General features: G+C 38.3%; 207 protein-coding genes, 3 pseudogenes, 1 riboswitch and 1 other annotated feature (1 of these 212 running past the window's edge). Of the genes and pseudogenes, 164 read left to right on the forward strand and 46 right to left on the reverse strand.

All coding sequences use genetic code 11. The features are described 5' to 3' along the window. Nucleotides 1–178: 178 nt before the first annotated feature. The gene (rpmB, locus tag IGL24_RS00605; protein ID WP_206854589.1) at nucleotides 179–367 is read right to left on the reverse strand and encodes a 50S ribosomal protein L28; all 189 of its coding nucleotides are present in this window, start codon (nucleotides 365–367) and stop codon (nucleotides 179–181) included. Nucleotides 368–637: 270 nt separating this feature from the next. On the opposite strand from rpmB, the gene IGL24_RS00610 reads away from it, so the two are divergent. From IGL24_RS00610 to gshAB, 17 genes are all read left to right on the forward strand, one after another. Beyond that, a complete protein-coding gene (locus tag IGL24_RS00610; RefSeq protein ID WP_010720424.1) occupies nucleotides 638–1,000 on the forward strand; it encodes an Asp23/Gls24 family envelope stress response protein in 363 nt (120 codons plus the stop codon). Between the two features lie 51 nt (nucleotides 1,001–1,051). Continuing rightward, a complete protein-coding gene (locus IGL24_RS00615; protein WP_207115359.1) occupies nucleotides 1,052–2,734 on the forward strand; it encodes a DAK2 domain-containing protein in 1,683 nt (560 codons plus the stop codon). A 109-nt stretch (nucleotides 2,735–2,843) separates the two neighbouring features. Next, nucleotides 2,844–4,880: an ATP-dependent DNA helicase RecG gene (recG, locus tag IGL24_RS00620; RefSeq protein ID WP_207115358.1), complete on the forward strand. Its 2,037-nt coding sequence runs from the start codon at nucleotides 2,844–2,846 to the stop codon at nucleotides 4,878–4,880. Between the two features lie 47 nt (nucleotides 4,881–4,927). Further along, the gene (gene plsX / locus IGL24_RS00625; protein WP_206854582.1) at nucleotides 4,928–5,929 is read left to right on the forward strand and encodes a phosphate acyltransferase PlsX; all 1,002 of its coding nucleotides are present in this window, start codon (nucleotides 4,928–4,930) and stop codon (nucleotides 5,927–5,929) included. A gap of 119 nt (nucleotides 5,930–6,048) precedes the next feature. Beyond that, nucleotides 6,049–6,291 carry an acyl carrier protein gene (gene acpP, locus IGL24_RS00630; protein WP_206854789.1) on the forward strand — a complete coding sequence of 81 codons (243 nt, stop codon included), beginning with the start codon at nucleotides 6,049–6,051 and terminating at the stop codon, nucleotides 6,289–6,291. A gap of 588 nt (nucleotides 6,292–6,879) precedes the next feature. Next, on the forward strand, nucleotides 6,880–7,884 hold the full coding sequence (locus IGL24_RS00635) for an ABC transporter ATP-binding protein (RefSeq protein ID WP_071867772.1): 1,005 nt from the start codon (nucleotides 6,880–6,882) through the stop codon (nucleotides 7,882–7,884). Then, complete coding sequence (locus IGL24_RS00640; RefSeq protein ID WP_206854579.1) at nucleotides 7,885–8,829, forward strand: ABC transporter ATP-binding protein; 945 nt, start codon at nucleotides 7,885–7,887, stop codon at nucleotides 8,827–8,829. It abuts the gene before it with no gap. Continuing rightward, nucleotides 8,829–9,791: an oligopeptide ABC transporter permease gene (opp4B, locus tag IGL24_RS00645; protein WP_206854576.1), complete on the forward strand. Its 963-nt coding sequence runs from the start codon at nucleotides 8,829–8,831 to the stop codon at nucleotides 9,789–9,791. Before IGL24_RS00640 ends, opp4B begins: the two co-directional genes overlap by 1 nt. A gap of 29 nt (nucleotides 9,792–9,820) precedes the next feature. After that, complete coding sequence (locus IGL24_RS00650) at nucleotides 9,821–10,735, forward strand: ABC transporter permease (protein ID WP_206854572.1); 915 nt, start codon at nucleotides 9,821–9,823, stop codon at nucleotides 10,733–10,735. A 25-nt stretch (nucleotides 10,736–10,760) separates the two neighbouring features. After that, on the forward strand, nucleotides 10,761–12,542 hold the full coding sequence (locus IGL24_RS00655) for an oligopeptide ABC transporter substrate-binding protein (RefSeq protein ID WP_206854570.1): 1,782 nt from the start codon (nucleotides 10,761–10,763) through the stop codon (nucleotides 12,540–12,542). 383 nt (nucleotides 12,543–12,925) lie between these two features. Continuing rightward, nucleotides 12,926–14,965 (forward strand): DUF1430 domain-containing protein, encoded by a 2,040-nt coding sequence (locus IGL24_RS00660; protein WP_347401511.1) that lies wholly within the window; start codon nucleotides 12,926–12,928, stop codon nucleotides 14,963–14,965. Continuing rightward, nucleotides 14,958–15,581, forward strand: a complete 624-nt coding sequence (locus IGL24_RS00665; protein WP_207115357.1) for an ATP-binding cassette domain-containing protein — start codon at nucleotides 14,958–14,960, stop codon at nucleotides 15,579–15,581. Before IGL24_RS00660 ends, IGL24_RS00665 begins: the two co-directional genes overlap by 8 nt. A 203-nt stretch (nucleotides 15,582–15,784) precedes the next feature. Then, the gene (gene rnc / locus IGL24_RS00670) at nucleotides 15,785–16,477 is read left to right on the forward strand and encodes a ribonuclease III (RefSeq protein ID WP_206854565.1); all 693 of its coding nucleotides are present in this window, start codon (nucleotides 15,785–15,787) and stop codon (nucleotides 16,475–16,477) included. A 12-nt stretch (nucleotides 16,478–16,489) separates the two neighbouring features. Then, nucleotides 16,490–20,071 carry a chromosome segregation protein SMC gene (gene smc / locus IGL24_RS00675; protein ID WP_429968371.1) on the forward strand — a complete coding sequence of 1,194 codons (3,582 nt, stop codon included), beginning with the start codon at nucleotides 16,490–16,492 and terminating at the stop codon, nucleotides 20,069–20,071. Nucleotides 20,072–20,079: 8 nt separating this feature from the next. After that, entirely contained in the window at nucleotides 20,080–20,889 is an 810-nt protein-coding gene (locus tag IGL24_RS00680; RefSeq protein ID WP_207115355.1) for a Cof-type HAD-IIB family hydrolase, read from the forward strand. Between the two features lie 12 nt (nucleotides 20,890–20,901). Then, nucleotides 20,902–21,900 carry a signal recognition particle-docking protein FtsY gene (gene ftsY, locus IGL24_RS00685; RefSeq protein ID WP_207115354.1) on the forward strand — a complete coding sequence of 333 codons (999 nt, stop codon included), beginning with the start codon at nucleotides 20,902–20,904 and terminating at the stop codon, nucleotides 21,898–21,900. Between the two features lie 282 nt (nucleotides 21,901–22,182). Beyond that, the gene (gene gshAB / locus IGL24_RS00690) at nucleotides 22,183–24,468 is read left to right on the forward strand and encodes a bifunctional glutamate--cysteine ligase GshA/glutathione synthetase GshB (protein ID WP_207115353.1); all 2,286 of its coding nucleotides are present in this window, start codon (nucleotides 22,183–22,185) and stop codon (nucleotides 24,466–24,468) included. A 143-nt stretch (nucleotides 24,469–24,611) separates the two neighbouring features. On the opposite strand, the gene IGL24_RS00695 is transcribed toward gshAB, so the two are convergent. Next, nucleotides 24,612–25,052 carry a YueI family protein gene (locus IGL24_RS00695; RefSeq protein ID WP_207115352.1) on the reverse strand — a complete coding sequence of 147 codons (441 nt, stop codon included), beginning with the start codon at nucleotides 25,050–25,052 and terminating at the stop codon, nucleotides 24,612–24,614. Between the two features lie 173 nt (nucleotides 25,053–25,225). Between IGL24_RS00695 and IGL24_RS00700 the strand changes: the two genes are divergently transcribed. Genes IGL24_RS00700 through IGL24_RS00715 form a run of 4 tightly spaced genes read left to right on the forward strand, consistent with a single transcriptional unit; the run spans nucleotide 25,226 to nucleotide 28,856 of the window. After that, on the forward strand, nucleotides 25,226–26,176 hold the full coding sequence (locus IGL24_RS00700) for an ABC transporter permease (RefSeq protein WP_206854549.1): 951 nt from the start codon (nucleotides 25,226–25,228) through the stop codon (nucleotides 26,174–26,176). After that, a complete protein-coding gene (locus IGL24_RS00705; RefSeq protein WP_207115351.1) occupies nucleotides 26,169–27,128 on the forward strand; it encodes an iron chelate uptake ABC transporter family permease subunit in 960 nt (319 codons plus the stop codon). Before IGL24_RS00700 ends, IGL24_RS00705 begins: the two co-directional genes overlap by 8 nt. Continuing rightward, complete coding sequence (locus tag IGL24_RS00710) at nucleotides 27,125–27,880, forward strand: ABC transporter ATP-binding protein (RefSeq protein WP_207699290.1); 756 nt, start codon at nucleotides 27,125–27,127, stop codon at nucleotides 27,878–27,880. The genes IGL24_RS00705 and IGL24_RS00710 overlap by 4 nt, the downstream gene beginning before the upstream one ends. Before the next feature lie 22 nt (nucleotides 27,881–27,902). After that, a complete protein-coding gene (locus tag IGL24_RS00715; RefSeq protein WP_206854539.1) occupies nucleotides 27,903–28,856 on the forward strand; it encodes a siderophore ABC transporter substrate-binding protein in 954 nt (317 codons plus the stop codon). 184 nt (nucleotides 28,857–29,040) lie between these two features. Here the strand turns inward: IGL24_RS00715 and IGL24_RS00720 are convergent, their stop codons facing one another. After that, complete coding sequence (locus IGL24_RS00720; protein WP_254905451.1) at nucleotides 29,041–29,163, reverse strand: hypothetical protein; 123 nt, start codon at nucleotides 29,161–29,163, stop codon at nucleotides 29,041–29,043. Nucleotides 29,164–29,230: 67 nt separating this feature from the next. After that, nucleotides 29,231–29,527, reverse strand: a complete 297-nt coding sequence (locus IGL24_RS00725; protein WP_206854537.1) for a hypothetical protein — start codon at nucleotides 29,525–29,527, stop codon at nucleotides 29,231–29,233. A gap of 218 nt (nucleotides 29,528–29,745) precedes the next feature. Here IGL24_RS00725 and IGL24_RS00730 point away from each other — a divergent pair, with 218 nt between their 5' ends. The 3 genes from IGL24_RS00730 to IGL24_RS00740 are packed head-to-tail and all read left to right on the forward strand — an operon-like array spanning nucleotide 29,746 to nucleotide 31,646. Next, nucleotides 29,746–30,324, forward strand: a complete 579-nt coding sequence (locus IGL24_RS00730; RefSeq protein ID WP_206854535.1) for a GNAT family N-acetyltransferase — start codon at nucleotides 29,746–29,748, stop codon at nucleotides 30,322–30,324. 47 nt (nucleotides 30,325–30,371) lie between these two features. Continuing rightward, nucleotides 30,372–30,731 (forward strand): iron-sulfur cluster biosynthesis family protein, encoded by a 360-nt coding sequence (locus IGL24_RS00735; RefSeq protein WP_207115349.1) that lies wholly within the window; start codon nucleotides 30,372–30,374, stop codon nucleotides 30,729–30,731. Nucleotides 30,732–30,749: 18 nt separating this feature from the next. Beyond that, nucleotides 30,750–31,646 (forward strand): metallophosphoesterase, encoded by an 897-nt coding sequence (locus IGL24_RS00740; protein ID WP_207115348.1) that lies wholly within the window; start codon nucleotides 30,750–30,752, stop codon nucleotides 31,644–31,646. Between the two features lie 246 nt (nucleotides 31,647–31,892). Here IGL24_RS00740 and IGL24_RS00745 read toward each other — a convergent pair whose 3' ends face one another. Beyond that, on the reverse strand, nucleotides 31,893–32,627 hold the full coding sequence (locus IGL24_RS00745; protein ID WP_207115347.1) for an MIP/aquaporin family protein: 735 nt from the start codon (nucleotides 32,625–32,627) through the stop codon (nucleotides 31,893–31,895). Nucleotides 32,628–33,049: 422 nt separating this feature from the next. Between IGL24_RS00745 and IGL24_RS00750 the strand changes: the two genes are divergently transcribed. From IGL24_RS00750 to IGL24_RS00790, 9 genes are all read left to right on the forward strand, one after another. Next, nucleotides 33,050–34,579 carry a helix-turn-helix domain-containing protein gene (locus tag IGL24_RS00750; RefSeq protein ID WP_207699289.1) on the forward strand — a complete coding sequence of 510 codons (1,530 nt, stop codon included), beginning with the start codon at nucleotides 33,050–33,052 and terminating at the stop codon, nucleotides 34,577–34,579. Next, a complete protein-coding gene (locus IGL24_RS00755; RefSeq protein WP_206854515.1) occupies nucleotides 34,569–34,790 on the forward strand; it encodes a DUF2829 domain-containing protein in 222 nt (73 codons plus the stop codon). The genes IGL24_RS00750 and IGL24_RS00755 overlap by 11 nt, the downstream gene beginning before the upstream one ends. After that, nucleotides 34,787–35,548: a 3-oxoacyl-ACP reductase gene (locus IGL24_RS00760; protein ID WP_207699288.1), complete on the forward strand. Its 762-nt coding sequence runs from the start codon at nucleotides 34,787–34,789 to the stop codon at nucleotides 35,546–35,548. Before IGL24_RS00755 ends, IGL24_RS00760 begins: the two co-directional genes overlap by 4 nt. 29 nt (nucleotides 35,549–35,577) lie before the next feature. Next, nucleotides 35,578–36,219 (forward strand): DUF998 domain-containing protein, encoded by a 642-nt coding sequence (locus tag IGL24_RS00765; RefSeq protein WP_207699287.1) that lies wholly within the window; start codon nucleotides 35,578–35,580, stop codon nucleotides 36,217–36,219. 469 nt (nucleotides 36,220–36,688) lie between these two features. Continuing rightward, entirely contained in the window at nucleotides 36,689–37,588 is a 900-nt protein-coding gene (locus IGL24_RS00770) for an ABC transporter ATP-binding protein (RefSeq protein ID WP_207699286.1), read from the forward strand. Next, nucleotides 37,581–38,837, forward strand: a complete 1,257-nt coding sequence (locus IGL24_RS00775; RefSeq protein ID WP_207699285.1) for an ABC transporter permease — start codon at nucleotides 37,581–37,583, stop codon at nucleotides 38,835–38,837. Before IGL24_RS00770 ends, IGL24_RS00775 begins: the two co-directional genes overlap by 8 nt. 151 nt (nucleotides 38,838–38,988) lie before the next feature. Beyond that, nucleotides 38,989–39,777, forward strand: a complete 789-nt coding sequence (locus tag IGL24_RS00780; RefSeq protein WP_207699284.1) for a GNAT family N-acetyltransferase — start codon at nucleotides 38,989–38,991, stop codon at nucleotides 39,775–39,777. Nucleotides 39,778–39,868: 91 nt separating this feature from the next. Beyond that, the gene (locus tag IGL24_RS00785; RefSeq protein ID WP_207699283.1) at nucleotides 39,869–41,101 is read left to right on the forward strand and encodes a glycosyltransferase; all 1,233 of its coding nucleotides are present in this window, start codon (nucleotides 39,869–39,871) and stop codon (nucleotides 41,099–41,101) included. 41 nt (nucleotides 41,102–41,142) lie between these two features. After that, the gene (locus tag IGL24_RS00790) at nucleotides 41,143–42,096 is read left to right on the forward strand and encodes a zinc-binding dehydrogenase (protein WP_207699282.1); all 954 of its coding nucleotides are present in this window, start codon (nucleotides 41,143–41,145) and stop codon (nucleotides 42,094–42,096) included. A 130-nt stretch (nucleotides 42,097–42,226) separates the two neighbouring features. Here the strand turns inward: IGL24_RS00790 and IGL24_RS00795 are convergent, their stop codons facing one another. Beyond that, nucleotides 42,227–42,781 carry a biotin transporter BioY gene (locus IGL24_RS00795; RefSeq protein WP_207699281.1) on the reverse strand — a complete coding sequence of 185 codons (555 nt, stop codon included), beginning with the start codon at nucleotides 42,779–42,781 and terminating at the stop codon, nucleotides 42,227–42,229. 909 nt (nucleotides 42,782–43,690) lie between these two features. Beyond that, nucleotides 43,691–44,302, reverse strand: a complete 612-nt coding sequence (rpsD, locus tag IGL24_RS00800; protein WP_010734406.1) for a 30S ribosomal protein S4 — start codon at nucleotides 44,300–44,302, stop codon at nucleotides 43,691–43,693. Between the two features lie 323 nt (nucleotides 44,303–44,625). On the opposite strand from rpsD, the gene IGL24_RS00805 reads away from it, so the two are divergent. From IGL24_RS00805 to IGL24_RS00845, 9 genes are all read left to right on the forward strand, one after another. Beyond that, on the forward strand, nucleotides 44,626–45,423 hold the full coding sequence (locus IGL24_RS00805; RefSeq protein WP_206854492.1) for a formate/nitrite transporter family protein: 798 nt from the start codon (nucleotides 44,626–44,628) through the stop codon (nucleotides 45,421–45,423). Nucleotides 45,424–45,451: 28 nt separating this feature from the next. Beyond that, on the forward strand, nucleotides 45,452–46,084 hold the full coding sequence (locus tag IGL24_RS00810) for a DNA alkylation repair protein (protein WP_206854490.1): 633 nt from the start codon (nucleotides 45,452–45,454) through the stop codon (nucleotides 46,082–46,084). 14 nt (nucleotides 46,085–46,098) lie between these two features. Next, on the forward strand, nucleotides 46,099–46,872 hold the full coding sequence (locus IGL24_RS00815) for an HAD family hydrolase (RefSeq protein WP_207699280.1): 774 nt from the start codon (nucleotides 46,099–46,101) through the stop codon (nucleotides 46,870–46,872). Nucleotides 46,873–47,304: 432 nt separating this feature from the next. Then, a complete protein-coding gene (locus IGL24_RS00820; protein WP_206854486.1) occupies nucleotides 47,305–48,102 on the forward strand; it encodes a TIGR00282 family metallophosphoesterase in 798 nt (265 codons plus the stop codon). A 15-nt stretch (nucleotides 48,103–48,117) separates the two neighbouring features. After that, a complete protein-coding gene (locus tag IGL24_RS00825) occupies nucleotides 48,118–48,492 on the forward strand; it encodes a YlbF family regulator (RefSeq protein ID WP_206854776.1) in 375 nt (124 codons plus the stop codon). Nucleotides 48,493–48,505: 13 nt separating this feature from the next. After that, on the forward strand, nucleotides 48,506–51,094 hold the full coding sequence (mutS, locus tag IGL24_RS00830; protein WP_429966354.1) for a DNA mismatch repair protein MutS: 2,589 nt from the start codon (nucleotides 48,506–48,508) through the stop codon (nucleotides 51,092–51,094). 17 nt (nucleotides 51,095–51,111) lie between these two features. Beyond that, nucleotides 51,112–53,205: a DNA mismatch repair endonuclease MutL gene (gene mutL / locus IGL24_RS00835; RefSeq protein ID WP_206854482.1), complete on the forward strand. Its 2,094-nt coding sequence runs from the start codon at nucleotides 51,112–51,114 to the stop codon at nucleotides 53,203–53,205. Between the two features lie 28 nt (nucleotides 53,206–53,233). Continuing rightward, nucleotides 53,234–53,800 carry a Maf family protein gene (locus tag IGL24_RS00840; protein WP_207699278.1) on the forward strand — a complete coding sequence of 189 codons (567 nt, stop codon included), beginning with the start codon at nucleotides 53,234–53,236 and terminating at the stop codon, nucleotides 53,798–53,800. Nucleotides 53,801–53,968: 168 nt separating this feature from the next. Next, on the forward strand, nucleotides 53,969–54,913 hold the full coding sequence (locus IGL24_RS00845) for a tocopherol cyclase family protein (protein ID WP_207699277.1): 945 nt from the start codon (nucleotides 53,969–53,971) through the stop codon (nucleotides 54,911–54,913). A gap of 167 nt (nucleotides 54,914–55,080) precedes the next feature. Here the strand turns inward: IGL24_RS00845 and msrB are convergent, their stop codons facing one another. Both msrB and treR read right to left on the reverse strand, forming a co-directional pair. Further along, nucleotides 55,081–55,527 (reverse strand): peptide-methionine (R)-S-oxide reductase MsrB, encoded by a 447-nt coding sequence (msrB, locus tag IGL24_RS00850; protein WP_206854472.1) that lies wholly within the window; start codon nucleotides 55,525–55,527, stop codon nucleotides 55,081–55,083. Nucleotides 55,528–55,808: 281 nt separating this feature from the next. Then, nucleotides 55,809–56,522, reverse strand: a complete 714-nt coding sequence (treR, locus tag IGL24_RS00855; RefSeq protein ID WP_207699276.1) for a trehalose operon repressor — start codon at nucleotides 56,520–56,522, stop codon at nucleotides 55,809–55,811. Nucleotides 56,523–56,754: 232 nt separating this feature from the next. Between treR and treP the strand changes: the two genes are divergently transcribed. From treP to IGL24_RS00910, 11 genes and pseudogenes are all read left to right on the forward strand, one after another. Continuing rightward, nucleotides 56,755–58,734, forward strand: coding sequence for a PTS system trehalose-specific EIIBC component (gene treP, locus IGL24_RS00860; protein ID WP_207699275.1), 1,980 nt, complete (start codon nucleotides 56,755–56,757; stop codon nucleotides 58,732–58,734). 272 nt (nucleotides 58,735–59,006) lie between these two features. Next, a pseudogene (locus IGL24_RS00865) lies at nucleotides 59,007–59,458 on the forward strand (MerR family transcriptional regulator). Next, complete coding sequence (locus tag IGL24_RS00870; RefSeq protein WP_207699274.1) at nucleotides 59,421–60,557, forward strand: RNA-guided endonuclease InsQ/TnpB family protein; 1,137 nt, start codon at nucleotides 59,421–59,423, stop codon at nucleotides 60,555–60,557. The pseudogene IGL24_RS00865 and the gene IGL24_RS00870 overlap by 38 nt, the downstream one beginning before the upstream one ends. A gap of 200 nt (nucleotides 60,558–60,757) precedes the next feature. Continuing rightward, a complete protein-coding gene (ruvA, locus tag IGL24_RS00875) occupies nucleotides 60,758–61,360 on the forward strand; it encodes a Holliday junction branch migration protein RuvA (RefSeq protein WP_207699273.1) in 603 nt (200 codons plus the stop codon). A gap of 12 nt (nucleotides 61,361–61,372) precedes the next feature. Next, on the forward strand, nucleotides 61,373–62,374 hold the full coding sequence (gene ruvB, locus IGL24_RS00880; protein WP_104871807.1) for a Holliday junction branch migration DNA helicase RuvB: 1,002 nt from the start codon (nucleotides 61,373–61,375) through the stop codon (nucleotides 62,372–62,374). Between the two features lie 48 nt (nucleotides 62,375–62,422). Beyond that, nucleotides 62,423–63,025 (forward strand): TetR/AcrR family transcriptional regulator, encoded by a 603-nt coding sequence (locus IGL24_RS00885; RefSeq protein WP_242542668.1) that lies wholly within the window; start codon nucleotides 62,423–62,425, stop codon nucleotides 63,023–63,025. Nucleotides 63,026–63,071: 46 nt separating this feature from the next. Next, nucleotides 63,072–63,542, forward strand: coding sequence for a low molecular weight protein-tyrosine-phosphatase (locus tag IGL24_RS00890; protein WP_207699272.1), 471 nt, complete (start codon nucleotides 63,072–63,074; stop codon nucleotides 63,540–63,542). 131 nt (nucleotides 63,543–63,673) lie between these two features. Then, on the forward strand, nucleotides 63,674–64,048 hold the full coding sequence (locus tag IGL24_RS00895; RefSeq protein WP_206854454.1) for a hypothetical protein: 375 nt from the start codon (nucleotides 63,674–63,676) through the stop codon (nucleotides 64,046–64,048). Nucleotides 64,049–64,180: 132 nt separating this feature from the next. Then, nucleotides 64,181–65,023, forward strand: coding sequence for a MurR/RpiR family transcriptional regulator (locus IGL24_RS00900; RefSeq protein WP_429968372.1), 843 nt, complete (start codon nucleotides 64,181–64,183; stop codon nucleotides 65,021–65,023). 109 nt (nucleotides 65,024–65,132) lie between these two features. Then, nucleotides 65,133–66,398 carry a PTS sugar transporter subunit IIC gene (locus IGL24_RS00905; RefSeq protein ID WP_206854450.1) on the forward strand — a complete coding sequence of 422 codons (1,266 nt, stop codon included), beginning with the start codon at nucleotides 65,133–65,135 and terminating at the stop codon, nucleotides 66,396–66,398. A 37-nt stretch (nucleotides 66,399–66,435) separates the two neighbouring features. Next, a complete protein-coding gene (locus tag IGL24_RS00910; protein WP_207699271.1) occupies nucleotides 66,436–67,875 on the forward strand; it encodes a glycoside hydrolase family 1 protein in 1,440 nt (479 codons plus the stop codon). A 258-nt stretch (nucleotides 67,876–68,133) separates the two neighbouring features. On the opposite strand, the gene brnQ is transcribed toward IGL24_RS00910, so the two are convergent. The 4 genes from brnQ to IGL24_RS00930 form a co-directional block, all read right to left on the reverse strand. After that, nucleotides 68,134–69,498, reverse strand: a complete 1,365-nt coding sequence (gene brnQ, locus IGL24_RS00915; protein WP_207114873.1) for a branched-chain amino acid transport system II carrier protein — start codon at nucleotides 69,496–69,498, stop codon at nucleotides 68,134–68,136. A 371-nt stretch (nucleotides 69,499–69,869) separates the two neighbouring features. Continuing rightward, nucleotides 69,870–70,610, reverse strand: a complete 741-nt coding sequence (locus tag IGL24_RS00920) for an amino acid ABC transporter ATP-binding protein (RefSeq protein WP_206854444.1) — start codon at nucleotides 70,608–70,610, stop codon at nucleotides 69,870–69,872. A 12-nt stretch (nucleotides 70,611–70,622) separates the two neighbouring features. Then, nucleotides 70,623–72,218: an ABC transporter permease subunit gene (locus IGL24_RS00925; protein WP_207699270.1), complete on the reverse strand. Its 1,596-nt coding sequence runs from the start codon at nucleotides 72,216–72,218 to the stop codon at nucleotides 70,623–70,625. Between the two features lie 212 nt (nucleotides 72,219–72,430). Further along, a riboswitch (Lysine riboswitch) is annotated at nucleotides 72,431–72,605 on the reverse strand. Nucleotides 72,606–72,876: 271 nt separating this feature from the next. Beyond that, nucleotides 72,877–73,173: a hypothetical protein gene (locus tag IGL24_RS00930; protein WP_206854438.1), complete on the reverse strand. Its 297-nt coding sequence runs from the start codon at nucleotides 73,171–73,173 to the stop codon at nucleotides 72,877–72,879. A gap of 176 nt (nucleotides 73,174–73,349) precedes the next feature. Here IGL24_RS00930 and IGL24_RS00935 point away from each other — a divergent pair, with 176 nt between their 5' ends. From IGL24_RS00935 to IGL24_RS00960, 6 genes are all read left to right on the forward strand, one after another. Then, the gene (locus IGL24_RS00935) at nucleotides 73,350–74,066 is read left to right on the forward strand and encodes an NAD-dependent protein deacylase (protein ID WP_207114874.1); all 717 of its coding nucleotides are present in this window, start codon (nucleotides 73,350–73,352) and stop codon (nucleotides 74,064–74,066) included. Then, entirely contained in the window at nucleotides 74,063–74,899 is an 837-nt protein-coding gene (locus IGL24_RS00940; RefSeq protein ID WP_207114875.1) for a chorismate mutase, read from the forward strand. The genes IGL24_RS00935 and IGL24_RS00940 overlap by 4 nt, the downstream gene beginning before the upstream one ends. A gap of 4 nt (nucleotides 74,900–74,903) precedes the next feature. Then, on the forward strand, nucleotides 74,904–75,431 hold the full coding sequence (locus IGL24_RS00945) for a transcription repressor NadR (protein ID WP_206854431.1): 528 nt from the start codon (nucleotides 74,904–74,906) through the stop codon (nucleotides 75,429–75,431). Nucleotides 75,432–75,582: 151 nt separating this feature from the next. After that, nucleotides 75,583–77,022, forward strand: a complete 1,440-nt coding sequence (locus IGL24_RS00950; protein WP_207114876.1) for a hypothetical protein — start codon at nucleotides 75,583–75,585, stop codon at nucleotides 77,020–77,022. Nucleotides 77,023–77,100: 78 nt separating this feature from the next. Beyond that, the gene (locus IGL24_RS00955; RefSeq protein ID WP_429968373.1) at nucleotides 77,101–80,562 is read left to right on the forward strand and encodes a hypothetical protein; all 3,462 of its coding nucleotides are present in this window, start codon (nucleotides 77,101–77,103) and stop codon (nucleotides 80,560–80,562) included. 80 nt (nucleotides 80,563–80,642) lie between these two features. Continuing rightward, on the forward strand, nucleotides 80,643–82,484 hold the full coding sequence (locus IGL24_RS00960; protein WP_207114878.1) for a hypothetical protein: 1,842 nt from the start codon (nucleotides 80,643–80,645) through the stop codon (nucleotides 82,482–82,484). A 323-nt stretch (nucleotides 82,485–82,807) separates the two neighbouring features. On the opposite strand, the gene def is transcribed toward IGL24_RS00960, so the two are convergent. After that, the gene (gene def / locus IGL24_RS00965) at nucleotides 82,808–83,371 is read right to left on the reverse strand and encodes a peptide deformylase (protein ID WP_206854423.1); all 564 of its coding nucleotides are present in this window, start codon (nucleotides 83,369–83,371) and stop codon (nucleotides 82,808–82,810) included. A 242-nt stretch (nucleotides 83,372–83,613) separates the two neighbouring features. Here def and rpsO point away from each other — a divergent pair, with 242 nt between their 5' ends. The 4 genes from rpsO (at nucleotide 83,614) to IGL24_RS00985 (ending at nucleotide 88,700) form a co-directional block, all read left to right on the forward strand. Next, the gene (gene rpsO / locus IGL24_RS00970; protein WP_010734375.1) at nucleotides 83,614–83,883 is read left to right on the forward strand and encodes a 30S ribosomal protein S15; all 270 of its coding nucleotides are present in this window, start codon (nucleotides 83,614–83,616) and stop codon (nucleotides 83,881–83,883) included. Between the two features lie 178 nt (nucleotides 83,884–84,061). Beyond that, nucleotides 84,062–86,173, forward strand: a complete 2,112-nt coding sequence (pnp, locus tag IGL24_RS00975; protein ID WP_206854420.1) for a polyribonucleotide nucleotidyltransferase — start codon at nucleotides 84,062–84,064, stop codon at nucleotides 86,171–86,173. Nucleotides 86,174–86,346: 173 nt separating this feature from the next. Continuing rightward, entirely contained in the window at nucleotides 86,347–86,604 is a 258-nt protein-coding gene (locus IGL24_RS00980) for a GlsB/YeaQ/YmgE family stress response membrane protein (protein WP_206854416.1), read from the forward strand. 98 nt (nucleotides 86,605–86,702) lie between these two features. Continuing rightward, entirely contained in the window at nucleotides 86,703–88,700 is a 1,998-nt protein-coding gene (locus IGL24_RS00985) for a KUP/HAK/KT family potassium transporter (protein WP_347564917.1), read from the forward strand. A 148-nt stretch (nucleotides 88,701–88,848) separates the two neighbouring features. Here IGL24_RS00985 and IGL24_RS00990 read toward each other — a convergent pair. Next, nucleotides 88,849–88,926, reverse strand: a pseudogene (locus IGL24_RS00990) (putative holin-like toxin); the annotation flags it as partial. A 197-nt stretch (nucleotides 88,927–89,123) separates the two neighbouring features. After that, nucleotides 89,124–89,264 (reverse strand): type I toxin-antitoxin system toxin PepG1, encoded by a 141-nt coding sequence (gene pepG1 / locus IGL24_RS00995; RefSeq protein WP_207114881.1) that lies wholly within the window; start codon nucleotides 89,262–89,264, stop codon nucleotides 89,124–89,126. A 260-nt stretch (nucleotides 89,265–89,524) separates the two neighbouring features. Here pepG1 and IGL24_RS01000 point away from each other — a divergent pair, with 260 nt between their 5' ends. Then, nucleotides 89,525–90,823, forward strand: a complete 1,299-nt coding sequence (locus IGL24_RS01000) for a hemolysin family protein (RefSeq protein WP_207699268.1) — start codon at nucleotides 89,525–89,527, stop codon at nucleotides 90,821–90,823. A 45-nt stretch (nucleotides 90,824–90,868) separates the two neighbouring features. Here the strand turns inward: IGL24_RS01000 and IGL24_RS01005 are convergent, their stop codons facing one another. The 3 genes from IGL24_RS01005 to IGL24_RS01015 form a co-directional block, all read right to left on the reverse strand. Beyond that, nucleotides 90,869–92,245 carry an MATE family efflux transporter gene (locus IGL24_RS01005; protein ID WP_206854407.1) on the reverse strand — a complete coding sequence of 459 codons (1,377 nt, stop codon included), beginning with the start codon at nucleotides 92,243–92,245 and terminating at the stop codon, nucleotides 90,869–90,871. A 217-nt stretch (nucleotides 92,246–92,462) separates the two neighbouring features. Beyond that, on the reverse strand, nucleotides 92,463–92,786 hold the full coding sequence (locus IGL24_RS01010) for a DUF960 domain-containing protein (protein ID WP_206854405.1): 324 nt from the start codon (nucleotides 92,784–92,786) through the stop codon (nucleotides 92,463–92,465). Nucleotides 92,787–93,105: 319 nt separating this feature from the next. Next, complete coding sequence (locus tag IGL24_RS01015) at nucleotides 93,106–93,714, reverse strand: 50S ribosomal protein L25/general stress protein Ctc (RefSeq protein ID WP_207699267.1); 609 nt, start codon at nucleotides 93,712–93,714, stop codon at nucleotides 93,106–93,108. 319 nt (nucleotides 93,715–94,033) lie between these two features. Between IGL24_RS01015 and IGL24_RS01020 the strand changes: the two genes are divergently transcribed. From IGL24_RS01020 to IGL24_RS01065, 10 genes are all read left to right on the forward strand, one after another. After that, nucleotides 94,034–94,750, forward strand: coding sequence for a 16S rRNA pseudouridine(516) synthase (locus tag IGL24_RS01020; RefSeq protein ID WP_207699266.1), 717 nt, complete (start codon nucleotides 94,034–94,036; stop codon nucleotides 94,748–94,750). An 84-nt stretch (nucleotides 94,751–94,834) separates the two neighbouring features. Then, entirely contained in the window at nucleotides 94,835–95,146 is a 312-nt protein-coding gene (locus tag IGL24_RS01025) for a type II toxin-antitoxin system RelB/DinJ family antitoxin (RefSeq protein WP_065096488.1), read from the forward strand. After that, complete coding sequence (locus IGL24_RS01030) at nucleotides 95,139–95,456, forward strand: hypothetical protein (RefSeq protein WP_207114884.1); 318 nt, start codon at nucleotides 95,139–95,141, stop codon at nucleotides 95,454–95,456. The genes IGL24_RS01025 and IGL24_RS01030 overlap by 8 nt, the downstream gene beginning before the upstream one ends. A gap of 131 nt (nucleotides 95,457–95,587) precedes the next feature. Further along, nucleotides 95,588–96,283, forward strand: a complete 696-nt coding sequence (locus tag IGL24_RS01035) for a YjjG family noncanonical pyrimidine nucleotidase (protein ID WP_207114885.1) — start codon at nucleotides 95,588–95,590, stop codon at nucleotides 96,281–96,283. 83 nt (nucleotides 96,284–96,366) lie between these two features. Next, complete coding sequence (gene udk, locus IGL24_RS01040; RefSeq protein WP_010734363.1) at nucleotides 96,367–96,996, forward strand: uridine kinase; 630 nt, start codon at nucleotides 96,367–96,369, stop codon at nucleotides 96,994–96,996. Nucleotides 96,997–97,217: 221 nt separating this feature from the next. Beyond that, nucleotides 97,218–97,820, forward strand: a complete 603-nt coding sequence (locus tag IGL24_RS01045; protein ID WP_207114886.1) for a TVP38/TMEM64 family protein — start codon at nucleotides 97,218–97,220, stop codon at nucleotides 97,818–97,820. Nucleotides 97,821–97,844: 24 nt separating this feature from the next. Then, nucleotides 97,845–98,333, forward strand: a complete 489-nt coding sequence (locus IGL24_RS01050; protein ID WP_206854768.1) for a GNAT family N-acetyltransferase — start codon at nucleotides 97,845–97,847, stop codon at nucleotides 98,331–98,333. A gap of 413 nt (nucleotides 98,334–98,746) precedes the next feature. Further along, the gene (locus IGL24_RS01055) at nucleotides 98,747–100,120 is read left to right on the forward strand and encodes a hypothetical protein (RefSeq protein ID WP_207699265.1); all 1,374 of its coding nucleotides are present in this window, start codon (nucleotides 98,747–98,749) and stop codon (nucleotides 100,118–100,120) included. After that, on the forward strand, nucleotides 100,101–100,556 hold the full coding sequence (locus tag IGL24_RS01060; RefSeq protein ID WP_207699264.1) for a YaiI/YqxD family protein: 456 nt from the start codon (nucleotides 100,101–100,103) through the stop codon (nucleotides 100,554–100,556). The genes IGL24_RS01055 and IGL24_RS01060 overlap by 20 nt, the downstream gene beginning before the upstream one ends. A 165-nt stretch (nucleotides 100,557–100,721) precedes the next feature. Then, nucleotides 100,722–101,087, forward strand: coding sequence for a DUF2512 family protein (locus IGL24_RS01065; RefSeq protein WP_206854393.1), 366 nt, complete (start codon nucleotides 100,722–100,724; stop codon nucleotides 101,085–101,087). A 153-nt stretch (nucleotides 101,088–101,240) separates the two neighbouring features. On the opposite strand, the gene IGL24_RS01070 is transcribed toward IGL24_RS01065, so the two are convergent. Continuing rightward, nucleotides 101,241–102,986, reverse strand: a complete 1,746-nt coding sequence (locus tag IGL24_RS01070; RefSeq protein WP_207699263.1) for an ABC1 kinase family protein — start codon at nucleotides 102,984–102,986, stop codon at nucleotides 101,241–101,243. Nucleotides 102,987–103,164: 178 nt separating this feature from the next. On the opposite strand from IGL24_RS01070, the gene IGL24_RS01075 reads away from it, so the two are divergent. From IGL24_RS01075 to IGL24_RS01120, 10 genes and pseudogenes are all read left to right on the forward strand, one after another. Further along, entirely contained in the window at nucleotides 103,165–104,232 is a 1,068-nt protein-coding gene (locus IGL24_RS01075; RefSeq protein ID WP_207699262.1) for a D-alanine--D-alanine ligase, read from the forward strand. 197 nt (nucleotides 104,233–104,429) lie between these two features. Then, nucleotides 104,430–105,782: a UDP-N-acetylmuramoyl-tripeptide--D-alanyl-D-alanine ligase gene (locus IGL24_RS01080; protein ID WP_207699261.1), complete on the forward strand. Its 1,353-nt coding sequence runs from the start codon at nucleotides 104,430–104,432 to the stop codon at nucleotides 105,780–105,782. A 312-nt stretch (nucleotides 105,783–106,094) separates the two neighbouring features. Further along, on the forward strand, nucleotides 106,095–107,624 hold the full coding sequence (cshA, locus tag IGL24_RS01085) for a degradosome RNA helicase CshA (RefSeq protein WP_206854382.1): 1,530 nt from the start codon (nucleotides 106,095–106,097) through the stop codon (nucleotides 107,622–107,624). A 714-nt stretch (nucleotides 107,625–108,338) separates the two neighbouring features. Further along, nucleotides 108,339–108,689 (forward strand): holo-ACP synthase, encoded by a 351-nt coding sequence (acpS, locus tag IGL24_RS01090; protein WP_206854380.1) that lies wholly within the window; start codon nucleotides 108,339–108,341, stop codon nucleotides 108,687–108,689. Between the two features lie 15 nt (nucleotides 108,690–108,704). Next, the gene (gene alr, locus IGL24_RS01095) at nucleotides 108,705–109,823 is read left to right on the forward strand and encodes an alanine racemase (protein ID WP_207699260.1); all 1,119 of its coding nucleotides are present in this window, start codon (nucleotides 108,705–108,707) and stop codon (nucleotides 109,821–109,823) included. A 10-nt stretch (nucleotides 109,824–109,833) separates the two neighbouring features. Continuing rightward, the gene (locus IGL24_RS01100) at nucleotides 109,834–110,196 is read left to right on the forward strand and encodes a type II toxin-antitoxin system PemK/MazF family toxin (protein ID WP_206854376.1); all 363 of its coding nucleotides are present in this window, start codon (nucleotides 109,834–109,836) and stop codon (nucleotides 110,194–110,196) included. A 581-nt stretch (nucleotides 110,197–110,777) separates the two neighbouring features. Beyond that, nucleotides 110,778–113,480, forward strand: a complete 2,703-nt coding sequence (locus IGL24_RS01105; RefSeq protein ID WP_207699259.1) for a YhgE/Pip domain-containing protein — start codon at nucleotides 110,778–110,780, stop codon at nucleotides 113,478–113,480. A gap of 302 nt (nucleotides 113,481–113,782) precedes the next feature. Beyond that, complete coding sequence (locus IGL24_RS01110; RefSeq protein ID WP_206854374.1) at nucleotides 113,783–115,606, forward strand: APC family permease; 1,824 nt, start codon at nucleotides 113,783–113,785, stop codon at nucleotides 115,604–115,606. Between the two features lie 170 nt (nucleotides 115,607–115,776). After that, nucleotides 115,777–115,997, forward strand: a pseudogene (gene mazE / locus IGL24_RS01115) (type II toxin-antitoxin system PemI/MazE family antitoxin). Next, nucleotides 115,997–116,365: a type II toxin-antitoxin system PemK/MazF family toxin gene (locus IGL24_RS01120; protein ID WP_207699258.1), complete on the forward strand. Its 369-nt coding sequence runs from the start codon at nucleotides 115,997–115,999 to the stop codon at nucleotides 116,363–116,365. The pseudogene mazE and the gene IGL24_RS01120 overlap by 1 nt, the downstream one beginning before the upstream one ends. Before the next feature lie 186 nt (nucleotides 116,366–116,551). Here IGL24_RS01120 and IGL24_RS01125 read toward each other — a convergent pair whose 3' ends face one another. Genes IGL24_RS01125 through IGL24_RS01140 form a run of 4 tightly spaced genes read right to left on the reverse strand, consistent with a single transcriptional unit; the run spans nucleotide 116,552 to nucleotide 119,948 of the window. Continuing rightward, entirely contained in the window at nucleotides 116,552–117,214 is a 663-nt protein-coding gene (locus IGL24_RS01125; RefSeq protein ID WP_277989370.1) for an ABC transporter permease, read from the reverse strand. Between the two features lie 5 nt (nucleotides 117,215–117,219). Continuing rightward, on the reverse strand, nucleotides 117,220–118,137 hold the full coding sequence (locus IGL24_RS01130; RefSeq protein WP_206854370.1) for an osmoprotectant ABC transporter substrate-binding protein: 918 nt from the start codon (nucleotides 118,135–118,137) through the stop codon (nucleotides 117,220–117,222). After that, nucleotides 118,134–118,775, reverse strand: a complete 642-nt coding sequence (locus IGL24_RS01135; RefSeq protein ID WP_206854368.1) for an ABC transporter permease — start codon at nucleotides 118,773–118,775, stop codon at nucleotides 118,134–118,136. The genes IGL24_RS01130 and IGL24_RS01135 overlap by 4 nt, the downstream gene beginning before the upstream one ends. 3 nt (nucleotides 118,776–118,778) lie before the next feature. Continuing rightward, nucleotides 118,779–119,948, reverse strand: coding sequence for a betaine/proline/choline family ABC transporter ATP-binding protein (locus IGL24_RS01140; RefSeq protein WP_206854366.1), 1,170 nt, complete (start codon nucleotides 119,946–119,948; stop codon nucleotides 118,779–118,781). A gap of 261 nt (nucleotides 119,949–120,209) precedes the next feature. Between IGL24_RS01140 and queA the strand changes: the two genes are divergently transcribed. Beyond that, nucleotides 120,210–121,241, forward strand: coding sequence for a tRNA preQ1(34) S-adenosylmethionine ribosyltransferase-isomerase QueA (gene queA, locus IGL24_RS01145; protein ID WP_207699257.1), 1,032 nt, complete (start codon nucleotides 120,210–120,212; stop codon nucleotides 121,239–121,241). 572 nt (nucleotides 121,242–121,813) lie between these two features. After that, a complete protein-coding gene (locus IGL24_RS01150; RefSeq protein WP_206854360.1) occupies nucleotides 121,814–124,465 on the forward strand; it encodes a calcium-translocating P-type ATPase, PMCA-type in 2,652 nt (883 codons plus the stop codon). A gap of 76 nt (nucleotides 124,466–124,541) precedes the next feature. On the opposite strand, the gene IGL24_RS01155 is transcribed toward IGL24_RS01150, so the two are convergent. Continuing rightward, on the reverse strand, nucleotides 124,542–125,234 hold the full coding sequence (locus IGL24_RS01155) for a DUF975 family protein (protein ID WP_206854357.1): 693 nt from the start codon (nucleotides 125,232–125,234) through the stop codon (nucleotides 124,542–124,544). A 207-nt stretch (nucleotides 125,235–125,441) separates the two neighbouring features. On the opposite strand from IGL24_RS01155, the gene tgt reads away from it, so the two are divergent. From tgt to IGL24_RS01230, 15 genes are all read left to right on the forward strand, one after another. Then, nucleotides 125,442–126,587 (forward strand): tRNA guanosine(34) transglycosylase Tgt, encoded by a 1,146-nt coding sequence (gene tgt / locus IGL24_RS01160; protein ID WP_206854354.1) that lies wholly within the window; start codon nucleotides 125,442–125,444, stop codon nucleotides 126,585–126,587. 93 nt (nucleotides 126,588–126,680) lie between these two features. Beyond that, a complete protein-coding gene (gene yajC / locus IGL24_RS01165; RefSeq protein ID WP_206854351.1) occupies nucleotides 126,681–127,058 on the forward strand; it encodes a preprotein translocase subunit YajC in 378 nt (125 codons plus the stop codon). Between the two features lie 313 nt (nucleotides 127,059–127,371). Then, entirely contained in the window at nucleotides 127,372–129,969 is a 2,598-nt protein-coding gene (adhE, locus tag IGL24_RS01170) for a bifunctional acetaldehyde-CoA/alcohol dehydrogenase (RefSeq protein WP_206854346.1), read from the forward strand. A gap of 235 nt (nucleotides 129,970–130,204) precedes the next feature. Further along, nucleotides 130,205–130,459 (forward strand): hypothetical protein, encoded by a 255-nt coding sequence (locus IGL24_RS01175; RefSeq protein ID WP_206854343.1) that lies wholly within the window; start codon nucleotides 130,205–130,207, stop codon nucleotides 130,457–130,459. Between the two features lie 197 nt (nucleotides 130,460–130,656). Then, on the forward strand, nucleotides 130,657–131,763 hold the full coding sequence (locus IGL24_RS01180) for a glycoside hydrolase family 88/105 protein (RefSeq protein WP_207699256.1): 1,107 nt from the start codon (nucleotides 130,657–130,659) through the stop codon (nucleotides 131,761–131,763). Nucleotides 131,764–131,779: 16 nt separating this feature from the next. Further along, complete coding sequence (dctP, locus tag IGL24_RS01185; protein ID WP_207699255.1) at nucleotides 131,780–132,787, forward strand: TRAP transporter substrate-binding protein; 1,008 nt, start codon at nucleotides 131,780–131,782, stop codon at nucleotides 132,785–132,787. A 3-nt stretch (nucleotides 132,788–132,790) separates the two neighbouring features. Then, nucleotides 132,791–133,270 (forward strand): TRAP transporter small permease, encoded by a 480-nt coding sequence (locus IGL24_RS01190; RefSeq protein ID WP_207699254.1) that lies wholly within the window; start codon nucleotides 132,791–132,793, stop codon nucleotides 133,268–133,270. Nucleotides 133,271–133,280: 10 nt separating this feature from the next. Then, nucleotides 133,281–134,576 (forward strand): TRAP transporter large permease, encoded by a 1,296-nt coding sequence (locus tag IGL24_RS01195; protein WP_429968374.1) that lies wholly within the window; start codon nucleotides 133,281–133,283, stop codon nucleotides 134,574–134,576. Between the two features lie 13 nt (nucleotides 134,577–134,589). Then, nucleotides 134,590–135,429, forward strand: coding sequence for a sugar phosphate isomerase/epimerase family protein (locus IGL24_RS01200; RefSeq protein WP_207699252.1), 840 nt, complete (start codon nucleotides 134,590–134,592; stop codon nucleotides 135,427–135,429). 57 nt (nucleotides 135,430–135,486) lie between these two features. Further along, nucleotides 135,487–136,398, forward strand: a complete 912-nt coding sequence (locus IGL24_RS01205; protein ID WP_429968375.1) for an AraC family transcriptional regulator — start codon at nucleotides 135,487–135,489, stop codon at nucleotides 136,396–136,398. A gap of 51 nt (nucleotides 136,399–136,449) precedes the next feature. Next, nucleotides 136,450–137,211: an IclR family transcriptional regulator gene (locus IGL24_RS01210; protein ID WP_206854322.1), complete on the forward strand. Its 762-nt coding sequence runs from the start codon at nucleotides 136,450–136,452 to the stop codon at nucleotides 137,209–137,211. 93 nt (nucleotides 137,212–137,304) lie between these two features. Further along, complete coding sequence (locus IGL24_RS01215) at nucleotides 137,305–137,949, forward strand: bifunctional 4-hydroxy-2-oxoglutarate aldolase/2-dehydro-3-deoxy-phosphogluconate aldolase (protein ID WP_207699251.1); 645 nt, start codon at nucleotides 137,305–137,307, stop codon at nucleotides 137,947–137,949. 6 nt (nucleotides 137,950–137,955) lie between these two features. Further along, on the forward strand, nucleotides 137,956–138,963 hold the full coding sequence (locus tag IGL24_RS01220) for a sugar kinase (protein WP_207699250.1): 1,008 nt from the start codon (nucleotides 137,956–137,958) through the stop codon (nucleotides 138,961–138,963). A 16-nt stretch (nucleotides 138,964–138,979) separates the two neighbouring features. Further along, on the forward strand, nucleotides 138,980–139,822 hold the full coding sequence (gene kduI / locus IGL24_RS01225; RefSeq protein WP_207699249.1) for a 5-dehydro-4-deoxy-D-glucuronate isomerase: 843 nt from the start codon (nucleotides 138,980–138,982) through the stop codon (nucleotides 139,820–139,822). A 15-nt stretch (nucleotides 139,823–139,837) separates the two neighbouring features. Next, the gene (locus IGL24_RS01230; RefSeq protein ID WP_206854311.1) at nucleotides 139,838–140,641 is read left to right on the forward strand and encodes a gluconate 5-dehydrogenase; all 804 of its coding nucleotides are present in this window, start codon (nucleotides 139,838–139,840) and stop codon (nucleotides 140,639–140,641) included. Between the two features lie 41 nt (nucleotides 140,642–140,682). Here IGL24_RS01230 and fni read toward each other — a convergent pair whose 3' ends face one another. The 4 genes from fni to mvk are packed head-to-tail and all read right to left on the reverse strand — an operon-like array spanning nucleotide 140,683 to nucleotide 144,738. Next, on the reverse strand, nucleotides 140,683–141,726 hold the full coding sequence (gene fni / locus IGL24_RS01235; protein ID WP_207699248.1) for a type 2 isopentenyl-diphosphate Delta-isomerase: 1,044 nt from the start codon (nucleotides 141,724–141,726) through the stop codon (nucleotides 140,683–140,685). After that, complete coding sequence (locus IGL24_RS01240) at nucleotides 141,723–142,808, reverse strand: phosphomevalonate kinase (protein ID WP_207699247.1); 1,086 nt, start codon at nucleotides 142,806–142,808, stop codon at nucleotides 141,723–141,725. The genes fni and IGL24_RS01240 overlap by 4 nt, the downstream gene beginning before the upstream one ends. A 12-nt stretch (nucleotides 142,809–142,820) precedes the next feature. Beyond that, nucleotides 142,821–143,798: a diphosphomevalonate decarboxylase gene (mvaD, locus tag IGL24_RS01245; protein WP_207699246.1), complete on the reverse strand. Its 978-nt coding sequence runs from the start codon at nucleotides 143,796–143,798 to the stop codon at nucleotides 142,821–142,823. Then, nucleotides 143,791–144,738, reverse strand: coding sequence for a mevalonate kinase (gene mvk / locus IGL24_RS01250; RefSeq protein WP_207699245.1), 948 nt, complete (start codon nucleotides 144,736–144,738; stop codon nucleotides 143,791–143,793). The genes mvaD and mvk overlap by 8 nt, the downstream gene beginning before the upstream one ends. A gap of 301 nt (nucleotides 144,739–145,039) precedes the next feature. Here mvk and IGL24_RS01255 point away from each other — a divergent pair, with 301 nt between their 5' ends. Further along, complete coding sequence (locus IGL24_RS01255) at nucleotides 145,040–145,690, forward strand: deoxynucleoside kinase (protein WP_207699244.1); 651 nt, start codon at nucleotides 145,040–145,042, stop codon at nucleotides 145,688–145,690. A gap of 126 nt (nucleotides 145,691–145,816) precedes the next feature. Here IGL24_RS01255 and IGL24_RS01260 read toward each other — a convergent pair whose 3' ends face one another. Together IGL24_RS01260 and IGL24_RS01265 are read right to left on the reverse strand one after the other, a co-directional pair. Then, nucleotides 145,817–147,208, reverse strand: a complete 1,392-nt coding sequence (locus IGL24_RS01260; protein WP_207699243.1) for a lytic polysaccharide monooxygenase — start codon at nucleotides 147,206–147,208, stop codon at nucleotides 145,817–145,819. A 658-nt stretch (nucleotides 147,209–147,866) separates the two neighbouring features. Continuing rightward, the gene (locus IGL24_RS01265; RefSeq protein WP_207699242.1) at nucleotides 147,867–149,237 is read right to left on the reverse strand and encodes a lytic polysaccharide monooxygenase; all 1,371 of its coding nucleotides are present in this window, start codon (nucleotides 149,235–149,237) and stop codon (nucleotides 147,867–147,869) included. A gap of 479 nt (nucleotides 149,238–149,716) precedes the next feature. Then, nucleotides 149,717–149,847, forward strand: a sequence feature (ribosomal protein L20 leader region). A gap of 43 nt (nucleotides 149,848–149,890) precedes the next feature. On the opposite strand from IGL24_RS01265, the gene infC reads away from it, so the two are divergent. The 3 genes from infC to rplT all read left to right on the forward strand — a co-directional run bounded on the left by infC (nucleotide 149,891) and on the right by rplT (nucleotide 151,100). Beyond that, nucleotides 149,891–150,415, forward strand: a complete 525-nt coding sequence (gene infC, locus IGL24_RS01270) for a translation initiation factor IF-3 (protein WP_010736567.1) — start codon at nucleotides 149,891–149,893, stop codon at nucleotides 150,413–150,415. Between the two features lie 71 nt (nucleotides 150,416–150,486). Then, nucleotides 150,487–150,687, forward strand: a complete 201-nt coding sequence (rpmI, locus tag IGL24_RS01275; RefSeq protein WP_010736566.1) for a 50S ribosomal protein L35 — start codon at nucleotides 150,487–150,489, stop codon at nucleotides 150,685–150,687. 53 nt (nucleotides 150,688–150,740) lie between these two features. Next, the gene (gene rplT, locus IGL24_RS01280) at nucleotides 150,741–151,100 is read left to right on the forward strand and encodes a 50S ribosomal protein L20 (protein WP_019723984.1); all 360 of its coding nucleotides are present in this window, start codon (nucleotides 150,741–150,743) and stop codon (nucleotides 151,098–151,100) included. Nucleotides 151,101–151,157: 57 nt separating this feature from the next. Here rplT and IGL24_RS01285 read toward each other — a convergent pair whose 3' ends face one another. After that, the gene (locus IGL24_RS01285; protein ID WP_429966271.1) at nucleotides 151,158–152,594 is read right to left on the reverse strand and encodes an IS1182 family transposase; all 1,437 of its coding nucleotides are present in this window, start codon (nucleotides 152,592–152,594) and stop codon (nucleotides 151,158–151,160) included. Nucleotides 152,595–153,010: 416 nt separating this feature from the next. Here IGL24_RS01285 and IGL24_RS01290 point away from each other — a divergent pair, with 416 nt between their 5' ends. From IGL24_RS01290 to IGL24_RS01300, 3 genes are read left to right on the forward strand one after another with little or no spacing between them, the layout of a single operon-like run. After that, nucleotides 153,011–154,348: a citrate transporter gene (locus tag IGL24_RS01290; protein ID WP_207700292.1), complete on the forward strand. Its 1,338-nt coding sequence runs from the start codon at nucleotides 153,011–153,013 to the stop codon at nucleotides 154,346–154,348. 35 nt (nucleotides 154,349–154,383) lie between these two features. Next, nucleotides 154,384–156,513 carry a hydantoinase/oxoprolinase family protein gene (locus IGL24_RS01295; protein ID WP_207700291.1) on the forward strand — a complete coding sequence of 710 codons (2,130 nt, stop codon included), beginning with the start codon at nucleotides 154,384–154,386 and terminating at the stop codon, nucleotides 156,511–156,513. Then, the gene (locus tag IGL24_RS01300; protein ID WP_207700290.1) at nucleotides 156,488–157,132 is read left to right on the forward strand and encodes a hypothetical protein; all 645 of its coding nucleotides are present in this window, start codon (nucleotides 156,488–156,490) and stop codon (nucleotides 157,130–157,132) included. Before IGL24_RS01295 ends, IGL24_RS01300 begins: the two co-directional genes overlap by 26 nt. A 61-nt stretch (nucleotides 157,133–157,193) precedes the next feature. Here IGL24_RS01300 and IGL24_RS01305 read toward each other — a convergent pair whose 3' ends face one another. The 4 genes from IGL24_RS01305 to IGL24_RS01320 all read right to left on the reverse strand — a co-directional run bounded on the left by IGL24_RS01305 (nucleotide 157,194) and on the right by IGL24_RS01320 (nucleotide 159,598). Continuing rightward, the gene (locus IGL24_RS01305; RefSeq protein WP_207700289.1) at nucleotides 157,194–157,868 is read right to left on the reverse strand and encodes a GntR family transcriptional regulator; all 675 of its coding nucleotides are present in this window, start codon (nucleotides 157,866–157,868) and stop codon (nucleotides 157,194–157,196) included. Between the two features lie 186 nt (nucleotides 157,869–158,054). Continuing rightward, the gene (locus IGL24_RS01310; RefSeq protein ID WP_429968520.1) at nucleotides 158,055–158,213 is read right to left on the reverse strand and encodes a hypothetical protein; all 159 of its coding nucleotides are present in this window, start codon (nucleotides 158,211–158,213) and stop codon (nucleotides 158,055–158,057) included. Nucleotides 158,214–158,298: 85 nt separating this feature from the next. Then, a complete protein-coding gene (locus tag IGL24_RS01315; protein ID WP_207700287.1) occupies nucleotides 158,299–158,757 on the reverse strand; it encodes an acyl-CoA thioesterase in 459 nt (152 codons plus the stop codon). 13 nt (nucleotides 158,758–158,770) lie between these two features. After that, nucleotides 158,771–159,598 (reverse strand): NAD(P)H-hydrate dehydratase, encoded by an 828-nt coding sequence (locus IGL24_RS01320; RefSeq protein ID WP_207700286.1) that lies wholly within the window; start codon nucleotides 159,596–159,598, stop codon nucleotides 158,771–158,773. Nucleotides 159,599–159,740: 142 nt separating this feature from the next. Here IGL24_RS01320 and pepV point away from each other — a divergent pair, with 142 nt between their 5' ends. From pepV to IGL24_RS01350, 6 genes are all read left to right on the forward strand, one after another. Beyond that, complete coding sequence (pepV, locus tag IGL24_RS01325; RefSeq protein WP_206856848.1) at nucleotides 159,741–161,159, forward strand: dipeptidase PepV; 1,419 nt, start codon at nucleotides 159,741–159,743, stop codon at nucleotides 161,157–161,159. A 313-nt stretch (nucleotides 161,160–161,472) separates the two neighbouring features. Continuing rightward, a complete protein-coding gene (locus IGL24_RS01330) occupies nucleotides 161,473–162,177 on the forward strand; it encodes a GntR family transcriptional regulator (protein WP_206856843.1) in 705 nt (234 codons plus the stop codon). Nucleotides 162,178–162,346: 169 nt separating this feature from the next. Then, complete coding sequence (locus IGL24_RS01335; protein ID WP_206856842.1) at nucleotides 162,347–163,678, forward strand: PTS sugar transporter subunit IIC; 1,332 nt, start codon at nucleotides 162,347–162,349, stop codon at nucleotides 163,676–163,678. 49 nt (nucleotides 163,679–163,727) lie between these two features. Then, a complete protein-coding gene (locus IGL24_RS01340; RefSeq protein ID WP_207700246.1) occupies nucleotides 163,728–165,119 on the forward strand; it encodes a glycoside hydrolase family 1 protein in 1,392 nt (463 codons plus the stop codon). Between the two features lie 225 nt (nucleotides 165,120–165,344). Further along, nucleotides 165,345–165,524, forward strand: coding sequence for a hypothetical protein (locus IGL24_RS01345; RefSeq protein WP_206856840.1), 180 nt, complete (start codon nucleotides 165,345–165,347; stop codon nucleotides 165,522–165,524). 140 nt (nucleotides 165,525–165,664) lie between these two features. Then, entirely contained in the window at nucleotides 165,665–165,850 is a 186-nt protein-coding gene (locus IGL24_RS01350; RefSeq protein ID WP_206856838.1) for a hypothetical protein, read from the forward strand. A gap of 115 nt (nucleotides 165,851–165,965) precedes the next feature. On the opposite strand, the gene IGL24_RS01355 is transcribed toward IGL24_RS01350, so the two are convergent. Next, entirely contained in the window at nucleotides 165,966–166,346 is a 381-nt protein-coding gene (locus IGL24_RS01355; protein ID WP_206856837.1) for a PH domain-containing protein, read from the reverse strand. Nucleotides 166,347–166,562: 216 nt separating this feature from the next. Here IGL24_RS01355 and IGL24_RS01360 point away from each other — a divergent pair, with 216 nt between their 5' ends. Then, the gene (locus IGL24_RS01360) at nucleotides 166,563–168,020 is read left to right on the forward strand and encodes an NAD-dependent succinate-semialdehyde dehydrogenase (RefSeq protein WP_207700247.1); all 1,458 of its coding nucleotides are present in this window, start codon (nucleotides 166,563–166,565) and stop codon (nucleotides 168,018–168,020) included. Nucleotides 168,021–168,208: 188 nt separating this feature from the next. Here the strand turns inward: IGL24_RS01360 and IGL24_RS01365 are convergent, their stop codons facing one another. The 4 genes from IGL24_RS01365 to IGL24_RS01380 form a co-directional block, all read right to left on the reverse strand. Next, nucleotides 168,209–169,420: a hypothetical protein gene (locus IGL24_RS01365; protein ID WP_207700248.1), complete on the reverse strand. Its 1,212-nt coding sequence runs from the start codon at nucleotides 169,418–169,420 to the stop codon at nucleotides 168,209–168,211. Between the two features lie 9 nt (nucleotides 169,421–169,429). After that, a complete protein-coding gene (locus IGL24_RS01370; protein ID WP_242699795.1) occupies nucleotides 169,430–171,193 on the reverse strand; it encodes a DUF6020 family protein in 1,764 nt (587 codons plus the stop codon). Nucleotides 171,194–171,204: 11 nt separating this feature from the next. Next, nucleotides 171,205–172,161 (reverse strand): glycosyltransferase family 2 protein, encoded by a 957-nt coding sequence (locus IGL24_RS01375; protein WP_207700249.1) that lies wholly within the window; start codon nucleotides 172,159–172,161, stop codon nucleotides 171,205–171,207. A 141-nt stretch (nucleotides 172,162–172,302) separates the two neighbouring features. Further along, nucleotides 172,303–172,653 carry a PepSY domain-containing protein gene (locus IGL24_RS01380; RefSeq protein WP_206856830.1) on the reverse strand — a complete coding sequence of 117 codons (351 nt, stop codon included), beginning with the start codon at nucleotides 172,651–172,653 and terminating at the stop codon, nucleotides 172,303–172,305. Between the two features lie 197 nt (nucleotides 172,654–172,850). Here IGL24_RS01380 and pepA point away from each other — a divergent pair, with 197 nt between their 5' ends. The 4 genes from pepA to ytpR all read left to right on the forward strand — a co-directional run bounded on the left by pepA (nucleotide 172,851) and on the right by ytpR (nucleotide 175,720). Further along, a complete protein-coding gene (pepA, locus tag IGL24_RS01385; RefSeq protein ID WP_207700250.1) occupies nucleotides 172,851–173,930 on the forward strand; it encodes a glutamyl aminopeptidase in 1,080 nt (359 codons plus the stop codon). Nucleotides 173,931–174,032: 102 nt separating this feature from the next. Then, a complete protein-coding gene (locus IGL24_RS01390) occupies nucleotides 174,033–174,371 on the forward strand; it encodes a thioredoxin family protein (protein ID WP_347564941.1) in 339 nt (112 codons plus the stop codon). A 24-nt stretch (nucleotides 174,372–174,395) separates the two neighbouring features. Beyond that, nucleotides 174,396–174,851 carry a universal stress protein gene (locus IGL24_RS01395; RefSeq protein ID WP_206856819.1) on the forward strand — a complete coding sequence of 152 codons (456 nt, stop codon included), beginning with the start codon at nucleotides 174,396–174,398 and terminating at the stop codon, nucleotides 174,849–174,851. Nucleotides 174,852–175,114: 263 nt separating this feature from the next. Beyond that, entirely contained in the window at nucleotides 175,115–175,720 is a 606-nt protein-coding gene (gene ytpR, locus IGL24_RS01400; protein ID WP_207700252.1) for a YtpR family tRNA-binding protein, read from the forward strand. Between the two features lie 55 nt (nucleotides 175,721–175,775). Here the strand turns inward: ytpR and IGL24_RS01405 are convergent, their stop codons facing one another. Next, nucleotides 175,776–177,077, reverse strand: coding sequence for a S1C family serine protease (locus tag IGL24_RS01405; RefSeq protein ID WP_207114906.1), 1,302 nt, complete (start codon nucleotides 177,075–177,077; stop codon nucleotides 175,776–175,778). A 427-nt stretch (nucleotides 177,078–177,504) separates the two neighbouring features. Here IGL24_RS01405 and rlmH point away from each other — a divergent pair, with 427 nt between their 5' ends. The 8 genes from rlmH (at nucleotide 177,505) to IGL24_RS01445 (ending at nucleotide 182,685) form a co-directional block, all read left to right on the forward strand. Then, nucleotides 177,505–177,984 carry a 23S rRNA (pseudouridine(1915)-N(3))-methyltransferase RlmH gene (gene rlmH / locus IGL24_RS01410; protein ID WP_206856814.1) on the forward strand — a complete coding sequence of 160 codons (480 nt, stop codon included), beginning with the start codon at nucleotides 177,505–177,507 and terminating at the stop codon, nucleotides 177,982–177,984. A gap of 340 nt (nucleotides 177,985–178,324) precedes the next feature. Next, nucleotides 178,325–179,356: a hypothetical protein gene (locus tag IGL24_RS01415; protein WP_207700422.1), complete on the forward strand. Its 1,032-nt coding sequence runs from the start codon at nucleotides 178,325–178,327 to the stop codon at nucleotides 179,354–179,356. Nucleotides 179,357–179,615: 259 nt separating this feature from the next. Further along, nucleotides 179,616–179,924: a DUF960 domain-containing protein gene (locus tag IGL24_RS01420; protein WP_113827825.1), complete on the forward strand. Its 309-nt coding sequence runs from the start codon at nucleotides 179,616–179,618 to the stop codon at nucleotides 179,922–179,924. A gap of 26 nt (nucleotides 179,925–179,950) precedes the next feature. Then, a complete protein-coding gene (locus IGL24_RS01425) occupies nucleotides 179,951–180,250 on the forward strand; it encodes a 4'-phosphopantetheinyl transferase (protein WP_081156528.1) in 300 nt (99 codons plus the stop codon). Between the two features lie 172 nt (nucleotides 180,251–180,422). Further along, entirely contained in the window at nucleotides 180,423–180,974 is a 552-nt protein-coding gene (locus IGL24_RS01430; RefSeq protein WP_207700421.1) for a DUF1643 domain-containing protein, read from the forward strand. A 145-nt stretch (nucleotides 180,975–181,119) separates the two neighbouring features. Beyond that, nucleotides 181,120–181,413 (forward strand): Mor transcription activator family protein, encoded by a 294-nt coding sequence (locus tag IGL24_RS01435; protein WP_207700420.1) that lies wholly within the window; start codon nucleotides 181,120–181,122, stop codon nucleotides 181,411–181,413. Continuing rightward, the gene (locus IGL24_RS01440; protein ID WP_207700419.1) at nucleotides 181,406–181,714 is read left to right on the forward strand and encodes a hypothetical protein; all 309 of its coding nucleotides are present in this window, start codon (nucleotides 181,406–181,408) and stop codon (nucleotides 181,712–181,714) included. Before IGL24_RS01435 ends, IGL24_RS01440 begins: the two co-directional genes overlap by 8 nt. 71 nt (nucleotides 181,715–181,785) lie before the next feature. Then, nucleotides 181,786–182,685: a DUF4767 domain-containing protein gene (locus IGL24_RS01445; protein WP_207700418.1), complete on the forward strand. Its 900-nt coding sequence runs from the start codon at nucleotides 181,786–181,788 to the stop codon at nucleotides 182,683–182,685. Nucleotides 182,686–183,110: 425 nt separating this feature from the next. Here IGL24_RS01445 and IGL24_RS01450 read toward each other — a convergent pair whose 3' ends face one another. After that, nucleotides 183,111–184,490 carry a hypothetical protein gene (locus IGL24_RS01450; RefSeq protein WP_429966272.1) on the reverse strand — a complete coding sequence of 460 codons (1,380 nt, stop codon included), beginning with the start codon at nucleotides 184,488–184,490 and terminating at the stop codon, nucleotides 183,111–183,113. 175 nt (nucleotides 184,491–184,665) lie between these two features. Between IGL24_RS01450 and IGL24_RS01455 the strand changes: the two genes are divergently transcribed. The 20 genes from IGL24_RS01455 (at nucleotide 184,666) to sstT (ending at nucleotide 206,424) form a co-directional block, all read left to right on the forward strand. Continuing rightward, nucleotides 184,666–185,037, forward strand: coding sequence for a hypothetical protein (locus tag IGL24_RS01455; protein ID WP_207700320.1), 372 nt, complete (start codon nucleotides 184,666–184,668; stop codon nucleotides 185,035–185,037). Then, the gene (locus IGL24_RS01460; protein WP_207700321.1) at nucleotides 185,030–186,445 is read left to right on the forward strand and encodes a phage/plasmid primase, P4 family; all 1,416 of its coding nucleotides are present in this window, start codon (nucleotides 185,030–185,032) and stop codon (nucleotides 186,443–186,445) included. Before IGL24_RS01455 ends, IGL24_RS01460 begins: the two co-directional genes overlap by 8 nt. Before the next feature lie 429 nt (nucleotides 186,446–186,874). Further along, nucleotides 186,875–187,114 (forward strand): hypothetical protein, encoded by a 240-nt coding sequence (locus tag IGL24_RS01465; RefSeq protein ID WP_207700322.1) that lies wholly within the window; start codon nucleotides 186,875–186,877, stop codon nucleotides 187,112–187,114. Nucleotides 187,115–187,130: 16 nt separating this feature from the next. Next, nucleotides 187,131–188,504, forward strand: coding sequence for a recombinase family protein (locus IGL24_RS01470; protein WP_207700323.1), 1,374 nt, complete (start codon nucleotides 187,131–187,133; stop codon nucleotides 188,502–188,504). A gap of 3 nt (nucleotides 188,505–188,507) precedes the next feature. Continuing rightward, nucleotides 188,508–190,145 carry a recombinase family protein gene (locus IGL24_RS01475; RefSeq protein ID WP_207700324.1) on the forward strand — a complete coding sequence of 546 codons (1,638 nt, stop codon included), beginning with the start codon at nucleotides 188,508–188,510 and terminating at the stop codon, nucleotides 190,143–190,145. Nucleotides 190,146–190,604: 459 nt separating this feature from the next. Continuing rightward, a complete protein-coding gene (gene hsdR / locus IGL24_RS01480) occupies nucleotides 190,605–193,823 on the forward strand; it encodes a type I restriction-modification system endonuclease (protein WP_242699807.1) in 3,219 nt (1,072 codons plus the stop codon). An 89-nt stretch (nucleotides 193,824–193,912) separates the two neighbouring features. Beyond that, nucleotides 193,913–195,352: an N-6 DNA methylase gene (locus tag IGL24_RS01485; RefSeq protein ID WP_207700326.1), complete on the forward strand. Its 1,440-nt coding sequence runs from the start codon at nucleotides 193,913–193,915 to the stop codon at nucleotides 195,350–195,352. Then, nucleotides 195,349–196,050 carry a restriction endonuclease subunit S gene (locus tag IGL24_RS01490; protein ID WP_429966273.1) on the forward strand — a complete coding sequence of 234 codons (702 nt, stop codon included), beginning with the start codon at nucleotides 195,349–195,351 and terminating at the stop codon, nucleotides 196,048–196,050. The genes IGL24_RS01485 and IGL24_RS01490 overlap by 4 nt, the downstream gene beginning before the upstream one ends. Before the next feature lie 258 nt (nucleotides 196,051–196,308). Further along, nucleotides 196,309–198,114, forward strand: a complete 1,806-nt coding sequence (locus IGL24_RS01495) for a DUF262 domain-containing protein (protein ID WP_207700328.1) — start codon at nucleotides 196,309–196,311, stop codon at nucleotides 198,112–198,114. 657 nt (nucleotides 198,115–198,771) lie between these two features. After that, entirely contained in the window at nucleotides 198,772–198,897 is a 126-nt protein-coding gene (locus IGL24_RS01500; RefSeq protein ID WP_429966274.1) for a hypothetical protein, read from the forward strand. Nucleotides 198,898–198,990: 93 nt separating this feature from the next. Further along, nucleotides 198,991–199,587, forward strand: coding sequence for a hypothetical protein (locus IGL24_RS01505; RefSeq protein WP_429966275.1), 597 nt, complete (start codon nucleotides 198,991–198,993; stop codon nucleotides 199,585–199,587). Then, nucleotides 199,577–199,768 carry a DUF4176 domain-containing protein gene (locus tag IGL24_RS01510; protein WP_429966276.1) on the forward strand — a complete coding sequence of 64 codons (192 nt, stop codon included), beginning with the start codon at nucleotides 199,577–199,579 and terminating at the stop codon, nucleotides 199,766–199,768. The genes IGL24_RS01505 and IGL24_RS01510 overlap by 11 nt, the downstream gene beginning before the upstream one ends. A gap of 29 nt (nucleotides 199,769–199,797) precedes the next feature. Then, nucleotides 199,798–200,475 (forward strand): hypothetical protein, encoded by a 678-nt coding sequence (locus tag IGL24_RS01515; RefSeq protein ID WP_429966277.1) that lies wholly within the window; start codon nucleotides 199,798–199,800, stop codon nucleotides 200,473–200,475. 276 nt (nucleotides 200,476–200,751) lie between these two features. Beyond that, nucleotides 200,752–201,180 (forward strand): hypothetical protein, encoded by a 429-nt coding sequence (locus tag IGL24_RS01520; protein ID WP_207700042.1) that lies wholly within the window; start codon nucleotides 200,752–200,754, stop codon nucleotides 201,178–201,180. Between the two features lie 308 nt (nucleotides 201,181–201,488). Then, on the forward strand, nucleotides 201,489–202,019 hold the full coding sequence (locus tag IGL24_RS01525; RefSeq protein WP_207700043.1) for a hypothetical protein: 531 nt from the start codon (nucleotides 201,489–201,491) through the stop codon (nucleotides 202,017–202,019). Between the two features lie 5 nt (nucleotides 202,020–202,024). After that, a complete protein-coding gene (locus IGL24_RS01530) occupies nucleotides 202,025–202,324 on the forward strand; it encodes a hypothetical protein (RefSeq protein WP_207700044.1) in 300 nt (99 codons plus the stop codon). Beyond that, the gene (locus IGL24_RS01535) at nucleotides 202,281–202,862 is read left to right on the forward strand and encodes a hypothetical protein (RefSeq protein ID WP_207700045.1); all 582 of its coding nucleotides are present in this window, start codon (nucleotides 202,281–202,283) and stop codon (nucleotides 202,860–202,862) included. The genes IGL24_RS01530 and IGL24_RS01535 overlap by 44 nt, the downstream gene beginning before the upstream one ends. 325 nt (nucleotides 202,863–203,187) lie before the next feature. Continuing rightward, the gene (locus IGL24_RS01540) at nucleotides 203,188–204,093 is read left to right on the forward strand and encodes an EcsC family protein (protein ID WP_207114771.1); all 906 of its coding nucleotides are present in this window, start codon (nucleotides 203,188–203,190) and stop codon (nucleotides 204,091–204,093) included. A gap of 147 nt (nucleotides 204,094–204,240) precedes the next feature. Further along, on the forward strand, nucleotides 204,241–204,954 hold the full coding sequence (locus tag IGL24_RS01545) for a TIM44-like domain-containing protein (RefSeq protein WP_207700046.1): 714 nt from the start codon (nucleotides 204,241–204,243) through the stop codon (nucleotides 204,952–204,954). 234 nt (nucleotides 204,955–205,188) lie between these two features. Next, nucleotides 205,189–206,424, forward strand: coding sequence for a serine/threonine transporter SstT (gene sstT, locus IGL24_RS01550; protein WP_207700047.1), 1,236 nt, complete (start codon nucleotides 205,189–205,191; stop codon nucleotides 206,422–206,424). 151 nt (nucleotides 206,425–206,575) lie between these two features. Here the strand turns inward: sstT and IGL24_RS01555 are convergent, their stop codons facing one another. Then, nucleotides 206,576–209,578: a sulfatase-like hydrolase/transferase gene (locus tag IGL24_RS01555; RefSeq protein WP_242699777.1), complete on the reverse strand. Its 3,003-nt coding sequence runs from the start codon at nucleotides 209,576–209,578 to the stop codon at nucleotides 206,576–206,578. Between the two features lie 489 nt (nucleotides 209,579–210,067). On the opposite strand from IGL24_RS01555, the gene IGL24_RS01560 reads away from it, so the two are divergent. The 12 genes from IGL24_RS01560 (at nucleotide 210,068) to IGL24_RS01615 (ending at nucleotide 221,181) form a co-directional block, all read left to right on the forward strand. Then, on the forward strand, nucleotides 210,068–211,708 hold the full coding sequence (locus IGL24_RS01560) for a BglG family transcription antiterminator (protein ID WP_207700048.1): 1,641 nt from the start codon (nucleotides 210,068–210,070) through the stop codon (nucleotides 211,706–211,708). Next, on the forward strand, nucleotides 211,705–212,136 hold the full coding sequence (locus IGL24_RS01565) for a PTS sugar transporter subunit IIA (RefSeq protein ID WP_207700049.1): 432 nt from the start codon (nucleotides 211,705–211,707) through the stop codon (nucleotides 212,134–212,136). Before IGL24_RS01560 ends, IGL24_RS01565 begins: the two co-directional genes overlap by 4 nt. 13 nt (nucleotides 212,137–212,149) lie before the next feature. Continuing rightward, nucleotides 212,150–212,431, forward strand: a complete 282-nt coding sequence (locus IGL24_RS01570) for a PTS sugar transporter subunit IIB (RefSeq protein WP_207700050.1) — start codon at nucleotides 212,150–212,152, stop codon at nucleotides 212,429–212,431. A gap of 4 nt (nucleotides 212,432–212,435) precedes the next feature. Then, nucleotides 212,436–213,686, forward strand: a complete 1,251-nt coding sequence (locus IGL24_RS01575; RefSeq protein WP_207700051.1) for a PTS ascorbate transporter subunit IIC — start codon at nucleotides 212,436–212,438, stop codon at nucleotides 213,684–213,686. Beyond that, entirely contained in the window at nucleotides 213,687–214,427 is a 741-nt protein-coding gene (locus IGL24_RS01580; protein ID WP_207700052.1) for a sugar isomerase domain-containing protein, read from the forward strand. A gap of 193 nt (nucleotides 214,428–214,620) precedes the next feature. Next, nucleotides 214,621–215,265 (forward strand): DUF998 domain-containing protein, encoded by a 645-nt coding sequence (locus IGL24_RS01585; RefSeq protein ID WP_206856797.1) that lies wholly within the window; start codon nucleotides 214,621–214,623, stop codon nucleotides 215,263–215,265. 271 nt (nucleotides 215,266–215,536) lie between these two features. Further along, entirely contained in the window at nucleotides 215,537–217,618 is a 2,082-nt protein-coding gene (locus tag IGL24_RS01590; protein WP_207700053.1) for a BglG family transcription antiterminator, read from the forward strand. Nucleotides 217,619–217,636: 18 nt separating this feature from the next. Continuing rightward, nucleotides 217,637–217,939: a PTS sugar transporter subunit IIB gene (locus tag IGL24_RS01595; protein ID WP_206856788.1), complete on the forward strand. Its 303-nt coding sequence runs from the start codon at nucleotides 217,637–217,639 to the stop codon at nucleotides 217,937–217,939. Between the two features lie 25 nt (nucleotides 217,940–217,964). Further along, the gene (locus IGL24_RS01600) at nucleotides 217,965–219,254 is read left to right on the forward strand and encodes a PTS sugar transporter subunit IIC (RefSeq protein ID WP_206856786.1); all 1,290 of its coding nucleotides are present in this window, start codon (nucleotides 217,965–217,967) and stop codon (nucleotides 219,252–219,254) included. Nucleotides 219,255–219,273: 19 nt separating this feature from the next. Then, the gene (locus IGL24_RS01605; RefSeq protein WP_206856852.1) at nucleotides 219,274–219,666 is read left to right on the forward strand and encodes a tetratricopeptide repeat protein; all 393 of its coding nucleotides are present in this window, start codon (nucleotides 219,274–219,276) and stop codon (nucleotides 219,664–219,666) included. A 23-nt stretch (nucleotides 219,667–219,689) separates the two neighbouring features. Continuing rightward, entirely contained in the window at nucleotides 219,690–220,559 is an 870-nt protein-coding gene (locus tag IGL24_RS01610) for a class II fructose-bisphosphate aldolase (protein ID WP_207700054.1), read from the forward strand. Then, nucleotides 220,543–221,181: an AAA family ATPase gene (locus tag IGL24_RS01615; protein WP_207700055.1), complete on the forward strand. Its 639-nt coding sequence runs from the start codon at nucleotides 220,543–220,545 to the stop codon at nucleotides 221,179–221,181. Before IGL24_RS01610 ends, IGL24_RS01615 begins: the two co-directional genes overlap by 17 nt. 112 nt (nucleotides 221,182–221,293) lie before the next feature. Here IGL24_RS01615 and IGL24_RS01620 read toward each other — a convergent pair whose 3' ends face one another. Together IGL24_RS01620 and IGL24_RS01625 are read right to left on the reverse strand one after the other, a co-directional pair. Continuing rightward, nucleotides 221,294–222,118, reverse strand: coding sequence for an alpha/beta hydrolase (locus tag IGL24_RS01620; protein ID WP_207700056.1), 825 nt, complete (start codon nucleotides 222,116–222,118; stop codon nucleotides 221,294–221,296). Further along, nucleotides 222,093–223,685, reverse strand: a complete 1,593-nt coding sequence (locus IGL24_RS01625) for a PucR family transcriptional regulator (protein WP_207700057.1) — start codon at nucleotides 223,683–223,685, stop codon at nucleotides 222,093–222,095. The genes IGL24_RS01620 and IGL24_RS01625 overlap by 26 nt, the downstream gene beginning before the upstream one ends. Nucleotides 223,686–223,806: 121 nt before the next feature. On the opposite strand from IGL24_RS01625, the gene fdrA reads away from it, so the two are divergent. The 5 genes in view from fdrA to IGL24_RS01650 are tightly spaced (at most 22 nt apart) and all read left to right on the forward strand, a layout consistent with a single transcriptional unit that may run on beyond the window. Further along, nucleotides 223,807–226,818, forward strand: a complete 3,012-nt coding sequence (fdrA, locus tag IGL24_RS01630; RefSeq protein ID WP_207700058.1) for a DUF1116 domain-containing protein — start codon at nucleotides 223,807–223,809, stop codon at nucleotides 226,816–226,818. Further along, on the forward strand, nucleotides 226,811–227,668 hold the full coding sequence (locus IGL24_RS01635) for a DUF2877 domain-containing protein (RefSeq protein ID WP_429966278.1): 858 nt from the start codon (nucleotides 226,811–226,813) through the stop codon (nucleotides 227,666–227,668). The genes fdrA and IGL24_RS01635 overlap by 8 nt, the downstream gene beginning before the upstream one ends. Then, on the forward strand, nucleotides 227,655–228,899 hold the full coding sequence (locus tag IGL24_RS01640; protein WP_207700069.1) for an MFS transporter: 1,245 nt from the start codon (nucleotides 227,655–227,657) through the stop codon (nucleotides 228,897–228,899). The genes IGL24_RS01635 and IGL24_RS01640 overlap by 14 nt, the downstream gene beginning before the upstream one ends. 22 nt (nucleotides 228,900–228,921) lie before the next feature. Further along, on the forward strand, nucleotides 228,922–229,860 hold the full coding sequence (gene arcC / locus IGL24_RS01645) for a carbamate kinase (protein WP_207700060.1): 939 nt from the start codon (nucleotides 228,922–228,924) through the stop codon (nucleotides 229,858–229,860). A gap of 6 nt (nucleotides 229,861–229,866) precedes the next feature. Next, on the forward strand, nucleotides 229,867–230,686 hold the 5' portion of the coding sequence (locus tag IGL24_RS01650) for a dicarboxylate/amino acid:cation symporter (protein WP_207114761.1). 395 nt of this gene lie beyond the right edge of the window; only the first 820 of its 1,215 coding nucleotides appear in the window; it begins with the start codon at nucleotides 229,867–229,869; its stop codon lies off the right edge, out of view.

A 230,686-nucleotide genomic window follows, 5' to 3' on the forward strand; every position in this document is an offset into this window, starting at 1 on the left:
GGGATAGTGGCACATAAAAGAAGACTTAAAACAATTATCTGGGTGATTGATTGTTTTAAGCCTTTTTTATTTTATCTACTTGATTCGAATGAGTTGAGAACATGTTTCTCATTTGATAATAATTCGTTAAAAATAAAAACCGTTCATTTTGTTGAACGGTTCAAATCATTTCATTCAATTATACGCGTTCAACTTTTCCTGATTTCAACGCACGAGTTGACACCCAAACTTTTTTAGGTTTGCCGTCGATCAATACGCGAACTTTTTGCAAGTTAGGTTTAACAGTACGTTTTGTTGAGTTCATCGCATGTGAACGGTTGTTTCCACTTGTTGTCTTGCGACCTGTAAAGTAACAAACTTTTGCCATGTAAATTTCCTCCTTTGCCTTGATTTGGAGCAATAGTAAATTCAGCTCATACCAGAATAACATATCATATAGCGTGGGAATTTGCAAGCATATTTTCATAGATCTGGTTGACATTTTCATCGATTAAATGTAACGTGAACAAGGTCTTTTCCTATTTTTTTCAATGGTTTTTGAGTACTTTAAGGGAACAACCTTTTATTTCCGTGGACGCTATGATAAAATGTGATAGTAGAAAAATGGGAATATTTTACCCGTTAAGGAGGCTCATTCATGGCTGTAAAAATTCAAACGTCAGCTGGAACCATTGAAATTACCAATGATGTCATCGCAACAGTTGTTGGTGGTGCCGCAACAGATGTATTTGGTGTTGTAGGAATGGCTAGCAAGAATCAAATCAAAGATAATATCACTGAAATTTTACGTAAAGAAAATTACTCAAGAGGAGTAGTTGTCCGCCAAGAAGCTAATGGGATCGCTGTAGATGTTTATACGATCATTAGTTATGGAACAAAAATTTCGGAAGTTTCTCGTAATGTCCAAGAAAAAGTGAAATATAACTTGGAGACTTTACTAGGTGTTACAGCCAATTCAGTAAATGTCTTCGTGCAAGGTGTTCGTGTACTGCCAGACTAGGCAGGAGACTTGCTGACTGTTCAGCAGTCGATCTGAAGGAGGATTATCTAGGTGAGTGTAACAGAAATTAGTGCAAGCCAATTCCAAGAAATGGTTCAGTCCGGTGCGAATCGGCTACAAAAAAATGCAGAATATGTCAATTCGCTAAATGTATTCCCGGTTCCCGATGGAGATACCGGTACAAATATGAATTTATCAATGACAAGTGGCGCAAAAGCCGTTGTTGATTCTACCTCTGAAAAGGTAGGAGAATTAGCAGCGTTACTATCTAAAGGATTATTGATGGGTGCCCGAGGAAACTCTGGGGTCATTTTGTCTCAGTTGTTCCGTGGCTTTTCAAAACAAATCCCTGACGTGACTGTCTTAACAGCTACAGAATTAGCTGCGGCTTTCACTCATGGCGTTGAAACAGCTTATAAAGCAGTAATGAAGCCTGTCGAAGGAACGATTTTGACAGTTGCAAGAGAAGCTGCAAAAGCTGGTGAGAAAAAAGCAAAGTCAACAGATGACGTGATCGAAGTCATGACTGCTGTCGTCAAAGGTGGTAAACGCGCGTTAGCTAAAACACCTGATTTATTGCCTGTGTTAAAAGAAGTGGGCGTTGTTGATAGTGGCGGACAAGGTCTGCTATTTGTATATGAAGGTTTTCTAACTGCGTTGAATGGAGAATATCAAGCAGATGAAGTCTATGAACCATCTCCTGCTCAAATGGATGATATGGTGAACGCAGAACATCATCGTAGCGTGCAAGGTCAATTAGCTACTGAAGATATCCATTATGGTTACTGTACAGAAATCATGGTGAAGATCGGCGAAGGGCCGACAGTAGATAGTACATTCGATTATGAAGAATTCCGTAACTATCTAGATGGATTGGGTGACTCTCTATTAGTGGTCAATGACGATGAGATCATCAAAGTGCACGTGCATACAGAAAATCCTGGTGAAGTCATGAATTATGGTCAAAAATTCGGTTCCTTAGTGAAAGTCAAAGTAGACAACATGCGTCTACAACATGAAACGATCTTGGAACATGATCAAGCACCTTCAGCGCCTGTCTCACAAGCAAAACCTCGTGTGCCTTATGGAATCGTTGCAATTGCAGCGGGTAAAGGTGTGCAAGAGTTGTTTGAAAGTTTAGGAGCGAACTACGTGATCAGTGGTGGCCAAACGATGAATCCAAGTACGGAAGATATCGTGAAAGCAATCAATGAAGTAAATGCAGATAAAGTCATCATCTTACCAAACAACAAAAATATATTTATGGCAGCTGACCAAGCTGCTGAGGTGGCTGAACTTCCAGTTGCTGTAGTACCTTCAAAAACGGTTTCTCAAGGTTTGACAGCGATGTTGTCCTTCAATGAGCAAGCTACTTTAGAAGAAAATAAAGCAACGATGACAGATATGCTTTCAAGCGTTGTCAGCGGTCAAGTGACGCATGCGATCCGTGACACGATGATCGATGGAGTGAAAATCACAGAAGGTGATTTCTTAGGAATGATCGATGGCAAGATCGTGATTTCTAATCCAGACATGTTAGCGACATCATTTGCTACGTTAGAGCAAATGATCAACGAAGATACTGAGATCGTTACGATTTTAATCGGAGAAGATGGTTCCGCAGAACAAGCACAAGCATTAGCGGATCAATTAAGCGAGAAACACGCTGAGTTAGAAATCGAGATCCATCAAGGGGATCAACCTGTCTATCCTTATTTATTCTCTGCTGAATAATGTAGAGTGAAGCCGATAGATGGAGCAGAAAATCATTTGAAAGGATCTTCGGTCAACGATCAGTGAATCGTTGACCAAGTTCCTTTTTTTGTTAAAGGAGGGGAGTCTTTTGCGGTCATTAGCTGATCCAGTCACAGTGCTAGCAGGTGTCGGTCAAAAAAGAGCGGATAGTTTAGCGAGTTTAGGCATCCATACGATTGAAGATTTGTTAACTTATTATCCTTTTCGTTATGAAGATATCCAAGAAAGAAATCTAAACGAAATCCAAGACCAAGAAAAAGTTACATTAAAAGGATTGGTTGTCTCTCCGCCAGTAATGAGCCGTTTTGGCTACAAAAAAAGCCGCTTGCAGTTTCGTATGATGCAAGATCATGAAGTTTTCAATGTGTCTTTCTTCAATCAACCTTATTTAAAAGATAAAGTCATTTTATCTGAAGAAATCGCCGTTTATGGGAAATGGGATGCAAAACGTAAAGCACTAAATGGGATGAAGATCCTTGGTTCGCAAAGCCCAGATGATTTCTCTCCCATCTATCATGTCAACAAATCCATTCGTCAAACGACTCTCGTCGATCTGATCCGCCGAGGATTTAGTGAGTATGGTGATTTTATTGAAGAGAACTTACCATTATCATTGATTGAAAAATATCGGTTACTTGATCGTTCAACTGCTGTAAGAAGCATGCATTTTCCGCAAAATCATGAGGAAAATCATCAAGCCAAACGACGGATCGTCTTTGAAGAATTTTTTATGTTCCAGATGCAGTTACAAGGACTTAAAAAAGCAGAAAAATCGGAGAAGAACGGACTTGAGATCCTTTATGATGTGGAACGGTTAAAACAGTTTACGAGAAAATTGCCCTTTGAATTAACGACGGCACAAAAACGTGTGACGAATGAGATTTGTCGAGATCTCCGTAATCCTCATCACATGCAGCGACTTTTACAAGGCGATGTAGGGAGTGGTAAAACCGTGGTTGCTGCCATTGCGTTATATGCGACAGTGACTGCTGGTTTTCAAGGAGCGTTGATGGTCCCAACAGAAATCTTAGCGCAACAACATATGGAAAGTTTATCCCAACTATTTGATCCCAATGAAGTAACAGTCGCGTTATTGACTGGTTCAACGAAAGCCAAAGAACGCCGAGAGCTTCTAGAACGTTTAGAAAATGGGGAGATCGATATCATCGTTGGCACACACGCATTGATCCAAGAAGGCGTGGCTTTCAAAAATCTTGGTTTAGTGATCACGGATGAACAACATCGGTTTGGTGTGAATCAACGAAAGGTCCTACGTGAAAAAGGTTGGCGACCTGATGTGCTGTTTATGACAGCAACACCTATCCCTCGAACCTTAGCAATCACAGCGTATGGTGAAATGGATGTGTCTGTGATCGATGAGCTTCCTGCTGGTCGGATTCCCATCGAAACAAGGTGGGTCAGAACCCCTCAACTAGATAGCGTGTTAGAATGGACGTATAAGGAACTACGCAAAGGGCATCAGATGTACGTGATTTGTCCACTGATTGAAGAGTCGGAAGCCTTAGATGTGAAAAATGCAGTGGAAATTTATGAAAAACTTCGTGAGTTATTTGCACCAGAATATGAAGTTGGCTTATTGCATGGTAAAATGAAGAATCAAGAAAAAGATCAGATCATGGAAACATTCAAAGAAAATCAACTCCAGATCTTAGTGTCGACGACAGTGATCGAAGTCGGGGTCAATGTGCCGAATGCAACGGTCATGCTGATCATGGATGCGGACCGTTTTGGTTTAGCCCAACTACATCAGCTACGCGGGCGTGTCGGTCGGGGGAGTGAGGCTTCTTATTGTATCCTCGTGGCGAACCCTAAAAATGAATTAGGTGTCGAGCGGATGAAAATCATGACAGAAACCACGAATGGCTTTATCTTGAGTGAAAAAGATTTAGAGTTACGAGGGCCAGGGGAAGTATTCGGGTTTCGCCAATCTGGCTTGCCAGAATTTGCGATCGCAGATCTAGTCACAGATGGGAACGTCTTAGAGGTTGCCCGTGAGGAAGCTGCGGCAATCTGGCAAATCAAAGACTGGCAATTATTACCTGAGTATCAACCATTAACAGCCAAGCTACAATTAGACAACCAAGATAATCGTTATTTCGATTGATCGATTATCAATACGTTCAAAAATGATGACGAGGAGTGGAAACGATAATGAGAATTGCAGTAGATGCAATGGGCGGAGATCACGCACCACAAGCCATTGTGGAAGGCGTAGCTCTAGCACAAAAAGATTTTCCTGATTTAGAATTTGTTCTTTATGGTAAAGAACCGGAAATCAAGAAATATTTAACAGATCAAACAAATATCACGATCGTCCATACTGACGAAAAAATCAATAGTGATGATGAACCAGTCAAAGCCATCCGTCGCAAAAAAACGGCTTCTATGGTTTTAGCTGCACAAGCAGTCAAAAATGGGGAAGCAGATGCCATTTTTTCAGCGGGAAACACAGGGGCTCTATTAGCAGCCGGCTTATTTATTGTTGGACGTATCAAAAATATTGAACGCCCAGGCTTGATGTCCACGTTGCCAGTTGTCGGCAAAGAAGGCGAAGGCTTTGATATGCTTGATTTAGGTGCAAATGCAGAAAACAAACCAGAGCATCTTTTACAATATGGTATCTTAGGTTCGTTTTATGCGAGAAAAGTTCGTGGAATTGGGCGTCCTCGTGTAGCATTGTTGAACAACGGAACGGAAGAAACTAAAGGCAGCGAATTGACGAAACAAGCGTTTGAACTCTTACAAAATGAAACAAGCTTGAACTTCATCGGGAATGTAGAAGCACGGGACTTATTGAATGGCGTAGCAGATGTCGTGGTCACGGATGGTTTTACTGGAAATGCAGTTTTGAAATCGATTGAAGGTACAGCGATGAACATGATGACATTGTTGAAATCTGCCATTTTGAATGAAGGTATTAAAGGGAAAATGGGTGCGTTACTGCTAAAAGACGGTTTGCGCTCATTGAAAGCTGAAATGGATTATTCAAAACATGGCGGCGCAGTTTTATTTGGACTGAAAGCACCAGTCATCAAAACACATGGTGCAACCGGACCAGAGGCTGTTCGCTATACGATCCGCCAGATCCATACGATGCTTGAAACCAACGTCGTAGGACAATTGGTCGAGCAATTTGAGAAAAAAGAGGACTGATTTTTCTACGAATTGACAAGCTCATGGAGAAAAAAGGGTGGACATTCCCAAAAATTGTCAGTAAAATTAGCTATGGTGAAGAAAACGTAGTAGTTCTAAGAATTGTGGGGGTGAAAAAATTGACGCGTGAAGAAGTATTTAATAAAGTAGCTAAAATCATTTCGAATCACTTTGAAATGGATACCGACAAAGTGACAGATGAATTAAACATTAAAGATGATCTGAAAGCTGATTCAATTAGTATCATGGAATTCGTTCTTGAACTGGAGGATGAATTCGGAACAGAGATCTCTGATGAAGATGCTGAACAAATCGAAACAGTCGGCGGCGCCGTGGATTATATCAGCAACAACTTGAAATAAATTCAATGAATAAATACACAACAACCGATGAATGAATTGGCGAAAGCTAATTTCAAATCAAAGCCAAGAAAACAGAAATAGGTTTACTATTTCATGTTTTCTTGGCTTTTTCAGTTGTGTTTTTTTATGAAATAGTTTTTTTAAAGAGTAAGATCATGGAAGAAAAGGGAACGCCTTAACAGATTTTCCATTATTTTTATTCCGTATATTTTGTATAATTATGCTTTTGTAAATAAAAATGTTTTTTCAATAAACCCCGTTTTTTATCGTTGCCTGTTTTTTTGTCGTGTTTTATAATAATTCTCATTTTATAAAAATAGTAGGATAAAGAGAAGGTTTGCTCTTCGCCTCATTTTTTTTTAATCTTTTTCTGATACTCACATAGTGACGTAAGATTTTTCAGATAATTCTGGCAACAATGTGAAATAATCTTGCAATATAAAACGGTTTTCTATATAATTATTAATAATAAATTACACACTCCTTAGAATGCTACTTATTTAATTTTTTTTGTTTAAGTTGTTATTCAGTGTAGGATTATTTTTTTTATTAAAGAACTTCCATCGAGGAGCAGAGAGGGGTATTCGATTGTCAGATAATCAATTATTAGATGTTCAGAACCTACACACAGGCTTCCGTCTAAAAGATGAATATTACGATGCAGTAGACGACGTTTCTTTTACTTTAGATAAAAACGAGATCTTAGCCATCGTAGGTGAGTCTGGTTGCGGAAAAAGTACGTTAGCTACAACGATCATGGGGTTGTTGGATCCTAACAACACAAAGATCACAGGGGAGATCATGTACAATGATTTAAATTTAATTGAATTAAATGAAACGTTGTATAACAAAATTCGCGGAAATGATATTGGGATGATTTTCCAAGATCCGTTGTCTGCATTAAACCCTCTGATGAGAATTGAAGATCAAATCAAAGAAGGTTTGTCTTATCATACAAAAATGACTGCTGATCAAAGACAGGCACGTGCATTGGAACTATTAGAACAAGTTGGGATCCCAAATCCTGCGCGAGTGGGTCGTCAATATCCGCATGAGCTATCAGGTGGTATGAGACAGCGTGTGATCATCGCGATCGCCATTGCATGTAAGCCGCCAATCATCATCGCAGATGAACCAACGACCGCTTTGGACGTAACGATCCAAGCACAGATTTTGGACTTATTGAAAGATTTACAAGAAGAAACAAAAACAGGGATCATTTTGATCACGCACGATTTAGGTGTCGTTGCTGAAATGGCCGATCGTGTTGCCGTGATGTACGGTGGACAATTTGTTGAAGTTGCGGGCGTCAAAGAATTATTTGAGAACCCAAAACACCCTTATACACAATCACTACTAAATTCGATTCCACAAGAAGGAAACCACGAAGCAGAATTACATGTGATTGAAGGGGTCGTTCCTTCATTGAAAAATATGCCACGAACAGGCTGTCGTTTTGCACCGCGGATTCCTTGGATTCCAGCGAGCGCTCATGAAGAAAATCCAGTGTTGCATGAAATCGCACCAAATCACATGGTACGTTGCTCATGTTATAAACATTTCCACTTTAGAGACGAAAAAGGAGAGGTGTAGATGTCAGAATTAATCACAATCAAAGATTTGAAAGTTCACTATCCTATTCGCAGTGGGTTTTTCAACCGAGTAACAGACCATGTCTATGCAGTAGACGGTGTCGATTTTATTATTGAAAAAGGAAAAACATATGGACTAGTTGGCGAATCAGGTTCTGGTAAATCCACAACTGGTAAAGCAGTGGTTGGTTTAGAAAAAGTGACCTCCGGAGAAATCATGTATGAAGGCAAAGACGTGACGAAAAGAAGTAACCGCAAAAAAATCGGTTATAACAAAGACGTCCAAATGATCTTCCAAGATTCGATGTCGAGTTTGAATCCTAAGAAACGCGTATTGGATATCATCGCTGAACCGATCCGTAACTTTGAACGCTTGAGCGATCAAGAAGAAAAGAAAAAGGTCAAAAGCTTATTAGATATCGTTGGGATGCCAGAAGATGCGTTATACAAGTATCCACATGAATTTTCTGGTGGACAAAGACAGCGTTTGGGGGTTGCCCGAGCAGTCGCGACAAATCCTAAGTTGATCGTGGCAGATGAACCTGTTTCTGCCTTGGACTTATCCGTTCAGGCGCAAGTCTTGAACTTCATGAAACGCATCCAACAAGAATTTGGATTGAGCTATTTATTTATCTCTCATGACTTAGGTGTCGTAAAACACATGTGTGACAATATTGCGATCATGTACAAAGGTCGATTTGTTGAAATCGGTACACGAGAAGATATCTACAATGATCCACGCCACATCTATACAAAACGCTTACTATCTGCGATTCCACGAATCGATGTAGACAATCGGGAAATGCATAAACAAAACCGACGGAATGTTGAACGCGAGTATATCGAACATCAAAAAGATTACTACGACACAACAGGCCGAGTGTATGACTTACGTACATTGACCCCTACACACAAAGTAGCGTTGAAAGATGGAGGTGCTAGCTAATGTGGAAAACGATTCTACGAAGAGTTCTTTTAATGATCCCGCAAGTGATCATCCTTAGCGTGTTGATCTTTATACTAGCGCAAGCCATGCCTGGAGATCCTTTTACAGGATTGATCAACCCAAACCAAGACCCAGCTGTCATCGAGCAAATGCGTCAAGCAGCCGGACTGAACGATCCTTGGTATGAACAATATTTCCGTTGGATCGGAAATGCTGTACAAGGTGATTTCGGACAAAGTTTCTTATTCAAACGCCCTGTTGCCTATTTGATTGGTGAACGTGTCGTCAATACTTTGTATTTATCAGTATTAACTGTAATTATTACGTATTTGATCGCTGTACCGTTAGGCATGTTGGCTGGTCGTTACCAAAATTCGATTTTGGACAAAGCAGTTGTTATCTATAACTTCTTTAGTTTTGCTGTTCCATTATTCATTTTTGGATTGATCATGCTATTCGTTTTTGGTTACCGTTTAGGCTGGTTCCCAACCAGTGGTTCTCAGACCTTAGGTTTCCAAGGAAACTTTATTGCTCAATGGTTTGATCGCTTGCAATACATTCTATTGCCAGCAATCACACAAGCCTTTTTAGCCACAGCTGTTACGATCCAGTATCTGCGTAGTGAAGTCATTGATTCAAAATCACTCGACTTTGTACGTACCGCTCGATCAAAAGGTGTGCCGACCAACAAAGTATTCAGTCGCCACATTTTCCGTAATGCAGCATTGCCAATGGCTTCTCAAATGGGGTATGAAATTACGTCATTGATCGCCGGATCTGTAGTTATCGAAAAGATCTTTGGTTACCCTGGTGTCGGAAAACTATTTATTGACTCAATCGGTCAACGTGATTATACCGTGATCACTGCCTTAGTCTTGATTTTAGGAATCGCAACGTTAGTCGGAACACTGCTGTCAGATATCATCATGAGCATTGTTGATCCGCGTATACGAATCCAATAAAAAAATCAAACAGAAGGGAGAATCGATCAATGAGTGATAAAAAGAAAGAAGTTACGCAAGAAAGTATCCCACCAATGGGGATACGAATGATTGCACGAGAATTTATAAAAGATAAAGTCGCCATTTTTTCACTGGCCTTACTAGTGATTTTGTTGTTAGTCATTTTTATTGGGGCAATCTTTATTGACCAAGATCAAGTAATGTTTGTTAGTATTTTTGATAAGTACGCAGAACCTGGTGCTATCTCCACTCAAGGAACAAAATTCCTTTTAGGAGCAGATGAAGGTGGACGTGATGTCTTCGGACAATTGATCATCGGGGCAAGAAACTCTGTCATGATCGGTTTTGCTATTACGATCTTGACTTCGATCATCGGGGTAGGTTTAGGGATCCTTTCAGGATTCTACGGTGGTATGATCGATAACATCTTGATGCGTATCGTCGATTTCATCATGATTTTACCGATCATGTTGATCATTATTGTATTTGTTTCAATTATTACGAACTATAATGTATGGTCATTCATCTTTATTATGAGTGCATTTTATTGGGTCGCTAAAGCCCGATTATTCCGAAGCAAAACATTATCCGAAGCAAGACGTGATTATGTCAGTGCTTCTAAAACAATGGGAACAAGTGATGTGAAAATCATGTTCCGTGAAATCATGCCGAACCTTAGCTCATTGATCATTACCAACTTGACAATGAACTTTGCGGCAAATATTGGGATCGAGACCACTTTGACTTTCTTAGGCTTCGGATTGCCAACCAATGTACCAAGTTTGGGAACATTGATCGGTTATGCAAGTAACGGTGAAGTTTTAGTGAATCGACAATGGATTTGGTTACCCGCGTCAATTCTGATTTTAGTCTTGATGTTGAGTATAAATTACGTTGGTCAAGCATTTAAGCGTTCTGCAGATGCGCGTCAACGGTTAGGATAAGAGAAGTGAAGGGGGAAAATAGGATATGAAGAAAACGATTTTTGGACTTGTCACACTGCTATCTGTTGCAACTTTAGCAGCGTGTGGAAATGGCGGCGGAACTAGTTCCTCAGGGAATAATTCGTCAGATAACGGGAGTGGTAGTGATTTAACGTTCCCACTAGCAACAACAAATAATGATGATGCAATCGAAGATGGCGAATTGAACGTTGCAGTAGCAACGGATAGCCAATTCAAAGGATTGTTCCAATGGGAATTTTATCAAGATGCCTTTGATAATGCATTTATGGCACCTTCTCATGAACCATTATTTACAAATGATGCCAACTTCACGATCACAAATGATGGTGCAGCTTCATTAGAGTTAGATGAAGATGCGAAAACAGCAACGATCACACTGAAAGACAATGTTAAGTGGTCTGACGGCGAGGACGTTACAGCAGATGACGTTATTTTCCCTTATGAAATCATCGGACATCCTGACTACACAGGTATTCGTTATGACGATACGTTCCGTAATATCGTCGGTATGGAAGAATATAACAGTGGTAGTGCCGATACGATTTCTGGAATCACTAAAGTAGATGACAAAACTGTTAAAATCGAATACAAAGAAATGAACCCAAGTATGCTTCAAGCAGGTGGCGGTATCTGGACATATGCTGCACCTAAACACACACTTGAAGGTGTTGAAGTCAAAGATATGGAATCAAGTGATCAAGTCCGCAAACATCCAGTGACATTTGGTCCATACTACATGAGCAATATCGTAGCTGGTGAATCAGTAGAGTACTTACCAAACGAACACTACTGGAACGGAACACCACCATTGAAGAAAATTACAATGAAATCATTGCCAACAGCAAGTGCGACAGAAGCATTGAATTCAAAATTATATGACATGATTTTCCAAATGCCAACGGATACTTTCGAAACTTACCAAGATATCGCTGGCTATACAAACTTAGGTCGTCCACAAACTTCATACACATATCTAGGATTCAAACTAGGTAAATGGGATGCTGATGAAGGAAAAGTTGCTTACGATCCAGATTCAAAAATGGCAGATAAGTCATTACGTCAAGCAATGGGTTACGCTTTAGATAATAATGCAGTAGGGGAGCGTTTCTACGCAGGCTTGAGAAGCAACGGAACAACGTTGATCCCACCAGTATTTGCAGACTTCCATGATGATTCAATCGAAGGTTACACATTGAACCTTGATAAAGCAAACAAATTATTGGATGATGCAGGATTTAAAGATGTTGATGGCGATGGTATCCGTGAAGATAAAGACGGCAATAAATTGACGATCAACTTTGCATCAATGTCCGGTGGTGAAGTGGCACAACCATTAGCCGATTACTATATCCAACAATGGAAAGAAATCGGACTAGATGTTCAATATACAACTGGTCGTTTGATCGAATTCAACTCATTCTACGATCGTTTAGAAAATGATGATCCAGAAATTGATGTCTATCAAGCTGCTTGGAGCACAGGAACAGATCCAAACCCAACTGGCTTATGGGGCGCAAACGCTGCATTCAACTACACTCGTTATGAGTCAGAAGAAAACACAAAATTGATCAATGCAATCAACTCTTCAGAAGCATTTGATGAAGATTTCTTGAAAGAAGCTTATAGCAACTGGCAACAATATGCATTTGAAGAAGCATTTGCAATTCCAACATTATTCCGTAACGAAGTATTACCAGTCAACGACCGCGTAAGAGATTGGGACTGGTCATACGGAGCACCAAATCCATGGGCTACTGTAACTGTGACTTCAGATTCACGTTCATAAACCAACAAATGATAAAACCGAATCAGCTCGAGATAGGCTTGTCCTATTCTCGGCTGGTTCTTTTTTCTTTGTGAGGAGTAAGTGAAATGTTTGTTGTCTTCAATCATTAATACATAACAAATAAACTATGGGCGTTTTTTAATCAGAAAAATAGAAGAATAGATATTCTTTATAGACTTGTGAATATATAATTATTTGTGAAGGGAGAGAAATAATCAGATGTTTTAGTTTTGTTATTTTTATGCAATCTAAAAGTCACTGTAAATATCAGAACGAGAGCATGTGTTTACTGGAAGTAAGGCTGAAAGGTGGTGGATACAGAAATTGTAAGTGACTAAGATATAAATCTCGCTACACGATTAGGCGAAGGATACAAATATTCAATGACTTCGCCACTATTGTACGAAGTGTTTTTAGCTTATTTATATTTTAGCTACTTTTTTCTATTCATGATGAAAAAAATCTATCGAGGATTATTTATAGTTACAGTGTTAAGTTTCCTTTATGCGATTTCTTTTATTGGAAATGAGGGGATAAAGAGTGCGATCCCCAATGCTCATTCCGGTATTATGATCGAAGAAGCAAGTGGAACGATTCAAGAAGTCAACCAAACGATTTCTGCGTATGCAAAAAAACATCAAATAGCGATACATAAGTTAGTTTTTCGAATGGGCGAGTCCGGTGAGACGATAAAAGAAATTTATACGTTTGATCAAACGGAGCGTTCAGAATACTCTTTCACCCCAATAAAATCGGATGTCACCACATATTTTTATGATTATACAGAGATGAAGAATCAAGATGTGTTAGGTACGTATATAGTAACAGAAGCACCCCCATCTGAAATGATGGCTGATTTTTATGAGCAAGGGATCAAATTGGAGATTGAGGAGATAAAATGGTTCTATTTGTTGACTGCGGGATTATTAATGAGTATTGGCCAACTATTTTTGATTTTATTTGTCTTTGTGATCTTAGATTTATTGTTTTATAAAGCTTCTCTGCGTAAGAAAATCGGTATCCTTGAGATGCTAGGGCGTCGTTGGTTAAAGGGTTCAATCAAGGATAGTTTCATTGATAGTGCGATTTACACCTTCATAATTGTTGCTTTTTCTTGGGGATTCCCACAATTGCAGTTTCTTTATCTACCTATTTTTTTCTGGGGCCTTTTAATGATTTGGGTGCTTCAATTATTTACGAGTTGGGTGATATTTTCGTTTGGTACGATTTCAGATAAGATAAAAGGAAGGAAACCTTACCGATTATTATTTCGTTTGAATATTTTATTAAAGATCGTTATCTTCACATTTGTCACTGTGCAAGCCAGTACGTTATCAAATAAAGTAATGGAGACACGTGAGCTTGAACGACAGCTCTCCCAATGGACAAGAGTTCCTGACTATTATCACTTGGGATTTAGTAGAGACACGAGTTTACTTGTAGATTTGGCAAAAGGCAAAGAGGTGCGACAGAAAGAACAAGTGTCAATCAATTCACGGCTACTTCCTTTGTTAGAACAATCAGAGCAAGCAGGTGGTATTTTTCTACGGGACAATGAACTTGGCCACAATAGTCCGACACTAAGTTATATTCAAAATGATGCTTTTTGGTTAAGTAACCATCAGGCTATTAAAGAATTGGCTATCAAGGATGCGAATGGTCAATCGATTGACGCATTAGATGATTCTTTTTTCTATCTGCTTATTCCTGAAAATAAGCGAATGTATACAGAAATGATCATTCCAGAAGCCGAAGCTGAACTTGATTTTTATCAAAATTCTTTTGAGTACGAAACGAAAGCATACGAAGGCGAGTTAAAAATTCTTTATACGCAAGCAAATCAGGTCCTTTTTAACTATAATTTCCAACCCTACGAAAAAATTTTTTCTTCTAATCCAATTATCGTCTCCATGTCACTGCCATTGATCCAACCGAATATCGAAATATGGCTCCAGGATATCTCAAATGGCACTTATTTATTTCGAGATCCTCAACTTGTTCAAGAATTTATTGAAGAGAATCATATGGAACATGATTTTTATGGATTGATTGCTGTAAAGGATAGCATCAATCAAGCACTTGTGAGTGTGAGACGTGAGTATTATACAACCGTAAGCATTCTGTTCCTGATCCTTATTGGTTTTGTGTTCGTCCAAATCTATTTGAGTTTGGTGTATGTAGAAATGAATAAGAAAAAACTATTTCTCAAATATATTACGGGTTGGACACTACTCCAAAGGCATCATAAGTATTACATGAAAGTATTAGGTATTTCTGGGGTTGTCGCGTTGATCCTATCATTTATCCATCATGCTTGGTGGCAAATTTTAATTTTATTACTACTATTTGAATCGTGTGTCCTTCTATTCGCTACGTATTTCTCAGAAAAAAGGAAACGTCTGGAGGTGATCAAATATGATTGAAGCAAAAAAAATCAGTAAAAAGTATAAGGGAAAAGTGATTTTTGAAAATGTCTCTTTACAGTTAGCGACTGGTTCGATAACTGTGATCACAGGAAGTAGTGGTGTTGGGAAAACGACGTTACTAAACTGCTTAGGACAACTTGAATCAATTGATTCTGGTGAAATATGGTTCGACAATCAATTACTCCATCACAAAAGTAAAAAACGCTTTTTTCGTGAATATGCAGGGTTTTTATTTCAAAACTTTGCATTGATCGATAATGAAACGGTCAAGCAAAATTTACGATTAGTAGTAAACGAAGAGGAGAAAATGATTGCTGCGCTTCGTAAGTTTCAAATGGAAGATTTATTGCATCAAAAAGTATTTCGTCTAAGCGGTGGCGAACAACAGCGCGTCGCATTAGCTCGTTTATTTTTACAAAGGCCTAAGATTGTTTTTGCGGATGAACCTACTGCCTCTTTAGATAGAGGAAATCGCCAACTCGTGATCGATGCATTGAAAGAATTGAATAAACAAGGAGTGACGATCGTCTTAGTCACCCATGACTTAGATTTGGCAGAACAGTTAGGTGGGCGAGTTGATATGAATCAACTATTGATCAAGCAAAAGTTGTGATAGGTGTAACTGAACTACGAATAGACGGTAAGATATGTTTCATCAAATTTCTTATCTTTTATTCGTAGTGTTTTTTTATTAATAAGATTTTCCAACATGGTTTATAAAGCTTTTCATACCTTTTGTCTCAACCATTTCATATTTTATAAAAAACCAGTATAATAAGGAAGTATTGAAAAAATAGCCATAAAGGAATGTGGGAAATGGACAATCAGCTAACAAAAGAATTGAAAGAGAAGTATAGCATCGTTTTTCACGATTTAAACTTGCTTGAACAAGCTTTTACCCATTCATCCTATGTGAATGAGCATCGCAATTTGCAACTGTCGGACAACGAACGTCTTGAGTTTTTAGGAGATGCTGTATTAGAGTTGATGGTTTCAGAATATCTGTATCGTTTGTATCCAGATATTCCAGAAGGAAAATTGACCAAAACTCGTGCAGCTATCGTACGTGAAGATAGTTTATCCAAATTTGCCAAGGAATGTCATTTTGATCAGTATATCCTGTTAGGAAAAGGTGAGGAGAACTCTGGTGGACGCACACGTCCAGCACTTCTTTGTGATTTGTTTGAAGCCTTTTTAGGAGCATTGTACCTTGATCAAGGGTTTGACGCAGCACACGCGTTTATTGAAACAGTGATTTTTCCGAAGGTTCGTGCAGGTGCTTTTTCCCATGAGATGGATCACAAAACAAAATTACAAGAAGTATTGCAAAAAGCAGGAGATGTATTGATCGAATATCGTTTGATCAACGAAGAAGGGCCAGCACACGAACGTATTTTTTGGATCGAAGTATACGTTGATGATCGGTTGATTGGGACTGGACAAGGAAAATCGAAAAAATTAGCAGAACAAGCTGCTGCTGAGAATGCTTTGGCAGCACTAAGTAAGTGAGGGAAAGACTTCGTGTATTTAAAACGCATTGAAATAGCCGGCTTTAAATCGTTTGCAGACAAAACAATCATTGAGTTTGAAAATAGCGTCACAGCGGTCGTTGGACCAAACGGTAGTGGGAAAAGCAATATTACCGAGGCCATCCGTTGGGTGCTAGGAGAACAGTCTGCGAAAAGCCTTCGTGGTGGGAAAATGCCGGATATTATTTTTGCCGGTTCTGATTCTCGCAAACAATTGAATGTCGCTGAAGTAACCGTCGTATTAGACAACTCAGATCATTACTTACCACTAGAATACAGTGAGATCAGTGTCACACGTCGTTACCGTCGAACAGGTGAAAGTGAATTTTTTATCAATAAACAGCCTTGTCGTTTGAAAGACATCCAAGAATTATTCATGGATTCTGGTTTGGGTAAAGAATCTTTTTCGATCATCTCTCAAGGGAAAGTCGAAGCGATTTTTAGTAGTAAACCCGAAGATCGACGTGGGATCTTTGAAGAAGCAGCAGGAGTCTTGAAATATAAACAACGCAAGAAGAAAGCGGAGCAAAAGCTTTTTGAAACAGAGGATAATCTAAGCCGTGTCCAAGATATCATCCATGAACTTGAAGAGCAATTAACTCCTTTGGCCGCCCAGAGTGAGGCAGCTAAGGAGTTTTTACGATTAAAAGAAACATTGACAAAGACAGATATCTCCTTAATGATTGCGGAAATCAAGGCTGCAAAAAAAGAGTGGGATGAACGACAAGTACAATTGGATCAGTTCAATCAATCGTTGACGTCATTAACGACACAGATCCAAACGAAAGAACAATTATTAGCAGACAAACGCAAACAAAACAATCAAGCCGATCGCATGATCGAAAAAAATCAACAAACCTTGTTAGCCTTGTCAGAAAAATTGAAGCAAACCGAAGGACAAAAAGAAGTTTTACTTGAGCGAACGAAGCATACCCAAAAAAGCTCAAAAGAATACCAAGCTTCTCTAGCTGAAGTGCAAGAAAAAGTGGCTCACTTTGAAGACTTACAAGTGACATTGACACAAGAAGTAAGTCAAAAAGAAGCAGAAATCCAACAAGCTGAAAAAGCACTGATGAGTACGCAACAAGAGTTGGAGAAATACCAAAAATCAACGAAAGAACTATTGGCAGAACTACGCGATCAGTATGTCGATTTGATGCAAGAACAAGCGACTGTCGGCAATGAATTGAAATATTTGGAGCGTCAATATATCCAAGAAACTTCTAAAAGCCAACAAACATTAGCCAAACAATCAGAAGTGGAAGCCAATGTAGCAGAAATGTCCGCCAAACAAATCGAGCTGACGAAGCGACATGAAAAACTACAGCACGCATTGAATGAGGCCAAAGCTTCACTTGAAGATGTCCAAACCAAAGGGAAAAAAGCGCAAGATCTGTTAGCTAAAGAACAGCCGAAAATGTATCAACTGATGAATCAAGTCCAACAATTACGGGCACGTCAAAAAAGTCTGCAAGAAATCCAAGAAAATTATTTTGGGTTCTATCAAGGTGTTCGGTTGATCTTACAACAAAAACAACGGCTTTCTGGGATCGTTGGTGCAGTTGCTGAGTTGATCGATGTTCCAGCTGATTATACATTAGCCATCGAAACAGCTTTAGGTGGGTCAGCGCAACATGTCATTGTTGAAAATGAAAGTGACGCACGTCAAGCGATCACTTATTTGAAACAGCAAAAAGGTGGCCGAGCAACGTTTCTACCACTGACGACAATCAAACCTCGCCAACTACCCGCGCATATATTTGCTCAAGCGCAAACAGTTGAAGGGTTTATCGGGATCGCGAGCGAACAAGTGACTTATCCCGAACAGATCCAAACCATCGTTCATAATTTATTAGGGACGATTCTCTTAGCGAAAGATTTAGCAAGTGCCAATGCAATCGCCCAACAGATTCGTTACCAGTATCGTGTTGTCTCATTAGAAGGCGACGTCATGAATGCCGGTGGTTCAATGACTGGTGGAGCGACTAAGCGAGGCAACCAAGGAAGTTTGTTTGCACAAAATCAAGAATTAAAACAATTGACGAGTGAGTTCCAACAAGCAGATCAGGAATTGCAGAGTCAAGAAAAGAAAGTCCAAGCATTACAACAAGAAGTAACGGTTTTAGCAGAAGAACAAGAACGCCTACGGACACAAGGCGAACAGTTACGCTTTGAAGAACAAGAAGTAGCCAATCAACGGCAAAATGTAGCCAACGAACTGACTCGTTTTGAGAAAGAGCAACAAATCTCAAGCTATGAAACACGAGAACTGCAACAATTCATGGAGAACTACCAAAAACAACAAAAAGAGCTTTTGACCAAACAGCAAGAACTCGAAGTACAACGCCAAGAAATCGACACTGAAATCAGTTCATTGAGTCAAGAAAGTGACAAAATGGAAGAACGCCGTGCGCAGATCCAAGAAAAACAAGCGCAAGAACAAGCGTCACTAGCAGTGTTGAAAGAACAATACAATCACTTGCAGATCCAATTACGTGGCGCACGCGTACAAAAAAATGAAGCATTAGCCAAACAAGAAGGATTGGAACAGCAACTACACGCATTAACTGCGGATTTTTCTGATCATGAACTGACAGAAGAGAGTTTAGATCAACGAATCACTGACCTAGCCGCAGAAAGAGATCGCCTAAAAGCTTCTCTGGAAGAAGCAAAAGTGACACGTGAAGAAATGCAAACAGCAATCGATGCACTAGATACCGAACTGTTAGCTGAAAACCGCAAGCAAAAAGGGCTTTTAACAGAGCAATCACAATTAGAGGTACAAAAGAATCGTGCGGAAATGATTTTGGACAATCATTTGAATTACTTGCAAACTGAGTACCAGATGAATTATGAAAAAGCTTGTGAAGCTTATGAAGAAACGACGGATGTAGCAAATAGCCGAGTAGAAGTTGCTTCGTTGAAACAACAAATCGATCGTTTAGGACCGGTGAATCTTAATGCGATCGAACAGTACGAACAAGTCAATGAACGCCATACTTTCCTGGCTGCACAACGTGATGATTTATTATCAGCGAAAGACCAATTGTTCGAAACGATGGATGAAATGGACGATGAGGTACGGACTCGCTTTAAAGAAGTGTTTGAAGCGATTCGCCAAGAATTCAAAATCGTTTTTCCAAATATGTTTGGTGGAGGACGCGCAGAGCTTGTATTGACCGATCCGACTGATTTGTTGCAGACAGGGATTGAGATCGAAGTACAGCCACCAGGGAAAAAACTACAAAGTTTAAGCCTGCTTTCTGGAGGCGAACGTGCCTTGACTGCGATTGCCTTGCTCTTTTCAATCATTCGCGTTTGTCCAGTACCGTTTTGTATTTTGGATGAGGTCGAGGCAGCGTTAGATGAAGCCAATGTCAAACGCTTTGGTCGTTACCTCAGCGAGTTTCAAGATGATACACAGTTTATTGTGGTCACCCATCGTAAAGGGACGATGGTCGCTGCGAATGTCTTGTATGGTGTGACGATGCAAGAGTCTGGGGTTTCAAAAATCGTCTCTGTCCGCATGGAAGATATCAATGAAGAAGGAAGAATGAGCGAAACGAAAGTGTAGGGGACAAAATGATCAAATTAATCGCTATCGATTTAGATGGAACATTATTGAATGAAGAAAAGAAAATCTCGCCTGAGAATAAAGAGGCGTTGACTAAAGCAAAAGCCCAAGGCGTAAAAATCGTCTTATGTACGGGGCGCCCATTAGCTGCGATGGCCCATTATTTACAAGAACTAGGCTTAGTAGAAGAAGGCGATTATAGCATTACCTTCAATGGTGGCTTAGTCCAAAAGAACGATACAGGTGAAATCATCGAGAAAAAAGCGATGGCTGTTTCGGATATCCACCGACTTTATGCGTTGAGCCAAGAGCTAGACTTGCCATTGGACGTTTTGTCGGATAATGTCGTTTTGCAATTACCGAGTGCGCCCAGAAAACAATCATTGTACAATGTTTTAAACAACTTATTGCAATTCCAACCAGCAGAACTAGCTGATATCACGGATGAGTTTGTGTTGAATAAAGCAGTCATTGCCTATGAGCAAGACGAACTAGATACAAAAATCAAGGAAATCCCAAGCGCTTATTATGATTCGTATGAAGTGATCAAAACGCGCAACGTTTTATTAGAGTTTATGCCAAAAGGTGTGACTAAGGCGTATGGTATTTCTTTACTGGCAAAAGATTTAGGTCTTGAACGTAGTGAGATCATGGCAATCGGAGATGAAGAAAATGATCTACCGATGATCGAATACGCAGGGTTGGGTGTTGCGATGGAAAATGCGGTACCTTTTGTCAAAGAAGCGGCTGATCATGTTACGGCAAGTAATATCGAACATGGGGTAGCTCAAGCAATCAAACAATTTGTTTTAAAGTAAAGGAGGTATAATATGGGATTTTTTGATAAGATCAAACGAGCCTTTACTGGTGAAGAAGCACCAGAAGAAGTTGAAGTACAAGAGAAATATGACAAGGGTCTAGAAAAGACCCGTAAAACATTCGGTGAACGAATGAATGAGCTGTTTGCAAACTTCCGTACAGTCGATGAAGATTTCTTCGAAGAGTTGGAAGAAACATTGATCGGTGCGGACGTCGGATTTGAAACAGCGATCAAGATCACTGAAGCCTTACGCCAAGAAGTGAAGCTAAGAAACGCCAAGAAACCGGCAGAGATCCAAAATGCAATCATTGAAAAATTAGTGGAGCTTTATGAGCAAGAAGGAATCGATGAAGTCAACACGTTGAATCTCCAAGAAGAAGGTTTAACAGTGATCCTCTTTGTTGGTGTAAATGGTGTAGGAAAAACCACAAGTATCGGAAAACTAGCGCATCAATACAAAACAGAAGGCAAAAAGGTATTGTTAGCGGCAGCAGATACATTTCGTGCGGGGGCGATCGACCAATTAGTTGTTTGGGGCGAACGTGCGGAAGTCGAAGTAGTTAGAGGAAATGCCGGTGGCGATCCTGCAGCAGTCGTGTACGATGCCATTGAAAAAGCCAAAGAACAGCAAGCGGATATCTTACTCGTCGATACAGCTGGACGTCTGCAAAACAAAGTCAATTTGATGAACGAATTAGAAAAAATCAAGCGAGTGATCCAACGAGAGTTACCGGAAGCACCACATGAAATCTTACTCGTGTTAGATGCGACGACGGGGCAAAATGCCATGGTCCAAGCGAAACAGTTCAAAGAAACGACAGATGTAACGGGGTTAGTTTTAACGAAATTAGACGGTACAGCCAAAGGTGGGATCGTCTTAGCCATTCGTAATGAACTGCACTTGCCGGTGAAATTAGTTGGTCTAGGCGAAGGGATCGATGATCTAGAAGCCTTCGATCCAAATGATTTTGTGATTGGCTTATTCAAAGGTCTATTGAAAGAAGAATAGATAAGTGTGCATTTAGCGAAAGAGTTTGGAACAGAAGTGAGCCATCTCAAAAAAAAGAGAGATTCCATGAATATTATTTATCTGATTTTCGTGGTTTCCTGCTTGTTTTTTGAGAGTTTCCTTTTGTTTCAAGCTCTTTTTTAATTCATTCCAAGTCTTTTTTTTGTAAACTTAGGTGATTTATAAAAAAAACACCCCTTTTTTCTCATTTTCAAACAATTTCATTCTTTTTCTTGGCGGTTTTTACTATAATGAGACATATGAATTGGAGGACATTTAACCATGAACTATAAAGAATTATTACTGCATCCTCGTTCACTGCCGTTTATTAGTCAAGCCCGCTTTGGGATTGAACGTGAAGGCCAACGTGTGAACTTCTCTGGAGAGCTGGCAACAACGAATCATCCTGAGATTTTTGGGGATCGTACGTATCATCCATACATCCAGACAGATTTTAGTGAAACTCAAGTCGAATTGATTACTCCGGTAACGGATTCTATCAACGAACTTTTTAATTATTTAGAAGCAATCTATGACGTCGCTTCACGCTCGATGGCAGATGATGAAATGATCTGGCCATTAAGTATGCCTCCTGCTTTACCTGAAAAAGACGAAGATATCATGATCGCAAAGCTTTCTAATTTCGAAGATGTCTTGTATCGTCGTTATTTGGCAAAAGAATATGGCAAACGCAAGCAAATGGTCAGCGGGATCCATTTTAACTTTGAATTTGGTGATGATCTCCTGCAAGCATTATTTGCGCAACAGGCAGAATTCACTGATTTTGCTGCATTTAAAACAGAATTGTATTTCAAAACAGCTCAGAATTTCTTGCGCTATCGTTGGTTGATCACTTATTTATTCGGAGCATCCCCTCTAAGTGAAGACCACTATTTCGTTGACAAACCGGCACCAGTAGAACCTGTGCGCAGTATTCGCAATAGTTCCTATGGTTATACAAACCATCCGAATGTCAAAGTATCTTATGCTTCTCTGCAACAATATTTGTCTGATATTGAACGAATGGTCGAAGAAGGTAAATTATCTGAAGAAAAAGAATTTTATGCACCAATCCGTTTCCGTGGTGGAAAACGAGTAGCTGATTTGGCGAAATCGGGTATCCGCTATATCGAGTTGAGAAATATTGATTTAAACCCCTATGCACGTGTCGGTATCAGTCAAGAACAAGTGCAATTTTTACAATCGTTCTTATTGTATATGCTATGGACCGAACACGATGTAGCAGTTGATCGCTGGGTCGACGAAGGTGAACAGCTAAATGAACACGTATCGCTAGAAAATCCCGTGACTCAAACTGCTTTTTATGATGAAGGTATCCGTCTTCTTCAAGGGATGAAAGAGATGCTTGTGGCTTTAGGACAAACTGAACGCCTAACAATGATCGATGAAATGATCGAACAATTTGATCATCCAGCTGAAACACTGGCAGGGAAGATTTATCAACAAGCGCAACAAACAAGTCAACATGCGTTTGCCTATGCTTTAGGAAAACAGTATGAAGAAGAAAGCCATGAACGATCCTATCAATTAGCAGGATTTCGTGAAATGGAGCTGTCGACACAAATCTTGATGTTTGATGCGATCCAAAAAGGCATCCAAGTGAAAGTATTAGATGAATCGGACCAGTTTCTACGCTTGCAACACCAAGATCATATTGAATATGTGAAAAATGCCAATATGACAAGTAAAGATAGCTACATCGTCCCATTGATCATGGAAAATAAAACAGTGACTAAAAAAGTTTTAAAGGAAGCCGGTTTCCGTGTACCTGAAGGAGCCGAATTCGATTCGATCGAAGAAGCCTTAACTGCTTATCCACGGTTTGCAGAGCAAGCTTTTGTCATTAAACCGAAATCGACAAATTATGGATTAGGGATCACGATCTTTAAAGAAGGAGCTTCTTTAGAGGATTACCAGGCTGGTTTAGCAATCGCTTTTCGTGAAGATACTTCTGTACTGGTTGAAGCATTTATGCCAGGAACAGAATATCGTTTCTTTGTCATTGACGGCCAAGTAAAAGCCATCTTACTTCGTGTCCCTGCAAATGTTGTGGGTGATGGAAAACGAACAGTAGAAGAGCTTGTTGCTGAAAAAAATCTAGATCCATTAAGAGGAAGTCACCATCGAGCACCATTGGAATTGATCCAGTTAGGCGAACTCGAACAGTTGATGTTAAAAGAACAAGGATTAACGATCCATTCTGTTCCTGCAAAAGATCAAGTCGTGTACTTACGCGAAAATTCCAATATCAGTACAGGTGGGGATTCAATTGACGTGACGGATGAATTTTCCGAAGCATATAAGCAAATTGCACAACAAGCGGTAGAAGCCTTAGGCGCAAAAATCAGCGGGATCGACCTGATCATTCCAGATAAAGATATTGATCCTCAAACAGATGATCAAGCCTATGGCATCATCGAAGCCAACTTCAACCCAGCAATGCACATGCACGTCTATCCATTTGCTGGAAAAGGCAGAAGACTGACGATGAACGTGTTGGAATTGTTGTATCCTGAAGTGATCAAGACACCAAAAGAGACTAAATAAATCGTGAACCCATAGAATAAAAAAATCATCCACATCACTAGACCTATCTAGTTTGTGGATGATTCTTTTATTCTGGCGAATCGACTTCTGGATTCTGACAAGTTTTGATTAGAAACTCCAAGAATCGATTGATCTTTTAGCAATTATTTGAATAATCGGTCCCAAAAGCTTTTTTTCTTTGGTTCTTCTTCTTCTTGTTTCGTTGGATATTTTTCTTCTACGTCAATAACGGGTTCATTCACTGCTTCTTTGGTTGCAATCAAAAGACCAATACTTTCCGGATCTTCAGAAACATAATCGTTTACAACAGTGAATTTCGTTTGATTTTTCGTTGCCAATTGGATGTATTGATTCTGGATATCGAGGGGCAGGGTCCCATTTATCAGAATAAATGCTTCTGGTCGTTTCTCTAGTTCTTCTAGAAACTTTGCTTTGTTTGTCGGGTCATTCATTTCAGCAACGGTCATACTAAGATAGCAACGTTCACGGAAGGTACCTAGGTATTTATGCTGCTCTTCTGGGTTGACCAAAGGCGTGCCATACATTCCTTTGTCCAAATGATTTTTTAATTCATCTGATGCCATCCAATTTACCTCCTTTTGTTCTTTTAAGTCATTATAACATAGCAAGGTTCATCCTTGCGTGCTCCCGAATTTAAAGTGTTTCTTCTTGTTTTACTAAAAAAACGGTTGCTTTTGTTCAACACTTCACTTAGAATAAGAATGAGAATCATTCTCAGTTAGTGAGGTAGAGTAAAATGCGCGTGGGTCGCTTGATTGTTTTGTTAGTTATTTTAAGTATATGTTCGCTGTTTATTGGTGTGTCACGTGTCGAACTAATGGATATTATTCGATTTGAAGGTCAGAGTATGCAATTGTTATTGGCGACGCGTTTTCCTCGGACGATTTGTCTATTACTTGTTGGCGCAACGAGCAGTATTTGTGGCTTGATCATGCAGCATTTGACTCAAAACAAGTTTGTATCACCAACAACAGCAGGGACGATGGATAGTGCCAGATTGGGTATCTTAATGGTGATGCTCTTTTTACCGAATGCCTCTCTTTGGCTTCGTTCAGCAACTGCTTTTTTATTTGCTTTTGCCGGTACACTTTTATTTTTATCTTTTTCACGATTTTTCCCACAAAAAAATCAGTTGATGTTACCTTTGATCGGCGTGATGTTAGGAAATATTATTGGATCTGTTGCGACGTTTTTTGCGTATCAGTTTCAACTAGTGCAAAACATGTCATCTTGGCTGCAAGGCAATTTCGCCACAGTCATGCGGGGAAATTATGAGTTGTTATATGTCACGATTCCGTTATTACTTATTTTAGCTTTTTTTGCGTATCAATTTACGATCGTAGGATTAGGGGAATCTTTTGCAGTGAATTTAGGGATGAATTATCGCAACATGCAATTATTTGGGATCGGCCTCGTTTCTTTAGCCAGTGCGATTACATTGATCATGGTTGGTACCATTCCTTTTCTAGGTGTGATCATTCCGAATATCACCGCAAAGCTTTATGGGGATCAAGTACATAAAACATTGGGTATCACAGCGATTTTTGGAAGTATGTTTTTGCTGATTTGTGATATGATTGCGCGTCTTGTGATTTTTCCTTATGAGATTCCAGTCAGTGTGATCGTGGGGATCATCGGTGGCGTGATTTTCCTTTACTTGTTAGTAAGGGGGCGCAAGCATGGGTAAGAAAATAACTAGTCTATTTTTACTTTTAGTGCTACTCGTGATTGGCGTGTCGATTGGCTATTTGACGATCAATACGTATGGCAACTGGTCGTTTGCTTGGGCGTTGCGGAGTAAGAAAATCATGGCATTCATTTTAGTCGCACTCGCTACAAGTAGTGCGACGGTCAGTTTTCAAACCATCACTCAAAATCAATTTTTGACCCCCTCTGTATTAGGGCTGGATTCGCTCTATGTCCTTGTTCAAACGGTCCTGTTTTTCTTGATCGGTGGCGTGACGATGCTCCAGCAAACAGGTACAAGCTTTTTCTTGATCAACGTAGCATTGATGGTGGGTTTAAGCCAGTTACTGTTTTTCTTTTTGTTACGAAAGGAACAACCTAACTTGTTCTTATTGTTGATGACAGGCATGATCCTAGGCACACTGTTCAATAGCATCAGTACATTTTTACAAGTAGTGATGGACCCAAATGAATATGATTTGTTGCAGGGGAAATTATTTGCTAGCTTTGGAAATGTCCAGACAGGCTATCTCATCCCTGCTGCACTATTGATTGGCTGTTGTTGGTTGTTTCTTTTCTACAAAAGGCATTATCTGGATGTCTTTCATCTAGGAAAGGATCAAGCAACAAATCTGGGGATCGAGACCGAACGTTTTCAGTTTGCGATTCTTTGTTGTGTCAGTTTGTTGACCGGTACAGCAACTGCTTTAGTTGGACCAATCACTTTTCTAGGGTTTATTGTCGCAAATGTCAGTTATCGCTTGTTTGCGACGTACAGACATGGTGTTTTGTTAGTCGGCAGTTTTTTGATTGCGTTCTTATTTTTGACCGGTGGCCAATTGATCGTTGAGCAAGTGTTTGGGTGGAATACGACGGTCAGTGTCGTTGTCGAGTTTACTGGCGGGATTTATTTTATCACGAAATTGATTCGAGAAAGGAAGGAACTAAGATGATCAATTTAAAGATGGTCGATAAACGTTACCAAGGAAAAACAGTCATTGATTCCTTGCAATTAGAAATCTCGGATCAACAATTGACTGCCTTTATCGGTCCTAATGGTGCTGGTAAATCAACGGTTCTATCCATGATCAGTCGTTTGATTCCTAAAGATGCCGGTGAGATCTACTTGGATCACAACGAAGTAAAAGCTTGGAAGTCAAAAGAAATGGCAAAAAAGCTAGCGATTTTAAAACAATCAAATGAGATCAGTATGAAAATCACGGTCGAAGAACTTGTGTCATTTGGACGTTTTCCTTATTCAAAAGGAAAGCTGACTACAAAAGACCATGAAATCATTGAAGAATCACTCCAACATCTAGGGTTAGAAACGATGAAAGACCAAACGATCGACACACTTTCTGGAGGACAACTACAACGAGCGTATATTGCGATGGTTCTTGCACAAGATACAGATTATATTCTATTGGATGAACCACTCAATAATTTAGATATGAATTTTGCAGTACAAATCATGCAAATTTTAAAGCGCCTTGTACAGGAATTAGGAAAAACCATCATCATTGTGTTACACGATATCAATTTTGCGGCGAGTTATGCCGATGAGATCATTGCAATGAAACAAGGGAAATTATTTAGGCAAGGCAAAACAAACGATATCATCAAAAAAGAGGTTTTAGATCAATTATACGAAATGGACATTCGAATCTGTGAAATCGAAGGACGCAGATTTTGTCTTTATTTCTAAAAAAATATGAAGGAGCGTCAAAATGAAGAAAATAGTTTTAGGATTTTTAGTCATGGCATCATTAGGATTAGCTGCATGTGGAAATAACGAAGCACAAACGAGTGAAACAACAGCATCAAGCGCCGTAGCAACAGATTCCAAGTTAACAGTCAAAGATAGTAATGGTGAATCTGTCGAAGTGCAACAAAACCCTGAGAAAGTCGTGGTATTCGATAATGGCTCTCTAGATACATTGGATGCGTTAGGTGTGGGAGATAAGGTAGTAGGTGCTGCAACCAAAAATCTTCCTGCGTACTTAGAAAAATATCAAGAAGTTGAATCTGCGGGGGGCATCAAAGAACCTGATTTGGAAAAAATCAATGAGATGCAACCAGATTTGATCATTATTTCAGGTCGTCAAAGAGATTATCAGGAACAATTGAGCCAGATCGCTCCAACGTTATTCTTGGCGCTGGATTCAGAAAAACCTTGGGAATCAATGCAAGAAAATGTGACAACATTAGGAAAAATCTTCGATAAAGAAACAGAAGCAGATGAAAAATTAGCAGATCTTAACGAAAAAATCACTGAAGTAAAAGAAAAAGCAAGCGCGCTTGATCAGACAGCTTTAGTCACTTTAGTCAATGAAGGCCAGCTTTCAGCTTACGGATCAGGTTCACGTTTCGGATTAGTTCATGATTTATTTGGCTTTAAACAAGCAGACGATCAAATCGAAGCATCTACGCATGGTCAAAGTGTTTCTTACGAATATGTTTTAGAGAAAAATCCTGGAATTTTATTTGTGATCGACCGTACGCAAGCAATTGGTGGAGACACAAGCAACGATAACGTCGCTGCGAATGAATTAGTGGCGCAAACAGATGCCGGTAAAAATGATCAAGTGATTTCATTGCAACCAGATGTCTGGTATTTGAGCGGTGGTGGACTTGAATCAATGAATTTAATGATTGAAGACGTGAATCAAGCGTTAAAATAACTCTCCAGTGAATAACTAAGAAAATGAACCTGGGACATTAGAGCCCTTGTACACTCTAAAACTGAATAAAAGGTGAATCAGAAGTAGCTCCTATAGAAATAAGCGTGTCCCCCAAAAAATTTGAAGAACAATTTTCGGGGGACACGCTTATTTCTCGGAGCTGAGGATTTCTGTACAACTTCATTTAATGGGTGATTGTTTGATCGTTAGGAAAATCCAGTGTCAGGGTAAATTCATTATCAACTTCATACGGGTCGATTCGCGGTGTTGGGTCATGGAAGAAGTGAGCAAGCCATTGTCGAAACATAAGATCGCCTCCTTTGATTTGACTCAAGGATACAAGGCGAACCTTAGAGAAAGCTTAAAGCTTAAATTTAAGCGTGTGTTTCAGCTAATGGTTGATAATTAACGATTTTGACTTGACGATAAAAGTCAGCTGGTAGTTTTGTCCAGCGTTTCAAGAGCTGATAAAAATAGCTTTCTTCTGCTTTGATTTTGTATTCACTTAGAATCAAGCCAAAGTAATTTGGTTTCTTCTTCGCTAATTTATGATAGATCGACAGTGCTTTTTCTTTGTCTTCATCAACGAATAATGTTTTCACTTCGATGTATGAACCTTCAATATTTTGTGTTTCTTCAATAAAGTAAATACTCTTTATATACTCTGCCATCTTCTTATCCTCCTGTACTCATTTACTTGATAAAATAACTTTACAGAAAAATTGTTAATAAATCGTGAACAAAAAATTATTCTTTTTCAGGGATTGTTTAAGTTTTTTCGCTTTTTTATGTATGAAATGTTATTTTAAGACAAAGTTAAGATTTAGCTTGCTTCTTTTCGTGAACTTCGATAAAGTAATTTAAAACAATTGAAAAGGTAGGGATGCACATGGAATTATTGATCAATCGAAACTTGGTATTTGCTGAAAATCGTGTGATAGAAACGGAACGTTTAATTTTAAGACCAGTTGCACTAGAAGATTCAGAGGATATATTTGAATATGCCCATGATGAAGAAACATGTCGCTTCGTTTTCCCTCGCCATCAGTCAATTGAAGATACAAAAATCAATGTGGCCAATTTTTTTATGACGGCACCACTTGGGAAGTATGCCATTGAATGGAAAGAAAACGGGAAGATGATCGGTACGATCGATTTGCGGATACAAGAAGGCGATGATACGGGTGAACTAGGTTATGCGTTAAATAAAAAGTATTGGGGAAAAGGAATCATGCCAGAAGCCGGAAAAGCCCTAATTGATCTTGGTTTTGAAAAGATGGGACTCGTAAGGATTTTTGCTTATTATAATATAAAAAATAGTAAATCAGGTCGAGTGATGGATAAGCTAGGGATGAGAGAAGAAGCTGTGATCCCTGATGCGAAACGCGAAAAAGGAGAACTCATTTCAATGGTTCTTAAAGGAATTACCCAAAAAATGTGGTTAGAAAGTAAACAAAAAACAAGTTAGTTGCAACTTCATGCAAAAATCATTAAGCTGAAACTGAGGTGATTAAGATGGAATTTATCGTATCAAAAGAAGCAGAAGAACTGCTTCGTAGAAAAGTGAATGAGAATGAACAATTATTGCTGGATGTAGAAGACGGAGATGGACCATTTTCAAATAGCCGAATCACTTGCCAAATCGATACTTCTTTTCGTCTGATTATTGTAAATAAAGAGACATCAGCAGATTTGAGCTTATATTCTGAAGTAGTTGATACTCAAATGGGACCAATAAAAATCAAGAAAAGTGCGTTAGTTTATTTAGATAATCCGACAACTTTAGCGGTAGAACCAACTTACAAGAGTCTACAACTAAAAGGTCCTGGAGGAATCATCAAAAACAATGTTCAAATCGTTACATCAAATATTTAAGATTTAGAAGGAAAACGTATGGGGAATTTAGCAATCATCAGTGACTTACATGTCGATATCAATCAATTTGGTGAGGCTGAATTACTGATTTTATGGAACGTCTTACAACAAAAAAAGATTACTCGGCTACACTTGGCTGGTGATACTGCCAATAAAGTAGATCGCTGTGTCGCTGTCGCTGAATTTTTTGCAGAGCGGCTACCTACGACTTTTCACTTTGGGAATCATGAGTTAGCCGATGTCACTGGTGAAGCGATGATCAGTCATTTTCCAGATGCGCATTTTTTGAATGAACGCTATATCCCACTAAACGAAGATACCGTATTATTAGGTATCAACGGTTGGTATGATTACCAATTTTCAGAAGAAACAGACGTGAATAAAATCGTTCGGATGAAGCGTTTATACTGGTATGATCGTTTGATCGAACGAGAAGGCACGGATCTAGAAGTGAATGAACGAGTATTGGAAGTGACAAGATCCTTATTGGATACTTTGCGTAAAAAGAATTTAAATGTGATCTTATCGACGCATTTTGTTCCGAAACAAGAGTTCATTGTTTATCAAAATGCTCCTTATGAACGGTGGAACCAACTTAATGCATTCTTAGGATCAGCTTCATTTGGGCAATTACTGGATCAATATGACAATCTTCAACAAGTCGTGTTTGGCCATACGCATCGGCGATTTGAGGATAAATCCCTTCAAGGAACGACGTATAGTTGTCGTCCTTTTGGCTATTATTACGAATGGCAATTGACGCGGGATTTTATCAACGAATACCAATTGATTGATCGCTACAACCCAATGAAATTGCGTGTATTATTGCGCACCCATCGTCCAGAATTTAAGGAGTATCAATTGCAACATTTAAAACAAGAGTTTGAACAAGCGTTAACAGTGATTGCTTACTGAAAATGTGAAGCCCCCTAAGTGTCATCGAAACTGACACTGGGGGCTTTTATGTATTTTTGGTTTTACTTCATCAGTCATCCCATTCATCGTTGATCTCAGCTACCTTATTCTGCCAATCCTACTATCTACCTGTTGCGTTCTGTCAACTGGCAGTTGCAAGAGTGGTTTTTAAGCTTGAAATCAACAAAAAACGGAAATCTAAGGAATTGCTTCCAAAGATTTCCGTTTTTACAGTACGCATTCATTTTATGCCATAAATAATGCTTTGTAGAGAAAGACTGCTACGATACCGGCACAAATCGGTGCGACAACTGGTACCCAAGCGTAACCCCATTGTGAAGAACCTTTATGTTTCAATGGTAACAACGCATGAACCAAACGTGGCGCAAAGTCACGAGCGGGGTTCAATCCAGGACCAGTAGGGCCACCTAGTGAAGCGACCAATGTCCAAACTAAGAAACCAAGAGCCAAATGAGCTGTTCCTAAGTTATCTTGGAAAAATGGTGCTTTTGTGATACCTAATGCGCCAAAGAATAAAACGAATGAACCGAAGAACTCATTGACGAAACCGTTGAATTTAGAACCAACGCTGTTGATCGTAGAGAAAGTACCTAATACATGATTCACGTCTTCTGTTTGATCGTAATAAGGTTTGTAACAAGCGACAACGATCAATTGGCCAAGAGCCGCTCCAAGTAGTTGAGCGACGATATAAGGTACGACTTCTGCCCAAGGGAATAACCCATTAGATGCTAAAGCAATCGTAAATGCCGGATTGATATGATTTCCGCTGATTCCGCCAAAAATCATTGCTGGCATCATAACCCCAAAACCATAGCCGACCGCAATCAGCATCCAGTCACTGCCATATCCTTTTGTTCCTTTTAAGTCTACGTTTGCAACAGCACCATTACCTAAAACGATCAATAATGCTGTACCAAGTAGTTCCGCCGCAAGACGGGTCATAAGTGAATAATCCATAATACCCTCCATCAATTTATTGAAATATAAAAAAGAAACAGCAACACAAGTGGGTGAAGTGTTCCGTAAGAGGTGTATTTCTGTTGTCGTGATAAGTGCAAAATAAAAAATGACTTCTTTATGCAAAGAAATCCGAACAACAGGTGATACATTGATAAAACCCTATGACACAAAACACCAACCCTAACTATAAATATATCAAAAAAAAATATCGATTTTTATCAAATAGTGTCGGTGGTAATCTGCATTTTTTGAAAAATTTCAGAAAAATATCGATATGCCAATGGAAACGAAAATGTATGGAACCAATCAAAGGCAGAACTATCCTTAATTGCTTCCTTCCTTTGGTAGTGCATCTGTTTGGATGTTTAGACAACGATTATATGCTACAATGAAGGAAATACGATCAAGGGGTGAAGTTGTTGTATTTGTCTTCTGAGTACTTAAAACGTTTTGACAAAGACTTATATTACAAAGTGCTCTTGCTCGAAAGCTTTGAAGATCAAGCAGGGCATACAGCTGTTCAACTTGCGCAAAAACTTCAGTTAGACGCGCGAAGTGTGTCTAAATATTTAAATGAATTGAGCAAAAACTATCATAGATTCAGTGGGAAAAATCAAGATTTATTTACAAAGAATAATCGCTCAGGTTATCATTTTTATCCTTCATTGGATCCCATTGAACGTGAACGCTTTTTGATTTATCTCGTGCAAAGTACGCTAAAGTATCAGCTGTTGCACGACATTTTTTTTGAAGAATTCCACACGCTCTATCAATTTGCCCAAAAGCATTATATCAGTGAGTCAACTGTTCATCGGAAAATCAATGAATGGAAAGAACAGTTTTCTGGATATGGCATCCAACTAAAAAGGGGAAGCTATATCGCATGCGGGGAAGAAGAAATCATTCGACTATATCTACATATGACTTTTTGGCAATTGTTTCGTGGAAAAGTTTGGCCTTTTGAAACGATTCCGCAAGAAGATGTGAAGCAAATCGCTGAACAAATTTTACTGTTTTTTGATGTGCGTTTGCATGAAATCAAAAAGCGGCGATTAGAGTATATGTTAGGAGCGTTTTTCTTACGCAAATCCCAAAAACATTATGTGGTTTTGAATAAGAAAAAGCGTGATTTGATTGAAGAAAATCCACTATTTAAAGCGTTCTGTCAATGGATGGAGCCTTTCTTACCCAACTATTTTCAAGCGAAAGAAGAATTAGGGGCGCTATTTCTCGTATTGATGACTCGGGAAGAATATTATCAAGCACCAATGATCCGTCAGCAGTTCTTCACTTTTCATCAACAACAACAAACGCCTCCTTTTACAGCTTTAATAGAAGCAAAAAAGGCGGTAAGTACGTATTATCAAGAGCAAAAACTAGAAGAAGAACCATTTACAAAAGAAGCAGAGAACTATTTATTCAGTAGTCACCTATTTGCTTATTTATTCCCTCAAGCGAAAGAAATGATTGATGAGAACGGTAACGATTTTAGTAGGCATTTAGTGATTGAAAATGGGTCGTTGAAACAGTGGTTGCGGAATTTTTTCAACAAAGAAAAGCAACATTCAGACGAGTGGGTCTATGAAAACGAGACATTTTTAATGCGAAGATATTTAACTGTGTTAAAAACAATGCGTGTGTTCAATCGACAATTGCCCAAGGTCACTATTTTATTGATGACGGATTTCCCTCTTTTTGAAGAAGAATTACTAAAAGAAAAACTAAGACAATTCTTCAAAGAAGAGTACCAGTTGTCATTTTTGCCAGCGGATTATCGTGGAAGAGAGGTTGATCTGTTACTGTCCACAAGTAAGGTCCATCGCAAACCTTGGGCGGACTTAGATTACTTTATCGTGACCGCTGACCTTGAACTCTCGGATTATATCCGATTATTTGATAAAATCAAAGAAATCCAAATAAAGAAAGCGAGAAAAAAACATGACATTTGAAGAAGTATTACCCAAGTTGAAAACAGGTGCGAAAGTCATTCGAAAAGGCTGGAGCGGATTTGAATTATATGTAGTTCTTGTATCAGGCGATGAATTTGATGGGTGTCCAGTCACGCCTTATTTTCTGATCAAAACAAGTGATGAAGGATTTTCAAGCTTCGCGCCAACCGTTTGTGACATTCTAGCAGAAGATTGGATGATCGTTGAATGACGAATCATTATCCTGATTTAGCGAATCAAGTCGTCTTTGTGACAGGCGCAGCGCAAGGGATCGGTGCTGCGCAAGCAGAAGCTTTTTTAAACCAACAAGCGGTCGTGTTTGGAGTGGATTTGAAATTAGGACGTATGGAAGAACTAGCTACAAAATACCCTGAGCATTTTGTTCCATTTATCGGTGACATTTCGCAAAAAGAAGTGATTGAAAAAGCGGTCATGACTTGCCGTGAAACAGTCGGGACCATTACTATTTTGTTGAACACCGCAGGGATTCTTGATGATTACAAGCCTTTGTTAGAAATAGAAGAAACACTTTGGGATCGAATCTATGAGGTCAACGTGAAAAGCTTGTTTCGACTAACAAAACAAGTATTGCCGGATATGTTAGAAAAGCAAACAGGTACGATTATCAACATGGCCTCGATTGCAGGTATGGTAGCTGGTGGTGGCGGAATCGCCTATACGAGTGCGAAGCATGCAATCATCGGGTTTACGAAACAATTAGCTCTTGATTATGCGGCTCAAGGGATCCGCGTAAAAGCCATCGCACCAGGAGCTATCCAAACACCAATGAATGCGGCTGATTTTGCAGGCGATGGAGAGATGGCAAAATGGGTGGCAGAAGAGACACCTGTCAAACGTTGGGCGCAACCAGAAGAAGTGGCAGAATTAACGTTGTTTCTTGCGACGCCTCAAGCGAGTTATATCCATGGGGCAGTCGTCCCAATCGATGGCGGTTGGCTGCTTAAATAGTAATAAACAGAATAAGTGGGGGTGAAAGGATGAAAGGGCTCAACTGGTTGATGCCTCTTGGAATGGTCAGTGTAGTGGCATATGTTTTACATGTCTTTCTTGGTCAACACCTTTGGAAAACCTATGATCCAATCACCACAGACATTAGCTCGTTAACCGCAGTCGATGCACCAAATGCGGAATTATTGAATGCAATCCTGCTTGTTTATGGATTATGCTTTTTACTTTTCGTCGTTGGAATGGTCGTGAAATCAGTTGAAAAGTATCATTGGTTGACCCGAATCGGTTATCTGCTCTTTCTTGTGATGGCAATTACCACGGTGGTGGGGTATAAACTATTTCCACTGACCGGCGACAAAACGGAGATGAATTTTCAAAATATGATGCACATCATCGTGACGATCATTGTCGTATTCACTACCATTTCCGCCCTCTTCCTGATGGGTTTTGGCTACCTTAAACAAGAAAAACTATCAACGTTTGGAAAAATCTGTATAGCAACTGCTACATTGATTACTCTATTTGGGGCATTGAATCCAATTGGCATGGCACAAGGCTGGAATATTTTAGGATTGACAGAACGAATGGTGATTTTTCCACTGCAAGCATTTGTTTTTTTCCTGTCTTATATCTATACAACAAACAATAAGCTGATAGTGAGCGACGAATAATGTCCCAGACACATAATAGGAATAGTTAAGCGAAAGGTAAAGCTATTTTGCATAAGAAATAAGGAAACCTAGGATAAAAACTAGAGAATGTTCTGGTTTTTATCCTAGGTTTATTTCTGACGAAGAAATCGTATATATCTTAAATTACTGAATAACCCTTCATTTTTATCTATAACAAAAAAATAAAATAACGAAAGTTATGTGTTTTTGTGTGATAAAAAACGTTTGTTTTCATATGTTTCGAAAAAAATGAATGGAAATAAAATTACATTTTAGTTATAATTGAATGATAAATGAATAATATTATAACGGTTTATTCCTACAAGTAAGCGTAAGTACCAGTCAAGAAGAGTTGAAATCATTTTTAAACCAAACAACTGTGTGTAGATTAACGGAAACCGTATAAATAACTATCTCATTTTTTATGTATGCGATTTCTTTATGGAATGTGCATAGAGGGAGGATTTGCATGTTAGAAGTGAATAATTTAGTAAAGACTTTTGGGAATTACACAGCAGTGGATCAAGTATCCTTTCAAATTCCCCATGGGAAGATCATGGGTTTGATCGGGCAAAACGGAGCTGGGAAAACGACGACTTTTCGTTTGATTTTAGATTTTTTGACACAAGATCAAGGAGAGGTTTTATGGAATGGACAACATTTAAGTGAAAAAGACTATGATGTGATTGGCTATTTGCCAGAGGAACGCGGACTTTATCCAAGGGTATCAATCCAAGAACAGTTGATTTATTTTGCCTCACTTCGAGGGAAAACCAAAAAAGAAATCGAACCTAAAATCGATTTTTGGATGGAGAAATTCCAAGTGAAAGGAAAGAAAACAGATAAAGTAAAATCGTTGTCTAAAGGAAATCAACAAAAAGTCCAACTGATTGCTACATTGATCCATGAACCTAAATTGATCATTCTAGATGAACCATTCAGCGGCTTAGATCCAGTCAATTCAGAGTTATTAAAAGATGGGATCATCGAATTGAAAGATAAAGGTTCAAGTGTCATCTTTTCAAGTCATAATATGGACAATGTGGAGAAGATTTGTGATCATTTGATCATGTTACGGAATGGAAAAATGGTTTTAGATGGCAAAGTCCATGAGATCCGTGAAGCCTTTGGGCGTACAAAGCTGTTTCTTGAATCAGATCTTTCGAAAGAAGAGATTGAAGAAATCAGTGGCGTACAACAAGTCAATATGCGTGAGGACCAATCTTTAGAAATCACATTAGAAGATCCAGAAGTAGGTAAAGAAATTTTCGCTCGTGCCATGCAATCTGGCTATATCCCAATGTTCAATCAACAACCACCAACATTGGAAGAAATATTTAAAATGAAAGCGGGTGAGCTCGGTGCGTAAATTTTGGATTATTGCAAAAGATGTTTATTGGAAAAATGTCAAAACGTTCTCCTTTCTCATCATGATTCTAGTTCCGTTTTTTACCATGGGAATCAGTTATGTTGCAAGTACGTTTGCACAACGAACTGGTGAAATCAATCGTATAGGAATCGTAGCAGACAATGAGGAAATTTCTCAGTATCTGGAACAAATCAAGTCGGATGATTTTGAATTTGAAGCAGTAGAGACTAAACAAGCAGGTGAAGAGAAGTTAGCAGACGAGCAGTTAGATGCGTATATGATCATTTCAACTGAAAATAATACCGTTTCTGGAGAGTTGTTCAGTGAGAATTCATTAGGACAAGTGACTCAAGTCATAATCCAACAGCAGTTGAATGGCATCCAATCGATGATTCGTGCGACAAACTTAGGTGTAACGCCTGAAGAAGTTGCTCAACTAAGTCAGCAGGCAACATTTACTCGGCAAAAAGTCAGCTTTGACGAGAATGGTGAAATGATGATCGGAGAAGATCATTCGCGAGTCCAAAATATAGTCAGTTCGATTGTTAGCGTGTTCTTGCTTCTTATTATCATGACTTATTCACAAATCATTGCGCAAGAAATTGCTTCTGAAAAAGGAACAAGAATCATGGAAGTCATATTATCGAGTACTACGGCACAAAAACATTTTTATGGAAAATTGACAGGAATCTTACTTGTGGCACTCACGCAAATGGGATTGTATGCCATTATTTTTGGATTTGGCTATACGCAGTTCAAAGATATGGAGATCGTCCAAATGTTTTTAGCAGATGTATCCTTGGAGATGTTCTTTGGACCATTCCTATGGTATGTACTACTATTTATGTTTTTAGGTATTTTGATCTATTCTATTTTAGCGGCTCTTTGCGGTTCGTTAGTCAATAAAGCAGAGGATACAGCAAAAGCAATCGTTCCTGTGACGTATCTTTCTATTGGTGGCTATGGATTAGGGGTGATGCTAGCTGTAATTGATCCGAGTAATATCGTTCTTCGCATCACGTCTTATATTCCATTTCTTTCGTCATATATCATGCCGATTCGCTTGGCAAATGAAACAGCGCAGAATATGGAGGCTTGGATTTCATTGATCATCCTGCTTGTAGCGACATTAGGACTGATGTTCTTTTCTGCCACAATGTATAAATCCAATGTCTTGGTCTATAGTGAAGGTGGGATTTGGAGTTCCTTGAAACAATCGATTTCCATCATGCGAAATGAGAAAAAATAGTAAATATAATGACATATGAAAAACAAGCCAGATTCCTCAGAATACGCTGATGAATCTGGCTTGTTTGCAAAAAAGACAGCTAAGGACGAGAAGTATTTAACTAGATAAAAAAATTCTGGTAATAGAAAAGTAAATTTTAGGAGAGTAAAAAATGTTAAGAACAATGAATGACCGACAAGTGAAGCAATGTGAGAAATACTATACAAAATGTATGGCAGATGAAAAAAAAGAAGGAAAAGTGATTCGATTTACAGATGAGCGATTACTAGATATGTATGACCTAAATTTCACGTTGATCGCTGAAAGTGATTCCCAAGAGGAGTTGTTGGATATCATCGAACGGGAAGTGTTGCTTAGAAAAGAACAAAAGCATTCATTTTGTAAAATCCAAATATATTTTCAACTCAACAGTGAGCAGTTAGCACAAGTTGAACAACAAGTTGAAATAGAAACAGATGGTTTTTATTTGTTTGATTTGTCTAAATTTGATCATATCCGCTCAAGAACAGACTGTAAAGTAATAAAAGTCACGAATCTTTCGCAATTAAAAGAAAAATTGATGATTGAGTTAGAGGACGAAACGGACCCAGATTACATGGCTTTTGTAGAAAATAAACAAAAACGCAAAGAAGAAGTTTATTTGAGTGAAGGCAAAATTAATACGTATCTTTGTTATGATGAGACAAATCAAGTGGTGGGCAGTTGTGATTTGTTTATTCATCAAGGGATAGCAAAAATTGAAGATTTCCACATCATTTCTGAGGAACAGCGCAAAGGGTATGGCACGACGTTGATCAAAGAATTAATGAAGGATGCCATAGAACAAGGAGCTACCAAGGTTTATCTAGTAGCGAATGAAGACGAAACAGCAAAAGAGATGTATTTAAAACTTGGGTTTGAAAAAATCGGAGAACAGCAGGGGATCTTCTTTCAATGGTAGTTAGGTAAAATAAGTTTCACTTTACTACCGATTGATTTTACTGATTCGTCAAGTATTACTATAGCTACTAACTTGTTATTGGAGAGAATAAATGGAGACAATCGTATTTGCCCCAGCAACATTCAATTTAGCGGAAACAACAAGAATGATTGAGGTAGCAAATAATTTAAAAGACGCGGGGTATTGTATTTTTTTTGGATTTTCTAAAACTTATAAGCATCTAATAGAGGATGCAGGATTCACTTTTTATTTATTAAAACCTATATTTACCTTGGAACAAGAGAAACAAATAATCAAAGTAGATCAAATGAGGTCCATCAGACATCCATTTACGTTTAAAATCGTTCAGGAACGAATAGAAAATGAGTTGGCTTTCTATCAGAAGAAACAGCCTAAAGTGATTGTCACAGGAACGAATATCACTGCTTTTTTATCCGCTAGAATCTATAAAGTACCACTGATATATATCAAACCTTTTGCGTTGACAAGAGAGCAACTATCTTTGTATGATGCACCTGCACCTCATCAACTGACACAAAAAATAATTCCAACCAACTTCATTTGGTCAATCTGCAAAAAAATATTCCTTCATACAAAATGGAAACCTTATGCACTAAAGCGTGTAGCCAAAAAGTATGGTTTGACACTTCCAAAATATACGATTGACTTATTATCGGGTGAGTTGGATTTGCTCACGACGCATCCAACCTTTATTTCTGAAGTACCCTTATCAAAAAATATGCGTATAGTAGGTCCCATTTATGCTCGATTCGATTTAGAAATACCTGATTTCATCAAAAAGGTGATTCAAGTTGCGAAAGCGAATAAAGTGAAAGTGATCTATGTATCTATGGGGAGTTCAGGGAACAAAAAAATGATCTTAAAACTTTTGAATATTCTTAACAGATTGGATTGTGTCGTGATAGCACCAGTAAAACACTTCATAACAGGAGATTCTAATGAAAATAATTTTGGTAAGAATATCTATTTGACAGAGTTATTACCAGCACATCTGATTTCAAAAGAAGTTGATCTTTCAATCATCCATGGCGGAGAGGGAACTATCCAAACGGCATGCACATCAGGTAAGCCATTTATTGGTGTCGGACTTCAATATGAGCAAGAATTGAACATTCGCTATTGTGAACAATTCGGGAATGCATTGTCTGTACGTCCAAATGAAATAAAGTATCATAAAATAGTAACTACGCTTCAAAAAATTTCTTCCAAGAGATATAGCCAAAAAGCAATCGAAATGAAGACACTTATGACGATCGATGGTGCAAAAAATGCAGCAGAGATCATTAAGGCAGAATATCTCTGAAATAAGTAGAAAAAAATAAGTGGTGTTAGGAGATAATGTAGATGAAAGCCTTATATTTTGAAAGCTTTGGAAGTTCGGACGTCTTGCAGTATGGTGAACTTCCTGAACCCGTAATTGCCAACAAAGAACTATTAGTTCAAATGGAGTATATAGGACTGAATTACGCAGATATCTATCGAAGAAAAGGAAATTACCATATCGAAAAAAATATACCTTATATCAATGGCTATGAAGGAGTAGGCACTGTAGTGGAAATAGGTACCGCGGTCGCCGAGTATGAAGTTGGTGATAAAGTCTTGTTTGTTGATGTTCCGTTTGCTAATGCTGAATTGGTAGCTGTACCTGAAGAAAAGGCGATAAGAATACCAAAGACAATCGATATCCAATTAATAGCAAGCGTTGGGCTACAAGGCTTGACCGCAGATTTTTTAGCGCATGATCTAGGTTTGAACGGCAAGGATGAAAATGTTTTCGTACATGGTATCAGTGGTGGCGTGGGGCAAATCTTATCGCAAATGCTCACGGCAGATGGCGTCAAAGTTTATGGTGTGACTTCTACAGAAGAGAAGCAACAACTCGCATTGAGCCAAGGTGCAGAGATGGTTTTTTTGAGAAATTCTGGTTGGGAACCTGAATATCATTCTTTTTTTGATACTGTCTATGATGGCGTAGGATCTACGTTACTTGAGAGTATTTCGTTGGTCAAAAATAGAGGAAAGGTGGTTTTCTTTGGTATGGCTGGGGGAAATCCACCAGCTATTGATTTCATCCAATTATTATCTCAATCAAAAAGTATACTAACTGGCGATTTATGGGATTACTTGACCAGCGCAAACCAACGAAAAGAAAGAAGCGCAAGGCTGTTCAAGTATTTTGAAGAGGAAAAAATAGTAACAAGTCCACCAACGATTTATGCTTTAAAAGAGGGGAAACAAGCACATGAGCATCTTGAATCCGGTAAAAGTATCGGGAAGATACTTTTGCAACCTTCGTAAGTTCTTTCGTCACCAATCTAGTATAAGAAAAATATTTCGGTAATAAGGGGGAATCCACCAAAATTTGGCTCATTTGGTGGATTCTGCTTTATTTCCCGAAGTCAAACATTTATATCTCCATCTCCGCTAGTTATTTTTTTGATGAAAGAATCGTTTCTGATTTGAAATGTAGTCGTCTTCGCAAGGTACTTCCAACGTACGCTGCCCCTGTACTTTTGATCAATTCTGGCAATAAAAAAGGAACGAATCCGCTGAGTAGAGCTGTTTGAAATGATAAATTACCACTGAATGATAACCACAGAGTTCCGACAACTAAAGCAAGAAGAGAGCCGAATAGATTGGCGTACCAAGCGTGAAAGAAGCGAGAACTGGACTTTTCAATCCACCAACCAATGACGAAAGATTGAAGAATAAAACCAAAAAGGTAACCACCTGATGGGCCAAATAAGACGCCTATTCCCCCAGTCATACCGGAAAAGACGGGGAGGCCAATCAACCCTAATAAGAGATACATACAAACAGCGAGAGTACCAGTACGTTTCCCTAGGAAGGTGGCGGTCAACCCAATCGCAAAAGTCTGGCCAGTCAGTGGAATCACACCTAATGGAATCGCAAATTGTGAGAGTACAGCAATGATTGCTGTAAATTCGGCAACGAGTATAAGTTCTTTTAATGATTTTGTCATCAGCTTTCCTTTCGTTAACCATTTTATTTTTAAAGGTTAACGAAAATATAGAGGAAAAGAAAACAAATGTAAAGGATCCGTATATTTATTTTTTTGTTACATTACGTGAAGCAAGAGTGCAAAAATATTTCCGCACGTAGAAAAAAGTATGAATAGCAAGTGTTTTGATACATGCTATAATTTTTATATAACATAAACAACTATATTTTGGCACATAGAAAAATGAGGATTTTTTGAATTTGAATCTTCTATAGAGAGGTGCCCAATGTAGTCAATGAAATCGTTTGTTGATTCAATCGATCAGCTAGACATTCATTGATTTACAATGGGCACTAAATGTTGTTTGAGTAATGAGTGTGCCAAGAATCAGCAACTGTGAAAGTGACAAGGTAATCTGTCTATCCACCATTGATAAAGGGAAAACGAAGCAGTTGATTGTTTAAAGGAGACATTTCATTAGGAAAGCAACGATGCTGACTATTTTGTTCCATTCAAAGCATCACACTTTAGAGATCTTTTTCTTTTCCTCGTCTAGATTAAGTGGAAGGTATTCAATGACGATGTTTTTAGAGAACAATAGGCGAACGACAAAAGCTTCGCTGTTCGATCACCCAAATAAAGAATCTTTTAATGTTCCTTCCTATTGATCCAGTCACTGAAACACCTGAAACAGCTAAAGCCAACATCCAAAGATAGTACTCGAATCAGCGTGACATATACGCTGTTTCGAGTGCTATCTTTGGATATGTGCCGGCTTGAGGAGAGGAGGTTGGTTTCTTGTTACTTGGAGCTAACCGGATTTTTCACAACCTCGATAAACGGTGTTCAAAAAGCTGACCTTCAACAGTAAGCTAAAAAAACCAGCTATCCATAAGATAGCCGGCTTTTTTTGTACCAAAGTTTTTTGAATTATAGGCTTTGGTTGTAGTATTCAACGACAAGAGCTTCGTCGATTTCTGGGTACAATTCGTCACGTTCTGGTAAACGAGTCAATGAACCTTCTAATTTTTCAGCATCGAAGCTTACGAATGCTGGACGTCCAACAGTTGCTTCAACTGCTTCTTTAACAGTTGAGATGTTTTGTGATTTTTCACGAACTGAGATCACTTGACCAACTGCAACGTGGTATGAAGGGATGTCAACGCGTTTGCCATCAACCATGATATGACCATGGTTAACTAATTGACGTGCTTGACGACGAGTAGTTGCAAGACCTAAACGATAAACAACATTGTCTAAACGTTGTTCTAGTAAGATCATGAAGTTAACCCCGTGTTTACCTTCTTTGATTTTGCTTGCTTTAACGAACAAGTTACGGAATTGACGTTCGTTCATACCGTACATATGACGTAATTTTTGTTTTTCAGTTAATTGCATACCGTATTCTGATTGTTTGCCACGGCTGTTTGGTCCATGTTGACCTGGAGCGTAAGGGCGACGTGCTAATTCTTTTCCTGTGCCAGATAATGAAATACCTAGGCGACGAGAAATTTTCCATGATGGTCCTGTATAACGAGACATTAAAATTTCCTCCAATAGATAACTATATTTTTTGGAGTAAAATAATCCGTTAAAAAATTCATAATCGTATAGTTTGTTCTTCAATCTTCACCTTTGCAGCCGCGGTTACACAATTGAACCCGAAGCGGGGCAACAAACTAGGGACGAGTTATTATTTTTCTGCTGCATTATTTTACACGAATAACAGTATAAGCGATATGACTGGTCAATGTCAAGCGAATAAGTAGCAAAAAAGCTTTACAAACCTCGACTCTGTCTATAGAATAAGAGGGTATATGCCAAAAGCATGAAAATAATTGAACAAATCTTAAAGGAGAAAAGAGATGAACCCAGTATCACCGTTGTTTGAAAAGATTGAAGCATCAATCGAAAAGAAAGTTGATTTGATCGAAAATAGTTACGCCCGCTATGCTGTGCGTGCTGTATTAGCTAGTTTGTTCTTGACACTTGGAACCGCTGTTGCTTTTTCGATTGCGATCAAAGGTGAGCATATTGCTCATGGCTTTGGAAAGATGCTTTATGCGTTTATGTTTAGTTGGTCGTTAGTAATGATTTTATACATGAATGCTGAACTTGGTACCTCAAATATGCTTTATATGTCAGTTGGGGTCCAACGTAAGCGATTAAAATTAGGACTAGCTGCAAAAATTCTGTTTACTTGTATTTTATTTAACTTGATCGGTGGGGTATTATTTGGCTTTTTAGTTTCTTTGACTACACCATTCCAAGATCTGCCGATGGATAATTATATGTTAGAGTCGATCGCAGTCAAATTGACGAAACCGACGATGACAATTTTAGTGGAAGCAATGTTTGCCAACATTGTAGTAAATACAGCGGTATTGATCAGTATGAGAATGAAAGATGATGCGGGGAAAGTCTTAGCAATTGTTTTCATTATTTTCATTTTTGCTTTTCTAGGCTATGAACACGTTATCGCCAATTTCCCAGCATTTACATTAGCTTATTTCGTTTCAGGCGGACACATGGACGCGATGACAGTGGGCAATATCATCCACAACTTAACGTTTGCTTTGATTGGAAACTATATTGGTGGAGGATTAGTGATTGGTTTAGGCTATGCATGGTTGAATCAATCGAAATCATCTTATGTTGACTAAGAGGTACCTCTAAAAGGGAGGAAGTGTTTTGGAGAAAATCATATTTCCTAAAAACACCGAAAAAGCGGTACAGATGGAAGCTTATATGAAACATCATTTCCGCTTTGCTGGTGTGCCTAAGCCAGAAAGAGCATTGATACAGAAATCATTAATGAAAGAAAGTCAGAAGTTACCTGTTCCTGAACTACTTTCTTTAGTAGCTGATTACTATGCACGAGAAGAGCGTGAATATCAATATTTAGCGATCGATCTAGTCCAGAAGAACGTCAAACGACTCTCTTTTGAGAATCTAGTATGGTTGCGTGAACTTGTCTCACAGAAGGAATGGTGGGACAGCATTGATTCATGGCAAAAAGTCTACAGTACATGGGGGAAACTTCATCAAGAAATCGAAGCTGTTTTCCAGTTATTTGAAGGTCAAGAAGACTTTTGGTTGAGACGCATTGCGATTACCTTACAACTAGGTTTTAAAGAGCAGACAGATGTCACTTTACTTGAACGGGCGATTGATGCAGATCGTTCAACAAAGGAATTTTTTATTCAAAAGGCCATTGGTTGGGCGCTGCGAGATTATAGTAAAACAAATCCACTTTGGGTAAAAGAACAATTGACGAAAGAATTAAGCAAACTTGCAACGAGAGAAGCAAGTAAGTATTTATAGAGAGGCGAGATAGAATGACACGCAAATTAATTGCTTTTGATATCGACGGCACGTTGTTAGACTCCAACAAGCAAGCGTTGGATAGTACAAGGGAAGCCTTGGAAAAACTGCGTAAAGATGGACATTTAGTGACGATTGCTACAGGGCGTAGTCGCTTTCACGCACAAGAAGTTATCCGTGATCTAGCATTTAGCAATTATATTCTATGTAACGGTGCAGCCGGATTTTTGGATCATGAACAAGTCTACAAAAATTTGCTGGATGAAGAACAGTTACACCAATTTATTCAAGAAGCACAAGAAAAGGCTATCGATACCGCATTTGTTAGTTTGGATTCAATCAAACGCTTTTCATCTAATCGTATCGATATGATGGAAGATGCGATGCATTCATTTGGTGCGCATTTACCAGAATTGGATGAAGACTTTGTTGAAAAACAGGATGTGTATCAAGCATTAGCTTTCTTTGATCACTCTTATGACCAACAATTCAGTGCTTACGATCGTATCCGTTTTGTGCGCTGGCACGAAAATAGTGTCGATGTGGTGCCGCACGATGGTTCAAAAGCGGTAACGATTATGAACCTGGCGAACCGAGTGGGGATTGCGCCAGAAGACGTCATCAGTTTTGGTGATGGACAAAATGATCGTGAAATGCTGCGTATGTCTGGTATTGGCGTCGCAATGGGCAATGCAGTACCAGAAGTCCAAGCAGAAGCAAAAATGGTCACAGATACGAATGATCAAGATGGTATTTGGAAGGCTTTGAAAGAATTAGCTTTGATTTAGGTCAAAGAAATACTTCGACAATGCGCTTAGCAAAACAGAGGACATGCAACAGAATTTTCTGATTGGATGTCCTCTGTTTTTTTCTTAGCATATCATCAGATAGTTACTTTGTTCCTTCTTTGAAAACAATCTTTTTTCGGGAGGTGATATCATGGGGAACATCGTCTTTTATTTAGTTTTAGTTTTTAAATTTCTGTTTTGGTTCATGCTCTTCATAGGTTTAGCCCTGTCTATTGTTTACTTAGTAAAAAGAATAAAAAATAAATTTTGATCAATTTACATAGTTAGAGATAAGGAGAGGGAAAGCTGTTGCTAGCTAGTTCCAAATTACCTTTCTTGATATTCTAGAAAACAGCTTCTATTACAACCTCTTTCCTTTCTTTACTAAAACACTTATAATATAAGATACGTTAGAAGAGAAGAGGAAATCGTGTGCGGGTATTGTTTATTGGTGATGTAGTAGGTGCGATGGGTAGAGAAATGATCACAGAATATCTCCCTCGTTTGAAGAAAAAATATCGTCCACAAATGACGATCGTTAATGGTGAGAATGCGGCATCTGGTCGTGGGATCACAGAGAAAATCTATAAGAAGTTTCTGCAAGATGGCGTAGATGTCGTAACGATGGGAAATCATACATGGGACAATCGGGATATTTTTGAATTTATCGATGATGCGAAAAAAATGGTTCGTCCAGCAAATTTTCCAGAAGGAACGCCTGGACAAGGGATTGTCTTTGTCAAAGTCAATCAATTGGAGCTAGCAGTCATCAATATGCAAGCTCGTTCATTTATGGTTGATTTAGATGATCCATTTCGTAAAATGGCCGAGTTAGTCGAAGAAGCTCGTAAAAGAACACCGATCATCTTTGTTGATTTTCACGGAGAAACAACGAGTGAAAAACAAGCGATGGGTTGGTTTTTAGACGGGAAAGTGTCTGCGGTGGTCGGTACACATACCCATGTTCAAACGAATGATGCGCGTATCTTGCCACAAGGAACGGCTTATTTGACGGATGTTGGTATGACAGGACCATATGATGGGATTTTAGGGATGCGCCGTGAACCGGTCATTGAAAAATTCTTAACGGCGTTACCAAAACGTTTTGAAGTAGTAGAACAAGGTCGAGGAATCTTAAGTGGCTGTATCTTAGATATTGACGACCAGACGGGGCAAGCGAAAGCAATCGAATTGATCCAAATCAATGAAGACCGCCCTTATAGAGAGTAGAAAGTGAGAAAATCTGTGCAGGATGAAATGACGATCCAATTAGAAGTCGATCAGTTGGCGACTCTTTTAAAAAAGAATGAAACGATCAAACGCTATCAAGAATTGGAACATAAAGTCAAACATAGTCATTACTTGAATGAACAAACAGAAGCATTGAAGCAAGCACAAAAAGATGCCGTACAATATGCGCATTACGGACAAAAAGAAGCAGAAAAAGAAGCCATCAAACGAATCGAGGTCTTGACGCAAGCAATCGATGAATATCCTTTAGTGATTGCTTATCGCCGTCAATTGATGGAAGCAAATGAGTTGTTGCACCATTTGACTCAAATGATCCAAAATGAAATCAATGAGTATATAGAGGAGGAGCAAAATGCCTCAAAAAACTAAGAACACTCCGATGATGGAACAATATCTAAGCATCAAGGCACAATACCAAGATGCTTTTTTGTTCTATCGTCTCGGAGATTTTTATGAATTATTTTACGAAGATGCTGTCAAAGCAGCGCAAATCTTAGAACTGACTTTAACAAGCCGCAATCGTAATGCAGATGATCCTATCCCAATGTGTGGTGTCCCACATCATTCGGCGCAAGGATATATCGATAGCTTGATCGAAAAAGGATACAAAGTGGCGATTTGTGAACAAGTCGAAGATCCTAAAACGACCAAGGGAATGGTCAAACGCGAAGTCGTGCAATTAGTGACTCCTGGAACAGTGATGGATAGTAAAGGACTATCAGCCAAAGACAACAATTTCCTGACGGCAGTGGTCAATCAGGGTTCTGCTTTTGGTTTTGCCTACGCAGATTTGAGTACAGGCGAGCTAAAAACGGCTCGTTTGGTCGATGAAGAAGCTGTTTTGAATGAAACTTCTGCTTTACAAACAAAAGAACTGATTCTAGGAACAGAGATCAGCGAAACATTATATGAACAACTAAGCACTAGACTTGGTTTAGTCTTCTCAAAACAAGAAAGTGTAGAAGAAAATGCGGAATTCAGTTTTCTAACGAGTGAGTTGACGGATGAATTAGAAAAAGAAGCGACTGGGAAATTACTGACTTATTTAGCAGTCACGCAAAAAAGAAGTTTGGCACATATCCAAAAAGCGGTCGAATATCAACCGGATCATTTTTTGAAAATGGATTATTATTCTAAATTCAATTTAGAATTAAGTCAGTCGATCCGTACAGGAAAAAAACATGGCACGCTACTATGGCTATTAGATGAAACAAAAACAGCGATGGGTGGACGTTTATTAAAACAATGGCTCGATCGCCCGTTGATCCAATCCCATCAAATCACTGCTCGCCAAGAAATGGTGGCATCGCTGATCGATAGTTATTTTGAACGGCTTGATTTGCAGAGTGCGTTGACGAAAGTCTATGATCTGGAACGTTTAGCTGGGCGAGTCGCTTTTGGCAATGTCAATGGTCGAGATTTGATCCAATTAAAAACATCGCTTCAGCAAGTGCCGATGATCCGTGAATTGATCGCAGGTATCGATAAAGGGCAATGGACAGAGTTGTTGCAAGATATGCAACCGATGGATACATTGGTTGAACTGATCGAACAAGCGATCCAAGATGAGCCGCCTTTACAGATCACCGAAGGAAATGTCATCAAAGACGGATTTAATGAACAGTTAGACACCTATCGTTCTGCGATGAGAAATGGCAAACAATGGTTAGCAGAATTGGAAGCTAGAGAGCGTCAAAGTACAGGGATCAAAAATTTAAAAGTTGGCTTTAACCGAGTGTTTGGCTACTACATTGAAATTACGAAAGCCAACCTGATGAATGCTGAACTGGAAAAATATGAACGAAAACAAACGTTAGCAAACGCGGAACGTTTTATCACACCTGAATTAAAAGAATTAGAGACACAAATCTTAGAAGCTGAAGAAAAATCAGTCGATTTGGAGTATCAACTCTTTTTAGCCGTTCGAGAAGAAGTGAAAAAAGCAATCCAGCCATTGCAAACCTTAGCAAAATCATTGAGTACTGTGGACGTCTTGCAAAGCTTTGCGATGATCAGTGAACGCTATCAGTATGTCCGTCCAGAATTGACGAACCAAAAGACGCTAGTGATCGAAGAAGGACGTCATCCGGTGGTAGAAAAAGTGTTGGGGCATCAAGAATACATTCCCAATAGTGTGATCATGTCAGAAGAAGAGATGATCTTGCTGATCACTGGGCCAAATATGTCTGGTAAAAGTACGTATATGCGTCAATTAGCATTGACGGTCTTGATGGCACAGATGGGTTGTTTCGTTCCTGCACAAAAAGCAGTGTTGCCGATTTTTGATCGGATCTTCACTCGGATCGGTGCGAGTGATGATTTGATTGCGGGACAAAGTACCTTTATGGTAGAAATGATGGAAGCCAACCAAGCCTTGCGTCATGCGACACCAAATAGTTTGATATTATTTGATGAACTTGGTCGAGGAACAGCAACCTATGATGGGATGGCATTAGCACAGGCGATCATCGAGTATATCCATCAACACGTCAAAGCCAAAACATTATTTTCTACGCACTACCACGAGCTGACGGTGCTTGATACAGAATTACCACAATTGAAAAATGTCCACGTCGGGGCAGTCGAAAAAGATGGCGACGTCGTGTTTTTACACAAGATGATGGACGGTCCAGCAGACAAAAGTTACGGGATCCATGTAGCTAAGATTGCGGGACTGCCAGATGAATTATTGACACGTGCATCTGCGATCTTAGCCTTTTTAGAGTCAGGGGAAACGACACATCATGTCTCTGCTCTTGAAGCATCTGTCACGAAAAAACGTGACTATTCAATGACACCAACAGATCAAGAAACGCATTATGTCAACGAAGAGAGTCAACAATTGTCCTTATTTGGCGAAGTGACGGAAGCTGAAACTCAGGTCATTTCTTCGTTGAAACAATTGAATCTCTTAGAAATGACCCCAATGGATGCGTTGAATAAATTGTACGAATTACAAAAACAATTATAGGAAGAAGGTGCTGATCAATGGCGAAAATCCAGGAATTATCCGAACGCTTAGCCAATCAAATCGCAGCAGGAGAAGTGGTTGAACGACCAGCTTCTGTTGTGAAAGAACTTGTTGAGAATGCCATTGATGCCCATAGCTCTCAAATCGATATTCTGGTAGAAGAAGCCGGTTTGAAAAAAATCCAAATCATCGATAACGGGGAAGGTATCTTAGCAGACGATGTTGAAAATGCGTTTAAACGACATGCGACGAGTAAAATCCATAACCGTGATGATTTGTTTCGCATTCGGACATTAGGGTTTCGCGGGGAAGCTCTTCCTAGTATTGCGTCTGTCTCGGAGCTGACGATCGAGACAGCAAACCAAGAAGAAACACAAGGGACCTATCTTGAATTAAAAGGTGGGGAAGTATTGACGCATCGCCCTGCACCATTAAGACAAGGCACCAAGATCACAGTGAGCAACTTGTTTTTCAACACACCAGCACGGTTAAAATACGTCAAGACGTTGCAAACAGAATTAGCCAATATAGGGGATATCGTCAATCGACTGGCGTTGAGTCATCCTAACATCGCCTTTCGCTTAGTTCATGACGGCAATAAGATGCTCGCCACAGCTGGTAATGGAGACTTGAAACAAACGATTGCAGGAATCTATGGACTTTCGACAGCGAAAAAAATGTTAAAAGTCGAAGCAAAAGATCTTGATTTTGAAGTTTCAGGGTACGTTTCTTTACCAGAAGTCACTCGAGCGAGTCGGAATTACCTATCGACGATCATCAATGGTCGTTTTATCAAGAACTTTTCATTGAATAAAGCTATCGTGGCCGGTTATGGATCGAAACTAATGGTGGGGCGTTTTCCTATCGCTGTGTTAGAAGTCAAAATGGACCCGTTACTTGTCGATGTGAATGTCCATCCAACGAAGCAAGAAGTCCGCTTATCGAAGGAAAAAGAACTGACCGAACTGATCACACAAGCGATCCAACAAGCGCTAAGTCAAGAAAATCTGATTCCTAGTGCAGCAGATAATCTTCGCTTTAAGAAAAAAATCGCAGATCAGCCGAAAACGGAACAAATCGAAATCGATCTTTCTTATGCGTTCGAGGAACCAACAAAGAAACCACAAAGTTTAAATTTTGACCGACAAACGGGCACGTTTTACGTTGAAGAAAATCCACAAAAAACGATACAACCTGTTGATAAGTCTGTGGAAAATGTTGAAAACCTCCCTGTTTTTTCTGAAGATACACTGAATTATCCAGAAAAAGAGGAGAAAACGGTGGATAACTCTGGTGAAAGTGTTGATAACTTTGTAGAAAAAACAGTGGATAACTTTCAAGCAATTGATTTATCCACTGTTGATAACTATGAAGAACCACACGATCCAGTGGAAGAAAGTGAAGCAGAACTTGATCGTGGGCAAGAAGAACTCAAACTGCATCCCGAATTTGATCTGACTCAAGATAGTCGTAGTTTAGAAAAAGCCATTGATAAGATCGAGCAGGAAGTACCCACACAACGGTTTCCGCAGCTTGAATACTTTGGACAGATGCACGGAACCTATCTTTTTGCGCAAAGCAATGAAGGATTATACATCATTGATCAACATGCTGCGCAAGAGCGGATCAAATATGAATATTTCCGTGAAAAAATCGGTGATGTTTCAGATGATTTACAAGAATTACTCGTTCCTTTTGTTTTAGATTATCCCAATAGTGATGCCATCAAGTTAAAAGAGAAAAAGGAACTATTGGAAGAGGCAGGAATCTATCTGGAAGAATTTGGCCAGAATAGTTTTATCGTCCGAGCGCACCCGACATGGTACCCAAGTGGAGAAGAAGAAGCGATTATTCAAGGGATGATCGATATGTTATTGACGACTGGTGAAGTGAGTGTGAAGAAATTCAGAGAAGCAACGGCGATCATGATGAGCTGTAAACGATCGATCAAAGCGAATCACTATTTAAATGAAGCACAAGCAAGAGTATTATTAAAAGACTTGGCAAAATGTGAGAATCCATTCAATTGCCCGCACGGTCGTCCGGTATTGATCCACTTTACGAATTCAGATATGGAACGAATGTTCAAACGAATCCAAGACCCGCATTGATCGATGAGGCTCGAAAGGAAGTTTTTTGATGAAAATAATATTGGCATCGCAATCGCCTAGAAGAAAAGAATTACTCGGTCGATTAGTGTCCGAATTTACGATCCAACCAGCAGACATCGACGAGACACCTCAGCTACAAGAAGACCCGATTGCTTATGTCCAACGGATGGCGGCAGAAAAAGCGGCGGCTGTTCAAGAGGAAAACGAAGAAGCGTTAGTTATTGCCAGTGACACCACCGTGGTTTTAGGAGACGAAATTCTTGGAAAGCCAGAGAATGACGAAGACGCAAAACGGATGTTACGCAAATTTAGTGGAGACACCCATGATGTCTACACAGCCGTTGTACTAAGTGACGGAACTCAAGAAGAACACATTCTTTCCCATGCGGCAGTTACTTTTTATGAGTTGACCGAAGAAGAGATCGAACGGTATTTAGCAACTGGCGATCATCGCGATAAAGCGGGAGCGTATGGCATTCAAAGTTACGCAGGGGCTTTTGTAGAGTCGATTTCTGGCGATTATTACAGTATCGTTGGCTTTCCGATCGGCGCAGTCAATCAAGCATTGAAGAAATGGGCAGATATTTTGTCTTAATGAATAAAATGAGAAAAACACACGATCCGTCTGTCACCAAGCGGGGCGTGTGTTTTTTCGTATACTGATAAATTGAATGATTTTATGCCACGCCCTCGGTTCAAGCGTATCAACTAGAAGCTATAAAAAAACATGGTAAACTTAATTTATCTGAGGGGAGTGGACAAGGTGATTACAACGGATAAGTTTTATCATGGCGAAACGAAAAAAGCGCCGTTTTTTGAAGGTTGGTATTTCAAGCATCAAATAGGTAATGAAGTTTATGCATTTATTCCGGGCTACTCGATCGGAGAACAAGGAGAAAAGTGCCCGTTTATCCAAGTGATCAATCACGAATCTTCGGAAGTATTTCATTTTGACAGTGAAGCATTTATGGCAAGCGAAGATCGTTTATTTGTCAAAATCGGTGAGAATACATTTAGTAAGGAAGGGATCACACTGGCTTTACGGAGCCCGTCATTGACAATAGAAGGAACGATTTCTTATGGGGAATTTATTCCATTGAAAAGAAGTCGCTACGCGCCAAGCATCATGGGTCCTTTCTCGTATTTATCTTTTATGGAATGTTATCATGGCATTTTAAGCATGAAACATTCGTTAAAAGGAGAGTTGCGATGGAATGGAGAAACGATTGATTTTACAGATGGTGTCGGCTATTTGGAAAAGGACTGGGGAAGTTCATTTCCTGCTACCTACCTATGGGTTCAATGCAATCAGTTTGTTGCCTCGGATGCTCGTTTTTTCTTCTCCGCAGCTGAGATTCCATTTTTAGGTTTTGGTTTTTTAGGCATCATTTCGGTTTTACAAATCGGTGGGGAAGAATATCGTTTGTCCACATATGATGGAGCTAAGATTTCGGCTATTTTTCGTGAAGAGGATCACCTGATCATTCGAATAAAGCAAAAAAATCTTGAACTAGAAATCCAAGTCTTAGCAAAAGAGGGACATCCGCTGATGGCACCACAACAAGGTCAGATGAGTCGGATCATCCGTGAAAAAGCGAGCACAGAGATGACCTTGATTTTCCGTAAAAACAAGCAGGAAGTTTTTCATCAAAAGGGGAACGCCGCTGGTTTTGAGGAAGTAGGAAATCTCCGTGGGCATGAATATTAAGTATAAAAAAAAGCGACGGTAATAGTAGATATATCGTGGTTTCTGAAACTGAATAGTCGGTATTCCAGAAGTCTTTTCTTCAAAAAAAGCCCGCACCTCCAAATTAGAACAATTTCGGGAGGTACGGGCTGATTATTTTTTAATAGTGTACTTCAGTTACATCCAATTTATTCGACAATTGATTTATATTCGCTGTAACCTGCAGCATCCATCTCTTCATAAGGGATAAACTTCAAAGCCGCAGAGTTGATACAATAGCGTAAGCCGCCTTTATCTGCGGGACCGTCATTAAACACATGTCCGAGATGAGAGTCAGCTTCATTACTTCTTACTTCGACACGGTGCATCCCATGAGAAAAGTCCGCTTTTTCTTTGATGTCTTTTCTGCTGATTGGTTGGCTAAATGCCGGCCAGCCACAGCCTGCATCATACTTTTCCGCAGAACTAAAAAGTGGTTCGCCGCTAACGATATCGACATAGATCCCTTTTTCATAAAAGTCGTCGTATTCTCCGGTAAATGGACGTTCTGTCGCATTTTCTTGTGTCACTGCATAAGAAATCGGAGATAATGTTTCTTTTAAATCCTCTTTGTTTGTGTCGGTTGGTTTACTCATTGCTAATGCCCCCTTTGTCTCCTAATCATACTGCCATCTGAAATAGAAGCAAACAATCTGCTTTAAGTAGGGAGGATAGCCTAGCGATTTAGCGGAAATTTAACGAACAGTAGAAAACACGCTCGTTTTTTCTGTCTTGTGCCGTAGTGCTAATCGCTTCTTTTACAACCTGTTAAACGGTGTTCGAAAGCCAACTCCTACGATAATAAGCCAAGACCTGAAAAAATATGGGAAACTATTTTCTCAGGTCTTGGTTTATTACTTGGAGCTACCCGGCTTTCTCACAACCTTCTTCTCCGTGCAAATTCCACGAAACGGAATTTGTCGAGGCGGTGGATCGATTCAGTGTATTCGAAGCATTCAGTATTTTCTAAATAAACAAGGCCGCGAACGATCACGACGTAAGGATCGTCGTGGAGATCCATAGACTCCGAGATACTGGCATCGATTGGTTCGACGGTGATTTCTTTTTGAGCATAGGCAATGGAGAGATCTAGCTCATTTTCAAAGTATTCATAAATCGAATTGGCTGCTTGTTCCTTAGTCAAAGTTGGAACGGTTTCTTTTAATAAATAGTCCCGATCTAAAATGACGACTTCGCCATTGATTTTTCTTTGACGGACTAAATGCCAGACAGGTGTATTGACTGGCCAACCGGTCACTTTGTGTAATTCTTTGTCGACCACTGTTTCTTCCAGTGTTTGTACGATCGTTTCACTCGGGATATGTTGATTTTCTTGAAGTTCCTTATAGCTTGTTAGTCCAGCAATCGGAAAATCAAAACGGTTTCGGTCTAAAACAATCGATCCTTTTCCTTGTTTCTTTTGGATATATCCTTCTGTCGTCAATAGATTAAGTGCTTTACGAATTGTTTCCCGTGAAACACCATAGATTTTGATCAATTGATTTTCGCTGGGTAATAAAGTATGAGGAGGATACTCTTTGTCTAAGATTTTCTTTTCTAAGTCTAAAAAAATTTCATTGAATTTATTCATCGTTCCTCTCCTTTGGTCAATCATTCATTCTTCGCTTATTCACTATACTACAGCTATATGTAGATTTCAAACTGGACTTAGACAGAAGATCGATGTTTCTATGACAGGGATAAGAGCGATTTCAAATTATTTTCTTTTTTAACATAAAACGCTTGCAATTTGTTAAGAAAAACATTATAGTGTGAGTACAAAGCAACTTGTATAAACAAGTAGAATGAAAGGGGTTTATGTTATGGGGAAATATCAAGCAGATGCCGAGAAGCTGTTAAAAGGAGTCGGCGGGAAAGAAAATATCGCTGCAGTTAGCCATTGTGCGACACGTATGCGCTTTGTTTTAAATGACCCTGCAAAAGCAAATGAAGCTGAGATCGAAGAGATTGACAGTGTAAAAGGAATGTTCACCAATGCCGGTCAATTCCAAGTGATCATCGGGAATGATGTATCAACATTTTATAATGACTTTGTTGCGGTATCAGGAGTTGAAGGCGTTTCAAAAGAACAAAGTAAAGCGGCGGCAAAACAGAATCTTAATCCGTTGCAACGAGCAATTGCAGTTCTAGCTGAAATCTTCACACCATTGATTCCAGCAATCATTGTTGGGGGTTTGATTTTAGGATTTCGTAATGTGTTGGAAGGTATCCAATTTGAGAGTTTAGGTGGAACGATTGCAGAAAGTTCTACGTTTTGGAATGGTGTCAATTCATTCTTATGGTTACCAGGAGAAGCGATTTTCCATTTCCTACCTGTAGGGATTACTTGGAGTATTGCAAAGAAAATGGGAACGACACAGATTTTAGGAATTGTTTTAGGGATTACTTTGGTTTCACCGCAATTATTAAATGCCTATAGTGTCGCATCAACTGCCGCTGCAGATATTCCGTTTTGGGACTTTGGCTTTGCACAAGTACAAATGATTGGTTATCAAGCGCAAGTCATTCCAGCGATGCTTGCCGGATTCTTGCTTGCCTATTTAGAGATTTTCTTCCGCAAGTATATTCCGCAATCGATCTCAATGATTTTCGTGCCGCTATTCTCACTGTTACCAACAGTTATCGCTGCTAATGTGGTTTTAGGTCCAGTCGGTTGGGCAATCGGTAACTGGATTTCATCTATCGTAAATACTGGATTGACTTCATCGATCAGCTGGTTGTTCAGTGCATTATTTGGTTTCTTATATGCGCCATTAGTTATCACAGGTTTGCACCATATGACAAATGCGATCGATATGCAGCTGATTGCTGACTTTGGTTCAACTAATTTATGGCCAATGATCGCTTTATCAAATATTGCACAAGGATCTGCTGTACTAGCAATCATCTTCTTGCACCGTGGCAATAAGAAAGAAGAACAAGTTTCTATCCCAGCGATGATTTCTTGTTATCTAGGGGTAACGGAACCAGCAATGTTTGGGATCAACTTGAAATATGTTTATCCATTTGTAGCTGCAATGATCGGTTCTGGTGTTGCAGGGATGTTTGCAAACTTGATGGATGTTCGAGCAAATGCTATTGGTGTTGGTGGCTTGCCAGGAATCTTAGCAATCCAAGCACAAACTTGGTTGCCATTCACGATTGCAATGATCATCGCAATCATCGTGCCATTTGGTTTAACAGTAGTCTTTAGACGTAAAGGGATCTTGAATAAATTAGATCCAGTCAATCCAGAAGAAGTAAGTGTCTTACAAACTGCAGAAGGTGTGTCGATTCCTACACAAAACTTCGAACCAACAGGAACAGCTGCTGTTGCTACTGCAAATGAAGAGCTATTCGCCGTTGCAGACGGACAAATCAAAGCAATTACAGACGTGAATGATCCAGTTTTCTCACAAAAAATGATGGGTGAAGGCTATGCGATCGTTCCTGACGATCAAAAAATCTATGCGCCAGTCAATGGTAAAGTAACTAGTGTGTTTGAAACAAAACATGCAATCGGCATTTTAAGTGAAACGGGTGTAGAAGTTCTTGTTCATATGGGGCTTGATACCGTTGAGTTGAAAGGGTTACCGTTCAATGTTTTGGTGAAAGAAGGAGATCTAGTTTCACCAACCACGCAATTAGCAGAGATGGATCTTGCTGCTGTTGAACAAGCTGGTAAACAAACAGATGTCTTAGTTGTGCTAACAAACATGGATAAAGTGGCTGATTTTTCATTAAGTAAATCAGGCAAAGTACAACATGAAGAAATGATTGGACATGCCTCGATCAATCGTTAATAAACAGATGGAATACACTACGAGTTTGGGTCTTTATCAAAGATCTAAACTCGTAGTTCTGTTTTCGGGAATACTTTTTTTAAATCGCAAAGTATGCTACAATGGATAGAAATATGGGAACGTATGTGTGCGAAAGAAAGAGGGTAACAACAGTTAATTAGTATCTATAATGATCTATAAATCTGTAGTCTTTATTATCGATATGTAGGATGCTCATATTGGGGTAAAAAACGATGGCTATGTACTCAATAGGATAATTTGAAAAACAGAGAATCGTAACATCACAAACCTTAAGAAACTGGGATAAATAAGGTGAATTGACACCTGCTCATATTTCGCAAGGTGGTACTCGTTATTATTCTGAAGAACAACGAAATCAATTTTTAGGAATTGCTGAAAGAAACCTAAGCGAAAAATTATTGGCTATTGTAGAGGAAGTTCAAACAAAAAGATGACTTAGAACGTCAGATTGAGAATGTAAAAACTTACATGATTGCGCGAGGATATCCGAAGGGTTAAATCAGTTGATCGATTGAATGACCAACGGAGAAATAGAAAAGGTAGTCATTCTATACAAAGACCGGTTCATTCGTTTCGAGTATGAGCTTATTGATAACCTTTGCAATAAATATGGCAGGGAAATCGAGCAAATAAAGCGAAGAAAATGATTAAGGAATTGATGAAAGATGATACGAGCCAAAAAAGTCAGACTACGACCAACTAAAGAGCAAGAAAAAAAACTGTGGCAATCAAGCGGGACAGCTCGCTGGATATTTAACTGGACACTAAAGATGCAAGAAATGAATCATCGATTTGGCGGAAAATTTATCGTCAACAATCATTTACGAAAGCATATTACTAAAATCAAAAAGCGTCCTAAGTATGCTTGGCTGAACGATGTTTCCAATAACATTGCGAAACAGGCAGTAAAAGATGCTTGCGATGCCTATAAAAAATGGTTTGGTGGTAGGATAGGAAAAAGTCGTTTAAAGGTTGAAAAGCCACGGTTCAAGTTAAGAAAGAAGACGAAACCAGCTTTTTATAATGACAACATCAAGCTGAAAGTGAAAACAAAATCAGTTTTACTTGAAAAAATCGGTTGGGTAAAAACCAACGAACAAATCCCAAGGAATACAAAGTATTTTAATCCACGAGTTAGTTTTGATGGAAAGTATTGGTATCTTTCAGTTGGAATTGATAAAGAGCAACCATTAAAGCACTTAACAGGTGAGACACTGGGGATTGACCTTGGTATCAAAGACTTAGCGACTGTTTCTAATGGAAGAGTCTACAAAAATATTAATAAAACAAAAAAAGTGAAAAAGATTGAGAAACGACTACGTCGGTTACAGCGTACAGTTTCTCGAAAATATGAAATGAATAAGGAGGGAAACCGATTTGTCAAAACGTGTAACATCTATAAATTAGAAAAGGAAATCCGGTATATACATCGAAGACTAGCGAATATTCGTCAGAACTACATCCATCAAACAACGACAGAGATCGTGAAAACCAAGCCATCGAAAATCGTTGTCGAGATATTGAATGTAAGAGGAATGATGAAGAATAAGCATCTAGCGAAATCAGTCGCACAACAAAAGTTCTATGAGTTCAAACGCCAACTACAGTATAAATGTGAAGATTACGGCATTGAATTAGTAGAAGCGGATCGATTCTATCCAAGCTCCAAACTATGCCATGAATGTGGGCATAAGAAAGTAGATTTGAAATTGTCTGACCGCACCTATCATTGTGAAGAATGCGGTTATACAGCGGATAGAGATTATCTTGCAAGTTTAAATTTAGCTAGTTATATTGCTTGATCGATGAGCTTCTACTGAAACGAAAAACGTAGATATGTAGGATTCGTTGTATCCGAATTGACGCCTGTGGAGTGTTAGAACAAACGAGAGTAGCGAGCAATGGGCAAAATCGGGCACGTAGAAACAGGAAACAAACATCAATCTGACAACTATTATAGTTGGTTATAGATATTTATAGATTTTTGGCAACGGAAATTTCAATGTATGAATATCTAAGAGGCATCGTGACTTTTATCAGTCCGTATTATATCGTGATAGAAACGCAAGGAATAGGCTATCAGATTGCGTTAGGCAACCCTTATCGGTATAGCAGTAAGTTAGATAAAGAAGTAAAGATCTATATTCATCAAGTCATTCGTGAAGATGCACATTTGCTGTACGGATTTGATTCGCTTGAAGAAAAACAATTGTTTTTACGATTAGTCAGTGTATCAGGCATCGGTCCTAAAAGTGCATTAGCGATCATGGCAAGCGAAGACCATTCTGGCTTGATCCAAGCAGTGGAGACCGGCGATGTGACTTATTTGACGAAGTTCCCTGGTGTAGGTAAAAAAACCGCCCAACAAATGATCTTGGATTTAAAAGGTAAGTTCGGCGAATTGAGTATCGACACACCATTTACTTTATTTGACGAAGTAACTGAGCAAGATGCAAGTGCCTTATCAGAGGCAATGGAAGCTTTATCGGCTCTTGGCTACAGTGACCGTGAAATCAAACGTGTGGAAAAACAACTCAAAGAAATCGATAATCAAACAACGGATGAATATTTAAGACAAGCATTGAAATTGATGATGAAAAAGTAAGGAGGACGCTTGATGACAGATGAACATCTTCTCTCACCAGAACCCGGTGAGAATGAATTAAGTTTAGAAAAATCTTTACGCCCTCAATTACTTGCCCAATACATCGGTCAACATAAAGTAAAACAAGAATTAAGTATCTATATCGAAGCTGCTCGTAATCGAGAAGAGCCGTTAGATCATGTTTTGTTATATGGTCCTCCAGGATTAGGGAAAACAACGATGGCTATGGTCATTGCCAACGAGATGCAAGTAAATATCCGTACGACGAGTGGTCCAGCAATCGAACGACCTGGAGATCTAGTGGCGATTTTAAATGAGCTAGAAGCAGGGGATGTCTTGTTTATCGATGAGATCCATCGCTTACCTCGTGTGGCAGAAGAAATGCTTTATTCAGCAATGGAAGATTTCTATGTAGATATCATGGTAGGGCAAGGGCCGACCGCTCACCCCGTTCATTTCCCGTTACCACCGTTCACTTTGATCGGTGCAACGACTCGCGCAGGGATGCTCTCTGCCCCTTTACGTGACCGTTTCGGGATCATTTCGCATATGGAATACTATGAAGAAGAAGACCTAAGAGAAATTGTTTTACGATCTGCTGATATTTTTCAAACAGAGATCATTACAGAAGGTGCATTAGAAATCGCGCGCCGTTCTCGTGGGACACCACGAATTGCTAACCGACTACTAAAACGAGTGCGTGATTTTGCTCAAGTACAAGGAGACGGAAAGATCGACCAATTGATTGCTGACCGTGCATTGACACTTTTACAGGTCGATCAAGCGGGATTGGATTATGTCGATCAAAAATTGTTGCGTACGATGATCGAGCTATATGGCGGCGGACCAGTAGGATTGAGTACATTATCTGTTAATATCGGAGAAGAACGTGAAACGGTCGAAGACATGTACGAACCTTTCTTGATCCAAAAGGGCTTTTTGAAACGTACCCCTCGTGGCCGGATCGCTACCGCTTATGCTTACGAACACTTTGGATATGACTACCAAGTGTAACCTTTTTTTCTATAATAAAGAGAAAATACTAGAAAATTGATTGAAGAGATGGGAGGGATCGATGTGGGAGATGCGTCACATACAAAACAAATGATCAAAAAAGTCTTGATGTCGCTGTGCGAAACACAACCTTTTCGTAAAATCAGTGTGCAACAGATCGCACAAGAAGCAGGCATCAATCGACAAACCTTTTACTATCATTTCACTGATAAGTATGATTTATTGCGTTGGGTCTACTATGAAGATTCGCTGCATTACCTAAAAACAGAATCACTTTCTCTCGACAATTGGGAAGAACAAGCATTGTTGATGTTAAAAGCCATTGCTGAAAATAAACCTTTCTATTCAAGTACCGTCAGTTCTGAACAGGAGATTCTACAAAAGCAATTTTCTGCGTTGATCCAGCCCTCATTTATCAAAATATTTGAGCAGATGGATGAAGAAAAGCAACTCACTTCGAAAGATAAACTATTTTATGCCCGCTTCTTCTCTTATGGCTGTAGTGGTGTCCTAGTCAACTGGATCACACAAGGCTATACAGAAACACCTTTAGAAGTAGCGATGCAATTCTTTCGTTTAGCCAAAGATACCGAATTGTATTCGTATCGGTTGTATGCACTGGAAGAAGAAATGGAAACAAGAGACGAATGACCTTTTCATCGATTCCATCAAGTAGGAATAAAAAGGAGAGATTGCTATGACGAAAGTATTATTTGTTTGTTTGGGAAATATTTGTCGTTCACCCATGGCAGAAGGGTTATTAAAAAAGAAAGTGGCAGAAAAAGATTTGGCGGATTCCTTCGTCATTGATTCTGCTGCAACGAGTACCTATGAGGTAGGTAGTGCTCCTCATCCTGGTACCCAAGCTATATTGGCAAAAGAGCACGTGGATACGCGTCAGATGATTGCCCGCCAAGTACGTCGAGAAGACTTCCAGAATTTTGATTGGATCATTGGCATGGATCAATCAAATGTCGCTGATCTAAAGCAATTAGCGCCTATTGAGGCACAAGACAAAATCCAACTATTTTTGAGTCCGGTCATGGGCAAAGAAGCACAAAATGTCCCTGATCCATATTACACAAATAACTTTGAAGAAACCTATCGATTGATCAATGAAGGCTTGGAAAAATGGCTGGAATTATGGTTAGAAAACGATATAAAATAACGCTTGTGTTCTTTGGTTATTTTAACTAAAAGTTGGAATAAAATAAACTATATTCTTGTTTTTTTAAGAAAAATTAGATAAAATAGGAGTAATTAAGTAACATATTCTTAGCTAGGAGAGGAGTACATTCAATGGATGAAGAAACAGTATCACCAATGAAGAAACTGACAAAGTTAGTGACTAATACTTCGTTTCAACTTTTTGATTCATTTGTGAATGACACAGAAGAAAAAGCTGAGAATGTACGGTTACAAGGTGAGTTCATTCTCGAACTTCAGAAAGCTGCAGCTCAGAATAGTTTAGTGATCTTACAAGTACGCGTAAATCCTTTAAGCAATAAGTATGAAACATTTTCTGGTTGGGTAGCAACAAAAACTGTTGAAAATGATCGAGTGATGATTCGTTTGCAAAACAAAGAACAACAAATTCGAATCGTACCAATTGAACAAATCGAAAAAATCACCAGTCTTTCACCGACGGGAGATCAAGAGCGATTATCTAAATAAAATCTTTTGTCAGATTTGTAATTAACTACTGAACAATTGAATCATGATATAAGAATCAATCTAGGTTATACTTAGATTGATTTTTTTATATATTATATGAAAGAGCAATAATCGCTTGAAAGTTTGGAGTAAATGAATGAAAGCGTTTTTTTGTTAGGGTGGATGAAAGTGAAAACAATAAGTCAGGTATATATTCGATTAAACGAACATCTCTTTAAATGTAAAAAGTATGATTTGAATTTCTTGATCACTAAGGTACTCATCGAGCGAATTGATGAATTTCCTAATATATATATTGAAGAAATTGCTTATGCGGCGCAGACAACACCAGCTAGTATCACTAAGTTTTGTAAGAAACTCGGATACACTAGCTTTAAGGAGATGCGTTGTGATTTAGATAATTACTTTATCCAAGAGTATGATTTATCCAGTAAGATACACGAAGGGATTTTATGTGGAATCGATACTAAAAGTGAACTTTCGGAAATGGTGGATCGTTTTTTGCAACATGAGTATACTGTCCAAAAAAATATCTTCGAACAATTTGATAGTGAGCAATGTATGCGAATTGCGGAAGAGATCAAACTAAAAAAAAGAGTCGCCATTTTAGGTAACAGTTACTCTTTTACAGTAGTTAATTTATTGAGGGAATTACTTAGTCAAATGGGTTATCTTGTTTTTGAAGTGAATCGAAACGCAGAGGATCAGTTGATCAAACAAGTACTACTAGAAACGGATGTATGTTTCATTATCAACCTTACGAGGGAATGGGTAGAGAAAAAAAGCTACTTGCTCCAAGATACTACTTGTAAAAAAATATTACTGACCTTCAGTGAAAGAGCTGATCAAAATAATTTATTTGAGGAGGTCGTTCTTTTTAAAGAGATTTCCCCTATGTTGGCTTCTAACTATTATTCGCAAAAAGTGCTGCATCTATGGATGATTTTTTTGATCATGAGCCTGAAAAAGGAGTAATAATAAAAGTCATTTTCCATTTTTGGAAAATGGCTTTTATTGTTTAATAGATAGAAACCGTTTACATTTAAATCAAGATATATCTTAGAAAATTTTGGAGGAACGAGTTATGGATAAGTTGATGGGATTTATTGAAACAAAAGTTATGCCCCCTATGATGAAACTTTCAAATCAACGTCATTTAAGTGCAGTACGCGATGGCCTTATCGCAACGATCCCAATTACTGTGATCGGATCGATTTTTTTATTGATTCCTTCTATCCCATGGCCGCAAGCTTATGTTGATTTTATGGGGAATCAACCTGATTTAGTTGCTAAATTGTATCTGCCATTTCATATGAGTATGGGATTACTATCGATTTATGCAACTTTCGGTATTGGGGCTCGCTTAGCACAAAGTTACCAGATGGACAGCTTGGCTGGTGGGATTTCTGCATTGTTCACTTTTTTTACAACGTTGAGTTTTACTTTTTTAGAAGAAGGAAGCTTTATTTCTACGCGATATCTTGGCGGAGAAGGCATGTTTTCTAGTATCTTGACAGCAATCTTAGCAGTTGAATGTATGAAGATCTGTAAAAAACATAATATTGGTTTCAAACTACCTGAACAAGTACCTACGAATGTCAGCAGTAGTTTCGAAGTGATTATTCCTGTATTTTTTTCTATGACGATCGTCTGGATCATTGTTCATTTACTTGGTTTTGATATCAACACTTTAGTTGCTGATGCGATTACACCGTTGTTAAGTGTTTCATCAAATTCTTTAGCTGCTCCATTGATTTATGTCACTTTAACATGTGTGATGTGGCTGTTTGGGATTCATCCGCAAATTTTAGCGACGATCATGTTGCCGATTTGGTTAGTCAATTCCGAAGCAAATATGGCGGCGGCTCAAGCAAGCGAAGCAATTCCGCATATTGGTGTGCAACCATTTATTTTTACATTTATCTGGATCGGCGGGGGCGGAGGAACGCTGGCGCTTTGTCTATTGATGTGTCTTTCTAAGTCTAAATTTTTAAAGAAATTAGGGCGGTTAAGTTTTATTCCAGGGTTCTTCAATATCAATGAACCACTATTATTTGGCTTACCAATCGTGCTTAATCCTGCTTTAGCGATTCCTTTTGCGTTAGCACCGATTATCACTACCTTTGTGACATACTTTGCTTTTATTTTTAATATAGTCCCAGGTATGGCCTATCCATTAGCTGCTGTGTGGACAGTTCCCAGCATATTTTCAGCAGTTATTGCAACAGCAAGTATTCGCGGAGCCATGTTAGTTTTGGTCAATTTTATCATTTATCTAGGGATCTACTATCCGTTCTTTAAAGCATATGAACGAAAGCTATTGATTGAAGAAGGGCAAGAAGAAGTATAAAAAAATCATAAAATAGATAAAAGTGAGAGGAAACGATATGAAAAAAAATACTAAGAGATTTCCTGATAATTTTTTTTGGGGCGGTGCTGTGGCAGCCAATCAACTTGAAGGTGCTTATTTAGAAGGCAACAAAGGTTGGAGTGTCGCAGATATCAATCGCTTTAGAGATGATATTGATATTAAAAAGAAAAGCAACAAAGAAATAACGACTGAAGATATTACATTTGCATTGAATGATACAGAAGGTCGCTATCCTAAACGTACAGGAATTGACTTTTATCATACATTTCGTGAAGATCTAGCATTGTTAGCAGAAACAGGAATGAACTCATTTCGAACGTCCATCAGTTGGGCTCGGATTTTCCCTAAAGGGGACGAAGAGGAACCGAATGAGGAAGGATTGCGTTTTTACGATGAGTTGATTGATTGTATTATTGAGAATGGAATGGAACCTTTGATTACGCTCTCTCATTATGAAATGCCGCTTCATTTAACTACAGAGTATAATGGCTGGTCTAACAGAAAATTGATCGATTTCTTTGTTCGATTCGCACGAGTGGTATTTGAGAGATATCAAGGGAAAGTCACTTATTGGATATTGGTCAATCAAATGAATCTTATTACACATGAATCATTCAATCACTTAGGAATTCCAGCAGATCGTGTAGAAAACTTGAAACAAGCAAAATATCAAGGAGTTCATAACGAGTTGGTGGCGTGTGCCCGAGCGATCAAAGAGGGAAAAGCGATCAATCCAGCGTTCCAAATCGGCATGATGTCTTATTATGGAAATGTATATCCAGCGACATGTCATCCATTAGATGTTTTAAGTGCATTGAAGATGAATCAAATGGAATATTTTTACTCAGATGTGCTTGTTCGTGGTGTGTACCCTAAATATGCTTACCGTTTCTTCGAAGAAAATGAGATCGATATCCAATTTGGAGCGACGGATGAGGCTGATTTTAGTCATACTGTTGATTTTGTTTCCTTCTCCTATTACTACACACGTGTGATTCATCATGAGCATTCTGATCAGGAAGAACCTGCTACACCAAATCCATATTTGGAGGCAAACGACTGGGGTTGGGCGATTGATCTGATTGGGTTACGAATTGCCTTGAATGAGTACTATGATCGCTACCAATTACCGCTTATGATTACAGAAAATGGCATGGGCTTCTATGAGACATTAAATGAAGACAATACGATCAATGATACCTATCGTATCGAATTTTTGAGAAAGCATATCGAACAGATGAAAGAAGCAATATATGACGGAGTAGAGCTTATTGGTTACTATCCATGGGGACCCATTGACTTGATCAGTTGTTCTTCGTCTGAAATGAGTAAGAGATATGGGTTTATCTATGTTGATCTTGACGACTGGGGGAATGGAACAGGTCAGCGATATAAAAAGGCAAGCTTTGATTGGTATAAACGAGTAACAACATCAAATGGAGAACTACTAGAATAAAAAGACTGCTCGAATTGTGGGGAGTGAAAAAGAATCGATCAGCAAGAAACATGCGTTGATTGGTTCTTTTTTGTCTGAATAAAAAAAGGACCTGCTAGCCGGGGAGCTAGCAGGAAAGGAGTTAAAAATGAAAAAGTGTTGTTAGGGTTGTTTGTTGGTATACTTATATATTAAAGGTGAGTTGTGAATATTTTGTGACGAAAGTTTACCAAAGTTGTTAATTTTTTTATACAAAAAGTTAAACTTCACTTTTTTATGTTAGTTTACGATCAAGTCAGAATTCTTTTCATTTTTGAAAAAACTCCAAAGTAACCCGATGACAAACCCGATCAATGCTGGTGTGATCCAGCCCATTCCTAATGAGAAGAATGGCAGGTAGGAATCAGCAAATGATAAGATACCTTTCACGATACTTGTTTGTTTGATTGAATCAGGGCAAGCGTTCAAGCCGTCTACGATGGAAGCAAGCAATGTGAAATAAGTCGTCATCCGATAAACAGAAGTGCGTTGCTTAAACAATGGACCGATCAATACAAGTAAAATCAAGGTCATTGCCAATGGATAAATAAACATCAAGACAGGTAAAGAGAACTGGATGATATTCGTCAACCCTACATTGGCAACTAAACATGCCAGTAAACTTGTTCCTGTAACAAAAAACAAATAGCTACGTTTAGGGAACAATTCAGTAAATGTTTCAGAGAATGCAGTGATCAAGCCAATGCCTGTTTTCAAACAAGCAAGGATCACAATAAACGCTAATAAAATACTACCGTAAGTGCCTAAATAGTGATCAGCGATCTGAGCAAGTGCAATACCGCCATTGGCACTCATCGGAAATGTTCCGAGGCTCATCGTTCCGACATAAGAAAGCAATGTATAAATGATTCCCATCAAAACAATACTGATTGCCCCTGATTTGATCGTATCTCTTGCGATATCAGAAGGCTTTGTGACACCCATGCCACGAATCGTCGTGACGATGATGATACCAAATGCCAATGCAGCTAATGCATCTAACGTATTATAGCCTTGCGTAAAACCTGTAAAGAATGCTTGGCTTTGATAATGAGGTTGTACAGGTGCTTCTGCAACTGAGCCAAGTGGATTGAGAAAAGCAAGTAATAGCAGGATACCTAGCAAGATCAAGAATGCAGGATTCAAAAACTTACCAACGTAATCTAAAATCTTTGTTGGACGTTTAGAGAACCACCAAGCAGCCAAAAAGAATAAGAAACTAAAAATAGCTAAAAACAATGTTTGATTTTCTGCTGGAATAAAAGGGGCTAAGCCAATTTCAAAAGAAGTAGTCGCTAAACGTGGCAAGGCGAAAAATGGCCCAATAACTAAATAAAGTAAGACAGTAAAAATAAGTGCATAGGTTTTATTGACACGTTGCGCCAATTCATAGACACCAGAGGTCTTTGAAACGCCGATCGCAATGACGCCTAAAAATGGTAAGCCGATCCCTGTAGCTAAAAAACCGAGATTTGCCCAGAAGATATCAGCGCCAGCTTCTTGTCCCATATGGACAGGGAATATAAGATTACCGGCACCAAAAAATAGTCCAAATAGCATGGAACCGATGAATAGATTTTCTTTGAATGATAATTTTTTTGACATAGAAAACTCCTTTACTTTTTGTATTTTGTTAAAAGTAACAAATTATGTGATGAATTGCAACAATTTTCTGAAAATTATCGAATTCTCTAGAATATTACTAGACACTAACGAAACGACTCCTAACCTTGTGAGAGAAAGAGATGGCGCGTTTTCGTCCGCTCAAAATAAAAGTTGTTGCCAACGCATCGATACTTTGAGATCAATGTTTTTCTCACACCCACATGTTACGCGAGTTGGTGACGGAGTTCAACCCATGGATTGAGAGTAAACAAAAACAACGCGTATAAAGAAAAAACGCAACTTTTTGAGTAGGTAGACCTTGCTCAAGAAAGTTGCGGCTAGTTGAATACTAAGGGTGATTTGAAGCTTGATTAGTTATTCAAAATACGTGACAAGAATTCTTTCGTACGTGTTTCTTTTGGATGAACGAAGATATCTTCAGGACTTCCTTCTTCTGCAATAACACCTTTATCCATGAAAATCACTCGGTCAGAAACCTCTTTTGCAAATTCCATTTCATGGGTCACGATGATCATTGTCAATCCTGTATGAGCTAGATCCTTGATCGTATTCAATACTTCACCGACCATTTCAGGGTCAAGTGCAGAGGTAGGCTCATCGAAGAGCATCACGTCAGGGTCCATAGATAATGCACGAGCGATCGCCACCCGTTGTTTTTGACCTCCGGATAGTTGAGAAGGTCGAGCCTCGATATATTGTTTCATACCGACTTTTTCTAAGTTTTCGATGGCCACTTTACGCGCATGTTCTTTTTCTCTTTTTAAGACAGTTGTTTGTCCAGACATACAATTTTCCAGGACATTCATATTGTTGAAAAGATTGAAGGATTGGAAAACCATACCGACGTTCGTTCGATATTTTGGTAAATTGTATTTAGGTTCTAAGACGTTTTCGTTGTTATAGATGATCGCGCCACCAGATGGTTTTTCTAGTAAATTGATGCAACGTAAGAACGTTGATTTACCTGAACCAGAGGAACCAATGATCGTTACGACTTCCCCTTTGTTGACGGTCATGCTAATATCTTTCAGCACTTCATTTTCGCCGAATTTTTTACTTAAATGATTGATTTCAATGATATTCTCACTCATAGGACTGCCTCCTTATTCCTGTAGGTTCGCATTGTTGACTTCTTCAATTTTCGTATACGCAGTAGGTCCATCGATTTTCTTCTCGATCACACGTAGGATTCTTGTGATCGTGAAAGTCATGATCAAGTAGATGATCCCGACGATCGTAAATGTTTGGAAGAATTGGAAGTTGGCACCAGATGCAGAGTTTCCTTGGAAGAATAGATCTGCTACACCGATAACACTTAATACTGCGGTGTCCTTGATATTGATAACAAACTCATTACCAGTAGCCGGTAAAATATTTCTCAACACTTGCGGAATCACTACTTTACGCATCGTTTGACTATGGGTCATACCGATAGCTTGAGCTGCTTCAAATTGACCGCCATCTACTGCAAAAATCCCACCACGTACGATTTCAGTCATGTACGCACCTGTATTGATCGAAACGATGAACAAAGCAGCAATCGTACGATCAAGAGAAATACCAAAGGCTAAAGCCAATCCATAGAAGATGACCATCGCTTGAACCATCATCGGTGTGCCACGAAAGACTTCGATATAAACAGATAATAAGAAGTTAGCTACTTTTTGGAAGAAGCGTGTCACTTTATTGTCAGCTTCAGGAATCGAACGAAAGACACCAATCAATAAACCTAATGTTGTTCCTACAACTGTACCGATCAACGCGATAAAGAGCGTTAAGCCAGCTCCGCGTAAGAACATATTGCCATATTGGTCCCAAATCGTTTTAAAGTCATGGAACAAGCCGGTTTCTTCTGCATCGCCATCCGTTGAAGCAGGTTGGTCTTCGATTGCTTGGTCCATGATGGCGATGCGATCATCATGCGAGATACCACTTAAGATTTGATTGACTTTTTGGAGATCAGGATCACCTTTACGCATGCCTACAGCTATTTGAACGTCTTCAGGATTTGTTTGGAAGCCATTTGCTTCGTCAAGTTCGAGCATTTTTAAATCGGGGTTGACGCTTGTTGCAGTCACGCCTTCAGGACGTTCACTGACATAACCGTCGATCATTCCAGAAGCAAGTGCTGTCCGCATTGCTGAAAAGTTATCCATTGCTTGTTGTTTATCCACTTCTGGGATTTGGTCGATCACGTTGTAGTGGAAAGTGTTCAATTGTGCGGTGATTTTTGCTCCAGAAAGATCTTCTAAGCTGGTTGCATTCGCAAATTTCCCGTCTTTTTGGACGACGATCACAAGTTCTGATTCATAATAAGGGTCAGTAAAGTCGATTTCTTTTTGGCGTTCTGCCGTTGGACTCATTCCGGCAATGATTGCGTCGATCTTTCCAGATTGAAGGGCAGGTGGTAAACCGTCCCATTTCGTTTGGACAATGACTAGTTCTTTGCCTAACCCTTCGGCTACTTTTTTGGCGATCTGTACATCGTATCCGCCGGCAAAACTGTTTTGTCCTTGAATTGGATAGGCATCATTTGCATCTGTTTGTTGTGACCAGTTAAAAGGTGCATAACCGGCTTCCATTCCAACACGGAATTGATCGCTCGGTGTTTTATCATCTGCATTGACCATAGTGGTCAAGCTAAAGATCGATAGAATAAACGTAAAGATTAGAGTGAGTGTAACTGAATTTTTTTTCATCTGTCTTCTCCTTTTTGTTTGTTCACGCACGTCGTCCTTCAGACATATGCTGATAAGACCAACGTTCGCTCAGCTTCTTTGGCTGATAACCAAAGTGCCTTGACACGAGTGGTCGAATACATGCATTGCAGTTGCTTATCAAGGAGAAATAAAAAACGACCGCTTTGTAGGTACAAAAGGGCCGCTAAATTTCACAGAGTGATAAACCTCTCACAAAACATAGCGCAACTTAGCATCACTGCTAAGACAGTCCGTAAGCTGTTAACTTACGTCCCAACATACTTTTTAAGCAAAAAAAAGCACATTTCGGCGATCCTCCCTAGCCCTGCTTCCACATGTTTGCTTCACTCCACAGGTTTAATGATTCTCGCGACCTCTACCTCATTGATTGAGGCATCTCGTATTCAGTTATTTATACAAAAAATAGTCTACGACAGAGTAGCGTCTTTGTCAATGAGAAACTACGTTTTTACAGAAAAAAGTTGATAAACAAAGAAATATTCTGTTTATTTAATTTTTTTCATGAAAAGAGAAAACTAGAATGTTTCGGAAAAAAGAATAATTATGCATTTTATGCAATTCTTGAAAGAGAGTAAAATAACGAAAAACAGACTGGCTCAACGCTCAGTCTGTTTACTGTTTTATTTGAAAGGAGCATTTAAGCAGCAGCTTTTTTAGGTTCACGACCTAGAATCGCTTGCAAAATAACGGTTACTCCATAAATAGCTAAAACAAGATAGATCAAGCTAGAATATTGTGTGATCCCCCAGCCCCATGTACGATATACCACTAACGTAATTGCTAGAACAATTGCTGCTAATACATTGAAAAAGGCAAATGCCCATAGATTTCCATTTTCTTTACGAGCGAAATAGAAGATAGAGAAATAAATACTTAATGCTAACCAAGCGATACATGCTAAAATAACGCCCCAATAAATCAAGAATGCGACCATATTGATTCACCTCGTTTCATACTCAAAATATACAGATCATTGGTATTGTAGCACGTTTTCATTGTTTTGTCAGTGATGTTTGTGAGTATTTTCTCAAAAAATATCTTTGGATTTTCATTCGATTAAGGGTACGATTTGTTTTATTTCGATTATAATAGAAGAGAGGTGAGGTACAAATGTTGGAACAAACAATTGAAGAAGCAGCAACAGCCATTATTGAAAGTCAAAAGCTGACTTTTCTAACTGGGGCAGGTGTGTCCACACCTTCAGGCATCCCCGATTACCGTTCGCTAACAGGTGTCTACCAAGGAATTGATCGTCCAGAATACTTATTGAGTCATCAAGCAATGGACGAAGAACCAGAGAAATTTTATTCGTTTCTCAAACATCTTTATCATCCCGAAGCTCAACCCAATATCATCCATCGAGAAATCGTCGAGTTGGGTAAAGAAAAAGAAGTATGGGTCGTTTCGCAAAATATCGATGGCCTGCATGAGAAAGCAGGAAGTAAAAAACTAGTTAATTTTCATGGGAATCTGTATCATTGTTATTGTCGAAACTGCCATCAAGCGGTTGATTGGCGTGATTATCTCATCAGTGACAAACACCAACGATGTGGTGGACAGATTCGACCAGATATTGTGTTATATGGGGAAGGGTTCCAAGATGAAGTATTGGATCAAGCCACTTTTGCCGTTAATCAAGCGGACTTGATCGTGATCATAGGAACAAGTTTTCAAGTCCATCCTTTTTGTGATTTGATCCAGTTTCGTGCGCCTCATGCGAAGCTGTTAGTAATCAATCAAACCCCTGTATATCTATCAGAGATGTATGGATTTGTCCAAACAGATGGAACGAAGGTATTCAAAAAAGTACAGGAGAGTGTAAGATGACAGCTAAAACAGAAAAAGAAAAAATGATTGCAGGCGAACTTTATTTTGCAGGTGATCCGGAATTGGCAGCAGATCGAAAGTTTGCTCGTAGTCAAAGTCAGATCATCAACCAAGCGGAAACAAGTGAACTTCGCAGCCAATTGCTGAAAGAAACATTTGGCGCTACCGGCGAGAAAATTTATATGGAGCCGACGATCAATTTTGATTATGGCTATAATATTTACGTAGGTGAGAATTTTTATGCGAACTTCAACTGTACATTTTTGGATGTCAGTACGATCAAAATTGGTGACAACTGCATGTTTGCCCCAAACGTTCAACTTTATACTGCCACGCATCCGTTGCATCCAGTGAAACGAAATAGCGGGTTAGAATTTGCGAAACCAATCGAGATCGGCAACAATGTTTGGTTAGGTGGTGGCGTGATCATCACACCGGGAGTGACTTTAGGAGACAATGTTGTTGTTGGCGCAGGAGCAGTCGTTACCAAATCTTTTCCAGATAATGTAGTCATTGCTGGAAATCCGGCACGGATCATCAAACGAATCGATGAGCCAATGCCTGAGGAGTCATTAGAGGAGTTAAGACAATCGATTGATCAAATCGACCACCAACTTGTAGAACTACTTGAAAAGAGAATGTCTGCGGTCACAAAGATCGCCGATGTGAAACAAGCGACGAATCAAGCAGTTTACGATGAAAAAAGAGAACAACAAGTACTGGATAAAGTTGCCAGTTGGTTAAAAACACCAGAATACAGTGAGACGATCTTAGCTACTTATGCAGATATCATGAAGCACTCACGAAACTATCAAAATAAACGAATGGAGTAGAGCGATGATTGAAGGAGAAACTCGCCGAAAAGAAATCATTGAAACACTAGCCAATGCAGATAAGCCTGTCAGTGCCAGTAAGTTTGCCACACGCTTTGGTGTCAGTCGACAAATCATCGTAGGCGATATTGCGTTATTACGAGCGGCAGGAGAAGGAATCGTGGCAACGGCCAGAGGGTATCTTCTGGAAGATGAACAAGATCAAGCAGGACTTATCAGTAAAATTGCGGTACAACACCAACGGGAACAAACAGAAGAAGAGCTGCAATTGATCGTGGCCCACGGTGGAGAAATCTTAGATGTCATCGTTGAGCATCCGCTATATGGCGAACTGACAGGAATGCTTCATATCAAGACGGAAGAAGATATTCGTTCATTTATGAAACGTTATCGGAAAAGTCAGGCTTCGTTATTGTCTGAATTAACAGATGGAATCCATTTGCATACAATACGTTATTCAAATGAGCAAGTATTGCAACAAATCAAACAAGGATTAGCAGAAGCGGGCATCTTGTTCGAAGAGAATCAATAATTTATTTTATGAGATTGAGATTGAAGTGTTTTTACTTCTGCCTCAATCTCATTTTTTCTTTATTTATAAAATAATTGATTGATGCGATGGCAAAATGTTAACTATACTGAACAGAAAAGCTACAAATACTTTTATTGAAAGAAGGGAAAAAATGCTTCAAGGAACAAGTCAAAAAATAATTCTTTGCTTTGGAGTAGATGAAAGTAATTTAGAACAACAGCTGGATGATAGAGAACTAAGGAAAAAAACAAATCCGTATGATCCATTAGTCTATACGGAAGAGCTGGTCGACCATCTGATCCAACAACCTTTTGAGAATTTCACTCTTCAATCTAAAGAGTTGATTGACCAAATAAAAGAAGTAAGCAACTATCCACTATGGGAAGATATCCAAGCCATCATGATTGATGATCCAAGGTTTCAGTTACACAGGATCTACTCGGAACAGTATCTTGAGGAGTATCAACAATACAAGGAAACGGAACAATTTGCCAATCATCCACTGAAGAATACATTGATGTATAGTTTACGAATGCAATTATTAAAAAACACAGAATTATTAATGATTGAAGTTGCGAAAAAGCGAAGTGATCTTGTCATCTGGATGCCTCTAGATTCTTATTGTGGAAATTTTTCAGCGACGATCGAAGGGAAGCAAAACGGGTATACAGATTTTACGTTACGCAGTTTATATCATGAAAAAGATAAGCTCAAAGCTTCAATTGTCTTTTGGGAGAATGGACAAATCGTCCCAGCTCCTTGGGAAAGGGGAAGAAATGCTAGATTATGGAGACGTTGTGTAGAGAATGATTGGAGAAAATCATCGAATATTTCCACTTCTGAAAGGAATCTTCTAATCTACGGCTTACGAGTAGCACGTATCCACTTTAACTATGAAGATCAGGTTTTACTGAAGCACTTCAACTATAAGGAGATAAATGATTTTAATATCGATAAGTATAATGATATTTTAATGGAGAGTATTTTTGAACAGTTAAAACATTGTCCTACAGAAAAAAGTAGAGAAGAATTTTTTAGTAATTGGATTTATTACATACCTGAAAAAGACCGCTATTTACCATTGTGGGAAACCTATTATCGCGTTACAAAGACGATTGAAAAATTCCAATTAAAAAATATTTTTAAAAAAGTCATTTCAGAAGACTATACTCAATTTGATTGTCCAGAGATCAGGCAACACTTCATAAAAAAAGGTTGCAAAATAGGGCTAGAACTTACTTTGTTGACTGGAAATATAACGATTATCTTTCTGCGAGATGAACTTTGTGACTTAAGAGTAGTCAAAAAAGTCTCCAGTATTACTGGAAGTGAACTCCGATACATGTATCGAAACTGGGAGCGATTCAAGCAGCAAGTCGTCTTTATCGAAAACAAAAAATTTGTCCCTCCTCCATGGGAAGATGATCCTAAATTATGGGCGACATATAAGCCTAAGTCGAGAAGTGCAACTCAAAAAGAAGCGTGTACGCCTAAGGATAAAAAAGATTTTAAGCAAATAAAAGGATATGCCCAGACAACTATTCGCTCGCAAAGTAAACAAAGAATCAGTGTAAAGGAGCATTGTCGCTGACTTAAAATCAAATCATACATATGCGTAGATACAATTGAAACAAACAGATGAAAAATAACGACTAATTGGAGGTCTCCTATGTTAAATCAAACACAGAATGAATCGGCGAATGATTTAAAAAAAAGAATAGAAATGCTAGCTTTGACATTATCTCTAAAAAACGATGATCAAGACTTTGGTCGTAATGGAGGATATCCGTTACTCTTTTCAACGTATATCCAAATGTTGAAGAATGATCAAGATGAATTTTTTACTGAAAAAGAAAACAAAGAAAAAATTATCCGATCATTGGAACGAAGCAAATCATTTTATCAACACGAAAAGCCAGAGCAGCTGCAAGAAGTATTTGAAAAGCTGGGTAATAATGATCCAACTGATTTTATACTTATTCCATCTAAATGTTACTTGGGAAATGAGGATGAAGCGGCCTATCATGCGATCGGCTTAGTCGTTTATAAAAAAAATGATGAGTTTATCGTGATGGGTGTGGACAAAGCCAATTTTTTTAATGATCATGACGTATATTATTTTAAGGTGCCTGCAACACAAATCAACGAACTAAGCCAGCTTTTTTTTATAGAGCGTAGCCAAGAATATCGACAAGCAGTTTCTGTATTGGAAGATCTTATGACTCTTTCAAATAGCGATATAACATCAATTCCAGGTATATCGATGAAAACACAATTGGTGGGTAATTGTACAGTAACAGAAATTGAAGCGACTTTACGGACAGTTCTGTTCAATTGTAGAAATGATATTTTTTCTCTTGGTGATAATCAAATAGTAAAACCGAAATGGCATCCGAAACGTCCAAAAACCACTTTAGAGATGCGTGAAAGATTTGCAACTGCTGTAAAGGGACCCAATCCGGAATGGAATCAACAGGTGGATCATGTTTTTGGCTATTATTTATGTCGAAAAACGCAAAATGGTGAATATCCTTTACCAGGTATCGATAGAAAGAAAACTTGGTGGTACCAAAGAATCCAATTTCTCTTTAAATATGATCCTTATATTGTAGAAATACAAAAAGGTAACATAAAACTTCCGCGTATGGATGAAGAGGAACTAAAACAAAATCTTAAAAAGAAAATTGATCCTTTAGGTAGTTTGCATGGCTATAAACTAAAAGAGCTCGAACTTGATTTATTGAGAGAAACAGTGGTTTCTAATCAGAGAACCATCGACATTCTCAATTCACGACTACCGTTCATTAAAATACCAGTAGCAAAAGAAATCGAGCAACGTAGAATTTCTGCTTGGGAAGTTAAAAATCAAGAAATCAGAGAGGAAATACAACGAAGAAAAGAGGTGGGGAAAGAAGATTCAGCGTCATTGATTACTATTCAGTCTTTAGCTAAAAAGGAGAAGCTTCCCCCAATTTTTCCTGAGAACTCAAGTTTGCAAAAAGTGGTTATTTTTGGGGAAGCTCAAGAAAAAGTACGATTAGTAGAAAAGCTGGATAGTCTAACGAATCGTGAAGCTTATTTTCCCTACGATCCTAAGATTTATACAGATGAATTATATAGTCTCTTAAAAAGTGTCTTTTTTAGGGAAAGTTTCATACAGTCACCTACAGTTATTTCTGAACTAAAAAATAAAATAAGGTTGCACAGTTTTTGGAGACCGTTCAGCCAGATACTAAGTTCAGAGGTAGGATTACGTTTGAAAGATCTATACTCATCAAAATGGGGTGAAGAATGGCAAAGTTATGAGCGGACAAAAAGTTTTGGAAATCAAATGCTAGTGGAATATATAGATAACGGTATCCAACTATCATTGAGCAATCGTGCAGAATCCATTTTCATTGCAATCTCAAAAATATATGAGGATTTTGAAATTTGGGTGCCATTGGATTCCCGTATTAAACAAATCGATCAGACAATCAATGGGGAACGAAATGATGTATTCGATATCAGCTTACGGGAGTTATATCATCAACGAAACCGAATCAAAGCGGAGCTTGTTTTTTTTGAAAATGGCCAAAGAGTTGCTCCACCTTGGGAACAAGAGCCAGAACGATGGAAGTCATGCCAGAAAGATCACATCGGCAAACTCAATAACATCAATCGTATTGAAAAAACAATACTTGTTTATGGGACGCCAGAAGCACGAGAGATGCTTGGCAACAATCAATTGCTCATAAAAAATGTTCAAGACAGAACAAAAGTTGAATTGAATATAGATAGATATAGCGAATTAGTTGTAGATACAATTTTTGAAAGAGTTAAAGGGGCAAGGGATAAGGAAGAATTTAAGTATTTTTTGGAGAACTGGTCAAGATTTGTCGCAAATAAAAACGATTTTCCATTATTGGAAAAATACGATCAAGCGTCACAAGCACAGGAAAAACTTCAGTTGAAAACAATTTTCGATCCCAATAATCTTGAGGAATATCAAAGGTATACAAAAGCCGAGATACGAGAGAAATTTGCAACTAAAGGGCGGAAAATAGGACTCGAAATGGCGGCTGCCACGTCAGATATGCTCATTTATTTCCCATTAGACTCTGTAAATATGTTTGACGTTGTACATAAAAAAGAAAATAGCACAGGCAGTGACCTTCGCTATCTTTATCGAAATTGGGATCGCTTTAAAGAAAAAGTGTTATTCACTAGAGACAATCGAGTAGTAAAGATTCCGTGGGAAGCGCAGCTAGGATTTTGGAAGAAATATGAAGAAAACTCAAGAATCAAGAAGTCCTTGATGAATGTAGAGGAGCCGGTAAATTCGATAGCAATTCAATCTGTCAAGAAAGTGCCAAGTGACGACCTTGAGGAACCGAAGCGCGTAGTTACGAAACAAGATACGCTAGAGTCCCAAAGAATAAATGAAGTTTCACATGTGAAGAGTCAAACTGTTATAAGGAAGCAGAAGATAGCTGTAGAAGTACTGAAAAATCAACGTGAAGTGTCGAAAACAGTTCATCGAGCATTCACTGTCATAGATAAGGGCGAGCCGCAAAAAGCGAGGGTATTAGTAAAAGATGACCAGGTAGTAGTAACCTCAGTGAATTCGAATGAAAAATCAAATGACATCAATAGTACAAAAAATCCTTTAGCTGAGGAGAAAATCATCAAAAATAAGAAAGAGCACCTCCAACCATTCACGGAGAGACTTAAGTCATTTGAGAATTTAAGCGTTTCATTTGAAATAAATACACCTCAAACACTAGGGGGGAAGAAAATAAATCATCCCCCAAAAACAATCAGTGTACTACTTGAACATGCTACAAATCAATCAATTGAACGAAGACAAACGTATCAACTCAGGAGTACAGAACTAAATGATCACATAGTGAAAACCAGTGATGAAGTTAAAAAGAAGACCAGTTGTTTTAGTGATATTCTATCACGTATCAAGCGTCCGTTTAAAAAAAGAACAGATATGGCTACAAAAAATATAATCAGTGAAAAAACACATGAAAGAAAATTTAGAATGGCCACATTATTAAATTGTTTTCGACCAACTAAACATGGAAAGAAACCTGAATTTCAACAAGCAACAAAATATCCGCACAAGACAATGGTGGAACGTTGATTAACCGAAACTTTATCCTCGTTTAAGATGAAAAAAGCGAGGATAAAGTAATGCGATCAAACAAAAATTTGGAGGACGAGATGTCAGATAAAACGATGAATGAAAACAGCAATGATTTTAAAGAAAGAGTAGAGATGCTTGCAGAAGCTTTGTCATTGAAAGGAAGCGAAACTGATTTTAATATAGGGGATAATCGTTTGTTGTTCTCAACTTATATAAAAATGATCGAAAGTGATCAAGACGAATTTTTTATAGAAAAAGATCACAAACATAAAATCATCAATTCCTTAAAAAATACACTTTCCGTTTATGATTCTCAAGAAAGTGAAAGTATAAAAAATATGTTTGAAAAGCTGAAGAATAATGATCCGACAGATTTTGTGCTCGTTCCAGTATTTTTCTTTCCTGGGGACTATAGGAAAGAGCTCGCTCATGTTTGCGGGTTTACAGTATATAAAAAAGATGAACAGTTTATCGTTCTAAAGGTGGATAAGCAGCGCTTATTTGATGGATACACTGCTTCATATTTTGAAATTCCTGCAAACAATAGTAAGGAGTTAGGCGAATTATTCTTTCAGGAACGTGATAGCTGGCAGAAGGCGCCATATTACATATTCAATGAACTTGCGAAACTTTCAACTAGCAATAAAACGATCCCCATACCAGCTATAGAAATGAAAGAGCAAACGACGACTAATTGTGGAGTCAATGAAATCGAAGCTTCGTTAAAAACAATACTATTTAATTGCCGAACGGATATTTTTTCTTTAGATAAAGATACCCCAGTAACACCTACTTGGAAACCAAAGTATCGGGAAGCGATGACAGAAATGCGTCGCCGATTTCTCGATGCTTTGAAAGGAAAGAATATCGAACAAAATAAAAACTTGGATCATATTTTTCATTTTTATCTATACCGTAAAGGGAAACTGGTTGAAAAGCCTGGATTTGATGCTGCTTTGAGCAGTTCTAATTGGTATTGGAGAATACGCAATCTCTATTCTGAGGATCCATATATTCCGATAATGCTTGATAATAATGGAGGTATCCCGTCTACATATGATAAATTTTTGCTAGAGAAAAATAGTAAGATTATAGAACCACCAGGTGCATGGGGAGGACAAGGAATCCAAACGTTTGATCTATTTGATTTGGAAGGTTCCAAAGCATATTTGACTCGTAAAATACAAATATATAAAGAGCGACTACCTCACATAAACATTCCAATAGCAAAAGAAATGATAGAGCATGTTGCCACTAAACTTGAAGAAAAAAAACAAGAAATAGAAGTAGAACTACATAAACGTTCAGAAATCGAATTAATGAAGAAAAATGAGAAAGAAAAACAGACAGTAGGCACTGTTGAAAAAGCGAAAAAAGTGGATACAGAAAAAAATTCCGATACAGTAACAAAGGAGACAAAGAATGAAAGGACTGAAGAAAAAAGGTCTAGTCTCAAATCTGTAAGGGAACATGCAGTTATACATGCTCAAAGACTCACAACAATCAATAGGGAAAAAATGAAACAAACTAAACAGCCATCTGATCAAATGAAAAATAGGGTAACGGAAACCCAACAGAATATGTTGTGGGAGGATGCTAAAAATCGTACAACAATCAAGCCGAATAAAATGAAACAATCTGAACAAGTGAAAGTTAACGTAACGGAAAAGACAGAAAGTGTGTCGTGGGAAGAGTCTAAGAAGAAAAATATAGCTAGTTGTTTTGCTTTTTTACGTTCATTGAACCCCTTTGCTAAAAAAGCCGAATATTCATACTTGAAATTGGGGATTCCAGAGCAAGAAAGTGCCAAAAAAGTAAAATTTTCAACATTGTTCCAACGTTTTCAGACAAATAAAAAGAAACCAGATCCGACAAGTCATCGCATCTCTAGACAGCAGCCGATGAATATTTCTAGATAGTAACATCTCCACTAGTTTTGATTTGAGTCAAAGAGGGGATAAAAAGAGAAAGCTTACAAAAAATAGCAACAAGACATGCGAAGTATAAAATCAGGAATGGTCCCAACAGAAGAAATAAACTAAGAGACGTCGATCGACGAGGGAAAGGTAGAACTATCATTGGACCAGTCGGTAAACAAACAGTTACCGTTAGTTTGAATATTCCAATGTATCAATCAAAAAATAAGTAGAAACGAGTTGCCAAAATAGGTGATGACAGAAAAATAAACAGAGAAAAGCAGGTAGAACTGCCAATCTCTGTTTATTTTTGATAGTATCCTTTACTACTCGATCACCAATACGCCTTCTTTTAAAGAGAATGGATTTTGAGCGTTGATATGGTCGTAGAACATCACACCATTGATATGGTCGATTTCATGTTGAACCACGATTGATTCATAATTCTTTAAACGAATTTTTTGTTTTTCCCCATTCTTGTCATAATACGAAAGCGTGATTTTTGCGTGGCGTACCACATAACCAGGTACTTCACGATCGACTGACAAGCAGCCTTCCCCTTCGCCTAAGCAAGCATTCTGGACAGAATGACTCAAAATTTTTGGATTATACATGACTGTACTCAAAGTTGGTTCAGTGATTTCTGGATCTGGATTTGGTACGTGGACGGCAATGATCCGTTTTGAAATATCAAGCTGAGGCGCAGCTAGGCCAACCCCGCCACGTAAATTCAATTCTTCTGCTTTGATTGGATCTTGACTATTTTTAAGAAACTCCAACATTTCTTCTCCTAATAAGAGATCTTCCTCGCTAAGTGGAAGAGCGACTTCTTGTGCGACTTCACGTAATGTTGGATTGCCTTCTCGAATGATATCATCCATTGTGATCATGGAATATGTACCCCTTTCTTGTTAAACACTCTCTTTTCGGTTAATAGTTTACCATAAATTAAAAAAAGTAGTAGTCTGATTGTTCGCTTAGATAGATTTTCTTAAGGATTCTGCACTTGATTTATTAGGAAGTTTCAGGTAAAGTATAGCTGTATGTTTAAAGCATATGTCCTGTTACTTGGTTAAGCGAATCACCAACGTTTTACTCAGTCACAGGGGAATAATTAAACGAGGTGAAAGAAATGGCAATTTCAAAAGAACGCAAAAACGAAATCATCAAAGATTACGCACGTCATGAAGGAGATACTGGTTCTCCAGAAGTACAAATCGCTGTATTAACTGAAGAAATCAACCACTTGAACGAACATGCACGTGTTCACAAAAAAGATCATCATTCATACCGTGGTTTGATGAAAAAAGTTGGTCATCGTCGTAACTTGTTAGCTTACTTACGTAAAACTGACGTTCAACGTTACCGTGAATTGATCCAACGTCTAGGCTTACGCCGTTAATTTTTAACAGAAAGTGGGGTTCACGTGAATCTCACTTTTTTTACTTTAAACTATCAAACATTTCTGTGAATCAGCTCGATGGACTCCTACTAACCAAATGAAAGGTGCAAAAGCTCACTTTCGCGGTTTTCATTTGTTTAGTAGCGTCTGGCTTTCACGAGAAGGAAAAGGAGTATTTATGTCAGAAAAACAAGTTTTCAAAACGACATGGGGCGGACGTCCCTTAGAGATCGAAGTTGGTCAATTGGCCAAACAAGCAAATGGAGCAGTATTAGTACGTTATGGTGATACCGTTGTATTAAGTGCGGCAGTTGCCTCAAAAGAAGCGAAAGATACAGATTTCTTCCCATTAACAATCAACTACGAAGAAAAAATGTATGCAGCCGGTAAGATCCCAGGTGGATTTATCAAACGTGAAGGTCGTCCAAGTACGGAAGCGACATTGACAGCTCGTTTGATCGACCGTCCGATTCGTCCAATGTTTGCGGAAGGTTTCCGTAATGAAGTACAAGTCACAAATATCGTGATGAGTGTAGAAACAGATTGTTCACCAGCAATGGCAGCGATGTTAGGCTCTTCACTTGCTTTATCCATTTCAGATATCCCATTTGATGGACCGATCGCAGGTGTTGAAGTGGGTCGTGTCAATGGTGAATATGTCTTGAATCCAACAGTTGAACAGGCAGAAGCAACTGATATCGAGTTGAGCGTAGCTGGTACAAAGCAAGCAATCAACATGGTAGAAAGTGGCGCGAAAGAAGTATCTGAAGAAGATATGTTAGGCGCATTACTATTCGGATTCGAAGCAATCAAAGAACTAGTCGCATTCCAAGAAGAAATCGTCCAAGCAATCGGTAAAGAAAAAATGGAAGTTTCTTTATTACAAGTTGATGCAGAGTTGAAAAAAGAAATTTTTGATGCTTCTTACAGCACAATGAAAGAAGCAGTCATGACGGAAGAAAAATTAGCTCGTGAAGACAATATCGATCAAGTGAAACATGATATTCGTGAAGCTTATGCAGAGAAATTTGCTGGTCATGAAGACGAAGCGCAATTAACAAAAGAAGTCAAACAAATTACAGAAGATCTTGAAAAAGATGTTGTTCGTGAATTGATCACGATCGATAAAATCCGTCCTGATGGTCGTAAATTAGACGAAATCCGTCCGTTAGCTTCAGAAGTTGGCTTATTGCCACGTGTTCACGGTTCAGGATTATTTACTCGCGGACAAACACAAGCACTTTCAGCTTGTACATTAGCGCCTTTAGGAGAACATCAAATCATTGATGGACTAGGTGTGGAAGTCAGCAAACGATTCATCCACCACTATAACTTCCCTCAATTTTCTGTTGGTTCAACTGGTCGCGCTGGATCTCCAGGACGTCGTGAAATCGGTCATGGTGCATTAGGCGAGCGTGCCTTAGCACAAGTGATCCCTTCAGATGAGGAGTTTCCTTACACGATCCGTCTAGTGGCAGAAGTACTTGAATCAAATGGTTCATCTTCTCAAGCAAGTATCTGTGCAGGTACATTAGCCTTGATGGATGCAGGTGTACCGATCAAAGCACCTGTTGCTGGGATTGCTATGGGATTGGTTTCTGATGGTGAAAACTATACGATCTTAACAGATATCCAAGGACTAGAAGACCATTTAGGCGACATGGACTTCAAAGTTGCCGGAACGAAAGATGGAATCACAGCATTACAAATGGATATCAAGATCCAAGGAATCACGGAACAAATCTTGACAGAAGCATTAGCGCAAGCAAAACAAGCGCGTATGGAAATCTTAGAAGAATTGACTTCAACGATTGCTGCACCACGTGAAGAGCTTAGCCAATATGCACCGAAAATCGAAATGATCCAAATCGATCCTGCAAAAATCAAAGATGTCATTGGTAAAGGTGGCGACACGATCAATGGAATCATTGATGAAACTGGCGTGAAGATCGATATCGATCAAGACGGTAAAGTAAGTATTGCTTCTTCTGACAAAGAAATGATCCAAAAAGCAATCAAGATCATCGAAGACTTGACGAAAGAAGTCAAAGTTGGCGAAGTTTACTTGGGTAAAGTTGTTCGTATCGAAAAATTCGGTGCGTTTGTCAACTTGATCAAAGGCAAAGACGGTTTAGTCCATATCTCTCAATTAGCTAACGAACGCGTGAACAACGTAGAAGACGTAGTGAAGCTAGGCGATGAAGTACTTGTAAAAGTGACAGAGATCGACAAACAAGGCCGTGTGAACCTTTCAAGAAAAGCAATGTTGAACGAAGAAGAAAAGAAGTAATCCCAACAGGTTAAGATAAAAGTTTTTTAATAAGCGTACTGCTACGAAAATAGTATTTTGTATTTTCAAAAGTAGTGCGCTTATTTTTTATAATTGATACAGGAGTAACAAGGGTCTATTTATATTTTCTTGAAAAACACTGAGTTATTTAAAGTGGAAAAGGAGGAATGAAAATGATCCATTTTTTATTTTCATTGATTGTCGGTGGAGTATTGGGATTCATCGCTGGCGCTGTTCTTAATGAAGATGTGCCAGGTGGTGTTTCTGGGAATGTCATCATTGGTTTCTTAGGGAGTTGGTTAGGAGAATTTGTCCTTGGCGAACTAGGACCAGCTATCAGTGGTTTTTATCTTATTCCTTCATTGATTGGAGCACTCGTTTGTTTAGGTCTCTACTCTTTCATGGCTGATTATTTAAGGCGGCATCGTTGACTGGGTTATTTTTATCGAATTTATTGACACCAAGGTTGATTCCTTGGATAATGAGGTGGAATTTAGGATACACACGATGGAAGAAATGAGGGGGAAAAGTGACAACAAAGCACAACACCAAAAAAATCTCGATGGCCGGATTATTAGTCGCCATGGGGGTTGTTTATGGAGATATCGGTACAAGCCCACTTTATGTAATGAAAGCAATCGTCGAGGATAATGGCGGCTTGCGAGGGATCAATCCGGATTTTGTCATCGGAGCAGTCTCATTGATTTTTTGGACATTGACATTATTAACGACAATCAAATATGTCGTAATCGCGTTAAATGCAGATAATCATGGAGAAGGTGGTATCTTCTCTTTATATACCTTGGTCAGAAAAGGTGGGAAATATCTAATCATACCGGCGATGATCGGTGGTGCAGCACTGTTAGCAGATGGAGTATTGACACCAGCTGTAACGGTTACGACTGCGATCGAAGGTTTGCGAGGGATCCCAGTGTTCTTTGATCGATTCGGGAATGACCAGAACATTATTGTCATCATTACTTTAGCGATTATTTTTGTTTTGTTCATGGTCCAACGTTTTGGTACAGAAGTGGTGGGTAAGGCATTTGGACCTATTATGTTTTTATGGTTCACATTTTTAGGCGCGATGGGCTTATTCAATTTCAGCCAAGACTGGACAGTGATCCGTGCCTTGAATCCTTATTATGCGATCCAGTTGCTATTTAGCCCTGACAGCAAGCTAGGTTTATTCATCTTAGGGAATATCTTTTTGGCAACTACTGGGGCAGAAGCGCTTTATTCTGACTTAGGACATGTCGGAAAACGAAATATTCATTTGAGTTGGCCGTATATCAAAGTCTGCTTAGTATTGAATTATTTTGGACAAGCAGCATGGCTGATCAATGTATATCAAAATCCTGAAACACAAGCAATCGAGAATTTAAATCCATTTTTCCAAATGATGCCAGCAAGTTTTACAGTGATAGGCGTCGGCTTTGCAACGGTTGCCGCAGTCATTGCTTCGCAAGCTTTGATTACAGGTTCATTTACGTTAGTATCTGAAGCAATCAAACTAAAATTATTACCTCGATTGAAAATCATGTATCCTGGAAGCAGTATTGGACAAATGTATATTCCCGCAGTGAATTTGATTTTATGGATTGCTTGTTCACTCGTTGTCGTCACTTTTAGAACCTCGCATCATATGGAAGCTGCTTATGGACTGTCCATTACCGTGACGATGTTGATGACGACTGCATTGCTTTATTTCTACCTGCTTCAAAGTGGGTATTCAAAATGGTTGGCGCATACGATCACCTTTTTCTTTGGTGTGATCGAAGTTGTCTTCTTTATTTCCAGCGTCGTGAAATTTTTCCACGGTGGTTTTGTGGCTGTTTTGATCGCTTTAGCTATTCTGGCAGTGATGTTTATTTGGGAACAAGGGAATATCATTCGTGAATCGGTCGCAGAAGAAGTGGAATTAAAAGAGTACATTCCACAGCTTAGAGAATTGAAAGACGATAAGACGTTACCAATGTATCAAACAAACGTGGTCTTCTTAGTGCCGGATATGGCAGATGGGAAGGTCGGTCGTCAGTTTGTGTATTCCATTTTAGACAAACGGCCAAAGCGGGCGAAGGCTTATTGGTTTGTACATGTAGAAGTAACTGATGAACCCTATACGAAAGAGTATCAAGTGGATATGATGGGAACTGACTTTGTTGTTCAAGTGAATCTGTTCTTAGGCTTCCGTGTTCAACAAGAAATCAATGTCTACGTTCGCCAAATCATCCACGATTTAATGAAACAAGGACGTTTACCAAAACAACCACAGACGTATTCATTGACTCCAGGAAGAGAAGTTGGCGATTTCCAATTCATCTTGATCGACGAAGTGGTTTCAAATGTAACGACTCTTGGAAAATGGGAACGCCAAATCATGCAAGCCAAACTTGCCATCAAGAAAATCGCTACGACACCAGAAACTTGGTTTGGTTTAGAGTACAGTGAAGTCAAACATGAAACAGTACCATTGCTGATTGGTGGGACTAGAAAAACATGGTTGAAAGAACGAAAAAATAAATAGATAAAGAGTTAGATTGTACTCTACTTATACTAGTACTGAGAAGAGGAGTTGCGACAATAACTCCTCTTTGACAGCGCTGTTTAAAAGAACAGTGGTATAAATCTAAATATCTCTAAAAAGAAGTAGCCAGTCCCTGTTAAAGTGACGGCTATTTCTTTTTGTCGTCTCTAAGCAATGCTACCACCAACGTGATCAGGGCAATGGTAAACATACCAAAGCTGAGCATCAATTTAGACTGAATGCCCAACTGACAGAGGATCTTCCCTAGAACTTCATCTAGTAAGCATGTCGATAGTATGCTATACTAAACGTGAAAAGAGGAGTTGCGCTAACAACTCCCCTTTGACAGCGCTGTTTAAAGAACAGTGGTATAAATCTAAATATCTCTAAAAAGAAATAGCTAGTCCCCTGCTAAAGTGACGGCTATTTCTTTTTGTCGTTAAGCAATGCTACAACCAACGTGATCAGAGCGATGGTAAACATACCAAAGCTGAGCATCAATTGGACTGTATCGAGTGCCGACAAAAGGCGTCTCCTTTCGTAAGATTTAGAAAGTATGTGCATACGCACCACCTCGCTTTCGAAGGATAGCCACCGTCATTAAACTGTACTGTCACGTAATAGCATAGCACATGCGCACATTTTAAACCTTAATTTATAAATTTTCTTGTTATTGAATAGCTATTGAATGCTAATGACACAAGTGAATAAATCCTCCCATTATTTAGAGTGATCTAGTGGAAGAAGCAGAAATCAAAAGCCTCCTAGTTATACTCTTTTTACGAAAAGTTGTACAATTGAAATGGAAAAGTGAGGCGAAATCAATGGTACTAAATTTTGTAATATTATTTTTGATGATAGCAATCACTGCTTTTTTTGTTGCGAGTGAATTTGCTTTAGTAAAAATCAGACGTTCCCGCTTGGAGCAATTAGAAAAAGACGGTGTGAAGAACGCCAAACTAGCGTTACATGTGACCCATCATTTAGATGACTATTTATCTGCAAGTCAGTTAGGCATTACTTTGACTGGTTTGATCATTGGGTGGGTTGGTGAAGGTTCTGTGGCAGCGTTGTTAGAACCTTGGATCGGTCAACTTCCGATTGGTAGGGGAATCAGTGCAACGATCTCTGTTGCATTAGGTTTTATTCTTGTCACGTATGTCGACGTTGTCGTTGGTGAACTTTTGCCGAAAAGTTATAGTATCGTCAATACCGAACAAGTTGTTTTGTTTGTGGTTAGACCTTTACATTATTTTTATCTTGCGATGTTTCCTTTCATCTGGGTATTGAATCATTCGGCAGCAGGTTTAGGTAAACTGCTAGGAGTGAAGTTAGTATCGGAAGGAGAAGAAACACTTTCCCAAGAAGAACTAACGTTAGTTGCGCTCAATTCTTACGAGCAAGGTGAATTGACAAAAGATGAATACCAGTACTTAGAAAATGTCTTTGAGTTTGATGATACGTTGGCAAAAGACATCCAAGTGGATCGTACCTCTATGCAGGTTTTTGAGGTTTCGGATACAGTGGAACAAGCAATCAAAGAATCGATTGAACGAGGACACACGCGATACCCTGTCATCTTAGGCTCTAAAGATAATGTGTTAGGATACGTCACTTTGCCCGCTTTGATCAAACAATCGTTAGAAGATGACCAGATCACAGTCGAGTCATTGATTGAAGAGCCAATCGTGACAGCAGAAACGATCCCAATCAAAAAATTACTGACGATCATGCGAAGAAGAGGAAAGCATATAGCAATCTTAAAGGATGAATATGGCGGAACAAGTGGACTTGTCACGATCGAAGATATTTTAGAAGAAATCGTCGGTGAAATTCGAGACGAAACAGACGTTGATCAAGCGTTGATTGCAAAACAAGAAGATGGTAGTTATATTGTTTCAGGAAAATTGACCCTCGATGATTTTGAGCGTTACTTCAACCAGGATGTTCCGGAATTTGAAGAGACCAATTTTATTACTCTTGCGGGTTTTATGTCTAGCTATCAAAAAGAAATCGAGCCGGGTACAGTGATTACGATCGGACAATTCCAATTCACTGTTTTGGAGTATAATCATGCACATATTGACTATTTCAGTTTGGTGATTTTACCAACGAATCCATAGAAAAAAAGTGTTCTTCCTGATTATAGGAGGAACACTTTTTTGGATTTAATAGCTGATTTCAGCATTTTCAATTGGAAATTGTTGTTGTTCAGCATCTAATTGTTTCAAATGTTTAACCGCACGTACATAAGAGTAAAGCAAGACGGCAACAGAACCAGCCCAAGCAAGTGGTGAAGCAAGAGCAGCTCCTGGGTAGCCCCAAAGTCCAGTAAGAATGATTGCAGCGAACGAACGCATGATCAATTCCATCATACCAGCAATCGTTGGAACTTTGCTTTGTCCAAGACCTTGCAACGTGTAACGCAAGATAAACAAGATTGCTAAGATCCAGTAAAGCGAGCCATTGATATTAAAATAGGTTTGTGCCAAATCAAACACGACGGTTTCAGTTGGGCTAACAAACAAGCTCACTAATGGACGACCAAGGAAAATGACGATTGCACCAGCTAAGAAACTAAAGCCAATGCTCATGACTAATGTTTGACGGACACCTTTTAAGATACGACCATATTGTTTTGCGCCATAGTTTTGCGCAGCAAAAGTCGCCATCGCAATACCGAAGGACATCATTGGTTGAACCGCAAATTGATCGATACGACCAGCAGCAGCTTGGGCAGCAACGACATCTGTACCTAGGCTATTCAGTGCAGATTGTAATACGATTGCACCGATTGCGATGATCGATGATTGAAAAGCCATTGGTAATGCCACATTCAAATGTGTACGGATCTCTTGCATATCAAACGAAAAATCTTTTTTACGTAATTGAAGCATCGGGATTTTTTTCTTGATGTAGACGACACATAATAAACTAGAAGCGACTTGTGCAATCACTGTTGCGATCGCAGCACCTTCTACACCCATACCGAAGTTGATGATAAAGACCAAATCCAAAACAACGTTGATGATCACTGCAACAATCAAAAAGAGTAAAGGTGTTCGGCTGTCACCAAGTGCGCGAATAACATTTGATAACAAATTGAAGCTGACGGCAGCGAAGATTCCCCATAGGATGATCACGATGAATGTTTGTGCTTCATCAATGATATCAGCGGGTGTTTGCATCAACTGGAGCATCGGACGAATAAATACTAAGCTAAGGACAGTTAAAATCACAGTAACGACTACACTAATCATGACACTTGCAGCAAAACTCTTTTTCAAACCACGAAAGTCCTTCGCACCATATCTTTGTGCGGTAATAATAGCTAAACCAGCTGTTAATCCTTGGGCAAAACCAATGATCAAGAAAGTTAATCCACCAGTAGCTCCTACAGCCGCAAGTGAGTTTTTCCCTAAGGTTTGTCCAACAATGATCATGTCAACCATGTTGTAGAATTGCTGGAACACATTGCCTATCAATAAAGGGACAGTAAATAGCAAAATTAGTTTGGCTGGGCTTCCTTTTGTTAAATCGCGCATCTTGTAAACTCCTTATTTCTTTTAAAATTTAGTTAGTAGTATATAGTGTTTATCCTGGGAATACCAATTAGAATATAATGATAAACGAATAGCTAAAATGCTTTATGTTTTCTGAAAATTTTCAGAATAGGTCATCATAAAACAAGCCAAGAAGTGAGTCCGAGATCAAAATCAAAGAGTCAACTACTTGGCTATCGTACAAAACAAAGGGCTTGTTTTAGTATTGTTTAATTTCACTTGGGAGAAGAATCGTTTCTCTTGTCCCATCATCGTAAGCAAATACTTGCGCAGGGTATTGAGGAGAATAAGGGAACGGTAGATCAATCCCCATCTCTACGGTACTGCCCGCTTGAGAAAAATGCAAGGTTACTTTTCCATGATTGTTCATTAAATCAAAAGCTAAAATATTATCTAACGGAATAACACCCTTAAGGTCTAAATCAATAATAAACCAGATACTATCGATCAGTTCATCTGGCAAACTTGATACCACACCTAACGATGCGTATCGATTACGGCTACTATCAAAACTTTCAAACATCGGCTTAGCCTCCTTTGTCTAAAAAACGAAATTACGAGAAGATTTTTTATTAGGATAAACGAGTCATACTTCTTGTAACGTTGGTTCATTCTAATAAACATTTTCATAAAATGCAACAATATTTGCATACTTTTTTTAAAAGTATAAGAAATTTTTAAGAGGGGATTGAAAAAGCTTGTTATATAAGGGTTTTTCACTATATATAATATACAAATAAGGGATGATAAATAGGAATATACCATTCCTGTGAGACGCTTTTTGAAGTGAAATAAAAAACGAAGCTATGACGTTTGCCACAGCTTCGTTTATTAATGGGCGTTTATTCTTCTGTTGAACCGATGACTTCTGGTTCTACTGCTTCGCCAGTTGTTTCTTCTTCTTCCGTTGGTGCAACAACTGCGGCGATTTGTTCTTCTCCGTCAGTAATGATCGTGTAGGCATCATCTTTCGGTAGATCCGCTACAGTGATCGAGTCACCTAATGCTAAATCAGTGATATCTACTTCAATGTTTTCTGGTAATTGATCTGGCGTAGCAGAAACAATCACAGTATATAGGTTTTGAGCCAATACACCACCAGATTTCACACCAGTAGATTCGCCGACAAGGACAACTTCTGTTTCAACTTCTGTTTCTTCTTTCATGTTCACAGATAGGAACTCCACGTGTTCTAGTTGGTTGGTAAATGTGTTTGATTGGATCTTGTGAACAAGTGTGTTGACTTTCTTTCCATCAACATCCATTGTGATCACAGTATTTGCGGCATTCTCACGCAATACTTTACTAAACGTAGCACTATCAAATGAGATTGGTGTGCTTTCCACGTTGTAACCATAAACGATTGCAGGCACTTTTCCTTCGTGACGCAATTTGTTTCTCAATGAACGGGGACGTACTTCTCTTTTACTTACTTCTAATGATACTGACATAACCAAATTCCTCCTTAAAATGTGACTGTCTGCTTTGGTGTCAGACAGATTTTATTTAAGTGAATGTCACATGGTCTCTTGCACATTATCAGGTAGCGCGAAAAAACGCAAAAAGACAGATGCGCGCATCTGCCTTTAAAAAGTCAGGATTCAACTTTTCTCCACCAGGTCATTACGCTGTGTATGAGAAATCCAATTCACTTTACTCTTTAACCGTAACGCGAATCTTTGAGTAAGTCAAGGGAACTACTCAACGTTCCTATTTTGCATGCTGTCCGATTCGGGTTATAATGCTTAGTAGTTAGGAAAGGAAACAACTATGCGGTTAGATAAATTAATAGAAAAAGAATTAGAAACATCACGCAAAGAGATGAAACGACTCTTTGCAATGAAACTCGTTCGTATCGATGGCGAAATAGAGCAGAAACAGAATCGAAACGTCGATAGCTTACTTCATCGCATCGAAGTAGATGGTGTAAGGTTGCACACAAATGAAGTATATTTTATGCTGAATAAACCTAAACGAGCTGTAACAGCAGTGACAGACATTCACAAAACGACCGTTATCGATTTGTTGGCTTCAGCCGATCGCACACAACCTTTGTACCCAGTTGGGCGATTAGATCGAGATACAACAGGTTTATCGTTGATCACTTCCAATGGCCAATTAGGTTATGAAATGTTGTTGCCTGATAAAAAAGTACAGAAAACATATGTAGCAGTTGTCAATGAACAAGTGACAGAAGCTGATCAAATTGCTTTTGAAAAAGGAGTTGTTTTTGATGGTGGTTATCAATGCTTACCTGCACATTTAGAGATCCTTGACGCGCAACATAAAAAAAGTATTGTACGACTGACGATCCAAGAGGGAAAATTCCATCAAGTGAAAAAGATGTTTTTAGCTTGTGGAAAAAAAGTCACTGCATTGCAACGAATCAGCATGGGCCCCTTACAACTAGATCCACATTTAGCTGAAGGATCTTATCGCTCATTGACGTTAGACGAACTAAAAAAATTAAAAAAATATTTTAAATAGTAATAATCGTGAATTGATCGTTCATTCAATGAATTTGTTTTACACTCCTATTAGGAGTAAAATAGGAGTGAGAGGTGATGTTCTATGTCTGAAATCAAAGAAAAAGATAAAACCAACGAAAAAAAGAAAGTCCAAGTGAATATCAATAAGAATCTAGCTACTGACGTCGAAAGCATTTTAGATTCATTAGGAGTAAATCCATCAATCTTAATCACTGCTTTATATAAAAGGGTAGCAGCCAGAGGAGAAATTCCATTTGATTTATCTTTAACAAGTAAAGAGAAAGCTGAACTGCAGTTAATGAGAGTTGCGGAAGAGTCTGTTGAAACTAATCCGCCAGAAAATAGCGGTGACCACGAAGATCTAGTGTCATGGATGAGAGATCTAGATGAATAGTCATGACGTGTTCTTGATCTATATTCCTTTTAACGATGGCAGTGGAGGGAAAACTCGTCCTGCTATTGCTATCCGTCTTCGAAGCAGAGATTCATTCTTGATTCTTCCTATTACAAGTAAATATGAGAATAAATCAAAGGCGATCAAAAAGCGATATTATGAAATAAAAGACTTAGATTCTGCAGGATTAAACAAGAAATCTTGGGTAGATACAGGAAACCGATTTGAATTGAAGAGTAATTTCAATCCCTACAGAGTCATTGGACATTTCTCAGAAGAAGATGTTATTGGACTTTCTAAAATGATTTAGAGTCATTTAATAAGCAAGTGTACAGTCGGCGGTTCTAAGGCACTTGTTTATTTCTTTTATAGATAAACAATCAACAACCTACGAAAATGCAAATAAACTAAACATTAAAATAGAAGAAATAGGAGAATCAGATGAAATATCATACATTATTATTTGACGTAGATGATACGTTATTAGATTTTCAACAAACGGAAGCAGAAGCGTTGCATCAACTGTTTGCTGAACAAGGCATTGAACTGACACCGGAGATCAGAACGAGTTATAAAGCATTGAATCACCATTTATGGCGTGAATTCGAAAAGGGGCAGATGACAAGAGATGAAGTAACTGGAAATCGCTTTGGACTATTGTTCCAACAGTTTGGCAAAACGGTCGATAGCCAAGCAATGGATCAGCGTTATCGTCATTATTTGAATCTCGGCCATCACTGGATTCCTGGTAGCCATGAGTTACTGGAAGCAGTGTCAAATGAAGCGGAGCTTTATATTGTGACGAATGGAGTTTCTCAAACGCAACATCGACGATTGACTGATGCGCGAATGATCCATTACTTCAAAGAAATTTTTGTTTCAGAAGCGATTGGTGCACAAAAACCAATGAAGGCCTTCTTCGATCACGTATTTACAAATATTCCTAAACTGGACAAAGAGCGAACGGTCATTATCGGTGATTCACTGACTTCGGATATCAAAGGTGGAAATGAAGCAGGAATCGATACGATTTGGTTCAATAAAAATCGATTACCTGAAATGCCGGAGATCCAGCCGACACATCGTATCGATTCTTTAGAAGAACTTTATCCACTATTGGAAATCCCACTTCATTAATTTTCAGAAAAATAGTGCATTTTCCTTTTTTTTCGCTATAATAGATTAGAATGAAAAAACGGATATGAAAGAGGTTTTAGTCAATGACAAAAAGCAAGCCAATTATCATTGGTGTGACGGGCGGATCGGGAAGCGGAAAGACAAGCGTCAGCCGAGGGATTTTTAGTCACTTTCCAGACCACTCCATCATGATGCTTGAACAAGATTCTTATTATAAAGATCAAAGTCATTTAAGCTTTGAAGAACGGTTGAATACAAACTACGATCATCCTTTTGCCTTTGATAATGAACTGCTGATCCAGCACGTTGAAAAACTACTGAACTATGAAGCCATTGAAAAACCAGTCTATGATTATGTTGCCCATACAAGAAGTCAAGCAACGATCATTCAAGAACCAAAAGAAGTCATTATTTTGGAAGGTATCTTGATTTTAGAAGACGAACGTTTACGTGATTTGATGGATATCAAGATCTATGTAGATACAGACGATGACATTCGGATCATTCGCCGGATCAAACGTGACATGGAAGAGCGTGGACGTACGTTAGATTCTGTGATCGAGCAATATTTAACAGTCGTTAAGCCGATGTATCATCAATTTATTGAACCAACAAAACGCTATGCTGATATCATCGTGCCAGAAGGTGGCGAAAATCACGTGGCCATCGATTTGATCACGACGAAAGTTGCTAGTTTTTTGAATCACCAGTAAAACGAGCAGTTGAGAGGGCTGTAGCATGAGTGACGGTCTACTAAAACCGAATCAACAGGGTTTCATAAGTAACTACTGAGGGAATAAGCTGTAGAATCTGAGGATATGAGGGATATTTTCGGATTTTATAGCTTATTTCTCGCAGCTAGGCACAGTTACCTCTGCCCGCTAACTGTTCTTTTTATGAAATAAGGAAAAAATGAAAAGTGTAGGAGAAACATATGACTGAGAAAAAAACATGGGTACATAGAGCCATCCAATTCGCACCACTCCTTGGTTTAAGTATATTTTTCATATTGATCATTTATGGGTATCGCCATGGCATCTTCCAATCGGCAGATTCGTTACAACAATTCATGCAACAGTTTGGGAGACATGCGGTCATCTTATTTATCGTCATCCAGATCATTCAAGTCGTTATCCCGATTCTACCGGGAGGGATTTCTTCCGTGGCTGGAATGTTGATGTTTGGCAATGCTTTTGGGTTGCTGTATAGTTGTATTGGCTTGATCATCGGTGAAGCAATTGGTTTTTTGTTCGTGCGTTATTATGGGACGAGTTTTGTCCGTTTCATCTTATCGCCAAAAAAATTCCAGAAATTTGAGCAGTTAGTCGCTGATAAAACGCAAAATATCAAAAAAGTATTGGTCGTCACCTTACTTTTACCTTTCGCGCCAGATGATTTGATTTGTCTTGTCGCAGGGTTGACGAAGCTCTCATTTAAAGAATACATGCAAATCATTATTCTTTTAAAACCTTGGTCTGTCGCTGCTTACAGTATGATCATGTTGTTTTTGTTCCAACAGGCACAAGGGCATTTTTAGTTCATTGATTGGGGGGATAACATGTTGGAGAAAGTCGCAGTGACTGAGAAAGAACTAGATGAACTCGTCGCAGTCATCCATGAAGTATGGCCCGAAGCGTTCACGCCGATCATCGGTCAAAGACAAGTCGCTTATATGTTGGAGACTTATCAATCGAAAGAACAGATCGAAAAGGAATGTGCTGCAGGGGTCAGCTACTTCTTATTGAAATTAGCTGGACGAACCGTTGGCTACACTGCGTATGAAAAGATAGCTTCTTCAATCTATTTGAGTAAGCTCTACATTCTACAAGACGTACGTGGAAAAGGCTTGACATCTGAAGTCTTTCGTTGGTACGAACAACTAGCTAGAGAAACAGAGGCACAAGAGATTTTTTTACGTGTCAATCAAGACAATCGACAAGCAATTGCGGTCTATCAACATCAAGGGTTTGTCATTGAAGAAGAATTGATCTCAGACATCGGTGAAGGATTTCAAATGGTCGATTATAAAATGAAAAAAAGGCTCGCATAAACTGATTGAGTGTGTTAAAGTATACGTTATGCGACGGGTCGAGAAGATCTCTGAATGATAGAGGTCTAATTGATTTTGGCGGCACATGATCTGCGGATCACCTACCGGATGTAGGCGTGCTGGACAAGACTTTTGTGGAGAAGGGCTTGTCTGTCTGATTCTTCAGGCACCAGTGAGGTCTGGGCAGAAATGCTCAACCTCAAAGAAAAAGCAGGGATTCCCCAAGTTTGCTAGTCAAATTTTGAGGAGTTCCTGCTTTTTTGATTTGGAGAGAGAATGGGGAGATGTGGGGTTCTGGCTGCCTTGCTCCTATGGTATAATCAAATTTGTACCCATAGACCTAAGAGAGTGTCTATAGAGATGATGTGTTGACATGGAAAATACCCCATGTTTGATGCGTAAGGAGTTTTTATATGATTGATAAAATCAAGCGATTTGTGCGGAATTTTACACAAACGACGCCTTTTATTTTGAGTAATACGGTCATCTTAGTACCGTATCTTTTATTTTTAAGCTTGAGTGACGGGAATCAATGGTTGTCGATTTTACCGTTTACTTTATTTTATACATTTCGGATGACAGGATTGTTTTTAGTGAATAGCATCCGCTTTGGTCTAGATAGTTATACCTTGTTGATGATTTCATTATTGACAGGTGGGGCAGGTTCGTTGATCGGGATTTTTGGTGTCCTCTATTTCCCACTGTATTATTTATCGAGTGTGCTTTTAGGGCTTAGTGCGGCATGGTTGGTACCAACAAATATGACGGTGAATTACCATGAAAAACAACAGGGATTCACGAACATGTCAGCAAACAAATTCCCTTTTGCGATCCTTTTATTGCTTGTTTTGTTTCGATCGATCGAGCTACCTGGCTCGACACAAGTCGTGATGACATTAGCGCTTTATACATTGTTTTATATTATGGCGTATCATACGGTCAGTCATTATCCACGCTATGAATTAGATTTTAAAGAGCTAAAGTCAAATGTGGTAGTTACAAAGGAACTTCTTTTATTTATTGGCTTTTTTGTATTGTTGTTTCTTTTGAGAAATGCTCGTTTGTTGATTGATCCTGCACTATTTGATGTGGCAATCTATGGGTTTATGCTGCTGTTTCTCTTTGCGGCGTTCTATCTAGGGAGAGCAAGGAAGCGGTGGAAACTACCTACTTGGTTGAATAGCTTTACTTTTTTGAATGGTATGTTAGGTAATTTTCTCTTTTTATTTGGCACACTTTATATCGGTCGTGTACATGGCTTTGATTATCTAGGTGTGTATATGTATTTGCCTTATATTGCAGGGATGGTATTAGCCAAAATCATTGGAAAACAGCTCATCGGGATTCCAACGATCGATCCTGTACTCGTTCAACTGGCGGGTTTGTTCAGTTCATTGCTGATTCTGTTGCTTCCGCAAATCGGCTTTGTGGTCGGTTTATTCTTACTAAGCTTCTGGCACGCGGTAGTAGGCAGTTGGTTGAATCGTACGTATTATGAGATCGATACGTCAATACCGATGGATAATCGTGTGATCACGAAGTTTACGACACAAAATAAAGGAAGTGTGACCCATCAATTCTTGTTGATGTCACTGATGCTAATGATGGCCCAATGGCTGGATAAACCTGTGAGTGTATTGCTCCAGCTGACTGGCAGACTTAGCGTACCAAAAACGATGATCCAATTGTTAGTCTACGTAAAATGGATCAATGTCGGTGTATTGCTCGTAGGAGTAATAGCTGTTTATCTTTTGTGGAGGAAAGAACATGCGAAAAATATTCATTGATGGTGATGGCTCTCCAGTGAAAAATGATGTGATTGAAATCGCCGCATTATTTCAACTAGAAGTAATGATCGTCACAAGTGTGGATCACTATACAAATAAAGAGTATCCGGATCATGTGCAGTTTGTCTACGTCGATAAAGGAGCAGACAGTGCCGATTATAAAATTGTCGGACTGATCAAAAAAGGCGATTTTTTGGTTACTCAAGACTATGGCTTAGCTTCACTGGTCTTACCTAAAGGTGTTCGAGTGTTTCATCAATCAGGGAAAGAGTTTGATACAACGAACATTGACGGGCTACTAGAGCAACGGTATCAAAGCAGTAAGTTGAGAAAAGCTGGTATCCGCACAAAAGGACCGAAACCTTTTACTAACGAAGACCATCAACGGTTCAAAGAAGCGTTGATCCGAGCGCTTGAAGAAATAGGAATAGAGTAATTGTCAGTGAACATTGTTTCTAATTAAATAGAAGCAGTGTTCACTTTTTTTATTACTAGATGAAGTGCGATATCTTTGATTGATTCTATAACAAGGGATATAATTATGAAGATTATTTAATTATATAATCATATGTTTTTAACCAAAAAGAAAGGAGTGCAGAAAATGAAACATGTAAAGGCGTTGGTGGTAAAAGCAATCATGATCTGGGCGATTCTATGGATCGTACTAACAGGACTTTATGGTGTTAGCTTTATGGATTCAACGATTGTCGGAGTGATCATTGTTGTAATGATCTATGTATTAGGTGATCTGCTGATTTTGAGAAAAGTAGGAAATATCGCAGCTACAATTGCAGATGCTGGTTCAGCTGCAGTCATTCTATGGTTATATCTTTATTTCATGAACGATATGGCGGATATTTGGATGAAAGTGTTAGTGCCTGCGTTATTGATCGGAATTGCTGAATGGTTCTTCCATAAGTGGTTGTTATCGCAAAGAATCGTACCTGATGAACGAAAGATGAAATAAAAACGTGAATGAGAAGATATTAAAAGTTTGAAAATAAATATTGGAATAAGGGATATCGACTAAAACAGGAATGGTCTCGTTACCCTTTACTCTAAACAGCAAAAAGTGAGCGACAACATCCGAAAATATGGAATTATTTTCAGATGTCGTCGCTTATTTTCGCCTTTTTTTATAATACTTGATCAGCGTATCGATCGCTAAAAAGAGGATGACTACCGCTGCGATCGTATAGGTGAATATACCTAGCAGTGTAATAAAATTGATTTGGTCGTCTGGTGCAGCTTGGACGAGAAGCGAAGAACCGACGATCAATGCAGCGAGTATCACACCGAAGACTAAGCGGTTCACCATACTTTCGATCCGGCTCATCAGTTGATCTTGTTTCTTTAACTCCAAGTTGATTTTACCTTGTCCAGAACGCCAAGTTTCAAGGAGATGGTGCACTTGTTGCGGGATTTTTGGGACAGTCTTGACGCCTTCTAAGAAGTCCAAGCCGGCTTGTTTCAATGTATCTTCAACGGATAAATGTGCTAAGAAATACCGTTGTGCAAAAGGTGTAGCCACTTCCATCAAAGAAACTTCTGGATCAAGGACACGGATCACGCCTTCTAAGGTACTGAAAGCTTTGAGTAATAACGTGATATCACGATCGATTTGTAAGTTGTTTTGATGACAGATGGCTACGATTTGTGAAAAGACTTCTTGTAAGTCTATTTCTTCGATCGGCAGGTCCAGATATTGTGTCAAAAAGTTAGCAAGTTGTTGATGAAACTCACTTTCATCAAATGGTCCTTCTTGTTGGCATAAGTTGACGACGGCTTTTTCGATTCGGTAAATATCTCGCGTATAAATGGCAAGAACGACTTCCATTAGTTTTTGTCGTAGTGAGCCGGAAAGACTACCCATCATCCCGAAATCAATATAACTGATCGTATATGGTTGCAACGGTTCAGTGACAGTGGAACTGGTTTTGAGCGAAAGAGTACCTAACTGTTTTTGGTGTTCTTTCGTCGTTGTTGCGACATTGTCTGAAAGCGCCTCTGAAGGTAGAGGATGGAATAACAAATTGCCGGGATGTGGGTCGGCATGAAAAAAGCCATCATCAAAGATTTGCTTCATAAAATGCTCGATCAATCGTTTGGCGACTTGCTGTTTCAGTTGTGTATTAGAAAGTGGCGCGATGAGGGGTGTGTCCGTTTCTTCTAGGTTCATCAATTGGTTGAAATTCTTTCCAGCCATCTCTTCCATCACAATGACTTTTTTTGTGCAGAGAGATTCATAGATCTTAGGAGATCGAACTTCATACCAATGATTGTTTAGTTGATAGAAACGTGCGCCATTTTGACTTTCTTTGTAGAAATCTAATTCGTTGGTCAACGAACGTTTGACTTCTTGCAAGACACCTTTCAAATCGATCACGCTTGTCTCAGGAATATATTTGATCAAAGGGATCGCCCGTTCAAATAACTGCAAGTCCATCATGATTTCTTCCGCAATATTCGGATGTTGGACTTTTACGACGACGGCATCGCCATTTTTTAGGATGGCACGATGCGCTTGCCCCATTGAAGCAGAAGCAAAAGGTGTTTTATTAAAACCATCAAAAATCGTATCTAAGGGTGTGTCTAATTCCTGTTCGATTGTTTTTTTTGTCGTGACAAAAGGGTCGCTTGGCACGTTGTCTTGCAATGTTTTAAATGTCTTAGTAAACTCAGCAGAGAGTAAATCATCACGTACAGAAAGCATTTGCCCGATTTTGATAAAAGTTGATCCAAGCTCTTCGAATGCTTTTTTGACTTGTTTAGGATTTTTTTGCTGGATCAGATTAGGCAGGACATTTTCTTTGATGAATACTTGAATGATCTCTGTTAAGCGGCTTCGAGAAGTAGTTTTAGTCATCATCATGCCTCCTTTTCCTTATCATAACTGTTAGGGAAAAAAGCGACAACTATTCCGCTGTTTCTCGGATAAAATGACAAGTACCTCACCTTTTTTCAAATAAGCTGTTTGCATCTTTTGTTTTTGTGCTAAAATATGAAGTAAAAATGAATGATATCGAATACAGGAGGAAAATCTTTTGAAGATTACTTTATTATATGGTGGACGCAGTGCGGAACACGAAGTTTCGATTCTTTCAGCGTTCTCCGTTTTAAATGCTATTTATTATGCTTATTATCAAGTACAGCTCGTATTTATTAGTAAAGACGGACAGTGGGTCAAAGGCCCCTTATTAACTGAAAAACCCGCAAGTGAAGAGGAGTTGCACTTGACATGGGATCCTAGTGGGAAAATGACAGAAGGATTTACCGGAACCGTCATCAATCCAGGAGAAATCAAAGAAGAAGGCGCCATCGTTTTCCCAGTTCTTCATGGACCAAATGGCGAAGACGGAACGATCCAAGGTTTCTTAGAAACTTTGAATATGCCTTATGTCGGTGCGGGGGTGTTGACGAGTGCTTGTGCCATGGATAAGATCATGACAAAATATATTTTACAAGCAGCCGGTGTGCCGCAAGTACCGTATGTTCCAGTCTTGAAGAACCAATGGAAAGAAAATCCTAAAAAAGTGTTTGACCAATGTGAGGGCTCATTGCTTTACCCAATGTTCGTCAAACCAGCTAATATGGGATCAAGTGTTGGAATCACTAAAGCTGAAACTCGAGAAGAATTGCAGAATGCTTTAGCAACAGCTTACCAATACGATTCACGTGCCATCGTTGAACAAGGAATCGAAGCGCGCGAGATCGAAGTCGCTGTGTTAGGAAATGAAGATGTCCGCACGACGTTACCTGGTGAAGTAGTGAAAGACGTGGCTTTTTACGATTACGACGCAAAATACATTAATAATCGAATCGAGATGCAGATTCCAGCTGAGGTACCAGAAGAAGTCCACCAAAAAGCACAAGAGTACGCAAAATTAGCTTACACGATGTTAGGCGGAAGTGGCTTGAGCCGATGCGATTTCTTCTTAACGAATAAAAATGAGTTATTCCTTAATGAATTGAATTCAATGCCTGGATTTACAGCGTTCAGCATGTACCCATTATTATGGGAAAATATGGGCTTGCAATACGGGGACTTGATTGAAGAATTGATTCAATTAGGCTTGAACCGTTACAATCAAAGACAAAGTTTCTTTGAATAGTTTAAACGTAATCAACACAAGCATGAACGAAATGAAGTAGTGTGTCTATCAAAACAAAGGTTGTGAATGATCATCGGGTACTGATTGAAAGCGAAAGATTTTTACTGTTCGACGCTATCGGTATGGGCGATCTTCACAACTTTTTTTGTTTCGATGCATATACGTCTGCTTATCTAAATCGAAAGGATAGAGAATCGATGAACATTACAATACAAGAAGCTGCCCAAGCAGTTGGAAGTCATCATGACTCAAGTCAATTGATCACAGGAGTAGAATTTGATAGTCGAAAAATCACAGAAGGGAATCTATTTGTTCCTTTAGCCGGTGCAAGAGATGGCCATGAGTTTATTGAACAAGCAATTGCAAATGGAGCAGTCGCAACGTTTTGGAGTTGGGAAGTCGAGAAGGCACCTGAAGGCATTGCAATCATATCAGTCTCTGATCCTTTAAAAGCGATGCAAGAGCTGGCGCAATATTACTTGAAAAAAGTTGGCGCAGACGTTGTGGCTGTGACCGGCAGTAATGGTAAGACAACTACAAAGGATCTAACTGCTTCTGTTTTGGCACAAGGCTATAAAACCTATAAGACACAAGGAAATTACAATAATAATATCGGCATGCCTTATACAATCTTGCACATGCCACAAGATACTGAAAAGATCGTCTTAGAAATGGGGATGGATCATGCCAATGAAATTACTGAACTTTCTTTGTTGGCACAACCTAAAGTCGCAGCAATCACGATGATTGGTGAAGCTCATATTGAAAATCTAGGCTCACGTGAAGGGATTGCTCAAGCGAAAATGGAGATTGCTGATGGTTTATTGCCAGACGGTTTATTGCTCGTACCGAATAATGAACCATTGTTAGAGCCGCTTCTAGCACCGTTGACACAGAAAATCAAAACATTTGGGATTGAAGAAGGCGACATCTCTGCACAAGAAATCACAGAAGAAAAGCAACAGACAACGTTTATCGTTGAAGGCGAATCATTCACGATTCCATTACCTGGCAGCTATAATGTGACGAATGCACTGATTGCCTATGCGATCGGACAGTTTTTTGAGTTGTCTCTGCCAGCAATCCGTCGAGGACTGGCAACTGTCTCAGTGACACAAAACCGAACAGAATGGTTAACAGCTGGAAATGGCGCTGCTATTTTAAGTGATGTCTACAATGCGAACCCAACGGCAATGGGGTTAGTCCTAGACACTGTTGCAAACATTCCAGCCACAGGAAGAAAACTTGCTGTCTTAGCAGATATGTTGGAGCTAGGCGCAGAATCATCACGCATGCATGCATCAATGAGTGAACATATTTCTTCAGATGTGTTCTCAATGATCTTTTTGTATGGAAAAGAGATGCAAGCACTAAAAGATGTGTTGGCGCAAAAATATCCTGACTTGCCGGTTTACCACACAGAAGAAAACAAAGAACAATTGATTGCAGAAATCGTTGCAGAAATCCAACCGGACGACACCATCGTATTGAAAGGCAGCAATAGTATGGGCTTGATTGAAGTCGTTGAACGACTACAAGAAATGAAATAAAAACTGTAAACTTGCAGAAAACAATAAATTATGCTAGAATAACCTATTGCCGAAAGATGAAGAGAAATTGGACTGGCTTGAAGATGAATGTGAAGCCAGATGTCATAACAATGATAAAGCTGAACGCGACCCGTTTGGCTTTTCTAATGCCTAAACTTCGCAAAGTGATTTTTCGGTGGTGCCACAGGGGCTAAGAATGGATGGGAAACGTGCGTGGCCACTGTCAAAAGAAACAGACACTTTGACCGAACAAGAGACGGGGTAGCAATTTATCGCTACATCCTCAGTTAACAACCATATAGGAGGATTCATTTGAAATTTAAAGAACTAGAATTATCACCAGAATTATTAAAATCAGTAGAGCGTGCAGGATTTGAAGAAGCGACACCGATCCAATCAGAAACGATTCCACTTGCCTTAGAAGGTAAAGATGTGATTGGACAAGCACAAACAGGAACAGGTAAAACTGCTGCATTTGGCTTACCGATGTTAGAAAAAATCGATGCAAGTCGTCAAGAATTACAAGGATTAGTTATTGCTCCAACACGTGAATTAGCGATCCAAACACAAGAAGAACTTTATCGTCTAGGACGTGACAAACGTGTCCGTGTCCAAGCAGTTTATGGTGGTGCTGATATTGGTCGCCAAATCCGTGGATTGAAAGACCGCCCACATATCGTTGTTGGTACACCAGGTCGTATGTTAGACCATATCAACCGTCACACATTGAAACTTGGAACTGTTGAAACATTAGTTTTAGATGAAGCAGATGAAATGCTTAATATGGGCTTCTTAGAAGATATCGAAAGTATCATCTCTAAAGTGCCAGAACAACGTCAAACACTATTGTTCTCAGCAACAATGCCACCAGCAATCAAAAATATCGGTGTGAAATTCATGAAAGATCCAACACACGTGAAAATCAAAACCAAAGAAATGACTGCTGACTTGATCGATCAGTACTACGTTCGTGCAAAAGAATACGAAAAATTTGATATCATGACTCGCTTATTAGATGTACAAACACCAGAGTTAACAATTGTCTTTGGTCGTACAAAACGTCGTGTGGATGAATTAGCACGTGGGCTAGAAGCTCGCGGTTATCGTGCAGAAGGTATCCATGGCGACCTTTCCCAACAAAAACGTATGAGCGTGTTACGTTCATTCAAGAGTGGTCATTTAGATATTTTAGTTGCTACAGACGTAGCCGCACGTGGTTTAGATATCTCAGGAGTGACTCACGTTTATAACTACGATATCCCTCAAGACCCAGAAAGCTATGTTCACCGTATCGGTCGTACTGGCCGTGCAGGTAAAGGCGGTATGTCAGTAACTTTCGTTACACCAAACGAAATGGGTTACTTACACGTCATCGAAAACTTAACGAAAAAACGTATGACGACATTACGTCCACCGACTGAAAAAGAAGCATTCAAAGGACAACTAGGCGCTGCCGTTGAACAAATCGAAGAAAAACTTGAAGAGAATGGCTTAGATAAATATCTGCAAACTGCGGATAAATTATTGGAAGAATACTCTGCACAAGATTTAGTCGCTTTATTATTAAAGACAACAGCCAAAGATCCATCAGATGCGACACCAGTAAAAATCACACCAGAACGTCCATTACCAATGCAGAAAAAAGGCTACAACAAAAATGGTAAACGTGGTGGAGGTGGCGGAAACAACCGCAATCGCCGTGACAATGGCAACTACCGAGGCAACAAAAATTCAAAAGGCAGCGGTAGCTACAGCAAAAACCACAACAAGCAAAAAGATAACGGTGGTAAACGCTCAAATGATAAAAAACGTGGTTTCGTGATCCGCACGAACAACGACTAATCCGCTTATAAAGTAGTTGTTCCGTAAAGGATACAACCTGAACTAGCCCGTAAGATCCCAAAATAGCTTGCCTAATTTTTGGTTCTTATGGGCTTTTTTTACATATCGTTTGTGCGGGATGAGAGAATGACAAAAAACGAATAGCTCACTTTTTTAGTGCATAAAGAAATATAAGATAAAGAGAAAAAGTCTATGTACAGCAAGGGATACAAGATAGTTTTATATGGGATTTTGTTCCATTTTTCGATTTATAGATAGTTTTTTAATAACTTTAGCGAAAATGTTATTTAAAAAAATAAAACAATTGATTTTTTAAGAGAATCGTATCGAATTGTTGTTTTTTTTGTTTATTAAGTAAAAATAATTTCTTTTTTTATACGTGATTCATGGTAAATTAGAATAAATGCCAATAAATCGATTATAGAAATGGCTGAAGGCAGAAAATATTTGTATATCAGCTATTTTTCTAATCGTCCTTTTCTTTTTTTTGAAAAATGTTCGTAAAAAAATGGCTGAAGGTACTGGCGCTTATTTTTTTAAGACAGCGATTTTTTTGTGTCGATTCTCAATGAGTTTTTATGAAAGGAATTGCAGAAGTTGGTTTCGTATAAGAAACAACTTTCATTTTTGTTATTTCTAGACTTATTGGTGGTAAATTGTCTAAAATTTGGTAGAATTAGAGTGTTCTAAAATTTTTTGAAAAGAGAATCGTGTATGATAAAAGGGATTGGAATTGACGCAGTTGAACTGTCGAGGATTGCTACGATCATCAAAGAAAAGCAAAACTTTATTGATCGCGTACTGACACCAAGTGAAATCGAAGTGTTTCGTTTGCTGCCGTTTCATCGTCAGGTTGAATTTTTAGGCGGTCGTTATGCATGTAAAGAAGCTTTTTCAAAGGCTTGGGGAACAGGGATCGGTAAAGTTACCTTTCAAGAGATCGAAATTTTAAAAAATGAATCAGGACAACCAATTGTCACGAAATCTCCACATGAAGGAGCAGTCTGGGTCAGCATTACACATACAGATGAGTTAGCTTTTGCACAGATTATTTTAGAAGACTAGAAAGAAGGAAGAACAATGGTCATTGCTTGGCATCGTCCGACAAAAGCAATTATACATAAACAGGCAATTACAGAAAATGTAGCAAATGAAGTTGCACGCTTAAATGGGAAAGAATTGTTTGCTGTCGTAAAAGCAGATGGTTACGGTCATGGCGCAGTCGAAACAGCAGAAGCTGCGGAAAAAGGTGGAGCTACTGGTTTTTGCGTAGCTACTTTAGATGAGGGGATCGAGCTGAGAGAGGCAGGGTTCACACAACCTATTCTTGTATTGAATATGATTCCGATCGATGCGTTGACACTTGCAGTCATCCACGATCTATCCATTACTGTAGGAACCAAAGAATGGTTGCAAGCTGCAAATACTTATATGACAGAAAGACATCTAGAATATTTGTTGAAATTGCATTTGAAAGTCGATACCGGAATGGGGAGAATTGGCTTTCTCAACGTTGCAGAAGTCAATGAAGCAGTCGAAATGGTCCAAGATAGCCCAGTTTTAGAATGGGAAGGGATCTATACTCATTTTTCTACAGCAGATCAAGCAGATACAACTTATTGGGAAAAACAAAATCAAAAATTTGTTGAAATAATCGAAAGTCTACCCACTTTACCACGATATGTCCATAGCAGTAATAGTGCCACTGCATTATGGCATGAACAAGCGACGGGCAATATGATACGATATGGGGTAGCAATGTATGGATTGAATCCATCCGGTCATGCATTAGAGGAAGTCTATCCATTACAACCAGCACTTGAACTTGTTTCTGAATTGATCCAAGTGAAAGAACTGCCAGCTGGAGAAGGCGTAGGGTATGGAAAAACCTATACAACTTCAGATTCAGAATGGATCGGGACTGTTCCGATCGGCTATGCAGATGGTTGGTTACGAAAAATGCAAGGCTTCTCATTATTAGTGGAAGGCGTCTATTGTGAAATTATTGGACGAGTATGTATGGATCAATTGATGATCCGTCTACCTCATCAACTGCCAGTAGGAACGAAAGTCACGTTGATCGGAAAAAATCAACAGGCTGAAATTACGATGCAAGATGTAGCAGATCAATTGGGTACGATCCATTACGAAGTCGCGTGTGTGCTAGGTCCCCGTATACCTAGAGAATATCAAGAGTGAGGAGAGGCGTATGGTAAAAAGAGGAGATATTTATTTTGCTGATCTTTCTCCGGTGGTAGGATCAGAACAAGGTGGGACAAGACCAGTCTTAGTGATTCAGAACAACTTAGGGAATCATTTCAGTCCAACGGTCATCGTGGCAGCAATCACTGCGAAAATGGCGAAACCTAAATTGCCCACACATATAGGGATCAAAGCGACCGGAACCGGAATTGAAAGAGACTCAGTCATTTTACTTGAACAAATCAGAACGATCGATAAATCCAGATTAAAAGAAAAGGTCTGTCATTTAGAACGATCGATCATGTTAGACGTGGATCGTGCATTGAAAATCAGTATTGGAATCGAAGCACTTGTCCCAGTTTCAAAATAAAAGACAAAAACAGCACGTTCATACATATAAAATAGCACCGTGTGTTTAGTCAATCATGAGATTATGACTGAGGTATTACTTTTGGAACACCATTTATCCTGCTTTAGAGGGCATAAGACAGCGAATGTCATAATCCTTAGAAAAACAAACAAGAGGAACTTCAACGGCAAAGATCATCTTAGCGATTTATGCTGGCTGTTGTGCCTCTTTTTGCGTGCGTGATTCTTTTTGACAAATTATCATTTTCAAAGAATGATTTCGCCTTTTAAATAACTACAGTTATCTATAAAGGGGAAGAATCTATGTTTATAGGTAACCAATTTAGACAAAAAAATTGGAAACTATGGTAAGCTTTTTATAACAATTAAGTTTGCTCACGTATAGGCAAAAAATTTTATACAAGGACGACGAAACTTGATAATCAATAAGGGGAGTTTAAGTATTTATTAAGCGAGAGATAACAATATTCGGACAGTTTGATTTAACTGTCAAAAAATTAGTTACCAAGCTGAAAATAGGATTGAAAATCGTATGGTTTTCATGATAAAGTGATGCAGCTGGAACAAAAAAAGGTGATGAATATGAAATCAATAAAAAATACAATAAACTTATATGTACTTGATTGGAAACGAATTTTTAAAAATCCTGTTGCGACGCTTTTGATCATCGCAATCATGATTATTCCTTCCTTGTATGCTTGGTTCAATATCAAAGCATTATGGGACCCATATGGAAATACTGGAGAACTGCCGATTGCGGTATATAGTGCAGATAAACCTGCTGAATTTCAAGGAGAAGAAGTCGCTATCGGAAAAGAAGTACTGAAGTCGCTTCACGAAAATAAAGATCTGGGTTGGCAATTCGTTGACTCGAAGAAAGAATTGGAAGACGGCGTGCGCTCGGGAGAATATTATGCTGGTATCTATTTGCCAGAGAATTTTTCGGAGGACTTACTAAGCTTCACGAGTGGGGATATCCAAAAACCAAAAATCGAATATACAGTCAATCAAAAAATCAATGCGATTGCGCCAAAAATCACTGATAAAGGGGCAACGACGATCCAGTCACAAATCTCAAGTGAATTTATTAAGACAGCGAGTGAAACGCTACTAAAAGTATTCAATGAGATTGGCTATGACATTGACTCTAACCTCGTAAGTATCAATAAAGTAAAATCAATGATTTTATCGACAGATGAAAACTTGGATACGATCAATGGTTATACGCAACAAGTACTTGATCTACAAAAACAGTTACCTGATATTAAAAATAAGCTAGAGAAGGCAGATGAATTTGTCGCATATTTACCACAGGTGGATGAAATGGGACAAAAAGTCGTTGAGTTGAACGATAAAATGCCGGAATTAAAAGAACAAGCGAAATTGATCCTTGATTTGCAAGAAAAAATCCCAGAGATCCAAAATGCGGGACGACAAATCGCTGAAATCGATAATGATTTTGCATCAATCGAAGAAACGATGAATCAAGGAATCGAGGAAGCAAAACAAGGATTGACCATCATCCAACAAGTCCAAGACATCTTACCTGATGTGAAGAACTTAGAATCGCAAGCGCAGAATCTAGCGACTGATACGAAATCGGGTGCAGAACAACTCAAAGAAGCAGTCCCAGGAATCACGACAAGCGTGAAGACAACGTTAGATTCGATTGGGCAAGTAGCAACGACGACTAGTTCATTAGCGCAAACGATCGAAAATGCTGTGGGCGATGGACTAACAGATGAAGAAAAAGCAAATATCAATAACTTGTTAACTAATTTTATCAATGGTATTACAGCACAACTACAAGCAACGGATAAGTTGATTTCATTTTTGGAAGATCTACAAGCGAACGCTGGAAATACAAAATTACAACCACTTATTGATACGTTGAAGAGTGTAAAACCAGCATTAACTGATTTACAAAATCTTTTAACGCAATTAAACGAAGCTGTTCAGGCGGAGGATACTTCTAAAATTACTAGCCTGTTAGAAGAAGTGCAAAAAGCAGCTACTTCTGTTAACGGCTTGATCAATAGTATCAATGTTGATGAAGTCAGCACAACCGTTCAATCGATCTTGACGCAAGTGATCGATACGATCAGTACCGCGCAAGGGGCATTGAGTAAAGCGGATCAAATCGACTTTGATTCTCTATTAAGCTCGACGAAAGAGACAGTGACTAATGCGGTAGCGATATTAGAGAAATATCAACAAGAAATGCCTGCGATCGGTCAAGAGATCCATGATGCGAATACCATGTTAAATGACAATATGGAAACGATCGTGAATGGCATCAATAAAGGAGCCGACCTATACAATAATGACTTACCTGTATTACAAGAAAAACTTGGTTTAGCTGCTGATTTTATCCAGAATGATTGGCCAACGATCAAAAATGAGATCAATAGTACGATGACCACAGTCAACGATAAAATGCCGGAAGTTGAAACAGCAGTGAATGCAGCCGCAGACTTGATCACGAATGATTGGCCGAACATCAAAGTTGGCATTCAAAAAGCAGCTGATGCGATCCGTAAAGGGGAAGAAGAAGTCGATCTTGGGGAAGTCATCAAGCTCTTGAAATTAGATGCGACAAAAGAGAGTGATTTCTTTACGATGCCTGTAGAATTGCAGACAAATTCATTGTATCCAATCCCGAATAACGGATCTGCAAGTACACCGTTCTATACTGCTTTATGTTTGTGGGTAGGCGCGGTCTTGCTCTCAAGTGTTGCTACGACGGATTATTATTTAGATAAAAAAGCACGCAAAAACTATACAAAACGTGAACAGTTCGGCGCGCGCATGTTGACTTTCTTGACTATGGCAATTGCCCAAAGCTTGATCGTTACTTTAGGGAATATGTTCTTACTTGGTGTGTACGTCGTCAACCCAGTCTATAGCGTACTGTTTGCGGTGTTGATCGCTTTGTCATTTATGATGATCGTATACGTGTTAGCAGCACTGTTTGATAATGTCGGAAAAGGGATAGCGATCATCATACTTGTCCTATCGATCTCTGGTGGTGGCGGAAACTATCCAATCCAAGTGTCAGGAAAATTCTTCCAAATGATCAATCCATTCTTACCATTTACTCATGCAGTCAATCTATTGCGTGAATCGGCTGGTGGGATCTATTGGCCAAATGCGACACATGCGATTTTGATTTTAGTGGGCATCTTTATCGTGGTAGGGATCGTTGGAACAGCATCCTATCCATTTGTCAGTGAAAAAATGAAGAAATTCAAAGAAGCTGCGCATGAAAGTCGGATTTTCCATTAGAAAAAACTGCAACACTAAATTAGTTACGCATAAAGATTTTTATGGCTTGATTTAAAGCAAAGACGGGTTTAGGATAACGTTATTTTCCTAAGCTCGTCTTTCCTCTATACAAGAGCCAACAAGTGATTGATTGATGGGAAACGATTGAAAAATGAATTAAAAAAAATTGGTTATTTTCTATCGATATTTTTTCCGAATTTTGTTGACATTTAAAGGTCAAGGGCGTACTATAACATCTTGTTTACTATAAAAAAAGACACCTGTAATTCAAAGGGGAAAAGGTGTGTAAAGGAGCATAGAAATTGGATTACTTAAAAAGGTTGTTAGTAGGTAAGCCATTGAAATCGGCCGAAAACGATGACCATAAATTAACAAGGTTTGCCGCGTTAGCATTATTATCTTCTGATGCGTTGTCATCAATTGCATACGGAACAGAACAAATCGTTGTGGTACTCGTTGCGTTATCTGCTGCTGCGATCTGGTATTCATTGCCGATTGCTGCGTTTGTCATTATTCTATTGATTTCATTAACACTTTCTTATCGGCAGATCATTCACGCTTATCCACACGGTGGTGGGGCTTACGTTGTTAGTAGTGAGAACCTCGGTAAAAATGCGGGGTTGATTTCAGGCGGGTCCTTATTGATCGATTATATGCTGACTGTTGCGGTTTCCGTGTCAGCCGGTGCAGAGGCGATTACTTCGGCTATTCCTGCTCTATATGGGCATCAAGTAGCGATTTCGGTGACTATCGTCCTCTTGTTGATGATGTTGAACTTACGTGGACTGAGAGAATCAGCTTCATTCTTGCTGTTTCCAGTCTATACATTTATTCTCGTCATCTCCTTATTGATCGTTGTTGGTTTATTCAATATCGTGACTGGTGCTGTACCGTTACAAGCGACAGCTCTTCCAGGCGCAGTTGTTCCTGGAGTATCGGTAGCCTTGATTTTACGAGCATTTTCTTCTGGTTCTTCTTCATTGACTGGCGTAGAAGCAATCAGTAATGCAGTGCCGTTCTTCAAGAAGCCACGTGCGAAAAATGCAGCAATGACTTTGACGATGATGGCATTGATCTTAGGCTTCTTTTTTGTAGGGATCACGTTTATCAACTATTGGTATGGGATCGTTCCTGAAAAAGAAGTGACTGTTCTTTCTCAAATCGGTCAAGCTGTGTTTGGGCATGGAATCTTGTATTATATCTTGCAATTTGCGACAGCCTTGATTTTGGCGGTTGCAGCAAATACAGGTTTCTCTGCTTTTCCAGTTTTAGCGTATAATCTAGCAAAAGATAAATTTATGCCTCATATGTACCAAGATCGTGGAGACCGTTTAGGCTATTCGAACGGGATCATCACCCTTGCGTTAGGTTCTATCGTGCTCTTGTTTATTTTTAATGGTTCTACGGAACGATTGATTCCATTGTATTCGATCGGTGTCTTTATTCCTTTTGCGTTATCGCAAACAGGAATGGTCATCAAATGGAAGAAAGAGGGCAAAAAGTGGTTGACGAAATCCATTGCGAATATTACTGGAGCATTCATCTCTTATGCTATCATCGCAATTTTATTTGTTTACCGCTTAGGAGATATTTGGCCATTCTTCATCATCATGCCGATCGTCATGTTCGTGTTCTATAAAATCCATGATCATTACCAAAAAGTAGCGGAACAGCTCCGTTTAGAAGATGAAGTGAATTTGCATGAATATGAAGGGAATACAGTCTTGGTGCTTGTAGGAAATGTTACACGTGTAAATACGGGGGCATTGAATTATGCACGTTCAATCGGTGATTATGTCGTTGCCATGCACGTATCGTTAGATGAGGATATCGAAAAGGAAAAAGAAATCCAAGCAGAATTCAAAAAGCATTTTCCAGACGTTCGTCTTTCAATCGTCCATTCGTCTTATCGTTCGATCCAAAACCCGATTTTGCGCTATGTTGATCTAGTCAGCAAAAATGCGGCGAAACAAAATTACACGACGACAGTGTTGATTCCACAATTTGTACCAAATCGCAGATGGCAGAACATCTTGCATAATCAGACGAGTCTAAGATTACGTTTACGTCTTTCTTGGCGTGAGAATATCGTTGTAAGTACGTATAGTTATCATCTGAAAAAATAAGCACATGTGATATAGAGACAATTCTTTGACCTTAGAACAGTATTTTGGTGTTCTAAGGTCTTTTATGGTTATGTGATATTGGAGTGGGGGTTCAATTTAACCGCAAATGTATTCACGTTATATTTATTTTTTGTTTATAGTATGATGATAATAGATAGGAGGCGAAAATTATGAAGACTAGGAAACAAGGGAATGCGATTGTTTTGACTGTGCCTACTAAATTTGGTATAGAAGAGAATGTTGAGTACATTGCTGTTAAGGGGGAAGACGATACAATCACGTTTATAAAAAAGAAAAAAATATTTTTGATGAAGCATTTGAAAATGATGAAACAATTGATGCAAGTGCTGGATTTCCTGAGGATTCACTTGTAGGAAAGGAAATTATTTAATGGTATATAATATTAATGGCTATACGCCTAAACAAGGAGATTTCGTGATTATTAATTTCAATCCTAGTATAGGTAGAGAGAGTAAAAAAAGAAGACCTGCAATTGTTGTCAGTGCGAACCATTATAATGCAGTAACAGGGATGTGTGCGGTTTGTCCAATTGCTAATACGAAATATAAAAACTATATTGCATTAGATAAGAGTCATAAACTACAAGGATATATCAATCCTTTTCAAATCAAAACATTTGATTTTATGGAAAAGCAGAGAAATGTACGCTTTGTAGAGAAAGCCACTCTCGCTGAGTTAGGTGAAGTGGCACAAATCATTGATATGGTGTTTGATTTTTCATCATTATTGTCAGAGTAAGTAGCAACTCATTTATTTATAGTTTATATAGAACTGTACATACCAGAAGATTTAGTCAATGATTATCAATCTGAACTTCAGTAAAAAAACACCACCAAATCAAGCGTTTATTTCTTGAACTGGCGGTGTTTTCAATTGTTTAAAGATAGAAATCTATTGGGTTCAATTATGCATTCTCTATGTTCATCATCTTGAATGCTTTGCCGCAGGGTCTAAACGGCGTTCGATGATCCCTAAGACCCAGTCGGTGATAATGGCCATAAAGGCTGTTGGTAAGGCACCAGCTAAGATGATGGAAGTACCATCTGTGGCATTCGTTCCACGAATGATGATATCGCCTAAACCGCCTGCACCGACAAATGCACCGATGGCTGTGATCCCGATAGCAACTACTAAAGCATTTCGAATACCTGCCATAATAACAGAAACAGAAAGTGGTAGTTCGACCATAAAGAGTCGTTGACTGGCAGTCATACCCATTCCTTTGCCGACATCAAGGATATTTTTGTCGACTTGGATCATCCCTGTATACGTGTTCTTGATGATCGGTAGTAGCGAATACAAGAAAACTGTAACGATCACGACATTCACTCCTAAACCTAACCCGATCATCAAGATTGAGATCATGGCTAAGGAAGGAATCGTTTGGATGATATTGGCAAAGCGAATCACCCAGTTAGCTAATTTCCGTTTTCTCGAAATAAGAATACCGATGGGAATGCCGACGATTGCCGCAAAAAGTACACCGTAGATCGAAATGAGAAAGTGACGGAGAAATTGCGAAAAGACGTACGTGCCATTCTCTTGAAAATAATAGATAAATTGTTGGAACCAATTCATGTTTTCCATCGTCATCACTCCCCTCCAAAATAATGGTTTTCTTTTAAAAAGCGCTCTGCGACGACAGAAGGCTCAACCAAATTATTATCTGCTTCATAGTTCAATTGTTGCATTTTTTCTGTGCTGATCGTGTTGCCTAACCTTGAGAGTGCTTCTTCTAAACCTGGTGTGTCTTTCAAAAGTTGATTGTCTACAACCGGTGCAGCATCATAAGGTGGAAAGAAGCTCAAATCATCTTCTAGCATGACGAGATCATAACTAGCGATACGACCGTCTGTTGAATACCCTAAAACGATATCCATTCGCCCAGCTTCTACAGCATCATAGACCAAACCAATCTGCATTGGTAAGATGGAGTCAAATGAAAAGCCATACGTTTCTTGGAAGCCGTCATAGCCATCTCCTTTACGATTGATCCATGAAGTATCGACACCGGCAACAAGTTCGTCGGCGACATTCTTCAAGTCACTGACTTTTTTTAGATTGTATTTTTCCGCCGTATCTTTACGGACAAGAAAAACATACGTATTCTCAAAACCATAAGAAGGGAACCATGTTTGGTTGTATCGTTCTTCAAATTCACGTTTCACGATATCAAACGCTTTTGCGGGATCTTTTTCAGGTGGCAGATTAAGGGTAGTCGTCAAATCTGTCCCTGTATAGCGCGCGGCAGAAATCGAAGCATCGCCATTGATCATCGCTTGGTGATTGATCGTTGTCGTTGCTAAGTTATTGATGATCGTCGTATTTTTTTCCGTATAGTGTTCGATCATCCCAGCAACGATACTTCCGAGGATCTGAGCTTCAGAAGTGATCCCGCCAGTGATAGAAATCGTATCTTCATCCGTATTACTGGCTAATCCTGGGAAGGAACAACTTGCCAGTAGCAGGACGGTCATTACGAGTATGAGACTATTTCTGATGCGTTTCATTCGTCATTCTCCTCTCTCAATGCGATCGGAGTTAACCGATTTTCTAAGAAACCTAGTAGGAAATCCGCAAGCAAAGCCAAAATCGTTACAGGGATCGTTCCAGCAAAAATCAAATCGGGCTGATAATTATTCAAGCCACTAAAAATCAAGTCACCTAAACCACCTGCACCGATATAAGAGGCAAGTGTTGCCCAGGCGATGACATAGACAGCAGCTAAACGGATGCCTGCCATGATCGTCGGCATAGCGATCGGCAACTCAACAGAAAAAATCGATTGAACATTCGTCATGCCCATGCCTTTTGCGACATCGCGGTAATTCCAATCCACGTTCTTCATCCCGATATACGTATTTCTTAAAATGGGTAAAAGAGAATAAATGAATAGGGCAATGATTGCAGGGACTTTCCCGACGCCAAATAAAGGAATCATAAGTGCCAATAGTGCAAGAGAGGGGACTGTTTGCAACGCACTGGTCAAACCAATGACGATTGTTGCGATTTTAGGAAAACGCGTCAAAAGAACACCTAAGGGAACAGCAACGGCAATCCCAATGATCAAAGCAATTGCTGAAATATAGAGATGTTCAAGACTTTTTGAGACGATCTCCGCGCCATGTTGTTGGAAAAATTCGGCCATTGGTCAGACCTCCTTTGTTTCGGGCGGCGTACCAATTGCATCTGTGATAGATGGTTCTTCACCCCAGATCACGTCATAGACGATGTCTACAAGCGATGCTCGAGTTAAAATACCGACGACTTTATTTTGTTCATCGACTACTGGTACATATTTCAGACCACGTTTTAAGATTCGTTGGAGCGTATCACGCAAGTAAGCAGATTGTTTTACATAGAAAACATCTTTATTCAAAATATCGCCAACACTCGAAACTTTCCCACGTTTTTTATCAATCGTTTCAACATCGATAAATCCTTTTAAAGTATTTGAATTATCAGTTACTAAAAGGGTGTCGACACGTTTTTCACGCATGAGCTTGATCGCTTCTTGCAATGATTTTTCGGGAGTGATCGTAATGGCTTGGTTCAACATGACTTCGCCCACTTTTGTCGTATCTGGTTTCGCTTGAAGCAAACGATCTTCACCAATCAATTCCTCGACAAATTCATTGGCAGGATGACGTAAAATATTTTGTGGCGTATCAAATTGAATCACTCGACCTTCACTCATGATGGCGATGCGACTGGCTAGTTTGATTGCTTCGTCCATATCATGTGTGACGAAGACGATTGTTTTCCCTAAACGTTCCTGCAAGTCTTTGACTAAGTCTTGTAAAGAATCTCTTGTAATAGGGTCTAACGCGCCAAAAGGTTCATCCATCAAGATAATGTCTTGATTCGCTGCTAACGCACGGACGACACCGATACGTTGCTGTTGACCACCAGATAACTCATGAGGGTACCGATCAAGCATCTCACGTGGAAGCTCAACAAGATCAATCATTTTTTCGGCTGTTTTGTTGCGTTCTTCTTGGCTGACCTTCAATAGCTTTTGGACAAGCGTGATATTTTCTCGAATCGTCATGTGGGGCATCAAGCCGATGCTTTGAATCACATAGCCGATTTGTCGGCGGAGTTCAACGGGGTTGATTTCTTGGATCGACTTGCCATCAATCAAAATTTGACCTTCAGTCGGATCAGTCATGCGGTTAAGCATACGCATCGTCGTTGTTTTTCCGCTACCACTCGTACCGATGAAACAGATGAATTCACCTTTTTCAAAAGAAAGGTTGACGTCCTCAACTGCGATTTTTCCACCTTTATAAATTTTTGATACATTCTGAAATTCAATCATACTGCACCTCTTCTTTTCTTTTTACATAAAGAATGTTCTTATATTAGTATGCCTAAAATAACTAAGGAACACAAATTTGATGATTTATTTATTAGGCAAATAACTAAATTAATAAGGTATTTTTGATTCTGTAGATAAAATATATCTGAAAAGATAACGTAATTTATTATAAAAGAATGGATTAAGACTATTTTTGCTTTTTGGCATTGTCAGCATAAAATGGTAAAATGAAAGAGCGAAATAGAGAAAGTGAGTGACGATATGTTAACAACAGAAGATTTCGATTTTGAATTACCCGAAGAATTGATTGCCCAAACACCATTGAAAGACCGTGACCATTCCCGTTTACTTGTAGTGGATCGCCAAACAGGTGAGCTGGCGGATAAACATTTCCATGAGATCATTGACGAACTAAATCCTGGCGATGCGCTAGTGATGAACAATACTCGCGTATTACCGGCTCGTTTATATGGAGAAAAAGTAGAAACTGGCGCGCATTTAGAAGTGTTGCTTTTGACCAATACGGAAGGCGATACGTGGGAGACGTTGATCAAACCTGCTAAGCGTGCCAAAGTAGGGACTGAGATCACTTTTGGCGATGGTCGCTTAAAAGCAGTCGTTAAGGAAGAACTCGATCATGGTGGACGGATCATTGAATTTGCTTATGAGGGGATTTTCTTAGAAAATCTAGAAGCACTTGGTGAAATGCCATTGCCACCTTATATCAAAGAACGTTTAGAAGATCCAGATCGCTACCAGACAGTTTATGCGGAAGAAAATGGCTCAGCAGCTGCACCAACTGCGGGGTTACACTTTACGACAGAATTACTAGACGAAATCAAAGCAAAAGGGGTAGAACTTGTCTATTTGACACTCCATGTCGGTCTTGGTACTTTCCGTCCAGTGAGCGTCGACAAGATTGAAGAACATCAAATGCACAGTGAGTTTTATCGTTTGACCGAAGAGGCAGCTGAGCGCTTGAATCAAGTGCGTCAAAATGGCGGGAAAATCGTGGCAGTAGGAACGACTTCGATCCGTACACTAGAAACGATTGGCACTAAATTTGATGGTGAGATCAAAGCAGATAGTGGCTGGACTGATATCTTTATCACGCCAGGTTATGAGTTCAAGGTAGTTGAAGCCTTTTCTACGAACTTCCACTTACCAAAATCAACTTTAGTCATGTTAGTGAGTGCGTTTGCCGGGAGAGAGCTAACGCTTTCTGCCTATCAGCATGCCATTGATGAACGTTATCGTTTCTTCAGTTTTGGCGATGCGATGTTTGTGAAGTAACTCAAAGAAATAAAAAAGACCCCGACTCTCGATTAGTCGGGGCTTTTGTGCTTCGGAAGGAAACAAATAAATAGAATTAGTGTAACTTTCCATGGAACATGCAAAGTACGGTGTTGAATTTCTTCTTGATAAACAAAAAATCTTGTTTTCTTTACATCTTCAACAGTTGAATCATCTCTTGTTCCTATTCAATTTTCAGATGTTCATGTTATTTAATTGTTACGTATCCCACTACTTCTTTTTTTGAACGATTCTCGTTTCAAACAGTCATACGCATTCACTATTTATAATGGTTACTTCACATGCTCTTTAAGGTGAAACTTGTACTTCTAACAACTTTGTTTGCTTATACTACTCTATCGAGAAATTCTTCTATCTATTTGTTTTTTCCTCCTTCCTTATGGTTAAATCATACCATGTTTTGGTAGCGCTTGCAAGAGATAAGGGTCCTTTATTTAAAAATTTTTCTCTACATATATATATGCGATATAGTTGAATTAATTAAAAAAATGATGTTATACTAAAATCGTACGTTAACATAACGTTCATTTTTAAAAGAAAGGGAGTATAGGATGGATAGTTACAAAAAAACAATAGAAGAAATAGCAGAAGAAACAAAAGTAGATATAGATCAAGGGTTGTCGATGAGTGAAGCAAAGGAACGAAGTCGGCAACAAGGAAAAAATCAATTCGAAGAAGCCCCCAAAGAATCACTCTTCAAAAAATTTATACGAAGTCTTTCAGATTTTACCACGATTGTTTTATTAGTTGCCGCAGTCATTTCATTTTACACCGCATTTGCAACAGAACATGGAGACCTATTCGAAGGACTCTTGATCATTGCGATCGTTATTATCAATTCAGTTCTAGCTATCGTTCAAGAAGGGAACGCAGAAAAAGCATTAGAATCTCTCCAAGATATGAATAAACAAACCGCTACGGTCCTTAGAGATGGGAAAGTAGAAAAAGTAGATGCTGAAAATTTAGTCGTTGGAGATGTGCTGATTTTAGAATCAGGATCAGCGATTGCAGCAGATGCTCGTTTAGTAGAAACATCACAATTACGCGTAGAAGAATCAGCTCTAACCGGTGAAAGTGAGGCTGTCGAAAAAGACGCAGGTTACATAAGTCAAGAAGATGACTCTCTCGGTGACCAATTAAACATGGTCTTTAAAGGCTGTACCGTTGCCGCAGGTCGTGGTAAAGCGATCGTTACAGCAATCGGTATGCAGACTGAAATGGGTAAAATCGCCGGATTATTAAATGACCATACGATGCAGAAAACACCACTGCAAGTTCGCTTGAACCAACTAGGAAAACGAATCAGTGTGATTGCGTTAGCAGCGGCTGCCTTAGTCTTTTTGATTGGTGAACTTCAAGGTGAACCATTACTTGAAATGTTCATGACTTCGATTTCATTAGCCGTTGCTGCTGTACCAGAAACATTAACTGTCATCGTTACGTTGACACTTGCCTATGGTGTGCAGAAGATGGCGAAAAAACATGCCATTATTCGTCAGTTACCAGCTGTTGAAACACTAGGTACTGCGAATGTCATCTGTTCGGATAAAACCGGTACTTTAACACAAAATCGGATGCGTGTCCGTCGTGTTTGGAGTAAAGAAGATGAAGTGACAGACGTCGAAGATTCGATGACAAATAGCGCGATGGAAATTTTAAAAATGGCTGCTTTATGTACAGATGTGACCGTTGAAAAAGAAGACGACGAATTGATCGTCAAAGGGAATCCAACGGAAGCCGCAATCGTACGTGCAGTCGAGGAAAACTATCATACAAAAGAAGAATTAGAAGAAAAATACCCAAGGATCGATGAACTCCCATTCGACTCTGATCGCAAAATGATGACGACGGTCCATGAAATGGGCGATAAATATATCTCTATTACAAAAGGCGCTTTTGATGTCTTGGCATCAAGATTTACATCAGGGGACGTTGAGCAAGCTGAAGTGGTCAATGACCGTTTTGGGAAACGTGCGTTACGTGTGATCGCAGTAGGTTATCGAACATATGACGAAAAACCACAAGAAATCACTTCTGAAGCCTTAGAAAAAGAGTTGAGTTTGATTGGCTTGATCGGTATGATCGATCCGCCACGTCCAGAAAGTAAAGGGGCGATCAAACGTGCGAAGAAAGCTGGGATCAAAACAGTCATGATTACTGGGGATCATGTGGTAACAGCGAGTGCGATTGCGAAAGAATTAGGGATTTTGAGCAATAGTAACGAAGCACTTTCAGGTGCTGAACTTCGAGCATTATCAGATGAAGAATTAGACGAACGTGTCAAAGATCTTTCTGTTTATGCCAGAGTAACACCCGAAGATAAGATCCGGATCGTCAAATCATGGCAACGGACAGGTGCTGTGGTCGCAATGACAGGTGATGGGGTAAACGATGCGCCAGCGTTGAAAGCAAGTGACGTTGGGTGTGCCATGGGAATCACCGGTACTGATGTGGCGCAAAGTGCCTCTGACATGATTTTGACTGATGATAACTTTGCGACGATCGTTGATGCAGTTAGTCAAGGACGTTCCGTTTATCAGAATATCCGTAAAGCAATCAACTTCTTGTTGAGCTGTAATATTTCTGAGATTTTTATCGTATTGATTGCCATGTTAGTTGGTTGGGGCGCTCCATTTACCGCTGTTCAATTATTGTTCGTTAATGTGGTAGCGGATGGCTTGCCAGGGTTTGCTCTTGGTAGAGAACCAGCAGAAGAAGGCATCATGAATGAAGCACCAATTCCTAAAAATGAAGGAATCTTCGCGCGTGGTCTAATGAAGAAAATCGCCATCAATGCAGGAATATTCACGGTAGTCACTTTATTCGGTTACTACTTAGGAAGCTTCGTGGATACGATCAGCCCTTGGGTCGATGCCAGTCAAGAAGTCGGACAAACTGTAGCATTTCTAGTGTTGGCTTACTCTTCGATCATCCATGTCTTTAATGTTCGTAGTAGTCAATCGATCTTCAAAGTGAACTTAGCAACGAATAAATCGTTAGTGGAAATGGCGATTCTCTCAGTTCTAATCACGTCAGCAGTTGCTTTATTACCATTCACGCAAGAATTATTTGGTTTAGTTCATATTAGTTTGAATCACTGGTTCTTAGTAGGGATCTTGTCAATCGTACCGATCGCAGTTAATGAATTGATCAAATTCCACCAATTACCAGAAGCAGATGAGCTAGAAGAAGCGGACGCATAATATTCGTTCTTTGCGTTTATTTTCCAACAAAAAAAGAGGCGGAATTTTTTCCGACCTCTTTTTTAGTGGAGTATACTTAGATATTTTTTGGCAATTGATTATAAAAAGCCGCTTTTGTCGCGCTGATATAAGGATTCAACCATAGATAGCCGATACCTAATGTTGCAAGTGCTAAGATATGCCAACCGATAAATGACAAGTCTAACCAGAAAAGTTTGCCTTTATAGCCATCCATCAATTTTCGACTAGCAGTGATCGTATCTAATACTTTTGGTTTTTCGCCAGTTTCCGTCACGATATCATAGTAGATAAAGTAGCTTTGTGAGTAAGAGTAACTTTTAATGATTCCAGGAATAACAAGTAACAATGCCCATAAAGAAGTAAAGATCGTTGTTAGTAAAGCTAACAAGATCACGCCACCAAAGAACATTCCTGAGAAACCACGAAACGCATCTTTGAATGGTTCGATTTTCGTTCGTTGTCCACGTAAAATGTCTAGGTAGGTCCAAGAGATTCCGCTCATGAATAGTGCAGTGATGATACTAGAAAATAGACCGGTTCCTGAGCCACCGCTACTTGTATTTGTCGCTTCCTCCATCATTGTAGCTGTATCAGGCATACTTGCGACAAGTAGTGCGATTGGAAGAACAAGAATCATAACAAGTGCAATTGCAATTAAAGATGGAATTAAATTTAATAAAATTGCTTGTCCCCAACGTCCCTTTAAGCTATCTTTTGCCTGTTGTTTTAATTCACCAGAAGATACCATATTTTCAACTCCTTTTTTTTGATAGTCTTAGTATATCAAAGAAGAACAGATTTTGCTGTAGGAAACATCTATCGTTATTGAAAGGTTTACAAAAAAAGTAGATTAAAAAAATCTGTGGAGAAGGAGAAGCTCTTGCAAAAAGTAGTTGAAAAGATTATGATGGTGGGAGTTGCAAACGTGATTATATAAAAGAAAGTAGGGAATTGAATGACAGAACCTGCCATTCGTTATCGTTTAATAAAAAAAGAAAAACATACGGGTGCCCGCCTGGGTGAATTGATTACACCTCATGGGACATTTCCGACGCCGATGTTTATGCCAGTCGGTACATTAGCTACCGTTAAAACTATGGCTCCTGAAGAACTAAAAGAAATGGGTGCTGGCGTCATTTTGAGTAACACCTATCATTTATGGCTTCGCCCTGGAGAAGATCTGGTGGAAGAAGCTGGTGGTCTGCATAAATTCATGAATTGGGATCAGCCGATTTTGACGGACTCTGGTGGTTTCCAAGTCTTCTCATTAAGTGATATGCGTAATATTGTTGAAGAAGGCGTTCACTTTAAAAACCACTTAAACGGATCAAAAATGTTCTTATCTCCTGAAAAAGCAATCAATATCCAAAACAAATTAGGCTCCGATATCATGATGAGTTTTGATGAATGTCCACCATTTGACGAGAGCTACGATTATGTGAAAAAGTCAGTTGAGCGGACTTCTCGCTGGGCAGAACGTGGATTGAAAGCCCATGCGAATCCAGATCGTCAAGGGTTATTCGGTATCATCCAAGGTGCTGGATTTGAAGATCTTCGTAAACAAAGTGCAAAAGACTTGATCAGTATGGATTTCCCTGGCTATTCAATTGGGGGCTTATCTGTTGGCGAACCAAAAGCTGAGATGAATCGTGTGCTAGAATTTACAACACCATTGATCCCCGATCACAAACCACGCTACTTGATGGGCGTAGGTGCTGCGGATTCATTGATTGATGGCGTGATCCGCGGAGTGGACATGTTCGACTGTGTGCTACCGACGCGAATCGCTCGAAATGGGACATGTATGACTTCACAAGGACGTTTAGTCGTGAAAAATGCGCAATATGCCCGTGACTTCCGCCCAATCGATGAAAAATGTGATTGCTATACTTGTAAGAATTACACAAGAGCTTATATCCGCCACTTGATCAAATGTGACGAAACATTTGGTATTCGTCTAACGTCTTACCATAATCTATACTTCTTGTTGAATTTGATGAAACAAGTACGTCAAGCGATCATGGATGATAATTTGTTAGAGTTCCGTGCTGCCTTTTTTGAAGAGTATGGCTTCAATAAAGAAAACGCGAAAAGCTTCTAGTAGGATTCGTGAAATTTAGCTAAAAAACTAGTTTCTAGTGCGGTTTTCTGATAAAGTGGTTAGTGTAGATATTTAGTTAGTGAGGTGAAAAAAATGGGTTCATTACCAATGTTAGTGATGTTCGTTGCCCTATTAGGGATGTGGTTCTTTATGTCACGTACACAAAAGAAACAACAACAAGAACGTCAAAATTTGCTTGATAGTATGAAAGCTGGCGATGAAGTAGTCACGATCGGCGGACTTCATGGCGTGGTCTCAGAAATCGACGAAACAAACCGTACCGTTGTGTTAGACTGCGAAGGCATCTTTTTAGAATACGATCGAGCAGCAATCAAAACGGTAAAACCAGGGACAGGCGCGATGACAAGTACACCAATCGCACCAGTAGAAGAACCGACAGAACCAGAAGTAACTGAAACTGTTGAAGTTCCAGAAACACCTGAAGAGAAAAAAGAAGAAAAAGAATTGTAGGAACCAGTTGTTTTAGACCCGTGGGCTAAACGTTCAAGGAGCTAGGCAATTCTTTAGCAAAAAAGACTGATCGTCATGTTTATCTCGTGTGGAGATAAGCTGGCAATCAGTCTTTTTTTTGAATTTATGAAAAATTTCACTTATTTCATAATGAAAGAATAGTTGATGTTCTGCCGAGTTGAATGGTTGATTTTTTAAAGAAAACATAACTGTGAAAAAAATCACAAAAAAGTATTTACATCGAAAAGAAAGTGTTGTATGATGTGTATGTGAAATAATTAACAAATTACCATGACTCAGTAGGAGGAGCATAATGGCTAAAATAATTGAAAAAGAAGAGACAAAAACTGTTGATGTACAAGCGATGATCGACGATTTGGCGGCAAAAGCAAATGTTGCGTTGAAAGAAATGGAAAATTTTGATCAAGAAAAAGTGGATCACATTGTGCATGAAATGGCAATGGCTGCATTAGATCAGCATATGCCTTTAGCAAAAATGGCGGTTGAAGAAACTGGCCGTGGAATCTATGAAGATAAAGCAATCAAAAATATGTATGCTTCAGAATATATCTGGAACAGCATCAAATATGATAAAACTGTCGGAGTGATCAATGAAGATACACAAAAAGGATTGATTGAAATCGCTGAACCAGTCGGTGTTGTTTGTGGGGTAACACCAACAACGAACCCTACTTCAACAACGATCTTCAAATCAATGATCGCTTTGAAGACAAGAAACCCGATCGTTTTTGCTTTCCATCCAAGCGCTCAAAAATGTTCTGCTGAGGCAGCAAGAGTCGTTCGTGATGCAGCAATCGCAGCAGGTGCACCAGAAAACTGTATCCAATGGATCGAGTATCCATCAATCGACGCGACTTCTATGTTGATGAACCACCCAGGAATTGCGATCGTATTAGCAACTGGTGGATCAGGCATGGTAAAATCAGCTTATTCAACTGGTAAACCAGCTTTAGGTGTAGGACCGGGTAACGTTCCTGCTTATATCGAAAAAACAGCAAAAGTAAAACGTGCAGTCAATGACTTGATCGTATCTAAAACATTCGATAACGGAATGATCTGTGCTTCTGAGCAAGCGGTCATCGTAGACAAAGAAATCTATGCAGCCGTAAAAGCGGAATTCCAAGCGCATCAAGTTTACTTCGTTAAACCAGCAGAACTTTCAAAACTAGAAGATGCTGTGATGAATGAAGGAAAATATGCTGTAAACCCAGCAATCGTTGGACATTCAGCAATGGATATCGCAAAATTAGCAGGTATCAAAGTGCCTGAAGGAACAAAATTATTAGTGGCAGAATTAGAAGGCGTAGGTCCTGATTATCCACTTTCACGTGAGAAACTTTCACCAGTTTTAGCAATGGTCAAATCAAACAGTACAGAACATGCCTTTGAATTATGTGAAGGAATGTTGAATCTTGGTGGATTAGGACATACAGCTGTCATCCATTCAGAAAACGAAGATTTACATGTGCAATTCGGTCTACGCATGAAAGCTTGCCGTATCTTAGTCAACACACCATCAGCAGAAGGCGGAATCGGAAACATCTATAACGAAATGATTCCATCATTGACACTAGGTTGTGGGTCATACGGAAAGAATTCTGTTTCAAGAAACGTATCAGCAGTCAACTTAATCAACGTCAAAACTGTAGCGAAACGGAGAAATAACATGCAATGGTTCAAATTACCACCAAAAATCTTCTTTGAAAAGAACTCTTTGCTTTACTTGGAAAAAATGGAAAATGTGGAACGTGTCATGATCGTTTGTGACCCAGGTATGGTCCAATTTGGCTACTGTGACACAGTAAGAGAAGTATTAGCACGTCGTAAAAATGATGTGAAGATCGAGATCTTCTCAGATGTTGAGCCAAACCCTTCAACAAACACAGTTTATGCTGGAACAAAAATGATGGCGGACTTCAAACCAGATACAGTGATCGCTCTTGGTGGTGGATCAGCAATGGATGCGGCGAAAGGCATGTGGATGTTCTATGAGCACCCAGATACTTCATTCTTTGGCGCAAAACAAAAATTCCTAGATATCCGTAAACGTACGTACAAAATCGACAAACCTGAAAAAACACAGTTTGTATGTATCCCAACAACATCAGGAACTGGTTCAGAAGTAACACCATTCGCAGTAATCACAGATAGCGAAACACATGTGAAATATCCATTAGCTGACTACGCATTGACACCAGATGTGGCAATCGTTGACCCACAATTTGTTATGTCAGTACCAGCTTCTGTTACAGCAGATACAGGTATGGACGTATTGACACATGCCATCGAATCTTATGTATCTGTCATGGCTTCTGACTACACTCGTGGTTTGAGTTTACAAGCAATCAAATTAGTCTTTGACTACTTGGAAAAATCAGTGAAAACACCTGATATGGAATCACGTGAGAAAATGCATAATGCGTCAACAATGGCTGGTATGGCCTTTGCAAATGCCTTCTTAGGAATTTGTCACTCAGTTGCGCATAAAATCGGTGGAGAATACGGCATTCCTCATGGACGTACGAATGCGATCCTATTACCGCATATCATCCGCTACAATGCGAAAGACCCGCAAAAACATGCAATGTTCCCTAAATATGACTACTTCCGTGCGGATACAGACTACGCAGATATCGCGAAGTTCTTGGGCTTGAAAGGGAAAACAACAGCAGAGCTTGTGGACGCATTGGCAACAGCTGTTAGCGACTTAGGAAAAGCTGTCGGTATCGACATGAGCTTGAAAGCACAAGGTGTGACTCAAGAAACATTAGATACAACAGTTGATCGTATGGCTGAATTAGCTTACGAAGATCAATGTACAACAGCGAATCCAAAAGAGCCATTGATCAGCGAATTGAAACAAATCATTATCGATGCATATAATGCATAATTCATAACTAAAAGTTGTCCCAACAACGGATCAAGCATGAGAGAATCGTCTCACTTGGTCCGTTGTTTTTTTACTTTTAGTCAGAGGTGGAAAAAAGGGAAGAACTTCTGGGAAAGCTAGGCAGTTCATTACATTTTTTTCCTGAATTTTAAAAAAAGAGTATTAGATTATTGGAATAATAAGTCGTTCATGAATGCGCTGTGCTACTATTTTTCTATATAAAGGAGATGAGCGCTTGAAAAAATATTTGTTTAGTTTGTTGTGTGCATGTATCGTTTCTCTCGGACTATCCTTTCTTTTAGAACGAGAGACCTTACGTAACATTGGGATCGGTTTGCTCTTAATCGGTATTGCGCTTTCCGGAACAGCAGTGTCAGGCGATCGGATGTGGGCGAATCAGGAAAATAGCGAGTTGGGTTTTCGTAAGAACTACTTTTGGTTTCCGTTACTTGCTTGTCTGCCATTTTTTATGGTGTATACTTTTTTATAAAGGGTGATTCTAAAGCCATGACGAGAAGCAAGCGTCATGGTTTTTGTTTTGTTCGCGCCTTTTTTGGTCAAATTCATTAATAATGTTGTTATGTCAATTTTAGATAGTTTTTGTTCAAACGATGCTATTTATTGAGAAAGCGTTTACTGATATATTAACAGCATAGAATGAAAGCGATTTAAAAAGGAGCGAAACAAATGATCATTAAAGAAAAAATATTTGTGGAAAAAGAAGTAGTGGAGAAAACGATTGATCGCTTAGTCGAGAATTTGACGACGATCAAAGATGATTCAGGTGAATTTTTATTGGATTTTGATGGGCTGAAGGTGGACGACAAAAGTTGGACAGTGTGGAATTGGCCTCAAGGTGTAGGGTTGTATGGCATCTATAAAAATTATCAGATGACTAAAAATCCTCGTGCAGTGGAAGTAGTGATTGAGTGGTTTGAGGCACGGATGCAAGAGGGCGCACCGCCAAAGAACGTCAATACGATGGCACCGATCCTTACGATGGCGTATTTATATGAAGAGACGCAAGATACACGTTACTTGCCTTATTTGCAACAGTGGGCGGAATGGGTCATGCATGATATGCCAAGGACGGAAGAAGACGGGTTACAACATGCTACATATGGTCCGGAAAATAAGAATCAATTATGGGACGATACATTGATGATGACTGTTTTGCCATTAGCAAAAATCGGTAAGCTTCTGGATCGTCCAGAATACTTAGAGGAAGCTAGATATCAATTTATGATCCATATCAAATACTTGATGGATAAACGTACAGGGCTGTGGTACCACGGATGGACATTTGAAGGAAACCACAATTATGCGGAAGCATTTTGGGGGCGTGGAAATTGTTGGTTGACCATTGCGATTCCTGAAATCATCGCGATTCTTGAACTGAAAGAAGGAGATGCTTTCCGTAAATTGTTGATCGAAACACTAGAAGCACAAGTGCAAACCTTGGCAGAATATCAATCAGAAAGCGGCTTGTGGCATACCTTGATCGATGATCCAACTTCTTACGTAGAATCATCTGCTACAGCAGGGTTTGCTTACGGTATTTTAAAAGCGGTACATGAGCGCTATTTGCCAAAAAAATATCTGGAGACTGCGTACCGTGCGATCCAAGGGTTACTTGATCAGGTTGATGAAACTGGTGAAGTGCAAAATGTTTCCGTAGGTACAGGTATGGGTGATGATTTGGAGTTTTATCGTACGATTGGAAAGACTGCGATGCCTTATGGGCAGTCATTACTTGTTTTGTGTCTGACAGAATTGCTTGTATCGTATTGTTAACTGAAAGGAGAAAGACATGAAAAAAACACTTGCTTTTGCTTTGCTAGGAATTATCGGTTTGAGTGGTTGTGGTAGTCAGTCAAGTGTCGGTACTGTGGCAGAAGCGGAAGAGCAGATCACGTTACGCTTTGCCTATGCCAGTAATAGTCAGCCAGTAATCGATGCGATGAATAAATTCGGAGAGTTAGTCGAGGAGAAAACAGACGGTTCTGTCATAGTAAAATATTTCCCTGATGGTCAGTTGGGAGGCGAACGTGAGTTGATCGAACTGACACAATCCGGTGCGATCGATTTTACGAAAGTCAGTGCTTCAGCATTAGAAAGCTTTTCTAAAGTCTATTCGATTTTTTCAGTTCCTTACTTGTTCAATGATGAGCAACATTTCTTCAATGTCATGGAAAATGAAGAAATCATGCAGCCTATCTATCAATCAACATCCGATCTAGGTTTTTCTGGTCTCACCTATTATGATTCCGGACAACGTAGTTTTTATATGGTCGATGGACCGATCCATACACCTGATGATTTAAGAGGGAAAAAAATTCGAGTGATGCAAAGTGAAACAGCCATTCGAATGGTGGAATTATTAGGTGGCTCGCCTGTGCCGATGGGAAGTGATGAAGTGTACACTTCGCTACAGTCAAACTTGATCAATGGCTCAGAGAACAACGAGTTTGTTCTCTATACAGCAGGACATGGCGGTGTAGCAAAGTATTATTCTTATGATGAGCATACCCGCGTACCAGACATCATCATTATGAACGATGCGATCAAAGAACGTTTGACTGCGGAACAACAACAAGCAATCGATGAAGCAGCAAAAGAATCCACGGTTTTTGAAATCGAAGCCTTTGCTCAAGCGATTGAGGAAGAAAAGAGGCTAGCAACCGAAGAATACGGCGTTCAGTTCAATGAAGTAGACAATGCGCCATTTCGTGAAGCCGTCGCACCGCTGCATGATGAATTCAAAAATAATCCGGACTTTCAAGCGCTTTATCAAATGATCCAAGAAGAAGGGGTGTAACAGATGAAAGCAGTAATGAGTCGACTGTTGGAACTAGTAGGAGCGTGTCTGCTGATCGGCATGATCGTGATTGTTTTGTGGCAAGTTTTTTCACGAACGATTTTAGGAAATCCCAACACAGTAACGGAAGAGTTAGTGCGTTTTGGACTAGTTTGGTTTGCCATGCTTTCTTCTGCCTATGTTGTCGGTCAAAAAGGTCACTTAGCGGTCACTTTGCTGAGTGAGAAACTAACTGGTAAAAAAGCCAATGTATTGGAAATCGTCGTTCAGTGTCTATTTTTGGCTTTTGCCGTAACGATCATGGTTTATGGTGGTTGGAATGCCGTCACGTTGACAATGGGACAAATTTCGCCGTCATTAGGTATTCCGATGGGCTATGTCTATTTATCGGTCCCAGTCTCAGGTGTGTTGATTATCATTTATAGTTTGATCAATTTGATTGAGGCAATGAATGGGAAATCTGTCGTTCAGGAAAAAGGATAGGGGGAATTTGATGGCTTTAGAAGCAGGTGCAATTTTATTTTTTGTTTTTGTCTTTTTGTTGATCGTTGGCATGCCGATTGCAATCAGTATTGCTTTTTCATCGATGGTCACATTGTTATTAGTGATACCTTTTGACGTATCAGCGTTTAGTTCTGCACAAAAAATGGTCGGTAGTATCAATAGTTTCTCGCTGATTGCCATTCCATTTTTTGTTTTTTCGGGAATCATAATGAATCATGGTGGGATCGCCAAGAAATTAGTTGATTTTGCCATGTTGTTCGTTGGACGAATCCCAGGCTCTTTAGCGCATACGAATGTTTTAGGAAATGCGTTGTTCGGTTCGATCTCCAGTTCAGCGATTGCTGCGTCGACAGCGATTGGTGGGGTGTTGATCCCACAACAAGTAGAAGAAGGCTATGACCGCAAATTTGCGACAGCCGTTAACATTGCTTCAGCACCTACAGGGATGGTGATTCCGCCAAGTACTGCGTTCATCATGTACTCTCTAGTCGCCGGAGGAGCATCAATTTCCGCTTTATTCATGGGCGGTTACCTCGTCGGGGCACTGTGGTCGTTAGGGATCATGTTGGTTGCATTTGTGGTGGCGAAGAAAAATAAGTATCCGACAGTCCAAAAAGGGCAAGGGAAGCAAGTTGGCAAAGTGTTAAAAGAAGCGATCCCAAGCTTGGCGTTGATCGTGATCATCATCGGTGGTATTTTGATTGGGATCTTTACGGCCATCGAAGCATCAGCGATTGCCGTATTGTACTCCTTATTGATTTCCTTGTTCTACTATAAGACAGTGAAAGTAAAAGATATACCTAAGATGTTGGTCCAATCTGTCTCGATGTCTGGAACGATCATGTTTTTATTAGCAACGTCTTCCATGATGTCTTTTGCGATGGCATTTACAGGGATACCTCAAGCAATCAGTAGTTTGATCATTGGGGTCACTGATAATCGATTCATTATTTTATTACTGATAAATATCATTTTATTACTTGTTGGGATGTTTATGGATGTCGCTCCAGCTATTTTGATCTTTACGCCGATTTTCTTACCGATTGCGACAAGTGTTGGCGTCGATCCGGTACATTATGGACTATTTTCAATCATGAATCTGTGTGTTGGCTCGATCACTCCGCCAGTTGGGACAGGTCTTTATGTAGGTGCAAGTGTCGGTGGTGTGAAAGCAGAAAAAATGTTGAAACCATTGTTACCATTTTATGGTGTCATCTTAGCTGTTTTATTTTTGATTACGTATTTCCCGCAAATCGTGATGTGGTTGCCGGATCTTTTAGGATAAAGGGGGAGAAAGGATGAAATTAAACCTAGTTGCTAGAGGTCATGATTTGACCACTGTACAAAGCGTGGATGATCTAGCAAAAAAAGCGAGCGAACAAGAAATTTCTACGCTACAATTAGCATTAAGTAGATCTTTTCCTGATCTCGCGACAGATAGTCACGCGATCAATCCCGGTATGGGGCATTATATAAAACAGGCCTTAGCAAAAGAAGACGTGAGTGTCGGTATTTTGAGCTGTTATATCAACATGATCCATCCTGACTTATCTGTTCGAGAAACCGTACTGCGACAATTTGAACGATACCTCCAATATGCTGCTAGTTTTGGAGCAACAATGGTCGCAACTGAGACGGGGAGTGTAAGTGAAGCTGGTTATACAGAGAAGAATTTTTCGGATGAGGCCTTTTCACAAATCGTTGAAGCGATTCGCCAATTAGTGCGAGCTGGAGAAAAACATCGAATGATGGTCGGGATCGAACCAGGCTTGAATCATCCGCTGTATTCGCTTGATCGTGTAGCAGAGTTGATTGCAGCGATCGATTCGGACTATTTAGGGATCATTTTAGATCCAACCAACTTGATCACTGCAGAAAATCATCACCAACAAGTCGGATTAGTGGAGGAAGCCTTTGAACGTTTTGGAGAAAAAATTTGCGGATTGCATCTAAAAGACTATCTCGTTTCTGACGAAGGGAAGATTGTCCCAGTTGATCTAGTTACGGGAATGATTGATTATGAAGCAATCGTAAAAATCGCACAGAAGCATCGCCCATATCTTTATATCGTGTTAGAAGAAACAAAAGATAGTGCGCTAAAACACGCGGTGTCAGTACTGGATCACGTCACTGGATAAGAAAGCGAAGGAATGCACGTTTGCTCATTGTTGAGCAATTGGAAAGGGGAGATAGGCATGGAGAAAAAACACATCAATGGAAAAGAAGTCAACACGATGATCTCTGATCAATATGAGATTTATCACGTGAAAGATATCGTTAGCCAAAATAAAACGGTCTATCATCATCATGATTTCTATGAGATCCACGCCACTTTGGAGGGAGAAGCCATTTTTTATTTAGATGGCCGCCAATTTACGATCCAAGCAGGAAATGTCTTATTGATCCACTCAAGAGATCTTCATCGGATCGTCCGACAATCAACAGACGTATTTGAGCGAGTCTACATGTTTATCACCCCTGCATTCTTGGAAAGGCGTTCCACTAAATGGTCGAATCTATCTGCCTGTTTTTGGCCAATCGGTGAAAGACGAAGCCGGATATTACATATCGAACCGCAAATATTAAAAGAAAAACTCGCCTTTGTTGATCAAACGTTGGATCGTAAAGATTATGGTGCAGATATTCGCTATGAACAAGCATTAGTCGAATATCTGATCTTTCTCAATCGGATGGTACAGTTGGAAGAGCATATTTCTGAAGAAAATTTTACTGTACCGAATGAACGCTTAGAAAAAATGATCCAATTTGTCGCGAAGAATCTCAGCGAACCGCTGACCCTCAAAGAGATAGAAAAAGAGTTTTTTATCAGTAAATATCATGTGACCAGAGAATTCAAAAAATATACAGGCTTTACCTTCCATCAATACGTGATGAAGAAGAAACTACTCTATTCAAAACAGCTATTAAGAGAATATGGCAGTTCAAGTTCCATTTACAGTAAATGTGGCTTCGCCTCCTATCCGCATTATCTGCGGGCGTTCAAAGCCGAATTTGGCTTGACGCCGAAAGAATTTTTGAAAAAAGATCTGGCAGGAGAGTTTGTCCATTACGCACATTATGAAGAAGAAAATAAAGAACCCTTTTAAATTTGCCTTCTTTCCGATATAATTTCCTATATAGAAATAGGAGAGTGTAATATGGAAAATAAAAAACCTTATGGAACCGTTCTAATCAAAGCTTCACATATTTTAGATTATTTAGCAGAGCATCCAGATGCTTCGTTGCAAGAAATTGCTAAAGGCAGCAATATGACCTCATCTACGACATTAAAAATCTTAGATACCTTGTCATTGATTGGCTACGTAAATAAAAATCAAGAAAAGAATTACCGTTTAGGTGCGAAACTCGTTCGATATGCAAACAAAAATATCGATCAAATCGATCTCGTAGAACGGACTTTACCATTCTTGGAAAAATTACAGCAAACAATTGATGAAACTATTCATCTAGGTATTTTAGATAATAATGAGATTCTCTACGTCAATAAATTAGACCCTAAAAATCAAACGATCCGCATGTCTTCGAAAATCGGTATTACCAGACCGTTGTATAGCTCAGCAATGGGAAAAGCTGTACTAGCACATTTTACGGACGAGCAATATCAACAGTATATTGAACAATGTCCGTTGATTCCATTTACAGAATATACCATCACCAATCCATTAAAATTAAAAAAAGAAATCCAACAAGTCGAACAGACAAAAATTGCTTTTGATGATGAAGAAGTCGAAAAAGATATTTTCTGTATCGGTACTTCTTTAGTTCATGACCAGCAAATAGTTGGGGCATTCAGTGTCAGTATGCCGAAGTATCGATTGAGTGAGGAAAGTAAGGCTCAAATCATTCAAACAATTTTAAAAACAAAGGAAGAAATCGAAAAAACTTTTGCAAATAGCTAAAAAGCGTTTGCATTTTTTTTTTCCTGCCGTATAATAAAGATGTAAATTTCTTTATTGTAAAATATGATTTCCAAATAAGAAATGGGTGGGGAAATGAAAAAAATGGATATCTTATCTCGCTTGAAGCAAGCGGGGGTTATTGCAGTCGTACGTGGAGCAACAGCTGAAGAAGCATTAAATGCGTGTCATGCTATTATCAAAGGTGGATTAACAGGTATTGAATTAACTTTTACGGTGCCTCAAGCAGATCTAGTAATCAAAGAATTGGTAACAACTTATAAAGATCAAAATGATGTAGTGATCGGTGCAGGGACAGTGTTAGATGCGATCACCGCACGTTTAGCGATATTGGCAGGTGCTGAGTATATCGTCAGTCCTTGTTTTGATCAGGAAACTGCAGAACTCTGTAATTTATACCAAGTCCCATACTTACCGGGCTGTATGACGATCGATGAAATCAAAACAGCACTAAAAAGTGGTGTAGATATCGTCAAATTATTTCCTGGAAGTGCTTTCGGACCAAGTATTATTTCTGCATTCAAAGCACCGATGCCACATGTCAATATCATGCCAACTGGTGGAGTCAGCTTAGAAAATATGAAGGATTGGTTCGATGCAGGCGTGGTCACTGTAGGTGTTGGCGGAAACTTACTTGCTCCAGCAGCTCATGGGGATTTTGAAGAAGTGACAAAAGTCGCTCAACAATATGCAACAAAAATGAAAGAAATTGTGGGGTAACCGCTCATGGGAAGAGTTGTTACACTTGGAGAAATCATGCTGCGCTTGTCAACAGAACAAGGGCAGCGGTTGCAAGACAGTGATCGTTTTTGCGCGCATTACGGTGGTGGGGAAGCGAATGTCGCGATCTCATTAGCAAATTACGGACATAGGGTTTCGTTCATGTCAAAAGTCCCAGAGCATTCACTAGGACTGGCAGTCGAAAAACACTTACGAAGCTATGGGGTAGATACTAGCCTACTGTTAAAAGGCGGTCCTCGGCTCGGCACATATTATATGGAAACAGGAATCGGTGAACGAGCAGCGTCGGTCATCTATGATCGTGCCGGTTCCAGTTTTGCGGTCATGGATCACTTGGAGTGGTCACTAGCGGACTGTTTTAAAGAAGTCGATATCTTCCATGTTTCAGGAATCACACCGGCATTATCAGAAAATTGGCGATGGCTGACCAAAGAAATCATGGAGGCAGCCAAAGAGGCAGGTTGTCAAATCAGTTTTGATATCAATTACCGAGGGAAGCTGTGGACACAGCAAGAAGCGGGTCAGGCTTTAGAGCAATTATTACCGCTCGTGGACATTTGTTCAGCTGGAGAAATGGATGCGCTCTATTTATTGGGGATTGAACAAGCACCTCGATTGACAGAAGATCCGCTCATTTATTATTACGAAAAAATGCAAGAAAAATTTCCTAACATCCAAACGTTTTATTCAACAAAACGCACGGTGCATTCAGCGAGTGCAAATGACTTGCAAGGTACCTTATGGATGAATGGTCAATATGTTGAATCACCGGTTCACCAAATCACGTCGATCGTTGATCGTGTAGGTGGTGGCGATGCGTTTGCTGGTGGTTTGCTTCATGGAATCTTAGAGGAGATGCAGCCGCAAGAAATCATTGCTTTCGCCACAGCAGCCTCTGCGCTGAAACATACCATTTATGGGGATTGCAATCAATTTAATCAATCCGAAGTTGCTGGTTTTATCGCCAGCGGTTCTGGAAAAATCATTCGATAAAGGAGAGTCTATCAATATGCAAGAAATGGAAACACGTTATACACATAGTCCAGAGGATATTCGTCATTACTCAACGGAGCAATTAAGAAATGAATTTTTAGTAGAGAAAGTCTTTGTTCCAGGCAAGATCAGCCTTACTTATACGCACAATGATCGTATGATCTTTGGCGGAGTGACACCAACGACTAAGGAGTTGGAAATCACATTAGATAAAGAATTAGGTGTTACTTATTTCTTAGAACGCCGCGAACTTGGTGTGATCAATATCGGTGGACCAGGATTTATTGAGATCGATGGCGAAAAAGAAGAAATGAAGAAACAAGATGGTTACTACATTGGCAAAGAAACAAAACATGTGGTGTTCTCTTCAGTTGATCCAGAGAAACCAGCAAAATTTTATATCAGTTCAGTGCCAGCGCATCATAAATATCCAAATGTAAAAATCAGCATCGACCAAGTGAAACCGATGGAAACAGGAGAAGGTGTGACGTTGAATGAACGTAAAATCTACCAATACATCCATCCAAACGTGTGTGAGAGCTGTCAGTTACAGATGGGTTACACCATTTTAGAGCCAGGTAGTTCATGGAACACCATGCCTTGTCATACACATGAACGACGTATGGAAGCGTATGTTTACTTTGATTATGCGAACGAAGACACACGGGTTTTCCATATGATGGGTAAACCAGATGAAACAAAACATTTAGTTGTAGATAATGAACAAGCAGTGATTTCACCGAGCTGGTCGATCCACTCAGGTGTTGGGACAAGTAATTATTCGTTTATCTGGGCAATGTGTGGCGAAAATATCACGTACACAGATATGGATATGGTATCAATGGATCAATTGAAATAAGAAAGGGAGATGAAAATGTCATTCAATATGGAAATGTTTCGCTTAGATAATAAAGTCGCTTTAGTTACCGGAGCCGTCTACGGAATCGGTTTTGAGATCGCTCGCTCATTAGCAGAAGCTGGGGCAACGATCGTATTTAACAATCTAACTCAAGAATCAGTAGATGAAGGAATTGCCAACTACAAAGAAATCGGCATTGAAGCAAAAGGTTATGTTTGTGATGTCACTGATGAGTCAGCGGTACAAGCAATGGTCCAACAAATTAAATCAGAAGTTGGGGCAATCGATATTTTGGTGAATAATGCAGGAATCATCAAACGGACACCGATGATCGAGATGGATGCGGCGGATTTCCGTCAAGTCATCGACGTGGACTTGAATGCACCATTCATCATGTCTAAAGCAGTGATCCCTGATATGATTGAAAAAGGTGGCGGAAAAATCATCAATATTTGTTCAATGATGAGTGAGCTTGGTCGTGAAACAGTCAGTGCCTATGCTGCTGCTAAAGGCGGATTGAAAATGTTGACGAAAAATATTGCTTCAGAATATGGACAATACAACATCCAATGTAATGGGATCGGACCAGGTTATATCGCGACACCACAAACTGCGCCATTAAGAGAAACACAAGAAAATGGGGAGCGTCATCCATTTGATCAATTCATCGTTGGCCGTACACCAGCCGCTCGTTGGGGCGATCCAATCGATTTAGCTGGACCATCTGTCTTCTTAGCATCGAATGCTTCAGACTTCGTGAATGGGCATGTGTTATACGTCGATGGCGGTATCTTAGCTTATATCGGAAAACAACCATAATAAACAAAAAATGGCGAGTGCTTTGTATGCACTCGTCATTTTTATTTACGTCGCCCATATTTCGACAATGGAATATCTCTTGCCTCACACCATTCTTTGACGGGGCCAGACAAAATCAAGGATTGCTTTGTTAAATCACTCGTTTTTGTGGCGCCAACCATGGTATAGAGCATCCGGAGCTCTTCTTGCCACTGTGCCATCAGAGCAATCGTTTCCTCAACACCGTATGTCATATAATGCGTTAAAATCGTTCCGGAAATTCCCACAGCATTCGCACCAAGGCACAAAGCTTTAAAGATATCATAAGCGTTTCGTATACCACCAGAAGCAATGATTTCGACATTCGTGTTTGCTTCATTTGCTTCAAGGAGAGAGGACACAGTAGACTGTCCCCAATCAGTCAGATAAGCCAATTCACGTTTTTTACGACGAGCATTCTCGATTTGCGTGAAACTCGTGCCGCTACGCCCACTGACATCGATCGTTCGGATACCTAATTCCGCTAATTCAATGATGGTTTCTCTAGTCATCCCAAAGCCCACTTCTTTGACGATCACTGGTACATCAAGAGTTTGTTGGATTTCTGAAATCAGTTCCTTCCATTGTGAAAAATCACGATCCCCTTCAGGCATGACTAACTCTTGCGGCGCATTTAAATGGATCTGTAACGCATCTGCATTGAAGAGTTGTACGGCTTCTTTGGCACGTGCAACGGAAGTGCCAGCACCGACATTCGCTAAGATTTTTCCTTCAGGATAGACATCTCGCATGATAGTATAAGAATCTGCGACAGAAGGATCCTTTAACGCGGCACTAACAGAACCGGTAGCAATCATCAACCCAGCACTTTTGGCAATCTGTGCAAGGTCATGATTGATTTTTTTTGTTTTTTCGCTACCACCTGTCATAGCATTGATGTAAAACGGGCTCGAAAGAACAAACCCTGCAACTTCTGTCGTGAGCGATACCTCTGCAACATTGCTCTGTGGGAGAGGATGATGAACGAGCCGAACGAAGTCAAATTCATTTTTCTGTTTATTATGGAATGCTTTGGCTAATGAGACATGTTCATCTTTTCGATTCATAATTTGGCCTCTTTCTGTTGATGGTAGACATGCAGTGGAAGAGGAGTGATCTCAGCTTCTTCCCACGCACTCATCAACGGTAGGATGCCTGACTTTTGATCGACGATCACGATACCGCAATCCCCGCCACCAGCACCAGAAGATTTCGCCGCACCTTCAAATTGTTCAGCTAAACAACATAGCTTATTTAATGCGGGTGTTTCGATCAAGACGCCAGTGATAGCAGATAAATCACGTAATAACTCTCTGTTTTTACGAATCATATCTTGGATCAAAGCGACATCGTTTTCTTTGAATCCTTGGATCATCGTGTTGACACAACGCGTGCTATCTTCAAGAAATTGTTGATAAGCTGCCATTTTATCTTCACGAGAGCGATGCACTTGGTCAACTAAGTCAGAAGTAGAGGCAGGGCTTCCAGTCCAACCAATCAATAAACGGAGATCTTCCGGTGTATACAATGGTTCGATGGATAAGCCAGGCCAATCCAGAGCTAATAATTCGCTGATCGTTTTGTTTGATTCTTGTTCTTTAAGCCATTGGTGGTCAAAAGTGGAAAACGCAATCCAACCCCCGTAACAGCTAGCCGCAATATCGCCACAAGAACCATTGTCTTGGACAGCAAGGTTCGCTAACGCTGCAATTTTAAAAATCTCAAGCTGAGACAAATTCAGTGCATAAAATTGGTTCAACGCTCGAACAGTCGCGACTGCCACTGCACCACTCGAACCTAGGCCGTACTTTCTGCCATTTGAGCTATCTAACTCGCTCGTTACCTTCAAATCATAGAATGAAAGAAGAATGTTCTTTTCTTGCGCATATTTTTCAGTTAAACGTATGGCCGCAAGAATATAATGAAATGGATTTTCACGGATATCCAAAACGAGTTCGCCTTTTCGTCGAGTCCAACGCACAGGCATCTCGCTGTATTGTGCGGATTGGATACTTCCGACTTTCCGAGCAGCTTCTACTGTCACTGTGACAAATTGATCAACTGCCACGATGATTGCAGGATGTCCTGTTTCGACAACTGCATATTCTCCAGCGATATAAAGTTTTCCGGGTGCAGACACTTCAACCATAAAAATCTCCCTTTATTCAATAATCGTGATTCCTTGCCCAGCATGAGCAACGATCACTTGTTGTCGGCTAAATAATTCAATGAATTTTTCTTGAACCGCCGTTTGATTTTTCTTTTCAACTAACACTTTGACATTTGGCCCCGCATCCATGGTGAAATAGCAAGGAATTCCTGACGCACGTAGTTCACGAACTGCTTGCATCGCCTTTAAACTGTCAGGTGACCAATACGTAAATGGCGGTGTAGCGGCTAACGTTGTGCCGTGCATCTTCAAGCCGTTTCGTTCCATGACCTCACCAAGTGTTTGGAACGCTTTTTCAGTGATAGCTTGCTTCAATTCCAGTAAGTCATTTTCGACTGAATCAAGCCAGCCTTGATAAAAATGCGAAGTTTCAACTGTGCGACGCATGCCGTCACGACTGGAAACATCTTTTTGCTGGTCGTTGATCAAGACAAAGACCATCGCTAGATCCTCTTCAAAACCGTTCGAAGGGAGTTGTTGCGCGTAAGAGGTTTGATCGTCGTGGCCTTTTTCCCATTCGACAAAGCCGCCAAAAATACTACGACAAGCAGAACCGGAGCCGCGACGAGCAAGTCTAGATAAGGCTTGTTGATCCAAACCGAGTCCTAAAGCTTCATTACAAGCACCAGCTAATGCAGCTAGTCCGCTTGCAGAAGAAGCTAACCCTGCGGCTGTGGGAACGAAATTGTGACTAATTACTTTTGCGTGTTTGTTTGTATTCGCTTGTTTGCGTACAAGATCAAGGAAGCGGCTGATTTTTTTCGTCGCAGCTTCTGTTTGTAACTCATCGTCTAAATAGAACAGATCGTTCGTGAATGTATCTGAAAAAATCACTTCGGTTTCTGTATAGAAAGCATCGAGAGTGAGAGATAAACTGTTGTTCATTGGAAGAATCAATTCTTCGTTTTTTTTGCCCCAATATTTGATCAAGGCGATATTTGTATAAGCCCGGGCTTTACCTTTAAGCATAGGTATGTACTCCTAATCCTTGAATCCAAGTTTCAGCTGCACCTGCTTCAATTAGTGCATGGCTGATTTCTTGAGCTTCTTTTTTTGTTTGTGCTAAGGCAATCATACATCCGCCTCGTCCACCACCAGTCAATTTTGCGCCTAAAGCGCCAGCAGTGCGAGCGGTAGTGATCAGAGTATCTAAAAAGTCATTGCTGATCGTTAAACTTTTCAGGATGAGCTGAGCATCATTCATTGCCTCAGCCAGCTTTTCTGGTGAGTTGTCGATGATTGCTTTTTTAGCTTGTTTCGTCAAGTATCCTAGTTGTTGGATTTTTTGTCCAGTTTTCTGCGTATCTTTTTCAAAAAGGTGTGCCACATCTTTCACCGCCGCACGGGTTTGTCCTTTGATTCCTGTGTCAGCGACGATCAAGAAAGCATCGATATTCAACGAGAAATAATCAAAAGGATGTCCTTTCGTGAAATAGATCGGTTCGAGTCCACTTGTTGCGGCAGCATCGATGCCACTGGGATTTCCATGAGCGATTTTTTCAGAAATTTGCACATGTCCCAATAATTGCTCTCGGGATAGCGGCAATTTATAGGCTGAATAAAAAGCTCGTGTGATCGCAGTAGCAACAGCTGCGCTGGAGCCCATCCCACGTTCTGCGGGAACGGTACTCTTAATATCCAAGTGCAACGTGTCTGCTATATGGTGCTGTGCTTTTAGACCAGCAACTAACTGTTTGATATTGTTCAACGCATGAGGTGCGTCGATTAAATTTCCTGTATAGTAGGAAGAAATAAGTTGATCTTTATTGTTTGATGGGAGTGTTTCAAGTGTAGCGGTTACTTTTGTTGCATAAAACGGAAAGGCAATCGCAGGCTCGCCATAAACGACCGCATGCTCTCCCATTAAAATCAATTTCCCACTTGATTCCCCTTGGCCACAAATTGCCATAATACAACTCCTTCTTTTCCTGTAAAAGTAGCTTTTGAACAAAAAATAAAGCACCTATTACCAAGTGCGCAAGATTTGTTCAAAAAACAGTCCTTCTTTATTTTACTAAAACCAGTCCAGAAGTAAAATAAAGAATACGATTTCTCGATAAAAAACGTCATTTTCTTAATAAAATTTTGATTTTTTTTAGGTAATAAAATTCACCGAATCTATTTGACACCACAAGATATTGGGGTTATATTTAAAAACGTGAGAAAAAAGCACTGTATTTAGTGGGTGAGAGAGTTGGAGGACAATTAGTGTGATTGTTTTAGCAGGAACGATAGGAGCAGGGAAATCAAGCTTAACCAAAATGATTGCTGACCATTTTAAGAGTCAGGCATTTTATGAATCGATCGATGACAACGAGGTATTGCCTTTGTTTTATGCAAACCCGGAACAATATGCGTTTTTATTGCAAATTTATTTTTTGAATAAGCGATTTGCAAGTATCAAGCAAGCGATGCAAGACGATAATAATGTGTTAGACCGTTCGATCTACGAGGATTCATTATTATTTCATTTAAATGCGGATCTAGGACGAGCAACAAAAACAGAAGTCCAAGTGTATGATGAATTACTGGCGAATATGATGGAAGAACTTCCATACGCTGCATCAAAAAAACATCCGGATCTATTAGTTCATATTCGCGTATCTTTTTCGACGATGTTGGAACGGATCGAAAAAAGAGGGCGCGCGTATGAGCAACTTTCTTTTGACCCGAATCTATATGAATATTATCAAGAATTGAATCGACGTTATGATCAATGGTATGACGCGTACAATGAAAGTCCCAAGATCCAAATCGATGGAGACTGCTTGAATTTTGTAGAAGACGCTACAGCGAAAGCGCAAGTGTTGCAAATGATTGAAAAAAAGCTAGTCGAAACGCGTAGAGGACTAATCGTATAAAGCGTTCTAGCTCCAATTGAACTTTGTTTTATCTAAGTAATGAATGCAAAAAAAGACAACCACAAATGAGTGATTGTCTTTTTTACTTTAATCGTCGTTTAGTCGATCAAGGGTTAGTGAGTTGAATTATTTAGGGAAGAATAGTGAGTGAGCAATTCCTGGTGCCCAGTTTGTATCACCATAGTTCAAGTGAGACTGCCAAGTGATGTAAGTCACACCGTTGTGGACAACTTCTTCACCTGCTGTATAAGAAACTGGTGAGAAGAAGCTTCCTACTGTCCATTGACGTCCAGTAACGACTTCGCCGCCACCGTTGCCATTGTCACCACCATTGTCGCCGCCATTTTCATCGCGATCAGTTGTGATTGTTAATGTGTTACTTGCTTCTGAAACATCGCCTTCATTGCTGATTGCGCGAATAACAAATGAGTATTGTGTTTCAGGAGTTAAACCTTCTACTTCAAAAACAGTTTCAGCAGTTGAACCAATCAACTCGCCATTACGGAAGATATCATATTGTTTGATTCCTTTCGAGTGAGTTGAAGCTCCCCACATCAATGAAACGCTTGAGCTTGTTTGGCCCATTGAATGTAAGTTTCTAGGTGCAGTTGGTTTTTCTTCTGCAGTTTCAGATAAAGTTGTTACAGATAGAGCTGTTCTTTCAGAAACTAATCCTGTTTGGCCTACTGCTTCGATTTCATATGTGTATGTAGTTTCCGCAGTTAAGTTTTGATCGCTGAAATCTGGTGAAGCTGTATTGCCTAATAATTGACCGTCACGGTAAACGTTGAATGATGAAGCATTTGCTTGTCCATCCCAAGTCAATTGAGCAGTTGAAGAAGTCACGTCAGTTGCGCGAACGTTACGTGGTGCAGTTGGGGCTACTGGAATTGCTGAGTCACCTTTCAAGTTCACGTCGATTACTTGGTAGAATGCCATTGCTGTATCGTGTACATCCCAAACTGCTAAAACAACATGGTAACCAAGACGGTCGCTAGGGATATTCACTGAGTGTGATGGGTTCGTTGCAGCTTGAGCTCCACCGTGGTTGATTGTCGTTAGTAACTCAAAATCGCTACGATCTAATTGATCATTTGGATTCCAATCTGCTTTTGTAATATAGTAATGCCATTTAGTTGTACTATGAGATTGTGTATAGCGCCAAGTGAAAGTATTAGGACCTGTATTCAAGTCTTGTTTTGTCCACATTGTCGCAGTCTGACGGTCTAAGTTGAAGTTGTTTCCAACCGCGCCGTTTGCAGAAGCGATGCGTCCGTCAGCAGGACCAGCAGCTGGGAAGCCTTTCAATGCTTCTAATGATTGTGGTTCGTAAATTACTGGACCGTATTGTGCTAATGCTGCATTGTGGTTAACTAGGCGGTCACGGTGTCCTTGATAAGAACGACTGATTGGTGACTGCACGTAACCGTGAGCTGAAGCGTCTTGTCCTCCGATAGATAATCCTACTCCTACTAAAACGCTAGAGCATAAAACTGTTGCTAAAATTTGTTTTTTCATGTTTCCCTCCATAGATAAAATGATATTTTAGATAACTAGTGAAGTCGATGTTTATTACTTGATCGATGTGTTTCGTTGTTATCTGTATTTAATATTATCAGAGAATAGCAACTTTTGATAATCTGTTTATACCGACCATTAGGTAAAATTGGGTCTTGACTCCAAGTTGTGGTGGTATTATTCCTAATATGAATAAATATTGATTTAAAGGCTATTTTATTGATTATTTTATTTGAAATTTGTTTTTTATTTTGCATATACAAAAACAAAAGGGGAATATGATGATGAAAATTTTTTTCTTTCAAAAAATGAACCCTTGTAATCTGTTGTTATTTTTTAATTTTTCTCATTTATTTAACATATAAAGTTTGGAGATTGGTGTGTCATCTTTTATGGACGTAGATCTTTATATATTAACTTTTCAATTGCCAAAACAGCAACTAGAAGCTATTCTACATATTATAGAAGGAATTGGATACAGAGAGGGTAGTGGAAGGCCTGTTAAAAAAAATCAGCACTCGCAAAATCCGAGCCGGACTTCGCAGGTGCTGACTGATTTTGAGGTCAAAACTTCGGTTTATGCCTCAACTTTATTGGAGTTTTGTTTCTATGGAACGTTTTCTATATTATCGTTTTAATTACGTTTATAAGGTTTTGTTTATTTAGGATAGAATAATGAATGAGCAATTCCAGGAGCCCAGTTAGTATCTCCATAGTTCAAGTGAGATTGCCAAGTGATATAAGTCACACCATTATGGATCACTTCTTCACCAGCTGTATATGAAACAGGTGAAAATAGGCTTCCTACTGTCCATTGACGTCCAGGATTCACTTCACCGCCACCGTCTCCACCGTTGTCATCGCGATCAGTCGTGATTGACAATACGTTACTTGCTTCAGATAATTCATCCGTGTTGCTGACTGCGCGAACTGTGAATGAGTAAGCAGTGTTTGCAGCTAATCCAGTCACGTCGAATACAGTATCGCTTGTTGAGCCGATCAATTGATTGTTACGGTAGATATTGTATTGTTTGATTCCTTTCGAGTGAGTTGAAGCACCCCACATCAATGAAACACTTGAGCTTGTTTGACCCATAGAGTGTAAATGAGTTGGTGTCGTTGGTTTTTCTTGTGTATTTTCTGTTGCTGTTTTCACTGTCAATGCTGTTTTAGCAGAGACTAAGCCAGTTTGACCAACTGCTTCGATCTCATAGTTGTAAGAAGTATCAGCAGTTAAGTTAGCATCACTGAAATCTGGAGATGTTGTATTTCCGATCAATGCGCCATCGCGGTAAACGTTGTAAGACGCAGTATTTGCTTGACTGTTCCAAGCTAATTGTACAGTTGAAGAAGTTACGTTCGTTGCACGAACATTTTGTGGTGCAGTTGGTGCGACAGGAATTGCTGAGTCACCTTTCAAGTTGACATCGACTACTTGGTAGAAGGCAGCACCTGTATCATGGATATCCCAAACAGCTAAAACAACATGATAACCAAGACGGTCATTAGGGATATTCACTGAGTGTGAAGGGTTTGTTGAAGCTTGCGCCCCACCATGATCGATCGTTGCTAATAATTCCAAATCGCTACGTTTTAATGGCGCATTTGGGTTCCAACCTACTTTAGTAATATAGTAATGCCATTTAGTTGTACGATGAGATTGTGTATAACGCCATCTGAAGGTATTCACACCTGTATCTAAGTTTTGTTTTGTCCACATTGTTTCTGTTTGGTTGTCTAGTAAAAAGCTTCCTCCAACCGCACCGTTTGCAGAAGCGATGCGTCCGTCAGCAGGACCAGCTGCTGGGAAACCTTTAGCAGTTTCTAATGATTGTGGTTCATAAATCACAGGACCATATTTTGCTACTGCTGCAGCTAAATTAACGTTACGATCCAAGTGTCCTTGATACGCACGACTGATTGGCGATTGTACGTAACCATGTGCAGAAGCATCTTGCTCCCCAATCGCTAAACTTGCTCCGAATAAAATACCCGAGCATAAAACTGTACCCAAAATTTGTTTTTTCATTTTTCCCTCCATAAGTAAAAATAGTTTTTAGATAACGAAAGAAAGAATTGGAATATTCGTCCGTTACTCTTTGTTTTGTTATCTTAAAATAAGATTATCAGAAAAAATAAGGAGATACGAACCAGTTTATACCGATGTGTAGGTAATAAAAATCACACAGATATAAATGATATAGTTTGTTATTGTGTTGGTTTTTAAGGTTTTAGTACCTTTTTTGAAAACGCGAAAAAATAGTTGTATAAATAGATACTTCTTTTTTCTTTGAATTAAAATACTCATTATTTAGTTATTTAAAATTGATAGTATGGCAGTTATATAAAATGAAAGCTATTAAGTAGACAAAGGTGGCATGACTGATAAAATGATCAGTGAATTCGAATCCATAGTGGAGCTTCTTTAATAAGATTGGGAGACGTACTATAAAGTAAGAAAAAAGGTTTGACAAATAGAATTGAATTTGATAAGATAATTGAGTTGAGAAATAAAAGCAGAAGCACCCGCTTCTCGCCTTAGTTGATACAGTCACTGGGCTAGATAGTTTTCATCTATGATGTAATGTAGATGGAGTACGTGCGGGTTCTATCAAAAGAACTCGTTTTTTTATTGCCGTTTATTCGGTAAGCTTTTCTTTCTCTCATAATATTTGGAGGTGAATGACCATAGCAAAGGATATGATGGTTAACGACGGCATTCGTGCACGTGAATTACGATTGATCGGTTCAGATGGTGAGCAATTAGGAGTTAAGTCAAAAGCAGAAGCATTGCAAATTGCAGAACAATCAAACTTGGATCTTGTGTTAGTTGCTCCAGGTGCAAAACCACCAGTAGCGCGAATCATGGACTACGGAAAATACCGTTTCGAGCAACAAAAGAAAGACCGCGAAGCGCGTAAAAAACAAAAAGTGATCAATGTAAAAGAAGTTCGTTTAAGTCCAACAATTGATTTGAATGACTTCAATACAAAACTTCGTAATGCACGTAAGTTCTTAGAGAAAGGCGATAAAGTGAAAGCTTCTATCCGTTTCAAAGGCCGTGCCATTACCCACAAAGAAATTGGTCAAAAAGTCTTAGATCGCTTAGCTGAAGAAACTGCTGATATTGCAACAGTGGAACAAAAAGCGAAAATGGACGGACGCAGCATGTTCTTGACGCTGGCACCGAAAAACGACAGTAAGTAATTTGAATGACTAACTGATTGTTGGACAGTCAATAGTCGGATAACGAAAGATTTTGAGGAGGAAATATAGTCATGCCAAAACAAAAAACACACCGCGGATCAGCAAAACGTTTCAAACGTACTGGTAAAGGCGGATTGAAACGCTTCCGTGCGTTTACAAGTCACCGTTTCCACGGCAAAACTAAAAAACAACGCCGTCAATTACGTAAAGCGCGCATGGTTTCTAGTGGCGATTTCAAACGTATTCGTCAACAACTAGCAAAAATGAAATAAGAACGAAAAATCACTGAAATTTAAAGATCTATTTTTATTAGGAGGAATTATACATGGCACGTGTAAAAGGTGGAACAGTAACTCGTAAACGTCGCAAAAAAATGCTGAAATTAGCAAAAGGTTACTACGGTTCAAAACACACTTTATTTAAAACAGCAAAAGAACAAGTAATGAATTCATACAACTACGCATATCGCGATCGTCGTCAAAAGAAACGCGACTTCCGTAAATTGTGGATCGCTCGTATCAACGCAGCGGCTCGTATGAATGGCTTAAGCTACTCAAAATTGATGCACGGTTTGAAATTAGCTGAAATCGACATCAACCGCAAAATGTTAGCTGACTTGGCTGTCCACGATGCAGCAGCATTTACTGCATTAGCTGACCAAGCAAAAGACGCTTTAGCTAAATAAGTATTAGAATAAAAACACATCTATGTTTTCTTAGATGTGTCAGATTGTAGACAAACCTTATGTAAAAATGAGGTTTGTCTTTTTTATATGTACGATTTCAAGAATAAAAGAGAAATTTCTTTGTTTTTCTAAAGAAAAACACTCCTTTCTTGCTCTCCCTTTTTTGATTTTTATTAGTTTTTTCATATTTAGACAGGCAAAAGTAAGCCCAATTTTCATGTGCATTTTTTCTATTCCTATTTGATTCGTATAACGTAATCCATGAAATTCCTTTGCTGTACCAAAAATTCGTTCAATTGTTTCTTTTCTTTTTCTATATAGGTCTTTAAAACTTCTTTGATGACGTATTTCCTCACATCGTTCGATTGCTTTCGCCCAAATATGTCTGGTGATGACTTTTGTATGATTTTTTGAATTTGTACAAGTAGATAGAACAGGACAATTTTTACATTCTTCTGGATTACTTTTGTATTCTAAATATCCCTTTCGATTCGTTGTCGAATAAGAGAGGATCTTATCATTGGGACAGATATAACAATCATAGTATTCATCGTAGGCATAATCGTTCTTCTTGAAATAGCCTGCTTTCGTCATTGGTCGTTTATAGGGGAAAACAGGGGTCAGCTTTTCTTCGAGAAGTAATTGAGCGATTGCTGGCGTTTTATACCCAGCATCCATAATCAATTTATCTAAAGTAAAAGCTCCTTTGAGCTTTTTAAATAAAGAAATAAACGTCCGACTATCATGTAAGTTTCCTGGGTGGGTCGTATAACCTAGTATCCAGCCGTTTTTATCACATGCCACTTGTGCGCTATATGCAAAAACTTCTTTATGCTCACCTTTATGAAACCAACCACTTTCAGGATCAGTAGTACTTGTTTTTTTCATGGCCGTTTTAGTTTCTGCGTTTGTTTCTTTTAAGGGCTTTTTTAGGCGTTTTTCTCGATCTTTTTCAATTTCTTTTGTCAATTTTTCCGTATAAAAGAAGGCTTGATCCATCACTTCGACGGATTCTTTCTTGTTTCGATTCGCATGTGCTTTAATATGCGTCCCATCAATAAAAATTTCAGAGGTATCAACGATTCCTTCCGTCATACATTGTGCTAAAATCTCATAAAAGATTTGTTCAAACGTAGTGGTTCCTTTGAACCGTCTCGTATAGTTTTTACCAAATGTAGAAAAATGAGGAACTGCATCTTCTAACCCTAACCCCAAAAACCATCGATAAGCGTTGTTCACTTCAATTTCTTTGATGGTTTGTCTCATGCTTTTAATACCAAAAAAGTATTGAATCATCGGTAACTTGATCAGAAGAACGGGATCTAAGCTTGGCCGTCCTTGGGTTTCATCATATTTATCTTTTACCAAATCATAAATAAAAGAAAAATCAATAAACTGATCCATTTGTCGTAATAAATGGTCTTGGGGAACTAAGTCCTCAAGAGCAAAAAAGCCCATCTGTGCACGCTTACTCATATTTTGTTTTGAGAGCATCGGGTTACACCTCCAATTCATAGTTTTATTTTAACGTATAAAAAAAGACAAAGCACTATAAATAAGTACTTTGTCTACAATCTGACACATCTATGTTTTCTTAGATGTGTTTTTTTTATCTATCAATAAATTCTTTGTTATATAGAAAAAGATTGAAATAACTAGATAAAGAAGGTGTGTGATATTTTTTTGAAAAAGAGTTTTGACAAACAGCCATGTATATCCTAGCGAACAAACCTAGAGATGATGGTATCTAAACGTAGTGTTTTTTAGCAAAACATTTCAAGGTTCCATAATGAATCTTCTTTAATCAGATGGCTTTAGTCTATTGTCGAAATTTAATGAAAGCGATTTCTTTGTGAGGTAGAATGAACCAACTGATATATCAGTTAAACAAAATAGAATGGAGTGAGTCGATGAGTGAGATGATTATTGGTGTGCTGTTGATTTTATCGTTCTTTTTTATGGTTTGGTATTGTGTGAAAGGTTTTAATTTAATGGTCGGTTTAGCAATCATGGCGACGATTTGGATGGGATTAGCTTTGATTGGGAATTTTTTCTCGCCGAATGCCGCGATGGAAGGACAGACGATCATTGATGTGTTGACACATGTATATGCTACTGGCCCAGCGGAGTATGCAAAATCAATTTTAGTGAATGTTTTCTTTGGTGCTTTTTTTGGGCGAGTGTTAGTGGATAGTGGAATAGCGGCTACATTGATCCGAAAAGTCGTGGAGCTTGGTGGGGATAAACCGCGTATCACAATGAGCCTTTTATGTATTGTGACAGCAATCATCTTTATGTCGATGACAGGTATCGGCCCAGTGATTTCAATTGCTGTGATCGTTTTACCGATCTTGATGTCGTTAGGGATTTCGTCATCGATTGCTTTATTTGCATTCATGGGCTCGATCATGGCGGGAATCTTTGCAAATATCGTCAATTTCAAGCAATATCAAACGATTTATGCGGGGTTTAACTCTGCGGCTGAGAATTATACATATAACGATTATTTTCAAATCGGACTGATTGGGATGATCGTGAGTTTAGTCATTGTTTTATTCGTCGCTAATATATCAATGAATCCCAAAAAACGCTATGCAATGGCAGCTGAACTTCCAAGAGAAGGAGGCGAGGCACCAATGATTTCCTGGTTAGCGGTAGTTATTCCTGTATTAGGCGTAGTAGTCTTAGAGATTCCGATCATTCTTGGTTTTATGTTAGCAGGGATCTGGGCATTGCTATTTACAGGGAAACTACGTGGAGGCTATAAGGAAATCTGTCGACAATTCGCTAAATTATTTACAGATGGTGCGACAGATGTGGCGCCGATGGTTGGCTTTTTAATGACTCTCGCTATGTTCAATAATTCTGCTGTATATGCCTCTTCCTATTTCTCTGCGATTCTTGGAGATTTTATTCCGCAGACACCTTTTGTGTTGGCACTCGCCTTTGCCGTGTTGACGCCTCTTGGTTTCTTCCGTGGGCCACTGAGTTTAGTTGGTTCAGGTTCAGCGATTTTAGCGGTAGTATTGGCAGTCAATCCGACGATGCCGGTCGCATTTTTATTTCCACTCTTTGCGACGACGACCATTGCGCCGCAGCATTTAGATATTACGCAATCATGGATCGCTTGGGGACTAGGGTATACCAAGGTTTCCTCTCGTGAGTTCATGAAAAAATCGATTCCGACAGGATGGGCGATCGGTGTGATCGTCTGTCTCTTGACGTGGATCCTGTATGGTAATTTTTGATGGTTGAAGAAAGTAAAAAATTGGGAGGCGCAAAAATGGATCGTGCAGTAAGAATGGGAATCGATGTAGGTGGTACCCATACAAAAGCAGTCGCAATCGATAATGCGACACATGAGATCATTGGTAAATCATCTGTCAAAACGACACATCACCATCCTGATGGGGTAGCAGCTGGCGTCGTACAATCATTTCAAAATTGTTTAATGGAAAACAAAATCAGCCCGGAAGATGTCGTTTTCGTTGCGCATTCTACTACTCAAGCGACGAACGCATTGATTGAGGGGGATGTTGCCAAAGTAGGAGTGATTGGTATGGCAAAAGGTGGGTTTGAAGGTTTTCTGGCGAAAAGACAAACCCGCTTAGCTCCAATCGATTTAGGAAATAATCGAAAAATTGACATTGCCAACGTCTTCGTCCCAATCAAACAGTTGACGAATGAACGCGTATTGGAGACGATTAATGCTCTGAAAAAAGAAAAGGCAGAAGTTTTAGTATCTTCAATGGCTTTTGGCGTAGATAATAGTGAACCGGAACAAATCATATATTCACTTGCATCAGAACAAGGGATACCAACGACGATGGCTTCTGAGATCACAAAGCTTTATGGATTGACGAGAAGAACACGAACGGCAGCGATCAACGCTTCGATTTTGCCTAAAATGCTGGAAACTGCGACATCGACGGAACGCTCTGTTAGAGCTGCCGGTGTGAATGTTTCATTAATGATCATGCGCGGAGATGGCGGGGTGATGGAGATCACTGAAATGAAAAAACGTCCCGTGTTGACGATGCTTTCAGGTCCAGCAGCTTCTGTAATGGGCTCCTTGATGTATTTACGTGCATCAAATGGTGTGTATTTTGAAGTAGGAGGAACAACGACAAATATCGGTGTCATTAGGAACGGCCGCCCGGCAATCGATTATTCCGTAGTCGGCGGGCATGCAACTTATATTTCATCTTTAGATGTTCGTGTCTTAGGCGTCGCAGGTGGTTCGATGGTTCGGGCAGACCGTACGGGAATCCTTGATGTGGGTCCACGTTCTGCTCATATCGCTGGACTAGATTATGCCGTATTCACTCCGGTTGAAGCGATCGATCAACCAAAGATCGTCTTTTTCTCACCTGTTGAAGGGGACCCAGCTGATTATGTCAAAGTCGTATTAGCTGACGGAAAAGAAGTCACTATCACCAATACATGTGCAGCCAATGTGCTCGGACTTGTCCAAGAAGAACACTTTTCATATGGAGATCCTGAATCTGCGAGAAAAGCCATGGAAGCTTTAGCTGCTTATTGTCAGACTACTGTGGAAGCTATTGCTGAACAAATTATGGCGAAAGCTTATGCAAAAATCGAACCAGTTATCTTGGGACTGGCAGAAAAATATCAATTAGAAAAAGAACAAATCTCTTTAGTAGGTGTAGGTGGCGGAGCGGCTTCTTTGATTACTTATTTTAGTCAAAAAATGGGCGTCAAGTACTCGATACCAGAAAATGCGGAAGTGATCTCTTCTATCGGTGTGGCGTTAGCGATGGTGAGAGATGTGGTTGAACGGATCATTCCTTCGCCGAGTAAAGAAGATATTCGAGGACTGAAAAATGAAGCGATGAATAAAGCAATCGAATCTGGCGCGACACCAGAATCGATTGAAGTTCATGTCGAAATCGATCCACAAACTTCAAAAGTCACAGCAATTGCCACAGGTTCAACGGAAGTCAAAGCGACTGATTTAACTAAGCAGATCAGTGAAATAGAAGCGCTGGAATTGGCTGCGGAAGACCTAAGGCTATCCTTGGACGAGGTTCGGTTATTCGCCAATACTGCCTTCTTTTACGTGATTGGAGAAGATCAGCCAGAACATTCGATCGGCGCTTTACGGATCATCGACCAAAAAGGGTTCATCAAAGTACAAAGAGGGTATGCGAAATGTCTGAAAACTACGGCTGAACAGTATCTCTCCGCAGTTCAACAGTTGTGGGAAGAGTTAGCAGTCTATCAAACGGAACTGATTGCTCGACCGGAGTTTTATTTATGTATCGGTGCACGTGTCGCAGATTTTTCAGCAACAGAATTTGAACAACTGCAACTACTGATGGAACTAGAAATCTCGATGTTGGATCCTGAGGAAGAAGTGATCGTGATTGCCGGAAATATCAAGCAAAAATAAATTGGATACATTGATTTTAAAATTACTGAAAATTTCTGACAAACAGTGGATTGATTATCAATTCCAACGAGAGCTTTTAGCTGGGAAACTCTCAAAGTCAGAGCAACAAGAGTGGGGAGAAGTAGCGAGGAAAAGTGGAGAAATACTAGCTGAAACAATCAGCCGACAGTACGATACGCGAAATATACATGCGCTTTGTCAGAGATTTGATGTCGCGATTTCTTATGGAGAAAAACCCTGGCTGAATGATCGATTGACGCTCGCGACTTATGATGAAAAAACAGGGATTTGTTTAATGGCGGAAGCAATCCAGAAATTCGAACAGACAACGATTACTGCACTGCCATTAGAACAAGTGACGGCTTTGATTTTAGCGCACGAATTGTATCATCATCTTGAAACACTTGATCCTACCTTATACACACAACAGAAAAAAATTGAACTTTGGCGATTTTTCGGCTATCGTCATCAGTCTAAGATTCGGGCATTAAGTGAGATTGCAGCAATGAGCTTTTCAAAGACGTTGAATCGTGTAGGATTCTCGCCATATGTGCTAGAGATCGCTATGGTCTGGCCATATGATTCGCAACTTTGTGAGTGGCTTGTTCAGTCAGTGTAAGTCTTTTGGAATAAGAAGACGCAATCGCTCTTGCAAGTTCCGGAGCGTTGCGCCTTTTTATTCATACTTCGGAGTTTACTTCAAAATAATTTGGATAATGAAGGATCACTTGTTCTTGTTCTTCAATGATCATATGGAGATGGAGGTTGCATAGAAAACTTACTTCATCTAGTAAATGTTCATTCATCGATTTTAAAAGGATTTGATGTTCATCTAAAACACGCCCCCAACCCAATTCAGAAATGGTCAAACGTAACCAACGAAAACGATCTAAGTGGGTGCTGTAGCTTTCGAGCCACGTCCAGATTTCTTCTTTCCCAGCTATTTTATAGCATGTTCGGTGAAACGCTTTGTCTAACAGGAAGAATGCTTTTTTATCTTGTGCCAGAATCGCTTGATCTGTCTTTTCTAAAATCGACTCTAAGTATTGATGATCCGTGTCGTTCATTTTTGCACTGCATTCTTGTAAAATCGGTTGTTCTAACTTCTCTCGCATGTAACGGGCTAAGTCCGCGGAACGAATATCGATTTTTGATATGTATGTACCAGATTGAGGAATCGTTTTGATCAATTCCTGATTTCTGAGTTGGATCAACGCTTCTCGAATCGGCGTACGCCCGATTGCTAGTTGTTCTTCTAATACTTTGTCAGAAAGTTTGCTCCCTGGCGCTAATTCAGAATAGATGATTTGTTGTCGGATTGCTTCATATGCTTGTTGCTGCAAATTATTCCCCATAGTACACTCCTTTCAATTGAACTATCATCAGTATAGCATAACCTTTGATGAGAACAGCACAAGGTTTTCTAGCAAGGTACTCCATGGAGAAAAGCACAAAAATAGAGCCGCCAACCGATTGGTTTGTCGACTCTTTTCAATACATATCCATGATGCGAACATCTCATCCTTTCACGAAAGCAACAGTCAATTTGGGCGAACTTCCTGCAGTTGTTTGACACGACCACCGATTTGATTGGCAAAGGTTTCTGATTCTTTTTTGTCTTTGAAGACAAGCAAGTTTTCCGGGTTTTTTTCACGTGTGCGACAGCCAGTTTTATCAATATAACCGTGTAGTACTTTCACGACATACATCATAATCACCTGCTTTTTTTCTTTCCATTATACAAATCGGAGGTTAAAAGGCAAGAAAAAACACTTATTTTTTAACTTATTTTTTGATTGTTTCAGAAGCGTGATCTGTATCGAGTTTTGCATAATTGTGAAATAAGGCATCTAATTCGGGATTGATACGACTTAGTTTTGCTAAACGTTGGTTTTCTGCGAGCAGGAAACAATGTTGGCTCGTACCAGTTGTTCGTAATCGCTGATCTTCTGTACCATAGATCTCATAGCGGAAATTTAGGCGCGTTCCCGTGTAGCTCTCGATGATCGGTTGGATACGAATACTATCGCCATAGCGGATCATCTCTTTGTATTCGCAACTCACACCTAATACAGGAATAATGATTCCTTGTTCTTCGATTTTCTTATAACTAAAGTCTAAATGTTCCAATAATGCAACACGTGCTTCTTCAAACCAACGGATATAATTGCTGTGATGAATGATTCCCATTTGGTCGGTTTCGTAATAAAAAGGCTCTCTGATGTAGCCAGTATATTTTTCCATGCGTCTGCTCCTTCTATTTTTGGCTAAAATAATGCATCCATTTTGGGATTTCTTTACTGATTTGAGTCGGTAAAACGACATACTGCTCTTTTGCTAATTGGTCACCAATAAAACTATGCAAATAGACAGCGGCACTGATCGTTTTTTCGTTTTTGGGAAACTGAGCTAAAAAACCAGCAATCATGCCAGCTAAAGTATCACCCATCCCCCCAGTAGCCATTGCTGGTGAGCCGGCTGGATTGGGATAGTTCCCTTTTGGCCCATAGATCGTCGTTTGATGACTTTTTAAAACAAGGAATGCACCTAATTCTTGCTGCTTTTGCTGATTATGTTCCTGAGTTTGCTCATCCAAGTTCAAACCGCTGACCCGTTGCCATTCCATTTGATGCGGGGTGAGTACGGTTTGTTCTGGATAAGGTAGGGCAAGGGAATGTGTAGCAAGTAACGTCAAGGCGGAGCCATCAATGACGAGCCATTGCTTTTTCGTTTGATTGGTCAGGACAAATTGCAGAAGCTCAAGATTTTGTTGGTTAGTTCCTAACCCTGGACCAATGAGTAAGACATCAGCATCTTCAAAAGCCGAATGCCATGTTTCTTTATTTGTCCAATCTCCCACCATTGCCTCAGGTAAATGACTATGGACTGCCACGTGGTTGTTAGGATCAGTCACGACAGTCGTTAAACCAGCACCACTATGGACAGCTGCTAATGCGCTCATGATGATCGCACCACCGAACTGTTCATTTCCGCCAATCAGCACGACTTTGCCATACGTACCTTTATGCGATTCAATAGGACGAGGAGTAATCACTTGCTGGAGTAGTTTTTCGTTTAATTCCATGGGGAAACCTCCTTTTTTTCATTATAGCCCATAATTTTTAAGGAAAAAACTGTTTCGTTTAGCCGTTGTCTGATTTTTTAAACAATTCTCCTGATTTATGTTATGATGAACTCGTAGACTGAATGAGTGGAGGAGTAACTTTATGACAATCAATTGGCAAAAAGAAGTCGAAGCACGTAAAGAAGACTTGCTTGAAGACTTAAAAAATCTTTTACGCGTGAGCAGTGAACGTGATGATTCACAAGCAACGGAAGATGCACCGTTTGGACCTGGTCCTCGTGACGCATTGAAACACATGCTTGCATATGGCGAACGTGATGGTTTCGTTGTAAAAAACGTGGACAATTACGCAGGTCACATCGATCTAGGTGAAGGGGACGAAACGTTAGGTATTTTTGGACATATGGACGTTGTACCAGCTGGCGATGGCTGGGATACAGACCCTTACGAACCAGTAATCAAGGATGGGAAAATCTTTGCTCGCGGATCAAGCGATGACAAAGGACCAAGTATGGCTGCATACTATGCAATGAAAATCATCAAAGACTTAGACTTAGAATTATCGAAAAAAGTTCGTTTTGTCGTAGGTAGCGATGAAGAGAGTGGTTGGGCAGACATGGCTTACTACTTTGAACATGAAGAAGAACCTGATTTTGGTTTCTCACCAGATGCAGAATTCCCGATCATCAACGGAGAAAAAGGAAATGTTTCTTTTGCTTTGCGTTTTAAAGGCGATAATGCCGGCGACTATGTATTGAAATCATTTACGTCTGGTTTACGTGAAAACATGGTGCCAGGAACAGCAACTGCAAAAATTGAAGTACCAAGTGCAGATTCAGCGATTGCTTTAGAAAAAGCATTTTACGAATTTGTTGAAGCAAATCCAATCAGCGGAACGATCGAAGCAGAGCATACATTTGTCACGATCAATGTAGTTGGTAAAGGCGCACACGGTGCAAGCCCACAATCTGGGATCAACGCAGGCTCTTTCTTAGCAAGCTTCCTTGATAACTACGAGTTTATTGGTGCAGCCAAACAATTCATCCATGTGGCAGCAGCCTACGTCCATGAAGACTTCTATGGCGAGAAACTAGGCGTTGCTCATGAAGATGAAAAAATGGGTAAACTAACAATGAACGCTGGCTTGTTTGCGTTTAAAGAAAATGGATCAGAAGACGATAACTACATCAACATGAATTTCCGTTTCCCTAAAGGCACGACTACAGATGAATTGGAAAGCAAGCTGAATGAAACAGTCGCAGCAGAAGGCGCAACTGTCACTCGTGGCGCTCGTGTGATGGAACCACATTATGTACCAATGGATGATCCATTGGTTGAAACATTGTTGCAAGTCTACGAAGATCATACTGGCGAAAAAGGCTACGAACAAATCATCGGTGGCGGCACATACGGACGTTTATTGAAACGTGGGGTCGCTTATGGCGCAATGTTCCCAGGTTACACAGATACGATGCACCAAGCAAACGAATTTATGAGTCTAGATGACTTATTCCGTGCTACGGCGATTTATGCGGATGCCATCTACCGTTTGGCGAAGTAAAAATTGAAAACATGTTTGTTCGTAATAAAGCAATAATTGCGAAAATCAGAAATAGTTGTACGTTTATTTTTGATCAAACATGATAAAATTCAATAGGTAATAAGCGATAAAGCCTTGAGTGGCAAAGGGCCTTCAGAGAAGTGGGATTCTCTGAAGGCTTTTTTTGCTCCGAATATTGCTTATTTGGATAAATGAATAAACATTAGGTTAACAAATCGATTATTTATTCGTTATAGTTGTAAAGGTTATTTACAATTGGTTGTTTATCTAATATTATAATAAGTGTATACAAATTTTTGGAGGTGAAATAAATATGCCTAAATATATAGAAATCGCGCACTCTTTGAAAAATAAAATCATTGAAGGGGTGTTTAAAGAAGGCGAGCTATTACCGAATCAAGAAGCTTTAGCAAAAACCTACAATACGAGCCGAGTAACGATTAGAAAAGCGATACAACTGTTGATTGACGAATCTTTACTATACACAAGACGAGGCTCAGGGACATATGTTAGAAGTAACATTAAAAAGGACAATGAGAATGTCACGCAAATCAATAGTGTATTTGGCACTTCTGCGCAAGAAGGTACAGAGGTGACGAGTAAAATCATTCGCTTTGATGTGCGTTTTCCAACTTCTTATGAATCCGAGGAGCTGCAAATAAAAGCGACTGATCCGGTCTATGACATCAAGCGTGTGAGGTATGTCAATGGGGAGGCTAGAAGTATTGAAAGTTCGATCATGCCGCTCAAGTACATCAAAGATTTGGATGAAGAAATCTTGAAGGGTTCGATCTATAACTATATCAGAGAAGAGCTGGGGTATGTGGTCAGTGCGGCCCGTCGCGTGATCATTGCTTCTAAAGCCAATCATCTAGACAGCGAAGAATTTGGGATTGAAGTAGGAGAGCCAATCTTGGAAACAAATCAGATCGTCTTTTTTGATGATGGCACGCCGTTTGATTTATCTAAGACAAGATATCCTTACACATCTGGAAAAATCGTCGCGGATATCAATTAAAAATAATAGTTAAAGGACGTTACTTGTAACGATCAAGTGAGGTCTTTTTCTTTTATTCGAAAAATAAGTATACACTAATATAAATATTGTATTTACAAAAACGCTTACAGGTGATATTATGTATTAAAAGTTGGTATACAACTATAGACAATTTAGGAGGTACAAATAAATGGATGAGAGAAAAAGGGAAGCTTTGATGGGGAAATTTGTGTTAACAGCTCAAAAAATCGGTAATCAAATTTATTTAAGAACGTTACGCGATTCATTTGCTACTATTATGCCTTTATTCATTTTAGCGGGTATTGCTATTTTAATTAATTCAGTCGTGTTAGATCCATCGGGGTGGTTCCAAAATATGATCAGCGCGGATACGATGGTCTCTTGGCAAAACTGGGGCTCGATTATTACGAACGCGACCCTTAATATCACTGGGATCATCCTTGTGATCACGATTGGCTATTTCTTATCAAAAAATAGAGAATATGATAACCCGATTGGTGTCGTGATCGCTGTTGTTCCAGCATTTTTGACGTTGCTTCCAACAATGATCGAGACAACGCCAATCGGTGCGGAGACTGCTGTGGAAATCGGTGGGGTCATCAGTTACGGGAATATTGGTTCAAAAGGCGTTTTTGCTGCGATCATTACTGGATTATTGGCAACAGAGCTATATATTCGTTTGACACGTTCTAAAAAATTACAAGTCAACTTAGGTGATAGCGTTCCGCCAGCAGTAGGAAAATCATTTAACACGATGTTCCCATTGATTATTGTCGTGTCATTGTTTGCTTTTGCATCATTCCTGATCCAACTAACAGGAAATGATTTCATGAGGATCATTGAGCAATTCATCCAAGAACCATTACGTGGTGTAGGGACTTCATTTTTTGGTTATTTATTTTTAGTTTGCTTTGGGAATTTACTCTTTTCTTTTGGGATTCACCAATCGGTCATCACAGGTCCGATCCTAGATCCATTATTGATGGTCAATATGAATGAGAACATGGCAGCGACTGCGAATGGGGAAGCTGCGCCTCATATCATCAACTCAGCGTTCCATCAAGTATATGGTGCTTTGATGGGTGGTACTGGTTCAACCATTGCTTTAGTGATCGCCATTTTGATTTTTAGCCGTTATCAAGCATATAAAGATTTGTCCAAATTAGCGTTAGGTCCTAATATTTTCAACATCAATGAACCTGTGATTTTCGGGTTACCGATCGTCTTCAACTTACCGATGATCATTCCTTTTGTATTATCCCCGATCGTTGGTACGACGATTGGCTATTTAGCAACATCGATGGATCTAGTCAATCGCTGCGTGGTGACAATTCCTTGGACGACACCACCATTTTTAAGTGGATTTTTAGCAACAGCCGGTGATTGGCGAGCAATCGTTGTGCAGGCAGTTATTATCGTTGCCTTGGTATTCTTCTATCTGCCATTCTTAAAAATCAGTGAACGGGTGGCTCGTACAAACGCTGAAATGAGTCTTTCTTAAACAGATTACTAAAAGAAATCGATGAACGATTAATAGAACAATGATTGGAATGAGAAGATTGGGAAAGAAAAAATTTTTCTGGGGAGATTCCTCCTCAAGTATGCAAACGGAAGGTGCTTGGAACGAAGGTGGCAAAGGGCCATCTGTTTATGACATTCGTGAGGCGACTGAAACTACTTCGGATTGGAAACATGGGATCGATCGTTACAACAGATATGAAGAAGATCTCGATTTGATGCAAGAAATGGGCATGAACTTCTATCGCTTTCAAACGTCTTGGTCACGCGTCAATCCACAGGGCGATGGGGCATTCAATGAAGAAGGACTCTTATTTTATGATCGCTATATCGATGCGATGTTGAAACGGAATATCGAACCGATGCTTTGTCTTTATCATTTTGATATGCCACTCCATCTTGCACAAAATCACGAAGGGTTTATGAGTAAACATGTCGTAGATGCTTTTGTGGAATATGGGAAAAAGATGGTAGACCGCTACAAGCATAAAGTGAAGTATTGGGTAACGTTCAACGAACAAAACTTATATTCGACACCTTTAGCGCTGCTATATGGTGGAACATTGAATACGGAAGATACAGCGGATAATATTCATCAAATCGCGCATAATATCATGGTCGCACATGCCAAAATCGCTAACTATATCCATGAAACGACCGATGGACAAATCGGTGGAATGCTCGCTTATTCCAATATGTACCCTGCGACAAATCACCCCAAAGATGTATTAGTTGCGAGAGAATGGGATGAATTTATCAATCAGAATCTTTTAGATGCCTTTTGTGGACGCGGTTATTCAAAACAAGTTTTGACGTTTGAAAAACAACATTTGAACGTAGATATGACAGAAACAGAACTTACTGAAATCAGCAAAGCAACAAGTGACTATTTAGCATTCAGTTACTATTGCACTGGAAGCATCAGTCATAAAAATATTCCAGCAGATGCAGCACCAAATTATTATTTAACGTATGGTGAAGTAGAAAACCCATTTGTTTCAATGAATGAGTGGGATCTAGGAATCGATCCCCTTGGGTTTAGAGATATCATTAACAAGATGTATCAAAAATATGATGTGCCGATTTTTCCTGTCGAAAACGGCATAGGTACTCAGGAAAAGTGGGAGGACAACCAACCCATTCAAGACGATTACCGAATTTTTTATCATGAACAGCACATCAAAGCGATGCAAGATGCTATGCATATTGACGGCTGCGAAGTGCTAGGCTACCTTGGTTGGGGGTTGATTGATTTACCTAGCTCAAAAGGAGACATGGAAAAAAGATACGGAATGGTTTACGTGAATAGAGGGAATCATGATTTACGTGATATGAAACGTGTACCAAAGAAAAGTTTCTATTGGTTCAAAGAGTTTCTTGAAAAAGAACAAAAATCATCGAATGATCAAATAACAGTAAAATAAGATGGAAAAAAGCTGTCTGTATCCGCTTGATCAAGTGGGTATAGATAGTTTTTTTATCTATTGGTTCGGTTTAAAACATAGACACATTGCTCAAGATGGTCGCTGAGTGTAAGAGATCATTTTTCCTTTTCTTCCATAAAGGAAAGTCTTTTTTTATTTTTCAAAAAAATTCGTTCGTTCTGCCTACATTTATTCAGTAGAATAGTTGCTAAAGGAGGGATTACGATGGAATACGAAACATTAGAAAGTCTTAGAGAAAGACAACAACAAAAATTAGAAACAATGAAAAAACAAGCGATGAGTGAAGTGGACAGGAAGAAAGAAGGAGAGCAACAAAGAAAAGAAACATTACATAGTGGGGAATCTCAAGCTGTTGAGCAAAGCGACAAAAATAAAGAGAGATAAATTTTTCAACCATTCAATGTGTGGGATTGAAAATAACTTGAACGTCCAATTTTCTTAGTCGATTGATGCTACTTCCTAAAACCCTATGATTGTAGTGGGATTTAGGGAATCAAGGCGATTCAAAAGAAAGGAGAAGGATCATGGAAGAAAAAGAGCTGGATAAAATAAAAGAGAAAAGAAAAGAAGAAATCGAAGGTATGAAACAGCGTTCTTTTGCAGAAATAAGTAAAATCAAAGCGAAGAATATGAAAAAACTTAAACTAAACAAAGAGAACTTCAAAGAAAAAAGAGCAAAGGATCAAAAAAATGAAGGCCGTGCATTATAAAGTGTTCACTATTTAAAAAAGAGTTTCTCACAGCAGTCGTCAATAGTTAAAAATCAGCCTGCCCACCAAAGCTTGGAGTGTTTTGGTGGGCAGGCTCTTTTTATTGATCGTGAGATTAAGATAAAACAGCCGCTGCTAGCGCTTGTTGGACGGCGATGATATTCTTATCTTTTCTGAATTGTAGCGATTCAGCGGGTAATTCTGCACTAGAGATCCAAATCTTTAGTTCGGCATCTAAATCGAAATGTCCGCTTGTTTCAATCGAAAAACGTGAAATCGAGCGATAAGGAATCGATTTATATTCGCTTTTTTTGCCAGTCATTCCTTGTTTATCAACGATGATCATTCGTCGATCCGTAAAAATAATCAAATCGCGTACTAATTTGAATGCTAACTCGACCTGTTCTGTTGGAATCAAGATTTCTTGAACTTCTCTCGTAATATTCGTTGTATCTTTTTGAGTGGCATTGCCCATCAAGCCATCAAATAGTCCCATAAAAGCACCCCTTTGGTCATAGAATAAAAAGCAAGTATTTCTTAAAGTCATTGTAACAAAGCTTTTGAATGAACTATAGTTTTATTATTCAAAAATAAGAAAAAACTATATGATTCATACGAATGATTTCAAAAAACTATCCTTAAACAGATGGTTTGAGGTTTGACTTTATTAATGTTACGGTTGTTATGTAATTGAGAATAAAGGAGGCAAACTATGGGCAAGTATGATTTACCGCAAGTAGAAACGCATCTTTATATTAATGGCAAATGGATTGAAGGATCTGAAGGCACAGTCGATGTTATCAATCCGGCAACTGGCGAAACGTTAGTAAGTGTGCAACAAGGTGGCGAAAAAGAGACAAAAGAAGCAATCGAAGCTGCGAATAAAGCATTTGAAGGCTGGTCAATAACAGCACCAAGTGAACGAGCAAAACTAATGAACAAAATGGCTGATTTGGTAGAAGAAGATCGTGAACGTTTAGCAAAAATCATGACGATGGAACAAGGGAAACCTCTTGCTCAAGCCTCTTCTGAGATCCAAACAAATGTCGAAAATCTTCGATGGAATGCGGCACAAGGCCAACGAATCATGGGAGAGATCATTCCTTCACCTGATGGCAAAGAATGGCAAGCACGTAAACAACCAGTCGGTGTCGTAGGTGCGATCACACCATGGAACTTTCCTTCCAACATGATCATTCGCAAAATCTCGCCGGCAATCGCCGCAGGGTGTACGGTTGTCCTAAAACCAGCAAAATCAACGCCATTATCGGCACTTGCGTTAATGGAACTATTTCATAAAGCTGGCTTTCCAGATGGTGTTGTAAATATCGTCATGGGTGATTCCTCAACGATCGGGAAGATTTTATCTGAATCGGATGAGATCCAAAAGATCACCTTTACTGGCTCAACAGAAGTCGGACAAATCTTAAATGAACAAGCAGCACCTACCTTGAAAAAAGTTTCTATGGAGTTAGGTGGACATGCGCCATTTATCATTTTCCCAGATGCGGATGTAGAGTTAGCCGTAGATACACTGATCAAAACAAAATTTATCAATAATGGGCAAGTATGTACGTCACCGAATCGAATCTTTATCCATAAAGAGATCAAAGAGCAAGCAACCAAATTGATCGTGGAAAAAATCAAAGAAGTGACCGTAGGCAATGGACTGGATGATCCAACTACGGGACCATTGATCAATCAAGAAGGTGTTGAAAAGGTCGAAGAACAGCTAAAAGATGCTGTAGCTAAAGGCGCAGAGATCTTAGCGGGTGGTCACCGACTCACAGACGGAGACTATGCAAATGGCTTTTTCTTTGAACCAACAGTTCTAGACGGTGTGAAAAAGGAAATGGACATTTTCTATAACGAAACATTTGGTCCAGTGATCCCAATCATTACGTTTGAAGAAGAAGAGCAAGTGATCAAAGATGCGAATGATACGATCTTCGGTTTAGCATCCTATTTCTTTGCGACAAATATCCATACGATCAACAATGTAAGCAATAAATTGCAATATGGCATGGTGGGTGTCAATAACACAGCCATCTCAAATTCTGCGACGCCATTTGGTGGGGTCAAACATTCAGGGTTTGGACGTGAAAACGGCACATTCGGCGTAGAAGAATACGTTGAAGTGAAGTTTGTGACGATCAGTACCGAACAATAAATAAAGTTATTTCTATCTTACACTCATTCGAGACTAAATTAGAAAATAAAAATTTTTTCATTTCTATGTTATAAAAAAACACCTAATAAATGGACAGTTTGTAGAACTCTAAAAAGTTAAAAATTTAACTTTTTTGGGTGCTATACTTCTAGTAATTTATTAGGTGTTTGTTTTTTTCTAAATCAATATCACAAATTCAATTTTTTATCATCTGGTGTAGGTGGGATCAAGGAAGCAACTCCACAAAGGATTGAAAAAACAGTAATGATTTGTCCACGATAAGTGAACCAAAAATGGATTTCAGAATGATTTGCGAGTAAATTGAGCCAAATGTAAGGAGTTAAAGCCGTCAAACTGTACAAAAAGAATGTTCGAATTAAATTAGTATATCGATAGGTACGACTTCTTTTTTTTATCGCTATAACTAAAAATACAAAGCAAGTGATTCCAAGTATAAGAAGCGTTACTCTGGGATACATCAATATGACATTTTTTCTTAACATTTCTATCCGTTGTAAAGGATAGTCATCATTTCCTTCCGTACGAAATAGAATTTGGGTAAGAGCATCATGAATGACATTTTTTCTTAAAATAATAGTAGCTAATAACCACTTAGTAAACCAAGTGAGTCCGTAACCAATCGTCCAGAAAACACCAGTGAATACGAGACGTTCATATGGTTTTTCTCCATTTTCTTTTTCACTTGTTGGATATTTATTGTTGATATAGTAGTACGTGATCATTGGTATTCCCCAAGAAATCAAAGGAACTGTCAAGAGATCAAAAAAATTAGTCAGTGAACCGACCATGAAAAAGAAAATAAGCATATTTTGAAATTTCTCAATATATTTGGGTTTACATAACATAAGTAGCATAGCTAAAAGTGTCACGATCCACAGATTTGAAAATTGCATACTAAAGAAAAAAGTAGCTGCATTTCCAACTGCTAATGAAATTAAAAAAGCAATTCCAAGATAAATATCACTACGTTTAATTAGGTGATAAGTCGTCAATCCAATTAGTAAGAATAAGACAACTGCGTAAATCAAACGAATACTTCCTACATTCATGATAATCAGTAAAGGACGTAAAAAGATTAAGTAACCGTGCCAGTATCGAGGGTAATTGTCTACATACATCGCATTTTCGAGTACATTTAAGTCGCTTTTTTTAGATGTTTTACGAATCATTAAGTGATCTGTGAAATTATCAAGTTTGGTCCCATCAGAGTTTCCATGGTTCATTATAGGATACAAACTTTCACTTTCGATTAGACTTAAAGATTTATCTGTGTTCTTTTGTATTAGTTGTTGAGGAATGCTAAATGAAATAGTCAGCAGTATACAATAACTGATCAATAAAAGTAAAAAAGCCGTAATCGTTTTTTTTAGTAACTTCATGAGAATCTCCTATATCGTGGTTGTTTTATTTTCGTTTTCGAGTAAAAAAGGACTTAGTAAATAAATAGGTAATCCTAAAGCCAGAATAAAAACGTATCGCAAACTGAAAGCAACTGGGGTGGCTATCATAATCGTCAGAAATACGAGCCCTCCAGGTAGTAATAGAGCCATAGGATATGTGTTTTTCTTGACCAGTAATATAAACAAACTCAATAAAAATAACCACAACAATGTTCCAGAACCCCAAAAATCACGTTGATCAATTATTGTTTGGAGACCAGAACTACCTGTATAACGCTCAATTAAATTCGCTTGTTTGATCCCATAACTATTCTCATTTACACGGGTATCTAAGAATCCGTAGCTATTTTTAACGCCTGGGACCCAAAAACCAAATGTTTCTAATATATATGCATCAATGTAAATCTTCAAATTAGAAGGAAGATTTCTAGCCCAGAGCATCAAAAATTCTTTTTTATGCACATTTAAAAATTCGTTATTAAAATTTTTGTGCCATTTAACTGGATCAGCTAAGCTAGGTGCATAAGCTTTATAATCTTCAATCGGTAATATCTGACTTAAAAATTCTTGATCTTTTTTTGACATATGCCCTTCATCTAACACAACGGTTCGAGAAATTTGTTGTAAAGGAATACCTAATTGTTCTGCGCTTTGTGAGGGAATAGCATAGCTACTCAGCAAGGGTTGGAATACTAAAATTACTAGAAAAAGATAACTCAGTGTAACTTGGATGAATGGTTGATACTTCTTGTTCTTGATTGTGTATATCCCATAAATTATCAAAGATCCAATTACAACATACAGACCATTATTACGCAAATAAGTAGTTAATAATGCAAATATGATGAAGGATAGTTGCTGTGCAATCGCAGGCTTGTTTTTGTTAGTAATTACATCAAAAAAAGTTAAAGAGAATAACAAACATGCGACAGAAAATAAAATATCTTTTTGCATATTCAAAACATAGATGGGAAAAACTGGTGCGAGTGAAAAATAACCAAGTGAGATCATCACAGGCACTAGTCTTATTTTTTTCTTCATTAACCAGCATAAGGAATAGCTGAGTGCTAAAGCAGTAATCAACGATTGAAATAAGGAGAACAAGAAAACACCATGATTAATTGTTATTGGTAAAATATCGATAAAAAATTTAACAACCAACGTAAATAATATAGGATGATGATTGTTTAAGGCAGTGTCCCCAAGAGCTTGACTGACTGAACTTAATGAATCTGGTAAAACGACACCAGGGTACAACGTAACAGCATAAGGGGCCCAACATAAGAGCATGATGATCGTAAAAAGAAGAAAGAATTTCCAGGTAGGCTGCAGGTCTATGTTAGTTCCCCCTAGATAACTACTGATTTGTAGTAAGTAGTTGACCATAAAACGTAATATGATCAAAAAATAACAGAATGCTGCTAGAGCTATTAGTAGCTGCACAAAACTAAATGGATCGAGTGTTGTTTCTTCATAGCTTGCTGAGACATGTGTAAACTGTATACGACTGCCAGTAGCGAGTATGAGAGAAAATAATAACGAGAATAATACGCAAACACCAGTTGTAAAATCAAGCCGCCATGAAAATAAGTCATTCCCTAATTTTTTACCCGTATACCACAATAAATAGAATAAGACAAGAATCAGCAATGGATTTAAAGAACCAAGGCCTAAGGCAGTTAAGAAAGAAATAAGAAATAGTAGCAAAGTCAAAAAAAATATCGGTAGAAGGCGAATCTTTTTTGTTTCCAATGGGAATCCTCCTATCTTGCTTTTCTATTTTGCTGGTACTCATTATAAACATGATATAAGTTCAGTTCATACTCTTTTTTTGCATTTGTTACAACTGTATCTAAAATCATTCCTGTTACTAATGAGAGTAACGCGAGTATCATGAATCCAGTACTTAGGATGGCTGAAGGGACTTTAGTGATAAAGCTCGTCAGCATAAACTCTCGAATCACAGGAATGCCAGTGAACAGGCCGGCTAAAAAGAATACGACTGTCCAGATATTGAAAAATAAGATTGGTTTATAATCTTTGCACATTTTGATGATCATCATGATGACTTTAAAACCATCTGAAAATGTATTCAATTTTGATTCACTACCTTCTGGACGATCACGGTAATCAATAGGAAGTTCAACTAATTTGAATTTTTTATCTAAGGCATGAATGGTCAATTCTGTTTCGATTTGGAAGCCAGCGCTCATGATCGGAAAACTTTTGACAAAAATACGGTTAAATCCGCGATAGCCAGTCATGACGTCTCGTATTTCTGTTTTGTATAAGCGAGTGATCGTATTTTTGACTAAATTATTGCCAAAATCATGGAATGCACGTTTATTTTCTTCAAAATAAGTGCCATTAGAAAGACGGTCGCCAATAACCATATCAGCTTCGCCAGAACGTAGTTTTTCTAAAAGTCCATGTACGGCTTCGGCTGGATAAGTATCATCTCCGTCCACCATCAAATAATAATCAGCATCGATGTCAAAAAACATTTGTCTTATAACATTCCCTTTTCCTTGACGCGGTTCTTTTTTGACGATTGCTCCGCCTTTTACAGCAAGTTCGTAGGTTGCATCTGTAGAATTATTATCGTAAACATATATATCAGCTTCTGGTAGTTCTTTTCTAAAATCGGATATGACGTTTGAAATTGTTGCTTCCTCATTATAACAAGGAATCAAGATAGCAATTTTTTCTTGTTGGACCATGTTTCACTCTCCTAAGTAATTTGAAAAAGTTCACACTAAGCATAACCTATCATGAACGTTTATACCAGTTTTTACGCAAAAAAAGAAGCTCTTATCCATAGGAAAACCTATTTCTAAGAGAATCTTTTAGAAAGAATGACATCAAGCATCCGTTCCTTTTTTTCTAGATATATCTAAAACAGTACCAGTATAAGCATCTGCTAAAAATTCATAGTAGACGACTTCCCCATCTTCTATACGAGAGATCCCACCACGATAGGCTTTGGAATGGATCGCGAATTTGCGTGTCGGTTCTTTTTCAAAGGAGATCCAAGAGCCTTCAATCGATCCTTCATCTAAAAATGCTTCTTTGATGGTAGCTAAGACTTCATCAGCGGACAATGTTTTATTGCGGTTATACCACAATGCAGTTGCTACGCCACTTAATAATCCAAGACCAATTCCGACAGCTAATCCACCTTTAAAATAGGCCTGTTCACTTTCTTCATACATGCTGCTAATCCCTCCTTTACATATTCACAAGTTTCTTTGGTTTTATTTTACCACACTCTCGGATTTTCTTTGAAATAAATAACCGTTTTTAAATAAAATACGGTATAATAATCACGATAGATTTGTCCAGTTTTTTTTGAGACAAATCAAAGCTGAGATTGAAGGGAGACAAGTCTAAATTTTAGACGATCATTATTATGGATAACAAAACATTTCAACGTATCAAAGAATTGACCGAATTACAAGGAACTAGCGGATTTGAACAAGATATCCGTGCTTACATGGAACAGCACATGGAGCCACTAGTTGATGAATTACAATTGGATGGATTAGGTGGGATCTTTGGATTACGCCATCACCAAGAGGCAGATGCCCCTCGCGTCATGGTTGCTGCCCACATGGACGAAGTTGGCTTTATGTTGACACAGATCCAAGACAATGGCTTGTTCAAAGTCGTTCCATTAGGCGGTTGGAACCCTTATGTGGTCTCTGCCCAACGCTTTACATTAAAAACATCAGCGGGTAAAAATTACCCATGTATTTCTTCTTCAGTGCCACCACATTTATTGCGTGGTACAAGCGGACAAAAAGCAGTTGAAGTGACAGATATCTTATTTGATGCTGGCTTTGAATCAAAAGAAGAAGCAATGAGTTTTGGTGTGTTGCCAGGAGATACGATCGTTCCTTTTGCAGAAACAATCAAAACAGCGAATGGTAAAAACATCATCAGTAAGTCATGGGATAACCGCTACGGTTGTACGATGGTCTTGGAAGCATTAGAAGCATTAGAAAAAGAAACATTAGGTCATACATTGATCGCCGGTGCTAACGTCCAAGAAGAAGTGGGCTTACGCGGCTCAAAAGCTTCAGTGAACAAATTCAAACCAGATCTATTCTTTGCTGTAGACTGCTCAGCTGCGGATGATACTGTGACGAAAAAAGGAACATTTGGTCACCTAGGGGAAGGCACATTGATGCGTATCCAAGATCCAGGATTGATCATGTTGCCACGTTTACGTGAATACCTATTGGATATCGCTGAAACAAACAATATTCCTTATCAATACTTCGTATCAAAAGGCGGTACCGACGCAGGTGCAGCGCATACACAAAATGAAGGAATCCCAAGTACGGTTATTGGTGTAGTCGGACGTTACATCCATACACATCAGACAATGTTTAGTATCCGTGACTTTGAAGCAGCGAGAGAAATGTTGATCCAAACATTGAAAGGTTTAGATAAATCAACAGTAAATACGATCGTTTACGGAAAATAATCAATCAACGAGTAAAGGCTAGCCGCTTTTACTCGTTTTTTATTTTTTAGATATAGTTTGGTCAGTTTTTTGTAAAGGTGTATAATTTAAGTAGAACATAGAATAAGAAAGAAGTGTGATCAAATGATTATTCCTAAAAGTCTTGAGGAAGTAGCAGGTTATGTTAACAAAGGCAATCATATCTTTTTCTTTACTGCTGATTGGTGTGGCGATTGTCGCTTCATCAAACCACAAATGCCAGAAATCGAGCGTCGCTTTTCAGAGTGGACGTTTGTAGAAATGGATCGAGATGCGTACATCGATTTAGCAGCAGAATGGAATATTTTCGGTATTCCAAGTTTTATTGTCATCAAAGATGGCAAAGAATTAGGACGCCTTGTCAACAAAGATCGTAAAACGAAAGAAGAGATCGAAGAATTCTTAACCAAAGTGATTCAGTAGGTAGAAACGAGAGGAGTGGCGAAAATGGAACAAGCATATAAGAAAATATTGGTTGGGATCGACGGAAGCGAGCAAGCCTTTGCTGCATTCAAAAAGGCCGTCGAGGTCGCTCGTAGAAACGAAGGAACAGTATACGTGACAAATGTAATCGACCAACAATTTTATCAGTTTATGGGATATACGCCTATTGACCAATCCTTGATCGATCAACAGACTGAAACAGCAAGACAATTGATTGATGAATGCAAAAATTACGGGAAATCTGTTGATTATCAGAAAATTGAAGGCGTTGTTGCTTATGGTTCCGTCAGAGAATCCATGGCAGTGAAACTGCCGAAGAAATACCAAATCGATTTGATCATGATCGGCCAATCAGGGTTGAATGCGGTTGAACGGTTTATGACAGGTAGTGTGGCAAGTTACGTGATTCGCCAAGCACCATGCGATGTTTTAGTCGTTTCAGAACCAAGAGAAGCCTGAGCCATTCAATGAAGAGATAAAACATCAAACATAAAAAGACAAGGAAACGAAAAATCTCATCTTTTCTTGTCTTTTTTGTGAGGAGTTCTTTCCTTAATTTGTTGAAAGACTTTCTAAGAGAATTTATCATGCAAGAACTGCCTTTTTTTGTTAAGATAAAGCAAGAGAGTTTGGCACTGGACTACGTAGTTTTTTACACAGAGCGAGGTACTCAGTTGCCATGAATAAAAACAACTTCAACAAATGATATTGGAGGAAACAAAATGATTTTTGCTTATAATCGCGCACATGTGGGCGACACATTAATGGTGATCGTAGCCGACGATAAAGGGACGGAAAACACCGTTACACGTAAATGGAATGTTGCGCAAATCAAGGATGAATCTGGACAAATCGTTGCATGGAACTTTTTCCATATCTCAGATCACCTATCAATTGAAGGGAATGGCCAAGTAACGATCTCAGAAGAACAACTAGCTGAACTGAATCGTTTGATCAAGGAAGCCGGCTTTGAAGAAACACTTGAAAAAGACAATCAACCGAAAATCGTTGTCGGCTATGTCAAAACTTGTGAACCTCATCCAGATTCAGATCATTTATCAGTGACTGAAACAGAAGTAGATGGTGGGGAAGTTTTACAAATCGTTTGTGGCGCACCGAATATTGAAGCAGGCCAAAAAGTAGTCGTTGCCAAACCAGGTGCGATGATGCCAGACGGTATGATGATTTGGCCTGGCGAGTTAAGAGGAGTCAAAAGTGACGGAATGATTTGTTCTGCAAAGGAACTGCATGTCCCTAATGCACCAGAAAAAAAAGGCATTTTGGTATTACCAGAAGATGCTGTTGTTGGTGAAGCATTTAAAATCTAATAGGTATAGAAAAAGACAAGTACCTCATCAAATTTGAGGTACTTGTCTTTTTTTCTTAATTATTTGAGCTGTTTGAATTATTTGAATTTCCTTGATTCAATGCGGTATTATCGATCGTCAATTCGATGTTTACTGTTTTTTCTTCTTCTCCACGGTAATAAGTGATCTTCACAGAGTCACCGACTTTTTTACCATAAAGCACAGATTGTAATTCAACACCAGAAGAAACTTCTGTATCATCGATTTTAGTGATAACATCATATTGTTCTAAGCCAGCTTTTTCCGCAGGAGTTGCTGGTTGAACAGAGCGGATGATCACGCCGTTTGTTACGGAAGAAGGTAATTTCAAGATTTGTTCCTGTTGTTGTGTAGAGACTGCTGAAAGATCAGTCATAGTGATACCTAGCGCAGGACGCGTCACTTTTCCATCTTTTTCAAGTTGGTTGATGATGTTTACGACATCATTACTTGGGATAGCAAAGCCCATTCCTTCAACGCTGACACTTGAAGAATCAGAAGTCGATGCAATTTTACTTGAATTGATACCGATCACTTGACCTTCAATGTTGACTAGTGGACCACCAGAGTTCCCAGGGTTGATGGCTGCATCTGTTTGGATCGCATTGATATTCACCGTTTCATTAGATTCATTTGTACTTGTTACTTGACGATTCAAGGAAGAAACGATTCCTGATGTTACGGAGTTCGCGTATTGAGAACCTAGAGGAGAACCAATCGCAATTGCTGGTTCGCCGACTTTCAATGAAGCAGAGTCGCCAAATGAAGCAACAGTGTCTACCTTGTCTGCACTGATTTTTAAAACTGCTAAATCAGTATAAGCATCTGTACCGACTAATTCAGCTTTCACTTTTGTACCATCTTTTAATAAAACTTCTAATCCCTGTTGTCCATCGACCACATGATTATTCGTTACGATATAAGCAGAATCGCCTTCTTTTTTATAGATCACGCCGCTACCTTCACTATAAGCTTGCAATTCACCGTCTTCGTCACCACTTCCTTGTTGTTGACCAAATAGTGAGCCAAACGGATCAGATGATGAACTTTGTTTTTGTAAATTGATGACAGAAACAACTGCCCCTTGTACTTTATCCACTGCGGAAGTGATATCTGAATCTACATTGACTTTCACATTTTCTACAACGGTTTCGCCTGATGCATTTTGTGTCCCGCTAGAAGAAGTTGTTACTGAATTTCCGCCCCCAGTCGCTGCATAAAAAATACCGAAAGTCAGTAATCCTCCAATCACGCCGCCAACTACGCCAAGACCTAGCTTACGCCAAATGCCATTAGATTTTCTTTTTTTCATTTTTGGTGTCACATCTCTTCTGTCCATGTGATCTGCCTCCATTTATTATTTTCTTGATAAGTTAAGTATAGACTTATTTGCTAAATTTAGTCTACTTCCAGACTGTGAACTTTTTATGAAAAACTTTAGGAAAAATGATTGTTTCCATATGAAAAAATAAAATAGATAGTTATACACAGAGAATGTGGAAAACTAATTGTAAAAAATGCGAATAAGTAATGAATAAAGTTATCAACAGCTTGGGGAAAAAGTGGAAAAATCTGTGCGAAACATATGTTTGCTTAAGAAATACTTACGAAATAAGCACTAAAAAGCTCAAATGCTGTGGATAAACCTGTGGAAGATGTGCATAAGTATGTGGGAAAACTTTTTTAAATCTCTTTGTTGAATAAGCATCCTCTATTATAATAAGAAGGTAGCATTCGATAGGAAAGAACGAGGGAAAGAAAAGATTATGAATATAAAAATCATTTCAGTTGGAAAATTAAAAGAGAAATATTTGATCCAAGGAATCAATGAATACGTCAAGCGACTTAAAGCTTATGGGAAAATCGAACTAGTCGAAGTCCCTGACGAAAAAGCACCAGAAAATCTAAGCGATGCCCAAATGCGTCAAGTCAAAGAAAAAGAAGGCGAACGCATTCTTTCAAAAATCAAAGATCATGAATATGTCTACGCACTAGCAATCCAAGGAGAAAATCCTACAAGCGAAGCCTTTGCCAAACAAATCGACCAATTAGGCATCCAAGGAAAAAGTCAGCTCGTCTTTGTCATCGGCGGGTCACTAGGATTAAGCGACGACGTCATGCAACGCAGCAATGCCCAAATCTCCTTCGGCAAAATGACCTATCCGCATCAACTAATGCGCCTGATCCTCGTTGAGCAAATTTATCGTGCGTTTCGGATTAATACGGGGGCTCCATACCACAAATAATGATATTTTTTAAGAGAAAAAATTATTAGTGAAATTCTCACGTTAATGTTTTAGTTAAAGCTATCAAGCCACAAGAGCTAATTCTATAAAAAAAAATAAAACATGAAAAATTTATTGGAGATTTATACCCTCATATTTTTCATATAGCTGAATAGTTTAACTCTATTTCTTAGTAGACAAAGGGGGTTTTTAATATATTTTAGGGGATTTGAGTGCTATACAAAAGATGCTTTTTTATTACCATCTATATAATTATGTACAGAAATGAAAGATAAAGTAAATTGGGCTGATTACATGTAGAATAAAAGGTACAATTTATTCTTAAGAAGGAGCAAGATATATGGATCTTTTTACACCAATAGTAGAAGAAGCTAAATTACATCACAATTTTGTTCATTTAAAGAAAAATAAATATTTGAGACGAGTATTGAATGAGTGGGCAAAAGGGTTTCAAGATAGGGATGGAAAATTTGTTAAGGAGTTTCAAACTACATTTAATTCATCATTTTGGGAATTATATTTGAATGCAGTTTTACAAGAAAAATTTTTGAACATTGATTTTAGTCGGGAAGCTCCGGATTTCATTGTAGTTGACAGGGATAAAAAAACAAAATATACAATCGAAGCTACTATAGCAAATAATGCAGTAAATCGTCCGCCAGAATGGGATCAAGAAGAAAAACTTAAATTCATGAAAAAAGAACTTTCAGAAGTTGAAATAAAGAATATTAGTTTAGACGCTACGGTAAGAATCTGCAATTCCATTTTGAGTAAACACAAAAGATATAAAAATAGGTATGAAAACTTAAGCCATGTTACTGGAAAACCATTTATTTTAGCGTTGGCTAGTTATGATAGTTTTTATTTTTATAAATATAGTATGGCTCCCATTATTAGGGCATTATATGGTATAGACAAATTATTTTATGATGATAATGGAGAGGTTGTCGAAGAAATTGTAGAGAAAGTAAAAAAGGAAAACAGGGCTGAAATAGAAGTAGGTCTGTTTACAAATCCAAAATATAAAGAAATAAGTGCAATTTTATATAGTAATACAGCTACTTATGGAAAGTTAGAAGGAATGTCTTGTACGACAAATAGAAAAAAATTGATTTTTAGAACTGTTAAATATAATTCTTATGGCATGGAACCTATTGAAAATATTGAAAATGGAAAAAACTATAAGGAAACAATAAGTGATGGGTTATACCTTTTTTTAAATCCCTTTGCGAGTATTCCGTTAAGTCAAGAGGATATCAAAGAAGTAACGGATAACAAAACCAGCACATATTATGATAAAGAGTATAATACAACAGAAGATGGCTTTCTATTTTCGAGAGAAACAATACGTTTTGCCAATAAAATATACTAAAAATAAAATTTAAACAACTCAAAGTTAAATTTTTTATCTGTTAGGTTACTTTAATTTATTATTTATAGATGCTTATAAACTTTAAAAGTTGTGGTAATAATTTTTACCTTTAGCGCAATTGATCGTAGATTAGTTTCCTACAAGGTATATGATAGTAAAAGTGCAACAAATACAATCTTAAATATATATTATATCCATGAAGTCCAATCTTCTTTATAGAAGATTGGGCTTTTTTTTTATGGCAAAGGAGGGAAAAGAAATGTTTCAAAATAAAGGACAACGTTATGTCACAAAGGGAGTAATGGACAGTTTGCCGGTGGAATTACAAACTTTATGTTGGAATTTAATCGATCAAAACGTTCAAAAGAAGCTTCCTTTAGACTATCTTCAAATCTTTGAATTTTCGATAGAAAAAGGAAATCAAAAGTTGGTTCATCGTCAAGAAGAACCGGAAGCAAGAAAAGAGTATCTGGTTTCACCTAAGCTTCGTTTGAAATCAGTGTCTCAAAAAATATGGGTCATTGATTCGGGTGAGTATCAAACGATGTTATTACCAGAAGAATACTGATATCTAAAAGAAAGGAGCGAAATGACTTGTTAGAAACGGCTATCGAAGTACTGGAAAAGTGTGCACAGCTAGTCACTACTCCTGAAGAGTGGGGCTATGAATCCGTTACGATGGAAAAAGAGGAAATTGAAATGGGTACGCTTCCTAAAGATGTTCATCTACCACGTTTAGTGATGACACATCTTTATATTTATTGCGCACCAGAAGATGGAAAAGACTATGTAGTTTATTTCATTACAGATATTACCAGCCAGCGAGAATTTGTTTGTGGGTTACTGGTAGAAGGACGATTGGTTTGGAGTCAGATTGGAGGAACGAATGAATAAAATAGACTATTTGAGAACTATTGCGGAATGTTTAGGAAGTATTCTCTCAGTGATTCATCAAATTCTCAAGAAAAAGGGAGAAGGAATATGAAGTATTTTAAATTGGTATTGACACTTGCGACCACAATTATTATTGAGTTAATCGAAGAAAAATTTGCTTAGGAGAAAAGACATGATTGAAAAAGAATTAGTGACCACACAAACAGAAGTTTGGCGAGATCCTCATCATACCCATCGCTATGTTTTCAAACGACAATGGGCAATCAAAGGAAAAGAAGAGGAAGAAAAATTAGCGGTAGTCATTACCATTCGTCCAACAGATACAGAACCATTTACGAATGATTTGAGTATGTTGCTCATCGAAAAGAATATCCGACAATTGGAATTTACTGGTTTTATTGCTGTGAATCTTTTTTCGTATACAAAAGCGAAAAGTCCTCGGGTATTTCCTCGCGGCAATGATGAACAATCTCTGGAAATATTAACGACCGTTTTTACAGAAAAGAAAATCAACACCATTATTTTTGCTTGTGGTTCGATTACGACAACGAGTCAAGTGGCTTATGAACAAGCAAAGACCATTTACAATCAATTGAGTGCGAAACAAAAGAAGATGACCAAAGTATTGATAAATGCAGAAGGCAAGTTATCCCATCCATTAAGTATTCATGTTCGCAATGAATGGCAATTGGCGGATAGTCAATTATTATTTCAAGAAAAATAATATTTTATTTTCTCTTGTTACCTATAAGTAGTTTAACATGCTTTTTGGCTTTAAAAATACATGTGCTGATACACGTTATATGAATTATCAATGCACTCAGTAATATGCTATTTTCATTATGTAAAAAATAACAGGAGGTGTGTATATGGAGATTGATGAAGCTTGTTTGAGTAACTCTTATAAAAGTATGAATGACTTTTTTGAGGAAATGGAACTGGATTCAGAATTGCTCTATCAATTTTATCTTGCTTTTCGAGGGCAACAGATTTCTTTTCCAATGAAAATGTACGATCGCGAGCTAGTTAAAAAAAGAATCGGAAACATGATAGAACAGGAAAAAACGGTGGATATCCGTCAATTGACAGAGGCTTATGGTTTCTCTGCAAGATGGATTCAAGAAGTAATTAAACAAAAAGAAAGGAGACGAGTACATGGCTAAGCTGATTTTATTAGGTGGTTTAATTTACGGTGGATATTGGTTATATAAATATATTCTTGCACATCCGAATATAGATAAAGGAAAAGTAATCAAGACAGTCGGCGTATCCATAGTTGGACTAATAGTAGGTCTCATAGCTCTAACTAAGAAAAATAATGCGAATAGCCCAAAAATAATGAGAACTTATCGCTGTAGACGATGTGGAAAGGAAATTTCTACTATTTTTAACCCATCTGAAAGTCCTCAAGGAAGAGATAGATGTCATACTGGTTATCGACATCATTGGGAAAGAATTAACTAAAAAATCATTAAGATCAATCGATTATTTGATAGAATAAATACGTGGGGGAGAAGTGGAAGGGAGCAAGTAAAATGAAAAAATGGCTAATATTTCTAATTGGGATGGGGGTTCTATTGACTGGTTGTACATCTAATGAGAAGAGAAATGATACAACAATTGAAACAAAGAAAAGTACGGTACAATCAACTGAACAAACGACTTCAGAAATGAAACAATCTTTGGAAACTAGCACCAGTAGAAGTTCAACCACGGAATCTTCTACTGAAGAAGTCAAAAATACTTTATGGGATCATAATAAATCCGCTAAATTAGAAACTTTTGTCATTCAATGGGGAAAGACATTAGGTCAGACATATAAAAATTACAGTGATACAAATCCAGTAAGTCAATATGGTACGCCTTTACCAAATGCAGTAATTGATGGATCATGGAAATTTTTAGTTGATAATGCGCAAATGCCAATTCAATGGTCTACTACAGGTGAAAATAATGGGACTGTGGCATTTCAATTAGTTGCAGTGTATTCTGATATGGAAACATCTAGTAATATGATTCGCCATACTTATTTCTTTGGATTTAAAGATAATCAGCCAAAAATCTACATTACCCAACAAAATCAAGGTAATGAAAATAATTACATGTACTTTAGTGAAACTCAAAATCAACAATTAAAACAAGGTTTTGTGGATATTGTTAATGGAAATGTTCCACAAACTCCAGTGGTGGGAGAACCTAATCAACAAGTAACAACTACGACAACACAAGACGCAACTACTCCAGCTAGTCCAGATCTGAATGAAAGAGCACAAGCGATTAGGGAAATATTAAAACAGAACCAAGGATTTAATGAAGAGGTATTAAATTCAATTCCAGATGAAGAAATACTTGATTCTTTCGTAGGTAATGCAACTAATGCGCAACTAGCACAAAGTGCGATGAACTTATTAGAAAAATATCCTAATTTGAAATAAGAGTTGCCTAGGGACGAATTTTTAGAATGATTCAATTATTAGAGTTATTCATTATCCATTAATAACTGATTCTTAAAAAGCTTATGGAGCTTTTTAAGAATCAGTTTTATTTATAGAGAAGGAGAATGAATGTATTAAACGACTTTTTTAACTAATATACATAAAAAAGTAATAATAAGAATGATAATTGAAAGAGCACAAACATTTTTTTGAATGATATATTATTTTAAAACAAATACTGTACTAGAAGTACTAAAAGTGACTAAGATATATTTTGAAAAAAATAGAAAATGAATTTTAAAGTGAAATAAAAATTGTCACTTTAGGTACTTTGGTACCTAGAAGAGGCTTATTTTTGTCTATTTGTTTTAATTATCTATATAAAAAGTGTACAAGAAATCATAGAAATCTTGTACACTCTATTTTTACTTATCTAAAGGCATAGCAGATAAAGTAATTTGTTCAAAGTCTTTTTTACAGAATGCAGAAGAAGCAGTTCGTCCTTGAACAAATTTATTTTTAAAATCATAGGTATTTAGATATGCCATGATTTCATCTATATTGTTTGAGACGTTATCGAAGGAATACTGATTCATGAACCTTTTTATAAAAGTTTTTTGTAAATTTATAGATGTTAGTAAGAACCAATAGACACTCTCAAATATTAAGTAACAACTTTGGAAGAAAGATTCGTCACTGGTATAATCAAATGCCATGAATTGAGCAGCTAATTCAAAAAATAAAAATTGATTAAAAGTTAAGAGAGGAGAATCAATCAAAATTTTGTTGCATAAAGCAATAAATAAATAAACCGATAGATCAATTCGTTCTTTCAATATTTTCTTATTTTTTAAATAGATTTTTAATCTTTTAGAAGCGGTAATGATTGCAAAAAGCTGATTGAAATGGAAACTACGTTCGATCCGATATTTTTCTATTATTGAGTCACGAACAGGTTTTTGTTCAAATAAGAAATTTTGAAAATCTTGGATTTGAGAAAAAGTTAGATGTTCAGGCTTCTTCTTATTTTTATTACAAAGTTTTTTATAGATATTTTTCATTTTAGGATTTTCATCTAAAATAGAAATCATTATATCAAGAACATTTTCATGAATATCTCCTAAATGGTTTAAGGAAATTGATAATAATTTTTCTGTTTCGTCCACTAGATTAATTATTTCTTCTACATTGTCATTTTTTGATTGACTTGTAAAAAATTCTATTAGTTTATTCAGGTTATTTGAAAGTTTTTTTATGTTTTTGTTATTAGCTGAAGATTGTTGGCTTATTTTAGTGATCCAAGGATGTAACTCTTTCAAGTTTTTACCAATATTTTCTTTTTCGCTTGTTTGAATAGACGTGGCTTTCAGCTTATCGTTTACCATCCCTAAAATAAATTTAGGATAATCCAAATACGAGGGAAATGAGTACGTATTGACAATTTTTAATAGACGTGTGTACTCCAATTTAGGATCAATTTTTGTAGTTTGTTCAATTATATTATTAATTTTTAAATGAGTGGATTTTTTTAAAATGTCTGCATCTAAAATTGAGTCGATGGCTAGAATTGGTACGATTTGACTAATATCGTACCAAAAAAGTTCTCTCAAGTATACATTTTTTTTATCTATAGGATCTTCTGTTAAGCTTGTCTTTGGCAAAAAATTCCAGAAAGACTTTCTATTAATTAATAGATCATTTCTGTAGTTAAAATAAAAACAATTATTATAAATGCCATAATCACCTACATTTTTTCTTTGATCATAAATAAAAGCATTCATGGTCGATTTGATATTAAGGCTCATACTGTTATTCTCCTAATCTTCAAAAATTAATTCCAAGTAAATTGGAATCTTTTTTATTTTAACTTAAGAAAGCGGTTACTTAGTAGCTTTTTGGAAGCATTCAAATCTTTTAAAGTTCGATAAGATTAGATTGTCGAAAAGACCTCTATAAAATATTTGATAGGAGCGAAGGAATATGTTGAAAAATACTAAAGTATCAGTCAATCAAGTGTTAGGAGAAACTTATCATTTTTATGGAATGGTGAGAGAAATTAGTGCAGCGAGTAATGAAATCGTCACTATTCAACTGAATATGTTTAAAAGCACACATTCTAATCAAGGAGTATTTGAAATTAATCTGTTTAATCGGTTTGAATATGAGCGACTCTTAACGAGTATTTCCAGATATATAGAAGGAAATATCATTGACTTAAATTTCCTAATTGGTAAAGAAATTTTACTTGTATATATGGATACTTGTCGAAATGATCGTTGTTACTGTAATTTTCATGGATTAATACTTTTGGAAGAATTAATAGATGAAGAAGGAGAAGTGAGTCGTGGATAAAAAAGAAATGGAAAATACACAAATTTTTAAGAGGTATTTAAATCCAAATAAACTACAAGAAATTGAAGAAGGCAAAGAAGGAAAGGAAGCTTTCTTTAATCTTATTGAAACTATTCCCAGAAATTTGACTGAGGAAGCGTTTAACGAGGCGGTGGCAGATCTAATAATAGAATATACACATATGGTCATGTTGAAATCAACCAAAGGTGTATATATCTATAATTACACGACTCATAGATGGGAATCAAAAGGAGAAATCTGGTTGCAAAGATTGGTGTATGAAGTCACAAAAAGCGTAGATGACACAAACTTATGGTATCGCGAAAGAAATACATGTGAACATATTAAAAGGAAACTTTGTATGCTTGAGACTTTCTCTGATGATTATTTAGTGTTGACAAATGGCACTTTTGATAGGCGAACTGGAGAGATTATTGAGAGTCAATCCAATCACTATGCTCATTTTTTTAGCACGGTTGTGTATGATTCTGAAAAGAAGTGCGCTCGATTTCTTCAATTTCTTAATGAGGTTTTCTATTCTGATCCATCAACAATTGCGTTTGTTCAAGAATGGTTCGGCTATGTTCTTTTGTCGAGCCATCAGGCGAATGCTTTTCTGATTGGATATGGATCGGGAGCTAACGGTAAATCTTTGTTGTTTGCTCTTTTAGCAAAGCTTGTTGGCGAATGTAATACGAGTTCTTCTGGAATTTCAGCTTTTCAAAGTCGATTTGGAATGGAAGTGATGCACAATAAGTTACTCAACTTAGCTACAGAAAGTGATGTAAATAGCTTTGAAACAGCTACTTTAAAAGCTGTTACAGCGGGAGAGCCAATCACGTTAAATCGGAAAGGCATCAAAGAAATCACTTGTATACTTCCTACTAAGTTCATTTTTTTAATGAATCATTTGCCTTTGATAACGGATTCTTCTTACGGATTTTCTCGTAGATTACTGATTCTCCCATTTCCTCGAACGTTTCGTCCAGAAGAGCAAGATCCTTTTCTACTAGAAAAAATGACACTTGAACTGTCTGGAATTTTAAACTTTGCCTTAGAAGGTGCGAAGCGATTAATTAAGAACGGATATCAATTTACTATATCTGATTTGATGCATGAGGCAAAAGAACAGTTTTTAGGATGCGTACATCCTTTGTCTTATTTTAAGGCGCATTATTTATCGAAAAATCCAGCAAGAAAGGTGGAGAGTAACCTCCTTTTTCAAACTTTCCAAAAAATGTTAAAGGAAAGGAATTGGTCGGCTAGACAATATGGAACGCTTCGTTCATTCAACAAAGGGTTGATCGAACTTTTTGAAGCAGAAGGCTTTGTTATTTCCACTAAAAAAAGTAATGGAAAAACCTATCTCTCTGGAATTGTCTTAAATCAGTCAATACAAGAACTGTAAGACATTAATAAGGGAAAGTGGAAAAAATTGATGGAACAAGAAAATTTCAATTCTTTGGTTTTAGAATTGATGAAAGCAGAAAACGGGTATTTTTCTATTGACCTGCGCATTTTTATGAGGATATGGGGGTGGAAAAATAATGGAAGAATTTTTATCTCAACTTGCAAAAGACATGATTTCTTATTTTCATCATGAAAAAGATCTCGAAAAGCGATCGATCGAAGACTAAATTCAATCGAAAGAAGAACAGTCAAAGTTTTTCTTTCAGTTGGTAATAGGAAATAGACAAGGGAAAGTTATTGGCTGCGATTTCAAAGCTACTGATTACTTATTTGTATGATAGCGAGCAAACTCAAACGGAAGTAAATGAAGCTTGATCTATGCTTCATTTACTTCATTCAATCAAACATGAAAGAAAGGAAAATTCTAATGACTAAAAATAAAATGACACTAAAAGCAGAGGTTCTTCTGTATATTCAAGAACATTTTTCCAATCAATCCTTTTTTACACAACCCATTTACTTGTCTTTCAAAAAGAGAGGTGTATCTGCTGGTTCTATCGGGGGTACTCTTCAAGCGTTAAAGAACGAAGGGTATTTAGAAAATCACTTTGTACGTCGTTCGTTCAATCGGAGAGTCGTAAAAAAATGGAATTTAGTTCCTTCATAGAGATGAGGATTCAAACATGCGTGTGGCTTGTTATGATCGAACGTCTGTTTATGAAGAAGCGAAAATCAGTAATGACGCTCAATATGATGCAGTGAAAGAGTATATTTTAGAGAAATATGAACAATTTCCCCAACGATTTTCAGACAAAGGAGAATCAGGGGGAAAAGCGGATCGTCCAGCTTTCCAACAACTTAAAGATTGGGTGTGTGCGTCAGAAGAAGAGGGGGTGATCTATGTCTGGCGTTATGATCGATTGGCACGTCAAGCCAAAATAGCCTTAGAATTTATTGAGTTATGCCAGCAACATCAAGTTCAAGTTTATTCGATTTCTGAACCTCTTCCTGCTTCTTTCTCGCACGCGTCAACGAATAAACTATTTGTGCAATTATTGTTCACTTTTGCAGAACAACAGCGAAACGTCATTATTGAGAATGTTCGTGCCGGACTTGCCTATAAAAAGCAACAACGGCAATATCTATCTTCTGCTGTTCCATATGGGTATCGTTTAGTGAATGGGAAAATCCAACAAGAAGCACACGAAGCAAAAGTTGTCCGCCATATCTTTCAACTTTATTTGACTAAAAAATATGGCTACAAAAAGCTTTGTCAACGATTGACGCAACAAAAGCTCTTTTTCCATGAACGTTCTTTTCAGCCCTATCACATTTATAGTATCCTAAAAAATCCATTGTATTATGGCGAAGTGAAAGGGGGTTCTTTTGGAAAGTATCTAGGAACCTTTGAACCGATTCTCTCGAAAACAATCTTTCAACAAGCCCAAGATATTCGACAATCCAGACGTACGACTAAAAAAGATACGTATCCGTACTTATTACGTCAAAAAATTAAGTGTCCCTTCTGTGGTCGTCATCTGAGTTCGAAGTATCAATGGAATACAAAGAAGACGAAGACACTTCATTATTATCATTGTACCGACCGAAACTGCCAAGGAATCTTTCTTCGGGCAGAAAGGGTTGAGTCAGAAGTATTGGAAAAGATCCAGGCTTTTTTTCAACACGAAGGCGTCTATCAGGCTTTGATTGCCCAAGTGACGCAACAGTTAGCCGAAAAGCGAAAAGATGACAAACACAAAGTAATCCAACAAAAGAAACAAGAAGCACAATGGCTCAAGGCATTTGAAGAGGGCAATTGTTCACTAGAAGAACTTAAGCAACAACTGCAAGCTCTTCAAAAGCCGATGTCTACTTCTTCGTTTCTTTCACTCCAACAGTGTGAAGCAAAAGTGAAAGAATGGCTTCAACTGAAAGACCTCTCTAGTCGACAATTGTTATGTGACCATGTTTGTCGGATTGAGGTAACAAAGGATAAAACAGTCTGTGGGATTTACTTCCGGCAACTGACACAAAATATTTTAGAAGGGAACGAATGATCTATGGAAACGATACAAACCAAACGAGTTGCATTATATATTCGGGTGAGTACCCAAGAACAAGCTATAGATGGGCATAGTATTCAAGCACAAGAACAAAACGGGCGACAGTTTGCCGAACGGATGGGCTATGAAGTGGTAGAAGTTTATGCCGATGAAGGAATCAGTGGGAAATCAACGAAGAATCGGTTCGCCTATCAACGAATGATGAACGATGCTCGAAACCATCGTTTTGATCTACTAGTGATTTGGAAATTGACCCGTCTTGGACGCAATATGTTAGATGTCTTACAAACTGTCGAAGAATTATTGCGATATGATGTGGGATTACATTCGATTTCGGAACAATTTGACGTGACTACTTCGACAGGAAAACTGATGTTACAACTTCTTGGTAGTTTCGGTGAATTTGAACGCAACCAAATTGCGGAGAATGTTCAAATGTCAATGCAAAGCTTAGTGAAAGATAAAAAGCGTTATGCAGGAGGTCGACGTTTAGGCTATGTCAGTGGTATTGACGCGAATGGTCAAAAACAATTGGTCATTGAACCAGAAGAGGCGAAAATTGTTCGTCTGATTTATGCAAAATATTTAGATGGAGAAGGGTATCGAGCGATTGCCAATTTTTTGAATCGACAAGGATATAAAACAGTCAAAAAGAATGCTTTTTCTACTACGGCAGTCAAAGATATCTTACGCAATAAAATTTATGCAGGGTATTTAGAATATGCGCGCTATATCAATTGGGAAACCAAACGACGGAAGGGAAAAAATCCGAAACCGATTTTAGTGAAAGGAACCCATGAGCCGATTATTTCGGAAGAAGATTATCAAAAAGTACAAGAACGCCTTGCGTTAGAAGGAAAACAGCCCAAATGGAACCATACAGGAGAAAATGTATTGACGGGGTTGTTACGTTGTCCAGAATGTGGGGCACCGATGGCAGCGAGTAATGTCACAAATATCCTAAAAGATGGCACAAAGAAACGGATTCGATATTATTCTTGTTCAGTTTTTCGAAATAAGGGAGCAAGTGTGTGTCATGCCAATTCGATTCGTGCCGAACAAGCGGAAACGTTTGTCGCCGAACGATTAAAGGAAATCGTTCAGCTACCAGAGGTTCTTCCCCGATTGGTGGCAATGTTAAATGAGGAAATGGTGCGACAAAGTCAACCATTGGAACAAGAACTCGTGGTGTTACTGGAACGAAAGGAAGAATTGAAGACTAAAATAGAAAAATGGGAAGCTGCTTTAGAAGATAGTCCCGAGCTGTTTCCGATATTAAAAGACCGCTTAGACGAATTGACTGAAAAACGAAGACAGTTACACATTCGAGAGAATGAAATCTTAGGGATCTTTCAACAACAAGGAGAGCCGATTCAAGTCAAAGATGTCCAACGGATATTGACTAGTTTGGATCGCTTTCTTGCCCAGAGTGAGAAGAAGCAAGTCAAAGCCTTGTATCGTACCTTTATTGAGAAAATCACCTTTGATCCTAACCAGAAGGAGATATTGGAAATTACGATGAAATTCACGCCTGCCGTGGTACAACAATTGAATGAGCAATATCAAATAGCCGTATCCAAAACAAAGGATACGGCTATTTTTGTGTTAAAGACGCCTTTTACGTTAACGATCTAGTCTAGGTTATATCAAACAACGTGAGAGGGACGCTAACGCTTCTCTAGCGATTTGAAATCGTTAGAGGAGTAGTTAGGGAGGTGCGTAACTCAAAAGATAACAAATAAATCTTTTTTTATCTTTTCTTAATGAATTGATATGCTAAAATAAAGAAAACTATGCTTATAAAGAAAAAGAAGTTTTTAAACTCACTGAATAACAAGAAAGTGGATGAGCATTAAAAATCTTTCCTATCAAATGTTACTTTCTTGAATAGAGTAACAATTAGTAATTTAAACATAAAAACTTCTGATGAAGGGGTTTGGTTCTAAAAAAAGCAAATGATAGTTGTTTGATACACGTTTTATTCAAGTGATATCATCATTAATTAAAAATTTCTTTCCTTATAGAATACAATATTCAGACTTGAAACTATTATTGTATCAAGATAATTAAAATTTTTTTGTGGAGGTGTAGTTGTTGAAAACAAATTTTTCATATTTTACAGTTGAATGGGAACTATTTAAAAATCTAGGAGAAAGTGCAGAACAGAGCGTTTATCGTGATCCGAATGCTGCGATTGTTAAGATAAGATCACTAGCTGAAAAAATGACGGATGCAATTTTTAAATTAGAGGGTATTGATCCTTGGGGGCTAAAAAGTCAAGTTGAGAAATTAAATACTTTGCAAAATAAAGATGTTTTGCCTGACGAGTTGGTGAATGTTTTTCACATGATTCGAAAGACTGGAAACAAAGCGGCTCATGATGGAAGTTATGGAACTACTAGTGAAGCAATCGACATGTTACAGATGGCATTTTATATAAGTTGTTGGTTTATGGAAGTCTATGTTTCATACGATTTTAATTCACCTAAGTTTAGTGTTCCAATTGATAATGAAAAAGAACAAGCCGAAAGAATTCGTATACTTGAACAGCAACTTCAAGAACAAGAAAAAAGATTTAAAGAGCAACTTGAAAAAGTGGTGATTTATCCAGTTGAAGACGATAAAGAGAATAGAAATGCGCGACGATATCGTTCTAGAAAATATGCGCAAAATTATCCACCGAATGAAAAACAAACCCGCATTTTAATTGATGAACAGCTTAGGAATGCAGGATGGGAAGCTAATACAGATGAGTTAAATTACAAATGTAAAAAAACAATGCCTGAAAAAAATAGAAAAATGGCAATTGCTGAGTGGAAATGTGGGACTGGATATGCAGATTATGCTTTATTTGACGGATTGACGTTGGTGGGAATCGTTGAAGCAAAGCCTTATGGAAAAGATATTGCAGGAGACTTAGTACAGTCCAAAGAATACGCCCGTGATGTGCAAGTATTAGCTGGAATTAATTTAGTAAATGAACAATCGGGGTATAAAACACCCTTTGTTTATTCAACAAATGGACGTCCTTACTTAAAACAATTAGCTGAAAAATCAGGTATTTGGTTTTGGGATGCTAGAACTCCGAAAAAAGCATCTTATGCTTTAGAGAGCTGGCATTCGCCAGAAGATTTAAGAAAAAAACTTGAAGTTGATGAAATTACAGCGAATAAGGAGTTAAGTGAAGATAAGCAATATCCAGATTTTGCTAATCGTTATTATCAGATCGAAGCTGTTCAAGCAGTTGAAAAAGCTATCGAAAGTGATCAACGTCGAATGTTGTTAGCTATGGCGACAGGAACTGGTAAAACAAGAACGGCATTGTCTTTAATGTATCGATTGATTAAATCAAAGCGAGTACGACGAATTCTATTTTTAGTAGACCGTACCTCTCTTGGAAAACAAGTAGCAGATGCATTAAAAGATACAAAAGTTGAGAATCTATCATTATCCGATATTTACGATGTTAAAGAAGTTTCTGATATTAAACCTGAAGATACTACAAAAATTCAAATCGCAACAGTTCAAGGAATGGTACGGCGCTTGTTTTATCAAGAGGAAGGAGAAAATATTCCGTCAGTTGGTACTTATGATTTTATTGTTGTTGATGAGGCACACCGAGGTTATACTGAAGATAAAACCATATCTGAAGAAGAAATTACTTATTTCAATGAAAAAGAATATATCAGTCAATATCGTAGAGTTATTGACTACTTTGATGCATCTGTTTTAGGTTTAACAGCTACTCCAGCACTTCATACTACTGAAATATTTGGGAAGCCAATTTACACGTATACTTATACGGACGCTGTGGTTGATGGTTATTTAGTAGATCATGACCCTCCATATAAATTTGAAACAGAGCTTTCAAAAAATGGAATAAGATTCAATGAAGGACAAGAAGTTACTTTATGGGATCCAGAAACACAAAATATTGATAAAGCCTTGTTGGAAGATGAACTAAATTTTGATGTGACGGCTTTTAATAAAAAAGTTATTACAGAATCTTTTAACAGAGTGATTCTATCTAGTTTAGCTGAACATATAGATCCGGAAGAAAATGGGAAAACATTAATTTTTGCGGCTAACGATAGTCATGCAGATATGGTTGTACGTTTGCTGAAAGAAGCTTATGAAAAAATTGGTATTCCTGTCGATGATGATGCAATCGTGAAAATTACAGGTTATATTCGACATCCTAATAAAGAGATTAAACGATTCAAAAACGAAAAATATCCCAAAATTGTTGTGACAGTTGATCTATTGACAACAGGAATTGATGTGCCGGAAATTAGTAACTTAGTATTTTTACGAAGAGTTCGGTCACGAATTTTGTACGATCAAATGTTGGGGCGCGCAACTCGTTTATGTCCAGACATTGGGAAAACCTCTTTTAAAGTCTATGATGCGGTACATTTGTATGATACATTACAAGAGATTACTGATATGAAGCCTTTAGTAGCTAAACCAAATCAAGCGGCTATGGATATCTATGATGCAACTATTAATGCGGAAAATGATGAAGCATTTGGTTTCTATAAAGCAGAGTTAATTGCCAAGTTACAACGAAGAAAACAATGTTTATCAGAAAAAGCCAAAGTGGAAATCAGTGAGTTGAATCATGTTGAATCTCTTGATCAATGGTTACAAAGTATTAAAATGATGAGCAAAAAAGAACTTGAGATGCAATCAGAAAATATTCAGCGAATGGCAGAGTATAAGACAAGTGAGCAAACAATGTATATTTCAGAAGCGCCGGATGAGTTATTGTTTGTGGAACGAGGATATGGTGAAGGAAATGAAAAGCCGAGTGACTATTTAAATAGCTTTAATACATTTGTTCGTGAAAACATCAATTTGATACCTGCACTACAAATTGTGGTTAATCGTCCTAAAGACCTAACAAGAGAGGATTTGCGTACAATTGAGTTAAAACTCAGAGAAAAACGCTATGATGAAACCTCTTTACAAACCGCCTGGAAAAATGCAAAGAATGAATATATTGCTGCAGATATTATTAGCTTTATTCGACAAGCGGCATTAGGCAGTCCATTAGTTGATCACGAGGCTAGAATCAAAAATGCAATGCATAAAGTTTATGGAGCAGCTGATTGGACACCGATGCAAGAAAAATGGTTGAAGCGAATTGAAGAACAACTGTTACAGCAACCTGTCTTAGGACCGGATGCTCAAACTGCTTTTGATGATGCGGGAGTTTTTCAACAAAACGGAGGATACAAACGAATGAAAGCTGTGTTTGGTGATCAAACCAATTCGATCGTAGAAACGATTAATGAAAATTTATATGCTTAATTTTCTTAGAGTCATCAATTAGATGACTCTTTTTGTTATAATGGGTCTGTTGAATTTGTATATTTTTTAGGATATTCAGGAGGAAAATAATGACAAATACAGAAATTGTTGCCAAACTTTGGAATATGGCAAATGTTTTACGTGATGATGGAATCAGTTATCAAAATTATGTAACTGAATTAACCTATCTACTATTTTTAAAAATGATGAAAGAACAAAATACAGAAGATGTTATTCCTAATGGGTACCGTTGGGATGATTTAACGAGCAAAGAAGGGATTGAACTAAAAACTTTTTACAAACAATTGTTATTAGATTTAGGTAATTCTAAGGTTACTAAGGACAATCGGTTAAATATGATTTATGCAGATGCAGCGACTCATATTGATGAGCCAGCTAATTTAGAAAAGATTATTAAGGATATTGATAAACTAGACTGGTATTCAGCAAAACAAGAAGGTCTAGGTGATTTGTATGAAGGATTATTGGAGAAAAATGCCAATGAAACCAAATCAGGTGCTGGACAATATTTTACACCTCGAGTGTTGATTGATGTAATGGTGAAATTAATGCATCCAGAACTTGGTGAGCGATTAAATGATCCGGCAGCTGGAACTTTTGGATTTATGATTGCTGCTGACCATTATCTAAAAGAAAAATATGATGACTTTTTTGATTTGAGTCCAGAACAATTTAAGTTCCAAAAAACAGAAGCCTTATCCGGTATGGAACTGGTACAAAATACCCATAGACTAGCTTTAATGAATGCACTTTTACATGATATTGAAGGACGTTTAGATCAAGGGGATTCTTTATCTTCGAATGGAAAGTGGATGAAAGATTTTGATGTTGTGTTGACTAATCCACCATTTGGGACAAAAAAAGGCGGTGAACGTGCTACAAGAGATGATTTAACGTATGAAACCTCTAATAAACAATTGAATTTTTTACAAACAATATATAATTCGCTGAAGACAAATGGAAAAGCTCGGGCAGCAGTTGTTGTGCCAGACAATGTGTTATTTGCTGATGGTATAGGTGAGTCAATTCGTAAAGATTTATTAAATAAATGTAATTTGCATACTATTTTACGCTTGCCCACTGGCATCTTCTACGCTCCAGGAGTACAAACAAACGTGCTATTCTTTACACGTGGTGCGACAGAAAAAGACAATACGAAAGAAACATGGATCTATGATATGCGCAGTAATATGCGATCATTTGGGAAACGTAATCCTCTGAGCGAAAAAGATTTTGAAGAATTTATTGAATGTTATCAAATAGACGACTTTTCGAAACGTAAAGAAACATATAGTGCAGATAATCCTAATGGACGTTGGCGCAAATACTCGATTGAAGAAGTAGAAAAACGTGCAAATACTAGCTTAGATATTTTCTGGATGGAAGAAGAAAAAGAAGGTCCTGATTATTCTGTTTCAGAACTCTTAGATTTAATGGATCAAAAATCAGTTGCTATTTCTGAATCAGTTGCGAAGTTACAAGAAATTTTAGGAGATGTAGTGGAATGATTAACACAAAAGCACTACGGGAAAAAATACTCGATTTAGCAATGCATGGAAAGCTTGTTCCGCAAGATCCAACAGATGAACCAGCATCAGTATTGCTTGATAAAATAAAAGAAGAAAAAGAACAGTTAATAAAGGATAAAAAAATCAAGAAAGAAAAGGCATTACCTGAAATTAGTAAAGAAGAAATTCCCTATGAAATTCCTGATAGTTGGGAATGGGTAAGTATTAGAGATATTAGTACTATAACTATGGGACAAGCTCCTAAAAGTTCAAATGTAAACAATGAGGGAAATGGATTTGAATTTCATCAGGGAAAAACTTTTTTTAGTTCTATGTATGTAGAGCAGTCTGGGGTTTATACTACGTCACCTAATAAAGTTATTAATCCGCCAGCAATAATAATGTCTGTAAGGGCTCCAGTAGGTGATGTGAACCTTATAGACCGAAAAATTGTGATTGGTAGAGGCTTAGCAGCCTTTGTGCCTGGAAATGGCATAGAATTGTTATTTTTATATAATTATTTACAAACACAAAAAAGTTATTTGTTATCTTTATCGACAGGAACCACTTTCAAAGCTATAAACTCTCAAACGGTTAGAACAATTAATGTTCCTCTTCCTCCTTTAAAAGAACAAAAAAGGATTGTCGCTAAAATCGAAATGATAAGAGAATCAATTCAAAGAATAGATTTTGAATGAATATAATAGACCTAGTATCATTTTATCCTCGATGGTGATAGGTCTATTATTTAGATTTCATGGAAGTTAATTAATTTGTTCTAGTTTTTTAATATCATTTATTTATGATACCCAGCTCCGTATCATAAGTGAGGATCGCAAAGTAAAATATTATAAAATCTGTTATCTATTAAAAAAGTCATTCGGTTATATCAGCTATGTTAGAATAAAGTAAATAGATATATACCTAAAAATAGTGCCGTTTCGGAGGTTTGAATTATGACAACGACAATCGAAGTGAACAAACAAAGTGTGAGGCAATTTCTTGAAACAGGAAAACTCAAAAAATTTGTTATTCCAGAATATCAACGTCCATATGCTTGGACTGACGAACAAATTCAAGTGTTGTTTGATGACTTAGCAGAGTACACTGCCAATAATAACGAGAGTACTTATTTTTTGGGGAGTATCGTGGCTTATGAAAATGAACAACAAGAACAAGAAATCATTGATGGTCAGCAACGGATAACTACGCTATTTTTATTACTTAGAGCGATCTATGGTAAATTAGAAAATAGTAGTGAGAAAGAAGCAGTATTCTTGAAGAGTCAAATTGAACCTGCCTTATGGGAACAAGATGATCTAACTGGCGAGGTTAAGTTAGATAAAATTTTGATCAGGTCTAAGGTAATGGGGGACGAAGGCAATGAAGAATTTGCCAATATCCTAGTAAGGGGTCAAGCTGATGTTAAATCAAAAAGTAATTATTCAAAAAATTATATCTTGATCCAACACTTATTAAATGATTATGCAACAAATGAACCACTGTCATTTTATCGGTTTATTAGTAATATATTGAATAAGGCTATTTTATTACCAATCACTGCGGATACTCAGGATACAGCACTGACTATTTTCTCCACATTGAATGATCGAGGACTTGCGTTATCAGACGCAGATATCTTCAAAGCAAAAATTTATAATCATTTGGATGTTGAAGGGAAAAATGATTTCATAGAAAAGTGGCAGCAACTGGATGAAGAGGCTACTAATGCTAATGAAAGTATTCAAAAACTATTTTATTATTATATGTTTTATTTGAGAGCATTGGAGAATGATCGTAATACTACAACACCTGGAGTAAGGAAATATTACTCAAAAAATAATTTTGAACGATTATATTCCGATGATGTATTAACTAATCTGAATACAATACTTAATTTATGGATTGTAGTAAATAATAGAAATTCACTCGATGGTCAACCGTGGTCAGAAAATAAAGAGATTAAGCAAGTGCTTGATTGTTTAACTTCCTATCCTAATGAATTTTGGAAATATCCAGTCGTGACTTATTATTTGCATTATCATAAAAGTGTTGAATTTGAGGATGATTTTTTAGCATTTCTTCGTCGTTTATTGGCAACATTGTCAGCTAGATACATTGTAACTCCGACAATTAACGCAGTAAAAAGAGGGATCTTGAATTTGAATGCGGAAATTGTCAAATCACCTAAACCTAAGTTTGACTTTACTCCGATAGATGAAAAAGAATTAAAGGAAAAAATAAAAGATGCCCATCGTAATACAGTACGCATGATACTGAAGATGATTTCCTATCAACATCAGGAAGATCTATTGCCCGAAAAATGGGAGATCGAGCACATCTTCCCTCAAAAATGGCAACCGACTTATTTTCCTACTACATCAGATAAAGAAGTAAGAAGTCTAGTAGAACATATAGGAAATAAAATACCATTCGAGAAAAAGCTGAATATCACTGCAAGTAACGGTTATTTTACAAAGAAAAAAGAAATTTACAATCAATCAAGAGTCGGTATATTGCGTGAATTATCCAATTCTCATGATGATTGGGGCTTAGATGAAATTCGTGAGCGAGATATACGTATTGCGGATGAATTATTCAATTTGTTAAGTCAGTGGGGGCTTTATCAAAGTGAAACAGAAGAGAGTAGACAACTAATTCCTATTCCTGAAGATAAGCTAAGTAACTATCAACAATTTATCAAGATATTTAATAAAGATGATTCGGATGAAACAAGACAAATGTTTTTAACTATGATGTAGGTGAATCCTAGATGCGGAAGAGAAGTAGGAAATATTCAAACAACTATTAAAATTGGCATTAACGGTTGAAATATTGTTGTGGTTATACAGATAATAAAAAGTGTCATAGCTAGTGTTATCTGCTTTTCCCTTTAGAAAGAAAATAATCTATGTATGAGGTATTCCTTTTTGATGATAGGAATACCTTATTTACTTTGAAAAAAGCATTTCTTCTTTATTTTCTAGCCCAGTATCATAATTGAAAGACAGTATGCTATAACAGATTCCGAGTATTTTTTAATCTATAAAAAATCAAATTTTCTTATTGAAGAAATATATATATATATAAGATAACTAAAATTAATTTTAGTTATTTAAACGATTATGAAACTAAAACGATATTTTATGATATATTAAGACTTTAAAGGTGTTTTCATATTAAAATTAAAGAGTGTGGAATATTTAATAAATATTCGATAAGTTATTTTATGTGGTTTTTAAGTAAGGGGAAAAGTTTTTTAATGAAATGCGTATTTAGTTTAAGAAGATCAACATCTAAAGGACAAACACCTATCGCTTATGAAGAAAGAACGTTTCAAGAAACCAACAATCAAATCTCTAGGAAGGTGAATGAATGTCAACAGACAGCAACAAGATAAATTAGCAAAGGAGAAACGTATGTTAAAAAAACAACTTTTTCAATTAGAAAAGTACCTCAAAAAGGTTGTCGCTAACTCTCTGATTCGAATCATAAAGGTATCCAACAAGGCATGTCCAATGCAATTTGCTGCAGAAGGAGTATGAAGTAAAGCAACAAGCATTTCAACAACGATTTCATCAGATACACGCAGAATTGGATGTTTCATAATGGAAATAATTACTAGGGAGTATATTAAGGTGAAAAAGAAGAAAATAGTTCCACTTTTAAAAATATCAGGAAATTCATCAATATCTTTTGATTTTGAAAAGAACACTCCGTATGTACAACATTTTAAAGGTGCTTATACGGAAACATCAGGAAGAAGCTACTCTAAGAGTAGAACTTTTTGGACAAGTCAAGTTCTTATGGCAGGAATGACGACTTTTGGAACCATTTTAGATAGAGTACTTATTTTTCCAGTTTTAGTTAGTTTACTTCTTGTGCTATGTTTAGGATATGTGTTAGCACATGTTTTTATAGAAATAATGATGACTAATTCATTGGGAGAAAAAGATTATAGAAATTTTTCTCCCAATGAAATTCAAGGAGTTGTATCTAATTCTCGAAAGTTTTGGATGTTGTTGTTTGTTGAGACGTTATTGACTTTAGGAGTATTCTTTGTTTCTATTATTTCGATTTCTGAGCAGATGCTAAGAGGTGAAGACTTTATAGCACTTTTATTTTGTGTGTTCAGTTTAGCAACCTTAAGAAAAATAGTACCTTCAAATTTAGGAATCAAAGCAGGTAAAATACTAAAAAAACAAATGAAGGAGGGGAAATTTCATGATCAATAAACATATTTTACCATTGGGAAGCGTAGTGCTGTTAAAAGGCGGAGACATCAAACTTATTACTGTTGGACGGGCACAGCTTTTTAATAATGAAGGAACAATTGGCTATTTTGACTATTCTGCATTAGGTTATCCGCAAGGTGTAATAGCAGAATCTAATTTAGCATTTTTTAATTTTTCATAATCAACTGAGAAACTTGGAGGAGGCTTTAGATGATAGAAAACAACTGTGTCCAAGATATTAAAAGAATTAATGGTAGATATTATTTACTGGAATTACATGATGAATCGTACATTGTTGATTATTTTAAGTTAATTAGGTTGAGAAATTTTTTTCCGTTCAGTAACTTTTATAACAACACTTGGGAAAAAAGTTGGACTGCTTATAAAGTAACTGGATTAGAAGAAATTATTGAAGGTAAAAAAACACCTGAAAGACAATTTTATGTTCCTGAATCTTATGGGATTTTCGGAGTCTTTGTAATTAGTCCTTTTCTTATATATTTGGGCTATCTAGAATCAATATACTTAGCTCTATTGATTGGCAGTCTTCTCAGTACATATGGAATAGTATCAATCTGTCGACTAACACATAGCAATAAGAAAGTGCAAGAAATAGTTAAAGATACGACAATTGTAAAGTTAGTACTTGTTGAAAATGCAAAGTCAAAAATTTATGTGGTTCTGAGTAATTTTTTATCATGTGTATATGGTATGTTTGTAAGCTACCTATTTATATCCGCAATTTTATCAGGTGACTTTTGGGTAGTTACTTTTGTTTCATTAGTATCACCTACCATTTCGTTGATATTTGGAAAAATCTTATCAAATTTAAGAGAAGTTCCAGATATAAATGTAAAATACAAAGTAGTAAGAAACGACGATCAGTAAAAAACTTGTCAAATTGAAAACACAGTATACTTCTCGATAAAAAATTAAAAAATGGCCAATAGAATGCGAAAAATTAGTTTTACTTTATCATATCTATGTAAGAATACTGTTAAGTACAATCATGACATTTAAACCAATTAAAAGTAAAACTAAATACTAAATTTTAAAAGACGAAGTCAAAACTATTAGAGATTTTGTAGCTATTGTGGGGAAACGGTAGTGTCTGGATAAGCAATTTTATTTAAGGGGTTAGCGGTTTTATTGGAGGAATATTTGATGGAATATAAGCGTAAAATTGCTGAGGGCAAAATATATAATATTACATTTCATAAAAATAAAATTATTCGTGGATGGTTGTTATTAGTAACAGAAAACAATGAGGAATTTATTGTACGACAAAACTCTAATTTGTTAAGATTGGGCAACTATCATTTAAAAAGAGAAATATATAAATCTAATACGCCTTTAAAGAGTTTTTCTGTTGACTGCAAAGAGGCGGAAAAAGAGGATAAGGAAAAATCAAACAATAATTACATAGGTCGTGCTATTGCTTTAGTATCATATCCAATAATAAGAAAAATAATTCCAGTTGAATGGTTATGGGGTAATTCTGATCAATCTTTTAATTTTTCTATAGGTATAAAAAATCTATTGTTTTTTTTGGCTAACTATAATAGTTTGCTTGTACTTTTGTTCATTCTTTAGAAAAAGAATTTTTCTTTTTGAAATGATGAATAATGGTTTTGATGTAAATTTTGTGGGAAGGGTAAATCTGATTAATAATTCTAAATATACAAAAAAAACTATGGACAATAAATAATCTAGTTGGTCTAGCTTTGATTATTAGTTTTACAATCATTTTTTTGTTTATAATCCCTTTTTTAGTACAAGCAAGATTGCTAAGTTTGTTGAGTTTTTATATAGTTAAAATTATTTTGTTCAATGGTAAAGTTTGGTTCGTTAATAATGATGTGAAATATATAATGTTAGAAAGTGTATCTTGAGTAAATGATATGAAAATAGAAGACGGTGAAATTAGAAATTTAAGCTTTGATAAAAAAAGAGTGATTCCAGGCTGGTGTTTATTTATTTCAGATGATAATGAAGAATATTTAATAAGGCAAAATAATTTCATGTTAGGTTTCAAGCAATACAGGGTCAGTAGAAAAATATATCAAGCTAATATTTCTTTGTATAAATTTAGTATTTCTGGTTTAGAAATGGAGAAGCAAATCAAGAAAAAATCAGAAAAAAGTTATTTAGGAGTAGCCATTGGTCTTCCTTTAAGCAACTTAGTGAGGGACTTTATTCCACAGAATTGGCTTTGGGGCAAAAGCAATTTGCCAATAGATATGTTGGAAGGAATCATCAATTTATTCTTCTTCTGGTTAGCATTAGCCATTTGTCTTTCTGTTGTATCTTATTGGCGAAAAAATAAATTAATAAAGGAATTAGAAAAAAGAGGTATTTCTTTAAAGCGTATAGGTAAGGGATATGCACTTACTCCACTGATCATTACACAAAAAAAATTAAAATGGTGGTGAGGAGAATGAAAATAATTCATTATGTAAAGGCATTACTAGTATGGATAGGTTTGCTTCTGTTTTATGGCATGTTTACGCTAGTCATTCCTTTTATAATACAAGAAAGATTATTATTTGTTCTTACCGTATTTATTCTTGTGAGTACTATATTTAATGGCAAAATATATTCAACAAAAAAAGTAAAATATAAAATGATTTTTGATAAAGATGATCAGAAAAGTCAGAATAAACAATTGGAAAAACAAAGGATGGTGTATTCGGATGAAAGAGAATGTGGTACCGTTACTACGCAGAACAACAAATGAAACCATCTATTTTGATTTTAACAATCAAAAACTTTTTACACAAAAATTTGCGGGGGAACATGAAGAATATTCAAAATCTCTAGTAGTATTATTAGGATTATTTGGTTCCATGATAGTTATTCCTTTCCTTACTAAAAAGTTAGATTTCATGTCTAGCATACCACCTATCATCAATTACATACTGTTTTCCGCGATAGGTTATTTAGCTGCTAAAGCTATAGGCTTAACGATAATGAATAAAATAAAAGGAGAAAAAATATATAAAGATTTCGACAGAAAACAAGTGAAAAAAATAATTGCTAATCAAGGGGATCTACAAATAATTTGGTGTACGCAATTAGTTTTGATAGCTGGCTATATAATAGGTTTCTTTATTTGTTTAATTAGTGAGATGCTACCCGTCGATTTAGAGATAATTGTTTCGCTTGGTTGTTTTGTGATTATTTTATTACAGGATTCTGTTCGGCCATTTACATATAAGAAAGCGATAAAAATACTAAAAAAACAAATGAAAGAAGGAAGATTCATTGTTCCTTAATCTATATGATTGAAAGAAATAAATCGTAGAATATTAAAAGAGGATCTAGGCTAAAGTCTTTTATCGTTCCTAAGAAACTTGCTTCTTGTGCTTTACTTGTTTGTAAAGTCTAAAACAATCGTTTCTTTTAACATAACCTTTATTTTTTTGATGAAAAATGAGCGATTATGCGTTTAAAATCGTCAATTAAGAAATTAATAAATATTGAGTTATTTTATATTAGAATGACAGTGTAAAATAACTATCGAAATAGGTGAGGCTGTTCTATTTAAAAGAATGGTTTGTTAAAAGGATTTTTCGTTATCTTATATAGGGAGTGAAGGACATGGAGAGTAGTGAGAGTTTAGCACTGAAAGTCGTAAATGAGTCATTAAAGTTACCGCTTGTGAAAGTAAATCGTTCAGAATTTTTAGTGAAAGCGTTTGGTGAAAAAGTAGAAAATATTGATCAATTGATTGAAAAAGGACCGCAAGCATTCTTGTCTAAAGAAAAATTGGATCAAGTTGCTGACAGTAGAATACACTCGATAGTCGCTCAATCAAGTACGCTTTCTTTTGCCACAGGCTTGCCTGGAGGACTAGCAATGGCAGCAACGATTCCGGCTGATATTACACAGTTCTACGGCTATTCGTTAAAGTTAGCACAAGAAATTTCTTATATTTATGGGTATAAAGATATTTGGAACCAACAAGGGGAGCTAACTGAAGAAGCTAAAGAAACTTTGATCTTGTATTTAGGTATTATGTTGGGTGTAACAACTGCTGGCTCTGCTGTCCGAATTTTATCGGGAAAACTATCTACACAAGCTTTGACCAAAATACCACAAAAAGCCATGACTAAAACGATTTATTATCCAGTGATAAAAAAAGTTCTTTCAATCTTCGGCACCAAGCTAACAAAAACGACCTTTGCAAAAGGTGTTTCTAAAGCTGTTCCTGTGGTAGGTGGTGTTGTATCTGGAAGTTTAAATTATTTTTCAATGAAACCGATGGCTAAGAGGTTAAAAAATGAATTAAGAAAAGGACTGGATTATTCTGAAGAAAATTTAAAGGAAGATTTGATAATCTTACAGGATGAAGAAGTCACGATTACGGACTCAAATTCATCAAAAAGTATGGTTGAAGACGAGAATCTGATTGAACAAATTGAAAAAGCGTATGAATTGTTAAAACAAAAAATCATTACAGAAGAAGAATTTATGGTAATAAAGAAAAGATTACTTTCAAAATAGTAAACGTATCAGAGATAGCTCTTGAGTAGTAAAACATGAAATCCTGCCAACCAAAGAAAAATTAGGAAATCATTCATTGTTCCATAGGAATCTTATAATAATTATTTGCTAAGCTATCATCGTGGGGGAATGGGAAAGAGGGTCCAGATGAAGAAAAATTATCAGGTGATTTGTCTATTGATCATGGCTTTTTTATTTTTTATGCCCGTTCAAGCTTTGGCTGTAGCAGGCGGTCATGGTGGTGGTTCAACAGGTGGTGGCTCTGGTGGCGGTTCGATAGGTGGCGGTTCCAATTCCTATTATCGGGATGATCGATCAACTACTAGCATGAGTGAATCAGAGAATTTTCTCTATATTGGCTTATCATTAGGAAGTATAATCGTATTTCCTTTAGTTAAAAAAAAGCGTGTGCAATACGTGGAATTCAATGATTTGTTATCAAGAATGCCGGGAACAAAACGCGAAAAGAAAAAACTACTTTCTGAAATCAACAGAGTATTTTATGCAATACAAAAGGCTTGGGAAGAAGAAACGCCTGAAAAAGTCAAGAACTGTTACACACCAAGATTGTTTGAAGAACATCAGCAGGTGCTACAAAAGAATAAAGACGAAGGTGTAAGAAATCATACAACGAAAATAACTATTCAAGAATTGGGCAACTATCGACAAATCAATGAAAATAGTTTTTCTATTCGAATCGATTTTAGCTGTTTTGACTATTTAGTTGATCGAAAGAACCAGCAATTGATTTCGGGTGATAAGCGAGAACGGCTGTATTTCTCACAAGTATGGTATTTCAACTACTCTGAAAAAGACAAAAGGTGGCAAGCGGACTTTATTCAACCGATATTTTTGGATTGATAGAGTGTATGTATGTGGGCTAAATTAGTATTTAAGGTAAACAAATGGTTTTATCAAGAAAATAGTTATAAAAGTCATCATTGTAATCTGCGTATAGAATCGTAATGATGGCTTTTTTTATTTTATTTGTGAAGTGTAGAAATACGCAAAATAACAAGAATTTTCTGAAAATTGCCCTTTTGTTTCTCTCATGAAGATGTTAGAATGGTTGTTAAACTATAAAGGGGTGATTGTTTGTTAGAGAAATTTTTGAAGCTTTCGTTAGTTCAACGTATTGGTTGTGGTATTTTAATTGGTATAATATTTGGTATTTTCTTACCGACCTGGGGATTTATTGCTTTATTAGGAACGTTGTTCGTTAGTTGTTTAAAAGCTATTGCGCCGTTGTTAGTGTTTTTCTTGACTGCAGCTTCGATTGCGAAACACAAGATGGGGAACGAAACATTTGTGAAGCCGATTTTAGGCTTGTATCTAGGGGGCACTTTTTTAGCTGCGTTTGTTGCGGTGATCACTAGCTCTATTTTTACAGTACCGATCACGCTAAAAGAAACAGTTTCGGAACAAGCGCCTCAAAATATAGGCACTGTTTTATCCACGATGCTGACCAACGTGACTCAAAATCCGATTCAAGCAATTATTGATTCTAATTATTTAGGTGTGTTATTTTGGGCTGTATTATTAGGGTTGGCGTTACGCACACGTACGGAAGCAACTAAAGAAGTTGTTGATCAAGTTTCAGTTGCCTTATCACATGTGGTTCAGTTGATTATTTCTTTTGCGCCGATCGGTATTTTAGGTTTAGTCTATGAATCGATTGCAACGACAGGACTTTCTGGTTTGGCTGAGTACCTTCAACTAGTTCTTGTTTTAGTAGGTACGATGCTTTTTGTTGCTTTGGTAGTATATCCAGTACTTACTTTTTTATTTATCAAAGAAAATCCCTATCCATTGATTTTCTTTTGTCTAAAGGAAAGTGCTATTTCTGCTTTCTTTACACGTAGTTCTGCGGCGAATATCCCAATCAATATGATGCTAGCAGAAAAGCTGAAATTGACAAAAGAATCTTATGCAATCTCGATTCCATTAGGAGCAACGATCAACATGGGGGGCGCGGCAGTTACGATTACAGTAATGACTTTAACGACTGTCCAAGCGCTAGGTATTGAAGCTTCTTTTGGCTTGAAATTAATTTTAAGCGTCTTGGCGGCTTTAGCTGCTTGTGGTGCTTCTGGAGTAGCTGGCGGTTCATTATTGCTTATTCCGTTAGCTTGTAGTCTATTTGGGATCTCAAATGACATTGCGATGCAAGTTGTAGGAATCGGGTTTATTATAGGTGTCATCCAAGATTCAGTTGAAACAGCGCTAAATTCTTCAAGTGATTTATTATTTACAGCAATTGGGGAATTAGGTGCTCGAAAAAGAAATGGGGAGGATGTTTCGATAAAAAGTCGCTTGAGTGAATTGAATTGATAGGATTCAGAGTACCAATTCTTGCGTGATTCTTTCTATCACTGAAATTTATCCTGCGATAAGCAATTTTGACAAGACACAGTTAAGAGAAAAACACTAGCGTCCGAAATCATATGATTGTTGGATGCTAGTGTCTTTTTTGAAGAAGTGACTATTTCTGATAATCTTGAATACCTTGCTCTGCCCATGAAGCACTGTATTGTTTACCAGCTACAAGGTCATACTGTATCAATTGATAATCAGTAAAAAGTTGTTGTTGCTCTTTATGCAAGTCCTGAAGATAGATCATTTGTTTTTCTTCTGTAACGAATATTTGCTCTCCGTTAAAACGATTAGACACGCTTTGTGTAGGATCGATTGTCAACGCAGGTAGTTGATTTGCTACATCTGTAAGCAATGCATAATAAGGAGTCACTTTGATATTCGCTTGTTCCAATGCCATTGGAGCGAAATTGTTTGGTGAAACCACTTCTTTAAATAATTGATTGCTTTGTTCACGACTATATTTATTACTGTAAATAAAATAATCAGTTTGTCGTTGCTCTAATCCATATCTTCTTGAATCATTTCCACTGTATAGTGAGGGTAAGTGATCCCCATAAAAAACAAAGGTGATCGGTTTTTCGATTTTATCAATTTCTTGAATAAATTCTTTGACTGCTTCATCTGTATAATGGAGACCTTGCATAAATGTTTGTAGTTCGCTAGATCTGCTTGCAATAACAGCGGTTCCTTCAGCTGTATAATTTAATTCATCATAATAATCATCGTAAGGCATATGGTTTTGCATCGTGGTCAACTGGATAAATTGGGAAGACTCCAAGTTACTGTTCAATACTCTTAACGTATCTTTATAGGCAGCTTCATCAGAAATATACGGATTCCTTCCAATCGTATCTGTATAGGCTAATTCATCTGGACCATCTACATAATAAAACTGATCAAATCCAAATTTGTCGAAGACTTGTCTCCGGCGATAAAGAGCTGCTGTAAATGGATGGATAGCGATTTTTTCATCGAACAAATTAGTGATATTTGGGCTGATATCTTGGCGTTCAACTAATTGTGTGTAAGGAGTGACCAAGGAAGCAGATAGATTACTGATACTTAGACCAGTTAGCCCTTCCCATTCCATATTAGCAGTGCCGCCGCCATAGCCGACGGATAACATCAATCCGCTTGTTTCCTCTGCCAGTTTACTTTTAACGAAAGGAATTGGATCATTGTGTACGGTTAGATTTGGTACACGGTCAGGATCACTGAAACTTTCACTTAGGTTTAATATAATGGTTTGATTGTCTAACCATTCATTTCTTGTATGATTGATTTCTTTTGCTCGTCTATTATATCTCTCCATAATTTCATTAATGGCTTCTTCTGAATATCCTTCAGGTTTCTCCATGATTTTAATATCAATATTATTTAAAAATTGGATAATCGGACCATTGTCTTTTACGGCACTTTTTTGATCAAGGAATGTTTTGTTTACTCTAAATAAATTGAATAAAATAAATGAAGGTGAATTTCTTTGATTGATAAAAAACACACCAGAAAAACAGAATGATAATAAAAGAATTCCAATGATACGGCGTTTCCAATGAACGTTCACTGAATATTTTTTTTGTAAACGACGCTGCATGATCACACTGGTAAAGGTCAAGAAAATCAAAACAAGACCACCAGCAATGAACACGATCGGACTGACCATAGACATCAATTCAGATAGCCCAGCCAACATTTTTAAATCAGATGGAAAGACAGGTTCCTCACGCATTTCCATTTTAAGGATAGTTGAAATGGTCAGCAGTAAATTAATGATCAAGGTTGCTGTAAAAGCATACCAAAATCGATTAGCAAGTAGTAACAGTAAGAAAAAGAATCCCATAATAATCAAAACGGTCAAAACCATAGGAGCTTGACGTTGAGTGAAAATTTCAAGTGCAACTTTAATTGATTGTTTCCAAGTTTCTCTTTGCTCCAATAAAAATATTTGTGTAAATGTGAACAAATAGAAAAAAAGTGCAACAAAAAAATAGCTTTTGTGACTAACTATCCAGTTTTTAACTCCATGACATTTGGCAGCAAGTCCATCGAGGGAATCAAAAGCAAACAATTCGATCAGCCGTTGGACGAATCGGATTTTTTGTAGATAAAATAGAACGATACATAATAGTGAAACAGCTAAGAGATAATAGCCGAAAAATTGTCCCAGGTTCAGTAACCAAGCTCTTCCAGAATTGGGGAATTCCCGCTTCATGAATACAGAGACACGATAGGAGAGTAATGGCCAGTTACAAATGATTTGAGTAACGATCAAGAGCGTAGCTAGAAAAGTCCCCGAAGTTTTTAGTTTTAATTTTTCAGACATTAGTTCAAATGACAGAAAGGACATGACAGTGTAATACATGGTAAAAAGTGAATGAGGTGTAATAAACCGTGTAGCTGTATCTGCATTTCCTCGTACGATCAATGAAATTTGAACCATAAATAGAATCGTTCCCACTAAAAACAGTAAAGCAATAAAAGCTTGAGGGATTTTAAAACGAATTTTATCGTCCCAGTTCCATTTCTTTAGCCAATAGCCAAGTAAAAATAGATAGAAGATCCAGATAATGTTGTTACCATTTTGTAAAGCAAAGGGATCTTTATTGAATAGTGTTGAACTACCTATCACCAGCAAGGTTGAAAATAATAAAAATCTTTTTACTGTAGGTGAAGGGAGCTTTTCTAAAAAACGGATGACATAAGGGATGCTGATGAAAAGTAAAATACAGGATACCGCATAGGTAAAATAGTTTTGACTGATCGGTGTAAATAGCAACCAATAGTCTCTTAGATTCAATACATTAGACTGAATATAAAAAAAGATATTCACTACTAAAGCAGACAAGATATAAATGAACGAAAACCTGCTTAAGTAATGATAGACTTTCAACTGTGCAATTTTTTTATAATGGTACCCTAGATAAAGTGGAATTAAGTTAGTCCCAATAACAACAGTTGCTTGTAAAAAGGAATAAAGATAAAATCTTCCGGGATTAACGGAATATGCAGGAATCGTTATTGCAGAATTTAGAACTCTTTGTAAAATGATCATTGCACAGGAAATGAGAATAGTTAGAGAGCCGTAATCTTTTCTATATTTTTTTTTCAAAATCGTAAACACCTTTCAAATATTGTACATAAAACAAAAAAATGATAGCCTTTTCAAATGAAGACAGATAACAATATCCTAACTTAGAACAAAACAAAATTCAATATTGAATTAATAATAACTTTGGTTATTTGCAAGATGATTGAGCAAATAAACACATAAAGTCGAGAGATGGCTCACTTCATCAAGAATTTTTAGAGAGATATTAAGGGAAGAATCGCATTGAGAAGTTTATTTCATAAAACATAAGCGCTATGTAAATAAAATGATAAACGAATGAAGTCTATCTAGTTTAAACGTCAACAGCAATCGCCTGTTGACTTTTTTCTTATGTAATTCACTAAAAGTAGAATTTTTTAGTTATTTCTGAGTATACTGAAAAAAGACTTCGATTAGTAATGTTCATATTATCTCATTATTTTCTAATGATTTATTTGGTCTTCTAATCGGTATCATGAAAAATTATAGTGAATATAGAAGGTGATGGAGATGAAAGTGATGTACTATCAAGAAAATAAAATGCGCAGAATAACCATTCTCAATAGGCTTTTAAATTTTGAACATTTAAGTTACCAACAGCTTTCTGATGAATATTATGTCTCACGAAGTAGTATTGCTAATGATCTTTCGTATGTGAAAGAAATTTTTACGAAAGAAGGATTGTACTTGAAATTTGATCGTTCGGGAACATTCTTTGAAGGAAATGAAATTCAGATCCAGCGTGTATTGAAACGGACGATCCTTAACCATTTCAATGAATTAGAGGTTGTTGCAGAACTGGTAGATCATCAGCTTTTAAGAACGATCGAACAAGCATTTCAGCAAGGAATCAACGAAAAACAGATTGAGATTCCAGAGAGTTATTTCAAGAGTATTGTGATTTCGATTTTATTGATTGTCCAACGCTCAAAAAAGGGTAAAAAAATCGACTTGATCGGTAAGAACCAGTACGGAAAATATTTTCTGGAATTCAACAAGTATCCCCTCGTTTATGAGTTGCTAAAAAAATTAGAAGATCAGGATATTTATCAGTTTACGCAAGAAGAAGTCCAATATTTAACTTATATCATTGTGGGAAGTGGCTTGAAATTCTTTATGAAGAGCGAAAATATTTCTTTTGCTTTTCGAGGGAAAATCCGCCAATTGATCCAAAAAGTCAGTGAAGGTATTCAAATCGATTTGACTCAAGACAATCGTTTAGAAGAAGATCTTTTAGTACATCTATATCAACTCCTTTTACGACTTGAGGCACAAACCACGATCGTCAATCCATTGATTGATGAGATCAAACAAAACTATCCGTCCATTTATGGAGTCGTGTGGTTTGCACTAAAAGATTTCCGTTGGCCAAGTGAAGTAAATCTATCAGAAGATGAAGTTGGTTTTGTCACCATCCACTTTCAAGCTGCGGTCGAACGGATCAAACGGCTAAATAAATTATTATTTGTCTGCCCGAATGGCATCGGAACAAGTTCATTTGTTTCAGCGAAAATAAGAAGGATCTTGCCTGATATCGACAGTATTGAAACCGCTTCTATCGATAGGTTGACCCATATGGATCTATCAGAAATCGATTTTATTATTTCGACAGTAGATATACCCAAACAGTCAAAACCTGTTGTCAGGATCTCGCCGATGGTGACTGCTCGGGATATGAAACGGATCATGAATCATTATATCGATTTAGTCATTGACCATGAACATGCGAAGGAAAATCGAATCGTGTCTGAAAAAACAAAACACTTGCTAGGTTCCAACATTTATTTTGGTCAATACCAGACTAAAGAAGAAGCGATTCATTTTCTGATCGAGCAGCAAAATTTTCTAGATAACCATAAAAAAGAACAATTTATCCAATCGGTTTTTGATCGAGAAACAATTCAATCTACTTATCTCGATAATGGTTTTGCGATTCCACATGGTAATCCATTGTTTGTAGAGGAAACAGCCATTGCAATATTGGTCGCGGATAAACCAGTTAGCTGGGGGAATCAAAAAGTCGATATCATCGTATTACTGATGATCCGAGAAGAAGATGTAAAAGAAGTAGAAGCAGTAATGAAACTGGTTATGCAAGGGATTGAAAATAAAAACTGGTTCATCTCAAAAATGTTGGAGGTTAAGAAATGAGCAGAATCGATAGATTGCTATCAAAAGAGCAGATTCAAGTAATCGATACAGTAGAAAATTGGGAAACTGCTGTTGAAATTGCCAGTCAGCCATTATTAAAAAATAAAATGATAGCGCATACCTATTTAGATAATATGATCAAAAGTGTAGAAGAACATGGACCATACATGGTTTTAACAGACTATTTTGCGTTGATGCATGCCAAACCAGGTGTAGGAGTCAATGAACAAAGCATGAGCCTTTTAGTCGTAAAAAATGCAGTAGACATGAAAGCAAAAGCGGTAAAAATATTTTTGATTTTAGCTGCGAAAGATAGTGACAGCCATCTGGAGAAATTACAGGAAATCATGTCCATATTTATGGATGAAGCAAAGTATCAAACCATTTTATCGGGAAATAAGGAAAAAATAATACAATTACTAACCTAAGGGGGAAGAAAAAATGAAAATTTTAGCAGTCTGTGGATTCGGTGTAGGAAGTTCAATGGTTTTAAAAATGTCGATCGATAAGGTGATCAAAGAGTTGGGGCTTAAAGCCACAGTGGAAAATACGGATCTGTCCACAGCAAAAGCGACGCAAGCTGATGTCTACTTTACAAGCAATGAATTACTTCCAGAACTGAAAGCATCGGTTAAAGCACCTGTTTATCCAATCAAGAAATATATGGATACAAATGAAGTAAAGGCACAATTAGAACAATATTTAGCAAACAAGGAGGGCTAGAGCGATGAATTTTATTAGCGATCATATTTTAAAAAATCCCCCTGTTCTTTTAGCCTTGATTGCGATGATCGGTTTGATCATCCAACGAAAGTCATTTTCAGAAATCATCAAAGGTTCATTGACCGCAGCCTTTGGTATGGTGGCGTTAACGGCTGGAGTAAATATGTTGGTCGGGACGATAGCACCCATCAACACAGCGGTCCAAACACAATTAGGGGTGCAAGTTACTGAGGGTCTATCCGATGTGACTTTTACCGCAGAGTATGGTGGCACAGTTGGTTTAGCGATGTTCTTAGGGTTGATCATTCATTTGTTGATCGCACGTTTTACACCGGTCAAAACGATTTTCCTAACTGGTCATATGTTGTGGTGGTTCCCATTTGTATTTGTAGCTGCCGGAGTAGAGGCTGGTCTGACTGGGGCTTTATTGATCGGGATCAGTGCGTTATTATCTGCCTGCTATTGGTCATTTATGCCATGGATCATGCGTAAATATGTTTGGGATGCTACCGGTGATAACTCATTCTTGATTGGTCATCCGACAGGGATTTTGTCATTGATTTCAGGTTTTGTGGCAAAGCGTGTTGGGAATAAAGAAAAATCGACAGAAGATATCAATGTCCCTGAGAATCTCTCATTTTTCCGTGAAATTTCGATTACTGGAGCATTGGTCATGTTTCTTATGAATGTGGTAGTTGGCATTATTGCACCAGTATTGATCCCAGAAGGTGGCAATCTAGTCATGTTCGCCATCGAAGCGGGATTAAATTTTGGTGCAGGATTATTGATCATGCTATATGGCGTTCGTTTGTTGATCAACCAAATCATTCCAGCTTTCCAAGGGATTGCGGAGAAAGTGGTCCCAGGTGCAAAACCTGCGTTTGATGTGCCGATTTTATTCAACTATCGTCCGAATGCAGTCATTATTGGATTCATCGTTGCGATGATTACTTCAACGATTTTAGTTGTCTTGGCAAATTCGTTCCAGCTGTTTGGTGTATTACTTGTACCGCTTGTAATTACCAGCTTCTTTGAATGCGGTGGTGCTGCAGTCATTGGGGAAGGTCAAGGAGGATTTCGAGGAGCAGTCATTGGAACGATTGCAGCATCTGTTGCAATGGTTGCCTTAGTTGGCTTTTCTGCCATGATTTACAGCACAACGATCCAAAGCTGGATCTTGATTTTTGGTGGAAATGATTTGTCGCTGTGGGGCATGATCGGACGAGGAATCAGCAGTTTGTTTGGAGGGTTTTAGATGTTTCGCTATATGGATAAAATCAGAGAGCTATTAACAATTGTCGAAGAAAAAGAAAGACGATCGATCAAAGAAGCTGTTGAATTACTTACTCAAGCTAATTTACAAAAACAGTCTATCTATATTTTTGGAGCAAGCCATGCGGGAATTTTAGCCGAAGAAATGTACTATCGTGCTGGAGGGATGATGACGATCAATGCAATCTTTGGTCGTGAAGTGATGCTGGATCGAAAACCAGTAACCTTTACGAGTCAAATGGAACGATTAGAAGGCTATGGAACAGCGCTAGCTGGAACGATTCCTTTTAAAGCGGATGACGTACTGATCCTTCATTCAGTATCTGGCAGAAACCCGATCATCATTGATTTAGCCAAGGCTGCAAAAGAAAAAGGCGTGAAAATCATTGGGTTAACAAATGTAACCTATTCAAAATCAGTATCTAGTCGCCACTCATCTGGCAAGCGATTGTTTGAGCTAGCAGATGTCGTGATCGATAACCATGGGGATATTGGCGATGCTTGTTGTGAGCTAACCGGATTATCACAAAAAGTCGGACCTTCTTCTACGGTCATTGGTGCGTCAATTCTCAATACGATCATTGTAGAAGTTTGTGAACGGTTGATTGCTGAAGGAATCGAACATCCACCAATCTTCTATTCTGCTAATATAGATGGTGGGGATCAATTGAATGCCGAATTATTTGAAACGTATAAAGAAGCAATTCATTATCAATTAACTTAACCTAAGTTGACGTGAGTCATTGATTTTGGCAGGATAATCTTACGTAATAGTAGAGAAAGTAAACAAGTATTGCAAAAAAATTCTTACATTCTGAACCACTCAATGTGTCAGAATAGAAAGAATTTTTTTGTTTTGGTATTAAATTTAAAATGTTATTCTGTATATGAGAATAGAAAATAGAACGGAAGAGAAGATGGACTTTTTGAGACGATATGGGATATATTTTTTATTTTTAGGCGTGTTGAGTGATTTTTCGACACCCTATGTTCTGGGGTTGTTCTACCCAGGGTTAGATCAATTGACAATGCCAATCAGTGTGTTCGGTGACGTAGCAAGTCCAGTGCGAGGGTCTTTTCTTATTTTTTCTGTTATTTCAGGAATCTTGTTTGTTTTATCCTTACCTGCACTGTATACGTCATTTGCAAACATATCTACTCGTTTAGCGAAGTGGCTAGTGGTTTCATTAAGCTTTTATGCGATCGGAGATTGCCTGTTTACAGGCTTGTTTAGTCTTAATACACAGGCTACTTCGTGGGATTTTTCATCGTGGGTGCATAATATTGGTTCTAGTTTAGGTTATACTGGATTTCTTTTATTTCCAGTTTTTGCTTTGTTGCTTTATCGAAAAGAGGCAGATCAACCAATCGGCAGAAGTTATGTCCTCGTAGTAATTTTGAGTTTGCTTAGTGCGTTGATCTACGGATTGGCAAGGATACCCGTGCTGAATCATCTTCCAATTTTAGATAAACTAGGTTTTTGTCAAAGATTAAGTTATTTCTTCAATTATTTAGCGATTCTATTGGTAGGGATCAAACAACTAAAACGAGTGAAGAGGTAGCTGTTTTGTTGGAACAAATAGTTATTTCTATACAATCGAATAAGCAATCGCCCAGAAAAAACTTCTGGAGATGAGCCGCGCAAGCTAAAAATAGGAGATACTATTTTTGGCTTGCGCGGCTCATTTCTCAAAGGTAGGTGATTTTTTTATACCTTCTTTGAAAGAGGAGCAAGTGAGTTCGTACTTTTCTGCCAACTTAATTGGCAGAAAGTTCTACTTTTTTATTTGAAAGCGCAAACATATACTTGGTTCAGAAAGGAAAATCAATCATATGAAAACTAGAACGGTTGAATTACTTCAAAGATTTCGATCTTATCACTATCCGATCAAAGCGGAACAATTAGCATTAGAACACCAAGTAAGTCAACGGACGATTCGCCAAGATGTTCTTGATGCAAACAGTTGGTTGCGGGCGCAACAATTAGCAGAAATTCAAACGATTCGAAAAAAGGGGTTTCTACTGCGTTTAAATAAAGAGGAAGAGAAAAGATTAGCAGACGCATTGGTTGCGTATCAAGAGGAGTTACTGAATCGTGATGAACGTACTTTTGATCTAGTGTTAGCGATTGCTTATGAACAACAGCCGATTTATTTGAACCGTAAGGAAGAAGCATTCATGATTTCCAAAAGTACGATGGATGAAGATATGCGACGTTTACGAGCTGACTTGGTCAAATATGGCATTGAGATTGTTAGCTATGGTAAACAAGGGTTGGTTTATCAAGGGGCAGAGCGTTCGATCAGGACGATGATTTATGACTTGATCAATAAGAATCTAGGGCGAATCGATTTTTCAGAAAGAAATGACACGAAAGTCACAGCAGCTCAAAAAATTTTCCATCGCTATTTTCCGCTGTCAGAAATCAAAAAATTAGAAGCAATCTATACAAACACTATGGTGAAACAAGAAGATGATATTTATAAAAATCAGTTACTGTTGTTTACGATGATTTGGATACAACGAGTCAGAAAGCATGAATTGATCTCAGCTATCAATTGGAAAAATCTCGCTGATGAGGAAAATCGTTTTTCTGAGTTTATTGAGCAGGTCATTGTTGACTTTGAATTGACGGACATTCCCCCTGTTGAACGAAACTATCTACGCTTTACGATTGAGACATTTAGCACAAAAGATATCAACAATTCTCTTGAATGGGTCCAAGCCCAATTGTTAACGATCCAACTGATCAAGTTCGTGGAGGAACAAACCCATATTCCGTTTCATTTGAAAGAAGAAATACTGTGTGAAAATCTTTATAAACATATGACGGCTCTGATCGTTCGAATCAAACATCGCATCCAAGTGACGAATCCATTGAAAGAAAATATCCGAGTGAATTACGGTCCAATCTATGATGCCGTTGCTCTATTTGTGCCAACAATCGAAGAAGTAGTTGGTGGGCGGGTGATTGACGATGAACTGGCTTTTCTAGTCATCCATTTTTCAACGATTGCAAGCTCAATCAAACAGAATATTACGTATATTTATAAATCAGTGGTGGTTTGTAACCATGGAGTGGCGACAGGCAATCTATTAGCAGAAAATTTAAAAGAGAAATTCCCGCAGATTGAAGTTGTTGCTGTATTGAGTTCAAAAGAAGCGGAGTTAGTCGATAAGTTAGATGTCGACCTGATTTTCAGTACGTTTCAATTGTCTGGTCAGAATAAACCGCTGCTTGTGTTGGAGCCTATTTTAACTGATGCGAATCGACCAATCGTCGCAGAATTTTTGTCCCTTCATCAAAAGGTCCAGCGGATGATTCCAACAGAAAATGGACAAACGGAACTATTCGCCAATGTTTTACGAATCGTGGAAGAAAGCGGCGGCAAGATCGATCGTCCAATCTATACCAAACTAGAAACATTATTTGAGCAAAATCATTTAGAAATCAATAAAAGGGAGATCCAACCAATGCTAAAAGACATTTTGACAGATAATCATATATTGATCCAAGAACACGCGGAAAATTGGCAAGAAGCTATTGAACGAGTGGCTAAGCCATTACTGAAAGAAAACATCATTGAATCGAGTTACGTCGATGCGATGGTTCACGCAGTGGAAGAGTATGGGGCCTATATCGTCATCGGCAAGCACTTGGCATTAGCGCATGCGAGACCAGAAGATGGCGTCAATAAGTTAGGGGTGAGTGTCGCTACGATCCGTCAGCCTATCGCTTTTGGAAATGACGAGATGGATCCAGTAAAAATCATTTTCTGTTTAGCAGCAGTCGACTCGTATTCCCATCTGACGATCATGAAAGAGCTGATCGAGTTGATCAACGATGAAACGAAATTGAATCGTTTGATCGAAAGTTCGAATGTAGATTCATTTAAACAACTACTATTTAAGTAGATAGAAGGAGAGAGTGAAATGAATAAATTGAATATTTTATTTGTATGTGGAGCAGGACTAGGAAGTAGTTTTGCGGCTCAAATGTCAGCCGAGGATGTATTGAACAAACTAGGGGTAACAGCCAAGCTGGATCACTGCGATATTTCTTCAGCGGTTTCAATGAAACCAGATGTGATCATTACCGCTGAGAATTTCCGTTCACAATTTGAAAAGTTTACGATTGATCCGACAACAGCCATGGTTTATTTAAAAAACATCGTGTCAAAAGTTGAGATCGAAGAAAAATTAACACCCGTTTTACAAAGTAAAGGAGCCATTTAATTAAGAAAAATTAGGGGGAGAGACTATGGGCGTTATCAATTTCATCATTGAGAACATTCTGACACAAGCGTCAATCACGATTGCATTGATTGCGATGTTAGGGCTGATTCTACAAAAGAAGTCAACTGGTCAAATTATTTCGGGTACGTTGAAAACATTGTTAGGGTTTCAAGTGTTAAGTGCCGGTTCAAGTATCATTGTTGGTAGCTTGACGTATTTTGGACAAATTTTTACAGAAGGATTCCAAATGGAAGGGATCATTCCATCCATTGAAGCCATCAACGGTCAAGCGATGAATGAATTAGGCTTAGGTAGAGATATCGCATTAACATTTTTAGCTATTTTTGTCTTTAATATCCTACTTGCTCGTTTTACTCGATGGAAATATATTTTCTTGACTGGCCAAGCGATTTTATGGATGGCAACTATGACTACAGTATTTGGGTATTTTGCTGGTTTACGTGGCTTGGTCTTGATTTTAGTTGGTGGTTTTGTTGGAGCGGTTTTTGCTGTGGCGATGCCAGCAATCGCTCAACCAATCATTCGTAAGGTCACTGGTTCAAATGATATCGCTTTGGGGCATTTTTGTACGATTGGTTATTTATTTGAGGCTGGAGTAGCGAAAATCTTTGGTGAAAAAGGCGAGAACAAGAAATCGATTGAAGATATCAAGTTACCGGCTCATTTTGAATTTTTACAAGACACGTATTTATCGGTCATGGTGGTGATGGTGCCACTTTATATCGTGACAGTATTGTTTGCGGGTGAGACGTTTGCCGCGGAGTTATCTGGTGGTCAAAACTATATCATGTTTGCCTTCTTACAAGCCATCCAGTTTGTTGTAGGTGTCTATGTATTGCTTTCGGGTGTCCGTTTATTATTAGGTGAAATCGTGCCAGCATTTCGTGGAATTGCGATGAAACTAGTTCCTGATGCCATTCCAGCGTTGGACTGTCCTGTCTTTTTCCCATATAGTCCGAACGCAGTGATTTTAGGATTCATCACCACTACGATCGGAACGGTCATTGCAATGTTTGTGTTACCAATGTTTGGTCTAGCGATGATTCTTCCAGGTATGTTGACGAATTTCTTTGCTGGTGGAACGGCAGGTATTTTCGGTAATGCAGTTGGTGGACGACGAGGGGCAATCATCGGTGGTATCGCTCATGGATTCTTTATCACGTTATTGCCAGCTTTACTGGTAACGATCTTCAATTCGATGGGCTTTGTCAGTGCTACTGCAACGGATGTCGATACGGTAGTGGCAGCGTTACTTTACGCTTGGATCTTGAGTCCGATTTTAAAAGCATTCTAAAATGAAAGTGGGAATCATGATGTTTGGCTTCTTAAAAAAGAAAAAAGAGCAACCAGTAGAAATCGAGGAGCTTTCAATTGAAGAGAAAGAAGCGCTTCTTGCCGCAATCGAACAATTGAAAAAAGAAATCGATCAGACAGAAGAAATAGACCGATTAGCTAAATTATTCGAGGAAGTTGGGCTTAAATCCGCTGAGTTGGGGGACAAAGACCAAGCAATCGAGCAATTAGAAAAAAGTTTGTCATTGAAAAAAAGTATCAATGACGGCTATAAGAAATTGATGTCTTTATACAATGAAAAAAGAGCAGAAGCTGCGCGAGCAGGAGATGACCAAGGGATTGATCGCTACATGAGTAAAATGGACGACATGCGACAAATCGCTAAAAAACTAACGATTACTGGAAATAAATAAGAATAAAGGTGGCTATATAAGAGATGTATACGACATTAAAAGAAGTAACGAAAACAGCAGAAGCATTGAATTTCACAGTGGGGGCATTCAACACCCATAATTTAGAGATGTTGCCGGAAATGTTACGGGCAGCAAAAGAAATGGGTGCGCCGATCATTATTCAAACAAGCGTGGATACGGCAAAATATATTGGGATGAATGTTTTAGTCAATGTGGTTAAAACGATTGCTGAGGAAGAAATGGTTGACGCTGTCCTTCATCTGGATCATGCACGTGATTTCTCTGATATCAAACAAGCGATCGACAGTGGGTATACTTCGGTGATGTATGATGGTTCGCACCTGCCTTTCAAAGAGAATATCCTGAAAACAAAAGCGGTTGTTGAATATGCCCATGCACACGGTGTATCAGTAGAGGGAGAACTAGGAACGATCGGTGGGGCAGAAGAAGGGATCCACGTAGCAGAAGATGATAAAGTCTATACGAAGCCTGAAGATGCAGTGGAATTTGTGGCAGCAACTGGGGTAGACGCATTGGCGATTGCCATTGGAACGAATCATGGGCAATTCAAATCGAAAACAGAAGTCAATCTTCCACTGTTGAAAGAAATCAACGCAGTGGTGGATGTTCCTTTAGTGATCCATGGTGGTACTGGTGTGAAAGAGGAAGATTATCCGGAGTTGATCAATCATGGCATCCGCAAATTCAATGTTGGGACAGAGTTGCTAGTCAATTGGACCAAAACAGCAAAAGAAAGCTTTGGTGAAACGGAAGTCAGCAAGTCGTTGCGACATAATGTGATTCCAGCCAACGAAGCAGTAAAAGCAATCATTAAGCACAAGATAGGACTGTTTTTGAATACAGGAAGTGAGATTTATGCAGGAAAGAGCTAATAAGAAAAAATACTTGCTTCTTTTGGCAGGAAGTCCTGGGACGGGGAAAACCTATTTGATGGAACGACTCTTCGAACGGTTTCCGACGATGTATCGTCTTACTTTAGATGAAATCAAGGAATATTATGCCGAATCTCTTGGTTTTGATGATCTAGCTGAACGAGCAGAGCAGGAAAAAAAGAAGGTGTATCCATTCTTTTATCAGGCGTTGGAGTTATATATGGAAGCAGGAAAGAAAGTGATTGCTTCTGAGTATCCATTTAGTGAAAAACAAAAAGGTCCCTTACAAGCACTAGCTGAAAAATATGGTTATGAAGTGATTACGATTCGTTTGCATGCAGACTTTGATGTATTATGGCAACGACGTTACAAAAGAGATCGTGATCCAGAGCGTCATTTGAGCTATATCATGGACCATTACCATTACGGAGATACCTTAGCAGATCGATCGTTAGGAACGAATCATATTACGAAAGAAGAGTTTCGCGCGATCATCGATAAACGGCAATATGAACAATTTGAATTGGGGACGCTCTATACATTCGATGTGACTGATTTTAGTAAAGTAGATTATACGTTGTTGTTAGATAAGTTAGAATGGCAAGTGAAGAATGACCAATAACAATTAATGTCTAGTTGATTGATACAAGGTTTAAATAAAGCGTAAAAAGAGAAAGCCTATCCGGTTTATTGAGGGATAGGCTTTTTTTATTCCTAGATTGATGTGAAATTGGTCAAAATGATTCTTTGGCGGATAACCAATCGGATAACTCCTTTAAGACTGTCTGGACTTGTGGTTCGCTTGTTTGTTTCAAAAAATCATGTTCTAAATCATAAACAGGTTTGAATCGACTATCCGGGATCTGTTTGCTCAGCCTTTTACTCGAAGCAAAAGGGACTTCTTGATCTGTGGTGCTGGCTGTACTAAAGCAAGGGGGAAAATCAGCGAGTTCCTCTTCACGGATGGCATAATCTGACCAATCCTGTGATTTTGGTAACCCATAGTAGTCGGCTAAGATACCTTGTTGTTGACCATAATGATAAAGTAAGGCACGAGTCATCAATGGATCATCTGCCAGTGGTGTTTCTTGATCGATTCCAGTAAGGACTTCAGATGGTAATGTTTTCTCTGTGGGAGAAGGGTCTTTTTTCAAGAATTCAAAATCAGTATAACCATAAAAATTGATCAAGAAATTTGGTGTGATTTCTTGATTCCTACCTAAATGTTTGGTTAAATGGAACATCAAATAACTCCCAGCAGAACGCCCACAAATACCAAAGGGCTGTTCTTGGATGATCATTTTTCCTAAGACAGAAAAACTTTTATTCAACGTTTCAATAATCTCTGCTACCGACGTATTTGGAGCCAACAAGTAATCAAGAGATAAAATCGTATAGCCTTGATCTAGAAATCGATTTTTTAGGACATGTGGCAAATCGGTTTTTGATCCATAAATAAGTCCGCCACCATGCAGGTAAAGGATATATTTTGGGGTATTGCTTTGAGCGTGATCGATCGTTACCGTAATGTCATCAAGTAATTGTTTGGTTTCTTTCATTTGCTTGTCTCCTCATCTTGATAATATAAGCACCAATCTCATGATTGACCATTTGTAACGGATTCGTTAAATCGATGGATAAATAGTCTGAAATTTTTTGGAGACGATAACGAATCGTTTTGGCATGTAAAAACATGGCTTCTGCTGTTTGTTTGTAGTTACGATTGTGTTGTAAAAAACAATAAAAAGTTTCAAATAAGTCGTGGTCTGTTTGGGCTAGTTGCTCTAATCTCGCAGGGATTGCTTCTTGCAATGTCGCTAGCTTGTTTTCTCGAATAAAATGTTTGAATATACCAATATCTTCGGATATCACGATTGGTCCGTTGTAGAAGGAGGTGTTGAATTTCAAAATATCCAAACACTCAATTAACAATTCCTTGATTTCTTGTCGTGGCTTTGATTGGCTGATGGCAAATGTTACTTGTTCATTTTCTGCAAGAATCTCTGTCATTAGATGTGCAAGCTGACTTTTAGTGATTGATCCTTCCGTTTGATCAAAGTTATATAAAACAGCAGAATACTGGTGTTGGTCAAAAAAGATTGCTTCTTTTTTCAATGTCCGCAACAGTGTAAGGATGCGATTTTTCATCAACTGTGTTGGTATTTCTTTTGTTGAAAAAACAATTGTTTGATAGGAATCTTTTGACTGCATATGCGCTTCTTGCAACAAGCTATCGAGTTCTTCGGGATTGCGTGGGGTATTCTGTAAGATGGCATCAGCCAAATTATTCAGTCGTGTATAACGCTCTTTCTTCAATAAACTTTCTGTATTGAATTTTTCTTGTAATGCATCAATGGCATTTTCGATGATGACTAAGTCAGTTTCTTTGACTTGCTGATCGTTTAGATAAACAAGCAACAAACAGTTGAGAGAATAGTTATTGAAGATAGTGATCTCTAATGCGTAATATTTCCGCGAGTCTGTTTGAGAATAAAGTGTTAGTAAAGAGTAATCATTTTTCATGAAATCTGTCTGTAGAAGAATCTCCCTTGAGAGTACGATCGCATTCGTAGGAATCGGACCGTCACTGATTTCGATTTCTTTATCAAGTAATTTTAAGGAAAAAGGAAGTTTGATGATTTGATAAAACTCTTGCATGATTGTTTCTAAAGAAGAAAACTGTTTTTCTAAGCGATTGAATCTCTGTCTTGCTTCATAATAAGTTCGCAAAGTACGGGCATGTGCATTGAGTAAGGGTTCATAAATCGTTAATAGGATTTTTTCATAGCTGATTTCTTGACTGATCTTGATCAAGGGGATTTCATATTTGAAGCACAACTTAATAAACCATTCGGGAATCACTTTAATGAACCGATCTGTTTTTAAGACAAGTCCACTGATTCCGATTTGACACATCTTGATAAAAAAATCTTCTAATTCTTTTTCTGCCAAGTCATTCAATGCATAAAACGAGGTTAGTATCAGTTGATTTCGTTTACTCCAATTTTCGATGTCAATGGCTTCCAAGACCATCGCAGTCTCAACTTCATTATCCAAACCAATCTCATTAGTTAGGATCTTACCTTTTTTCAGCTCCCTTAGCGACAATAACTCCCTTAATTTCATCGTATTCTCCTTTTTTCCTTTTATGGATAAAAAGTATAGCATTATTTTAGAAATACGTCCGATGTAAACACTTTCTTATTCTTCTACAATGAGAATGTAAGAATGATTAAGGAGGTCTATTATGTTAGAAACGGTTGTTTTACCCAATAATTATCAAGATTCCATCAACTTGATGCTATTGACCAATCAAATCAATTCTCTTGAAGAAGTCAATATGAGTCAGATCATGATGGGAACAGATGCCAATAAAGATATTTTGAATAACACGTCACTCCTAACCGAAAAAGCCAAGACTGCTTCTGCAAACGATCTGATGATCGTTGTAGAGAGTGAAGATAAGGCGATTATGGAGAAGGTACTGCCGATGATCGATGATTTTTTAGCGGATCTATCGGCAAAAGAAACGGCACAAACGAAAAAGTCAGTAACGACTTGGAAAGAAGCACTAGAAGAATTGCCAGATGCTAATGTAGCTTTGTTTAGTATTCCAGGAGAATACGGCGCATCAGAAATGGAACGTGCGCTGAAAAACAATCTACATGTATTTTCCTTTACGGATAATATCGCAATCGAGGATGAAGTACGTCTAAAAAAATTAGCCCACGAAAAAGGGTTGCTGATGATGGGACCGGATTGCGGGACAGGAATTTTATCCAGTATTCCGATTGCATTTACAAATGTTGTAGCACCAGGGAATATTGGTGTGGTTGGTGCATCTGGTACAGGAATCCAAGAAGTGACGACGATCATTGATCGCCTTGGTGGCGGCGTGGTCCATGCCATTGGTACAGGCGGTCGAGACCTTAGTGATCCTGTGGGGGCAATCACCATGAAAGATGCCATCATCGCACTTGAAAAGCATGAACCTACAGATGTGATTTGTGTGATCTCTAAGCCACCTGCAAAAGAAGTACGAGATGAAGTCGTGCAATTGTTACAAAGTATTTCGAAGCCGGTCGTCGCTATTTTCTTAGGAGAAAAACCAACGAATCACGAAGGAAAGGTTTATCTCGCGCATACATTAGAGGAAGCCGCACATATTTCCGTTGATCTAGCAAATGAAGCAACAGTGAAAAAGAATTATTTTGAACCAATGGAAAAGCCGGACACTGTCACACTTGCTGAAAGTAAAGTTGTTAAAGGCTTGTATTCAGGTGGGACACTTGCTGCTGAAGCAGGAATGTTGATTTCTGAAGCATTAGATTTGGGTGGGTTGGTCAAAGCGGATGGGTTCATCCTAAAATCTCAAGGATACGAAGTGATCGATTTAGGGGATGATCGTTATACGCAAGGTAAACCACATCCAATGATTGATCCGGAAGTCCGTATCCATAAAATCGAAGAGTATGCCAAGCAAGAAGAAACTGGTGTGATTTTGTTTGATGTTGTTTTAGGGTATGGTGCCCATGAGGATATGGTTGGTGCATTGTTGCCAGCGATTAAGGCTGCGCAGTCACAAGCAGAAATGGCAGGGCGTGAACTTTATTTTGTAGCGACCGTGTGTGGAACGAAGAATGATCCACAAGACTATCAAAAATCGGTCGATCGTCTGAAAGAGGCGGGAGTTTTTGTTGCAGAAAGCAATGCAAAAGCTGTTCAATTGGCGCTGTTGTTGAAAGGAATCACTTTGTCGGAAGAGGATAAAGAGGTTATTCCATACAAAGGGGAGACAGTAACTGTTCCTCAGCCAAGTGAACGTGTGATGGAATTATTGACGACGAAACCACGTGTTATAAACATTGGTTTGAAAAGTTTCACTGAATCGATTAACACTTACGGTGGACAAACTGTCCAGATGGATTGGCGTCCTCGTGCGAGTGGAAATAAGAAAATGATCAAAATCTTGGATGCATTAGAAGAATATCAAGACAACATTGAAGAAGAGAATCAGAAAGTGACAGAGAAAATCAAGAATGCACAGCCATTTCTGACGGATGTAGTTCCTGCAAAAACTGTGATACCAGAATTAAATGATCCGAAGCAAAAAACACTTTTACATGCAGGTCCGCCAATCTCATGGGCTGAAATGACCGGTCCGATGCGTGGCGCGTGTCTAGGAGCGGCATTATTCGAACGGTGGGCAGAGACGGAAGAAGAGGCAATGGCACTTTTTGAAGCAAATGAAGTCCGTTTTATGCCTTGCCATCATGTGCAAGCAGTTGGGCCAATGGGAGGAATCACTTCGGGTGAGATGCCTGTCTTTATTGTTAAGAATCGTAAAGAAGGGAATCAAGCATACTGTATTTTGAATGAAGGCATAGGGAAAGTCTTACGTTTTGGTGCGTATTCAAAAGAAGTCGTTGATCGTTTGGATTGGATCAAAGATGTCTTAGGTCCAACAATCAGTCAAGCCTTGGCATTAACAGAGGAGGGATTGAATCTGAATGTTTTGATTGCCCGTTCGATTACAATGGGCGATGAGTTTCATCAAAGAAACATTGCGGCCTCACTGAATTTCTTAAAAGAAATTGCCCCACTAATCATTAAAACGGAGATTGCGGAAGAACAAAAGTACGAAGTAATCAAGTTCTTAGCAGATACCGACCAGTTCTTCTTGAATATCATGATGGCAACTGGTAAAGCAATCGTTGATGGTGCGCGTAAAGGGACTAAAGGTACGATCGTCACTACGATGACACGTAATGGTGTTGACTTTGGTGTTCGAATCGCAGAAACAGGCGATACATGGCACTGTGCGCCAGTAAATACTCCGAAGGGATTGTATTTTACAGGCTTTAATGAAGAAGACGGCAATCCAGATATTGGTGACAGTGCCATCACAGAAACGGTTGGTGTAGGTGGTATGGCTATGGTGGCAGCCCCTGGAGTAACACGCTTTGTTGGCGCAGGTGGCTTTGAAGACGCATTAGCAACATCGAATGAAATGGCCAAAATCTGTGAAGGGCATAACCCAACTTTTTCCATACCGACTTGGGATTTCCAAGGAACTTGTTTAGGGATCGATATACGAAAAGTTGTCGAAACAGGAATTACGCCGGTCATAAACACTGGCATTGCACATAAAAATCCTGGGGTAGGTCAAATTGGTGCGGGGACGGTCCGAGCGCCATTGGCATGTTTCGAGAAAGCACTAGAAGCCTATGCGAAAGAACTAGGAATCAATGTTGAGTAAAAAAGAAATCTACCTGAGCGAGTATCTTGTCCCTCTTCAACAATTTGGAAAAACAGGTATGATCCACAGCGTATTCGATCGTTCATTCAATCTTGAAATCAATGGGCAATTGATTAACATTGCATGTTTTCACGATTATCTGTCCAGCTTTGGAATCAATCTTCCTGAGGAGCGATTCCAATCTCTTTCCCCGTTTGTTCAGATAGGAAATCGAGTGAAAATAAGTCAAGACATGTTGATGATCTACAGCACACAAGGTGTAAAAAAAATCGCGCTTCAACCGTATCAGTCGGTTGCGCTAAATATATTCTCACTAGGTATAGCCAAAAAGCAATTACTCGTGTTGAAAAAAAAGTTGGCGGAAAAAAACTTGCAGGCAAAAATCGGTTTGCCAGTGGATCACCGTGCAAGTACCTTGTTTACCAATATGGCACAGTCAGATAAAGAGTGGACACCAACTGAGTGGCAAGAAGTCGTTAGCTATTTATTAGGAAGAGGGAAGGGCTTGACGCCTAGCGGTGATGACATATTGATGGCTTATCAGCTTGTTTTAGGGGCACTTTCAGATCCTAGAGGAGCAGCGTTAGCTGTTGCTCTAGGAGAAGTGCAAACGGGAACGACCGCTATTAGTCAAGCCTACTTGACCTGTGCAATAAAAGGATATGCTAACTCTTTAGTATATGGATTATTTGCAGATTTAGCACAAAATAAAGAAGAAAAAATAGATGAACAGTTGGAGAAAATCATGCAGATCGGACATTCTTCGGGAAAGGATCTGGCTTTTGGCATCTGGTTGGCGTTACAAGCAATCGAAGGAGAAGAAAGTGGGGAAAAACATGGAAGCGAGTAAACAGAAACAAGCAGTAAGGGTCAGCAATACTTATTGGATCAAAGTAGTGGCAATCTTTTTTATTGGTTGGGTTTTGATGTATGCTACGCGGACGATATTCAACCCGATCATGGGTGTAGTAGGCGAAGAATTTGGTTTAAGCAATACACAATTAGGATTAGCAAATAGTATTTTCTTTCTGACCTATGCGATTGCCCAGATTCCTTTTGGGATCATTGGCGACAAAATCGGTAGAAAATTAGTGATCACGTTAGGTTTTCTGCTTTTAGCAGTAGCCACTTATTTCACTGGATTAGCCACAACTTTTATTCTATTTTTAGTCATTCGCGCGATCGCTGGAATTGGTCAAGGTGCCTATTATGGCCCACAGTTTGCGTTATCAACCGAAGCAATCCCAAAAAGTAAACGAACGATTGGGAATGCTATCATCAACAGCGGTATGGCATTTGGAACATCAGGAGGCTATCTTCTATCAAGTAAATTAGTCTTGGAAAATGGGGATGATTGGAGTCGCCCTTTCTACCTTATGGCGATTCCCACATTGATTGTCGGGATTTTATTCTATGTGTTACTGAAAGAAAAAGTGGTCCGTCCGGGTGAAGAAGCAGAAGTGGACGAAGGGCCAAAAGAAAAGATTTCCTTAAAGCAGATTTTTACGAATCGCAATTTGGTCGCAGCCTTTATTTTATGTTTTACCAGCATTTATGCTAATTTTGTGATACTTACTTGGTTGCCGCAATTTTTGATTGCAGAACGTGGATTTACTGGAGCGAGCGTCGGCTTTATCTCCTCTTTAGTACCTTGGGCATCGATTCCAGGAGCCTTACTCTTTGCACGAATCAATGATAAAACAGGGGCAACGAAAAAATTGGTCTTTCTTCTGGTGCCATTAGCAATCGTTTCGGTTTTTGCCATTGCTTTTGTCACTGATCGAACGTTATTGATCACGGTGTTGATCCTTTATGGATTAACTGGGAAGTTGGCGCTTGACCCGATCATGGTGACATTTGTTACAAAACATGCACCAAGAGCAGCATTAGGGACGACGTTAAGTGCATATAATTTTATCGGGATGTCAGGTTCGATTTTGGCTCCTTACGTTACTGGTTATTTAGCAGATACTTCAGGATCGATGCAAGTTGGTTTTTACCTTTCTTGTGTCTTGTTGATTATCGGTTTGATTCTCTTTGCAATATTGGCAAAAGAAGAGCACAAACAAACGATAGAATAATGAAAAGAGGTGTAACAAAGAGATGAGTTTAAATGTGATTGCTTTGGGTGGGAATGCTATTTTGGAAACAGATCCCACCGATAAAGGACAAAAAGCAGTAGTGGAACAGGCGGCGGAAGCCATTGCGGCTTTCGTTGAACAAGGGGAACAAGTCATCCTTTGTCATGGCAATGGCCCGCAAGTTGGAAATTTATTGTTGCAACAACAAGCAGCAGTAAGCGAAAAAAATCCTCCGATGGCTTTGGATACATGTGTAGCGATGACGCAAGGAAGTATTGGCTATTGGCTGCAACAAGCATTGACCAACGCTTTTATACATCGTGGAATCAAACAACCGGTCGTCTCGATTGTGACACAAGTGCAAGTCGATCCAAACGATCCCTCGTTTCGTAAGCCAACAAAACCAATTGGCCCATTTTATACAGAAGAAGAGGCAAAAAAAGCGTTACAACAGGATGGTGGGAAATTCGTTGAAGACGCAGGACGTGGCTATCGTAAAGTCGTCGCTTCTCCCCAACCCCAAAAAATCGTTGAAAAAGAAGCCCTACAAGCTTTGGTGGCAGCCAATGTTGTGACGATTTGTGCAGGTGGCGGTGGGATTCCGGTGATCAATGAATCGGGAAATTATCAAGGTGTTGAAGCAGTCAATGATAAAGACTTTTCAGCCGCCCTATTAGCAGACACTATTGGTGCTGATCGTTTGATTATTTTGACAGGTGTTGATTCTATCTATATCAACTATGGGAAACCGGAAGAACAAGCTCTACAGATGATAACCCCGGAAGAAGCAAAAGAATATGTGAAGGCGGGTCATTTTGCCGCTGGAAGTATGTTGCCGAAAGTAGAGGCAGCAATTCGTTTTGTTGAAAAAGATGTGAGGTGCCAAGCGATCATCACTTCTATTGAACAATTGAACCATCTGACTGAAGGCGTGGGGACAGTGATTCAACAAACGAGGTAAATAGAGATGAAAAAAAATGCCATGATTATTCAAATTAGTCTTGCGTTGGTTTTTGGTATTCTGGTTGGAACATTTCTGCCGATGAGTGGTCCTTTGTTAAAACCAATTGGGGAAGTATTTTTACGATTGATGCAAATGACGATTCCAATATTGATTCTTGGTCAAATCGTTCAAGCTTTAGGTAGCATTGATTTGAAAGAACTAACAAGTATTGGGACCCGCACATTGCTCATCTTCGGTATCTCCTCTTTATTAGCAGCCTTGTGGGGCGTATTATTCGCCGTGCTGTTTGCCCCTGGCACAGGGATGGAACAAATGGATCGTTTAAGCCCAGTAATCGAGGTACAGGAGTTGTCACTGCAAGAAACTTTCCTCCAATTTGTACCTGACAATATTTTTGACTCTCTTACGCAAGGTTCGATTATTCAAATTATCGTTTTTGCTATTTTTTTCGGACTGGCACTCAATCACTATACACAAAAACAGCCTGAATCGCAGTTGTTTCAACTAATCATTGATTTCAACGAAGTGATCATCAAAGTTATCAACTATGTGATGCGTCTTGCACCTATTGGAATATTTGCATTAGTGAGTAGTAGTATCAGCCAACTAGGAACGCAAGTCATTTTGCCAATGGTGAAATATCTATTAGTATACACATTAGCCACACTATTGTTTTTATTAGTATGGTTAATCATTGTCAGTATTTACGGTCGATTACATCCATTAAAACTGATAATAAATATGAAGAATATATCGATCATGGCCCTTGCAACGACTTCTTCAGCAATCACTTTACCCATCGAACTGGAAGAATCGCAATATA

The organism is Enterococcus sp. DIV2371, assembly GCF_050498525.1.
GTDB classification, from domain to species: domain Bacteria; phylum Bacillota; class Bacilli; order Lactobacillales; family Enterococcaceae; genus Enterococcus_B; species Enterococcus_B mangumiae.

Excerpts from the sequence above, each read along its gene's own strand:
- IGL24_RS01045 (WP_207114886.1), top strand. The coding sequence starts at position 97,218 with ATGACTGAGAAAAAAACATGGGTACATAGAGCCATCCAATTCGCACCA.
- IGL24_RS01570 (WP_207700050.1), top strand. The coding sequence starts at position 212,150 with ATGAAAATTTTAGCAGTCTGTGGATTCGGTGTAGGAAGTTCAATGGTT.
- rplT (WP_019723984.1), top strand. The coding sequence starts at position 150,741 with ATGGCACGTGTAAAAGGTGGAACAGTAACTCGTAAACGTCGCAAAAAA.
- ruvA (WP_207699273.1), top strand. The coding sequence starts at position 60,758 with ATGTATGAATATCTAAGAGGCATCGTGACTTTTATCAGTCCGTATTAT.
- IGL24_RS01100 (WP_206854376.1), top strand. The coding sequence starts at position 109,834 with ATGGTAAAAAGAGGAGATATTTATTTTGCTGATCTTTCTCCGGTGGTA.
- IGL24_RS01335 (WP_206856842.1), top strand. The coding sequence starts at position 162,347 with ATGGATGAGAGAAAAAGGGAAGCTTTGATGGGGAAATTTGTGTTAACA.
- pepA (WP_207700250.1), top strand. The coding sequence starts at position 172,851 with ATGGATAACAAAACATTTCAACGTATCAAAGAATTGACCGAATTACAA.
- IGL24_RS00720 (WP_254905451.1), bottom strand. The coding sequence starts at position 29,163 with ATGTTTCGACAATGGCTTGCTCACTTCTTCCATGACCCAACACCGCGA.
- IGL24_RS01500 (WP_429966274.1), top strand. The coding sequence starts at position 198,772 with ATGTTAAAAAAACAACTTTTTCAATTAGAAAAGTACCTCAAAAAGGTT.
- def (WP_206854423.1), bottom strand. The coding sequence starts at position 83,371 with ATGATCACAATGGATGATATCATTCGAGAAGGCAATCCAACATTACGT.
- IGL24_RS00885 (WP_242542668.1), top strand. The coding sequence starts at position 62,423 with ATGGGAGGGATCGATGTGGGAGATGCGTCACATACAAAACAAATGATC.
- IGL24_RS01620 (WP_207700056.1), bottom strand. The coding sequence starts at position 222,118 with ATGAAAGAAACCAAACAATTACTTGATGACATTACGGTAACGATCGAT.
- IGL24_RS01035 (WP_207114885.1), top strand. The coding sequence starts at position 95,588 with ATGAAATATCATACATTATTATTTGACGTAGATGATACGTTATTAGAT.
- IGL24_RS00815 (WP_207699280.1), top strand. The coding sequence starts at position 46,099 with ATGACACGCAAATTAATTGCTTTTGATATCGACGGCACGTTGTTAGAC.
- IGL24_RS01625 (WP_207700057.1), bottom strand. The coding sequence starts at position 223,685 with ATGAAATTAAGGGAGTTATTGTCGCTAAGGGAGCTGAAAAAAGGTAAG.
- IGL24_RS00745 (WP_207115347.1), bottom strand. The coding sequence starts at position 32,627 with ATGGATTATTCACTTATGACCCGTCTTGCGGCGGAACTACTTGGTACA.
- rlmH (WP_206856814.1), top strand. The coding sequence starts at position 177,505 with ATGAATATAAAAATCATTTCAGTTGGAAAATTAAAAGAGAAATATTTG.
- rpmB (WP_206854589.1), bottom strand. The coding sequence starts at position 367 with ATGGCAAAAGTTTGTTACTTTACAGGTCGCAAGACAACAAGTGGAAAC.
- IGL24_RS01435 (WP_207700420.1), top strand. The coding sequence starts at position 181,120 with ATGGAGATTGATGAAGCTTGTTTGAGTAACTCTTATAAAAGTATGAAT.
- IGL24_RS00735 (WP_207115349.1), top strand. The coding sequence starts at position 30,372 with ATGGAATTTATCGTATCAAAAGAAGCAGAAGAACTGCTTCGTAGAAAA.
- IGL24_RS01560 (WP_207700048.1), top strand. The coding sequence starts at position 210,068 with ATGAAAGTGATGTACTATCAAGAAAATAAAATGCGCAGAATAACCATT.
- IGL24_RS00840 (WP_207699278.1), top strand. The coding sequence starts at position 53,234 with ATGAAAATAATATTGGCATCGCAATCGCCTAGAAGAAAAGAATTACTC.
- msrB (WP_206854472.1), bottom strand. The coding sequence starts at position 55,527 with ATGAGTAAACCAACCGACACAAACAAAGAGGATTTAAAAGAAACATTA.
- IGL24_RS00960 (WP_207114878.1), top strand. The coding sequence starts at position 80,643 with ATGTCAGATAAAACGATGAATGAAAACAGCAATGATTTTAAAGAAAGA.
- rpmI (WP_010736566.1), top strand. The coding sequence starts at position 150,487 with ATGCCAAAACAAAAAACACACCGCGGATCAGCAAAACGTTTCAAACGT.
- IGL24_RS01420 (WP_113827825.1), top strand. The coding sequence starts at position 179,616 with ATGTTTCAAAATAAAGGACAACGTTATGTCACAAAGGGAGTAATGGAC.
- IGL24_RS01295 (WP_207700291.1), top strand. The coding sequence starts at position 154,384 with ATGGATCGTGCAGTAAGAATGGGAATCGATGTAGGTGGTACCCATACA.
- IGL24_RS01285 (WP_429966271.1), bottom strand. The coding sequence starts at position 152,594 with ATGCTCTCAAAACAAAATATGAGTAAGCGTGCACAGATGGGCTTTTTT.
- IGL24_RS00650 (WP_206854572.1), top strand. The coding sequence starts at position 9,821 with ATGAGTGATAAAAAGAAAGAAGTTACGCAAGAAAGTATCCCACCAATG.
- udk (WP_010734363.1), top strand. The coding sequence starts at position 96,367 with ATGACAAAAAGCAAGCCAATTATCATTGGTGTGACGGGCGGATCGGGA.
- IGL24_RS01395 (WP_206856819.1), top strand. The coding sequence starts at position 174,396 with ATGGAACAAGCATATAAGAAAATATTGGTTGGGATCGACGGAAGCGAG.
- gshAB (WP_207115353.1), top strand. The coding sequence starts at position 22,183 with ATGAACTATAAAGAATTATTACTGCATCCTCGTTCACTGCCGTTTATT.
- IGL24_RS00695 (WP_207115352.1), bottom strand. The coding sequence starts at position 25,052 with ATGGCATCAGATGAATTAAAAAATCATTTGGACAAAGGAATGTATGGC.
- mutS (WP_429966354.1), top strand. The coding sequence starts at position 48,506 with ATGGAACAATATCTAAGCATCAAGGCACAATACCAAGATGCTTTTTTG.
- IGL24_RS01600 (WP_206856786.1), top strand. The coding sequence starts at position 217,965 with ATGGGCGTTATCAATTTCATCATTGAGAACATTCTGACACAAGCGTCA.
- IGL24_RS01355 (WP_206856837.1), bottom strand. The coding sequence starts at position 166,346 with ATGGGACTATTTGATGGCTTGATGGGCAATGCCACTCAAAAAGATACA.
- IGL24_RS01485 (WP_207700326.1), top strand. The coding sequence starts at position 193,913 with ATGACAAATACAGAAATTGTTGCCAAACTTTGGAATATGGCAAATGTT.
- IGL24_RS00940 (WP_207114875.1), top strand. The coding sequence starts at position 74,063 with ATGACAGCTAAAACAGAAAAAGAAAAAATGATTGCAGGCGAACTTTAT.
- rpsO (WP_010734375.1), top strand. The coding sequence starts at position 83,614 with ATGGCAATTTCAAAAGAACGCAAAAACGAAATCATCAAAGATTACGCA.
- IGL24_RS01590 (WP_207700053.1), top strand. The coding sequence starts at position 215,537 with ATGAAAACTAGAACGGTTGAATTACTTCAAAGATTTCGATCTTATCAC.
- tgt (WP_206854354.1), top strand. The coding sequence starts at position 125,442 with ATGACAGAACCTGCCATTCGTTATCGTTTAATAAAAAAAGAAAAACAT.
- IGL24_RS01210 (WP_206854322.1), top strand. The coding sequence starts at position 136,450 with ATGGAAAATAAAAAACCTTATGGAACCGTTCTAATCAAAGCTTCACAT.
- IGL24_RS01340 (WP_207700246.1), top strand. The coding sequence starts at position 163,728 with ATGAGAAGATTGGGAAAGAAAAAATTTTTCTGGGGAGATTCCTCCTCA.
- IGL24_RS01240 (WP_207699247.1), bottom strand. The coding sequence starts at position 142,808 with ATGGTTGAAGTGTCTGCACCCGGAAAACTTTATATCGCTGGAGAATAT.
- IGL24_RS01530 (WP_207700044.1), top strand. The coding sequence starts at position 202,025 with ATGAAAATAATTCATTATGTAAAGGCATTACTAGTATGGATAGGTTTG.
- IGL24_RS01585 (WP_206856797.1), top strand. The coding sequence starts at position 214,621 with ATGGACTTTTTGAGACGATATGGGATATATTTTTTATTTTTAGGCGTG.
- IGL24_RS01260 (WP_207699243.1), bottom strand. The coding sequence starts at position 147,208 with ATGAAAAAACAAATTTTAGCAACAGTTTTATGCTCTAGCGTTTTAGTA.
- IGL24_RS01070 (WP_207699263.1), bottom strand. The coding sequence starts at position 102,986 with ATGACTAAAACTACTTCTCGAAGCCGCTTAACAGAGATCATTCAAGTA.
- IGL24_RS01190 (WP_207699254.1), top strand. The coding sequence starts at position 132,791 with ATGAAAGCAGTAATGAGTCGACTGTTGGAACTAGTAGGAGCGTGTCTG.
- ftsY (WP_207115354.1), top strand. The coding sequence starts at position 20,902 with ATGGGATTTTTTGATAAGATCAAACGAGCCTTTACTGGTGAAGAAGCA.
- mvaD (WP_207699246.1), bottom strand. The coding sequence starts at position 143,798 with ATGCTTAAAGGTAAAGCCCGGGCTTATACAAATATCGCCTTGATCAAA.
- IGL24_RS00665 (WP_207115357.1), top strand. The coding sequence starts at position 14,958 with ATGATTGAAGCAAAAAAAATCAGTAAAAAGTATAAGGGAAAAGTGATT.
- mutL (WP_206854482.1), top strand. The coding sequence starts at position 51,112 with ATGGCGAAAATCCAGGAATTATCCGAACGCTTAGCCAATCAAATCGCA.
- IGL24_RS01155 (WP_206854357.1), bottom strand. The coding sequence starts at position 125,234 with ATGGTATCTTCTGGTGAATTAAAACAACAGGCAAAAGATAGCTTAAAG.
- IGL24_RS01350 (WP_206856838.1), top strand. The coding sequence starts at position 165,665 with ATGGAAGAAAAAGAGCTGGATAAAATAAAAGAGAAAAGAAAAGAAGAA.
- IGL24_RS00930 (WP_206854438.1), bottom strand. The coding sequence starts at position 73,173 with ATGGTCGCATTCTTGATTTATTGGGGCGTTATTTTAGCATGTATCGCT.
- yajC (WP_206854351.1), top strand. The coding sequence starts at position 126,681 with ATGGGTTCATTACCAATGTTAGTGATGTTCGTTGCCCTATTAGGGATG.
- IGL24_RS00870 (WP_207699274.1), top strand. The coding sequence starts at position 59,421 with ATGATACGAGCCAAAAAAGTCAGACTACGACCAACTAAAGAGCAAGAA.
- IGL24_RS00660 (WP_347401511.1), top strand. The coding sequence starts at position 12,926 with ATGACTTCGCCACTATTGTACGAAGTGTTTTTAGCTTATTTATATTTT.
- pepG1 (WP_207114881.1), bottom strand. The coding sequence starts at position 89,264 with ATGCACATACTTTCTAAATCTTACGAAAGGAGACGCCTTTTGTCGGCA.
- IGL24_RS00980 (WP_206854416.1), top strand. The coding sequence starts at position 86,347 with ATGATCCATTTTTTATTTTCATTGATTGTCGGTGGAGTATTGGGATTC.
- IGL24_RS01380 (WP_206856830.1), bottom strand. The coding sequence starts at position 172,653 with ATGTATGAAGAAAGTGAACAGGCCTATTTTAAAGGTGGATTAGCTGTC.
- IGL24_RS01565 (WP_207700049.1), top strand. The coding sequence starts at position 211,705 with ATGAGCAGAATCGATAGATTGCTATCAAAAGAGCAGATTCAAGTAATC.
- IGL24_RS01365 (WP_207700248.1), bottom strand. The coding sequence starts at position 169,420 with ATGAAGTTACTAAAAAAAACGATTACGGCTTTTTTACTTTTATTGATC.
- IGL24_RS00890 (WP_207699272.1), top strand. The coding sequence starts at position 63,072 with ATGACGAAAGTATTATTTGTTTGTTTGGGAAATATTTGTCGTTCACCC.
- arcC (WP_207700060.1), top strand. The coding sequence starts at position 228,922 with ATGAGTTTAAATGTGATTGCTTTGGGTGGGAATGCTATTTTGGAAACA.
- IGL24_RS01125 (WP_277989370.1), bottom strand. The coding sequence starts at position 117,214 with ATGGAAAACATGAATTGGTTCCAACAATTTATCTATTATTTTCAAGAG.
- IGL24_RS01545 (WP_207700046.1), top strand. The coding sequence starts at position 204,241 with ATGAAGAAAAATTATCAGGTGATTTGTCTATTGATCATGGCTTTTTTA.
- IGL24_RS01315 (WP_207700287.1), bottom strand. The coding sequence starts at position 158,757 with ATGGAAAAATATACTGGCTACATCAGAGAGCCTTTTTATTACGAAACC.
- IGL24_RS01495 (WP_207700328.1), top strand. The coding sequence starts at position 196,309 with ATGACAACGACAATCGAAGTGAACAAACAAAGTGTGAGGCAATTTCTT.
- IGL24_RS01525 (WP_207700043.1), top strand. The coding sequence starts at position 201,489 with ATGAAAATAGAAGACGGTGAAATTAGAAATTTAAGCTTTGATAAAAAA.
- IGL24_RS00770 (WP_207699286.1), top strand. The coding sequence starts at position 36,689 with ATGTTAGAAGTGAATAATTTAGTAAAGACTTTTGGGAATTACACAGCA.
- IGL24_RS01105 (WP_207699259.1), top strand. The coding sequence starts at position 110,778 with ATGAAATCAATAAAAAATACAATAAACTTATATGTACTTGATTGGAAA.
- IGL24_RS01015 (WP_207699267.1), bottom strand. The coding sequence starts at position 93,714 with ATGTCAGTATCATTAGAAGTAAGTAAAAGAGAAGTACGTCCCCGTTCA.
- IGL24_RS01030 (WP_207114884.1), top strand. The coding sequence starts at position 95,139 with ATGAATAGTCATGACGTGTTCTTGATCTATATTCCTTTTAACGATGGC.
- plsX (WP_206854582.1), top strand. The coding sequence starts at position 4,928 with ATGAGAATTGCAGTAGATGCAATGGGCGGAGATCACGCACCACAAGCC.
- IGL24_RS00895 (WP_206854454.1), top strand. The coding sequence starts at position 63,674 with ATGGATGAAGAAACAGTATCACCAATGAAGAAACTGACAAAGTTAGTG.
- IGL24_RS01465 (WP_207700322.1), top strand. The coding sequence starts at position 186,875 with ATGACTAAAAATAAAATGACACTAAAAGCAGAGGTTCTTCTGTATATT.
- IGL24_RS00730 (WP_206854535.1), top strand. The coding sequence starts at position 29,746 with ATGGAATTATTGATCAATCGAAACTTGGTATTTGCTGAAAATCGTGTG.
- IGL24_RS01020 (WP_207699266.1), top strand. The coding sequence starts at position 94,034 with ATGCGGTTAGATAAATTAATAGAAAAAGAATTAGAAACATCACGCAAA.
- treP (WP_207699275.1), top strand. The coding sequence starts at position 56,755 with ATGGGGAAATATCAAGCAGATGCCGAGAAGCTGTTAAAAGGAGTCGGC.
- IGL24_RS00920 (WP_206854444.1), bottom strand. The coding sequence starts at position 70,610 with ATGAGTGAGAATATCATTGAAATCAATCATTTAAGTAAAAAATTCGGC.
- dctP (WP_207699255.1), top strand. The coding sequence starts at position 131,780 with ATGAAAAAAACACTTGCTTTTGCTTTGCTAGGAATTATCGGTTTGAGT.
- fni (WP_207699248.1), bottom strand. The coding sequence starts at position 141,726 with ATGAATCGAAAAGATGAACATGTCTCATTAGCCAAAGCATTCCATAAT.
- fdrA (WP_207700058.1), top strand. The coding sequence starts at position 223,807 with ATGTTAGAAACGGTTGTTTTACCCAATAATTATCAAGATTCCATCAAC.
- IGL24_RS00785 (WP_207699283.1), top strand. The coding sequence starts at position 39,869 with ATGGAGACAATCGTATTTGCCCCAGCAACATTCAATTTAGCGGAAACA.
- IGL24_RS00955 (WP_429968373.1), top strand. The coding sequence starts at position 77,101 with ATGTTAAATCAAACACAGAATGAATCGGCGAATGATTTAAAAAAAAGA.
- IGL24_RS01375 (WP_207700249.1), bottom strand. The coding sequence starts at position 172,161 with ATGGTCCAACAAGAAAAAATTGCTATCTTGATTCCTTGTTATAATGAG.
- IGL24_RS00900 (WP_429968372.1), top strand. The coding sequence starts at position 64,181 with ATGAATGAAAGCGTTTTTTTGTTAGGGTGGATGAAAGTGAAAACAATA.
- IGL24_RS01195 (WP_429968374.1), top strand. The coding sequence starts at position 133,281 with ATGGCTTTAGAAGCAGGTGCAATTTTATTTTTTGTTTTTGTCTTTTTG.
- IGL24_RS01215 (WP_207699251.1), top strand. The coding sequence starts at position 137,305 with ATGAAAAAAATGGATATCTTATCTCGCTTGAAGCAAGCGGGGGTTATT.
- IGL24_RS00910 (WP_207699271.1), top strand. The coding sequence starts at position 66,436 with ATGAAAAAAAATACTAAGAGATTTCCTGATAATTTTTTTTGGGGCGGT.
- IGL24_RS01060 (WP_207699264.1), top strand. The coding sequence starts at position 100,101 with ATGCGAAAAATATTCATTGATGGTGATGGCTCTCCAGTGAAAAATGAT.
- IGL24_RS01230 (WP_206854311.1), top strand. The coding sequence starts at position 139,838 with ATGTCATTCAATATGGAAATGTTTCGCTTAGATAATAAAGTCGCTTTA.
- ruvB (WP_104871807.1), top strand. The coding sequence starts at position 61,373 with ATGACAGATGAACATCTTCTCTCACCAGAACCCGGTGAGAATGAATTA.
- IGL24_RS01610 (WP_207700054.1), top strand. The coding sequence starts at position 219,690 with ATGTATACGACATTAAAAGAAGTAACGAAAACAGCAGAAGCATTGAAT.
- IGL24_RS01220 (WP_207699250.1), top strand. The coding sequence starts at position 137,956 with ATGGGAAGAGTTGTTACACTTGGAGAAATCATGCTGCGCTTGTCAACA.
- IGL24_RS01010 (WP_206854405.1), bottom strand. The coding sequence starts at position 92,786 with ATGTTTGAAAGTTTTGATAGTAGCCGTAATCGATACGCATCGTTAGGT.
- IGL24_RS01490 (WP_429966273.1), top strand. The coding sequence starts at position 195,349 with ATGATTAACACAAAAGCACTACGGGAAAAAATACTCGATTTAGCAATG.
- IGL24_RS00945 (WP_206854431.1), top strand. The coding sequence starts at position 74,904 with ATGATTGAAGGAGAAACTCGCCGAAAAGAAATCATTGAAACACTAGCC.
- IGL24_RS01360 (WP_207700247.1), top strand. The coding sequence starts at position 166,563 with ATGGGCAAGTATGATTTACCGCAAGTAGAAACGCATCTTTATATTAAT.
- IGL24_RS00780 (WP_207699284.1), top strand. The coding sequence starts at position 38,989 with ATGTTAAGAACAATGAATGACCGACAAGTGAAGCAATGTGAGAAATAC.
- kduI (WP_207699249.1), top strand. The coding sequence starts at position 138,980 with ATGCAAGAAATGGAAACACGTTATACACATAGTCCAGAGGATATTCGT.
- brnQ (WP_207114873.1), bottom strand. The coding sequence starts at position 69,498 with ATGTCAAAAAAATTATCATTCAAAGAAAATCTATTCATCGGTTCCATG.
- IGL24_RS01580 (WP_207700052.1), top strand. The coding sequence starts at position 213,687 with ATGTTTCGCTATATGGATAAAATCAGAGAGCTATTAACAATTGTCGAA.
- IGL24_RS01065 (WP_206854393.1), top strand. The coding sequence starts at position 100,722 with ATGAAACATGTAAAGGCGTTGGTGGTAAAAGCAATCATGATCTGGGCG.
- IGL24_RS01305 (WP_207700289.1), bottom strand. The coding sequence starts at position 157,868 with ATGGGGAATAATTTGCAGCAACAAGCATATGAAGCAATCCGACAACAA.
- IGL24_RS01605 (WP_206856852.1), top strand. The coding sequence starts at position 219,274 with ATGTTTGGCTTCTTAAAAAAGAAAAAAGAGCAACCAGTAGAAATCGAG.
- IGL24_RS01470 (WP_207700323.1), top strand. The coding sequence starts at position 187,131 with ATGCGTGTGGCTTGTTATGATCGAACGTCTGTTTATGAAGAAGCGAAA.
- alr (WP_207699260.1), top strand. The coding sequence starts at position 108,705 with ATGGTCATTGCTTGGCATCGTCCGACAAAAGCAATTATACATAAACAG.
- IGL24_RS00790 (WP_207699282.1), top strand. The coding sequence starts at position 41,143 with ATGAAAGCCTTATATTTTGAAAGCTTTGGAAGTTCGGACGTCTTGCAG.
- IGL24_RS01535 (WP_207700045.1), top strand. The coding sequence starts at position 202,281 with ATGAAAGAGAATGTGGTACCGTTACTACGCAGAACAACAAATGAAACC.
- IGL24_RS01200 (WP_207699252.1), top strand. The coding sequence starts at position 134,590 with ATGAAATTAAACCTAGTTGCTAGAGGTCATGATTTGACCACTGTACAA.
- adhE (WP_206854346.1), top strand. The coding sequence starts at position 127,372 with ATGGCTAAAATAATTGAAAAAGAAGAGACAAAAACTGTTGATGTACAA.
- IGL24_RS01000 (WP_207699268.1), top strand. The coding sequence starts at position 89,525 with ATGGTACTAAATTTTGTAATATTATTTTTGATGATAGCAATCACTGCT.
- IGL24_RS01120 (WP_207699258.1), top strand. The coding sequence starts at position 115,997 with ATGGTATATAATATTAATGGCTATACGCCTAAACAAGGAGATTTCGTG.
- IGL24_RS00700 (WP_206854549.1), top strand. The coding sequence starts at position 25,226 with ATGCGCGTGGGTCGCTTGATTGTTTTGTTAGTTATTTTAAGTATATGT.
- IGL24_RS00715 (WP_206854539.1), top strand. The coding sequence starts at position 27,903 with ATGAAGAAAATAGTTTTAGGATTTTTAGTCATGGCATCATTAGGATTA.
- IGL24_RS00655 (WP_206854570.1), top strand. The coding sequence starts at position 10,761 with ATGAAGAAAACGATTTTTGGACTTGTCACACTGCTATCTGTTGCAACT.
- rpsD (WP_010734406.1), bottom strand. The coding sequence starts at position 44,302 with ATGTCTCGTTATACAGGACCATCATGGAAAATTTCTCGTCGCCTAGGT.
- IGL24_RS01180 (WP_207699256.1), top strand. The coding sequence starts at position 130,657 with ATGATCATTAAAGAAAAAATATTTGTGGAAAAAGAAGTAGTGGAGAAA.
- IGL24_RS01430 (WP_207700421.1), top strand. The coding sequence starts at position 180,423 with ATGATTGAAAAAGAATTAGTGACCACACAAACAGAAGTTTGGCGAGAT.
- IGL24_RS01540 (WP_207114771.1), top strand. The coding sequence starts at position 203,188 with ATGGAGAGTAGTGAGAGTTTAGCACTGAAAGTCGTAAATGAGTCATTA.
- IGL24_RS01320 (WP_207700286.1), bottom strand. The coding sequence starts at position 159,598 with ATGGAATTAAACGAAAAACTACTCCAGCAAGTGATTACTCCTCGTCCT.
- IGL24_RS00725 (WP_206854537.1), bottom strand. The coding sequence starts at position 29,527 with ATGGCAGAGTATATAAAGAGTATTTACTTTATTGAAGAAACACAAAAT.
- IGL24_RS01140 (WP_206854366.1), bottom strand. The coding sequence starts at position 119,948 with ATGATTGAATTTCAGAATGTATCAAAAATTTATAAAGGTGGAAAAATC.
- IGL24_RS01130 (WP_206854370.1), bottom strand. The coding sequence starts at position 118,137 with ATGAAACGCATCAGAAATAGTCTCATACTCGTAATGACCGTCCTGCTA.
- IGL24_RS01055 (WP_207699265.1), top strand. The coding sequence starts at position 98,747 with ATGATTGATAAAATCAAGCGATTTGTGCGGAATTTTACACAAACGACG.
- IGL24_RS01205 (WP_429968375.1), top strand. The coding sequence starts at position 135,487 with ATGGAGAAAAAACACATCAATGGAAAAGAAGTCAACACGATGATCTCT.
- IGL24_RS01025 (WP_065096488.1), top strand. The coding sequence starts at position 94,835 with ATGTCTGAAATCAAAGAAAAAGATAAAACCAACGAAAAAAAGAAAGTC.
- acpS (WP_206854380.1), top strand. The coding sequence starts at position 108,339 with ATGATAAAAGGGATTGGAATTGACGCAGTTGAACTGTCGAGGATTGCT.
- IGL24_RS00935 (WP_207114874.1), top strand. The coding sequence starts at position 73,350 with ATGTTGGAACAAACAATTGAAGAAGCAGCAACAGCCATTATTGAAAGT.
- IGL24_RS00740 (WP_207115348.1), top strand. The coding sequence starts at position 30,750 with ATGGGGAATTTAGCAATCATCAGTGACTTACATGTCGATATCAATCAA.
- IGL24_RS00610 (WP_010720424.1), top strand. The coding sequence starts at position 638 with ATGGCTGTAAAAATTCAAACGTCAGCTGGAACCATTGAAATTACCAAT.
- IGL24_RS00805 (WP_206854492.1), top strand. The coding sequence starts at position 44,626 with ATGAACCCAGTATCACCGTTGTTTGAAAAGATTGAAGCATCAATCGAA.
- IGL24_RS01080 (WP_207699261.1), top strand. The coding sequence starts at position 104,430 with ATGAACATTACAATACAAGAAGCTGCCCAAGCAGTTGGAAGTCATCAT.
- IGL24_RS01475 (WP_207700324.1), top strand. The coding sequence starts at position 188,508 with ATGGAAACGATACAAACCAAACGAGTTGCATTATATATTCGGGTGAGT.
- IGL24_RS00925 (WP_207699270.1), bottom strand. The coding sequence starts at position 72,218 with ATGAAAAAAAATTCAGTTACACTCACTCTAATCTTTACGTTTATTCTA.
- IGL24_RS01510 (WP_429966276.1), top strand. The coding sequence starts at position 199,577 with ATGATCAATAAACATATTTTACCATTGGGAAGCGTAGTGCTGTTAAAA.
- pnp (WP_206854420.1), top strand. The coding sequence starts at position 84,062 with ATGTCAGAAAAACAAGTTTTCAAAACGACATGGGGCGGACGTCCCTTA.
- infC (WP_010736567.1), top strand. The coding sequence starts at position 149,891 with ATGACCATAGCAAAGGATATGATGGTTAACGACGGCATTCGTGCACGT.
- IGL24_RS01440 (WP_207700419.1), top strand. The coding sequence starts at position 181,406 with ATGGCTAAGCTGATTTTATTAGGTGGTTTAATTTACGGTGGATATTGG.
- IGL24_RS00755 (WP_206854515.1), top strand. The coding sequence starts at position 34,569 with ATGACATTTGAAGAAGTATTACCCAAGTTGAAAACAGGTGCGAAAGTC.
- IGL24_RS00760 (WP_207699288.1), top strand. The coding sequence starts at position 34,787 with ATGACGAATCATTATCCTGATTTAGCGAATCAAGTCGTCTTTGTGACA.
- IGL24_RS01290 (WP_207700292.1), top strand. The coding sequence starts at position 153,011 with ATGAGTGAGATGATTATTGGTGTGCTGTTGATTTTATCGTTCTTTTTT.
- IGL24_RS01005 (WP_206854407.1), bottom strand. The coding sequence starts at position 92,245 with ATGCGCGATTTAACAAAAGGAAGCCCAGCCAAACTAATTTTGCTATTT.
- IGL24_RS01405 (WP_207114906.1), bottom strand. The coding sequence starts at position 177,077 with ATGGACAGAAGAGATGTGACACCAAAAATGAAAAAAAGAAAATCTAAT.
- IGL24_RS01450 (WP_429966272.1), bottom strand. The coding sequence starts at position 184,490 with ATGAGCCTTAATATCAAATCGACCATGAATGCTTTTATTTATGATCAA.
- IGL24_RS01520 (WP_207700042.1), top strand. The coding sequence starts at position 200,752 with ATGGAATATAAGCGTAAAATTGCTGAGGGCAAAATATATAATATTACA.
- treR (WP_207699276.1), bottom strand. The coding sequence starts at position 56,522 with ATGAATAAATTCAATGAAATTTTTTTAGACTTAGAAAAGAAAATCTTA.
- IGL24_RS01640 (WP_207700069.1), top strand. The coding sequence starts at position 227,655 with ATGGAAGCGAGTAAACAGAAACAAGCAGTAAGGGTCAGCAATACTTAT.
- rnc (WP_206854565.1), top strand. The coding sequence starts at position 15,785 with ATGGACAATCAGCTAACAAAAGAATTGAAAGAGAAGTATAGCATCGTT.
- ytpR (WP_207700252.1), top strand. The coding sequence starts at position 175,115 with ATGATTTTTGCTTATAATCGCGCACATGTGGGCGACACATTAATGGTG.
- IGL24_RS01150 (WP_206854360.1), top strand. The coding sequence starts at position 121,814 with ATGGATAGTTACAAAAAAACAATAGAAGAAATAGCAGAAGAAACAAAA.
- IGL24_RS01345 (WP_206856840.1), top strand. The coding sequence starts at position 165,345 with ATGGAATACGAAACATTAGAAAGTCTTAGAGAAAGACAACAACAAAAA.
- IGL24_RS01330 (WP_206856843.1), top strand. The coding sequence starts at position 161,473 with ATGCCTAAATATATAGAAATCGCGCACTCTTTGAAAAATAAAATCATT.
- IGL24_RS01615 (WP_207700055.1), top strand. The coding sequence starts at position 220,543 with ATGCAGGAAAGAGCTAATAAGAAAAAATACTTGCTTCTTTTGGCAGGA.
- IGL24_RS01455 (WP_207700320.1), top strand. The coding sequence starts at position 184,666 with ATGTTGAAAAATACTAAAGTATCAGTCAATCAAGTGTTAGGAGAAACT.
- IGL24_RS01445 (WP_207700418.1), top strand. The coding sequence starts at position 181,786 with ATGAAAAAATGGCTAATATTTCTAATTGGGATGGGGGTTCTATTGACT.
- IGL24_RS00765 (WP_207699287.1), top strand. The coding sequence starts at position 35,578 with ATGAAAGGGCTCAACTGGTTGATGCCTCTTGGAATGGTCAGTGTAGTG.
- IGL24_RS01515 (WP_429966277.1), top strand. The coding sequence starts at position 199,798 with ATGATAGAAAACAACTGTGTCCAAGATATTAAAAGAATTAATGGTAGA.
- IGL24_RS00905 (WP_206854450.1), top strand. The coding sequence starts at position 65,133 with ATGGATAAGTTGATGGGATTTATTGAAACAAAAGTTATGCCCCCTATG.
- IGL24_RS00710 (WP_207699290.1), top strand. The coding sequence starts at position 27,125 with ATGATCAATTTAAAGATGGTCGATAAACGTTACCAAGGAAAAACAGTC.
- IGL24_RS00705 (WP_207115351.1), top strand. The coding sequence starts at position 26,169 with ATGGGTAAGAAAATAACTAGTCTATTTTTACTTTTAGTGCTACTCGTG.
- IGL24_RS00680 (WP_207115355.1), top strand. The coding sequence starts at position 20,080 with ATGATCAAATTAATCGCTATCGATTTAGATGGAACATTATTGAATGAA.
- IGL24_RS01265 (WP_207699242.1), bottom strand. The coding sequence starts at position 149,237 with ATGAAAAAACAAATTTTGGGTACAGTTTTATGCTCGGGTATTTTATTC.
- IGL24_RS00950 (WP_207114876.1), top strand. The coding sequence starts at position 75,583 with ATGCTTCAAGGAACAAGTCAAAAAATAATTCTTTGCTTTGGAGTAGAT.
- mvk (WP_207699245.1), bottom strand. The coding sequence starts at position 144,738 with ATGGCAATTTGTGGCCAAGGGGAATCAAGTGGGAAATTGATTTTAATG.
- pepV (WP_206856848.1), top strand. The coding sequence starts at position 159,741 with ATGACAATCAATTGGCAAAAAGAAGTCGAAGCACGTAAAGAAGACTTG.
- IGL24_RS00795 (WP_207699281.1), bottom strand. The coding sequence starts at position 42,781 with ATGACAAAATCATTAAAAGAACTTATACTCGTTGCCGAATTTACAGCA.
- IGL24_RS01595 (WP_206856788.1), top strand. The coding sequence starts at position 217,637 with ATGAATAAATTGAATATTTTATTTGTATGTGGAGCAGGACTAGGAAGT.
- IGL24_RS00640 (WP_206854579.1), top strand. The coding sequence starts at position 7,885 with ATGTCAGAATTAATCACAATCAAAGATTTGAAAGTTCACTATCCTATT.
- queA (WP_207699257.1), top strand. The coding sequence starts at position 120,210 with ATGTTAACAACAGAAGATTTCGATTTTGAATTACCCGAAGAATTGATT.
- opp4B (WP_206854576.1), top strand. The coding sequence starts at position 8,829 with ATGTGGAAAACGATTCTACGAAGAGTTCTTTTAATGATCCCGCAAGTG.
- IGL24_RS01415 (WP_207700422.1), top strand. The coding sequence starts at position 178,325 with ATGGATCTTTTTACACCAATAGTAGAAGAAGCTAAATTACATCACAAT.
- IGL24_RS01575 (WP_207700051.1), top strand. The coding sequence starts at position 212,436 with ATGAATTTTATTAGCGATCATATTTTAAAAAATCCCCCTGTTCTTTTA.
- IGL24_RS01135 (WP_206854368.1), bottom strand. The coding sequence starts at position 118,775 with ATGGCCGAATTTTTCCAACAACATGGCGCGGAGATCGTCTCAAAAAGT.